205 protein-coding genes and 1 pseudogene (2 of these 206 only partly in view) are annotated in these 230686 nt (G+C 69.5%); 82 read left to right on the forward strand and 124 right to left on the reverse strand.

Annotation, left to right across the window (positions count from 1 at the left end; all coding sequences use genetic code 11):
* The 3 genes from ACYVOK_RS18910 to ACYVOK_RS18920 all read left to right on the forward strand — a co-directional run.
* Positions 1 to 553, forward strand: the 3' portion of a protein-coding gene (locus tag ACYVOK_RS18910; RefSeq protein WP_460663779.1) for a cell division protein FtsK. The gene continues 2 nt to the left of window position 1, outside the view; 553 of the gene's 555 nt are visible here — the last part of the coding sequence; only part of the start codon is in view: it crosses the left edge, with 1 base visible at position 1; its stop codon occupies positions 551 to 553.
* 5 nt (positions 554 to 558) lie between these two features.
* Entirely contained in the window at positions 559 to 960 is a 402-nt protein-coding gene (locus tag ACYVOK_RS18915) for a ferritin-like domain-containing protein (protein ID WP_460664508.1), read from the forward strand.
* Between the two features lie 74 nt (positions 961 to 1034).
* Positions 1035 to 1418, forward strand: coding sequence for a YchJ family protein (locus tag ACYVOK_RS18920; protein ID WP_460663780.1), 384 nt, complete (start codon positions 1035 to 1037; stop codon positions 1416 to 1418).
* 42 nt (positions 1419 to 1460) lie between these two features.
* Here ACYVOK_RS18920 and ACYVOK_RS18925 read toward each other — a convergent pair whose 3' ends face one another.
* The 11 genes from ACYVOK_RS18925 to hisD form a co-directional block, all read right to left on the reverse strand.
* Entirely contained in the window at positions 1461 to 2861 is a 1401-nt protein-coding gene (locus tag ACYVOK_RS18925) for an alkaline phosphatase PhoX (protein WP_460663781.1), read from the reverse strand.
* A 148-nt stretch (positions 2862 to 3009) separates the two neighbouring features.
* Entirely contained in the window at positions 3010 to 4311 is a 1302-nt protein-coding gene (locus ACYVOK_RS18930; RefSeq protein WP_460663782.1) for an ABC transporter substrate-binding protein, read from the reverse strand.
* 9 nt (positions 4312 to 4320) lie between these two features.
* Positions 4321 to 5424, reverse strand: coding sequence for a branched-chain amino acid ABC transporter permease (locus ACYVOK_RS18935; protein ID WP_460663783.1), 1104 nt, complete (start codon positions 5422 to 5424; stop codon positions 4321 to 4323).
* The gene (locus ACYVOK_RS18940) at positions 5421 to 6308 is read right to left on the reverse strand and encodes a branched-chain amino acid ABC transporter permease (RefSeq protein WP_460663784.1); all 888 of its coding nucleotides are present in this window, start codon (positions 6306 to 6308) and stop codon (positions 5421 to 5423) included. Before ACYVOK_RS18940 ends, ACYVOK_RS18935 begins: the two co-directional genes overlap by 4 nt.
* The gene (locus ACYVOK_RS18945; protein ID WP_460663785.1) at positions 6305 to 8134 is read right to left on the reverse strand and encodes an AMP-dependent synthetase/ligase; all 1830 of its coding nucleotides are present in this window, start codon (positions 8132 to 8134) and stop codon (positions 6305 to 6307) included. The genes ACYVOK_RS18940 and ACYVOK_RS18945 overlap by 4 nt, the downstream gene beginning before the upstream one ends.
* On the reverse strand, positions 8131 to 8943 hold the full coding sequence (locus ACYVOK_RS18950) for an ABC transporter ATP-binding protein (RefSeq protein ID WP_460663786.1): 813 nt from the start codon (positions 8941 to 8943) through the stop codon (positions 8131 to 8133). Before ACYVOK_RS18950 ends, ACYVOK_RS18945 begins: the two co-directional genes overlap by 4 nt.
* Positions 8940 to 9725, reverse strand: a complete 786-nt coding sequence (locus ACYVOK_RS18955) for an ABC transporter ATP-binding protein (protein WP_460663787.1) — start codon at positions 9723 to 9725, stop codon at positions 8940 to 8942. Before ACYVOK_RS18955 ends, ACYVOK_RS18950 begins: the two co-directional genes overlap by 4 nt.
* Before the next feature lie 187 nt (positions 9726 to 9912).
* A complete protein-coding gene (gene hisH, locus ACYVOK_RS18960) occupies positions 9913 to 10554 on the reverse strand; it encodes an imidazole glycerol phosphate synthase subunit HisH (RefSeq protein WP_460663788.1) in 642 nt (213 codons plus the stop codon).
* Complete coding sequence (gene hisB / locus ACYVOK_RS18965; protein WP_460663789.1) at positions 10551 to 11150, reverse strand: imidazoleglycerol-phosphate dehydratase HisB; 600 nt, start codon at positions 11148 to 11150, stop codon at positions 10551 to 10553. Before hisB ends, hisH begins: the two co-directional genes overlap by 4 nt.
* Complete coding sequence (locus ACYVOK_RS18970) at positions 11147 to 12265, reverse strand: histidinol-phosphate transaminase (protein WP_460663790.1); 1119 nt, start codon at positions 12263 to 12265, stop codon at positions 11147 to 11149. The genes hisB and ACYVOK_RS18970 overlap by 4 nt, the downstream gene beginning before the upstream one ends.
* Positions 12265 to 13590, reverse strand: a complete 1326-nt coding sequence (gene hisD, locus ACYVOK_RS18975) for a histidinol dehydrogenase (protein ID WP_460663791.1) — start codon at positions 13588 to 13590, stop codon at positions 12265 to 12267. Before hisD ends, ACYVOK_RS18970 begins: the two co-directional genes overlap by 1 nt.
* A gap of 101 nt (positions 13591 to 13691) precedes the next feature.
* Here hisD and ACYVOK_RS18980 point away from each other — a divergent pair, with 101 nt between their 5' ends.
* Genes ACYVOK_RS18980 through ACYVOK_RS18990 form a run of 3 tightly spaced genes read left to right on the forward strand, consistent with a single transcriptional unit; the run spans position 13692 to position 14953 of the window.
* Positions 13692 to 14360: an LON peptidase substrate-binding domain-containing protein gene (locus tag ACYVOK_RS18980; protein WP_460663792.1), complete on the forward strand. Its 669-nt coding sequence runs from the start codon at positions 13692 to 13694 to the stop codon at positions 14358 to 14360.
* A gap of 39 nt (positions 14361 to 14399) precedes the next feature.
* On the forward strand, positions 14400 to 14645 hold the full coding sequence (locus ACYVOK_RS18985; RefSeq protein WP_460663793.1) for a ribbon-helix-helix domain-containing protein: 246 nt from the start codon (positions 14400 to 14402) through the stop codon (positions 14643 to 14645).
* On the forward strand, positions 14645 to 14953 hold the full coding sequence (locus ACYVOK_RS18990) for a type II toxin-antitoxin system PemK/MazF family toxin (protein WP_460663794.1): 309 nt from the start codon (positions 14645 to 14647) through the stop codon (positions 14951 to 14953). Before ACYVOK_RS18985 ends, ACYVOK_RS18990 begins: the two co-directional genes overlap by 1 nt.
* A 3-nt stretch (positions 14954 to 14956) precedes the next feature.
* On the opposite strand, the gene ilvD is transcribed toward ACYVOK_RS18990, so the two are convergent.
* Complete coding sequence (gene ilvD / locus ACYVOK_RS18995) at positions 14957 to 16807, reverse strand: dihydroxy-acid dehydratase (RefSeq protein ID WP_460663795.1); 1851 nt, start codon at positions 16805 to 16807, stop codon at positions 14957 to 14959.
* 187 nt (positions 16808 to 16994) lie between these two features.
* Here ilvD and ACYVOK_RS19000 point away from each other — a divergent pair, with 187 nt between their 5' ends.
* The 4 genes from ACYVOK_RS19000 (at position 16995) to ACYVOK_RS19015 (ending at position 20971) form a co-directional block, all read left to right on the forward strand.
* Positions 16995 to 17840 (forward strand): helix-turn-helix domain-containing protein, encoded by an 846-nt coding sequence (locus tag ACYVOK_RS19000; RefSeq protein ID WP_460663796.1) that lies wholly within the window; start codon positions 16995 to 16997, stop codon positions 17838 to 17840.
* Positions 17837 to 18265, forward strand: a complete 429-nt coding sequence (locus tag ACYVOK_RS19005; protein WP_460663797.1) for a VOC family protein — start codon at positions 17837 to 17839, stop codon at positions 18263 to 18265. Before ACYVOK_RS19000 ends, ACYVOK_RS19005 begins: the two co-directional genes overlap by 4 nt.
* Before the next feature lie 64 nt (positions 18266 to 18329).
* Positions 18330 to 20174 carry a DNA helicase RecQ gene (gene recQ / locus ACYVOK_RS19010; protein ID WP_460663798.1) on the forward strand — a complete coding sequence of 615 codons (1845 nt, stop codon included), beginning with the start codon at positions 18330 to 18332 and terminating at the stop codon, positions 20172 to 20174.
* 29 nt (positions 20175 to 20203) lie between these two features.
* Entirely contained in the window at positions 20204 to 20971 is a 768-nt protein-coding gene (locus ACYVOK_RS19015; RefSeq protein ID WP_460663799.1) for an SDR family NAD(P)-dependent oxidoreductase, read from the forward strand.
* Here ACYVOK_RS19015 and ACYVOK_RS19020 read toward each other — a convergent pair whose 3' ends face one another.
* From ACYVOK_RS19020 to ACYVOK_RS19030, 3 genes are all read right to left on the reverse strand, one after another.
* Positions 20972 to 21337, reverse strand: a complete 366-nt coding sequence (locus ACYVOK_RS19020) for a VOC family protein (protein WP_460663800.1) — start codon at positions 21335 to 21337, stop codon at positions 20972 to 20974.
* A 25-nt stretch (positions 21338 to 21362) separates the two neighbouring features.
* Positions 21363 to 22043: an MmyB family transcriptional regulator gene (locus tag ACYVOK_RS19025; protein WP_460663801.1), complete on the reverse strand. Its 681-nt coding sequence runs from the start codon at positions 22041 to 22043 to the stop codon at positions 21363 to 21365.
* Between the two features lie 79 nt (positions 22044 to 22122).
* Entirely contained in the window at positions 22123 to 22836 is a 714-nt protein-coding gene (locus ACYVOK_RS19030; RefSeq protein ID WP_460663802.1) for a helix-turn-helix domain-containing protein, read from the reverse strand.
* Here ACYVOK_RS19030 and ACYVOK_RS19035 point away from each other — a divergent pair.
* Positions 22805 to 23920: an MFS transporter gene (locus tag ACYVOK_RS19035; RefSeq protein WP_460663803.1), complete on the forward strand. Its 1116-nt coding sequence runs from the start codon at positions 22805 to 22807 to the stop codon at positions 23918 to 23920. The genes ACYVOK_RS19030 and ACYVOK_RS19035 overlap by 32 nt on opposite strands.
* Before the next feature lie 5 nt (positions 23921 to 23925).
* Positions 23926 to 24714, forward strand: a complete 789-nt coding sequence (locus ACYVOK_RS19040) for an alpha/beta fold hydrolase (RefSeq protein ID WP_460663804.1) — start codon at positions 23926 to 23928, stop codon at positions 24712 to 24714.
* Here ACYVOK_RS19040 and ACYVOK_RS19045 read toward each other — a convergent pair.
* The 3 genes from ACYVOK_RS19045 to dnaE all read right to left on the reverse strand — a co-directional run bounded on the left by ACYVOK_RS19045 (position 24689) and on the right by dnaE (position 30877).
* Positions 24689 to 26596 carry a DUF3352 domain-containing protein gene (locus ACYVOK_RS19045; protein WP_460663805.1) on the reverse strand — a complete coding sequence of 636 codons (1908 nt, stop codon included), beginning with the start codon at positions 26594 to 26596 and terminating at the stop codon, positions 24689 to 24691. The genes ACYVOK_RS19040 and ACYVOK_RS19045 overlap by 26 nt on opposite strands.
* Positions 26597 to 26643: 47 nt before the next feature.
* Positions 26644 to 27264, reverse strand: coding sequence for a hypothetical protein (locus tag ACYVOK_RS19050; protein ID WP_460663806.1), 621 nt, complete (start codon positions 27262 to 27264; stop codon positions 26644 to 26646).
* A 64-nt stretch (positions 27265 to 27328) separates the two neighbouring features.
* Entirely contained in the window at positions 27329 to 30877 is a 3549-nt protein-coding gene (dnaE, locus tag ACYVOK_RS19055) for a DNA polymerase III subunit alpha (RefSeq protein ID WP_460663807.1), read from the reverse strand.
* Positions 30878 to 31019: 142 nt separating this feature from the next.
* Between dnaE and ACYVOK_RS19060 the strand changes: the two genes are divergently transcribed.
* Positions 31020 to 31814, forward strand: a complete 795-nt coding sequence (locus ACYVOK_RS19060) for an alpha/beta hydrolase (protein WP_460663808.1) — start codon at positions 31020 to 31022, stop codon at positions 31812 to 31814.
* On the opposite strand, the gene ACYVOK_RS19065 is transcribed toward ACYVOK_RS19060, so the two are convergent.
* The 4 genes from ACYVOK_RS19065 to ACYVOK_RS19080 all read right to left on the reverse strand — a co-directional run bounded on the left by ACYVOK_RS19065 (position 31811) and on the right by ACYVOK_RS19080 (position 34807).
* A complete protein-coding gene (locus ACYVOK_RS19065; RefSeq protein ID WP_460663809.1) occupies positions 31811 to 32434 on the reverse strand; it encodes a Type 1 glutamine amidotransferase-like domain-containing protein in 624 nt (207 codons plus the stop codon). The genes ACYVOK_RS19060 and ACYVOK_RS19065 overlap by 4 nt on opposite strands.
* Positions 32431 to 33339, reverse strand: coding sequence for an RluA family pseudouridine synthase (locus ACYVOK_RS19070; protein ID WP_460664509.1), 909 nt, complete (start codon positions 33337 to 33339; stop codon positions 32431 to 32433). Before ACYVOK_RS19070 ends, ACYVOK_RS19065 begins: the two co-directional genes overlap by 4 nt.
* Positions 33340 to 33410: 71 nt before the next feature.
* Complete coding sequence (gene lspA, locus ACYVOK_RS19075; protein ID WP_460663810.1) at positions 33411 to 34100, reverse strand: signal peptidase II; 690 nt, start codon at positions 34098 to 34100, stop codon at positions 33411 to 33413.
* A complete protein-coding gene (locus tag ACYVOK_RS19080; protein ID WP_460663811.1) occupies positions 34073 to 34807 on the reverse strand; it encodes a TraR/DksA family transcriptional regulator in 735 nt (244 codons plus the stop codon). The genes lspA and ACYVOK_RS19080 overlap by 28 nt, the downstream gene beginning before the upstream one ends.
* A 669-nt stretch (positions 34808 to 35476) precedes the next feature.
* On the opposite strand from ACYVOK_RS19080, the gene ileS reads away from it, so the two are divergent.
* A complete protein-coding gene (gene ileS / locus ACYVOK_RS19085; protein WP_460663812.1) occupies positions 35477 to 38620 on the forward strand; it encodes an isoleucine--tRNA ligase in 3144 nt (1047 codons plus the stop codon).
* Here ileS and ACYVOK_RS19090 read toward each other — a convergent pair whose 3' ends face one another.
* Positions 38621 to 39097 (reverse strand): MarR family winged helix-turn-helix transcriptional regulator, encoded by a 477-nt coding sequence (locus tag ACYVOK_RS19090; protein ID WP_460663813.1) that lies wholly within the window; start codon positions 39095 to 39097, stop codon positions 38621 to 38623.
* A gap of 47 nt (positions 39098 to 39144) precedes the next feature.
* Between ACYVOK_RS19090 and ACYVOK_RS19095 the strand changes: the two genes are divergently transcribed.
* Positions 39145 to 39600: a pyridoxamine 5'-phosphate oxidase family protein gene (locus tag ACYVOK_RS19095; protein WP_460663814.1), complete on the forward strand. Its 456-nt coding sequence runs from the start codon at positions 39145 to 39147 to the stop codon at positions 39598 to 39600.
* 93 nt (positions 39601 to 39693) lie between these two features.
* On the opposite strand, the gene ACYVOK_RS19100 is transcribed toward ACYVOK_RS19095, so the two are convergent.
* From ACYVOK_RS19100 to mraZ, 19 genes and pseudogenes are all read right to left on the reverse strand, one after another.
* Positions 39694 to 40452: a DivIVA domain-containing protein gene (locus ACYVOK_RS19100; protein WP_360469210.1), complete on the reverse strand. Its 759-nt coding sequence runs from the start codon at positions 40450 to 40452 to the stop codon at positions 39694 to 39696.
* Between the two features lie 246 nt (positions 40453 to 40698).
* Positions 40699 to 41004 carry a YggT family protein gene (locus ACYVOK_RS19105; RefSeq protein ID WP_460663815.1) on the reverse strand — a complete coding sequence of 102 codons (306 nt, stop codon included), beginning with the start codon at positions 41002 to 41004 and terminating at the stop codon, positions 40699 to 40701.
* A gap of 51 nt (positions 41005 to 41055) precedes the next feature.
* On the reverse strand, positions 41056 to 41619 hold the full coding sequence (locus ACYVOK_RS19110; protein WP_460663816.1) for a cell division protein SepF: 564 nt from the start codon (positions 41617 to 41619) through the stop codon (positions 41056 to 41058).
* A gap of 70 nt (positions 41620 to 41689) precedes the next feature.
* Complete coding sequence (locus ACYVOK_RS19115; protein WP_460663817.1) at positions 41690 to 42403, reverse strand: YggS family pyridoxal phosphate-dependent enzyme; 714 nt, start codon at positions 42401 to 42403, stop codon at positions 41690 to 41692.
* Complete coding sequence (gene pgeF / locus ACYVOK_RS19120) at positions 42403 to 43128, reverse strand: peptidoglycan editing factor PgeF (RefSeq protein ID WP_460663818.1); 726 nt, start codon at positions 43126 to 43128, stop codon at positions 42403 to 42405. Before pgeF ends, ACYVOK_RS19115 begins: the two co-directional genes overlap by 1 nt.
* A 313-nt stretch (positions 43129 to 43441) precedes the next feature.
* A pseudogene (gene ftsZ / locus ACYVOK_RS19125) lies at positions 43442 to 44716 on the reverse strand (cell division protein FtsZ); the annotation flags it as partial.
* Between the two features lie 201 nt (positions 44717 to 44917).
* Positions 44918 to 45658 (reverse strand): cell division protein FtsQ/DivIB, encoded by a 741-nt coding sequence (locus ACYVOK_RS19130; RefSeq protein ID WP_460663819.1) that lies wholly within the window; start codon positions 45656 to 45658, stop codon positions 44918 to 44920.
* A gap of 18 nt (positions 45659 to 45676) precedes the next feature.
* Complete coding sequence (murC, locus tag ACYVOK_RS19135) at positions 45677 to 47137, reverse strand: UDP-N-acetylmuramate--L-alanine ligase (RefSeq protein ID WP_460663820.1); 1461 nt, start codon at positions 47135 to 47137, stop codon at positions 45677 to 45679.
* A complete protein-coding gene (gene murG, locus ACYVOK_RS19140) occupies positions 47134 to 48222 on the reverse strand; it encodes an undecaprenyldiphospho-muramoylpentapeptide beta-N-acetylglucosaminyltransferase (RefSeq protein ID WP_460663821.1) in 1089 nt (362 codons plus the stop codon). The genes murC and murG overlap by 4 nt, the downstream gene beginning before the upstream one ends.
* A 28-nt stretch (positions 48223 to 48250) precedes the next feature.
* Entirely contained in the window at positions 48251 to 49492 is a 1242-nt protein-coding gene (gene ftsW / locus ACYVOK_RS19145; protein WP_460663822.1) for a putative lipid II flippase FtsW, read from the reverse strand.
* A gap of 15 nt (positions 49493 to 49507) precedes the next feature.
* A complete protein-coding gene (gene murD / locus ACYVOK_RS19150; RefSeq protein WP_460663823.1) occupies positions 49508 to 50947 on the reverse strand; it encodes a UDP-N-acetylmuramoyl-L-alanine--D-glutamate ligase in 1440 nt (479 codons plus the stop codon).
* Positions 50944 to 52005, reverse strand: a complete 1062-nt coding sequence (mraY, locus tag ACYVOK_RS19155; RefSeq protein ID WP_460663824.1) for a phospho-N-acetylmuramoyl-pentapeptide-transferase — start codon at positions 52003 to 52005, stop codon at positions 50944 to 50946. The genes murD and mraY overlap by 4 nt, the downstream gene beginning before the upstream one ends.
* Entirely contained in the window at positions 52002 to 53393 is a 1392-nt protein-coding gene (locus ACYVOK_RS19160; RefSeq protein ID WP_460663825.1) for a UDP-N-acetylmuramoyl-tripeptide--D-alanyl-D-alanine ligase, read from the reverse strand. Before ACYVOK_RS19160 ends, mraY begins: the two co-directional genes overlap by 4 nt.
* A complete protein-coding gene (locus ACYVOK_RS19165) occupies positions 53390 to 54916 on the reverse strand; it encodes a UDP-N-acetylmuramoyl-L-alanyl-D-glutamate--2,6-diaminopimelate ligase (protein ID WP_460663826.1) in 1527 nt (508 codons plus the stop codon). Before ACYVOK_RS19165 ends, ACYVOK_RS19160 begins: the two co-directional genes overlap by 4 nt.
* 50 nt (positions 54917 to 54966) lie before the next feature.
* Positions 54967 to 56853, reverse strand: coding sequence for a peptidoglycan D,D-transpeptidase FtsI family protein (locus ACYVOK_RS19170; RefSeq protein WP_460663827.1), 1887 nt, complete (start codon positions 56851 to 56853; stop codon positions 54967 to 54969).
* 775 nt (positions 56854 to 57628) lie between these two features.
* Positions 57629 to 58285 (reverse strand): hypothetical protein, encoded by a 657-nt coding sequence (locus ACYVOK_RS19175; protein ID WP_460663828.1) that lies wholly within the window; start codon positions 58283 to 58285, stop codon positions 57629 to 57631.
* Positions 58285 to 59250: a 16S rRNA (cytosine(1402)-N(4))-methyltransferase RsmH gene (rsmH, locus tag ACYVOK_RS19180; RefSeq protein WP_460663829.1), complete on the reverse strand. Its 966-nt coding sequence runs from the start codon at positions 59248 to 59250 to the stop codon at positions 58285 to 58287. Before rsmH ends, ACYVOK_RS19175 begins: the two co-directional genes overlap by 1 nt.
* Positions 59220 to 59483 (reverse strand): hypothetical protein, encoded by a 264-nt coding sequence (locus ACYVOK_RS19185; RefSeq protein ID WP_460663830.1) that lies wholly within the window; start codon positions 59481 to 59483, stop codon positions 59220 to 59222. The genes rsmH and ACYVOK_RS19185 overlap by 31 nt, the downstream gene beginning before the upstream one ends.
* Positions 59484 to 59669: 186 nt before the next feature.
* Positions 59670 to 60101 (reverse strand): division/cell wall cluster transcriptional repressor MraZ, encoded by a 432-nt coding sequence (mraZ, locus tag ACYVOK_RS19190; RefSeq protein ID WP_460663831.1) that lies wholly within the window; start codon positions 60099 to 60101, stop codon positions 59670 to 59672.
* 584 nt (positions 60102 to 60685) lie between these two features.
* Between mraZ and ACYVOK_RS19195 the strand changes: the two genes are divergently transcribed.
* Genes ACYVOK_RS19195 through ACYVOK_RS19205 form a run of 3 tightly spaced genes read left to right on the forward strand, consistent with a single transcriptional unit; the run spans position 60686 to position 65279 of the window.
* Positions 60686 to 61591 carry an AAA family ATPase gene (locus ACYVOK_RS19195; RefSeq protein WP_460664510.1) on the forward strand — a complete coding sequence of 302 codons (906 nt, stop codon included), beginning with the start codon at positions 60686 to 60688 and terminating at the stop codon, positions 61589 to 61591.
* A gap of 3 nt (positions 61592 to 61594) precedes the next feature.
* Complete coding sequence (locus ACYVOK_RS19200) at positions 61595 to 62881, forward strand: DUF58 domain-containing protein (protein WP_460663832.1); 1287 nt, start codon at positions 61595 to 61597, stop codon at positions 62879 to 62881.
* 40 nt (positions 62882 to 62921) lie between these two features.
* On the forward strand, positions 62922 to 65279 hold the full coding sequence (locus ACYVOK_RS19205; protein ID WP_460663833.1) for a transglutaminase family protein: 2358 nt from the start codon (positions 62922 to 62924) through the stop codon (positions 65277 to 65279).
* A 233-nt stretch (positions 65280 to 65512) separates the two neighbouring features.
* Here the strand turns inward: ACYVOK_RS19205 and ACYVOK_RS19210 are convergent, their stop codons facing one another.
* Both ACYVOK_RS19210 and ACYVOK_RS19215 read right to left on the reverse strand, forming a co-directional pair.
* Positions 65513 to 65935, reverse strand: coding sequence for a DUF3040 domain-containing protein (locus ACYVOK_RS19210; RefSeq protein ID WP_460663834.1), 423 nt, complete (start codon positions 65933 to 65935; stop codon positions 65513 to 65515).
* 365 nt (positions 65936 to 66300) lie between these two features.
* Positions 66301 to 67053 carry a methyltransferase domain-containing protein gene (locus ACYVOK_RS19215; protein WP_460663835.1) on the reverse strand — a complete coding sequence of 251 codons (753 nt, stop codon included), beginning with the start codon at positions 67051 to 67053 and terminating at the stop codon, positions 66301 to 66303.
* A 203-nt stretch (positions 67054 to 67256) separates the two neighbouring features.
* Between ACYVOK_RS19215 and ACYVOK_RS19220 the strand changes: the two genes are divergently transcribed.
* Complete coding sequence (locus ACYVOK_RS19220) at positions 67257 to 67616, forward strand: cupin domain-containing protein (protein ID WP_460663836.1); 360 nt, start codon at positions 67257 to 67259, stop codon at positions 67614 to 67616.
* A gap of 109 nt (positions 67617 to 67725) precedes the next feature.
* Here the strand turns inward: ACYVOK_RS19220 and ACYVOK_RS19225 are convergent, their stop codons facing one another.
* The 4 genes from ACYVOK_RS19225 to ACYVOK_RS19240 form a co-directional block, all read right to left on the reverse strand.
* Positions 67726 to 68937 carry a DUF480 domain-containing protein gene (locus ACYVOK_RS19225; RefSeq protein ID WP_460663837.1) on the reverse strand — a complete coding sequence of 404 codons (1212 nt, stop codon included), beginning with the start codon at positions 68935 to 68937 and terminating at the stop codon, positions 67726 to 67728.
* Between the two features lie 444 nt (positions 68938 to 69381).
* A complete protein-coding gene (locus ACYVOK_RS19230) occupies positions 69382 to 69615 on the reverse strand; it encodes a hypothetical protein (RefSeq protein ID WP_460663838.1) in 234 nt (77 codons plus the stop codon).
* A 53-nt stretch (positions 69616 to 69668) separates the two neighbouring features.
* Entirely contained in the window at positions 69669 to 70142 is a 474-nt protein-coding gene (locus tag ACYVOK_RS19235) for an SAV_6107 family HEPN domain-containing protein (protein WP_460663839.1), read from the reverse strand.
* A complete protein-coding gene (locus ACYVOK_RS19240) occupies positions 70139 to 70660 on the reverse strand; it encodes a DUF6504 family protein (RefSeq protein WP_460663840.1) in 522 nt (173 codons plus the stop codon). The genes ACYVOK_RS19235 and ACYVOK_RS19240 overlap by 4 nt, the downstream gene beginning before the upstream one ends.
* A gap of 385 nt (positions 70661 to 71045) precedes the next feature.
* On the opposite strand from ACYVOK_RS19240, the gene ACYVOK_RS19245 reads away from it, so the two are divergent.
* Both ACYVOK_RS19245 and ACYVOK_RS19250 read left to right on the forward strand, forming a co-directional pair.
* Positions 71046 to 71633, forward strand: a complete 588-nt coding sequence (locus ACYVOK_RS19245) for a DM13 domain-containing protein (protein WP_460663841.1) — start codon at positions 71046 to 71048, stop codon at positions 71631 to 71633.
* Positions 71634 to 71655: 22 nt separating this feature from the next.
* Positions 71656 to 72126 (forward strand): YbaK/EbsC family protein, encoded by a 471-nt coding sequence (locus tag ACYVOK_RS19250; RefSeq protein WP_460663842.1) that lies wholly within the window; start codon positions 71656 to 71658, stop codon positions 72124 to 72126.
* A 57-nt stretch (positions 72127 to 72183) separates the two neighbouring features.
* On the opposite strand, the gene ACYVOK_RS19255 is transcribed toward ACYVOK_RS19250, so the two are convergent.
* On the reverse strand, positions 72184 to 74103 hold the full coding sequence (locus tag ACYVOK_RS19255; RefSeq protein WP_460663843.1) for an N-acetylmuramoyl-L-alanine amidase: 1920 nt from the start codon (positions 74101 to 74103) through the stop codon (positions 72184 to 72186).
* Positions 74104 to 74275: 172 nt separating this feature from the next.
* Here ACYVOK_RS19255 and ACYVOK_RS19260 point away from each other — a divergent pair, with 172 nt between their 5' ends.
* From ACYVOK_RS19260 to ACYVOK_RS19270, 3 genes are all read left to right on the forward strand, one after another.
* Positions 74276 to 74881, forward strand: coding sequence for a DUF4126 domain-containing protein (locus ACYVOK_RS19260; RefSeq protein WP_460663844.1), 606 nt, complete (start codon positions 74276 to 74278; stop codon positions 74879 to 74881).
* Complete coding sequence (locus tag ACYVOK_RS19265; protein ID WP_460663845.1) at positions 74881 to 76188, forward strand: phytoene desaturase family protein; 1308 nt, start codon at positions 74881 to 74883, stop codon at positions 76186 to 76188. The genes ACYVOK_RS19260 and ACYVOK_RS19265 overlap by 1 nt, the downstream gene beginning before the upstream one ends.
* 92 nt (positions 76189 to 76280) lie before the next feature.
* A complete protein-coding gene (locus ACYVOK_RS19270) occupies positions 76281 to 78485 on the forward strand; it encodes a HelD family protein (RefSeq protein WP_460663846.1) in 2205 nt (734 codons plus the stop codon).
* On the opposite strand, the gene ACYVOK_RS19275 is transcribed toward ACYVOK_RS19270, so the two are convergent.
* Positions 78482 to 79012 (reverse strand): SixA phosphatase family protein, encoded by a 531-nt coding sequence (locus ACYVOK_RS19275; RefSeq protein ID WP_460663847.1) that lies wholly within the window; start codon positions 79010 to 79012, stop codon positions 78482 to 78484. The two genes, ACYVOK_RS19270 and ACYVOK_RS19275, sit on opposite strands and share 4 nt — an antisense overlap.
* Positions 79013 to 79040: 28 nt before the next feature.
* A complete protein-coding gene (metF, locus tag ACYVOK_RS19280) occupies positions 79041 to 79958 on the reverse strand; it encodes a methylenetetrahydrofolate reductase [NAD(P)H] (protein WP_460663848.1) in 918 nt (305 codons plus the stop codon).
* Positions 79959 to 80015: 57 nt separating this feature from the next.
* Here metF and ACYVOK_RS19285 point away from each other — a divergent pair, with 57 nt between their 5' ends.
* On the forward strand, positions 80016 to 81086 hold the full coding sequence (locus ACYVOK_RS19285) for a polyprenyl synthetase family protein (protein WP_460663849.1): 1071 nt from the start codon (positions 80016 to 80018) through the stop codon (positions 81084 to 81086).
* Positions 81087 to 81248: 162 nt separating this feature from the next.
* Here ACYVOK_RS19285 and ACYVOK_RS19290 read toward each other — a convergent pair whose 3' ends face one another.
* A complete protein-coding gene (locus tag ACYVOK_RS19290; protein ID WP_460663850.1) occupies positions 81249 to 81668 on the reverse strand; it encodes a helix-turn-helix domain-containing protein in 420 nt (139 codons plus the stop codon).
* 101 nt (positions 81669 to 81769) lie between these two features.
* On the opposite strand from ACYVOK_RS19290, the gene ACYVOK_RS19295 reads away from it, so the two are divergent.
* Positions 81770 to 82120 carry a DUF4180 domain-containing protein gene (locus ACYVOK_RS19295; protein ID WP_460663851.1) on the forward strand — a complete coding sequence of 117 codons (351 nt, stop codon included), beginning with the start codon at positions 81770 to 81772 and terminating at the stop codon, positions 82118 to 82120.
* Positions 82121 to 82129: 9 nt separating this feature from the next.
* Here ACYVOK_RS19295 and ACYVOK_RS19300 read toward each other — a convergent pair whose 3' ends face one another.
* The 3 genes from ACYVOK_RS19300 to thiE are packed head-to-tail and all read right to left on the reverse strand — an operon-like array spanning position 82130 to position 83633.
* Entirely contained in the window at positions 82130 to 82564 is a 435-nt protein-coding gene (locus ACYVOK_RS19300; RefSeq protein ID WP_460663852.1) for a barstar family protein, read from the reverse strand.
* A complete protein-coding gene (locus ACYVOK_RS19305) occupies positions 82561 to 82989 on the reverse strand; it encodes a guanyl-specific ribonuclease (RefSeq protein ID WP_460663853.1) in 429 nt (142 codons plus the stop codon). The genes ACYVOK_RS19300 and ACYVOK_RS19305 overlap by 4 nt, the downstream gene beginning before the upstream one ends.
* Positions 82986 to 83633, reverse strand: a complete 648-nt coding sequence (thiE, locus tag ACYVOK_RS19310) for a thiamine phosphate synthase (protein ID WP_460663854.1) — start codon at positions 83631 to 83633, stop codon at positions 82986 to 82988. The genes ACYVOK_RS19305 and thiE overlap by 4 nt, the downstream gene beginning before the upstream one ends.
* A gap of 42 nt (positions 83634 to 83675) precedes the next feature.
* Between thiE and thiO the strand changes: the two genes are divergently transcribed.
* The 5 genes from thiO to ACYVOK_RS19335 all read left to right on the forward strand — a co-directional run bounded on the left by thiO (position 83676) and on the right by ACYVOK_RS19335 (position 90149).
* The gene (gene thiO / locus ACYVOK_RS19315; protein ID WP_460663855.1) at positions 83676 to 84848 is read left to right on the forward strand and encodes a glycine oxidase ThiO; all 1173 of its coding nucleotides are present in this window, start codon (positions 83676 to 83678) and stop codon (positions 84846 to 84848) included.
* Between the two features lie 167 nt (positions 84849 to 85015).
* The gene (locus ACYVOK_RS19320; protein WP_460663856.1) at positions 85016 to 85975 is read left to right on the forward strand and encodes a lytic transglycosylase domain-containing protein; all 960 of its coding nucleotides are present in this window, start codon (positions 85016 to 85018) and stop codon (positions 85973 to 85975) included.
* A gap of 94 nt (positions 85976 to 86069) precedes the next feature.
* Complete coding sequence (gene pknB / locus ACYVOK_RS19325) at positions 86070 to 88016, forward strand: Stk1 family PASTA domain-containing Ser/Thr kinase (RefSeq protein ID WP_460663857.1); 1947 nt, start codon at positions 86070 to 86072, stop codon at positions 88014 to 88016.
* Between the two features lie 34 nt (positions 88017 to 88050).
* The gene (locus ACYVOK_RS19330) at positions 88051 to 88941 is read left to right on the forward strand and encodes a DMT family transporter (protein ID WP_460663858.1); all 891 of its coding nucleotides are present in this window, start codon (positions 88051 to 88053) and stop codon (positions 88939 to 88941) included.
* A gap of 8 nt (positions 88942 to 88949) precedes the next feature.
* The gene (locus tag ACYVOK_RS19335; protein WP_460663859.1) at positions 88950 to 90149 is read left to right on the forward strand and encodes a glycoside hydrolase family 15 protein; all 1200 of its coding nucleotides are present in this window, start codon (positions 88950 to 88952) and stop codon (positions 90147 to 90149) included.
* Here the strand turns inward: ACYVOK_RS19335 and ACYVOK_RS19340 are convergent.
* Both ACYVOK_RS19340 and ACYVOK_RS19345 read right to left on the reverse strand, forming a co-directional pair.
* Positions 90146 to 91213 carry a glycoside hydrolase family 172 protein gene (locus ACYVOK_RS19340; protein ID WP_460663860.1) on the reverse strand — a complete coding sequence of 356 codons (1068 nt, stop codon included), beginning with the start codon at positions 91211 to 91213 and terminating at the stop codon, positions 90146 to 90148. The two genes, ACYVOK_RS19335 and ACYVOK_RS19340, sit on opposite strands and share 4 nt — an antisense overlap.
* A 90-nt stretch (positions 91214 to 91303) precedes the next feature.
* Positions 91304 to 91828: a hypothetical protein gene (locus ACYVOK_RS19345; RefSeq protein ID WP_460663861.1), complete on the reverse strand. Its 525-nt coding sequence runs from the start codon at positions 91826 to 91828 to the stop codon at positions 91304 to 91306.
* Between the two features lie 186 nt (positions 91829 to 92014).
* Between ACYVOK_RS19345 and ACYVOK_RS19350 the strand changes: the two genes are divergently transcribed.
* Positions 92015 to 95152 carry an amidohydrolase family protein gene (locus tag ACYVOK_RS19350; protein WP_460663862.1) on the forward strand — a complete coding sequence of 1046 codons (3138 nt, stop codon included), beginning with the start codon at positions 92015 to 92017 and terminating at the stop codon, positions 95150 to 95152.
* 267 nt (positions 95153 to 95419) lie between these two features.
* On the opposite strand, the gene ACYVOK_RS19355 is transcribed toward ACYVOK_RS19350, so the two are convergent.
* From ACYVOK_RS19355 to ACYVOK_RS19375, 5 genes are read right to left on the reverse strand one after another with little or no spacing between them, the layout of a single operon-like run.
* Positions 95420 to 96397 carry a ribose-phosphate diphosphokinase gene (locus tag ACYVOK_RS19355; protein ID WP_460663863.1) on the reverse strand — a complete coding sequence of 326 codons (978 nt, stop codon included), beginning with the start codon at positions 96395 to 96397 and terminating at the stop codon, positions 95420 to 95422.
* A gap of 50 nt (positions 96398 to 96447) precedes the next feature.
* Positions 96448 to 97470 (reverse strand): threonine aldolase family protein, encoded by a 1023-nt coding sequence (locus ACYVOK_RS19360; RefSeq protein ID WP_460663864.1) that lies wholly within the window; start codon positions 97468 to 97470, stop codon positions 96448 to 96450.
* 13 nt (positions 97471 to 97483) lie between these two features.
* Positions 97484 to 98857 carry a class II 3-deoxy-7-phosphoheptulonate synthase gene (locus ACYVOK_RS19365; RefSeq protein ID WP_460663865.1) on the reverse strand — a complete coding sequence of 458 codons (1374 nt, stop codon included), beginning with the start codon at positions 98855 to 98857 and terminating at the stop codon, positions 97484 to 97486.
* 43 nt (positions 98858 to 98900) lie between these two features.
* Positions 98901 to 99293 carry a DUF2237 family protein gene (locus ACYVOK_RS19370; protein WP_460663866.1) on the reverse strand — a complete coding sequence of 131 codons (393 nt, stop codon included), beginning with the start codon at positions 99291 to 99293 and terminating at the stop codon, positions 98901 to 98903.
* Between the two features lie 36 nt (positions 99294 to 99329).
* Positions 99330 to 100112, reverse strand: a complete 783-nt coding sequence (locus tag ACYVOK_RS19375) for a lysophospholipid acyltransferase family protein (RefSeq protein ID WP_460663867.1) — start codon at positions 100110 to 100112, stop codon at positions 99330 to 99332.
* A gap of 279 nt (positions 100113 to 100391) precedes the next feature.
* Between ACYVOK_RS19375 and ACYVOK_RS19380 the strand changes: the two genes are divergently transcribed.
* The 4 genes from ACYVOK_RS19380 to ACYVOK_RS19395 all read left to right on the forward strand — a co-directional run bounded on the left by ACYVOK_RS19380 (position 100392) and on the right by ACYVOK_RS19395 (position 104213).
* Entirely contained in the window at positions 100392 to 101153 is a 762-nt protein-coding gene (locus ACYVOK_RS19380) for an alpha/beta hydrolase (protein WP_460663868.1), read from the forward strand.
* Positions 101146 to 102099 (forward strand): hypothetical protein, encoded by a 954-nt coding sequence (locus ACYVOK_RS19385; RefSeq protein WP_460663869.1) that lies wholly within the window; start codon positions 101146 to 101148, stop codon positions 102097 to 102099. Before ACYVOK_RS19380 ends, ACYVOK_RS19385 begins: the two co-directional genes overlap by 8 nt.
* Positions 102100 to 102170: 71 nt before the next feature.
* On the forward strand, positions 102171 to 103418 hold the full coding sequence (locus tag ACYVOK_RS19390; RefSeq protein WP_460663870.1) for an ornithine cyclodeaminase, nickel-pincer nucleotide-dependent: 1248 nt from the start codon (positions 102171 to 102173) through the stop codon (positions 103416 to 103418).
* A 45-nt stretch (positions 103419 to 103463) separates the two neighbouring features.
* Positions 103464 to 104213: an enoyl-CoA hydratase-related protein gene (locus ACYVOK_RS19395; RefSeq protein ID WP_460663871.1), complete on the forward strand. Its 750-nt coding sequence runs from the start codon at positions 103464 to 103466 to the stop codon at positions 104211 to 104213.
* Here ACYVOK_RS19395 and ACYVOK_RS19400 read toward each other — a convergent pair.
* The 7 genes from ACYVOK_RS19400 to ACYVOK_RS19430 form a co-directional block, all read right to left on the reverse strand.
* Positions 104210 to 104638 carry an STAS domain-containing protein gene (locus ACYVOK_RS19400; protein ID WP_460664511.1) on the reverse strand — a complete coding sequence of 143 codons (429 nt, stop codon included), beginning with the start codon at positions 104636 to 104638 and terminating at the stop codon, positions 104210 to 104212. The genes ACYVOK_RS19395 and ACYVOK_RS19400 overlap by 4 nt on opposite strands.
* Before the next feature lie 122 nt (positions 104639 to 104760).
* Positions 104761 to 105468, reverse strand: coding sequence for an endonuclease/exonuclease/phosphatase family protein (locus ACYVOK_RS19405; RefSeq protein WP_460663872.1), 708 nt, complete (start codon positions 105466 to 105468; stop codon positions 104761 to 104763).
* A 37-nt stretch (positions 105469 to 105505) separates the two neighbouring features.
* The gene (locus ACYVOK_RS19410; protein WP_460663873.1) at positions 105506 to 106648 is read right to left on the reverse strand and encodes an ROK family glucokinase; all 1143 of its coding nucleotides are present in this window, start codon (positions 106646 to 106648) and stop codon (positions 105506 to 105508) included.
* Positions 106649 to 106733: 85 nt separating this feature from the next.
* Positions 106734 to 107699, reverse strand: coding sequence for an ROK family glucokinase (locus ACYVOK_RS19415; protein WP_460663874.1), 966 nt, complete (start codon positions 107697 to 107699; stop codon positions 106734 to 106736).
* Entirely contained in the window at positions 107690 to 108085 is a 396-nt protein-coding gene (locus ACYVOK_RS19420; protein WP_460663875.1) for a hypothetical protein, read from the reverse strand. Before ACYVOK_RS19420 ends, ACYVOK_RS19415 begins: the two co-directional genes overlap by 10 nt.
* Positions 108082 to 109398 carry an ArsA family ATPase gene (locus ACYVOK_RS19425; RefSeq protein ID WP_460663876.1) on the reverse strand — a complete coding sequence of 439 codons (1317 nt, stop codon included), beginning with the start codon at positions 109396 to 109398 and terminating at the stop codon, positions 108082 to 108084. Before ACYVOK_RS19425 ends, ACYVOK_RS19420 begins: the two co-directional genes overlap by 4 nt.
* A gap of 5 nt (positions 109399 to 109403) precedes the next feature.
* Positions 109404 to 110315, reverse strand: coding sequence for an SRPBCC family protein (locus ACYVOK_RS19430; RefSeq protein ID WP_460663877.1), 912 nt, complete (start codon positions 110313 to 110315; stop codon positions 109404 to 109406).
* Positions 110316 to 110426: 111 nt separating this feature from the next.
* On the opposite strand from ACYVOK_RS19430, the gene ACYVOK_RS19435 reads away from it, so the two are divergent.
* Positions 110427 to 112214, forward strand: coding sequence for an AMP-dependent synthetase/ligase (locus ACYVOK_RS19435; RefSeq protein WP_460663878.1), 1788 nt, complete (start codon positions 110427 to 110429; stop codon positions 112212 to 112214).
* A 15-nt stretch (positions 112215 to 112229) separates the two neighbouring features.
* Here ACYVOK_RS19435 and ACYVOK_RS19440 read toward each other — a convergent pair whose 3' ends face one another.
* On the reverse strand, positions 112230 to 112880 hold the full coding sequence (locus ACYVOK_RS19440; protein ID WP_460663879.1) for a hypothetical protein: 651 nt from the start codon (positions 112878 to 112880) through the stop codon (positions 112230 to 112232).
* Between the two features lie 85 nt (positions 112881 to 112965).
* On the opposite strand from ACYVOK_RS19440, the gene ACYVOK_RS19445 reads away from it, so the two are divergent.
* Complete coding sequence (locus tag ACYVOK_RS19445) at positions 112966 to 114108, forward strand: hypothetical protein (protein WP_460663880.1); 1143 nt, start codon at positions 112966 to 112968, stop codon at positions 114106 to 114108.
* Between the two features lie 27 nt (positions 114109 to 114135).
* On the opposite strand, the gene ACYVOK_RS19450 is transcribed toward ACYVOK_RS19445, so the two are convergent.
* The 3 genes from ACYVOK_RS19450 to ACYVOK_RS19460 all read right to left on the reverse strand — a co-directional run bounded on the left by ACYVOK_RS19450 (position 114136) and on the right by ACYVOK_RS19460 (position 118449).
* Complete coding sequence (locus ACYVOK_RS19450; RefSeq protein ID WP_460663881.1) at positions 114136 to 115092, reverse strand: alpha/beta fold hydrolase; 957 nt, start codon at positions 115090 to 115092, stop codon at positions 114136 to 114138.
* A gap of 89 nt (positions 115093 to 115181) precedes the next feature.
* Positions 115182 to 117218, reverse strand: coding sequence for an AAA family ATPase (locus ACYVOK_RS19455; protein ID WP_460663882.1), 2037 nt, complete (start codon positions 117216 to 117218; stop codon positions 115182 to 115184).
* A gap of 31 nt (positions 117219 to 117249) precedes the next feature.
* Positions 117250 to 118449 carry an MFS transporter gene (locus ACYVOK_RS19460; protein ID WP_460663883.1) on the reverse strand — a complete coding sequence of 400 codons (1200 nt, stop codon included), beginning with the start codon at positions 118447 to 118449 and terminating at the stop codon, positions 117250 to 117252.
* A 66-nt stretch (positions 118450 to 118515) separates the two neighbouring features.
* Between ACYVOK_RS19460 and ACYVOK_RS19465 the strand changes: the two genes are divergently transcribed.
* From ACYVOK_RS19465 to ACYVOK_RS19475, 3 genes are read left to right on the forward strand one after another with little or no spacing between them, the layout of a single operon-like run.
* Complete coding sequence (locus tag ACYVOK_RS19465; protein WP_460663884.1) at positions 118516 to 119523, forward strand: DUF5937 family protein; 1008 nt, start codon at positions 118516 to 118518, stop codon at positions 119521 to 119523.
* Positions 119520 to 120167, forward strand: coding sequence for a hypothetical protein (locus ACYVOK_RS19470; RefSeq protein ID WP_460663885.1), 648 nt, complete (start codon positions 119520 to 119522; stop codon positions 120165 to 120167). Before ACYVOK_RS19465 ends, ACYVOK_RS19470 begins: the two co-directional genes overlap by 4 nt.
* Before the next feature lie 46 nt (positions 120168 to 120213).
* Positions 120214 to 121182 (forward strand): EamA family transporter, encoded by a 969-nt coding sequence (locus ACYVOK_RS19475; protein WP_460663886.1) that lies wholly within the window; start codon positions 120214 to 120216, stop codon positions 121180 to 121182.
* Positions 121183 to 121234: 52 nt separating this feature from the next.
* Here ACYVOK_RS19475 and ACYVOK_RS19480 read toward each other — a convergent pair whose 3' ends face one another.
* The 7 genes from ACYVOK_RS19480 to ACYVOK_RS19510 form a co-directional block, all read right to left on the reverse strand.
* Positions 121235 to 122410, reverse strand: a complete 1176-nt coding sequence (locus ACYVOK_RS19480) for an alanine--tRNA ligase-related protein (RefSeq protein WP_460663887.1) — start codon at positions 122408 to 122410, stop codon at positions 121235 to 121237.
* 195 nt (positions 122411 to 122605) lie between these two features.
* Positions 122606 to 123724, reverse strand: coding sequence for a glycosyltransferase family 4 protein (locus tag ACYVOK_RS19485; RefSeq protein WP_460663888.1), 1119 nt, complete (start codon positions 123722 to 123724; stop codon positions 122606 to 122608).
* On the reverse strand, positions 123721 to 124965 hold the full coding sequence (locus ACYVOK_RS19490; protein ID WP_460663889.1) for a M48 family metallopeptidase: 1245 nt from the start codon (positions 124963 to 124965) through the stop codon (positions 123721 to 123723). The genes ACYVOK_RS19485 and ACYVOK_RS19490 overlap by 4 nt, the downstream gene beginning before the upstream one ends.
* On the reverse strand, positions 124958 to 126466 hold the full coding sequence (locus ACYVOK_RS19495; protein WP_460663890.1) for a hypothetical protein: 1509 nt from the start codon (positions 126464 to 126466) through the stop codon (positions 124958 to 124960). The genes ACYVOK_RS19490 and ACYVOK_RS19495 overlap by 8 nt, the downstream gene beginning before the upstream one ends.
* A gap of 98 nt (positions 126467 to 126564) precedes the next feature.
* Positions 126565 to 127614, reverse strand: a complete 1050-nt coding sequence (locus tag ACYVOK_RS19500; RefSeq protein ID WP_460663891.1) for a C40 family peptidase — start codon at positions 127612 to 127614, stop codon at positions 126565 to 126567.
* 216 nt (positions 127615 to 127830) lie between these two features.
* Positions 127831 to 128061 carry a hypothetical protein gene (locus ACYVOK_RS19505; RefSeq protein WP_460663892.1) on the reverse strand — a complete coding sequence of 77 codons (231 nt, stop codon included), beginning with the start codon at positions 128059 to 128061 and terminating at the stop codon, positions 127831 to 127833.
* Positions 128062 to 128213: 152 nt separating this feature from the next.
* Complete coding sequence (locus ACYVOK_RS19510; RefSeq protein ID WP_460663893.1) at positions 128214 to 129524, reverse strand: NYN domain-containing protein; 1311 nt, start codon at positions 129522 to 129524, stop codon at positions 128214 to 128216.
* Positions 129525 to 129707: 183 nt separating this feature from the next.
* On the opposite strand from ACYVOK_RS19510, the gene ACYVOK_RS19515 reads away from it, so the two are divergent.
* Together ACYVOK_RS19515 and ACYVOK_RS19520 are read left to right on the forward strand one after the other, a co-directional pair.
* On the forward strand, positions 129708 to 131489 hold the full coding sequence (locus ACYVOK_RS19515) for a DEDD exonuclease domain-containing protein (protein WP_460663894.1): 1782 nt from the start codon (positions 129708 to 129710) through the stop codon (positions 131487 to 131489).
* Positions 131490 to 131702: 213 nt separating this feature from the next.
* A complete protein-coding gene (locus ACYVOK_RS19520; RefSeq protein ID WP_460663895.1) occupies positions 131703 to 131990 on the forward strand; it encodes an Lrp/AsnC family transcriptional regulator in 288 nt (95 codons plus the stop codon).
* 1347 nt (positions 131991 to 133337) lie between these two features.
* On the opposite strand, the gene ACYVOK_RS19525 is transcribed toward ACYVOK_RS19520, so the two are convergent.
* The 3 genes from ACYVOK_RS19525 to ACYVOK_RS19535 all read right to left on the reverse strand — a co-directional run bounded on the left by ACYVOK_RS19525 (position 133338) and on the right by ACYVOK_RS19535 (position 135579).
* Positions 133338 to 133514, reverse strand: coding sequence for a hypothetical protein (locus ACYVOK_RS19525; protein WP_460663896.1), 177 nt, complete (start codon positions 133512 to 133514; stop codon positions 133338 to 133340).
* Between the two features lie 84 nt (positions 133515 to 133598).
* Positions 133599 to 134909, reverse strand: a complete 1311-nt coding sequence (locus ACYVOK_RS19530) for a hypothetical protein (protein WP_460663897.1) — start codon at positions 134907 to 134909, stop codon at positions 133599 to 133601.
* Between the two features lie 364 nt (positions 134910 to 135273).
* Positions 135274 to 135579 (reverse strand): hypothetical protein, encoded by a 306-nt coding sequence (locus ACYVOK_RS19535; protein WP_460663898.1) that lies wholly within the window; start codon positions 135577 to 135579, stop codon positions 135274 to 135276.
* Between ACYVOK_RS19535 and ACYVOK_RS19540 the strand changes: the two genes are divergently transcribed.
* Both ACYVOK_RS19540 and ACYVOK_RS19545 read left to right on the forward strand, forming a co-directional pair.
* Complete coding sequence (locus ACYVOK_RS19540) at positions 135566 to 135823, forward strand: hypothetical protein (RefSeq protein WP_460663899.1); 258 nt, start codon at positions 135566 to 135568, stop codon at positions 135821 to 135823. The genes ACYVOK_RS19535 and ACYVOK_RS19540 overlap by 14 nt on opposite strands.
* Before the next feature lie 478 nt (positions 135824 to 136301).
* Positions 136302 to 138302, forward strand: coding sequence for a hypothetical protein (locus tag ACYVOK_RS19545; RefSeq protein ID WP_460663900.1), 2001 nt, complete (start codon positions 136302 to 136304; stop codon positions 138300 to 138302).
* A gap of 47 nt (positions 138303 to 138349) precedes the next feature.
* Here the strand turns inward: ACYVOK_RS19545 and trpD are convergent, their stop codons facing one another.
* Genes trpD through ACYVOK_RS19560 form a run of 3 tightly spaced genes read right to left on the reverse strand, consistent with a single transcriptional unit; the run spans position 138350 to position 140794 of the window.
* Positions 138350 to 139387, reverse strand: a complete 1038-nt coding sequence (trpD, locus tag ACYVOK_RS19550) for an anthranilate phosphoribosyltransferase (protein WP_460663901.1) — start codon at positions 139385 to 139387, stop codon at positions 138350 to 138352.
* A gap of 10 nt (positions 139388 to 139397) precedes the next feature.
* Positions 139398 to 139817 carry an Rv3143 family two-component system response regulator gene (locus ACYVOK_RS19555; protein WP_460663902.1) on the reverse strand — a complete coding sequence of 140 codons (420 nt, stop codon included), beginning with the start codon at positions 139815 to 139817 and terminating at the stop codon, positions 139398 to 139400.
* A 59-nt stretch (positions 139818 to 139876) separates the two neighbouring features.
* Positions 139877 to 140794 carry a cytochrome c oxidase assembly protein gene (locus ACYVOK_RS19560; RefSeq protein ID WP_460663903.1) on the reverse strand — a complete coding sequence of 306 codons (918 nt, stop codon included), beginning with the start codon at positions 140792 to 140794 and terminating at the stop codon, positions 139877 to 139879.
* Positions 140795 to 140825: 31 nt separating this feature from the next.
* On the opposite strand from ACYVOK_RS19560, the gene ctaE reads away from it, so the two are divergent.
* Genes ctaE through qcrB form a run of 4 tightly spaced genes read left to right on the forward strand, consistent with a single transcriptional unit; the run spans position 140826 to position 145115 of the window.
* On the forward strand, positions 140826 to 141539 hold the full coding sequence (ctaE, locus tag ACYVOK_RS19565; RefSeq protein WP_460663904.1) for an aa3-type cytochrome oxidase subunit III: 714 nt from the start codon (positions 140826 to 140828) through the stop codon (positions 141537 to 141539).
* Positions 141536 to 142402, forward strand: a complete 867-nt coding sequence (gene qcrC, locus ACYVOK_RS19570; RefSeq protein WP_460663905.1) for a cytochrome bc1 complex diheme cytochrome c subunit — start codon at positions 141536 to 141538, stop codon at positions 142400 to 142402. The genes ctaE and qcrC overlap by 4 nt, the downstream gene beginning before the upstream one ends.
* On the forward strand, positions 142399 to 143451 hold the full coding sequence (qcrA, locus tag ACYVOK_RS19575) for a cytochrome bc1 complex Rieske iron-sulfur subunit (RefSeq protein WP_460663906.1): 1053 nt from the start codon (positions 142399 to 142401) through the stop codon (positions 143449 to 143451). The genes qcrC and qcrA overlap by 4 nt, the downstream gene beginning before the upstream one ends.
* Complete coding sequence (gene qcrB / locus ACYVOK_RS19580) at positions 143448 to 145115, forward strand: cytochrome bc1 complex cytochrome b subunit (RefSeq protein ID WP_460663907.1); 1668 nt, start codon at positions 143448 to 143450, stop codon at positions 145113 to 145115. Before qcrA ends, qcrB begins: the two co-directional genes overlap by 4 nt.
* Before the next feature lie 47 nt (positions 145116 to 145162).
* Here the strand turns inward: qcrB and ACYVOK_RS19585 are convergent, their stop codons facing one another.
* From ACYVOK_RS19585 to ctaC, 5 genes are all read right to left on the reverse strand, one after another.
* The gene (locus ACYVOK_RS19585) at positions 145163 to 145507 is read right to left on the reverse strand and encodes a MarR family transcriptional regulator (RefSeq protein WP_460663908.1); all 345 of its coding nucleotides are present in this window, start codon (positions 145505 to 145507) and stop codon (positions 145163 to 145165) included.
* Positions 145508 to 145852: 345 nt separating this feature from the next.
* Complete coding sequence (locus ACYVOK_RS19590; protein ID WP_460663909.1) at positions 145853 to 147088, reverse strand: L,D-transpeptidase; 1236 nt, start codon at positions 147086 to 147088, stop codon at positions 145853 to 145855.
* 197 nt (positions 147089 to 147285) lie between these two features.
* The gene (locus ACYVOK_RS19595; protein WP_460663910.1) at positions 147286 to 147681 is read right to left on the reverse strand and encodes a cytochrome c oxidase subunit 4; all 396 of its coding nucleotides are present in this window, start codon (positions 147679 to 147681) and stop codon (positions 147286 to 147288) included.
* On the reverse strand, positions 147678 to 149450 hold the full coding sequence (gene ctaD, locus ACYVOK_RS19600) for an aa3-type cytochrome oxidase subunit I (RefSeq protein WP_460663911.1): 1773 nt from the start codon (positions 149448 to 149450) through the stop codon (positions 147678 to 147680). Before ctaD ends, ACYVOK_RS19595 begins: the two co-directional genes overlap by 4 nt.
* Positions 149447 to 150340 carry an aa3-type cytochrome oxidase subunit II gene (gene ctaC, locus ACYVOK_RS19605; protein ID WP_460663912.1) on the reverse strand — a complete coding sequence of 298 codons (894 nt, stop codon included), beginning with the start codon at positions 150338 to 150340 and terminating at the stop codon, positions 149447 to 149449. Before ctaC ends, ctaD begins: the two co-directional genes overlap by 4 nt.
* A 93-nt stretch (positions 150341 to 150433) precedes the next feature.
* Between ctaC and ACYVOK_RS19610 the strand changes: the two genes are divergently transcribed.
* From ACYVOK_RS19610 to pulA, 6 genes are all read left to right on the forward strand, one after another.
* Positions 150434 to 151549 (forward strand): cysteine desulfurase family protein, encoded by a 1116-nt coding sequence (locus ACYVOK_RS19610; protein ID WP_460663913.1) that lies wholly within the window; start codon positions 150434 to 150436, stop codon positions 151547 to 151549.
* Positions 151546 to 151758 carry a sulfurtransferase TusA family protein gene (locus tag ACYVOK_RS19615; RefSeq protein WP_460663914.1) on the forward strand — a complete coding sequence of 71 codons (213 nt, stop codon included), beginning with the start codon at positions 151546 to 151548 and terminating at the stop codon, positions 151756 to 151758. Before ACYVOK_RS19610 ends, ACYVOK_RS19615 begins: the two co-directional genes overlap by 4 nt.
* A 96-nt stretch (positions 151759 to 151854) precedes the next feature.
* Positions 151855 to 151992, forward strand: a complete 138-nt coding sequence (locus ACYVOK_RS19620; RefSeq protein WP_460663915.1) for a hypothetical protein — start codon at positions 151855 to 151857, stop codon at positions 151990 to 151992.
* Positions 151989 to 152705, forward strand: coding sequence for an SIR2 family NAD-dependent protein deacylase (locus ACYVOK_RS19625; protein ID WP_460663916.1), 717 nt, complete (start codon positions 151989 to 151991; stop codon positions 152703 to 152705). Before ACYVOK_RS19620 ends, ACYVOK_RS19625 begins: the two co-directional genes overlap by 4 nt.
* Before the next feature lie 115 nt (positions 152706 to 152820).
* Positions 152821 to 154056 carry an ATP-binding protein gene (locus ACYVOK_RS19630; protein ID WP_460663917.1) on the forward strand — a complete coding sequence of 412 codons (1236 nt, stop codon included), beginning with the start codon at positions 152821 to 152823 and terminating at the stop codon, positions 154054 to 154056.
* A 97-nt stretch (positions 154057 to 154153) separates the two neighbouring features.
* Positions 154154 to 159838 (forward strand): pullulanase-type alpha-1,6-glucosidase, encoded by a 5685-nt coding sequence (gene pulA, locus ACYVOK_RS19635; RefSeq protein ID WP_460663918.1) that lies wholly within the window; start codon positions 154154 to 154156, stop codon positions 159836 to 159838.
* Here the strand turns inward: pulA and ACYVOK_RS19640 are convergent.
* The gene (locus ACYVOK_RS19640) at positions 159835 to 160203 is read right to left on the reverse strand and encodes a DoxX family protein (RefSeq protein WP_460663919.1); all 369 of its coding nucleotides are present in this window, start codon (positions 160201 to 160203) and stop codon (positions 159835 to 159837) included. The genes pulA and ACYVOK_RS19640 overlap by 4 nt on opposite strands.
* 75 nt (positions 160204 to 160278) lie before the next feature.
* Here ACYVOK_RS19640 and sigJ point away from each other — a divergent pair, with 75 nt between their 5' ends.
* The gene (gene sigJ / locus ACYVOK_RS19645) at positions 160279 to 161148 is read left to right on the forward strand and encodes an RNA polymerase sigma factor SigJ (protein ID WP_460663920.1); all 870 of its coding nucleotides are present in this window, start codon (positions 160279 to 160281) and stop codon (positions 161146 to 161148) included.
* Here the strand turns inward: sigJ and ACYVOK_RS19650 are convergent.
* Positions 161122 to 162021, reverse strand: a complete 900-nt coding sequence (locus ACYVOK_RS19650) for a diacylglycerol/lipid kinase family protein (protein WP_460663921.1) — start codon at positions 162019 to 162021, stop codon at positions 161122 to 161124. The two genes, sigJ and ACYVOK_RS19650, sit on opposite strands and share 27 nt — an antisense overlap.
* A gap of 36 nt (positions 162022 to 162057) precedes the next feature.
* On the opposite strand from ACYVOK_RS19650, the gene ACYVOK_RS19655 reads away from it, so the two are divergent.
* The 3 genes from ACYVOK_RS19655 to ACYVOK_RS19665 all read left to right on the forward strand — a co-directional run bounded on the left by ACYVOK_RS19655 (position 162058) and on the right by ACYVOK_RS19665 (position 165749).
* The gene (locus ACYVOK_RS19655; RefSeq protein WP_460663922.1) at positions 162058 to 163458 is read left to right on the forward strand and encodes a serine hydrolase domain-containing protein; all 1401 of its coding nucleotides are present in this window, start codon (positions 162058 to 162060) and stop codon (positions 163456 to 163458) included.
* Positions 163459 to 163530: 72 nt separating this feature from the next.
* Positions 163531 to 164469, forward strand: coding sequence for an NAD-dependent epimerase/dehydratase family protein (locus ACYVOK_RS19660; protein ID WP_460663923.1), 939 nt, complete (start codon positions 163531 to 163533; stop codon positions 164467 to 164469).
* Between the two features lie 32 nt (positions 164470 to 164501).
* Positions 164502 to 165749 (forward strand): M20 family metallopeptidase, encoded by a 1248-nt coding sequence (locus ACYVOK_RS19665; protein WP_460663924.1) that lies wholly within the window; start codon positions 164502 to 164504, stop codon positions 165747 to 165749.
* Here the strand turns inward: ACYVOK_RS19665 and ACYVOK_RS19670 are convergent.
* Both ACYVOK_RS19670 and ACYVOK_RS19675 read right to left on the reverse strand, forming a co-directional pair.
* The gene (locus ACYVOK_RS19670) at positions 165694 to 166170 is read right to left on the reverse strand and encodes a VOC family protein (RefSeq protein WP_460663925.1); all 477 of its coding nucleotides are present in this window, start codon (positions 166168 to 166170) and stop codon (positions 165694 to 165696) included. The two genes, ACYVOK_RS19665 and ACYVOK_RS19670, sit on opposite strands and share 56 nt — an antisense overlap.
* Before the next feature lie 64 nt (positions 166171 to 166234).
* A complete protein-coding gene (locus ACYVOK_RS19675; protein ID WP_460663926.1) occupies positions 166235 to 169132 on the reverse strand; it encodes an FAD-binding and (Fe-S)-binding domain-containing protein in 2898 nt (965 codons plus the stop codon).
* A gap of 24 nt (positions 169133 to 169156) precedes the next feature.
* On the opposite strand from ACYVOK_RS19675, the gene ACYVOK_RS19680 reads away from it, so the two are divergent.
* Positions 169157 to 170488, forward strand: coding sequence for an amidase family protein (locus ACYVOK_RS19680; protein WP_460663927.1), 1332 nt, complete (start codon positions 169157 to 169159; stop codon positions 170486 to 170488).
* A gap of 24 nt (positions 170489 to 170512) precedes the next feature.
* Positions 170513 to 171325 carry a MerR family transcriptional regulator gene (locus ACYVOK_RS19685; RefSeq protein WP_460663928.1) on the forward strand — a complete coding sequence of 271 codons (813 nt, stop codon included), beginning with the start codon at positions 170513 to 170515 and terminating at the stop codon, positions 171323 to 171325.
* 69 nt (positions 171326 to 171394) lie between these two features.
* On the opposite strand, the gene erpA is transcribed toward ACYVOK_RS19685, so the two are convergent.
* Together erpA and ACYVOK_RS19695 are read right to left on the reverse strand one after the other, a co-directional pair.
* Positions 171395 to 171751 carry an iron-sulfur cluster insertion protein ErpA gene (gene erpA / locus ACYVOK_RS19690; protein ID WP_460663929.1) on the reverse strand — a complete coding sequence of 119 codons (357 nt, stop codon included), beginning with the start codon at positions 171749 to 171751 and terminating at the stop codon, positions 171395 to 171397.
* Between the two features lie 210 nt (positions 171752 to 171961).
* A complete protein-coding gene (locus tag ACYVOK_RS19695; RefSeq protein WP_460663930.1) occupies positions 171962 to 173056 on the reverse strand; it encodes a glycerate kinase family protein in 1095 nt (364 codons plus the stop codon).
* Between the two features lie 114 nt (positions 173057 to 173170).
* On the opposite strand from ACYVOK_RS19695, the gene ACYVOK_RS19700 reads away from it, so the two are divergent.
* The gene (locus ACYVOK_RS19700) at positions 173171 to 173572 is read left to right on the forward strand and encodes a VOC family protein (RefSeq protein WP_460663931.1); all 402 of its coding nucleotides are present in this window, start codon (positions 173171 to 173173) and stop codon (positions 173570 to 173572) included.
* Here the strand turns inward: ACYVOK_RS19700 and ACYVOK_RS19705 are convergent.
* Positions 173512 to 174174, reverse strand: coding sequence for a LacI family DNA-binding transcriptional regulator (locus ACYVOK_RS19705; protein WP_460663932.1), 663 nt, complete (start codon positions 174172 to 174174; stop codon positions 173512 to 173514). The two genes, ACYVOK_RS19700 and ACYVOK_RS19705, sit on opposite strands and share 61 nt — an antisense overlap.
* Before the next feature lie 102 nt (positions 174175 to 174276).
* Between ACYVOK_RS19705 and ACYVOK_RS19710 the strand changes: the two genes are divergently transcribed.
* Together ACYVOK_RS19710 and nadA are read left to right on the forward strand one after the other, a co-directional pair.
* A complete protein-coding gene (locus ACYVOK_RS19710) occupies positions 174277 to 174810 on the forward strand; it encodes a CGNR zinc finger domain-containing protein (RefSeq protein WP_460663933.1) in 534 nt (177 codons plus the stop codon).
* 87 nt (positions 174811 to 174897) lie between these two features.
* A complete protein-coding gene (gene nadA / locus ACYVOK_RS19715; RefSeq protein WP_460663934.1) occupies positions 174898 to 176088 on the forward strand; it encodes a quinolinate synthase NadA in 1191 nt (396 codons plus the stop codon).
* 21 nt (positions 176089 to 176109) lie between these two features.
* On the opposite strand, the gene ACYVOK_RS19720 is transcribed toward nadA, so the two are convergent.
* The 5 genes from ACYVOK_RS19720 to ACYVOK_RS19740 are packed head-to-tail and all read right to left on the reverse strand — an operon-like array spanning position 176110 to position 180163.
* Positions 176110 to 177297 (reverse strand): glycosyltransferase, encoded by a 1188-nt coding sequence (locus tag ACYVOK_RS19720; protein WP_460663935.1) that lies wholly within the window; start codon positions 177295 to 177297, stop codon positions 176110 to 176112.
* Positions 177297 to 177713, reverse strand: a complete 417-nt coding sequence (locus tag ACYVOK_RS19725) for an adenylyltransferase/cytidyltransferase family protein (protein WP_460663936.1) — start codon at positions 177711 to 177713, stop codon at positions 177297 to 177299. The genes ACYVOK_RS19720 and ACYVOK_RS19725 overlap by 1 nt, the downstream gene beginning before the upstream one ends.
* Positions 177713 to 178441: a CDP-alcohol phosphatidyltransferase family protein gene (locus ACYVOK_RS19730; protein WP_460663937.1), complete on the reverse strand. Its 729-nt coding sequence runs from the start codon at positions 178439 to 178441 to the stop codon at positions 177713 to 177715. Before ACYVOK_RS19730 ends, ACYVOK_RS19725 begins: the two co-directional genes overlap by 1 nt.
* Complete coding sequence (locus tag ACYVOK_RS19735) at positions 178438 to 178956, reverse strand: adenylyltransferase/cytidyltransferase family protein (protein ID WP_460663938.1); 519 nt, start codon at positions 178954 to 178956, stop codon at positions 178438 to 178440. Before ACYVOK_RS19735 ends, ACYVOK_RS19730 begins: the two co-directional genes overlap by 4 nt.
* A complete protein-coding gene (locus ACYVOK_RS19740) occupies positions 178940 to 180163 on the reverse strand; it encodes a glycosyltransferase (RefSeq protein WP_460663939.1) in 1224 nt (407 codons plus the stop codon). Before ACYVOK_RS19740 ends, ACYVOK_RS19735 begins: the two co-directional genes overlap by 17 nt.
* Positions 180164 to 180245: 82 nt before the next feature.
* Here ACYVOK_RS19740 and ACYVOK_RS19745 point away from each other — a divergent pair, with 82 nt between their 5' ends.
* Positions 180246 to 181937, forward strand: a complete 1692-nt coding sequence (locus tag ACYVOK_RS19745; protein WP_460663940.1) for a right-handed parallel beta-helix repeat-containing protein — start codon at positions 180246 to 180248, stop codon at positions 181935 to 181937.
* Between the two features lie 137 nt (positions 181938 to 182074).
* Complete coding sequence (locus tag ACYVOK_RS19750) at positions 182075 to 183655, forward strand: right-handed parallel beta-helix repeat-containing protein (RefSeq protein ID WP_460663941.1); 1581 nt, start codon at positions 182075 to 182077, stop codon at positions 183653 to 183655.
* Here ACYVOK_RS19750 and ACYVOK_RS19755 read toward each other — a convergent pair.
* Positions 183630 to 185012 (reverse strand): mannitol dehydrogenase family protein, encoded by a 1383-nt coding sequence (locus ACYVOK_RS19755; protein ID WP_460663942.1) that lies wholly within the window; start codon positions 185010 to 185012, stop codon positions 183630 to 183632. The genes ACYVOK_RS19750 and ACYVOK_RS19755 overlap by 26 nt on opposite strands.
* Before the next feature lie 29 nt (positions 185013 to 185041).
* Positions 185042 to 186037 (reverse strand): LacI family DNA-binding transcriptional regulator, encoded by a 996-nt coding sequence (locus ACYVOK_RS19760; RefSeq protein ID WP_460663943.1) that lies wholly within the window; start codon positions 186035 to 186037, stop codon positions 185042 to 185044.
* Positions 186038 to 186210: 173 nt separating this feature from the next.
* Here ACYVOK_RS19760 and uxaC point away from each other — a divergent pair, with 173 nt between their 5' ends.
* Positions 186211 to 187617: a glucuronate isomerase gene (uxaC, locus tag ACYVOK_RS19765; RefSeq protein ID WP_460663944.1), complete on the forward strand. Its 1407-nt coding sequence runs from the start codon at positions 186211 to 186213 to the stop codon at positions 187615 to 187617.
* Positions 187618 to 187687: 70 nt separating this feature from the next.
* The gene (locus tag ACYVOK_RS19770; protein ID WP_460663945.1) at positions 187688 to 189229 is read left to right on the forward strand and encodes a right-handed parallel beta-helix repeat-containing protein; all 1542 of its coding nucleotides are present in this window, start codon (positions 187688 to 187690) and stop codon (positions 189227 to 189229) included.
* Here the strand turns inward: ACYVOK_RS19770 and ACYVOK_RS19775 are convergent.
* Both ACYVOK_RS19775 and ACYVOK_RS19780 read right to left on the reverse strand, forming a co-directional pair.
* Positions 189174 to 190490, reverse strand: a complete 1317-nt coding sequence (locus tag ACYVOK_RS19775; RefSeq protein ID WP_460663946.1) for an O-antigen ligase family protein — start codon at positions 190488 to 190490, stop codon at positions 189174 to 189176. The genes ACYVOK_RS19770 and ACYVOK_RS19775 overlap by 56 nt on opposite strands.
* A gap of 2 nt (positions 190491 to 190492) precedes the next feature.
* Positions 190493 to 192118 carry a Wzz/FepE/Etk N-terminal domain-containing protein gene (locus tag ACYVOK_RS19780; RefSeq protein ID WP_460663947.1) on the reverse strand — a complete coding sequence of 542 codons (1626 nt, stop codon included), beginning with the start codon at positions 192116 to 192118 and terminating at the stop codon, positions 190493 to 190495.
* A 175-nt stretch (positions 192119 to 192293) separates the two neighbouring features.
* On the opposite strand from ACYVOK_RS19780, the gene ACYVOK_RS19785 reads away from it, so the two are divergent.
* Both ACYVOK_RS19785 and ACYVOK_RS19790 read left to right on the forward strand, forming a co-directional pair.
* A complete protein-coding gene (locus tag ACYVOK_RS19785) occupies positions 192294 to 194507 on the forward strand; it encodes a LamG-like jellyroll fold domain-containing protein (RefSeq protein ID WP_460663948.1) in 2214 nt (737 codons plus the stop codon).
* Positions 194508 to 194656: 149 nt separating this feature from the next.
* Positions 194657 to 196180: a WD40 repeat domain-containing protein gene (locus ACYVOK_RS19790; protein WP_460663949.1), complete on the forward strand. Its 1524-nt coding sequence runs from the start codon at positions 194657 to 194659 to the stop codon at positions 196178 to 196180.
* Between the two features lie 16 nt (positions 196181 to 196196).
* Here the strand turns inward: ACYVOK_RS19790 and ACYVOK_RS19795 are convergent, their stop codons facing one another.
* Genes ACYVOK_RS19795 through ACYVOK_RS19815 form a run of 5 tightly spaced genes read right to left on the reverse strand, consistent with a single transcriptional unit; the run spans position 196197 to position 201724 of the window.
* Entirely contained in the window at positions 196197 to 197483 is a 1287-nt protein-coding gene (locus ACYVOK_RS19795; protein WP_460663950.1) for a hypothetical protein, read from the reverse strand.
* A gap of 51 nt (positions 197484 to 197534) precedes the next feature.
* Positions 197535 to 198314, reverse strand: coding sequence for a WecB/TagA/CpsF family glycosyltransferase (locus ACYVOK_RS19800; protein ID WP_460663951.1), 780 nt, complete (start codon positions 198312 to 198314; stop codon positions 197535 to 197537).
* A gap of 1 nt (position 198315) precedes the next feature.
* Complete coding sequence (gene gmd / locus ACYVOK_RS19805) at positions 198316 to 199299, reverse strand: GDP-mannose 4,6-dehydratase (protein WP_460663952.1); 984 nt, start codon at positions 199297 to 199299, stop codon at positions 198316 to 198318.
* Entirely contained in the window at positions 199296 to 200234 is a 939-nt protein-coding gene (locus ACYVOK_RS19810; RefSeq protein WP_460663953.1) for a GDP-L-fucose synthase family protein, read from the reverse strand. Before ACYVOK_RS19810 ends, gmd begins: the two co-directional genes overlap by 4 nt.
* Positions 200234 to 201724, reverse strand: a complete 1491-nt coding sequence (locus tag ACYVOK_RS19815; RefSeq protein ID WP_460663954.1) for a sugar transferase — start codon at positions 201722 to 201724, stop codon at positions 200234 to 200236. Before ACYVOK_RS19815 ends, ACYVOK_RS19810 begins: the two co-directional genes overlap by 1 nt.
* Positions 201725 to 201970: 246 nt before the next feature.
* Here ACYVOK_RS19815 and ACYVOK_RS19820 point away from each other — a divergent pair, with 246 nt between their 5' ends.
* The gene (locus tag ACYVOK_RS19820) at positions 201971 to 202624 is read left to right on the forward strand and encodes a phosphatase PAP2 family protein (protein ID WP_460663955.1); all 654 of its coding nucleotides are present in this window, start codon (positions 201971 to 201973) and stop codon (positions 202622 to 202624) included.
* 19 nt (positions 202625 to 202643) lie between these two features.
* Here the strand turns inward: ACYVOK_RS19820 and ACYVOK_RS19825 are convergent, their stop codons facing one another.
* The 10 genes from ACYVOK_RS19825 to ACYVOK_RS19870 are packed head-to-tail and all read right to left on the reverse strand — an operon-like array spanning position 202644 to position 213002.
* Complete coding sequence (locus ACYVOK_RS19825; protein WP_460663956.1) at positions 202644 to 203960, reverse strand: glutamate-1-semialdehyde 2,1-aminomutase; 1317 nt, start codon at positions 203958 to 203960, stop codon at positions 202644 to 202646.
* Positions 203957 to 204505, reverse strand: a complete 549-nt coding sequence (locus tag ACYVOK_RS19830; protein WP_460663957.1) for a dTDP-4-dehydrorhamnose 3,5-epimerase family protein — start codon at positions 204503 to 204505, stop codon at positions 203957 to 203959. The genes ACYVOK_RS19825 and ACYVOK_RS19830 overlap by 4 nt, the downstream gene beginning before the upstream one ends.
* Before the next feature lie 2 nt (positions 204506 to 204507).
* The gene (locus ACYVOK_RS19835) at positions 204508 to 205761 is read right to left on the reverse strand and encodes a polysaccharide pyruvyl transferase family protein (RefSeq protein ID WP_460663958.1); all 1254 of its coding nucleotides are present in this window, start codon (positions 205759 to 205761) and stop codon (positions 204508 to 204510) included.
* 2 nt (positions 205762 to 205763) lie between these two features.
* On the reverse strand, positions 205764 to 206708 hold the full coding sequence (locus ACYVOK_RS19840; protein WP_460663959.1) for a glycosyltransferase family 2 protein: 945 nt from the start codon (positions 206706 to 206708) through the stop codon (positions 205764 to 205766).
* Entirely contained in the window at positions 206705 to 207988 is a 1284-nt protein-coding gene (locus ACYVOK_RS19845) for a hypothetical protein (protein ID WP_460663960.1), read from the reverse strand. Before ACYVOK_RS19845 ends, ACYVOK_RS19840 begins: the two co-directional genes overlap by 4 nt.
* A gap of 3 nt (positions 207989 to 207991) precedes the next feature.
* Positions 207992 to 209113: a class I SAM-dependent methyltransferase gene (locus ACYVOK_RS19850; RefSeq protein WP_460663961.1), complete on the reverse strand. Its 1122-nt coding sequence runs from the start codon at positions 209111 to 209113 to the stop codon at positions 207992 to 207994.
* A gap of 13 nt (positions 209114 to 209126) precedes the next feature.
* On the reverse strand, positions 209127 to 209792 hold the full coding sequence (locus ACYVOK_RS19855) for a PIG-L deacetylase family protein (protein WP_460663962.1): 666 nt from the start codon (positions 209790 to 209792) through the stop codon (positions 209127 to 209129).
* Positions 209792 to 210649 (reverse strand): glycosyltransferase family protein, encoded by an 858-nt coding sequence (locus tag ACYVOK_RS19860; protein ID WP_460663963.1) that lies wholly within the window; start codon positions 210647 to 210649, stop codon positions 209792 to 209794. Before ACYVOK_RS19860 ends, ACYVOK_RS19855 begins: the two co-directional genes overlap by 1 nt.
* A 32-nt stretch (positions 210650 to 210681) precedes the next feature.
* Complete coding sequence (locus ACYVOK_RS19865) at positions 210682 to 211926, reverse strand: class I SAM-dependent methyltransferase (RefSeq protein ID WP_460663964.1); 1245 nt, start codon at positions 211924 to 211926, stop codon at positions 210682 to 210684.
* Positions 211926 to 213002 (reverse strand): NAD-dependent epimerase/dehydratase family protein, encoded by a 1077-nt coding sequence (locus ACYVOK_RS19870; protein WP_460663965.1) that lies wholly within the window; start codon positions 213000 to 213002, stop codon positions 211926 to 211928. Before ACYVOK_RS19870 ends, ACYVOK_RS19865 begins: the two co-directional genes overlap by 1 nt.
* Positions 213003 to 213178: 176 nt before the next feature.
* Between ACYVOK_RS19870 and ACYVOK_RS19875 the strand changes: the two genes are divergently transcribed.
* The 11 genes from ACYVOK_RS19875 to ACYVOK_RS19925 all read left to right on the forward strand — a co-directional run bounded on the left by ACYVOK_RS19875 (position 213179) and on the right by ACYVOK_RS19925 (position 229208).
* On the forward strand, positions 213179 to 214501 hold the full coding sequence (locus ACYVOK_RS19875) for a UDP-glucose dehydrogenase family protein (RefSeq protein ID WP_460663966.1): 1323 nt from the start codon (positions 213179 to 213181) through the stop codon (positions 214499 to 214501).
* Positions 214498 to 215724: a glycosyltransferase family 4 protein gene (locus ACYVOK_RS19880; protein WP_460663967.1), complete on the forward strand. Its 1227-nt coding sequence runs from the start codon at positions 214498 to 214500 to the stop codon at positions 215722 to 215724. Before ACYVOK_RS19875 ends, ACYVOK_RS19880 begins: the two co-directional genes overlap by 4 nt.
* Before the next feature lies 1 nt (position 215725).
* Positions 215726 to 217645, forward strand: coding sequence for an asparagine synthase (glutamine-hydrolyzing) (asnB, locus tag ACYVOK_RS19885; RefSeq protein ID WP_460663968.1), 1920 nt, complete (start codon positions 215726 to 215728; stop codon positions 217643 to 217645).
* A gap of 8 nt (positions 217646 to 217653) precedes the next feature.
* Complete coding sequence (locus ACYVOK_RS19890) at positions 217654 to 219840, forward strand: bi-domain-containing oxidoreductase (RefSeq protein WP_460663969.1); 2187 nt, start codon at positions 217654 to 217656, stop codon at positions 219838 to 219840.
* Entirely contained in the window at positions 219837 to 221798 is a 1962-nt protein-coding gene (locus ACYVOK_RS19895; protein WP_460663970.1) for a heparinase II/III family protein, read from the forward strand. The genes ACYVOK_RS19890 and ACYVOK_RS19895 overlap by 4 nt, the downstream gene beginning before the upstream one ends.
* 79 nt (positions 221799 to 221877) lie before the next feature.
* Positions 221878 to 223095: a Wzz/FepE/Etk N-terminal domain-containing protein gene (locus tag ACYVOK_RS19900; RefSeq protein WP_460663971.1), complete on the forward strand. Its 1218-nt coding sequence runs from the start codon at positions 221878 to 221880 to the stop codon at positions 223093 to 223095.
* Positions 223092 to 224726, forward strand: coding sequence for a YveK family protein (locus ACYVOK_RS19905; RefSeq protein ID WP_460663972.1), 1635 nt, complete (start codon positions 223092 to 223094; stop codon positions 224724 to 224726). Before ACYVOK_RS19900 ends, ACYVOK_RS19905 begins: the two co-directional genes overlap by 4 nt.
* Positions 224723 to 225961 carry a hypothetical protein gene (locus ACYVOK_RS19910; RefSeq protein ID WP_460663973.1) on the forward strand — a complete coding sequence of 413 codons (1239 nt, stop codon included), beginning with the start codon at positions 224723 to 224725 and terminating at the stop codon, positions 225959 to 225961. The genes ACYVOK_RS19905 and ACYVOK_RS19910 overlap by 4 nt, the downstream gene beginning before the upstream one ends.
* The gene (locus tag ACYVOK_RS19915) at positions 225958 to 227160 is read left to right on the forward strand and encodes a glycosyltransferase (RefSeq protein ID WP_460663974.1); all 1203 of its coding nucleotides are present in this window, start codon (positions 225958 to 225960) and stop codon (positions 227158 to 227160) included. Before ACYVOK_RS19910 ends, ACYVOK_RS19915 begins: the two co-directional genes overlap by 4 nt.
* A gap of 36 nt (positions 227161 to 227196) precedes the next feature.
* A complete protein-coding gene (locus ACYVOK_RS19920) occupies positions 227197 to 228831 on the forward strand; it encodes a right-handed parallel beta-helix repeat-containing protein (RefSeq protein ID WP_460663975.1) in 1635 nt (544 codons plus the stop codon).
* Between the two features lie 5 nt (positions 228832 to 228836).
* Positions 228837 to 229208 carry a hypothetical protein gene (locus tag ACYVOK_RS19925; RefSeq protein ID WP_460663976.1) on the forward strand — a complete coding sequence of 124 codons (372 nt, stop codon included), beginning with the start codon at positions 228837 to 228839 and terminating at the stop codon, positions 229206 to 229208.
* Between the two features lie 34 nt (positions 229209 to 229242).
* Here ACYVOK_RS19925 and ACYVOK_RS19930 read toward each other — a convergent pair whose 3' ends face one another.
* Together ACYVOK_RS19930 and ACYVOK_RS19935 are read right to left on the reverse strand one after the other, a co-directional pair.
* Positions 229243 to 229854: an RNA polymerase sigma factor gene (locus ACYVOK_RS19930; protein ID WP_460663977.1), complete on the reverse strand. Its 612-nt coding sequence runs from the start codon at positions 229852 to 229854 to the stop codon at positions 229243 to 229245.
* A gap of 121 nt (positions 229855 to 229975) precedes the next feature.
* Positions 229976 to 230686 carry the final stretch of a sugar transferase gene (locus tag ACYVOK_RS19935; RefSeq protein WP_460663978.1) on the reverse strand. It continues 816 nt past the right edge of the window, so only the last 711 of its 1527 coding nucleotides appear in the window; the start codon falls outside the window, past its right edge — the gene reads right to left on this strand; it ends in the stop codon at positions 229976 to 229978.

The raw sequence follows: 230686 nt of genomic DNA on the forward strand, positions 1-230686 counted from the left end.
GCCGAACGAACCACTCCGCCTGTCGCGTCGCGCCGCCCTCACGACCGCCGCCCTGATCCCGGGGGCGGTCGTCCTGGCCGGCTGCGACGACGACCCGAGCGGTTCCGGTACGCCGGGCGCCGCGAAGAACTCCGAATCGGGCCGGCCCGCCGAGGAGACGCCCAGCACCGACCCGGTGGTCGTCGCGGCACTCGCTACGGCGGCCGCCCAGGTGACTCAATTGTCGCTCCGATACACCAGTGTCGGTCAGAAATTTCCCGCGCTGCGCGCCCGGCTTGCGTCCGGAGCCAAGTACCACGCCAACCACCTGGCCCGGCTCAAGGAGACCGCGGGGGTGCAGCCGCCGGCGGCCGGCAAGCTCCCGGCGCTCCCCAGTACGTCGGCAGCCGCACTGGCCGACCTGGCCAAGCGCGAGCAGGCCGCAGCCGTGGCACACGCCGCCGCGGCGGCCAAGCTGTCCGGGGAACACGCTCGCCTGCTGGCGATGATCGCGGCCGCTGAGACCCAGCTGGCCATTTCGCTCACGCCGAAGAAGAAGGCGGACTCCCGGTGACCGAGATGGAGGCGCTCCAGGCGGCGCTCGCCGGTGAACACGCGGCCGTCTACGGCGTGGGTGTTGCCGGCGGCAAGCTCAGCGGCGCCCGCTTCCGGGCCGCGACCGACACGTTCGAGCAGCACCGCCGCAACCGCGACCGGCTGACCCAGCTGGTGGTGGCGGCCGGCGAGACGCCGGTCGCCGCCGAACCGGCGTACGACCTCCCGCAGGTGGTGACGAACGCGGCCACCGCCTCGGCACTCGTCCTGCTGATCGAACGGCGGCTGGCAGCCGTGTACGGCGACCTGGTCGAGGCGGCCGAGCAACCCGCCGTCCGTGCGTTGGCGATCCAGAATCTGCTCGCCGCCGCGAGCGCCCAGCTCGCCTGGGGCGGCGCGCCGGTCCCCTTCCCGGGCGACGCCTGACCGTGATCGCCTGATCGCCGTCGACCTACCGGGCCGGGCGGACCACCGCCACCCGGCCCAGCCACAATCTGTCCATGTCCCAACGCGCTCACTCGTGCCCGTGCGGGCTCGACCTGTCGTATGCCGACTGCTGTGGCCGCCTCCACGACGGTCGTGCTTCGGCGGCCACCGCCGAGCAACTCATGCGCTCGCGCTACTCGGCTTTCGTCGTCGGCGACGTGTCGTACCTGCTCCGCACCTGGGCCTCCGCGACCCGTCCAGCCCACCTTCGGCTGGACGACGACATCCGCTGGACCGGTCTCGAGATCCTCAGCACCACCGACGGAAGTCCGTTCCACACCGAAGGCACGGTCGAGTTCAGGGCGCACTACGAAGTCGGCGGCCGGGCGGAACACCAGCAGGAGCTCAGCCGCTTCGTCCGCGAGAACGGCGCCTGGGTGTACGTCGCCGCCCTCTGAGCACGGCGGGTCGAGCGGCGAGCTCGACCCGCCCGCCACGAGTTACCTCCTGCGGCGCCAGGGGCCGGTGATCGCGTAGGTGATGCCCGGCGTGTAGACGTTGAAGAACATCGTCCGGCCGTCGGCGGAGAAGCCGGCGCCGGCCAGCTCGCCGAACTCCGGGTCCTCCGGGGTCCCGTTGTTCACCCGGTTGCGGGCGAACTTGAACACCTCGCCGTCCTCGGTGGTGCCGAGGATGTGCTGCTCGCCGAGGCCGTCCTCGCACATCATCAGACCGCCGTACGGCGACATCGTGATGTTGTCCGGGGCGTCGAACTCGGGGTCGTCCGACCCGGGCTTCGGCCGGGTGAAGATGACCTCGAGGCGCAGCGTCTTCTTCCGCGGGTCGAACCGCCAGACCTGGCCGTCGTGGTCGACCTTCGGGCCGAGTTCGGTCCGGGCGAACGACGAGACGAAGTACACGCAGCGGTCCAGGGTCCCCCACCAGCAGCCCTCGAGCTTGTAGCCGCCGGTGATCGTCTTGCCGTAGTCCTGCGAGCGCACCGACTCGGTCGTCGCCAGCGGGTCCGGCACCTTCAGCCACTGCACTCCGCCGAACTCCGCGCCGGCCTCCTGGACGACGGACAGGTCCGGCAGGCCCGGAATGTACATCGCCTGCAGTTCCCCGCCCGCCCGCAGCGAACCCCATCCGCCGCGCGGACGGTTCGGCAGGAACCGGTAGAAGCCGCCGAGCGGCGCGACGAACGCGTCCTCGGTCTCGTACACGATCCCGGTCGCCGGGTCGATCGCGACCGCCTCGTGCTGGAACCGGCCCATCGCGGTCAGCGGCGTCGGGTCCACGTTGCGGCGGTCGTCGTACGGGTCGACCTCGAAGATGAAGCCGTGGTCCTTGGTGTAGCCGCGGGTGCCCTTCTTGTCCTCGGTCTCCTCACAGGTCAGCCAGGTCCGCCAGGGCGTGATGCCGCCGGAGCAGTTGATCGCCGTGCCGCCCAGGCTGACGAACTCCTTGGTGGTGTCGTTGTGCCGGTCCACCACCACCGTGCTGGTGCCGCCCGCGGCGGCCGGGTCGTAGGTGCGCTCCGGTGGGGCGACCACCTTGATCGTGGCGGTCGGGCTGCACTCGTGGTTGCGGACCAGACGCGAGCCGCCGTCACGGTCCGGGAAGGTGCCCATGCCGTCGAACCGGCTCGGGACCTTCAGGCCGTCGGGACGGACGGTGCCCTCGCGGGACAGGATCTTGTACTTGAACCCGCGAGGCAGGTCGAGCATGCCGTTCGGGTCCTCGATCAGCGGCCCGTAGCCGATCTTCGGTCCGGAGGTGCCGAGCGCGGGCTGAGCGGTGTACAGGGCCTCCACCGAGCCGGCCAGGCTGACCGCGACTCCGGCCGCGGCGGCGCGGCCGACGAACTGACGGCGGGACAGGGGATTTGATTCGACGGACACGGTGTGTGCCTCCTCGTGGGCGGAAAAGATCTGCCGGTCATCGATGAACGTACGGTGAACGGCAGACAACGACAAGACGAACCGCGCGCCGCGGCACCCGCGGAAAACGCCGGATCGCGGGTGCCGGACGGTACGAATTCCAGCTGACTTACTGGTAACAGGGCTTCGTGAACTCGTGCGCCTTCGCCGTCTTGCCGGTGAAGAAGTCCCGCTCGACCGTCACGCCGGTCGGTGCCGAGGCGTCCACCTTGGAGATGATGCTGGCCCGGAACACCCGCTCGTTCGGCTCGCCGCTGAACCGGCCCGCCTCGGCCGGCAGCATTCCTTCGTAGTCCACGGTCTCCAGCGACTTCACCGCCGCCAGCAGCCCGGCCCGGGTGAGGTCCTTGGACTCGACCGCCTTCTCCAGCGCGGCCTTCAGCGGGTACGACCAGACCCAGCCGGCCGTGTACCCGTCGTTCGGCGCGGCCCGGAACGTCGCCTGGTCGACCGACTCGGTCAGCGCCTTGTGGCCCGGAGTGTCGGTGCCGTACGGCGCCCAGGGCCCGGACTGCCGGTAGAGCGCGGTCAGCGCGGGCGCGGCCGGGCTCTTCAGCAGGGCCGGGTTCCAGGTCGGGCTGGTGCCGATGAACTGGCCCTTGAACCCGTTCTGCGCGGCGCCGCCGACGATCGTCGCCGCCTCGGTCGGGCCGGTGGTCAGGATGACCAGGTCCGGCTTGGCCGCGACGAGTTTCTGGATCGCCGCACCCTGGTTCTCCTGCCCCGGCGCGGTCGGGATGTCGGTGAACGTCAGCCCGTTGGCCTCGGCCGCGATCCGCGTCCCGGCCGCCGCGTCGTCGCCGTAGTCACCGGGGAAGTGCACCGCGGCGACGGTCTTCGGCCGCAGGGTCTCGACCGCGAAGTCGACCGAGTTCATCGACTCGAAGCAGTAGTTCGTGCCCGACTCCAGGATCACGTCCTCGAACGCCCACGCCGACGTCCAGGACGCCGGCACACCGACCACGCCGCTGGACTTCAGGTCACCCAGGATGGCCGCGGTGGTCGGCGAGCCGAGGGTCTGGGCCAGTCCGAGCACGTTCGGCTTGATCTCGGCGTACACCTCGTTGTGGATCTGCGGGTTGTACTTGTTGTCCTTGACGTACTTGGTCACGTCGACCTCGAAGGCCCCGATCCCGCCGTCGGCGTTGACCCGCTGCCAGAACGCCTTCTGGCTCTCGGTGATCGGTACGCCGAGGGCCTTGAACGGACCCTCGGTCAGGTCCGAGATCGAACCGAGGTAGATGCAGCCCTTCGCCTTGTCGACGGCCGCCGGGCACGGCTCGGAGGTGACCCCGACGTCGAACTTGACGCCCGAGCTGCCCTGCTGAGCTTCGGGGGCGTCGTTGCGGCACCCCGCGATCAGGACCATCGCCGTCACCAGCGCGACGGCGCTTCCCTTGCGAACGCTCATCGATACTCCTTAGTGCGAGAACGGCCACGCCTTCCAATAGGTGCGGACTCTGATCCAGATCCCGAACAGTCCCCGCGGTTCGAAGATGAGGAAGCCGATGATCAACAGGCCGTAGAGGATCGTCTCGACCTGGAAGACCGTGATGCCCCCGGCCGCCGAACTGCCGCTGACGAACGGCAGCACGGCCGGGAGTTCGCGGGTGACCCGCGGCAGCAGGGTGATGAACAGCGCGCCGAGCACCGATCCGGAGATGGTCGCGACCCCGCCGATCAGCACCATCGCGATGTACTGCACCGACATCCCGAGGTTGAACGACCCCGGTTCGACGAAGCCGATCGTCACGTACAGCAGGGCGCCCGCGACACCGGCGTAGAACGACGACACCGCGAACGCGATCAGCTTGTACCGGGTCACGTCGACGCCGATCACCTCGGCGGCCAGGTCCCGGTCCCGTACGGCGGCCAGCGCCCGCCCGATCCTGGACCGGACCAGGTTGCGCGCCAGGACGCCGAAGATCACCAGCAGCACCAGCATCAGCAGGTACAGCTTCTGCGCCTTGGTGAACACCTCCCCGTCGACGGCGAACTGGAACCCGAACAACTCCGGTACGGCGGCCGGCCGCCCGACCCCGACTCCCCCGGTCAACTCCCGCCAGTGCTTGAACACGTGCTCCCCGATGAACACCAGCCCGAGCGTGACCACGGCCAGGTACAGCCCCCGCAACCGGGCCGCCAGCGGAGCGACGATCAACCCGGCCAGACCCGCGGTCATGCCGGCCGCAAGCAACCAGATCGGCAACGAGGTGATCCCGAACCCGATCAGCCGGGTGCTGTCCGGATCGCCCGACAACGCGGCCGCGGTGTAGGCGCCGATGGCCAGGAAGAACGCATGGCCGAGCGACACCTGACCGGCGTACCCGGTCACGATGTTCAGGCCGATCGCCCCGATCGACGCGACACAGGCCGTGGCCAGTACGACGAGCAGGTCGTCGGTGAGCAGGAACGGCAACGACACCGCGACCACACCAAGCACCAACGTCCAGAACCGCTTGGCAGGTGTGTTGAGCAACGCCATGTCCTGCTTGTAGGACAGGTAGAGCAGTGGTCGGCTCATATCCGCTCAACCTCTCTGGTACCGAAGAGGCCGTACGGTCTGAGCAGAAGGACGAGCAGCATCAGCAGGTACGGCACGACGAGGAAGAAGTCGCCGCCGAAGACCGCGTGCAGGTCGCCGCCGTAGCTGCCGACCAGCGCCTCGACCACGCCGATCGCCAGCCCGGCGATCACCGCCCCGCCGAGGGAATCCAGGCCGCCGAGGATGATCACCGGCAGCGCCTTGAGCGCGGTCAGCCAAAGGTTCTGCTCGAGCCCGATACCGGTCGACAGGAACACCCCGGCCAGCCCGGCGAGAGCCGCCGCGAGCGCCCAGGACAACGAGAACACCCGGCCGACCGAGACCCCCTGCGCGAGTGCGACCTCCTGGTCCGACGACGCCGCCCGCATCGCCAGACCGGTCCGGGACCAGCGGTAGAACGCGAACAACGCGGCCACCACGATCAGCGTCGTCACCAGCGTGGCCAGGTGCCGCTGGTCGATCTTGGCGCCCAGTACGTCGACCTGCCGCAGTCCCCACGGGTCGCCCATCTGCCGGATGTCCAGGCCGATGAACGCGTTCACCACCGTGCGGATCACGATGTCGACGCCGAGGGTGATGATCGCGATCACGAACACCGGCTTGCCGATCATCGGCCGCAGCGCCAGCCGCTCCACGCCGGCGCCGAGCAGCGCGGTCAGCAGCAGCGCGACCAGCACGGCGAGGAAGAAGTTCATCGACAGCACCAGGTAACCGACCAGCAGCGCGCCGGCCATCATGAACGCCGGCTGGGCGAAACTGATCACCCGCATGGACTTGTAGACGATCACGAAACCCAGCGCCAGCAGGGCGTAGATCGACCCGTTGCCGAGCCCGCGGACGACGGTGGCGACGAACTCGCTCATCGCACACCCCCGGCGTACATGGACTCGACCAGGTCGGCGAACGCAGTCTCGACGGCCTTGCGCTTGACCTTCTGGGTGGCGGTCAGTTCGCCGTCCTCGTGATCCAGCAGCTTCGGCAGCAGCCGGAACGACCGCACCTGCTCCACGGTGGCGAACCGTTCGTTCACCTCGTCCACGACGCCCTGAACCAGCGCGATCACCTCCGGCTTCGCGGACAGGTCGCCGTACGTCGTGTAGGGCAGCCGGTGGACCTGGGCCCAGTGGCCGACGGTGTCCGGCTCGATGCCGATCAGGGCGGTGAGGAAGTTGCGCCGGTCGCCGATCACCACCGCTTCCTTGATGTACGGCGAGGCCTTGAGCGCGTTCTCGAGTTCGGACGGGGCGACGTTCTTGCCGCCCGCGGTGATGATGATGTCCTTCATCCGGTCGGTGATGCGCAGGTGCGTGCCGTCGACCCACTCCCCCACGTCGCCGGTGTGCAGCCAGCCGTCCGGGTCGATCACCTTCGCGGTCGCCTCCGGGTCGTTCCAGTACCCGGCGAACGTGCCCGGGTGCCGGGTGAGGATCTCGCCGGTGGTCTCGTCGATCTTCACCTCGACGCCTTCGTGTGGCTCGCCGACCGTGCCGACCTTGACCCGGCCGGGCCGGTTGGCGGTGGCCACGGCGGTGTTCTCGGTCATGCCGTACACCTCGTGCATCGGCAGGCCGAGGCCCATGAAGAACCGCAGGACCTCGGGTGCGATCGGCGCTGCGCCGGACGCGGCGTACCGGACCTCGCGCAGCCCGACCCGGTCCTTCAACGCGCGGTAGCAGAACAGCCAGCCGATCGCGTAGACCGCTTTGGACACAGGGGTATGACGTCCCTCGTTGGCTGCGAGTACGCCGCCGATCCAGTCGGCCCGGCGCAGCCAGTAGCCACCGATCAGCCGCTTGACCGGGTCCGCGGACTCGATCCGGATCTGCACTCCGGCGGCGATCTTCTCCCAGATCCGCGGCACCCCGAACAGGATGCTCGGCTGGACCTCGTGCAGGTTCGTCGCAACGGTCTCGATCGACTCGGCGAAGTGCACGCAGACGCCGGCCCCGGCGCCGAACCAGCAACTGAAGATCCGCTCGGCCACGTGGCACAGCGGCAGGTAGGACAGCACGCTGTCGCGCGGCGACGGCGGCGGTGCGGTGAAACCGCCGCGTTCGACGAGTTCCTGGATGGCGAAGTCGACGTTCGATGCCGTCAGCATCACGCCCTTCGGCGGGCCGGTGGTGCCCGAGGTGTAGATCAGCGTGACCACGTCGTCCGGTCGTGCGTCGTCCATCCGCCGGGTCACGGCCTGCGGATCAGCCTCGCGGTGCTCGGTGCCGAGGGCAAGGAACTCGGGCCAGGCCATCAGCCGCGGGTCGTCGTACCGGTGCCGGATGCCGCGTGGCTCGACGTACACGATGTGTTTCAGATCGGGCAGGTCGTCGATCGCCAGCGCCTTGTCGACCTGCTCCTGGTCCTCGGCGATCAGCACCTTCGCACCGGAGTGACGGAGCAGGTAGCCGACCTCGGCGACCGGGTTGGTCGGGTACAGGCCGACGGTGGCGGCGCGGACGGCCACGGTGCCGACGTCGGTGTAGAGCCACTCGCGGCGGTTCTCCGAGTGGATCGCCACCCGGTCGCCCGGCTCGATGCCGAGGGCAAGCAACGCGTGACCGACCAGCTGCGCGGTGTCCCAGTACTGGTCCCAGCTGACCTGCTGCCAGATACCCAGATCCTTTTCCCGCAAGGCGATCGCGTGCGGCGTGGTCCTCGCCCGGTCGCGGACCCGGGTCGCGATGGTCCTCATGCATGCTCCTCACCGAGGTAGGAGCGGATCACGTTCGGGTCGGTCGCGACCTCCTGCGGCGTACCGGTGCGGATCGGCCGGCCGAAGTCGATCACCATGATCCGGTCGGCCAGGTCCATCACCAGGCCCATGTCGTGCTCCACCATCACCATCGGCAGGCCGAGCTCGTCGCGGATGTCGAGGATGAACCGGGCCATGTCCTCGGTCTCCTCCAGGTTCATCCCGGCGACCGGCTCGTCCAGCAGCAACAGCTTCGGTTCGGACGCGAGCGCCCGGCCGAGTTCGACCCGCTTCTGGACGCCGTACGGCAGCAGGCCGACGGGGAGACGCCGCCACTGGGCGAGCTCGAGGAAGTCGACGATCTCCTCGACGGCCCGTCGGTTGGCGAGTTCGTTGCGGCGGGCCTTGCCGATCCACGAAAAGGCGGCGAGGACGCCGTACGGGTGATGGTGGTGGCGGCCGAGCATCAGGTTGTCCAGCACGGTCAGGTTGGAGAACAGCTCGATGTTCTGGAACGTCCGGGCGATGCCCAGCCGGGCGATGGCGTGCGGCTTGCGGCCGATCAGGTCCACGTCCCCGAACCGGACCGTGCCGCGTTGCGGGCGGTAGACGCCGGACAGCACGTTGAAGATCGACGTCTTCCCGGCGCCGTTCGGCCCGATCACCGCGAACAGCTCACCCGGGTCGACGGTGAAGCTCACCCCGTTGAGGGCCGTGACCCCTTCGAACCCGAGCACAACATCCTCGAACGCCAACACCGGAACCCCCGCCCGCGTGCGCTCCACCCGACGGGCCTCGGTCGAGGTCATGAGAGCCAACGCTTTCGGCGGCGGTAGTGCTTGACGTCGCGGAATGACCGCGCCGAGCCTTCGGCGCCGAGGCCGAGGTAGAACTCGCGGACGTCGCCGTCCGCCAGCAGGTCGGCCGCGGGCTTGTCCATCACCATCGCGCCGTTCTCCAGCACGTACCCGTGCTCGGCGATCGACAACGCCATCGCCGCGTTCTGCTCGACCAGCAGGACCGTCGTCCCCTGCCGGTTGATCTCGACGATCACGTCCCGGATCCGCCGGACGATCATCGGAGCCAGACCGAGACTCGGTTCGTCCAGCAGCAGGTACTTCGGGTCGGACATCAGCGCCCGGCCGATCGCCAGCATCTGCTGCTCGCCTCCGGACAGGTAGCCGGCGAGGGTACGCCGCCGTTCGGCCAGCACCGGGAACAGTTGATACGTCCGGTCCAGGTTGGTCCGGATCGAGCGCGGGGTGACGTGGCCGCCGATCCGGAGGTTCTCCTCGACCGTGAGGTCGGCCAGGATGCGCCGGCCCTCCATCACCTGTTTGATGCCCAGGGCAGCGATCCGGCTGGCGCCGTAGCTGTGGATCGGCTCGCCGTCGAGGGTGATCGACCCCCGGCGCACCTCACCGTCGTGGACGTCGAGCAGGCCGGAGATCGCCCGCAGCAAGGTGGACTTGCCGGCCCCGTTCGCGCCGAGCAGGGCGACGATCCGCCCCCGCGGGACCTCGAGACCGACACCCCGCAGTACCAGCATCACGTCGTCGTAGACGACCTCGAGGTTCTTCGCCGCCAGCACCCGGCCTCCTCAGTGCTTGGGGGTTCCCAACCACCGCTCTGGCGAGTGAGTGTGACACCGCGACTGGCGTCTTTGAAGGGGTGGCAGCCCGGAAATCGGACACCGGCGCCCAACCGTGACCGACAGTCAGGAGTTAAAACCAGCTACACCACTGGTATCAAGTACTCCGGCCGGCAGGCCCGGCCGGTCAGAGTGAGCGGACCCAGTTGGAGAGCAGGGCGGCGCCGGCGTCACCGGACTTCTCCGGGTGGAACTGGGTCGCGGAGAGCGGGCCGTTCTCGACCGCGGCGACGAAGCGATCGCCGCCGTATGTCGTCCAGGTCACCAGCGGCGCGACCGAGTCGCGGGCGTCCTGGATCTCCCACTCCCGGACGCCGTACGAGTGGACGAAGTAGAACCGCTCCTTCTCGATGCCCTCGAACAGCCTGCTGCCGTCCGGGACGTCGACGGTGTTCCAGCCCATGTGCGGAACCGGCTCGTCGCCGTGCGGCCGCAGCCGCTCGACCGTGCCCGGCCACTGCTCGCAGCCTTCGGTCTCCACACCGTGCTCGATCCCGCGGGCGAACAGGATCTGCATGCCGACACAGATGCCGAGAACCGGCCGCCCGCCGGTCAGCCGGCGGTCGACGATCACGTCGCCGCGCACCGACTTGAGACCTGTCATGCACGCCTCGAAGGCACCCACGCCGGGGACCAGCAGGCCGTCGGCGTTCAGCGCCTCGTCGAAGTCCGAGGTCACGGTGACGTCCGCGCCGACGCGCTGCAGCGCCCGCTCCCCCGACCGGATGTTGCCCGACCCGTAGTCGAGCAGGACGACCTTCTTGCTCACAACGCGCCCTTGGTGGACGGGATGCCCGGCTGCCGCGGGTCCAACTCGGCGGCGGCCCGCAGCGCCCGGGCGAACGCCTTGAACTGTGCCTCGACGATGTGGTGCGGATCGCGGCCGGACAGCACCCGGATGTGGATGCAGATCGCGGCGTTGAAGGCCAGCGTCTCGAACACGTGCTGGGTCAGCGAGCCGGCGTAGTCGCCGCCGATGATCGCGTACACCTGCCCGTCCGGCTCACCGGTGTGGACGCAGTACGGGCGTCCGGACAGGTCGACCGTGCAGTGCACGAGCGCCTCGTCCAGCGGCACGGTGGCGTCGCCGAACCGGCGGATGCCGCGCTTGTCGCCGAGCGCCTCCTTGAGCGCGAGGCCGATCCCGATCGCGGTGTCCTCGACGGTGTGGTGGGCGTCGATCTCCAGGTCGCCGACCGTGTTCACGTGCAGGTCGAGCAGCGCGTGCTTGGCCAGCGCGTTGAGCATGTGGTCGTAGAACCCGACACCGGTGGAGATGTCGGCGCGGCCCTCACCGTCGATGTTCAGCTCGACCAGGACCTTCGACTCGCTGGTCTCCCGGTCGATCCGTGCGGTCCGACTCATGTCTGCCTTCCCACGTCTGTCTTCAGGACGCGCTCCAGAGAAGCGCGGAATGCGGCCATCTCGGCGCCGGTGCCGATGGAGACCCGCAGCCAGCCGTCCGGGCCGGTCTCGCGGATCAGGACACCGTCGTCGAGCAGCGACTGCCAGACCGCGTGCCTGTCGGCGAACGTGCCGAACAGGACGAAGTTCGCGTCCGAGTCGACCGCGCGCAGGCCGAGCGATCGCAGCCAGACGACCGTCTCGTCCCGCTCGACCCGCAACTGCTCGACCCGGCCGAGCAACTCGTCGGAGTGCCGCAGCGCCGCCCGGGCGACCGCCTGCGTCACCGCGGACAGGTGGTACGGCAGCCGCACGATCCGCAGCGCGTCGACCAGTTGTTTGCTGGCGGCAAGGTACCCGAGCCGCCCGCCGGCCATCGCGAACGCCTTCGACATCGTCCGCGCCACCGCCAGATTCGGGTACGACGGCAACAACGTGACAGCACTCGGGGTCCCGGCCCGGCGGAACTCGGCGTACGCCTCGTCCACCACCAGAACGGCCCCGATCGCGGCGGTCCGGGCGGCGAGCGCCTCGATCACCTCGATCGGCAGCGCGGTCCCGGTCGGGTTGTTCGGCGACGCGAGCAGCACGACCGACGGGCGGTGCCGGGAGATCGCGGCCAGCGCCTTGCTCCGGTCGAGGGTGAAGTCCTCGGCCCGGCGGCCGGTCACCCAGGCCGTGTTCGTGTCCCGCGCGTACTCCGGGTACATCGAGTACGTCGGGGCGAAGGACAGCGCCGTACGTCCCGGACCGCCGAAGGCCTGCAGGATGTGCAGCATCACCTCGTTGGAGCCGTTGGCGGCCCACACCTGCTCGGCGGTGAGGTGCGCGCCGGACTCACGGCCCAGGTACGCCGCGAGGTCCGCACGCAGGTCGAGGAACTCCCGGTCGGGATAGCGGTTCAACCCGCGGGCCGCCGCGGTGACCGCCGCGGTGATGTCCGCGACGGTCTCCTCGCTCGGCGGGTACGGGTTCTCGTTGACGTTGAGCAGGACGGGGACGTCGAGTTGCGGGGCGCCGTACGGCTCGAAGCTCTTCAGCTCCTCGCGGATCGGCAGCCCGTCGATGCGCCCCATCAGCTCTCCCCGGGGAATCGCACGGAGACCGCGGCGCCGTGTGCAGGCAGGTCCTCGGCGTGGGCCAGCGCGACCACGTGGCCGGCGACCTCCTGGAGGGCATCGCGGGAGTAGTTCACGACGTGGACGGCCTTGAGGAAGCTGCGGACCGACAGGCCGGACGAGTGACAGGCGCAACCGGCGGTCGGCAGCACGTGGTTGGACCCCGCGCAGTAGTCGCCGAGCGACACCGGCGACCAGCCGCCGATGAAGATCGCGCCGGCGTTGTTGATCAGCGCGGCCCGCTGCTCGGCGTCCGTGGTCTGGATCTCCAGGTGCTCGGCGGCGTACGCGTCCACGACCGCGGTGCCCTGCTCCAAGTCGTCCACGAGGACCACGGCCGACTGCTGCCCGCCGAGCGCTTCAGTGACTCGGTCCTGGTGCTTGGTGCGCGCCACCTGCTGCGGCAGCGCCGCCTCGACAGCGGCGGCAAGTGTCTCCGACGGTGTCACCAGCACGCTCGCGGCCATCGGGTCGTGCTCGGCCTGACTGATCAGGTCGGCGGCGACGTGCGTCGGGTCGGCGGTGTCGTCGGCCAGGATCGCGATCTCGGTCGGGCCGGCCTCGGAGTCGATGCCGACCTCACCGAGCATGAGCCGCTTGGCCGCGACCACGTAGATGTTGCCCGGACCCGTGATCAGGTTGACCTTCTTGCAGCCGTCGAAGCCGTAAGCGAACCCGGCGATCGCCTGCGCGCCGCCCATCGCGTAGACCTCCTCGATCCCGAGCAGCGCGCACACAGCGAGCACGGTCGGGTGCGGCAGGCCACCGAAGTCCTTCTGTGGCGGCGATGCCACAGCCAGCGAGGGCACACCTGCGACCTGCGCCGGTACGACGTTCATCACCACACTCGAAGCGAGTGGCGCACGACCGCCCGGAACGTACAGCCCGACGCGCTGCACCGGGACGAAGCGTTGGGTGACCCGGCCGCCGGGGGCGGGCTCGGACTGGATGTCGCCCGTCAGCTCGTCCTCGCTGACCTCACGGACCCGCCGGATCGACTCCTCGAACGCGCTGCGCACCTCGGGGTCGAGCTCCTCGAGCGCGGTCTTCAAGGCGTCGGCCGGGACCCGGACGTCCTCGACGCGCACATGGTCGAACTTCTCGCCGTACTCCCTGATCGCCTCGAGCCCGCGATGGCGGACGTCCAGGCAGATCGGTCGGACGACGTCGAGAGCCTTCTCGACGTCGAACACGGCTCGGGGGACGAGGGCGTTCACTTCGGCTTGGAGGTCGGGCACCTCTCCGGCCGCCACTCGGCCCCGCAGGTCGACGCGGCGAATCATGCCCTCAGTCTAGTGGTGACCGCCCGTGCGCCGTCGGCCGTATCCACAAGCTGGCAGTTACCTGGCGTGATGGGGCTCGGACATGGCCTAGGCTCGTCGATATGGACTCCCGCCTGCCCTTGCTCACTGTCGACACGGTGATCTTTCCCGGGCTGGTGCTTCCGATCCCGATCACCGACGTCCAGGGCCGGTCGGTCGTCCGCGACCTGGTCGAGAACGGTGGCGAGCTCGTCTGCGGCACCCTCGCCGTACGGGACGGTTACGAGCTCGGTGAGCGGGTGTTCCGCTCGCTGTACGGCACGGGCTGCGCGGCGACGATCTCGGAGATCACGCTGGACGTCGACGACGACGGTCCGGTCGAGATCACGCTGACCGGCAACCGCCGGTTCAAGGTCGCCGAGCTGGACGGCAGCGGCGACTACCTGGTCGCGGACGTCGAGTGGCTGGTCGAGAGCCTCGGCGACGATCCCTTGGGTACGGCGACCATCGCTCTGGACCGGTTCCGCCGGTACGCCGACGCCGTCACCGAGATCAGCCGACCCGGCCTGCACATCGCCGACCTCCCCGACGACCCGAGCACCCTGTCGTACCTGATGTCCGCCGCGATGACCCTGCTCACCCCTGATCGTCAGAAACTTCTCGAGGCCCCCGACACCACCTCCCGCCTCGCGCAGCTCGTCGGCCTCCTCGACACCGAGCTCTCTGTCATCTCCGCGCTCCCCTCACTGCCGGCCACCGACATCAGCTGGTCCACGATGTCGCCCAACTGAGCCATACCGAAGTGAATCCCAAGGCGGTATGCTCCTGGTATGAGCAAGCAGATCACTGTGCGGTTGCCGGACGAGCTGGTGGAGTTCATGGACCAGCTGGTGGCGGCCGACAAGGCTTCGAGCCGGGCGACCGTGGTGGCCCGGGCGATGGAGCGTGAGCGGCGGCGGGAGCTGGCCGCGCGTGATCTCGCGATCCTCACCGAGTCCGGCGGCAGTGACGTGCCGGACGACCTGGACGGGCTGGCCACCGCCGCGTCCGGGACCGTGCTCAGCGACCTCGACTGATGCGGCCGATCCACATCGCCCGGCTGGACAAGCCGAGGCCGGTGGTCGTGCTCACCCGCGAACTGGTCCGCCCGCGCCTCACCAACGTGACGGTCGCCCCGATCACCAGCACCATCCGCGGCCTGTCCACCGAGGTCCCGGTCGGTCGCCGCAACGGCCTGGACCACGACAGCGCGGTCTCGTGCGACAACATCCAGACGATCCCCAAGGCGCAACTGGGCCGCCTGATCGGCTACCTCCACCCCGACCAGGAGGCCCAGCTCTTCGAGTCGATCGTTCTCGCGTTCGACCTGGAAGGACCGCTGTGATCGTCAGCCCAGTTTGGTGACGTCGCGGACAGCGCCCTTGTCGGCGCTGGTCGCCATCGCGGCGTACGCCCGCAGCGCCTGGGAGACCTTGCGGTCGCGGTTCTTCGGGGCGTAGACACCGTTCAGCGCGTCGCGGCGGGCGGCGAGCTCCTCGTCCGACACCAGCAGCTCGATCGAACGGTTCGGGATGTCGATCCGGATCTGGTCGCCGTCCTCGACCAGGGCGATCGTGCCGCCGGACGCCGCCTCCGGGGAGGCGTGACCGATCGACAGACCCGACGTACCGCCGGAGAAGCGGCCGTCGGTGACCAGAGCGCACACCTTGCCCAGGCCCCGCCCCTTGAGGAACGACGTCGGGTAGAGCATCTCCTGCATCCCGGGCCCGCCCTTCGGACCCTCGTACCGGATCACCACGACGTCACCGGGCTGCACCTGCTTGGCGAGGATCTTCTCGACCGCCTCCTCCTGCGACTCGCACACCACCGCAGGACCCTGGAACGTCCAGATCGACTCGTCCACACCGGCCGTCTTCACCACGCAGCCGTCGACCGCCAGGTTGCCCTTCAGCACCGCGAGCCCGCCGTCCTGCGAGTACGCGTGCTCGAGATCCCGGATGCACCCGTTGGCCGCGTCCGTGTCGAGCGTCTCCCAGCGCTCCGACTGCGAGAACGCCGTCGCCGACCGCTTGCACCCCGGCGCCGCGTGCCACAGCTCGACCGCCTCCGGGGACGGCGAACCGCCCCGCAGGTCCCAGGTCTTCAGCCATTCGTCGATCGAGTCGCTGTGCACGGTGTACACGTTCTCGTTCAGCAGCCCGGCCCGGTGCAACTCGCCGAGGATCGCCGGGATCCCGCCGGCCCGGTGCACGTCCTCCATGTAGTAGGTCCCGCTCGGCGCGACGTTCGGGGCGACCTTCGCCAGGCACGGCACCTGGCGCGACACCGCGTTGATGTCGTCCAGGTCGAAGCCGACCTCGGCCTCCTGGGCGGCCGCGAGCAGGTGCAGGATCGTGTTCGTCGACCCGCCCATCGCGATGTCCAGCGCCATCGCGTTGCCGAACGCCTCCTTGGAGGCGATCGACCGCGGCAACACGGTCGCGTCGTCGTTGTCGTAGTACCGGTGCGCCAGCCGTACGACGGTCTCCCCGGCCTTCTCGTACAGCGCCCGCCGCGCGGTGTGGGTGGCCAGCACCGAACCGTTGCCCGGCAGCGACAGCCCGATCGCCTCGGTCAGGCAGTTCATCGAGTTCGCGGTGAACATGCCCGAACACGAACCGCAGGTCGGGCAGGCGTTCTCCTCGATCCGCAGGATGTCGGCGTCGGAGACGTTCTCGTTGACGGCCTCGGACATCGCGTCGATCAGGTCGAGTTTGCGGACGGTCCCGTCGACGAGGGTGGCCCGGCCGGCCTCCATCGGTCCGCCGGAGACGAACACGGTCGGGATGTTCAGCCGCAGCGCGGCCATCAGCATGCCCGGGGTGATCTTGTCGCAGTTCGAGATGCACACCAGGGCGTCGGCACAGTGCGCCTCGACCATGTACTCGACCGAGTCGGCGATCAGGTCCCGCGACGGCAGGCTGTACAGCATCCCGCCGTGCCCCATCGCGATCCCGTCGTCGACGGCGATCGTGTTGAACTCCCGCGCGATCCCGCCGGCCTGCTTGATCGCCTCGGACACGATCCGGCCGACCGGCGCGAGGTGGGTGTGGCCGGGGACGAACTCGGTGAAGCTGTTCGCCACCGCGATGATCGGCTTGCCGAAGTCCTCCCGGGCTACCCCGGAGGCCTGCATGAGCGCGCGGGCGCCCGCCATGTTGCGGCCGTGGGTGACGGTACGGGACCTCAAAGCAGGCACGACGACTTTCTCCTCTGCGTCAGGACAACTCCCCTGCCGGACCGGGGCGGCGGGGTGGGGACGGAATTCACATGGTGCCACGCTCGTCCAGATGGCGGTACGGCGGTCCCGCATGGCGGAGCACCCGTCGTACGCCGGTACCCGTCGGCGTACCCGTTTTGTCCGGAGCGCGTCCTAGCCTGGGAGCATGACGGGGTTCGAGTTCCACGCGCGGCGAGTGCACCCCGCCCTGCGCCCGTACGTCGCCGAGCTCATCGGCTACGCGTATCCCGGTGATCCGCCCGCGCTGCACCGCGGCCTGCCGTCGCAGTACCTCACCCTCGTCATCACCCTCGACGAGCCGCTCGGCCTCGCCTGGCCGGGCTCCCCCGTCGCCAAGTACGGCACTGTGGTCGGCGGGCTGCACTCCACCGCCGTCCACATCAGCCAGTCGCCGAATCGATCCGGCCTCCAGCTCGCCCTCCGACCATCGGCGGCGCGCGCCCTGCTCGGCCTGCCGCCGGGCGAGCTCGCCTCGACAGTGGTCGAGCTGGACGACATCCTCGGCACCTCGGCCCGCACCGTCAGCGAGCGGCTTCGCGAGGCGCGGACCTGGGTGGAGCGCTTCGACCTCGTCGAGGGGTTGCTGCTCGAGCATTGGGCGGACGAGCCCGCCCCCGCGACGCGGGCCGAGCTCGGCTGGGCGTGGCGACGGCTCCGCGAGACGGCCGGCGCGGTCGGCGTCGAGGATCTGGCGGCCGAGGTCGGCTGGAGCCGGCGGCACCTGACGAACCGGTTCACGACGGAGTACGGACTCGGCCCGAAGGTGGCGGCGCGGGTGATGCGGTTCGAGCAGGCGGTCAGTCGGCTGAGACGCGACCCGAAGGTCAAACTGGCGGAGCTGGCGGCCGAGCTCGGGTACGCCGACCAGGCGCACCTGACCCGGGAGTGGAAGACGATCGTCGGCTGCTCACCCCGGCAGTGGATGGCGGAGGAGCTTTTCCCAAACGTTCAAGACCTGGCGGCCGTCGCCGGCGCAGAGTCGGAGGCATGAACACCACAACAGAGAACAAGGTCGTAGTCGGCGTGTGGCCGACGCTGGTCTACCGCGACGGCCAGGCGGCGCTGAAGTTCCTCACCGAGGGGCTGGGGTTCACGCAGGTCTGCCTGTACGCCGGTGACACGGAAGGATCGATCGCGCACTCCGAGCTGGCCTGGCCGGCCGGCGGCGGCGTGATGGTCAGCTCGACCGGGCGGAAGAGCGAGCCGGACGACTTCTCCTGGCTGGCCGACCATCCGCAGTCGGTCTACCTCGTCCACGACGACCCGGATCCGTTGCTGGCACGGGCGATCGCCGCCGGTGCGGTCGTCGTACGCGGGCTGCGGGACGAGGACTACGGATCGCGGGGATTCACCGTGAAGGACCACGAGGGCAACCTGTGGAGTGTCGGCACGTATCGCGGTGAGATCGTCGCGTAGCGGTTGTCCACAACCCGCCTGTGAAGTCCGGGTGCGGCGGTCCTCGACTCACTAGAATCGCCGGGTGACCGAGACAGCCGCAGCCCTGGACGACTCCGCCGGCGAAGCACTGCAGGTGCTGCGCCGGGTGTTCGGGTACGACGCCTTCCGCGGTCAGCAGGCCGAGATCATCGACACCGTCGTCGCCGGCGGGGACGCCTTGGTGCTGATGCCGACCGGCGGCGGCAAATCGTTGTGCTACCAGATCCCGGCGCTGGTGCGGCCGGGCGTCGGCGTGGTGATCTCGCCGCTGATCGCGCTGATGCAGGACCAGGTGGACGCGCTGCGGGCGCTGGGGGTGCGGGCCGGATTCCTGAACTCCACCCAGGACTTCGAGCAGCGGCGTGAGGTCGAGCGCGCGTTCGTGGCCGGCGAACTGGATCTGCTCTATCTGGCGCCCGAGCGGCTCCGGGTCGAGTCGACGGTGCGGTTGCTCGACCAGGGGAAGATCGCGCTGTTCGCGATCGACGAGGCGCACTGCGTGTCCCAGTGGGGTCACGACTTCCGGCCCGACTACCTGATGCTGTCGGAGTTGCACGAGCGCTGGCCCGACGTCCCGCGGATCGCGCTGACCGCGACCGCGACCGAGGCGACGCACCAGGAGATCGCGACCCGGCTGAAGCTGACCGAGGCGAAGCATTTCGTGGCCAGCTTCGACCGGCCGAACATCCAGTACCGGATCGTCTCGAAGGACAATCCGCAGCGGCAGTTGCTCGACCTGCTGCGCACCGAGCATGCGGGCGACGCCGGCATCGTCTACTGCCTGTCCCGCAACAGTGTCGAGAAGACGGCCGAGTTCCTGACGAAGAACGGCATCGAGGCGTTGCCGTACCACGCCGGCCTGGACAACCGGACCCGCGCCGCGAACCAGGCCCGGTTCCTGCGCGAGGACGGCCTGGTCGTGGTCGCGACGATCGCGTTCGGCATGGGCATCGACAAACCGGATGTGCGGTTCGTCGCGCATCTGGACCTGCCGAAGTCGGTCGAGGGCTACTACCAGGAGACCGGGCGGGCCGGCCGCGACGGACTGCCCTCGACGGCATGGCTCGCGTACGGACTGCAGGACGTCGTTCAGCAGCGGAAGATGATCGACACGTCCGAGGGTGACCTCGCGCATCGCCGCCGGCTGAGCGCGCATCTGGACGCGATGCTGGCGTTGTGCGAGACAGTGCAGTGCCGCCGGTCCCAGTTGCTCGCGTACTTCGGTCAGCACGGCGACCCGTGTGGGAACTGCGACACCTGTCTGACGCCGCCGGAGTCGTGGGACGGCACGATCGCCGCGCAGAAGCTGCTGTCGACGGTCTATCGGCTGCAGCACGAGCGGGGTCAGAAGTTCGGCGCCGGACAGTTGATCGACATCCTGCTCGGCCGGGAGACGGACAAGGTCAAGCAGTTCCGGCACGACCAACTCACCGTGTTCGGCATCGGCACGGAACTGAAGGAGAGCGAGTGGCGTGGCGTCATCCGGCAACTGCTCGCACAGCGCCTGCTCTCCGTCGAAGGCGACTACGGCACCCTCGTCCTCACGCCGGAAAGCGCTGAGGTGCTCGGCCGCCGGCGCGAGGTGATGATGCGCCGCGAGCCCGAACGCGTCGGTCGCTCGTCGAAGTCGTCGAGCGCGAAGAAGAAGGCCACCGCGGACCTCTCCCCCGAGGCCGCGCAGACGTTCGAACAGTTGCGCGCTTGGCGTGCCGGTGTCGCGAAGGAGCAAGGCGTCCCGGCGTACGTCATCTTCCACGACGCGACCCTGCGCCAGATCGCGACCGACCTTCCGAGCACCCTGGCCGAGCTCGGCAAGATCAGCGGCGTCGGTGAGAACAAGCTGGCCAAGTACGGCGAAAGCCTGCTGGAAGCACTCGCCGACGCCTGACGCTCGGTCGGGCCTGGCAGAGTGGAGCCATGGCGCGTGTTTTGGTGACCGGGTCCGCGGACGGTCTCGGTCAGATGGTGGCTCGGGAGTTGATCGGTCGAGGGCATGAAGTGGTGCTGCACGCGCGTAACGAGAGGCGCGGCGTCGACGCGATGGCAGCGCTGCCGAAAGCCTCGGGTGTGGTGATCGGTGATCTCTCCAGCATCGCCGAGACCCGCGACGTGGCTCAGCAGGCGAACGAATCCGGCCGGTTCGACGTCGTCGTCCACAACGCGGCGGTCGGGTACCAGGAGCCGCGGATCGAGACCGCCGACGGGCTGGAGCATGTGTTCGCGGTCAACTCGCTGGCGCCGTACCTGCTGACCGCCTTGATCGAGCGGCCGGAGCGGTTGGTCTATCTGAGCTCCGGCATGCACGATAGCGGCGACGTCGTACTGGACGACCTGCAGTGGGTACGACGGCGGTGGAGCGGGTCGCGGGCGTACTCCGACTCGAAACTGCACGACGTGATCCTCGCGTTCGCAGTCGCCCGCCGCTGGCCCGGCGTACTGTCGAACGCCGTCGACCCCGGCTGGGTGCCGACGAAGATGGGCGGCCGAGGTGCGCCAGGCGACATCAACCAGGCGCACCTCACCCAGGTCTGGCTCGCCACGGCCCCGGCCGCTGCTGTGGCCAGCGGCGGGTACTACTACCACCTCCGCCCGCACGCGATCCATCCGGCGGCCTCGGACCCCGAGGTGCAGGAAGCGTTCCTCGAGGTCTGCGGCTCGCTCACCGGGGTGCCGTTCCCCGAGTGATCAGTCCTGTCCGGCGTACAGCGTGTTGCCGTCCTGATCGCGGAAGGTGAACATCGGCGGGACGCCCGGCCAGCTGATCAGCTCGCCGGTGTCGACGCCCTGCTCTTGCAGGTGCTGACGGGCTGCGGCGGCGTCGGGGGTGACCAGACGCACACCGGTGTCGACCGGGTCCTTATTCGTCCTGGGTGTGAGCGCGAGGCTGGTCGGGGCGCCGGGCGGGGCGACCACGATCCACCGACCGCCGAGTTGCGGCAGCGGGGCGTCCATCAACAGCTCGAATCCCAGCGTCTCGGTGTAGAACGCGACCGCGCGGTCCTGGTCGCCGACCGGTACGCCAATGGTCCGAATGCCGGTGAAGTGATTCATCTCTACCTCCGTGGAGTGGGTGCTTTCACTGAGAGGTAGAGACAGCCCTGCCGATTTCGACATCGCCGAGCTGTGAATTCTCCAATCCGTAGACGACGAGGTACTGATCGGGCGCGTCGAGCACCGCGACCACCTCGTAGTCCACCGTGATCCGGCCCAGCGTCGGGTGGTTGAAGTGCTTCTCCCCCGACACGTGCCGCCGGACGTCGCGCCGCTCCCACCGCTCGGCGAACTCCGGACTCGCCTCCAGCAGGTCGTCGACGAGCGCCCGGTACGCCGGATCGTCGACAAGGTGCCCCGCAGCCGACCGCAGATGCGCAACCGTCTCGTCAGCCACCGCATCCCAGTCAACAAACAACTCCCGCGCCCGCGAATCACAAAACACATACCACGCGTTATTTGCCCGCCCCACCCGCTTCCCAGCCGAGGTCGGCGAGGAAGGTGGCTCGGCCGAGGCCGACGCGGAGGACCGCCCAGCCGAGGCCCCTGTCGAGGGCTGCTCGGCCGAGCTCGGCGTGGAGGGCTGCTCGGCCGGGGATGGTGGGCCGGGGGTGGGGTGGTCGGGAAGGCGGCCTGGGAACAGCAGGCTGGCTGCTTCGTTCCAAGCGAGGACGTCGCCGGTGCGGCCGAGCACGACTGCCGCCGTCGGCGGCGCGAGGAGGCTGATCATCCGCAGCGCCGAGCGCGACACCTGCTCCGCCGGCAACTCCTCCGCTACCGCGCCGCCTGCCCACCCCCGCACGCCAACCGCCGCACGGCTCCCTCTATCACCACCCAGCCTCGAACTACCGGCGGACGCTCGACTCCCGTCCGCCGCAGAGCTCCCCGCCAGCCCTCCGCTCCCCGACGACGCTCCGCTCCCCACTGGTACTTGGCTCCCCGCCGCCGGGCTCCCCACCAGCCCACCGGTCCGCGACGACGCTCGGCTCCCCGCCGCCGGACTCCCCGCCAACCCACCGGTCCCCGACGGTGCGCGGCTCCCCACCGCAGAGCTCCCCGCCGCCCCACCGGTCCCCGACGCTCGGCTCCCCGCCGCCGGGCTCCCCGCCAGCCCACCGGTCCCCGACGTTGTTGCGATGCCCGTCCAGGTGGGGTTGCCGGGTGGGGGTGGGGTGCTGGCGAGGGCTTTGAGGTGGCGGGCCTCGTCGGGGGTGAGGTGGAGGGTGCGGATCAGGGCGTCGAGGACGCTGTCGGAGGGCTGACCGGGCGTGGCCTTGTTCGAGGCGGGTGTAGTAGCCGACGGACAGGCCCGCCAGATTCGCGACCTCCTCGCGGCGAAGACCCGGCGTACGGCGTGGCGGACCTTCGACGAGACCCACCGCCGCCGGAGTCAGCCGACCGCGACGCTCGCGGAGGAACGCACCGAACTCGCGCTGCCGCAAACTGCGCCGCGCCATCCGCTCGACCCTCCTGACTGTCCCTGACAGGTGTACCTGGCAACCATCTCCGTGCACCACGGTAGTCGGTGTGTTCTCAGCTGCACTGTCGTTTTTCCTCATCACCCTGAACGCCTCGATGGTCACGACCGCCCTGCCCGCGATCGGCCGGGACCTCGGCACCGGACCACTTCTCGCCTGGGTCCTCACCGGCTACTCCCTCGTATTCGCCGTTTGCCTCCTCCCCGCCGGAGCCTGGTCCGACCACGTCGGCGCCCGCCGGACATTCACCGCCGGCATCACCGTCTTCGCCGCGAGCTCCGCGATCTGCGCAGTCGCCGGCGACCTCGCCGTACTGCTCACCGCCCGGGCGATCCAAGGTGCCGCAGCCGCCACCGTCCTCCCGTCCAGCCTGTCGATGCTCAACGCCGCAATGCCCGACCCGGCCGACCGCGCCCGCGCGGTCGGCCGCTGGGCAGCCGCAGGCGCGATCGCCCTCGTCCTCGGTTCTCCGCTCGGCGGAGCGGTCACCACGCTGCTCGGCTGGCAAGGCACCTTCTGGCTCAACGTCCCGGTCGCGTTGCTCACCCTGTTCACCAGGCTCCCCCGCACTCCGCCGCAGCCCCGCAAACGGCCTGGCGGACGGCTCCGCTCGTCGCCGGTCGTGGTCAGTTCAGTGACCGGCTTCGCCCTGAACTTCGCGTCGTACGGCGTGATCTTCGTCGTCACGCTGATGCTGCAACTGGAGCACGGCCGATCCGCCTGGACCACCGGCCTCGTCTTCGTCCCGATGACGCTGCTGATCATCCCGGCCAACCTGGTCGCCGGGCAGCTGACGCCGCCACCTCTGCTGCTGGGTCAGGTCCTGATGATCGCGGGCCTGATCGGTCTGGCGATCGCCGGCCCCGACATGCCCCTCTGGCAGGTGATCGCCTGGCTTCTGCCGATCGGGGCCGGCGCAGGACTCGTCGCACCCGCCGCGACCACGATGATGCTCAACGGCGTACCACCCGATCGCAGCGGACTGGGCGCCGGCCTGCTCAACGCATCACGTCAGTTCGGCAGCGGCGCGGCACCCGCGATCTTCGGGGCACTGCTCACCACGAACGCCGGCTTTCGTCTCAGCGTGGGTCTCGCCGCAGTCGTCGTCGCGGTCAGCCTGTCTCTGACAGGTGTACCCAGGCCGGCGGCCCGTCCGCGATCCTGACGACCATGCCAATGATTGCCCTCAACAACAGCCGGTTCGGTTACGAGGACGCCGGCGGACCCGGTGCGCCGATCGTCGCCGTGCATGGCACCTTCGGCCGCGGTACGACGTTCGACGCCATCGCCGGCCGGCTGGCACCCGAGTACCGGGTGATCGCGCCCGACCTCCGCGGCCACGGCGGCTCGGACCACGGCGGCCCCTTCGACTTCGTCACCGATCTGGCCGCCTTCATCGAAGCGCTCGACCTCGCCCCCGCCCTGATGATCGGGCACTCGCTCGGCGGCGTCACGACGTACCGGCTGGCCGCCCGGCGCCCCGACCTGGTCCGCGCCATGGTCATCGAGGACGTCGGCGCGGTCACCGATGAGACCGAGGTCGATCAGCCGGTCCTGGACGTCACCGGCTGGCCGCGCCGATTCGCGAACCGCGACGAAGCAGCCGCCTTCTTCGGCGCAACCCCGGCACCCGACTACTTCCTGGAGAGCGTCGTCGAGCGCAACGGGGCCTGGGAACTGCTGTTCGACCCCGCCGAAATGATGGAGGTCCAGCGAACCAACGCCGGCAACTGGTGGTCCGACTGGACGGCCTCCGACCACCCCATTCTGTTGCTACGAGCAACCAAGAGCTTCCTCCTCAGCCAGGCCCTGGCCGAAACCATGACCACCCGCCGCCCCAACACCGACCTCGTCACGCTCGACGCCGGCCACTGGATCCACAGAGAAACCCCGGACAGCTACACCGACGCTGTTCGGGGTTTTCTGGCGGGGGTTACTTCGCGACGACGCGGAGGCTGAAGGCGGCCTCGCCTTCGCCGGTGGAGCGGGCGACGTAGCCGCCGGAGCGGAGGGCGGCCAGGTCCTTGTCGGAGCTGAACCGCTTGCTCAGCGATCCGGCCGCCTCGAAGTCGAGGTAGCCGATCGTCAGCGCGCCCTTCGTGTCGGGCAGAGCCTGCTTGAAGTTCTCGGTGCCGCCGAGGTTGCCGCCCTGGAGGACCTGGTCGGCGTACGACTGGTCGGTGGCGACCACCAGCGAGTCGTCGTCCTTGGCGGTCTCGATCGGGATGTTGGCCTCGGCCTTGCTGCGCAGCAGCGTGGTCAGCTTCTGCACCACCGGCTCGGCCTTGGCCGGGTCGGTCTCCATCCGGGCCGCGATCTTCGGGCCGTTCGCGGCGTCCTTGTCGATCGCGACGGCCAGGTTCTTGCCCATCAGGCTCTTCAGGTCGTCGGGCAGGCTGAGGCCGGTCTCCTCGGTGAACTCCTTGGTCAGCTCCTCGAGGTTGCCGTTCGAGGCCTTCTCGACCTGCTTCCACAGCGTGTCGACCAGGTTCTCGCCGCCGGAGACGGCGATCGCGCCGGCCGTCGTGTCGGGCAGTTGCCCGATCAGCTCACCGGCGTCGGCACCGTCGACCCTGACGCTCTGGTCACCGCGGGCGATGCCCTTCAGCTCGACGTACGACGCGTCGAACCGCAACGCCGCCGCCATGGTCGCGTCCGAGATACCGGCCAACTGCTCCGACTGCACCTTGCCCGAGATGTCGGCGATGCCCTTCATGTCGGCCCAGACCGAGGCGAAGCCCTGCTCGCCGAGGGCGTCCATGTCGGCGCTGAACTTGGCGTTCTTCTCCAGCGGGTTGTCCTTGCTGGTGGCAACGGCCTGGTCGACGATCGCCTGGTCGTCGGCGAGCAGCACGTACCCGTTGCTGAATGCGCGGCCGGGCTTCTTGTCCTCCTTGGCCATCAGCTTGTCCAGGCCCTTGGCGGCCTCGTCCTCGTTCTTCACCTCGATGGCGACCACCACGGTCGGCTCGTCCTTGCCGTCGGCGGCCGGCAGCGCGGCCAGGCCGGCCCGTTCGCCGAGCCACGGCTTGACGTCCTTCTCGTAGTCCACGTCGGCCAGGTCGTTACCGGCGTACTTCTTGATGCTCTCGAACAGCTTCTGCCGCAGGTCGTCGTTCTCACCGGTGAGGCCGAGGTTCTCCTTCACCGAGGGGAACTTCAGCAGGAACCGGATCGCGGCGACCTTCTGGCCGGCGGACGGGTTCAGGTCGACGCGGGCGTAGGCGACCGCGTTGCCCGGCAGCACCGCGGCCGGCTGCTTGCCGCCGTTCAGCTTGCCGTAGGCAAAGATGCCGCCGCCGGCGACGACCAGCGCCATGACCAGCGCCGCGATCAGCGGGACCAGCTTGCCGCGCTTCTTCTTCGGCTCCGGCTGCCACTGGTGCTGACCCGGTCCGTAACCAGGACCCTGCGGCGGCTGCCCGCCGACCTGCAGCTGCTCGTACGACGTCTGTCCACCAACCTGCCCGTACGGCGCCGCACCGGGCTGACCGTACGACGGAGCACCCGGCTGACCGTACTGCTGGCCAGGCTGACCCGGCTGCTGCGGTCCCGGCTGACCGTACTGCGGCTGACCAGGCTGGCCGTACTGGGGCTGACCGGGCTGGCTGTACGGGGACTGACCAGGCTGGCCGTACTGCGGCTGCCCCGGAGGCACCGGACCAGGACGGCCCTGCTGCGGGTGGCCCGCCGAGCCCTGCTGCGGCCACTGGCCCTGCTGGTTGCCCTGGGCACTCATCGGCGGACGCTGTGCACCCGGCTGAGCGCCGTACGGGTTCGGGTTCTGCTGCGGACCGCCGGCACCCGGAAACTGCGGGTTGGGCGGAGTGTTCTGGTCCATATGCTCCCTCGCGTGGCCCGGTGGCCTCACCCACCGGCTCGGACAGGCTAGTGCACCTGATGCGAGGACTCTGACGTACCAGGTTGCGATGTGGTTGCAACCGGTTCGGCGCGCCAAGTGGCGGCGGCGATGATGGCGGCCGCCAGCGCCGCACCGACCAACCACGCCGCGGCGGGGGTCCACGTGTGCAGCTCGAGCGGCGCCGCGACCAGGTCACCCGGCTTGGCCGCCTGCAGGCGCGGCTGCAGCGGGTCGTGACCCAGCAGCATGCCCACGCCCCACGCGACACCCGCGCCGAGCACTGCACCGACGGCGACGATCGCGACCGACCACGGACCGTAGTTCCGCAGCCACCAGAACAGCGCACCGCCGAGCACCAGCGCGGTGACGAACCCGATCGCCGTGAACGTGCCGTCCGGTCCGAATACCCGGGTCATCTGCTCCTCACCCAGCGCGCCACCGTTCTCGTCCACGGTGTACTGCGCCAGCGGCGAGAACTGCTGCCACGCCCACCCGGCCAGCACCCCGGCGACCAGGAACACGACCGTGGTCACCGCGATCGCCTTCGCCCACGGCATCGCCGGCTCCGGCGGTGGCGGCGTACCAAAAGGAACCCCCGAGGGCGGGGGCGCGTACGGATAAGGCTGAGCAGACTGCGGTTGCGTCACCTCGACAGTGTGCCGCACCCAATCCACCGCCACCCAATCGGCCGCCCCGCCCCAGATCCGGCCGTCAGCTGGCGAGGCAGGAGGGGCCGAGGAGGGCCTTGAGGTCGGCCATCAGGGCCGAGGTCGGGGTTACGCGGAAGCGGTCGCCGATTCGCATCACGGTTGTCTTCTGCCGGGCCTGCAACCGGAGCTGCACCTCCGTCATGCCTGGATGCGCCTGCAGGACGTCACGGAGCTGCTCGACGACCGGCGGCGTGCACCGGTTGACCGCCATCGTGATCACGACCGGTCCGCTCGGGCCCTCGGTCAGGTCGGGCACGATCACCTCGGAGCCGCTCAGCTCGACCCAGTCCTCGCGGCGGCGCAGCCGGCCCTTCACCAGGACGATCGCGTCGTTGCTGAGCAAGTGCGCGTGCAACTGGTACGCCGAGGAGAACATCATCACCTCGATCGAACCTTCCAGGTCCTCGATGGTGACGATCGCGTAGATGTCGCCGCGCTTGTTCACCTTCCGCTGCACCGCGGTGACCAGTCCGCCGATGGTCACCTGGCTGCCGTCCGGCCGGTCCTCGTCGGCGAGCAACTGACCGATCGTGCAGTCCGAGCCGTTGGTGAGCACGTGCTCGACACCGAACAGCGGGTGGTCGGAGACGTACAGGCCCAGCATGTCGCGCTCGTGCGCGAGCTTGGTCGCCTTGTCCCACTCCTCGATCTCGGGAACGGTGACGGTGAGCCGGCTGTTCCCCTCGCCCTCGTCGGCGTCGTCGTCACCCATAGAGAACAGGTCGAACTGCCCGTGCGCCTCGTTCCGCTTCAGATCGATGGCCTCGTCGACGGCCTGCTCGTGCACCGCGACGACCGCGCGCCGGGCATGTCCCATCGAGTCGAACGAACCGGCCTTGGCCAGCGACTCGATCACCCGCTTGTTGCAGACCGGCAGCGGTACCTTGTCGATGAAGTCGACGAAGTCGGTGAACCGGCCCTTCTCCTCCCGGGCCGCGACGATCTCGGCCACCACGTTCACCCCGACGTTGCGGATCGCGGACAGGCCGAAGCGGATGTCGGTGCCGACCGGGGTGAAGTTCGAGTCCGACTCGTTCACGTCCGGCGGCAGCACCTTGATGCCCATCCGGCGGCACTCGTTCAGGTAGATGGCCATCTTGTCCTTGTCGTCCTTCACGGACGTCAGGACGGCGGCCATGTACTCCGCCGGGTAGTTCGCCTTCAGGTACGCCGTCCAGTACGACACCAGCCCGTACGCCGCCGAGTGCGCCTTGTTGAACGCGTAGTCGGAGAACGGGACCAGCACGTCCCACAGGGCCTTGATCGACTCCTCGGAGAACCCGTTCGCCTTCATCCCCTCGGAGAAGCCGACGTACTCCGCGTCCAGCACCTCGCGCTTCTTCTTGCCCATCGCGCGGCGGAGCAGATCCGCCTTGCCGAGCGTGTAGCCGGCCAGCTGCTGGGCGATCGCCATGACCTGCTCCTGGTAGACGATCAGGCCGTACGTCGTCCCCAGGATCGGCTCCAGCGCCTCGGCCAGGTCCGGGTGCAGGTAGCTGACCTCCTGCTGGCCGTTCTTGCGCAGCGCGTAGTTGGTGTGGCTGTTCGCACCCATCGGGCCGGGGCGGTACAGCGCGCCGACCGCGGAGATGTCCTCGAAGTTGTCCGGCTTCATCAGCCGCAGCAGCGCCCGCATCGGCCCGCCGTCGAACTGGAACACGCCGAGGGTGTCACCGCGGGCCAGCAGCTCGTACGTCGGCTTGTCGTCGAGCGTCTTGGCCAGCTCGTCGAGGTCCAGCTTGATCCCGCGGCTGGCCTCGACGTTCTTGACCGCGTCGTCCATGATCGTCAGGTTGCGCAGACCCAGGAAGTCCATCTTGACCAGGCCGAGCGTCTCGCAGCTCGGGTAGTCGAACTGGGTGATGATCTGGCCGTCCTGCTCGCGGCGCATGATCGGGATCAGGTCGATCAGCGGCTCGCTGGACATGATCACGCCGGCCGCGTGCACACCCCACTGGCGCTTCAGGTTCTCCAGGCCGCGGGCGGTGTCCACGATCTTGCGGACGTCGGCGTCGGCCTCGTACAACTGCCGGAACTCGGTCGCCTCGGAGTACCGCTTGTGCTGCGGGTCGAAGATGCCGGACAGCGGGATGTCCTTGCCCATCACCGTCGGCGGCATCGCCTTGGTGATCCGGTCGCCCATCGCGAACGGGTAGTCCAGCACCCGGCCGGCGTCCTTGATCGCCTGCTTGGCCTTGATGGTGCCGTAGGTGACGATCATCGCGACCCGGTCGTCGCCGTACTTCTCGGTGACGTAGCGGATCACCTCGGGGCGGCGGCGGTCGTCGAAGTCGACGTCGAAGTCGGGCATCGACATCCGCTCCGGGTTCAGGAAGCGCTCGAAGATCAGGCCGTGCTGGAGCGGGTCCAGGTCGGTGATTCGCATCGCGTACGCACACATCGAACCGGCGCCGGATCCGCGGCCCGGACCGACGCGGATGCCGTTCTTCTTGGCCCAGTTGATGAAGTCCGCGACGACCAGGAAGTAGCCGGCGTACCCCTTCGAGACGATGACCTCGATCTCGTACTCCGCCTGCTTGCGGACGTGGTCGGGGATGCCGTTCGGGTAGCGGAAGTGCAGCCCGGTCTCGACCTCGGAGATGAACCAGGACTCCTCGTTGTGACCCTCCGGGCAGGGGAACCGCGGCATGAACCGGCCCTCGCCCTCGGTGAAGCTGACGTCGCACTGCTCGGCGATCAGCAGCGTGTTGTCACAGGCCTCCGGGAACTCCTTCCAGACCTCGCGCATCTCGGCGGCGGTCTTCAGGTAGAACTCGTCGGCGTCGAACTTGAACCGGTTCGGGTCGGACAGCGTCGAACCGGACTGGACGCACAGCAGCGCGGCGTGCGCGGTGGCGTCCTCGGGCTTGGTGTAGTGCAGGTCGTTGGTGGCGACCAGCGGCAGGCCGAGCTCCTTGGCCAGCCGGAGCAGGTCCTTCTGGACGTCCCGCTCGATGCCGAGGCCGTGGTCCATCAGCTCGCAGTAGAAGTTCTCCCTGCCGAAGATGTCGCGGAACTCCGCGGCCGCCTCGACGGCCTCCTTGTACTGCCCGAGCCGCAGCCGGGTCTGCACCTCGCCGGACGGGCAGCCGGTGGTCGCGATCAGGCCCTGGCCGTAGGTGTTCAGCAGCTCGCGGTCCATCCGGGGCTTGAAGTAATAGCCCTCGAGGCTGGCCAGCGAGCTCATCCTGAACAGGTTGTGCATCCCGGACGTGTTCTTCGCCAGCAGCGTCATGTGCGTGTAGGCACCGCTGCCGGAGACGTCGTCGCGGCCGGAGTTCGCGTCGCCCCACTTGATCCGCTTCCGCTCCGACCGGTGGGTGTGCGGCGTCAGGTACGCCTCGACGCCGATGATCGGCTTGACGTCGTACTTCTTCGCGGTCTTCCAGAACTCGTAGGCGCCGAACACGTACCCGTGGTCGGTGGTCGCGAGGGCCGGCATGCCCATGTCCTGGGCGGTTTTGAACAACTCGTCGATCCGCGCGGCGCCGTCCAGCATGGAGTACTCGGTGTGCACGTGTAGATGCACGAAACTGTCGCTGGACGCCATGTCTGCGCAGACCTCCCAGGGCGTGAGTGAGGGTGACTGCTGAAGCCTAATCCGGCCCTCGGACAGTTTTCGAAGTGGCTCTCCGGGGAGGCCCGAACCCGCCCGCTATCCGGTCAGCCAGGACCACGCGCACACTGAGGGAATGGTGCGCGTGGCGCTGATCGCCGGGTCCGTGGTGCTCCTGCTGCTGGCCGTGCTCTGGGGCTGCCAGCGGCAGCTGATCTACCTGCCCGACTCGTCGGCGGTGCCGACCAGGGCGGGCGCCAAGGAGGTCGTGCTGGAGACGAGCGACGGTCTCCGGCTGGGGGCGTCGCTCGTTCGACCGCAGCAGCGCGACCGTGGCGTCGCCGTACTGGTCGCCAACGGCAACGGCGGCAACCGGGCCGGCCGGGCTCCGCTGGCGCAGGCGCTGGCTGCCGAAGGGCTGACCGTGTTGCTGTTCGACTACCGCGGGTACGGCGGCAACGAGGGCAGTCCCAGTGAGAAAGGGCTGGCCCGGGACGTGCGGGCTGCCCAGGACTACCTGGTCGAGTACGGCGTACCGGCTGAGCGGATCGTGTACTTCGGTGAGAGCCTGGGGGCCGCTGTGGTGACCGAGCTGGCAGCTGAGCGGCCGCCAGGTGGATTGGTGCTGCGGTCGCCGTTCGTCGACCTCGGGTCGGTCGGACAGGTCCACTACCCGTTCCTGCCGGTCAAGCTGCTGCTCCGCGACAAGTTCCCGCTGGCGGAGCAGCTGGCTCGCGTGAAGGCGCCTGTCGCCGTGGTCTACGGGAGCGACGACTCCGTCGTACCGCCCGAGCAGAGCCGATCGGTGGCCGAGGCGGCGCCGACGCTGAAGGACGTGGTCGAGATTGCCGGAGCAGACCACAACGATGCCGCGTTGGTCCACGGTCCGGAGGTGATCGCGGCCGTCGTCAGGCTCGCCGACCAGCTTTAGACGAGCTCGCGGTGGTCGCCGTCGATGACGAGCGCCTGACCGTCGCGCATCGGCAGATACGGTACGCCGGTCCGGTCGTACAGCTCGGCCACGGTCGCCACCAGGTCCGTCTCGGGGTGACCGGGTGAGTCGAGGTGCGGGACGATCGCGTGGTCGAGCAGACCGAGGCCGTCCCAGATGACCTCGCCGTCGACCGCGTCGACGTCGTCACACAGCTCGAGACCGCGGAGGCTGGGTGCGAGGACGCACGGTCCGGCGCTGTAACCGGCGTACACGATCTCCTCCGCATGGATCAGCTCGGGCAGGATCCGGTCTGCTCCGCTCTTCGCCAGTGCGGCTCGGAGCACGAACACGTTCCCGCCACGCACCCACAGACCGTCGTACTCCGTGAGCCTGGTGCGCAGCGCCTCGCCTGTGCAGACCCGCAGGTCGAGCTCTTCGGGCTGGAGGCCCAGCTCTGTCAGCCAAGTGATCTCGTCGGCGACCTTCTCCCGTCGTACGGCGGGATCCTCGGCGTCGATCGAGTTGCAGACGACCGCGACCCGCGCGGCCGGCGGCAGGAGCGCGACCAGCCGCTCAGGGTGGTCGCCGAGGCGGAAGGACGACAGGTACAGCTTCATTGACTGTCGACCAGCAGATCCAGAGCGTGATCAAGGTCGTCCGGGTACTCCGAGGTGAACTCGACGTACTCCCCGCTGCCCGGGTGGGTGAAGCCGAGCCGCATCGCGTGCAGCCACTGCCGGGTGAGCTGCAGACGCTCGGCCAGCACCGGATCGGCGCCGTACGTCAGGTCACCGCAGCACGGGTGCCCGATCGCGGTCATGTGGACCCGGATCTGGTGGGTGCGGCCGGTCTCGAGGGTGATCTCGAGCAGGGTCGCGTACCGGAACGCCTCGAGGGTCTCGTAGTGCGTCACACTCGGCTTGCCGCCGGCGACGATGCCGAACTTGTAGTCGTGATGCGGGTGCCGGTCGATCGGCGCGTCGACGGTGCCGGTGAACGGGTCCGGGTGACCCTGGACCAGCGCGTGGTAGATCTTCTTGACCGTGCGCTCCTTGAAGGCGCGTTTCAGCACGGTGTAGGCATACTCCGTCTTGGCCACGACCATCAGTCCGGACGTGCCGACGTCGAGGCGGTGCACGATGCCCTTGCGCTCGGCGGCGCCGCTGGTGGAGATGCTGAACCCCGCGCCGGCCAGGTGGCCGATCACGGTCGGGCCGGTCCACCCCGGAGACGGGTGCGCGGCCACGCCGACCGGTTTGTCGACCACGATGATCTCGTCGTCGTCGTACACGATCCGCAGGTTCTCGACGGTCTCCGGTACGACGGTGACCTCGGCCGGCGGCGCCGGCAGCTCGACGTCGAGCAGGTCGCCGGCGGCGACGCGGGTCGACTTGGGCGCCGGGGCGCCGCCGACCTGGACCAGACCGGACTCGATCAGCTCGGCCGCCTTGGTCCGGGACACGCCGAACAGCCGGGACAGCGCCGCGTCGAGGCGCTCGCCGGCCAGGCCGTCGGGGACCATCACGGTCCGCGAGTCGCCGCTCACGCCTTCACCTCGCTTCGCTCGGTTCCGGCGTGACCGAGAACGCTGCTCTACCCATTCTTCGCTCGCTGCGCTCGCTCAGGCTTCGGTTCTTTCGTCCCGTCGAGCCTGACCCCGCGCAGGGTCTGGATCACCAGCAGGGCGGCGGCCGACGTGACGGCCATGTCCGCGACGTTGAAGATCGCCCAGTGCGGGGTCTGCAGGAAGTCGACCACATGCCCGTGGAACGGCGCCGGCTCGCGGAAGATCCGGTCGAGGATGTTCCCGAGCGCACCGCCGAACAGCAAGCCGAACGCCACCGCCCACCCGGCCGACCCGAGCCGCCGCGACAGGTAGACCACGCCGAGCGCGACGATGATCTGGATCGCGCTGATGTACGGCGTGTAGCCCGAGCCGAGGCTGAACGCGGCGCCGGAGTTCCGGATCAGGTTGAACTTCAGGAAGCTCCCGATCACGTTCACCGGCTCCCCCGGCGTCAGATGCTCCAACGCCAGCGCCTTCGTCACCTGATCCAGAACCAGGATCAGCGCACCGATCACCCCGAACAACACCATCCACTTCCACGAGGTCCGCCGGGCAGGCGCGCTCTGGCCGTCCGCCGGTACGGCGTCGGCGGAGGCGGGGGATGACGGAGAACCGGCCGACGCAGGGTCGGCCGGTTCCGTGGACTCGGCGGGGGTGTCACCCGCCGGGTGGGACGTGTCGGGGTCGCTCAGCGGCGTTCTTCGCGTTCTTTGCATGACACGCACAGTGTCGCACGCGGGAACGCCTGCAACCGACCCTTGCCGATCGCATTGCCGCAGCTCTCACAGATACCGTACGTGCCGTCGTCGATCCGCGACAGCGCCCGCTCGATCTGGTCCAGCATGTCCCGGGCGTTGTTCGCCAGCGACATCTCGTGGTCCCGCTCCAGCGTGGTCGAGCCGACGTCGGCCTGGTCGTTGCCGGCGCCGTCACCGCCGTCCCGGAGCAGCCCGACGATCTCCTGCTCGGCGTCCCGGATCTCCTGCTTCAGGTGCACGACGTCGGCTTCGAGCTCGCTGCGGAGCTCGGCCAGTTCGGCCGCGGTCCACGGGGTCTCGCCGGCCTTCACCGTGAGGGTCTCTGCCTTGTGTGCTGGGGACTTCGCCGGCGCCGTCGCCGGTGTCCTGTTCTCGTTCGTCTTCATGGCCACCCTCTTCGTCGGAGCTTGCTTGGCAGGGGTCTTCTTGGCCGGAGCCTTCTTCGCCGCGGAGGAGCCGGCCGTCGTCGCCGTCTTCTTCGCGGAAGTCTTCTTCGCCGGCGAGGTCTTCGCCGGTGCCTTGCGGGCCGCTGTCGCTGCCTTCGCCGCCTTCGCCGTCTTCGTGGTCTTCGTGCTCTTCGCGGCCGGCTCAGCGGATTTCGCGGCGCTCTTCTTGGCCGCGGCAGTGCGTTGGGGGGCGGACTTCTTGGGAGCCGATGTAGCCATGGTCAGCTACCCCCTGCCTTCGTCGGAGACTGAAGCGGACTGGTCGCAAGACACTAGGCCACGTGTCGGTCACGTGCCAGTCCGACGCGCAGACCGTGGACATACGGTAGTCGGTTCTTCAATCTCACTCGATGTACCGCGCGTCACAGCCAGGTTTCAGCCGAGCAAGTGTTCGAATCTCGGCCGAAGATCCTTCTCCTCCCCCTCCACCGCGACCAGTTTGTCCCTGCTGGTCGCGGCCCGCACCAACGTCGCCGCGGAGCGTCGTACCGGCCGCCGACCGCATCCCGGGAGGCGCCTGGCTCGACCCGCACGAGAATTGTGATGGCTGAATTCCCGCCTGGCCACTCCTTTTCAACGGCCCCACCCGGCCGGCCCCGGTCGTCTAACGATTCGTAGTTGCCCGGTACGCCGTCGTACACTGGCAGCCGCGATCCGCAAGGCAGTGATGGGGCCATCACCCCGGAGCCGCCGGAAGAACAGTCCGCAGGGACCTATTAGAACCGGCAGCGACGCGTTAAGGAAGTGGGTGAGCTGACCTGGACCGGGCGGGGTGGGACTCGCGATCGGTCCGGCTCACCAAGGAGGGTGGTACCGCGCGGCCCGGCGAATGTGCCGGCGCTTCGTCCCTCGTCCGGCAGCAGTACGGCTCGACGAAGGACGACAGAGATGGCAACAACTCCGTGGCGGCAGGTCCCGGCGCAGGTGGACTTCCCCGCACTCGAGCGGGAGGTGCTGGTCCACTGGGACGAGCACGACACCTTCGCCAAGAGTCTCGAGCAGTCGGCCGGCGGCACGCCGTGGACCTTCTTCGAAGGACCCCCGACCGCGAACGGGATGCCCGGCACCCACCACATCGAGGCGCGCGTCTTCAAGGACGTCTTCCCGCGCTACCGGACCATGAAGGGTTTCCGGGTCGAGCGCAAGGCCGGCTGGGACTGCCACGGCCTGCCGGTCGAGGTCGCGGTGGAGAAGGAACTCGGCTTCAACGGCAAGAACGACATCGAGGCGTACGGCATCGCCGAGTTCAACGCCAAGTGCCGTGAGTCGGTGCTGCGGCACGTCGACGCGTTCAACGAACTGACCGTCCGGATGGGCTACTGGGTCGACCTGGAGCGCCCGTACCGGACGATGGACCCGGAGTACGTGCAGTCGGTCTGGTGGTCGCTCAAGCAGATCCACGACAAGGGTCTGCTCGTCGAGGACTACCGCATCACGCCGTACTGTCCCCGCTGCGGCACCGGCCTGTCCGACCACGAGCTCGCGCAGGGCTACGAGACCGTCATCGACCCCTCGGTGTACGTGCGCTTCCCCCTGACGTCCGGTCCGCTGGCGGGTAAGGCGTCGCTGCTGGTCTGGACCACGACCCCCTGGACCCTCGTCTCGAACACGGCGGTCGCCGCGCACCCCGACGTTCAGTACGTCGTCGCCACCGACGGCACCGAGTCACTGGTCGTCGCCGAGCCGTTGCTGGGCACGCTCGGCGAGGGCTGGACGGTGACCGGTCGGTACGGCGGTCGCGAGATGGAGCGGTGGACGTACCAGCGGCCGTTCGAGCTGGTGGAGTTCCCCGAGCCGGCGCACTACGTCGTACTGGCCGACTACGTCACCACCGAGGACGGCACCGGTCTGGTCCACCAGTCCCCCGCCTTCGGTGCCGACGACCTCGCGGTGGGCCGCGCCTACGGGCTCCCGGTGGTGAACCCGATCCAGGCGGACGGTCACTTCGAGGCCGACGTACCCCTGGTGGGCGGCCAGTTCTTCAAGAAGGCCGACGAGGATCTGGTGAAGGACCTGCAGGAGCGCGGTGTGCTCTTCCGGCACGTGCCGTACGAGCACCCGTATCCGCACTGCTGGCGCTGCCACACCCCGGTCATGTACTACGCGCTCCCGTCCTGGTACATCCGCACCACCCAGGTGAAGGACGCCCTGCTCCGGGAGAACGAGAAGACCAACTGGTACCCGGACTCGGTGAAGTGGGGCCGGTACGGCGACTGGCTGCGGAACAACATCGACTGGGCCGTCTCCCGCTCCCGCTACTGGGGTACGCCGCTGCCGATCTGGCGCTGCGAAGGCGACCACCAGGTGTGCGTCGGCTCGCTGGCCGAGCTCGGTGAGCTGGCCGGACGCGACCTGAGCGGCACCGACCCGCACCGGCCGTACGTCGACGACATCACCTTCGACTGCCCGACCTGCGGCGCGGAGTCGCGGCGGGTGGCCGAGGTCATCGACGCCTGGTACGACTCGGGCGCGATGCCGTTCGCGCAGTGGGGCTACCCGTGGGCCGACGGGTCGAAGGAGAAGTTCGAGCAGGCCTACCCGGCCGACTACATCTGCGAGGCGATCGACCAGACCCGCGGCTGGTTCTACACGCTGATGGCCGTCGGCACGCTGGTTTTCGACGAGTCTTCGTACCGCAACGTCGTCTGCCTCGGCCACATCCTGGCCGAGGACGGCCGGAAGATGTCCAAGCATCTGGGCAACATCCTCGAGCCGATCCCGCTGATGGACGACCACAGCGCGGACGCGGTGCGCTGGTTCATGGCCGCCTCCGGGTCGCCGTGGAAGGCGCGCGGCATCGGTCCGAACGTGCTCAACGAGATCGTCCGGAAGGTGCTGCTCACCTACTGGAACACGGTCGCCTTCCACGCCCTGTACGCGCGGCTGGCCGACTGGTCGCCGACGGCCGACGTACCGCCGGTCGCGGAGCGCTCGGTGCTGGACCGCTGGCTGGTCAGCGAGACGCACCGGCTGGTCCGCGACACCGACCAGGCGTACGCCGACTACGACACCCAGCGGCTCGGTGCGCTGATCAACTCGTTCGTCGACGTGCTGTCGAACTGGTACGTCCGGCGGTCGCGCCGGCGCTTCTGGGCCGGTGAGCCCGGTGCGCTGGCCACGCTGCACGAGACGCTCGACGTACTCACCCGGGTGATGGCGCCGCTGATGCCGTTCGTGACCGAGCGGGTCTGGCAGGACGTGTTCCGGCCGGTCACCCCTGGTCTGCCCGAGTCGGTTCACCTCGCGAGCTTCCCGACGTACGACGAGACACTCATCGACGACGCGCTCGCGCAGCACGTGTCGATGGCCCGGCGTGTCGTCGAACTGGGCCGGTCGGCCCGCGCGGAGGCGAAGGTTCGGACCCGTCAGCCGCTGTCGCGGGCACTGGTCGGGTCGGCCGCGATCGCGGACCTGTCCGCCGAGCTGCTGCAGGAGATCGCCGATGAGCTGAACGTCGGCTCGGTCGAGCCGTTGTCCTCGGCCGGCGCCGACCTGGTCGAGTTCTCCGCCAAGGGAAACTTCCGCGAGCTCGGCAAGCGGTTCGCCAAGCAGACTCCGGTGGTCGCGGCCGCGATCGCCGCCGCCGACGCCGCCGCGCTCGCCGCGGCCCTGAAGGAGTCCGGTACGGCGACGATCGTGGTCGACGGTGAGGACGTCCAGGTCAGCGAGTCGGAGGTGCTGCTGTCCGAGCGGCCGCGCGAGGGCTGGTCGGTGGTCAACGAGCAGGGCGAGACTGTTGCCCTCGACCTCGAGGTCACTCCGGAACTGAAGCAGGCCGGCCTGGCCCGCGAGGTGGTCCGGACCCTGCAGGAGGCCCGGAAGAACGCCGGTCTCGAGGTGTCGGACCGGATCAAGGTCTGGCTGACGTCGACCGACGCCGACCTCACCGATGCCCTCGGCAAACACGCCGACGAGATCGCCCGCGAGGTCCTCGCCGTCGAGCTCAGCCAGTCGGCCCCGACCGAGTCGGCCGACGTTGCCACCGGCACCGAAGAGGACCTGCAGCTCACCTACTGGCTCACGAAGGCCTGATCAGCGCGGTGGACGCGCCGCCCTGGCTCGCAAGGCCGGGGCGGCGCCCAGCAGGTTGATCACGTCGACCAGCAGCACCCGCGCCTGCTCGACCCGATCGGCGCCCAAAGCTTGACGAAGTTCTGACCCGAGCGCGGCCCGATGCCGCCGCGCCGCCTCGATCACGCCAGCGCCTCGCTCGGTCAGCACGACGGTGCGGGCCCGGGCATCGGCGGGATCCGGTTCGCGGCTGAGGTACCCGCGCTTCTCCAGGTCGGCGACCGACTTGGACGCGGCCTGCTGAGTGACGCCGAGCCGCTCGGCCAGTGCGCTGATCGTCATCGGTCCCCCGACCAGGTGCTGGAACACCACCCCGTCTGCGAACCGGGTGTCGGTGAACCCGTCCGCGACCAGCCGGCGCTGGATCTCGTCGGCCAGCGCCCACCCGGTGAACAACGAGGCCAGGGACAGATCGGCGTCAGCCGGATCGAACTCCATACCGCCGAACTATACAACCCTGGTTGTGCATCAGGTAACCTACAACCATGGTTGTGCAAAAGGAGTTCGTGGCCAGAGCGCACCGCATCGTGTGGTGCACGGTGGCGACAGTCGGGCCGGACAACCGGCCGAGAACCCGCATTCTGCATCCGCTCTGGGAATTGGACGATGACCTGACCGGCTGGATCGTCACCAAGGCGACCCCGATCAAGGTGCGGCACCTGGCCTACAGCCGGTATGTCAGCTGCAGCTACTGGGAACCGGGCCACGAGGTGGCGGTCGCGGACTGCCGCGCGGAGTGGATCACCGACGTGGCGACCCGGCGGCGAGTGTGGGAGCTGTATCGAGATGCTCCGGCACCACTGGGGTACAACTTCTGGGGTGTGTTCCCCGAAGGTCCGGCCGGGGAATCACCGTCCTTGCTGCGGCTTGCGCCGTACCGGCTGCGGCTCAGTGATGTGGAGACGTTGAGCGGCCGGAAGGAGCCCCTTGTCTGGCCCTGACATCCTGTGACTGGTCACGGACTGTGTGTCAAAAGTACCCGGACATGACGAAGAGGCGGTGCCGCCGGAAAGCACCGCCTCTTGTCCGAGGTTTTAGACGCCGTGACCGTGCGCCTGCGCGCGAGCCTCCGGGCGGAAGCCGTTCCGCGGGCTCAGCGTGTCGTCGCCGTTGCCCAGCGCCTTGAGCTGCTCGGTGAAGTAGGTCTTCAGCCGGCTGCGGTACTCGCGCTCGTAGGCGTGCAGGTCGTCGATCGTGCGCTCCAGCTGGCCCTTCTGCTTCTCCAGCGAGCCCAGCATCTGGGCGCGGCGCTCGGCGATCTCGCCGTCGAGCTTCTCGGCGCGGGCGCGGGCCTCACCGGTCATCCGGTCGGCCTTGCCGCGCGCCTCGTTCTCCAGCCGCTCGGCCTTGGCGCGGGCCTCGCCGATGATCTTGTCGGCGGTGTCCTTCGCCTCCTGGACGAGGTCGTCGGAGTGCTTCGTCGCCATCTCCAGCAGCCGCACCGCGGAGCTGGAGGCGTCGCCGACGGTCCCTGCCGCCGCAGCAGCCCCCGCGGCCGCTACAGGCGCGACGACGGGTGGCTTCTCCTCCGGCTTCTCGACCACGACCGGTGGCTTGGGCTGCTGCACGACGGGCGGCAGCGCGGCGGTCTGGTCGACCGGCCGGTCCTGCCCCGCACCCGCGCGCTGAGCCGCCGCGAGCTTGGCCCGCAGCTCCTCGTTCTCGGCGAGAAGTCGCTCGAGCTCGGCTTCGACCTCGTCGAGGAAGGAGTCGACCTCAGTGACGTCGTAGCCCTCCCGTAGTCGGACGGGCGTGAACTGCTTCGAGCGGACGTCATCCGGCGTCAGCGGCATCTTTCACCTCGTTTGTCTGTGTCTTGGCGGAGTCCCCGTGGCCTCAACCCCGGCGACTCAGTAGATCACGTTATCGCTTCGTTGTGTTCTAACGGAATCCGGGCGGGCGATAACGGTCCACGACCCGGCGGACGCATCAACGAACCGGCCCCGTTGTCCGAGACTCTACCTACCCCGTCCGTGGCGTCCTCACCCTCCGACTCGGTGGGCGATTCACCGGTTCCGTACCACCCGCGGCGCACTGGGTCACAGTGAACGGAGGGCGGTCGAGTTGATCGACATCGCCAGCGAGACGATGACGAACAGCATCAGCATGGACAGGTCGATCCGGATCCCGCCGGCCCCGATCGGGGGCAGGATCCGCCGCAGCGGCCGCAGGAAAGGATCGGTGACCGAGTAGACCAACTCGAAGAACAGCAGCAGTGGGCCCTTCGGGTGCCACTGCGGCGCGAACATGACGATCAGGCTGAGCACGAACCGCGCCACCAACGTCAGGAAGAAGGCGAGCAGTACCCAGTAGAGAACCGTGAGGACGAGCGCTAGAGCAACCATGTCGTCAATGAGTGTAGAAGACCGGCGGAAACGGCGGGTCGGAACCGGCCGTCAGCTCTGGTTGTAGAACCCATCCGCGGCGATCTTCTCCTTCTCCTCGGCCGCCACCGTCACGTTCGGCGGGCAGACCAGGAACACCTTGGTGGTGATCCGCTCGATCGAGCCACGGCAGCAGAAGATCAGCCCGGCGGCGAAGTCGACCAGCCGCTTGGCGTCGGCGTGGTCCATCTCGGTCAGGTTCATGATGACGGGCGTGCCGTCACGGAAGTGCTCACCGATGACGCGCGCCTCGTTGTAGCTGCGCGGGTGCACGGTGGTGATGCGGGCCAACTCGGTAACCTCCGGGGACGGTGCGACACCACGTCGATCTGGGAACTTGCTGACCGTGCCGCCGGTCTCCTCGCGCCCTTGGTGGAAGTGCGGCTCGGCGCGGGTTTCGCGGCTCTCCCGGCCGGCGGGCACCGGCTCGGTCTCGTGGGACTCCCCGTCGACGGCCTCGACTGCGTCGTCGTCGTATTCGTCGTACTCGTCGTAGTCGTCGTACCGCGCGTTGTAGCGCTCCCCGTCCTCGACCAAGCCGAGGTAGACACCCATCTTGCGCAGCGCGCCGCTCATGGCCCTCCAGCCCCTCGATCCGGTTCGACGACAACGGTGAGCAGGAAGCAAAACCCGCTCGATGTCGACACTAACCCAGTGGAGTGCGTGTACCGAGTAATGCACGCCCGAGCCGAACGTGTGTCGCCCCGTGCCTGATCGCGGCGTCCAGATCCTCGCTCATCCCCGCCGAGATCCAGTCCGCGCCAGGATGTTCGGAGCGTAACCGGGAGGCTACTTCGCGCAGTCCCGCGAACGCCTCGTCGGGGTCCGAGCCCAGTGGTGCCACCGCCATCACGCCGCCCAGCTCCAACCCGTCCGCCGCGGCGACTTCCGCGGCCAGCTCAAGTACGGCGGATGGCTCGAGACCACCGCGGTTGGCGCCGGTGGCGGCTTCGGCCGGTCCGTAGGACGCAAGGCTCACCTGGAGCAGGCAGCGCACGATCCGTTCTTCCGCGACCGCGGCCTTCGACAACGCGGTCACCAGCGAGGAACGGTCGACCGAGTGCACGACCGACGCGTACCGGACCACGGACCGCGCCTTCTTCGACTGCAGTTGCCCGACGAAGTGCCAGGTGACGTCCGGGCAGTCCGGTGCCTTGACCTTGAGCTCCTGCTCGCGGTTCTCCCCCACGTCGTCGACCCCGAGGGCCGTCAGCGTCCGTACGTCGCTGACTGGGAAGGTTTTGGTGATCGCGACAAGGGTGACCTCGTCCGGGGTCCTCCCCGCCGCCTCACAGGCCTTCTCGATCCGCTCCCGAGCCTGCCGCAGGTTGTCCCGCAGTTCGTCCGCGCGTGTCGTCATCACTGCGTCAGCTTCACCAGCCCGGCCATCCGGCCACTCACCGGACCTTCCCGCCGATACGAGTAGAGATTCTCCGACTCGATCGTGCAGGTGGTCGCGTCGACTACGTCGACCTCCAGTTCGGCCAGTTGCGCGCGGACCCCGGCCGCCACGTCGATCGACGGCGTACCCCAACTCGTCTCGGCGTACGACGCCGGCACCCGCTCGGCCACCTCGGCCCGCATCTCCGCCGGCACCTCGTAGCAGTTGCCACACGCATAAGGCCCGAGTACGGCGGTGATCCGCGACGCGCCGAGTTCCCGCATCGCCTCGACAGTCGCCGGTACGACGCCGGCGTACAACCCCTTGCGGCCGGAATGCGCGGCACCGATGACACCGTCGCCGGCGAACAGGACGGGCAGACAGTCGGCGGCGCGGACACACAGCACGACGTCGTCGCGAGTGGTGACGAGGGCATCGGCGGTCGGCATCGGCCTGACCGGAAGTTCGTCTCCGCGCCGGACCACGTGGACGTCGCGGCCGTGCACCTGGCTGACCCGGACCATCGCCTCCGGCCGGACACCGAACTCGGCCGCGAGCCGGCGGTAGTTCTCCACCACGGCGTCGGCGTCGTCACCGACCGCACTGCCGAGGTTCAGTTCGCCGTACGGCGCTCTGCTCGCACCGCCGAACCGATCGGTGAAGGCGAAGCGGACATCGCGCAGAACTTCGTCATACCCGAACACATCCAGAGCCTACCGGCCAGGATGCTGCTTACTTCAGGAAGTCCGGGATGTCGAGGTCTTCTTCGGGCTCGGGCTTGCGGGCCGGGCGGGTCGGGCCGGACTGCGAGGTGCCGGACTGCGTGCTCGGCTGCGACGGTCCCGACGGGGTCGGCGAGTTGCTCGGGCCGTTGACCGGCCAGGAGTGCTGCGACGTGGGCGAGGCCGGGGTGTGCGGCGCGGGCTGCGGGTTCGGCGCGACCGTGCGGACCGGGTCGCCGGCCTGCGGGCGGGCCGAGTGCGTCGTACCGGCACCCGGACGGCCTTCGGTCGGCGTCGGCACCGGGACCGTGTCGTCGGTCGGCGCCGGCGGGTTCGGTGACGTGCTCTGCCCGGTGGGCGATCCGGCCGGTGCGGACGTGCCAGGCCCGGCCTGCCCCGCGGAGGCCGGGCCGGCCTGCGCCTGCCCACTGCCCTGCCCGGTGGAAACCGGCGCGGTCGGCGTGGCCGGGTTCTGACCCTGCTGACCGGTTGGCGGCGCGGCCGGAGGAGGCTGCGGCGGGGGTGTCGACTGCTGCGTCGGCGCCGCGTAGGAGGCTTCGCTGCTCGGCCTGGACGTTGCCTGCGGGCGGGCCGAGTTCATCGCCTGCTCGCGGCGCTTCGGCATCCCGCCGTCGAACCCGGCCGCGATCACCGTGACCCGGACCTCGTCGCCGAGGGCGTCGTCGATGACCGCACCGAAGATGATGTTCGCGTCCGAGTGCGCCGACTCCGAGACCAGCTGGGCAGCCTCGTTGATCTCGAACAGACCCAGGTCGGACCCGCCGGCGATCGACAGCAGTACGCCGTGCGCACCCTCGATGCTTGCCTCGAGCAACGGAGAGGAGATGGCCGCCTCGGCCGCCGCGACCGCGCGGTCCTCACCGCGGGACGAGCCGATACCCATCAGCGCGGAACCGGCGTTCGACATGACCGCCTTGACGTCGGCGAAGTCGACGTTGATCAGGCCGGGCGTGGTGATCAGGTCGGTGATGCCGGAGACACCCTGCAGCAGCACCTGGTCGGCCTGCTTGAACGCGTCCAGCACGGACACGGCGCGGTCGGAGATGGTCAGCAGCCGGTCGTTCGGGATGACGATCAGCGTGTCCACCTCCTCGCGGAGGGTGCTGATGCCGTCCTCGGCCTGGGTGGCGCGGCGCTTGCCCTCGAACGAGAACGGCCGGGTCACCACACCGATGGTCAGCGCGCCGAGCGAACGGGCGATCCGGGCCACCACCGGCGCGCCGCCGGTGCCGGTGCCGCCGCCCTCGCCGGCGGTGACGAAGACCATGTCGGCGCCCTTCAGCGCCTCCTCGATCTCCTCCGCGTGGTCCTCGGCGGCCTTCTGCCCGATCGCCGGGTTCGCGCCGGCGCCGAGGCCGCGGGTCTCTTCGCGGCCGATGTCGAGCTTGACGTCCGCGTCGCTCATCAACAGCGCCTGCGCGTCGGTGTTGATGGCGATGAACTCAACGCCCTTCAGACCGTGCTCGATCATCCGGTTGACGGCGTTCACGCCGCCTCCGCCGATGCCGACGACCTTGATGAGTGCCAGGTAGTTCTGCGGTGCCGCCACGTCCGCGCCTCTCGCCTCGTTCTGTTCCCGTTGTGGCCGGTTGGCCCTGTTCCAGCGAAAAGTTCCAGCGAAAAGACTGAACCTCAAGTGGATGGTTAGACTTATGTCAACTTTAGATTACGCCGCACGGTACGGGACCGATTCGGGCCGTGTCCACGCGCCTCGCCGCGCACGCCGGTGATGTCCCTGTGATGTGATCGGTCACCGCTTTTCCCCTTTGGTGACAGGAAGATCGGGCGCCGACACGTCGTACACCGTCGCCTTGCGCTTCATCAGCACGCTGAGTACCTCGGCCTTGCGCTCGCTGTCATCGGAACTGCCCCAAACGACCCTTACGCCGGACCCGAGGTTGAGGGTGATCGAGTCCGGCGACGCTGCCGAAATCGACCTCACCTGTGCCCGCAGTGTGGACGGCAGTGCGGCCGAAACCGTCACCACCGACCGGATCGTCACGTCCCGCCGGTTCCCGGTCACCTTCGCCTCCGGCAACCCGGCCGGCCGGTCCGGCACCGTTTTGAACGCCGTACCGGTCGCGTCGACCAGCTCGTACCGGCTGCCGTCGGTGACCACCACCACCGGAACCCGTTCGGTGACGACGATCACGACCTTGTTCGGCCATGCCCGGGTCACCTGCGCGTCAGCCACCGCCGGGATCGTCCGCACCCGGGCCGCGATCGCACTCAGGTCGACCTGCGCGAGTGGCGTACCCACCGGTGCCTCGGCGACGTTCTCGATCGTTGCCACCGGCACCGTATCGGCCCCGCTCACCCGGACGCCGTCGACCGCGAGCACGGCGGAGAAGTAGAACAGCCAGACGATCAACCCGCCGAACACCAGGACGGCGCCGCCGATCGCCCACGGCAGCCAGCTTCGCCAGCGCACCAACCGTTGCCGGCGCGCGAACCGCTGTTGTGCCCGAGCCAGATCAGCGCTCTGGCTCATGCCGAAGACCCCACCCCTTTACTCCACCACAGGAGCGAGAACCTCGGCCGCAGACTCGCGGGCGGCGGCGCGTTCGGCCAGCAAACCGACGACTTCCGGGCCGATCAGCGTCACGTCGCCGGCGCCCAGGGTGACGACCAGGTCGCCCGGTTCGGCCAGATCGGCGACCAGTTGCGGTACGGCGGACCACGACGGCTCGAACCGGACCTGCTCAGGCTTCAGCGGCACGTGGTTCGCGATCAGCGCACCGGTGACGCCGGGCTCCGGGTCCTCGCGGGCCGCGAACACGTCCATCACGACGACCTCGTCGGCCAGCGCGAGCGCCTCGGAGAACTGGGTGGCGAAGATCCTGGTCCGGCTGAACAGGTGCGGCTGGAAGCAGGCGATCACGCGCCCCTCCCCCGCGACCTGCCGGGCCGCGGTGAGGTCGACGGCCAGCTCGGTCGGGTGGTGGGCGTAGGAGTCGAACACCCGGACCCCGTCCTCGAGCCCCTTGAACTCGAACCGCCGGCCGGTCCCGGTGAACGCGGCCAGCCCCGCGGCCAGGTCGGCCGCGGAGAACCCGAGGCCCAGCCCGACCGTCAACGCGGCGGACGCGTTCAGCGCGTTGTGCTTGCCGGCCTGCTGCAACTGCACCACCGGCAGCTTCCGGCCGCGGTACACCGGGACGAACGACTGCGTGGCGCCGGTCGCGGTGATCTGCGTGACCCGCAGGTCCGCGTCGTGCGACTCGCCGTACGTCCGGACGTCGATCCCACGCTCCCGCGCGAACGTCGCCAACTGCCGTGCACCCGGGTCGTCGAAGCAGATGACCATGAAGCCCCCCGGAAGCACCTGGTCGCAGAACTGCTCGAAGGCGAGCCGGTAGCTGGCCTCGTCGCCGTAGTTGTCCAGGTGGTCCGGCTCGACCGAGGTGACGATCGACACCTCGGGGCTGTAGGTCAGGAACGACTTGTCCGATTCGTCCGCCTCCGCGACGAACAGGTCACCGCTGCCGTCGTGGGCGTTCGACCCGGACTCGTTGAGGTTGCCGCCGATCGCGTACGACGGGTCCGCGCCGCAGTGCTGCAGTGCGACGGTCAGCATCGACGTTGTGGTCGTCTTGCCGTGCGTGCCGGCGACCGCGAGGGTCCGGCGGCCGACCATCACCGAGGCGAGCGCCGCGGCCCGCGGCAGGATCGGGATCCCGGCGGCGCGGGCGGCGACCACCTCGGGGTTGGTCTCACGGATCGCGGTGGACACCACCACGGTGTCCGCCTCGGCGACGTGCTCGGCGGCGTGACCGACCCAGCAGGTGGCGCCGAGTGCGCGCAGCGCCGACAGCACCTTCCCGTCCTTGGCGTCGGAACCGGACACCTCGATGCCGCGGGACGCCATGATCCGGGCGATTCCGGACATGCCGGCGCCGCCGATGCCGACGAAGTGCACCCGGCCCAGCTTCTCGGCCGGGAGCGTCGTATCAGGAGCGGTGACGATCACGAAGCAGACCCCACCACATCCAGGATGATCCGCGCCAATCGGTCGTCGGCATCCGTACGGATCAGGCCCTTCGCCGCTGTGGACATGGCAGTCAGACGCTCGGTGTCGTGCAGAAGTTGCGGAACGTTCGCGCGGACCCAGTCCGGCGTCACGGCCGCGTTGTCCACCAGCAGGCCGCCACCGGCGTCGACTACGGGTTTGGCGTTCAGCGCTTGCTCGCCGTTACCGTGCGGGAGCGGAACGTAGACCGCGGGCAGTCCGACGCCGGACACCTCGGTGACCGTGTTCGCACCCGACCGGCACACGACCAGGTCCGCCGCCGCGTAGGCGAGGTCCATCCGGTCGACGTACGACAACACCACATAAGGCAGGTTCCCCGCGGAGGGCACTTCAAGTGTGTTCTTCGGGCCGATCGCGTGGATCACCTGGATCCCGGCCGCCCGCAGGTCGGCGGCCGCACCGGCGAACGCCTCGTTCAGCCGCTGGGCGCCCTGCGATCCGCCGGTGACGAACAGGGTCGGCGCGTCCGGGTCGAGCCCGAAGAACTGCCGCGCCTCGGCCCGCAGCGCGGCCCGGTCCAGTGTCGAGATGGCGCGCCGGATCGGCAGGCCGACGTACTCGGCGTGCGGCAGGTCCGTGCCCGGGAACGAGGTCTTCACGTGCTGCGTGCAGTACCGGGCGGCGAACTTGTTCGCGATCCCGGGGACCGCGTTGCCCTCGTGGACGACGATCGGGGTCTTCCGCCGCCAGGCGGCCACGTACGCGGGAGTGGAGACGTACCCGCCGAAACCGACCAGCACGTCGGCCTTGGCCTCCTCCAGCACGCGGCGGGCGGCGCTCACCGAGGCGAGCATCTTCCCCGGTACGGCGAGCAGCGCCGGCGTCGGCTTGCGCGGCAGCGGCACCGGCGGGATCAGTTCGAGCCGGTAACCGGCCTCGGGAACCACCCGGGTCTCCAGGCCGCGCTCGGTGCCGAGGGCCAGGATCTCGATGCCCGGATCGATCCGGCGCAGGGCGTCGGCGGTGGCGATCAGGGGTGAGGTGTGGCCGGCGGATCCTCCACCGGCCAGGACGATGCTGGGCACAGCTTTCAGCGCTCCCGCGTGTTCTCGGTCAGGACGTACGTCGCGACGGCAGCCACCCGAACCGCGGCCGCCTGGTCTCCTTCAGCGCGGCCTGTGCGCCGGGTTCGGCCTTCGCGAAGGCCAGCAGCATGCCGATCGCGATCAGCGTCGGCAGCAGTGCGGAACCACCGTACGACAAAAGCGGGAGCGGAATCCCCACGATGGGTAGCAGCCCGATCACGGCCCCCAGGTTGACCAGGGTCTGGGCCATGATCCAGATGGTGATCCCGGCCGCCGCGTAGCGGACGAACGGCTCGGTGTTCCGGGTCGCGATCCGCACCCCGGCGTAGGCCAGGGTGAGGAACAGGGCGAGCACGGTGAGCGACCCGACCAGGCCGAGTTCCTCACCGATCACGGAGAAGATGAAGTCGGTGTGCGCCTCCGGCAGGTTGCCCCACTTCTGCCGGCTGTTGCCGATCCCGACACCCCACCAGCCGCCGGTGGAGAGCGCGTAGAACGAGTGGTACGCCTGCCAGCCGATCCCGGACGGGTCGTTGAACGGGTCCCAGAACGACGAGATCCGGTCCATCCGGTGCTTGGCGGTGATCACGAAGTACGACGCGATCGCGCCGACCACCACGATGGTCGCGACGAACAGCCGGGTCGGTGCGCCGACGATCCAGATCAGCCCGATCATCACCGCCATCAGGACCAGCGCCGTCCCCAGGTCGCGCTGGCCGACGACCAGCGCGATCACCAGGCCGCAGACCGGCACCATCGGCACCAGCAGGTGCTTCCACTGGGTGAGCAGCTTCTCCTTGCGGGCGTACAGATCCGCGCACCACATCACCAGCGCCAGCTTGGCGAACTCACTGGGCTGGATCTGCAGCGGGCCGCCGAGGTTCAGCCAGTTGGTGTTGCCGTTCACGCCGACACCCAGGCCCGGGATGTACGTCAGCACCAGCAGGAACACGGAGCCCAGCAGGGCGACGTACGCGAGCATGCGGAAGTGCCGCGGCGTCATCCGGGACGCGACGTAGGCCATCGGCAGGCCGACGCCGACCCAGATCAGCTGGCGGACGAAGATCGTGTAGCTGTTCCCGTTCGCGCGCAGTGACAGCACGCTGGACGCGGACAGCACCATCAGCAGCCCGAGCACCAGCAGCAGGCCGGTGGCCCCGAGCAGGATGTGGTACGACGTCAGCGGCCGGTCCAGCACCTCGCGAATCGCGGCCACCCACGGCCGCTCGTCACTCTTCTTCTGATCCGGCTGATCCGCGATCGACGTCACGCGATCACCTCCGGATCAGTTCTGGCCCAGCCGGTGCACGGCTTCGGCGAAGGCGTCCCCGCGGGCTCCGTAGTTGGCGAACATGTCCCAGGAGGCGCAGCCGGGAGCGAGCAGCACGGTGTCGCCCACCTGCGCGAGCTTCGTTGCCTCCCCCACCACGATCTCCATGGCTCCAGTGTCCGTTGCCTCGATCACGATCCTCGGGACATCCGGTGCGTGTCGGGCAAGAGCTTCGGCGATCACCTGCTTGTCCTGTCCGAGCAGGACGACGGCGCGCAGCCGGTCGCGGGCCGCGATGACCAACTCGTCGAAGGTCGCCCCCTTGGCCTGACCGCCGGCGATCCAGACCACGTGCTCGTAGGCCAGCAACGACGCCTGGGCCGCGTGCGGGTTGGTCGCCTTCGAGTCGTCGACATAGTTGACCCCGGCAACTTCCGCGACGTGCGCGATCCGGTGCTTGTCCGGCCGGAACCCGCGCAGCCCGTCGCGGACCGCGGTCGCCGGGACCCCGAATGCCCGGGCCAGCGCGGCGGCGGCCAGCGCGTTCGCCACGTTGTGCGGCGCCGGCGGGGTGACGTCGTCCAGCGTCGCCAGCTCGAGCGCCGAGGACGCCCGCTGCTCCACGAAAGCACGGTCGACGAGCAGATCGTCGACCAGGCCGACCATCGAGATGTCCGGCGTACCGAGGATGAAGCCGATCGCGCGGCAGCCCTCGACCACGTCGGCGTCCACCACCAGTTGCTCGGTGGCCGGGTCGGCGACGTTGTAGACGCAGGCGACCTGGCAGTTCTCGTAGATCCGGCCCTTGTCCTTCGCGTACGCCTCCAGCGAGCCGTGCCAGTCGACGTGGTCCGGTGCGATGTTCAGTACGGCGGCCGAGTGCGCGGACATCGAGTGGGTGAAGTGCAACTGGTAGCTCGACAGCTCGACCGCGATCACGTCGTACGGCTCGGGGTCCATCACGGCTTCCAGCAGCGGCTTCCCGACGTTGCCGGCGGCAACGGCACGGTGCCCGGCGGCGGTCAGCATGGCGGTCAGCATCTGCACCGTCGTGGTCTTGCCGTTGGTGCCGGTGACGCACAGCCACGGCGCGGCGTTCGCCGGGTCGCGCAGCCGCCAGGCCAGCTCGATCTCGCTCCAGATCGGCACCTCGCGCTCGGCCGCCTCGGCCAGCAGCGGCGCGTGCGGCGGTACGCCGGGCGACGTCACGACGACGTCGACGTCCTTGGGGAGTTCCGCCGTACTGCCCGGACCGAGCGTGACGGTGGCGCCGAGCGTCTCGAGGATCCGGGCCTTCTCCCGCAGGTCCTCGGTTTCCCGGTCGTCCAGGACGGTCAGGTGCTCGGCGCCGGCCTGGAGCAGCGAGTCGGCACACGCGTAACCCGCCGTACCGAAGCCGAGAACGACGAAGCGGGTCGTGCTCCAGCCGTCGTCGGTGCGTGTGGTGAGACTCATCCGGCCACCCATTCCGCGTAGAAGACGCCGAGACCGATCACGACGCACAGGCCCTGGATGATCCAGAACCGGATCACCACGTTGACCTGTTCCCAGCCGAGCATCTCGAAGTGGTGGTGCAACGGCGCCATCCGGAACAGCCGCTTGCCCTTGGTGATCTTGAAGTAGCCGACCTGCAGGATCACCGAGGCGGTGATGATGACGAACAGGCCGCCGAGCAGCAGCACCAGCAGTTCGGTCCGGGTCATCACCGCGAAACCGGCCAGCGCGCCGCCGAGCGACAGCGAGCCGGTGTCACCCATGAAGATCTTGGCCGGTGACGCGTTCCACCACAGGAAGCCGAACAGCGCACCGGTCAGCGCGGCCGCGACCACGGCCAGGTCGTGCGGGTCGCGGACCTCGTAGCACTTCGACGTCGGCGCGGTCGCGCAACTCTGGTTGAACTGCCAGATGCAGATCAGCGTGTAGGCGCCGAACACCATCATCGACGCGCCGGTGGCCAGACCGTCCAGGCCGTCGGCCAGGTTGACGCCGTTGGACATGCCGGCGATCAGCAGCAGGATCCAGATCACCACCAGCACGCCGGCCAGGTGCAGCCACTCGATGTCGCGGATGAACGAGATGAACGGCGAGGCCGGCCGCTGGCCGCGTTCGTCCGGGAACTGCAGCGCGAGCACGGCGAACGCGACCGCGACCATGGTCTGGCCGGCCAGCTTCGCTTTGCTGCGCAGGCCCAGGCTGCGCTGGCGGAAGATCTTGATGAAGTCGTCGAGGAAGCCGACCGCGCCCATCCCGGCGAACAGGAACAGCACCAGGATCGCAGAGGCGCTCGGCGGCGTCATCGTGAACAGCTTCGCGGCGAAGTAGCCGACGATGGTCGCGACGATGAACACGGTGCCGCCCATGGTCGGCGTACCGCGCTTGGTGTGGTGCGAGGTCGGGCCATCGTCGCGGATCTCCTGGCCGTAGCCGCGCCGGGCCAGCAGGGTGATCGCCCACCGGGTGCCGAGCAGCGTCAGCACCATCGAGACGGCACCCGCGAACAGGATCGAGATCACTGCGCGTCCTCCAGCAGAGCGTCGGCCAGGCTGCGCAGTTTCGCGGCCTTCGAGGACTTCACCAGTACGACGTCACCGGCCCGCAACTCGGCCCGGAGCAGGTCGAGGGCCTCCGGGATCGTGTCGACGTACGCCGACTCGTTGCCCCAGGACCCTTCGAGCGAGGCCCCGAGGTGGATCGGTTTGGCCCCCGGGCCGACCACGACGAGCCGGTTCACGTCCAGCCGGACCGCGAGCCGGCCGACCGCGTCGTGCTCGTCGGCGGAGGTGTCACCGAGTTCGAGCATCTCGCCGAGCACCGCCCAGGTCCGGGCGCCGCGGGCCCGCCCGATCGCGACCAGCGCCTTCAGCGCGGCGCGCATCGAGTCCGGGTTCGCGTTGAAGGCGTCGTTGATCACCGTAACGCCGTCCGCACGTTCGACGACCTCCATCCGGGCCGCCGAGACCGGAGTGGCTCCGGCCAGCCCTTCGGCGATCTGCTCGGGAGTCAGCCCGACCGCGTAGGCGACGGCCGCCGCGCCGAGCGCGTTGGACACGTAGTGCTCCCCGACGAACTGCAACTGCACCGGGCGGCTGAAGTCGCCGATCCGGAGCGTGAAACCCGGCCGGCCCTCGGCGTCCAGCTTCAGGTCGGTCGCGCGAACCTCTGCGCCGGGCGCCTCACCGAATGTCAGCGCCCGCTGCTCGGTCCGGCTCGCCATCGCGGCGACGCGCGGGTCGTCCGCATTCAGTACGGCGGTGCCGCCCGGTACCAGCGCCTCGATCAGCTCACCCTTGGCCAGCGCGATGTTGTCCTGGCTGCCGAACTCGCCGATGTGCGACGTCCCGACGTTCAGCACCAGCCCGACCTTCGGCGGCGTGATCCCGCACAGATAGGTCAGGTCGCCCAGGTGCCGCGCACCCATCTCCGCCACCAGGAACTTCGTGGTGTCGGTCGCCTGCAGCGCGGTCAGCGGGTGGCCGAGCTCGTTGTTGAACGAACCCTCCGGCGACACGGTCTCGCCGTACGGGCGGATCAACTGGGCGATCAGGTCCTTCGTGCTGGTCTTCCCGGACGATCCGGTCAGGCCGATCACGGTCAGCCCGGGCAACCGGCCGACCACCAGCCGGGCCAGGTCGCCGAGCGCCTTCTGCGCGTCGGCGACGACGATGCACGGCGAACCGTCGACAGCTCGTGTGGTCAGCGATGCCGTGACACCGGCCTCGGTCGCCGTACCGACGTAGTCGTGCCCGTCGACACGCTCGCCGGGCAGGGCGACGAACAGCCCACCCGGCACGGCGGCTCGCGAGTCGATCACCACCGCGCCGTCCACGACAGCCGAGGGGTCGACACCCACCAGCTCGCCGTCGACGGCCTCGGCGATCTCACCGCAACTGACAGGGATCACCGCTCTGCCTCCAGCAACTCACGCACGGTCTCACGATCGTCGAACGGGTGGATCACACCGCCGACGTCCTGGCCTGTCTCGTGGCCCTTCCCCAGTACGACGACGGTGTCACCCGGACCGGCCAGCTCGATCGCGGCGGCGATGGCCTGCCGGCGATCGCCGATCTCGCGCAGGTCGGCCTCCGGCACCGCGGCCCGGGCACCCTCGAGCGCGGCGGCCCGGATCGCCGCCGGGTCCTCGCTGCGCGGGTTGTCGTCGGTGATGATCACGACGTCCGCCGTCCGCGCGGCCGCGGCGCCCATCGCCGGTCGCTTGCCCGGGTCCCGGTCGCCTCCGCAGCCGACGACCGCGTACAGACGTCCTTTCGTCGCACCGCGGGCGGCCTGGAGCGCGAGCTCGACCGCGTCCGGCGTGTGCGCGTAGTCGACGATCACAGTCACACCGTCCTGGCGGGTGAACGTCTCCATCCGACCCGGTACGGCGGCGGTCCGCAACCCGGCCGCGATCTCGTCGGCCGGTACGCCGACCTGCCGCAGCATCGCGGTCGCCAGCAGGGCGTTCGCCACGTTGAAGTCTCCGGGCAGCCCGATCTCGACGGTCAGCGTCTCCCCCGGCCCCTGGATGTCGATCACCGTCGTGTTGTGCTCGGACTGGTGCGTACTGGTCACGCTCCAGTCGGCTTCACCCCTGGTGGACACCGTGACCAGTGGTACGACGGTCTGCGCGGCCAGCCGGCGGCCGTACTCGTCGTCGATCGTCACCACCGCCACATCACACCGCTCCGGGGTGAACAGCGAGGCCTTCGCCGCGAAGTACTCCTCGAACGTGTGGTGGAAGTCCAGGTGATCCTGGGTCAGGTTGGTGAACCCGGCGACCGCGAACCGCGCACCGTCCACCCGTCCCTGGGCCAGCGCGTGACTGGACACCTCCATCGAGCACGAGGCGACTCCCTGCTCACGCATCACCGCGAACAGCGCGTGCAGGTCGGTGGCCTCCGGAGTGGTCCGGACGCTCTTCACCACCTCGTCGCCGATCCGGGTCTGGACCGTGCCGATCAAGGCGGCCGGTCCGAGCCGGCGCAGTACGGCGTCCAGCAGGAAGGTCGTCGTGGTCTTGCCGTTGGTCCCGGTGATCCCGAGCAGCCGCAGTTCCTTCGTCGGCTCGCCGTAGATCCGGGCCGCGACCGCGCCGAGCACGTCCCGCGGCCGGTCGACCACCAGCACGGGCAGGCCGGTCGCCTCGGCCCGCTCCTGACCGGTGGGGTCGGTCAACACGGCGACAGCTCCGGACTGCTGGGCCTTCGCGACGAAGGCCGCGCCATGCGTGACCGCTCCGGGCAGAGCGGCGTACAGGTCGCCTCGAAGGACCGACCGGGAGTCGAGCGACACACCGGTCACCTCGACGCTGGTGGTGGCGGGCATCGGCGCATGAGCGGTCCTGGCGACCTCGGCGAGGCTGACCGGCACGACGTGCCGCGGCCTGATCGCTGCGACAGCTCCGCCTGCGGCGGTAGGTGTGGACACGGGCCATGAGGCTACCGCTCCGGCCCTTGTGACTCCCACCTGACCCTGCGTCACCACTCGAGCGGTACGACAGGCTGCTTCGCACCCGTCGGGGGTACGACGTACTTCTGCAGCGCGTAGCTCATCACGTCCCGGAACACCGGTCCTCCCTGTCCACCACCACTACGCCCGTTCTGCGGGTTCTGGAGTACGACGTACGTAACGAAGCGCGGGTTGTCGGCGGGCGCGAATCCGGCGAAAGAGGTGGCCCACTTCCGGTAGCAGGCGCAGGCGGGGTCGACCTGCTGCGCGGTACCTGTCTTGCCGGCCACCCGGTAGCCGTCGATCGCGGCCTGGGTCGCGGTCCCACCCTTCGCGGTGACCGCCTCCATCATCGTGGCGACCTCTTTGGCGGCCTTCTCGCTCACCACCCGGCGGGACGCGCCGGACGGGTTCGGGACGATGTTGCCGTTCACGTCGACGTAGTTCTTCACCAGTTTCGGCGGCACGAAGACACCGCCGTTGGCGACCGCGTTGACGGCCGCGGTCATCTGGACGGCGTTGACCGCGAGCCCCTGGCCGAACGCGACCTGCGAACGGGTCAGCTCGCTCCACTCGTCGCCGGGCGGCATCACGCCACGGCTCTCGCCAGGGAAGCCGAGTCCGGTCGGCTCGCCGAACCCGAAGTCCTTCAGGTACTTCACGAACTGAGGGATCCGCATCTCCCGCGACGCGATGATCGTGCCGACGTTCGACGACTTCGCGATCACGCCCGCGATGGTCAGGTCGAGCGTGCCGTGCGGGAAGTGGTCGCGGACCGTCCGGCGCTGCACCTCGATACTGCCCGGCACCTTGAGCTTGGTGTTCAGGTCGATGAGACCGGCGTCGGCCAGCGCGGCCATCGTGACCACCTTCTGCACACTGCCCGGCTCGTACACCTGCTCGAGCGCCGGGTTGTACAACTGGCTCGACTTCACCGGCTTGTTCGGGTCGAACGTCGGGTAGTTCGCCATCGCCAGGATCTCGCCGGTCTTCACGTCCTGGGTGATCACCGTGCCGGAGGTGGCCTTGTACTGCTTCACCGCCTGCTCGATCCGCTTCTCCGCGAACCACTGCAGGTCGGCGTCCAGGGTGAGCTGGGCGGTCAGGCCGGGCTTGGGCTCCTCGACGGTGTGGTTCGCGTTCGGGATCTTGTTGCCCTTGGTGTCCACCTCGTACATGGCCTTGCCGTCCTGGCCGGACAGCTTGTCGTTCAGGCCGTACTCGAGCCCGGCGAGGCCCTTGCCGTCGGCGCCGACGACGCCGACCACGTTGGCCGCGATGGTGCCGTTCGGGTGGCTGCGGATCGGGTCGTCCTCGGTGTAGATCCCGGCCAGCAGAGGCTCCTGCTGGTCCAGCGGCTTGCCCTTGTTCTGCTGGGCGATCTGGGCGTTCTTCGCCTTCAGCTCGGCCTCGATGTCGTTCCAGGTCTGCGGGCTGACCTGACGGGCGAGGTAGGCGAACCGGCCCTTCCCGGTCATCGCGGTGACGAGTTCGGCGTACGTCGTACCGGTCAGCTTCGGAGCCAGGACGGCCGCGAGTTGCTGGGCCACCGGCTTGGTCTGGGTCGGGTCGGCGGTGATCGCGACCGCGTCCTCGGACACGCTCAGCGGTACGCCGTTCCGGTCCAGGATCGAGCCGCGGGACGCGTGCAGCACGAACGGCTTGGTGTTCTCCTTGCTGGCCGCCAGTGCGTAGCTGTCCGGGTCCACTCCCTGCAGCAGCACCAGCCGGCCGGCGAACAGCGACAGCACGAACGCCATCACCACGAACGTCACCCGCAGCCGCAACATCGGCCGCCCCAGCTTCAACGTCCGCGGCGGACGCTTGACCTTCTTCTTCCTCGGCTGCGGAGGACGCCGGCTCTGAGCCCGCTTCCGCGGTGCACTCTTCTTCGCCGCCGCCTTCTTGGCGGCCACGTTCCGGGGCGTGCTGTCCGGGTCGGGCCGTCGAGGTGCCGGCCGCGCCCCAGCCGTAGCCTTCCGCGGCCGAGCCGCCCGCTTGGCGCCCGGCGCCCGCTCCAGCGACCGCCCCTGCCCCTCGGCCCCCGCCTTCCGCGCTCCGCCGCCCAACCCGCCCCGACGACCCGCCCGCGCCCCGCCCGCCGTCTCCGACCGACCCGCCCGCCCATCGCCCCGAGCAGCCCCACTCCGCGACCCGGCCGCCTTCTCCGGCCGACCCGCCTTCCCCTCGGCCCGAGCAGCCGCGCTCCGCGGCCCGGTGGTTGCCCCACCGGCCTCTCCTTCGGTCCGGGCAGCCGCATTCCGCGGCCCGCTCGTCTTCTCTGGTCGACCCGCCTGGCCGTCGCCCCGAGCAGCCGCGCTCCGCGGCCCGGTGGTTGGCCCACCGGCCTGCCGTTCGGTCCGTGCACTTGCGTTGCGTGGGGTGGGCCGGCCACCTGTACTTGTCTGCTTGCGCGGCGCGGGCGCGCGGCCGCTCGCGCCGGGGCGGCTCTGGCCGCCTGCCGAGTTCGTGCCGGTCGCTCCGCCTGCTTCCGGCCGGCGCGCGGCGCCGGCTGCCTCCTCCCGTGCCTTGCGGAGGAGGCGTTCGCGGGTGGACTCGGGACGCTGTGGGGTGATGCCGGTGCTGTCGGTAGCCGACGTCGGACGAGGCGGAGCCTTGCGCGGCGGAGTGCTCCGCCCCGGTTCACCACGCTTGCGTGGCGGCTCGCTGCCCCGTCGGTCCGTCATCCGATCATCCCCCGGTGGTCGTCGTACGTGTGGTCGTGCCGGCGGGCGGCTTGTTGCCCGTCGCCGTACCGGTTCGTGCTGTCGTCCCGGTCGCGGACGGCCGGGTCCCGCTCGCCGGCGGCTTCACGGCGGTCGCCGGCGGCTTCACGGTGCTGGCGGGTGGCTTCACCGTCGTGGCCGACGGCTTCGGCTTGACCGGCGTGACCGGCGGCTTGGTCGCCGTACCCGTCGGCATGCCCGGGCCGAACATCGCCGCGCCCGTGCCGGCCTTGCCCTCCACCGGCACACCCAGCACCTGCCCGTCGGACAGCCGTAGGAACACCGGGTTCGGGTTCGGCACCATGCCCATCCGCACCGCCCGGTCGGCCAGGTTCTGCGGCGACTCCAGCGTGCGGACCTGCTTCTCCAACTGCTCCTGCTGGTCCTTCAGCTGGTCCGCCTGCTTGTTCAGCGCGGTCACCTGGAAGGTCCCGCTCTGCAGCTCCGTGTTGAGCAGCAGCAGGCCGACCAGACCGGCCGCCAGCAGTGACACCACGAAGATGACGAACGGCATCCGCGGCGGCCGGAACGGCGCCCCGTACACGACCCGCAGCTTCGGCTCCGGACGCTTCGCCGGAGCCGGTGTGACCCGCGCTTTCTGCGGGCTGAAGACAGTACTCATCAGGCCACCAACCCCTTCGTCCGGATCCGTTCGGCCGCCCGCACGCGAGCGGAGGCGGCCCGCGGGTTCGCCGCGACCTCCTCCTCGGTCGGCCGCTCGGCTCCCCGGGTCAGCAACTTGAGGTAAGGCTCGTGCCCGGCCGGGATCACCGGCAGGTCGTCCGGTACGTCGGACTTGGCGCCGGCCGCGAACGTCTGCTTGGTGATCCGGTCCTCCAGGGAGTGGTAGCTCATCACCACGATCCGGCCGTGCAGCGCCAGCGCCTCGATCGCGGCCGGCAGCGCACGCCGCAGCACGTCGAGCTCGCCGTTCACCTCGATCCGCAGCGCCTGGAACGTCCGCTTGGCCGGGTGTCCCCCGGTCCGGCGGGCGGCCTGTGGGATCGCGTTGCGGACCAGCTCGGACAACCGCGCGCTGTTGGTGAACGGCTCGATCTCCCGCTCGCGCACGATCCGGTCCGCGATCCGCCGGGCGAACTTCTCCTCGCCGTACTGGTACAGGATCCGGGCCAGGTCGGCCGCGCTGTAGGTGTTGACGATGTCGGCGGCCGTGGTCGGGCCGGTGCTGTCCATCCGCATGTCCAGCGGCGCGTCCTGCGCGTAGGCGAAACCGCGCTCCGGCTCGTCCAGCTGCATCGAGGAGACGCCCAGGTCGAACAGGATGCCGTCGATCTCCGGGACGTCGAGGTCCGCGAGCACCCGCGGCAGTTCGTCGTACACCGCGTGCACGAGCGTGATGCGCTCCTGGTACGGCGCCAGCCGGTCACCGGCGAGCCGCAGCGCCTCGGGGTCGCGGTCGAGACCGATCAGCCGGGCCTCGGGGAACCGGCGCAGGAACGCCTCGGAATGACCGCCGAGGCCGAGGGTGGCGTCGACGAGGACCGCGCTGGGGTGCGCGAGCGCGGGAGCCAGCAGCGCGACCACGCGCTCCAGCATCACCGGCACATGCCGCTCCGCAGCGTCCATCCTCGACCCTTCCCGTCGCCGCGGGAGCGACCCTGCCCCCGCAGGTTCTCGTGACTGCCGTCCTGCCCTTCCGGCCTGCCCTCGCGGGCCCTGGCGTTGCCGGTGAGCGCCGGCCCGGAGGTCGCGGCTCCGGTCCGGCTTCGCCGTACTGCGTCGTACCTGTGCTGTCCGGGGCGGGTCGGGCCGGCGGGGCCGGCTGCCGTCGATGTCTCCTGGAGGTCCCTGGATGTCATGGGAGGAAAAGTGGAGCCGGTCCCGGAGACATCGCCGTCCGGTCAGATCGCGGGTTCGCCTTCCGGGGAAGTACCCCGTGGTCTTGGCGCCGGGGAAGTGACGCCAACACCTGAGGTCGGAAGTCGGACCCGTGATCTCACCGGACGGCCGGTGCACTCACGGTTGCTGCTCTCCCACTCTTCAGCTCAGAAGATCCCGGGCAGTACCTCCTCGGAGAGGTCGGCGAACGCCTGCTCCTGCTCCGCGGAGTACCTGTTCCAGTTCTCCGTGTTCCAGATCTCCACCCTGTTCATCGCCCCGATGACGACGCAGTCGCGATCCAGGCTTGCGTAATCGCGCAGCATCGGCGGGATGGTGACCCGGCCCTGCTTGTCCGGCACCTCGTTCGAGGCTCCGGCGAACAGCATCCGCAGGTAGTCCCGCGCACCCTTGTTGGTGATCGGCGCCTGCTTCAACTGCTCGGTCAGTTGGACGAACTCGCGCTCGGGCCACACGGACAGCGACCGCTCCTGTCCGCGGGTGATCACCAGGCCGTCGGCCAGTTCGTCCCGGAACTTCGCCGGCAGGAACAGCCGTCCTTTGTCGTCGAGCTTGGGGAAGTGAGTTCCGAGGAACACGCTCCACCTCCCCGTTGCGGACTCTCCGTCTCAGGCGAGCTGTTTCCACCACTTCAGTTCCACTGCGCTCCACCTTACTCCACTTTCCCCCACCGTCAACCAACTTCACCCCCGTTTCCCCCACGCGTCGCCCGATTCCCACGCTCCCCGTCCGGCCCACCGCCGCCCTCCGGGCACCGCTCCCCCGCCTGACCGCCCTCCACTTCCCTCCACCCACGTCCACCCCGGAACCGCTCCGTCGCCTCCGACGTATGAGGCATATGAGTGGAGAACTCGGGCATCCCGGCGCCGAACCGTTTCGCCGTGCGCGTCGTCGTACGCCCGGCACAAGGTTTTGCCCACCCGTACGCTTGGAGGGACGACTTTCCGACCCACGCCGGTGAGGGCCTGTGCCGATGAACACCGAAACGCCAGGTAACGAAACTTCCGCTGCTCTAGGCCGGACCTCTACAGCGGGTGAGAATGTGTCGGCCGTCAACGAATGGGGAGGACACAGGGTGAGCACCACCGCGACCAGCTCGGCGCTGGCTGGAGCCGGGGATTTCGACGAGCTGTCCGAGGTGGCGGGCCGCGTCCGCCGGGCGATGGAGCAGGTGATCGAGGGCAAACCCGACGTGGTCGAGGTCGCCATTACGGTCCTGCTGGCCGAGGGGCACCTGCTGATCGAGGACGTTCCCGGCGTGGGCAAGACGATGCTGGCCAAGGCTCTGGCCAAGTCGATCGACTGCAGCGTGCGCCGGATCCAGTTCACGCCGGACCTGCTGCCGTCGGACATCACCGGCGTGTCGGTCTTCAACCAGGAGATCCGCGACTTCGAGTTCAAGCCGGGTGCGGTGTTCGCGAACATCGTGGTCGGCGACGAGATCAACCGCGCCTCGCCGAAGACCCAGGCCGCGCTGCTGGAGTCGATGGAGGAACGCCAGGTCACCGTCGACACCACGACGTACCAGCTCGAGACGCCGTTCATGGTCATCGCGACCCAGAACCCGATCGAGATGGAAGGCACCTACCCCCTCCCCGAGGCGCAGCGCGACCGGTTCATGGCCCGGGTCTCGATGGGCTACCCCGAGCCGGCCGCCGAGCTGCGGATGCTCGACGGTCACGCCGCCGACGACCCGCTGCTCAACCTGCAGGCGGTCACCGACGGCCAGCAGATCCTGCGGCTGGTGAAGACGGTGCAGTCGGTGCACGTGTCGGAGTCGGTCAAGGAGTACGCCGTCGCGCTCGTCGGGGCGACCCGCCGTTCGCAGGAGCTCCGGCTGGGTGCGAGCCCCCGGTCGACCCTGCATCTGATCCGCGCCGCCCGTGCGGCCGCGGCTCTGGACTCCAGGGAGTTCGTCCTGCCGGACGACATCCAGGAGCTGGCCGTACCGGTGCTGGCACACCGTGTACTCCCTGCGGCTGAGGCGCATCTCGGTGGGCGCGGTGCAGCCGACATCATCTCCGGGCTGGTGGCCACCGTGCCGCTGCCCCGCACACGTCGGGACTGAGACATGCGGCAGGCACTGCGCGGGCTGACGACCAGAGGCCGGGCCTTCGTCGCGGCCGGGATCACTGCGTCACTGTGCGCGCTGCTGCTCGGGCAGAAGGACCTGCTGCGCGTCGGCATCCTCCTGGTTGCTCTGCCGATCGTCGCAGCGCTGGTGGTCGGGCGGACCAGGCTGCGGTTGCAGGTACGGCGCAGCCTCGCACCGGACCAGGTTCCGGTCGGCACGCAGGCGACCGTGGAGCTTGCCCTGAGCAACCAAGGCCGGATGCCGGCCGGGCTGTTGCTGCTCGAGGACCGGATTCCCTACGTCCTGGGGCACCGGCCCCGGTTCGTCGTTGACCGGGTCAGCCCGAACTGGCGTCGTACCGTCACCTACCCGATCAAGAGCGACGTACGCGGTCTGTTCCAGGTCGGGCCGTTGATGCTGACGGTGGCCGACCCGTTCGGGCTGGTCGAGACCAGCCGCACGTTCACCCGCAGCCAGCACCTGCTGGTCACGCCGCGGGTCTACAAGCTGCCCGAGATCCGGCTGGGCGCGGACCGCGCCGGCTCGGGTGAGAACCGGCCGCGCGCCATCGCCTCGGCCGGCGAGGAGGACGCGACCGTCCGCGAGTACCGCGACGGCGACGACCTGCGTCGGGTGCACTGGCGATCGACCGCGCGGCGCGGCGAGCTGATGGTGCGGCGCGAGGAGCAGCCCTGGCAGAGCCGGTGCGCGATGTTCATCGACGCGCGCACCGTCTCGCATCACGGCCACGGACCGTCGTCGAGCCTGGAGTGGGCGGTCAGCGCGGCTGCCTCGATCGGCACCGACCGGATCCGCCGCGGCTACGCCACCACGCTGCTGGGCGGGCCGACCACGCTGTCGGCGATCAGCCACCGTACGTCCGCCGCCGTCCATCAACCGCTCACCACGCAGCAGTTGCTGACCGAGTGCGCGACCGTCGAGGAACACAAGTACGCCGAGATCGGTCCGCTGCTCACCGTCGACCGGCACGCGCAGGAGCCGAGCCTGGTGATCGCGATCGTCGGCGCGCTGAGCTCCGACGACGTCGTCGCGCTGAATCGCTGGCGGACCAGCCAGGCGATCGGCGTCGCGCTGGTGCTCGACGCGGCCAGCTGGGCGGTCGGCGCCGAGACGACCGAGAAGGCGGCCCGGCTGACCGCGGCCACGGACGCCACCGAGAACGAACTGCGCCGCAACGGCTGGCGGGTCGCCAGGGCCCGGCGCGGCGATCACCTACCCACCGTGTGGTCCGGCCTCGGACTACGGAGCGGAAGGATCGCATGAAGGTGCTCATGGCCGTTCCTCCACCGCCGGCGGGGTCGCGATGACCGGGCACGCCAGGATTTCGCTCGCTGCCTGGGGGGCGACCGTGCTGGGTGCGCTCGTGCTCACGCCGGTGTTCTCCGGGCCGTTCCTGTTCATCAGCGCGTTCCTGTGCGGCGCGATCACCGGCATCGGGATCCTGCTGCAGAACCTGCGCGCGCCGCGGATCCTCGTACCGTTCGTCCAGCTGTTCGTGCTGGTCGAGCTGATCTCGCTGTTCTTCCTGAAGGAGACGCTGAAGTTCGGGCTGATCCCGGTGAAGGCGACCGCGCTGGAGTTCAACCAGCAGATGGTCAATGCGATGGACTCGATCAACCGGTTCAGCGCGCCACTGCCGCCGGACCAGCACCTGACGCTGTTCGCCGCCTCGGTGATCGCCGCGACCGGGTTGCTGATCCACGTGATCGCCGTACAGCTTCGTCAGGCCGCGTGGGCCGGACTGCTGCTGCTGATCATGTACACCGTGCCGGCCGCGACCGTGCACGGCGGCCTGCCGGCGCTGCTGTTCATCCCGCCGGCGCTCGGGTACATCCTGCTGCTGTCGGCCGAGGGCCGCAGCCGGCTCAGCCGCTGGGGCCGTCGCATCTCCGGGGTGTCCCATCTGGACGCCGCCGAGCCGATCGAGGCGTCCGCGCTCGGGCAGGCCGGCCGCCGGATCGGCCTGACCGTCGTGGCCCTGGCCGCGCTGCTGCCCGCCTTGTTGCCGGCCCTGCCGGAAGGCGTCGTCGGCAACGGCCTGGCCGGGAGCGGACCCGGCACCGGGATCGGTGCGTCGATCTCGTCGACCGACCCGATGCTGGACATGGGCAAGAACCTGAAGCGCGGCGACAACGTGGTCGCGCTGACCTACAAGGGCGGCGCGTCGGGCGGCACCTACCTGCGCCTCACCGCGCTCGACTTCTTCGACGGCGACACCTGGCGGATCGGACCGCGTCAGGAAGGCCGCAAGATCAGCGGTGACCTGACCCCGCCGCCCGGGTACAACGGCGACCTGGGCAAGGTGCCGCAGTCCAAGATCGAGATCGACGTCAGCCGGAGCTTCCGGTCCCAGTTCGCCCCGATCCCCTACCCGGCGAAGTCGATCTCGCTCAAGCGGGACTGGCGGTACGACGTCAGCGCCCTCGACGTGGTGTCGTCGAACGGCCAGGTGGTCGGCGGCAAGAACTACAACGTGACCGCGTACGACCTGCAGCCGACACCGCAGCAACTGCACGACGCGATCGGCTCCGGTGAGCCGGACCAGTACACCAACCGGGTCCCCCGCGGCACCCCGCAGGACATCAGGAACCTGGCCGAGGAGATCACGAACGATGCCAGGGGCAACCAGTTCGAGGCGGCCGTGCTGCTGCAGAACTGGTTCCGCAGCGGCGGCGGCTTCACCTACAGCACCGAGAACGCGCGCGGCAGCGGCATGCGGGCGCTGCGGAACTTCCTGCTGGTGAGCAAGACCGGGTACTGCGAGCAGTTCGCCACCGGTATGGCGCTGATGGCCCGCATCGTCGGCATCCCGTCCCGGGTCGGGATCGGGTTCCTGCCCGGCCAGGCCGGCAAGGACGGCGAGTACACCGTGCGGATGCACGACATGCACGCCTGGCCGGAGCTGTACTTCCAGGGCATCGGCTGGGTCCGGTTCGAGCCGACACCGGCCGCGCGGGTGGCGAGCACGCCGAACTGGACGGTGCCGGCGACCCCGGACCCGACCAGCCCGACGACCGCGCCCAGCACCGCCCCGACCATCCCCGGCGCGACCGAGGACCCGGGCATCGAGAGGCCGAACGGCGACCGCAACCTGCCCGAGGACAGCGGTGTGCCGGTGGTTGACGGCGGCAACTGGTTCACCAATGGCGGCGGACGGACGCTCGCCATCGTCGCTGGTGTCCTCCTGTTGCTCGGCATCCCGTGGCTGATCCGCAGCCTCACGCGGCGGCGACGGTTCGCCAGACCGCCCGGCCGGCTCGGCGCCGAGGGCCTGTGGGCCGAGATCCGGGACACGTCGCGCGACCTGGGGCTGGACTGGTCGGACATCGCCACCCCACGCCAGGCTGGCGACTGGCTCGTCACCAAACTGCCCGCCGACGCCCATCCCCAGGCGCTCCGCCTGGCCCGCGGCATCGAGGCACTCCGGTACGCCGGTGACGCGGGCCGGACCGTGGACCTTCGCCCCGAGGCGGCCGCCGTACGCAAGGCGCTGTGGTCTCAGGCCCCGCAACTGCGCCGCTGGCGCGCCCGCCTGCTACCGCCGTCGTGGCGCTGGTACCTGAGCCGAGGCAGCACCGAGGCCTCCGACCTCCTCGACGAGTTCGACCTCCTCCTGGCCCGCCTCCGCTCCCGAGCGCTGCGCCGCCACCCCGCCAACTAGCCCCCGGCCGCGCAGCCCCGCTGCGCGGCCGGCTCACATCTCCGGGCGCCCGCCAACCCATGCGCGCGGCCACCCAGCCCAACCCGAGCGCCGGCCTTGGGCCCACCTGCTCCCGCGAACAACACCGCGGGAGCGGCCACCGGCGTACCCCCACACAAAGAAAAACCACACCCGCGCCACCGGGGACGCGGGTGTGGAATATCGGCCGGATGCGCGCTAGGCGCGTCCTACTGTCAGAGGTCTTCGTCGCGGCGACGCCGCCAGCGGTCTTCCATCCGCTCCATGAAGCTCCCGGACGAGTCGTGCTTGGTCCGGTGCCGCTTGGTCGGCGGCGGAGGCGGCGGGGCGATGTCGTCGGCGTCTCCGGCGTTGCTGATCCGCTTCATGCTCAGCGCGGCGATGTACAGACAGGCGACCATCATGACGAAGCCGATGACTCCGATGATGGTGTTGGGGATGATCGCGCCGGTCATCAGGACCGCGATGCCCAGCACGAATCCAACGCCGGCAAGCACTGCCCGGCGCTTGTAGTACAAGCGCACATTGGTCCCTCGCATGGCGGAGACGAACTTCGGGTCTTCCGCAGCAAGGGCACGTTCGAGCTGCTCGAACTGGCGCTGCTCTTCTTCCGAGAGGGGCACCGTCGATCCCTCCATGATGAGCGCGATCTCGATAGGCCGACTCCAGTCTAGGCCGCGCCAGCCTCACACGAAACCCTGACCGCCTGTCCAGCGCGTCACGGTCCGGCAACTCCCCACATCCGACTCCCTCAAACCCACCCGTCCCGGCGTGTCGCACCCGCCGGGCCCGGGCCTGGCACCCACTTTCGCCCAGCCAGGCCTCACCGGTCTATTCCAACTGCCCGCCGGCTCTAGCGCCTTCCCGACGTACCCGTATTGCAACTGCCGCCGGTTCTACGCCTTCCCGACGTACCCCGGAGCCCGGTCACCGCTCCATCACCGTACGTCGCCTCCGCCGCCTGACCCGCGCACACGGGAGACGGTTGGTGCCCGCGGACAGGTCAGCGGGTGGCGAGGATGTGGAGTTGGGTGGCGATCGCGCGGAAGGCGGGGTGTTCGCTGGCGGCCCGCTCCAACTCGGCGAGGGACTCGGCGGCGCCTGGTTCGGAGTCGACGAAGGTGGACGGGACCAGGTCCGCGAACGTGCGTACGCCGTGCACCGTGTGCACCACGAACCCGGCGTCGGCCAACTGCGCGGTGATACCCGCTTCGTCGAACCGCCGCGGCATCGGATCCGTCGCGCCCCACCGCCCGTCCGGATCCTGCAACGCGATCCGGGCCTCGGCCAGATGTCCGGCGAGCGCGCGGGCCAGGACGACAGCGTTGCGCTGGGCAACAAGAAGGCTGAGTACGCCGCCTTCCCGCAGCACGGAAGCCATTGCCTGCAAGGCCTGCACCGGGTCGTCGACGACCTCGAGTACGCCGTGGCAGAGTACGGCGTCGGCACTCGACTCACCCGCGAGACCGGGAAGCTCAGCGGCGTCACCTTGCACACCGCGGACGAGTTCACTGACGCCTTCGTCACTCGCGCGGCGCTCGAGGGAGGCCAGTGCGTCCGGGCTCGGGTCCACGACGGTCACCCGGTGCCCTTCGACGGCCAGCGGCACCGCGAACCCACCGGTCCCACCACCCAGGTCGACGATGTCCAACCCGGCACCGGGATCGATCCGCGCCCGCCCCGCCAACGCAACCCGCAGAGCCTCGGCCACCAGCGCCGTCCGCACAGACCGCCGCCGCCGATCGACCATCGCCATAACCCTCCTACCCGTCAACCCCGCCGCGCCACACCCTACTTCCCCACCACCCCCACCCCACATCACACCCACAACCCAACCCCGCCCAGGGCGGCCGCGGTGCGGGGCGTAAGGGGACGTTAAGGAGCTGGAGTCTGTCGGCGGGCGAGGGACTGAGTCATGGTCTGAATCAAGGGGAGAAACATCGGACCCGGGAGGGGATCATGGCCATCTTCAGCAAGTCCTTCGACGATCCCGACGAGCGCCGTACGCCGGACAAGACCACCGTCGACGTGGTCAAGCTGCCGGGAGCCAGCGTCGCGCGCATCACCTTCCAGCCAGGCTGGCGCTGGTCGGAATGCATCCGCCCGGTCGTCGGCGGAAACTCCTGCCAGGTGCGGCACGTCGGCATCCTTCTCGCCGGCGAGCTCGAGGTGGTCCACGACGACGGCGCCAAGGCGCACGTCACCCCAGGCATCGCCTACGTCGTCGAACCCGGCCACGACGCCTGGGTCGTCGGAGAAACCCCAGTCATCGGCCTCGAGTTCGAACCCCAGGCAGCCGAAACCTACGCCAAACCCTGACCACCCCCACCCCAAGAACCACCCGGCCGACAACCGCACCGTCCGGACAGCAGCGCGGTTGGCTGAGGCCTTGCGCAGGTGGTGGCCGTCGCAGCGACAGGGTGAGGGGTTAGGCGGGGGTGCGGGCTAGGACGTAGAGGCGTTGGGTGGATTCTTGGCGGGTGGGGAGGGGGCCTCGGAGGTACCACTCGATGTCGACCAGGCCGGCGGATTCGACGAGGTTGACGATGGTGGCCGGGTCGTGGAGGACGAAGTCGAGGTTGACCTGGTGGCCGAAGAATTCGTCGACGTGGCGGATCTGGTCACCCGCGTGGAGGGCCAGGACGAGCCAGCCGCCTGGGTCGAGCGGGCGCACCAGGGCGGCGATCGCGTCGGGGAGCTCGGCGGCGGCCAGGTGGATCAGGGAGTACCAGCCCAGGACCGCCGACCAGCCGGAGCTTGTCGGCGGGCGGCCGAGCCGCCGGAGGTCTCCCACCTCGAAGTTCCGGTCCGGGAAGCGGCGGCGGGCTTCGGCCACCATCTCGGGTGAGAGGTCGATTCCGGTCGCGTCGGCGCCGTGGTCGGCCAGGTAGGCGGTGATGTGTCCCGGCCCGGAGCCGACCTCCACCACCGGTCGTCCGGCGGCGTGGGCGACCACCCGGTCCAGCAGCCACGTCTCGAACGGCAGGTCGTCCAGTTCGCCGGTGAGGTTCTCGGCGTACGCCGTGGCGACAGCGTCGTACGACGTACGCACCCGAGCGTCCCGTGCATCGGGCCCGTCGGCGATCACCGCGTCCCGATCGATTGCCGGCGTGGCGGCGGGAGCGATCTGTTCCGGCAGCGGGCCGAGGAGATGGATCCATCGGGGGTCGTGCTGGCCGGGGCGGCGTTCGAGTTCGCGGACCAGCGGTTCGGGGCGCGCGGCCATCCGGCGCAGGCAGGTCTCGACCTCGGAGCGGTCGGCGAACGGGTGGAGTCGTTCGGTGCGGGTGCGGAGCTCGCCGGGCGTCTGTTCGCCGCGGAGGAGCAGCACGGTGAGCAGCGCTCGCTCGTCGGGTTCGAGGCCCAGGCGCTCGTCCAGGGTCTGGTGGTACTTCAAGGTGCGCCGGCCTGTGTCGACCCAGACGATCCGCAGGAGTCCGCGGTCCCGGAGTGAGCGCGCGATCCGCTCGACTGTCGGCAGGTCGTAGTCGACGACGGGTTCCCGGTTGCTCGTCTGGTTGCACGCCGTACGGAGTGCGTTGGCGGTGAGAGGGTACGACGCCGGAACCGTCGTCTGCTTTTCCATCAGACTCCCGAGAACACGCTGATCCTCGGCGTCGAGAACAGGAAGTTCGCTCACCCCCCCGACCCTAGACACCCCAGGTACCACCACGCACCTGAATCACCTGCCGGGGTCCGCACACGCGGCGGAGTACCCCCAGGCGACCGAGCCCGGAGGCCGACATGCCCGGCGGGGCCGGGGGCCGTACAGGCGACCGAGCCCGCAGGCCGACACGGCCAAGGCGGCCGACGCGCTCCAGCGGAGCCCGGACACGCGGGCCAGGCCGGAGGCCAACATGGTCGGCGTGACCGGCGTGCTCAGGCGCAGCCGGCAGTCGCCCCGGCCCGACGGCCGACGTGGTCGGCGTGACCGACATGCTCTCGTGGGGGCTTGGGGTTCGCACGGGCGGCGGAGCTCGGAGGCCGGCGTGCTCTGGGTGAGGCCGGGGGGTTGCACGGGCAGCCGAGCTCGGAGGCCACGTGGTCGGCGTGGAGCGTGGAGGGCGGGTGGTGGGTGGAGGACTTAGCCGGGTTGGTAGGTGTCGGGGTCTATGAGGGTCACCGGTTCGAAGGCGGCGCCGTTGCAGCGGTCGCAGGTGGTGTCGTTCCAGGTGCCGCCGCCGGCGCACTTGCTGCACAGGCCGTCGTGCCAGGAGTCACCTTCGATGGACTGGTGCGGGCTTGGGTAGTGGGTGTCGGGCAGGTAGCACTCGACGCCGGTGACGGCATGGACGCGACCGCACAGATCCTTACCCACGCCTCTGCGTAGCTCGCTCAAACGTCACTTCTCCGAGTCGACAGCCGCTGACCTCAGCTGGCTTGCATCCAGGTTTGGGTGAGAACGGACTGGGGGTCCGTGGTGGCGGTCAGGCCGGGTGAGCTCGAGAGGCGCAGGCTGGACTCGACCAGGTCGTAGAAGGTTTCCACGGCGCGGACGAGGTCGTCGGCCTCGCGGGTGGTGACGGCGCGCTCGAGACCCGCTTCGGCGGCGGCACGCTGGGAGGCACCGGCGGCGAAGAAGGTGGCCCACTCGCCGAACTCGGGCGCGACCTCGGCGAGCAGCACCCAGGCGTTGCGCTGGACCCGGCGGCGGGCGCCGGAGCGGACCGGGCGAGCGCGGACGGCGAGCACCGCGGCCGCGACCCGAAGCGCCGCGACGTGGGCACTCGAGTAGCGGAGCAGGTGGTCGTTCGTCTCCCCCGCCTCGGCCAGTGCGGTCCGGGCGCGAGCAAGCTCGCGGCTGGCCGCGCCGGCGGCTGCCGGGGACACCGGTGAAACAGTCATCGGTCCGTCACCCTTTCCAGTTGCCAGCGGCCGGAGTCGGGGTCGTGCGCGAGGTCGAAGAGCTCGCGCCGGCCGTGCCGGCCGCACCCCGCCTCCACTCGGTAGACCGAACGCCGCGGCCCCCAGTCGGCATCCAGTACGCCGACCGCGGCCGGGCTTCCAGAGATGCCCGCGGCGGCGTGATCGGGAGTAGCGCTCCCGGCGGGAGCGAGGGCGGTGGTGCTCCCGCCGGGAGCCTGCGCGGCAGCACGGTCCGGGCGAGATCGGGGGCTCGCCGGAGCTGCCGCGCCGTTCGGGTGGGCACCGCTGTGCGTCCGCAGCGCGCCGGGGCGGCCGTCGTACGTCGCGCCCAGGCCGGCGCCGATGATGCCGCGCTCCCACCAGGCGGCGGTCTCGGTCCAGTGGGCCTGGACGGAGCAGACGCGCCAGAGCCGGCCGCGCCAGAGGAACTGCTCAGGGGTCTCGACGCCGTCCACGACATCCGAGCGCACTTCGACGGCCTCGTCGAATTCCCACATGTTCCATCGCCTCCTGTGTACGAGCCACTTGCCTCGATCGAGGACCAGTCCCTGATCGACGGCCGGGTCCGAGGCCCGGCGGGCGGGCGCGAGGTGGGGGTCGAGGACCACCTCGGCGCCCGGCCCACCGGGACCACCGGTTTCCGATGCGGCCGCAACTCCGCACCGGAGCCGTCCAGCTGTCCGGATCACCTGCGGCCGGTCTCCCGACGAGACCGGGCCGGAGGTAATCGAACATCTGTTCGAACACGAACAGCGTATCGCCGCGCGTCGGCAAACGTCAACGGGCCGTAAGCCCGGCGCGCCCCCGCGGGCCCGGTCCGCCGTCCACACTGAGAGGCAGGTACGCCGGAACGGACCGGCAGAGCGCACCAGAGAGGCCGAGATGCCGAAGCACAGGACCCGGACAGCACTGATCGCCGCGGCGGCGGTGGCCGTGGTGGTCACCGCGGTCGCGTTACCGCTGTTCCAGCCGTGGCGGATCTTCACCGACAGGGTCGTCGACGAAGCGCTGCCCGGCGCCGTTCCGATCTCCACACAGCCATCGTCGGCGACGCCACCGACAGTTTCCGCGGCGACGCCGCCGCCCCCGGCGAAGAGCCCGGCCGGAGAGACCCGGCCGGTCACCCTGCTGACCGGCAAGCTGATCACGCACGAACACGAGACGACCGGCACGGTCGCCGTACTCAGGCTTCCCGACGGCTCCCGGATCCTGCGCCTGGAGAACCTCGACACCTCCGACGGCCCCGACCTCAAGGTCTGGCTCAGTGACGCCAAGGTGGTTCCCGGCCGTCCGGGCTGGCACGTGTTCGACGACGGCGAGTACCACAACCTGGGCGACCTGAAGGGCAACCACGGCAACCAGAACTACGCCATCCCCCAGAACCTGAAGCTGGACGCGTTCCGCAGCGTCACGATCTGGTGCGACCGTTTCAACGTCTCCTTCGGAGCAGCCGAGCTCAAATCCGCGTGACAGGCCGCCTAAGCTGCCGAAGGTGAGCAACCATCCCAACGTGCAACGGGTGGCCGACGCGCTGCAGGCGGCCGGGGCCACCGGTGAGATCGTGATCCTGGACGAGGCGGTCCCGACGGCGGCGGCTGCGGCGGCCGAACTGGGCTGCGAGGTCGGCGCGATCGCGAACAGTCTGATCTTCGACGGCGACGGCGCCCCGGTGCTGATCCTGACGTCCGGCGCGCACCGGGTCGACACCGCCAAGGTCGCGGCCGAGCTCGGCATCACCAAGCTGCGCCGCGCCACCCCGGAGTTCGTCAAGGAGCACACCGGTCAGTCGATCGGCGGTGTCGCCCCGGTCGGGCACCCGCATCCGGTCGCGACGTACGTCGACACCGCCCTGGAGCAGTACGACGTCGTGTGGGCGGCGGCCGGCATCCCGCACTCGGTCTTCCCGACGACGTACGGCGAACTCCTCGAACTGACCAGCGGCACCCCGATCACCGTCAACTAGCAGAACGACGAAGCCCGCCCGGCACCAAGGCCGGACGGGCTTCGTCAACCAAATGACCTAGACCGCAGGCTTCAGGTCCACATCGGCGGCGCGGACGTACGCCATCCGGTGGCCGAACCAGATCTGGTAGTAGCGGTCGTTGCCGAGCACCTGGACGTGGTCGGTCGGCGGCTCACCGGCGAACGTCACCGCGCGGTAGTAGTCCGTCTCGATGGACGGGTCACCGACCGGGTAGGCCTGACCCGCGAGGATCGAGTACTGCAGCGGCGTGACGGGCTGGTACGGGATGCCCGCCGGGTACGCCGACTGCTCGGGGTAGGCCCGGCCGTAGACCGGAACCGAGGCCTTGCCCGCCTTCGGCTTGACCACGAGGCCCGGCTTGGCGAAAGCGTCCGGAGCCGAGTCAGGACTCTTGAACCAGGCCAGTGCGCCCAGGTACCAGACGGCGACCCAGTCACCCTGCCGCTGGGCCACGACGTACTTCGAACCCGCAGCAGCCCGCGCACCGATGTCCGAGACCTGCGTGGTGCTGGCAGAGCCGTCAGGGCGCAGTCCGATGTCCTTGACCAGCGGAGCCGCGTCGTCCGGCGCCTGACGCAGGTAGACGAAGTTGGTGCCCTGCGGCGTGCAGGTGGTGCCGGCACCGCTGCAGTTGGTCAGCACCTGCACGTTGTCGTCGAAGCCGGGCTTGATGGTGACGATCGAGCCTTCCTTGACCGGGAACACGGACTTGCCCCAGATCGGCGCACCCAGCAGGTCGAAGTAGTGCTCCCAGTCCCAGTAGGGTCCCGGGTCCCAGTGCATGCCGCGCACGGTCGTGGGCAGGGTGCCGGGAATCTGGTCGTGGCCGATGATGTGCGCTCGGTCCAGCGGGATGTTGTGCTTGGCGGCGAGGTAGCGCACCAGCTTGGCCGAGTTGCGGTACATCGACTCCGTGTACCAGGTGGCGCCCTGGGCTGCGATTCCTTCGTGCTCGATGCCGATGCTGTGCATGTTCACGTACCAGTTGCCGGCGTGCCAGGCGACGTCCTTGGCCTTCACGTGCTGCCAGGTGTAGCCGTCGGAAGAGCGCATCGTGTACTGCCAGCTCACGTACGTCGGGTCCTGCACCAGCCGCAGCGTGCCCTGCCAGCTCGTCTCGGTGTCGTGGACGATGATGTAGTCGATCTTGCCGGTCTTGGGCCGGTTCGCCAGGTCGTGGTTGCCGTAGTCGCCACCACCCAGGTCCTGGTACGGCGCCGGCAGCCACTCACACCCGAGGGACGGCGGGCACTCGACGTCCGAGTTGCCGGCCGAAGCCCCAGCCGGCAACGAGAGCTTGTTCACCTGGGACTTGTCCGGTGCGACGGCAACCGCGGGCATCACGACCTGCTGCCCGGTATTCGTCGTACGGGCCGCACCGCGCGCCATGATCGCGTAGACGTCGTCCGCGAAGGCCGACGCCAGCGCACGGTCGGATGCGCCCGCGTACGACGCCACAGCGCCGTACCACTGGGCCGGCGAGGTGTCGGCACCCACGGGAAGACCGAGAGAACGTTGGTACGACGCCAGCACGGCGGCACCGCCCTCGATGTTCGCGGCGGTGTCATTGCGCAGGGCAACCGGGTCGAGCCCGGTCAGCTCGGACGCCTTGTACAGAGTCCGCAGGGAGTCGGCCTTGCCCACCTTCCGCTTGCCGGACAGGTCGACGACCGTGGCCGGATCGACAGCCGTGAGGTGCATCGGGCCGTACCCGCCGTCGGCGCTGGACGCACCCCGGTGGTCGTCCCAGCGGGTCTCGGCGTACGACACCGCCAGCAGCACGGACTCCGGTACGCCGTACTTCGCGGCGGCAGCGCTGAAGGCGGCAGCAGCCGTTGCGGACGGCCCGGGGGTCGACGCAGCAGCAGGTGGACCGCCAGAGGACGACACGCCGGTCACCGTGATGGCCAGCGTTACCGCAGCGAATGCGGCGAGAATCTTCGGACGACGACGCATGTTGTTCTCCTGAACCGACGGCGGGGATGCCGGTCACACAGACTGGCAGCCTGATCACTGTGAGTCGAGGCGACCCGGAAGTCAACGGTTAACCAAAGTTCGTCACAGATGGTTCGATACTGACAGCGTGGTCGTCGCACGGGGTGCGACTGAGGGTTACGGAGCAGGGCTGATGGAAGCGTTGCCGTTGGCGTTCACGACGGGTTGGGCAAGTGGTGTCAATGCCTATGCCTGCGTGCTGATTCTCGGCCTGCTCGGCCGGTTCGCCGGGGCGGACGACGTACCCACGGCTCTGACGAGCAACGGCGTGCTGATCGCGGCGGGTGTGCTGTTCGCGTTCGAGTTCGTCGCGGACAAGATTCCGTACGTCGACTCGGCCTGGGACGCGATCTCGACGGTGATCCGGCCGACGGTCGGCGCGGTCATCGCCGCGCTGCTGTCCGGCGAGGCAGGGACGCTGGAGCAGGCTCTGGTCGCCACCACCGGCGGGCTGGTCGCGCTGCTGTCGCATGCGGTGAAGGCGAGTCTGCGGCTCGCGATCAACACCTCCCCCGAGCCGGTCACCAACATCGCCGCGTCGTCCGGTGAGGACGTGGCCGTCGCCGGTGTGGTCTCGCTGGCCGCGTTCCATCCCGAGATCGCGCTCGTCATCGCCGGCGTCCTGCTGCTGCTCGGGCTGATCGGGGTGTACCTCGCCTTCCGGTTCGTCAAGCGAGGTTACGCCAGGTTCAAAGCCTGGCGAGAGAAACGCGGCAATCCCGCGCCGGGGACGATCTGATGGCCCGCGTCATCGTCATCGGAGCCGGACTGGCCGGTCTCGCCAGTGCCGTCCGGTTGGCCAAGCTCGGGCATCAGGTGACCATCTGCGAGCGGGACGAACGTCTCGGTGGCGTCCTGGGCCGCATCGAGGCAGACGGGTTCCGCTGGGACGCGGGAGCGGCCAGTACGACGCTCCCGGCCGCATTGCGCGACTTGTTCCGCAAGAGTGGCCGTCCGATCGAGAGCCTGGTCCAGCTGGATCCGGTGACCGAGCCACGGCGGCACATGTTCGCTGACGGCTCCGTCCTCGACCTGCCGATCGCAGACCGCGGTGAGCAGCTCCAGGCCTGGACAGACCTGGCCGGCGAGAAGGTGGCGCAGCAGTGGACCGCACTTGTCGACAACTACGGCGAGACGTGGCAGGTACTGCGGAAGACGTCGCTGGAGCCGCCTGTCAAGGACAAGCTCCCACTGAGCGCGGTCAGGGCCCTCAAGCCGTGGCAGTCGCTGGAGCGGGTCGCACAGCGCCAGCTGGATGACGACAGGGCACGTGCGGTACTCCGGCTCTACGCAGCACAAAGTGGTTCGGACGCGAAGCTCACACCCGGGTACGTCGGTGTGTGGTCGTATCTGGAACGCACCTTCGGCCGCTGGACGATAGAAGGCGGTTTCGGCGCGCTCGCTGACGCCTTGGCGCAACGGGCGAACGAGCGGAAGGTCGATGTACGGACAGGAGCCGAGGTCGTGGCAGTCACCACGTCACAAGGCGCTGTGACCGGCGTACGGCTGGCCGATGGATCCGAGCTACCGGCGGACATCGTGGTGAGCGACATCGACCCGCGTGAGCTCTACGGGCAGCTCGTCGACGACCCGGCGGCCAAGAAGGTGCGCAAGCGGGTGGAGTCGACACACCAGGCACAGGCGGCGTACGTCGTACACCTCGGGTTGCGGGAGCCACAGCCGAGCCTGCCGTTCGAGACTGTGTTGCACGGTACGCCGACCGTCGTCATACGAACCGGTGGACAGGCACCGGCCGGGCACCAGGCGTGGTCAGTGCTGGTCCACGGCTACCCGACGGACGACGTACTCGACCTCCTGGTGGCTCGTGGATTGCACGTCCGGGACAAGGTGGTGTCGCGCCACACGTCACCGTCCTGGTGGGCCGGTGTGGCCTGGGAGGGGTACCGGACGGCCCGCCGGCGGGCGGCGAACATCTCGCCGGTCAAGGGCCTGTACTGCGTCGGTGCGGGCGCCCACCCGGGCTCCGGCGTACCGGCCACCACCTTGGGCGCGGCGATCGTCGCCGACGCGGTCGGGAAGGCCTGAGACCGGGTACGGATCGGGAACCCGGCGCACGTAGGATTGATTGTTCATGTGTTCCATGTCGGGGTAGCTGCCCGGCAGTAGAGAGGACCTCGGTGGATCAATCCCCCACGTCGGCCGATCGCGAGAACGTCGAGCACGCCGAGCTGGCGGCTGAGCAGCAACACGTCGACCGGGTGTACGAGCGGGTCGCGGAGGCGGCCCGGTCAGCGTCCCGGATCGCGGTCGAAGGGCACCAACGCGGGCAGGCGCAGAACGTCGGCCGGGTCCGTGAGGAGGAGCAGACCGGGCTGTACGAGCGGGACGTGCTGGTGTTCGCGGCGGCCCGGCGGATCGCCGAGCTGGACGCCGAGCACGAGGGTCTCGTCTTCGGCCGGCTCGACTCCGACCGCGGCGACGACCAGCCGGCCGCGGAGACCGCGGCCGACCTCGAGAAGCTGTACATCGGCCGGATCGGGGTCCGCGACGCGGAGTACGAGCCGCTGGTGATCGACTGGCGCGCCCCGGCCGCCGAGCCGTTCTACCGCGCCACCTCGACCGGGCGGCTGAAGGTCGTCCGGCGCCGCGTACTGCGCAACAAGGGCGCGCGGATCATCGGGCTCGAGGACGACCTGCTGGCCCCGGAGCGGGCGCCCGAGGACCTGCCGGTGATGGGCGAGGGCGCACTGATGGCGTCCCTGTCGCGGGCCCGCGGCCACACCATGCGGGACATCGTCGCCACCATCCAGGCCGAGCAGGACAAGGCGATCCGGGCCCCTGCCCGCGGTGTCACCGTCATCGGTGGTGGTCCTGGTACGGGTAAGACCGTGGTCGCCCTGCACCGTGCGGCGTACCTGCTGTACAGCGACCGCAGGCGGTTCGAGCGTGGCGGCGTACTGGTCGTCGGACCGTCCGCCGCGTTCATGGCCTACATCGAGCGAGTGCTGCCCAGCCTGGGTGAGAACACCGTGTCGCTGCGAGCTGTGGGCGAGATGGTGGACGGCATCAAGGCCACTGCGGTCGACGAGGCCGATGTGGCCGCGATCAAGGGCTCTCTGCGCATGCGCAACGTACTGTCGCGTGCTGCCCGTGATCGCGTCCCCAACGCCCCCACGACGCTGCGCGTCTTCATCGGCGGCGCCACGATCGAGCTGGACGCCAACCAGTTGGACAACGTACGGCGGAACGCATTGCGCCGGACACCACGCAACAGAGCGGCCGCTGAGGCACGCAAGGGTCTGGTCGCCGCGCTGTGGACGCGGTTCCCCGATGACCTGCGCAACGGGGTGTACGGCGACCGCGAGGCCTTCGGCGACCAGGTCACCGAAACCCCTGCGTTCAGGACGTTCTTCAGCCAGTGGTGGCCGGTGCTGACGCCAGAGACCGTACTGCGCTGGCTCGGTGACCCACGGCGGTTGCAGAGGTGGGCCCGCAACGACCTGACGCCGGCAGAGATCGACACGCTCGCGGCAGCGATCCGCAACACGGCTGAGTTCACCATTGCCGACGTCGCCCTGCTGGACGAGCTGAGCACGCTGCTCGGCCGCGCACCGGTCGCTGAGACGAAGGACGAGGAGTTCGACTGGCTGGAGGGTCTGTCGGACGGCGTCAACGAGGTGCTCACCACGTCCGAGCGTCAGGCCCGGGCTGTGGCCGCAAGGGAAGCCGAGGAGGCGGAGGAGTACGCGCACGTCCTGGTGGACGAGGCACAGGACCTCTCCCCCATGCAATGGCGGATGGTGACCCGGCGTGGTCCGCAGGCCAGCTGGACGATCGTCGGAGACCCGGCGCAGAGCTCGTGGCCGGACCCGGAGGAGGCTCGCGCGGCGATGGACTCGATGTTGTCGCACCTGCAGCGGCACACGTTCCGGCTGTCGACGAACTACCGGAACTCGGCCGAGATCTACGCGTTCGCGGGAGACGTGATCCGGCAGTCCCTGCCCGATGCGGACCTGCCGGACGCGGTCCGCCGTACCGGCGTGGAGCCCGAGCACCGGATCGTTGACAACGGCAAGGTTGCCGAGACCGCCGGGGATGCGGCGGTCGAGCTGCTGCAGCTGGTCGAGGGCACAGTGGGTGTGATCGTGCCGCCGAAGCTCCGCCCGGCCGTCGACCCGGTGCTCGCCGAGATCGGTGACCCGCGCGTCGTCGCGGTGAGCCCGCTGGAGTCGAAGGGCCTCGAGTACGACGCGGTGGTCGTCGTCGAGCCGGACCGGATCGTCGCCGACACGCTGGGCGGCGTACGAGCCCTGTACGTCGTGCTGACCCGGGCGACTCAGCGACTCGTCACCGTCAACAGCACCACCGACTGGCTGCCTTAGCCGCGAGGTACGACGTACGAGACGAGGTCGGCGTCGTCGGCCGCGAGGTCGGACCAGCGGCAGGTGAGATGCAGCACGGCCAGACCGGAGGTCGGGTACTTCTGCGTGAGCTCGACGCGTTCGGGGCTGGTGCCGTCGAGGGCGAGTTCGTCGGCCAGCCACGGTACGCCGGGGGCGTGGCCGACCAGGATGACCGTGCGGGCCTCGGTCGGCACCTCGTGGATGACGTCGAGGAGTTCGTCCGTGTCGGCGTTGTAGATGCGGCGGTCGTACCAGACGTCGGTCGCGGTAGCACCGGCCTCGGCGGCGTACTGCCAGGTCTCGCGGGTGCGCTGCGACGGCGAGCACAGGACCAGGTCGGCCTCGATGCCTTGGGCAACCAGATAGCGGCCGGCCGCGCGTGCGTCGGCCCGGCCGCGGTCGGCCAGCGGGCGCTCCAGGTCCGGCATCGACTCGGGCGGGACCGCCTTGGCGTGCCGGAGCAGGACGAGGGTGCGATCGATCAGCAGGTCCGACGGGTCAGCCATCCGCACAGGATACGGCTGGAGACCTGGTTCAGGACACGACGGACGAGCGGAGGTTGAGGAGCACCTGGCGGGTGGCCGTCGAGCGGTTGAGCGTGATGAAGTGGATGCCCGGCGCGCCGCCCGCCAGCAGCCGCTCGCACAGCTCGGTCGCGATCTCGATGCCGACCTCGCGAACCGCCGCCGGCTCGTCCTCCACCGCCAGCAGCCGGTCGGTGACCGACGTCGGCAGCGCCATCCCGGTCAGCTCCGCCATCCGCTGGATCTGCTTGATGTTGGTGACCGGCATGATGCCCGGCAGCACCGGGATCTCGCAGCCCAGCGCGGCCGCGCGGTCGACCAGCCGGAAGTAGTCGTCGGCGCCGAAGAACATCTGGGTGATCGCGTAGTCCGCGCCGGCGTCCGCCTTCGCGGCGAGCACCCGGGCGTCGGCCTCCAGCGACTCCGCCTCCGGGTGCTTGTCCGGGAACGCCGCCACCCCGACGCAGAAGTCGCCGAGCGACCGGATCAGCTCGACCAGCTCGATCGCGTGGTTCAGGCCCTCCGGGTGCGCGACCCAGGGCTGGTTCGGGCCGCCCGGCGGGTCACCGCGCAGCGCGAGCATGTTGCGGACGCCGGACCCGGCGTACGCACCGATCACCGACCGCAGCTCGTCCCGCGAGTGGGCCACGCAGGTGAGGTGGCCGAGCGGGGTCAGCGAGGTGTCCTGCGCGACCCGCTCGGTGACCCGGATCGTGCCGTCCCGGGTGGTCCCGCCGGCGCCGTACGTGATCGAGACGAAAGTCGGTCGCAGCTGCTCGATCTCGCGGATCGACCGCCACAGCACCTCCTCGGCCTCCGGGGTCTTCGGCGGGAAGAACTCGAACGAGAAGGAACGGTCACCGGTCGCCAGCAGCTCACGGATCGTCGGCGTGCCGCCGGGGAGCCTCGAGGGAAGACCGTTCGCCATGGCGACAGGTTACCCGCGGTGTCCACTGTCGTGCCGCCACCGACTACGCTCCGAGACGTGTATGGCGATGTGGACATCCCGGCCGAGATCCAGCGTGCGCTGACCGGTTTCCTCGACCTGCAGCAGCAACGGCTGGAGGCGATCGGGCCGGAGCTGGCCGAGCAGGTCCAGGCCGCCCGGGACGCGACCAGCGGCGGCAAGCGGCTGCGGCCGTCCTTCTGCTACTGGGGTTTCCGGGCCGCGGGCGGTGACCCGGCGCAGCCGATCCTGACCGCCGCAGCCAGCCTGGAGATGCTGCACGTCAGCGCGCTGGTGCACGACGACGTGATGGACTCCTCCGACGTACGGCGGGGTGCGCCGGCCGCTCATCGCCGCTTCGAGGCCCTGCAGCGAGCCCGGTCGGAGCAGTCCGGGGTGGGTGGCGACCCGGTCGGCTTCGGGATCGGCGCGGCCATCCTGCTGGGCGACCTGTGCCTGATCTGGGCGGACGAGATGCTGCACACGTCCGGCTTCGACGCGACCGCGCTGGCGCGGGCCTCGAGGTTCTTCGACGCCGTCCGGGTCGAGGTGACGGCCGGTCAGTACCTCGACCTGGTCGCACAGGCGAGCGGGGTGTCCGACATGGAGCAGGCGCTGAGGGTGCTGCGGTACAAGTCGGCGACGTACACGGTCGAACGGCCGCTGCACATCGGCGCGGCGCTGGCCGGTGGGGATCGCCGGTTGATCGAGGCCTTGTCGGCGTACGGACTGCCGGTCGGTGAGGCGTTCCAGTTGCGCGACGACCTGCTTGGAGTGTTCGGCGACCCGGCGCTGACCGGGAAGCCTGCCGGTGACGACCTGCGTGAGGGCAAGCGGACCGTGCTGATCGCCTACGCGGTCGACCACGCCTCGGAGGTCCAGTTGACCGAGTTCGACCGGCTGTTCGGCCGGCCGGACCTGGACGACGACGAGATCCAGTTGCTGCGCGAGATCCTGCAGGACTCACGCGCAGTCCAGGCCTGCGAGGACCTGATCACCGAGCGGACCGAGGACGCTCTCGACGCCCTCGACCGCGCTCCCCTGGCCGACGACGCCGCCCGCAAAGCCCTGGCCGACCTCGCCATCGCCGCCACCTCCCGCCAGCTCTGACCCATCGCCTCCGGCCACCTTCGACCCCTCCGAGATGTCGGGGTCATCCCCCGACGTTGCCCCTTCTTCCGCTTGATACAGGCGGAGAAGGGCACACTCGAGGGGATATCCGCTGAAATACCCGCGGGCGCGGGCGCGGCGGGCGGGCGCAGGCGGGCGGGCTCAGGGCGTGGTCATCAGGTTGATCAGGCGGAGCAGCTCGGCGGTGGGGGCCAGGTCGCCGATGATGATGATCTTGAGTACGGCGCGGTCCTCGTCGTAGACGGTTTCGGCGCGGAGCCGGCCGATACCGCTCTGATTGAGCGATCCCATCACGTGCGTGCTGATCCGGTCGGCGCCGGTGCGGTCGATCGCGTCGATGTGCACGATGCTCGACGCCTCCACGTGCCGGGTCTGCTCGTCCACCTCCAGCGCGGCGGCGCTGGTGCCGGTGAACGCCTCGAGGTCCTCGCGGGCGATCCGGTACTGCTTCCCGATCCGGACGGCCTTGAGCCGGCCGTCGCGCACGTAGTTCCGGATCGTCCGGACGTGCAACCCGAGCCGGCTGGCGACCTGCTCGACCGAATACAGCTCCTGGGGCATCCGCATCCTTCGTCGTCGTGAGCCTCTAGATTACGGCAGGTTCCTTAGAATTCCCTATACTTAGCCGAATAGAGCTGTTTACGGTAACTCAAGGAGTGCACATGGTGGAGGAGCTTGGCGGCGTACGGGTGTTCGTGAGCGACGCCCGGGTGGCCGACGACCGGGACGCCGTCCAGCTCATCGCGGAGGCGCACTACGAGCATCAGGCCGAATGGGTGGCGTTGACGGCCGCAGGGCTGGGCGACGAGTTCTTCGAGTTGCGGACCGGTCACGCCGGGGCGATCACCCAGAAGTTCGTGAACTACCGGATGGGGCTGGCCGTGGTCGGCGACATCTCGGACAGGCTGGCCGCGAGCAAGCCGCTGCGCGACTGGGTCCGGGAGAGCAATCGCGGCCGCACACTGTGGTTCGTGGACGAACTCTCCGAGCTGGCCGAGCGGTTCCGGGGGTGAGTGCCGGCCTCACAACACCGGAAGCGACGCGATCAGGTCAGGAGTCGGCTCCGGCTCGTCTTCCTGGATCAGGACCCTGAGCTGACCGCACGCGGTGGTGTCCTCGGCGAAGATCTGCAGCGCCACGTCGACGGTGTCGTGGTCGTGCTCGAGCAGGTGGTGGAGCCCGGACCAGAGGACGATCTCGGGTTCGCCGGTGGACCGGTCGCTCAGCGAGTCAGCGAGGGCGTCCCAGTTGCGCCCGAACCAGCGCGGCAGGTCGAAGGCGGTCGCACAGAGATCGAGGAAGCCGCTCTTGTCGTGGATCTCGCTGGTGTCGAGCAGGACGAAACCCCAGCCGGCTTCGATGACGTCACGGCGTACCTGGTCCGCGCCGGCGGCGGACGGCCAGCGGTAGACGCCGGGTCGCAGGCCCTCGGTCAGCAGCGTGCCCAGGTCAGTCATCCGTCGGTCCCCCCGTCCGCCGCGATCCGGCGGAACGACTTGTAATGATCGTCGGTGTAATAACGTTCGCCGCCCTCCCCGGTCACGATCCGCCGGGCGCCCCGATCGCTCTCGCCCGGTGTCTTCACGGTGTACTCGCGGTAGTACCCGCGCTCCTTCGTCGGCAGGATCTTCTCGAAGTTCCCGAACACCACGCCGTCCCGGCTGTACGGGAACGGCCCACCCTGGTCGATCAGTTTCAGCGTGTCCCGGGCCTCGGCCGGCAGGTCCGCCACCGCGACCACCGTCAGGCCGCTCTCCGGGTCCGTGCTGCTGGCCGCCGGCTTGGTGGCGGCGCACCCGAAGAGCGAGGCCGCGAGCGTGATCACCAGCATCGCGATCACCACCACGGCGACGATCCGGGCCGCCTTCGGGTTGTTGATCACCCGGCACCCCGCAACCGCCGGCTGAACTCCGCGGCCGCCGCGGCCGGGTCGTCCGCCTCGGTGATCGCCCGTACGACGACCACGCGGGTCGCCCCGGCCTCGATGACCTCGTCGAGCCGGTCGAGGTCGATCCCGCCGATGGCGAACCACGGCTTCGGCTGCTGACGGGTGGCGGCGTACGAGACCAGCTCCAGACCGGCGGCCTGACGGCCCGGCTTGGTCGGGGTCTCCCAGGTGGGGCCGACGCAGAAGTAGTCGGAACCCTGCTCGGCGACTGCCGCGTTCACCTGGCTGAACGTGTGCGTGGAGCGGCCGATGATCGGCTCCGGCCCGGTGATCGCGCGTGCGGCGTGCACAGGCAGGTCGCGCTGCCCCAGGTGCAGTACGTCGGCTCCCGCGGCGAAGGCGATGTCCGCACGGTCGTTGACCGCCAGCAGCTTGCCGTGCCGCCTGCAGGCGTCCGCGAACACCTCCAGCGCGGCCAGTTCGTCAGCCGCCTCCATGTCCTTCTGGCGCAACTGCACGATGTCCACGCCACCGCCGAGCGCGGCGTCCAGGAACTGTTCGAGGTCGCCCTGCTTCTCCCGCGCGTCGGTGCACAGGTACAGCCGGGCGTCGTGGAGTCGGTCGGTGTGCTCAGTCACACCGCCAAGCCTGCCATGTTCGGCCGGACGTAGGGTTGTGGCATGCCTGAACCGATTGCCGCGCTGCCGCGCGGCGGGTCATGGGGCCTCACATCCGATGTGGTCGTGGTCGGGGCCGGGCTGATCGGTCTCGCCACCGCATGGCGGCTGGCCGCAGACGGTATCCAGGTGACGGTATGTGACCCGACACCCGGCATCCAGACGTCGAATGTCGCCGCCGGCATGCTCGCCCCGGTCACCGAGGTCGAGTACGGCGAGGACGACCTGCTCGCGCTCAACCTGGCCAGCGTGGCGGCCTGGCCGTCGTTCGCAGCGGAGCTGGAGAGCACCACAGGTCTGTCAGCCGGCCTGCACCAGACCGGGACACTGTCGGTCGCGTACGACGTCGATGACGCGGCAGCGCTCCGGAGACTGGCGGACTACCAGCGACGGCTCGGCCTGGAAGTCGAGGAGCTGTCCGGTCGCGACGCCCGCAAACGCGAACCGATGCTGGCTGCCGGCGTCTCCGGTGGCGTCTGGGTCCCTGGCGATCACTCGGTCGACAACAGGCAGGCAGTAGCCGCACTCCTCCGCGCTGTCGAGGTTTCCGGCGTCACCCTGGTCCGCCGGCGCGTGGCGCGAGTCATCACAGCAGGTACGACGGCTGTCGGCGTACAACTCGACAACGGCGACACAGTGCGCGCCGGGCATGTCATTGCCGCGACCGGGCCATGGTCCGGACAGCTGGACGGCGTACCGCAGGAACTGCGTCCGCCGGTGCGGCCGGTGAAGGGCGAGGTACTGCGGCTGCGTGTGCCTGAGGCTTACCGGCCCGCGCTCAACCACACGGTCCGGGCAACTGCGCGAGGCTTCTCCGTCTACCTCGTCCCGCGGCCGGGTGGAGAGCTCGTGGTCGGTGCGACCAGCACTGAGCTGGGCTATGACACGCGGGTGCTTGCGGGCGGTGTGTTCTCGTTACTGCGGGACGCGCGGACGGTTCTGCCGATCACGGACGAGCTGGAACTGGTCGAGGCGATCGCCGGCCTCCGACCGGCCACACCGGACAACGCTCCCGTCGTCGGACCGTCCGGCCTCGACGGGTTGCTCTGGGCAACGGGCCACTACCGCAACGGCGTCCTGCTCACTCCCGTCACGGCGCAGATCATCGCCGACACGGTGCGCACCGGCGACGTACCGGAGCTGGGAAAGCCGTTCTTGCGCAGCAGGTTCGACTGACGCCTCGGTTGCCTGCAGCAAGCATCAGCTTGTGAATCACACGCATGTAGTTCAGTCTTGAATTGTAAACATTGGATCACAGGCGTAACAAGCACCCCATTCGCCCCTGTTGTCACATCCGTATCAGCACGTACGGTCAAGTGACGAATACACGGGGAGATGGAACTATGCGGAACGTCGTACGCGTCCTGACCGGCATCGCCGTACCGGTGCTGACAGCGGCCCTGATCACCGCCGGCTCACCGGGCTTCGGCTCGTACAAGGTGAAGAACGGCGACACCCTCAGCCACATCGCGAGCAGGTACGGCACCACGGTGAAGACTCTGGTCGCGCTGAACAAGCTGCCCGGCAACGGCAACGCGATCTACGCCGGTGAGGTGCTCAAGGTCCCTGGCAAGGCCTCCAGCACCACGGCACACCCACCGCGGCGCTCACAGCTCGGGCGGGTGACGTACGTGGTGAAGCGGGGTGACACCGTCTCCACGATCGCCAAGCGCTTCAAGTGCTCCCAGGCGAACCTGCTGGCCGCCAACGGCCTGTCCGCGAGCGACCGCATCTACGCCGGCAAGCCGCTGCAGATCCCGGTGAAGATCCGCCCGAAGGCCAAGGCCCCGGCCAAGTCCAAGAAGAACAACACCTTCGCCGGCCGCACCTACCCCGATCACGTGGTCGCCAAGGCCGACCGCAACCGCGCGATCCTGAAGAGCCGCAAGCTGCCCACCCGGGCCCATATGCGCACGCTCATCGTGAAGACCTCCCAGCGGTACGGCGTCGACCCGGAGCTGGCCCTCGCGATCGGCTGGCAGGAGTCGGGCTGGAAGCAGCGCGTCGTCTCCCCCGCCAACGCGATCGGCGCGATGCAGGTCATCCCGTCGACCGGCCGGTTCGCCTCCTCCATCGTGGGGCGGGAGCTGGACCTGCTCCGGCCCCAGGACAACGTCACCGCCGGAGTCGTGCTGCTGGACCGGCTGACCGGCGCCGCGCGGCTCGACATCGCCATCGCGGGGTACTACCAGGGCCTGGGCGGGGTGAAGCGTAACGGGATGTACGCGGACACGAAGCTGTACGTGAAGAACGTGCTCCGGATCAAGGCGCAGCTGGAGCGTGGCTGGGACCCGTTACGGTGAGCTAGGGCCCACTGCGGTGCGCCTGGCGCGGTCGCGCTGAGCCCTTATCTACACTCTCTGAGCAGGACGGCTTCGAGAGGCGGCTCACCGCAAAGTGACGGACGACGTGGACACGCAGGTCAGCGACCGCCTCGTCGGGCGAGTGCTCGACGGACGGTACCGTGTGGGCACGCGCGTCGCCAAGGGCGGAATGGCCACCGTCTACCAGGCCCTCGACATGCGGCTGGACCGGGTGGTCGCGCTCAAGGTGATGCACGACGGGCTCGCTGACGACGCCCAGTTCGCCCGCCGGTTCGTGGCCGAGGCCCGGGCCGCGGCGCGGCTCTCGCACCCGAACGTGGTCGCCGTCTTCGACCAGGGTGAAGACGACGGCACGCTGTTCCTGGCGATGGAGTACGTGCCGGGCCGCACGCTGCGGGACGTGATCCGGGAGCAGGCTCCACTCTCCCCCGCCCGGGCACTCGACCTGCTGGCACCGATCCTGTCCGCGCTCTCCGCGGCCCACGACGCGGGCATCGTCCACCGCGACATCAAGCCGGAGAACGTGCTGATCGCCGACAACGGCGTGGTGAAGGTCGCGGACTTCGGTCTGGCCCGCGCGGTCAGTGCGACCGGAAACACGGCGACCCAGGGGCTCCTGATGGGCACGGTGTCCTATCTCGCGCCTGAGCTCGTCACGGACGGCAGTGCGGACGCCCGGTCGGACGTGTACTCCGCCGGCATCCTGCTGTACGAGATGCTCACCGGCAACAAGCCTCACTCCGGAGACACCCCGATCCAGGTCGCGTACGCGCATGTGCACGCCGATGTCCCCGCGCCGTCGTTGGAGCAGCCGAGCATCCCGCCGTACGTCGACGCACTCGTGCAGCGCGCGACGGCGCGTGACAGGGACCTGCGTCCCGCCGACGCGCGGGTGCTGAGCCGACAGGTACGGCGGGTGCGCAGTGCGCTCGAGGAAGGCCTGCCGGACGATCCGGACCTCACCGGCGACCTGACGATCCCGATCCAGCAGATCCGCCAGGACAGCGAGTACGACGACGGCTACACGCGTGGCGACCACGATGAGGACGGCCACGTGCTGCGGCACGACACGATCGTCGTACCGGTGGAAAACGGACGGCCCACGGGCGCGCCGAAGGTGAAAGCACCTGCGCAACGCCGTGGCCGCGGACTGATCGCACTGATCGTCATCCTGGCTGCCGCGATCGGCATCGGTACGGCGGCCTGGTATTACGGCATCCACCGCTACACCGCCACGCCGAGCCTGGTGAACATGGCTCCGGCAGCCGCTGCGGCCGAGGCCGAGAAGTGGGGCCTGCGGACCACCCTGGCGAACCAGGACTTCTCCGAGGACGTGCCGACGGGTCACGTCATGGCGACCGACCCGCCGGCCGGCGAACGGATCCGCAAGAACGGTGAGATCGGACTGACCGTCTCCAAGGGCCCGGAGCGCTACCGGGTGCCGCAACTCGCCGGGCTCGATCTGGACGCCGCGAAGCGGGCGCTGGGCCCGATCAAGCTCATCACCGGGCAGATCAACGAGCAGTACAGCGAGACCGTCCCGTCCGGACGGGTGATCGCGTTCAGCCCGAAGTTCGACACGGTGGTGAAACCCGGGACGGCCGTCAACCTCGCGGTCAGCAAGGGCAGGAAGCCGATCACGGTCCCGGACACGACCGGGAAGTCGTACCGCGACGCGAGCAAGGAACTGCGCAAACTCGGCTTCGTCGTCACCCGCACCCTCCAGTACGACGAGAAAGTCGCCGAGGGCAAGGTGATCAGCCAGACCCCCAACAGCGGCACGCTGTTCGCCAAGGACAAGGTGCAACTGGTGGTGTCGAAGGGCCCGCCGCTCGTCGAGGTCCCGAACGTCAAGCGCAAGAGCCTCGGCGACGCCCAGCGCATCCTGACCGAGGCCGGGTTCACCGTGAAGGTCGAGAAGGCGCCGTTCAACCTCGGGCTGAACATCGTCGCGGCGCAGAACCCGGGCGCCGGCAAGTTGGCCAGGCCGGGCAGCCAGGTCGTCGTCACCGTGCTCTGAGCCGTTTTGCCCCGGCTGGTCGGCGTCTGATGTGATGTCCGGCGTGAATCACCCGCGTCTCGCCGTCCTGGCCCTGCTCGCGGTCGCGGCGGCGTGGGGATCCACGTTCTTCCTGACCAAGGACCTGCTCACCAGGATGGACGTGGCCGACTACCTGGCGTTGCGGTTCCTGATCGCGTCGGTCGCGCTGATCCTGGTCCACCCGCCGGCGCTCGCCCGGCTGAGCCGCCTCGACCGCGGCCGCGCCGTCGCCCTCGGCATCACCTACGGCATCGCCCAACTGGTCCAGACCGAGGGCCTGCGGCACACCTCGGCCAGCGTCTCCGGTTTCGTCACCGGCATGTACGTCGTCTTCACCCCGCTGCTGGCCGCGGTCATCCTGCGCCACAAGATCGGCCGGTGGGCCTGGGTGGCGGTGTTCCTCGCCACGATCGGTCTCGGAGTGCTGTCACTGCGCGGGTTCAGCATGGGCACCGGGGAACTGCTCACCCTCGCCTCGGCCGGCCTGTACGCGCTGCACATCATCGGTCTCGGCGCCTGGTCCACACCGTCGAACGCGTTCGGCCTGTCCACCCTGCAGATGATCGTGATCACCTGCGTCTGTGCGATCGGCGCGCTACCCGGCGGCTTCGCCGTACCGAGCACCGGCGGTGACTGGGTCAGCGTGTTCTACATGGCCCTGGTCGCGGGCGCGCTGGCGCTGATCGTCCAGACCTGGGCGCAGGCGCACCTGACCCCGACCCGGGCGGCGATCGCGATGACGATGGAGCCGGTGTTCGCGTCCTCGTTCGCAGTGATCTTCGGGTCCGAAAGCGTGACCTGGCGGATGCTGGTGGGTGGAGCCCTGGTGCTGTCCGCGATGTACCTGGTCGAACTCGCACCGCGGCGCAAGTTCGAGGCCGAAGTGCAGCACCTGGCCCAGTAGGAGGATCAATGCGGGACGACAGCGCTCGGCGGGTCCGGTGGTTCCCGGCCGTCGTCATCGTCGTCCTGCTGGCCTTCCTCGCGGGCGGTACGGCGAGCAACCTCACGCGCAACCCTCAGCCCCGACTGGTCGCCGAGGGCATCCCCGGCCGAAAGGTGCCGCCGGCAACCTTCGACGGCCCGTACGGCGAACTGGTCCGGCACGCGGTCGCCGACCTCGACGCGCTCACCCTCGCCAACGGCGCGACCCTGGCCGGCTGGGACGGCCCGTGGCGGTTCGTCTGGCCGCGCGACGCGTCGTTCGTCGCAGCGGCGTACTGCTCGATCGGCAGGACCGCCGAGGCCGGCCGGGTCCTGGATTTCCTCGACAGCATCAAACCCTCCAGTGGTCGCTGGGAAGCCCGCTACTCCGCCGACGGTGAAGCGATCCGGGACGGCCGCGAGCAACAACTCGACGGATCCGGATGGGTGCTGTGGGCAACGTGGTTCTGCCAGGCGGGCAGCAGGTACTGGGAGCTGGTTCGCCGGTCCGCGGACCAGATCGTGGCCGAACTCGGGCCGGACGGCCTGCCCGGACCGTCACCGGACTACTGGGAACGCCCGGAAGACGAGCTCACTCTCGGCACGGTCGCCCCACTGCTGACGGGTCTTCGCGCCGCGGTAGGCATCGCCACCGAGCTGCGTCATCCGGACGAGGCCGCCCGCTGGAACACGGCGCTGGCCGAGTTGCTCGAAGCAACGGACCGGCACTTCGGGCCCGACTACCCACGAACCCGCGCACGAGCGGTCAGCTTCCTGGAACCCGGGCTCGAGCCGATCGGTCTGGGTGGAGGCGCCGACGCGATCGTGACCGTGCTCGGACCGCCGTTCGCGCCGGCTCGGCCGGTGGTCGACCAGGCGATCGACAATGCGCTCGCCGTACTCACCCAACCGAACGGCGGGGTGACCCCCGGCGAGGCCTGGCGTGCGGACGGAGTTGCGTGGACGCCGCAGACCGCGTTGTTCGCCTTGAGCGCGGCCGCCCGTGGTGATCGCTCGACGGCCGGTGAACTGCTGATGTGGCTGGATCACTACCGCACCAGCACCGGAGCACTGCCGGAGAAGGTGAATCGCGACCTGCAGCCGGCCGGCGAGGCGCCGCTGGGCTGGACCTCAGCCCTGGTCATCCTCGCCGCCGCAGCTCTCGACAAACCCTTGCCGATCCCCTAGCAGATCTCCATCACGTCGTGGGTCGGGGCTTCCGGTCGCGTCGTACTGGTCTTGACCGAATAGAAGAACGCGGTCGACGCGATGTCGTCCTGCAGGGGCAGGTAGCGGCCGCCGGACCGCCAGCCGAGCGCCTGGACGTCGACCCGCAGTTTCTCCCGGAACCGGATCGGATCGGGCAGGTGGAAGCGATACATGCCGAACCGCTGCTGGCTCGCGTACAGCCCGTCCGGCCGGATCACCTGCGGCATCCCGAGGTACGGCGTACTGAACTCCGTGTACCCGCCGAGGTGCGGCACGTCGAAGTTCCACGCACCGCCGAAGTAGTCCTCGGTCCCGGTACCGCAGATCGTCGGGAACTCGTCGTCGCCGAGGTAGAACTTCACCTCGCCCTCACCCCACCAGCCGCTGCTGTTCACTCCCCAGGCGATGTAGGTGCCGACGTAGTGTCCAGGGCCCTCCACACCGTCCAGGAGCGTGTGGACGGTCTTGGCCGGGAGCGGGTTGCTCCGCCGCCACTGCGCGTGCAGGTACGCCGACTCCTCCGGTACGGCGCCCAGCCAGTAGTCGACCTGGAAGTACACGACCACCGGCTCGTCGCGGGTGTTCTCCAGCGTCAGCTCGGCCTGTGACTGGAACGGCATCTCCCAGTAGCTGTTGAAGCCGCCGTTCGGGTTCACGGCCACCGGCAACGAGTTCACCTGGGCGAACTTGCCCCAGCCCGAGCAGAAGAAGTCGCCGACCGGCGTCTCGATCGCCGGTGCCTCGTCGCCGTCCCAGTGCGCGCGCAGCACCAGCCGGCGCCAGTGGTCGACGTGCGTGGTGAGCCAGATGTGCGTGATGCACCCCGGCCCGGCGATGTCCGCCAGCGTTGCGGTCTCCCCCGCCCCGATCTCGATCGACGGCGAGACCTTCCAGCCCTGGCCGAGGTCGCGGGCCGCGTGCGCGCCGGTGCCCTCGGTCCGGCGGCCGCCCTGGCCGGGCTCACCGGTGGGGTTCTCCGCACTGATGGAGCGCGTCTCGACATCGACGACCGCGCTGATTCCGGACAGCTTCCCAAGAGTCATACCCGCGACCTTAGGCCGCTCCCAGGTCTCCAAGAAATCGATTGCCCATCAACTGGACCAGCGGGCGGAACCTTGTCCGAACGGTGAGGGTCAGCAGGGGCGGACCTTGGCCTGGGTTCCGGTGAAGGTGATGCAGGCCCAGGGGCGGCCTTGGGTGGGGTCGGGGCGGACGATGACCGGGAAGGTGTCGGCGCCGCGGACCTCCGGGGCCCGCTCGGTCTTCGGTGAGCCGACGGCGCCGCCACGCGCCTCGGCGGCCGCCTTCACGTCCTCGACCGTGACGACGCTGCGGGCCTGCTTCGTCGCGGAGTTCTCGGCGTCGGTCGCGACCGCCAGGGCGAAGTCGATCTCCGGCGGCGTGGCCCACGTGGTCTGGGTGACCGGGAAGACGAGCCCGAACATCAGCAGCCCGACCGCGGTGACGATCTGGCGGATCCGGCGGGTCTGGTCGGTGAGCAGCAGCGCGGCGCAGCAGAGCGCCAGGAACAGCGTCACGCCACGCAGGATCCAGTGCCGATCGAGCCGGTTGTCGACCGCCAGGGCCGCTCCGAGCGCGATCACGACGCAGACGACGGCGGCGGCGACTGCCCTGAGCCGCGGAGACAGCGATTGCATGGCGCAGACGATAGACGTTCGGCCGTTCGTCGCAGCGCAGGGGCCGCTCGGCGCTCGACGCGCCGGTCAGGATCGTGCGCCGTCGACGCTGCTGGCAGATTCGAACAGGTCGTGTCCGGTGTCCCCCGCCGTTCGGAATCACCGGACACGGCTGAGTCCCACCGCCCCCGAGGGATTGGACCGACCGTGGACCACACCGACATCGAAACCCCTGGTTCGTGGAGCATCTCGCGGCGTCGCGCACTGCAGCTCAGCGGCGGTCTCGCCGCGGTCGGCGCGGTGCAGACGACCACGCCCGACGCGGCGACCGCCGCCCCGGCACAGGCCGCGGCCGCCAACCAAGCCGTCCTGACCGAAGGCACCAACTTCATGGTCGCCGTCTCACCCGACAGCAAATGGCTCGCCTTCGACCTGGTCACGGCGATCTGGGTCACCCCCGCCGCCGGTGGCCAGGCCCGGCGGCTGACCGACGACCTGCAGGACGCGACCCGGCCGCGCTGGTCACCGGACAGCCGCCGGATCGTGTTCCAGTCGTACCGCGACGGCAACTTCCACCTCTGGTCGATCAACGCCGACGGATCGGCCCTCCGGCAGCTGACCACCGGCCGCTACGACCACCGCGAACCGCATTTCACCCCCGACGGCCGGTACGTCGTCTTCTCCTCGGACCGAGGCGGCAACGGCAGCTACGGCATCCACCGACTCGACCTCGCCGACGGCACCATCGTCGCCCTGACCGACGACACCGCCGAAGAAGCCGAGCCGGCGGTCTCACCCGACGGCACGAAGGTCGCGTTCACCGTCGACGCCGCCTCGATCGTCGAACTCGACCTGAGCACCGGCGAGCGCAAGACCGTTGTCCCGGCACAGACCGGCAGCACCGTCTACGGCCCGGCGTACTCCCCCACCGGCCGGCTCGCGTACGTGCGCCTCGCCGGACCGGTGTGCGATCTGGTCGTCGACAATCAGAAAGTCACCAGCGGCAGAGACGTCTTCGCCGTACCGCCGTCCTGGGGATCCGACCTGTACTACACCGCCGACGGTCACGTCGTACGTCATCAGGTCGGCGGCGCGCACACCGTCGTACCGTTCGTCGCGACCGTGCCGGTGACCGCGAAGCGGCCGCGGCCGAAGGCGCCGGATCTGGAGTCGACCTCCCGCCGGCCGGTGCTCGGGATCGCGAGCCCGAGCGTGTCCCCGGACGGTCGGTGGGTCGCGTTCCGGGCCCTGAACGCGTTGTGGCTGGCGCCCACGAGTGGCCGGCGGCAACCACGTCGGCTGGTCGCCGACGGCTACTTCAACTCCGACCCGGACTTCTCACCGGACGGCACGAAGTTGCTCTACGCAAGCGATCGGGACGGGACCGCGGATCTCTGGCTGCACGACCTGCGGACCGGCGCGGACAGCAAGCTCTCGTCGTTGCCCGGGGCACAGACCGCGCCGAGGTTCTCGCCGGACGGTAAGCAGGTCGCGTACCAGGACCAGGACGGTATCGCCTGGGTGCTCGACCTCGCCTCCGGGAAGCTCCGGCAGCTGACACCGCCGCTGTTCCAGCCCGGCCGGGTCAGTTGGTCACCGGACGGCAGGACGATCGTGCTCGCCGCGGTCAAGCCGTTCTCCAAGCGGTTCCGCGAGGGCACCAGCCAGTTGCTGTACGTCGACGTCGCGACCACCGCGCTGGAGTACGCCGAACCGATGCCGTTCCGGTCGCTCGCCACCCGCGGCGACGACGGCCCGGTCTTCTCCCCCGACGGCAAGTGGCTCGCGTTCGTCGTGGAGAGTCTGCTGTACGTCGTTCCGGTCGACGCACGCGGCCGCTTCACCGGCGAGCCGCGGGCCGTGACGAGTGAAGTGACCGACTCACCGGTCTGGCAGGACAGCACGACGCTGCTCTACCTCAACAACGGCCGGCTACGTCGAACCACGCTCAACGGATCCCGCCCGCAGACGATCAAACTCGACCTGCACTGGCGCCGCGCGACGGTCAACCAGCACGTCACGATCCACGCGGGCGCGTTGTGGGACGGCCGCGCAACCACGCTGCGCCGGGACGTGGACGTCGTACTCGACGGGTGGCGGATCGCCGCCGTACGTCCGCACCGGGGCCGGGCGGACATCGACGCGAAGGACCTCACGGTGATGCCGGGGTTGATCGACGCTCACAACCATTGGCATCTGCGTGGCCGGGCCTGGGGTGCCCGGCAGGGAAACCTCTGGTTGTCGTACGGGATCACGACCACGCGGTCGCCGGGCGACCCGGTCTACCAGATGCAGGAGACGCGGGAGGCGCTCGCGCACGGGTCGCTGCTCGGGCCGCGCTACTTCGCGACCGGTGAGGCGATCGACGGGTCGCGGGTCTACTACAACTTCATGCGGCCGACCTTGTCGTTGCGGCAACTGGGTCTGGAGATCGACCGGGTCGAAGGGCTCGCCTACGACCTGGTGAAGACGTACGTGCGGTTGCCGGTCGAGTACCAGCGCCGAGCGATCGCCGCGGTCCACCGGCTCGGGCTGCAGTTGTCGTCGCACTACCTCTACCCGGCCGAGCACCTCGGGATGGACGGGATGGAGCACACCGGCGCGACGAACCGGCTCGGATACTCGCACACGGTCAGCCGGCTCGGACGCGCGTACGCCGATGTCGTCACGCTGTTCACCAAGGCCGGGCTGTCCGTCACGCCGACCTTGTTCAACTCGACCATGGCGCACGTCGACGATCCGTCGTTGCTGACCGACCGGCGGACGACCACCCTGTTCCCGTCCTGGGAGTACGACGCTCTGCTGGCCGAGGTGAACACCGCCAAGGGACCGGCCGGGGTGACCACCCGGGAACTCCTCCGCGGCAACGTGGACATGGTGCTGCGGATCCATCGCGGCGGCGGTTTCGTCATCTCCGGCACCGACACCCCGCTGGACAACATCGCGATCTCGCTGCACGCCAACCTCCGTGCCATGGTGGCCGGCGGCTTCACGCCGTACGAGGCCCTCACGACCGCGACACGCAACCCGGCGCGGTGGCTGAACCTCGAGGACAAACTCGGCGTGATCAAACCCGGAGCCCAGGCCGACCTGTCCTTCGTCACCGGCGACCCCCTCGCGGACATCCGCACAGCCGCCGCGGTCGACCGCGTGATGCTCGCGGGCAAACTGCACACGGTCGACGAGCTACTCACCCCGTACGCCGGCAATGCGCGTACGGCGGCAGCCCTGCAACCACCCGCGGACGCCCCGAGACCACTCACCCGCCAGCAGGCGCACTCACACGACAGCACCTACTGGTGGCACGAACCCGAATGGCTCCACCGAGCCTGCTGCGAGGGCTGACGACACCCTGAGAGCCGCCGTCCGCGTGCTACCGCCCGCATCGACTGCCTTGCACTGGCGCTCACCCATGGACGGCTGAGCGGACCGTGCGACGGGTACGTGTGCGGCGGCAGCACGCGAACGCCGGCGCAGCCGGCACTCCCGGCGGCAGCCGGATGCGATGCACCGGCGATGAGCCGGGGGGTGGGTGGGAGCGGGCGTAGTGGGCGGGTGAGGAACGGAGCGACGAAGGAGCGCCTGCGGAGCACGCGTGGGCCGGACCAGCTGTTAGAACGGGAGTTTGGGTTGGGGTGGAGCATGGGTCGGATCGACGCCGTCGAAGAGGCTGCTGACCGACTCGCCCTCATGGATGCGCTTGATCGCCTCGGCGAACAGCGTGGACACCGAGCTGACCTGGAGCTCGGGGAAGCCGTCCGGCCGCGGCACGGTGTCGGTGCTGATCACCTCGGTCACCGACGGGTGAGACCGGAGCCGCTGCACCGCCGGTCCGGCGAACAGGCCGTGGGTGCAGGCGACCGCGGCCTGCGTGCAGCCGCGGTCCTTGAGCCGGTCCAGCAGTTCGATGATCGAGCCGCCGGTGGCGATCTCGTCGTCGAGGACGATCGCCCGCCGGCCGGACACGTCGCCGACGATCGCGTCGATCACCACGCGGTCGTCGGCCAGCCGCTGCTTGCTGCCCGCCGCCACCGGCAGCCCGAGCAGCCGGGCGAACTGGGTGGCGGTCTTCGCGTTGCCCAGGTCCGGGCTGACCACGACCGTGTCGGTGAGGTCCCGGCCGCGGAAGTGGTCGGCGAGGACGCCGATCGCGGTCAGGTGGTCGACCGGGACGGAGAAGAACCCGTGTACCTGCGGCGCGTGCAGCGCCATCGTCAGCACCCGGTCGACACCGGCCGCGACCAGCAGGTCGGCGACCAGGCGGCCGCCGATCGAGATCCGGGACGCGTCCTTCTTGTCGGACCTGGCGTACGCGTAGTGCGGCATCACCGCGGTGATCTGCTGCGCCGACGCACCGCGGGCCGCGTCGATCATCAGGAGCAGCTCCATCAGGTGCTCCTGGGTGGGCGGCACGAGCGGCTGGACGATGTACACGTCCCGCTGCCGGCAGTTCACCTGCAGTTGCACCTGCAGGCAGTCGTTGCTGAAACGATGGATCTCGACCGGTGACAGCGCTACGCCGAGATCGGCACAGATCCGCTCCGCCAAACCGGTGTGGGCACTCCCGCTGAACACGACGATCTCTCGCACGGCTCTCCCCGAACGCTGCGGACCCCGACGATCGCAGCCTATCCCGACTGTCAGCGGATGAGGCGAGCCAGGGCTTCCGCGGCGGTGCGGCAGTCCTCCGTCGAGGCGTCGAGGTGGGTGACCACCCGCAGCTGGGTCGGACCGACGCCGCCCACCAGTACGCCGGCCGCGCGAGCGGCCTCGACGACCTCGGGCACCGACTTGCCGGTGGCGTCCAGGTCGGCGACGACGATGTTGGTCTCGACCTGATCGGGTTTCACCGAACCGGGAGCTGCATCGGCCAGCACCTCGGCGATCAGCCGCGCGTTCGCGTGGTCCTCGGCCAGCCGTTCGACGTTGTGCTCGAGCGCGTACAGCCCGGCCGCGGCCAGTACGCCGGCCTGCCGCCAGCCCGCGCCGAGACGCTTCCGCCACACCCGGGCCTCGCGGATCAGCTCGGCCGACCCGACGAGCACCGATCCGACCGGCGCACCGAGCCCCTTCGAGAGGCACACGCTGGCGGCCGCCGCACGGGAGGCGTACGACGACACCGGCACACCGGAGGCCACGGACGCGTTCCACAGCCGCGCACCGTCGAGGTGGAGCGGCAGGCCACGGGCATCGAGTTCGTCGGCCAGAGCGTCGTACGCGTGCTGGATCGAGCCGCCGCCGAAATTGTGGGTGTTCTCGACCGAGACCGCCGCCGTGGTGACGAAGTACGGGCCGAGGTCGGGAGCGATCAACGCGCGGATCTGCTCGAGATCGATCTGCCCGGCCGGCGCGCTCCAGGTGCGGGTGGTGACCCCACTGACGGCCGCGTGTGCGCCGAGCTCGGCCCGGGCGATGTGAGCGCTCGCCTCACAGAGCACCTCGGAGCCAGGGGCGACGAGGGCGCGGACACCGAGGATGTTCGCGAGCGAGCCGGTGACCGTGAACAGACCGGCCTCGTGACCGAGCAGCCCGGCCACTGTCTCCTCGAGCCGGTTGACGGTCGGATCCTCGCCGTACACGTCGTCGCCGACGGGAGCGCTGGTCATCGCCGCCAGCATCCCGGCGGACGGCCGGGTGACGGTGTCGGAGCGCAGATCGATCACGCGAGGCTCCCGGTCAGGCCTGGGCGCCGCGGAGCCGCTCGGCGACGAGGAAGGCGAGCTCGAGCGACTGGTGCCGGTTCAGCCGCGGGTCGCAGGCGGTCTCGTAGCGGTTGGCCAGGTCTTCGGCGACCAGCTCCTCGCCGCCGCCGAGGCACTCGGTCACGTCGTCACCGGTCAGCTCGATGTGCATGCCACCCGGCCAGGTCCCGACCTGCTCGTGCGCGTCGAAGAAGCCCTGCACCTCGTGCATGACGTCCTCGAAGTTGCGGGTCTTGTACCCGTTCGGGGTCTCGAAGGTGTTGCCGTGCATCGGGTCGCACACCCAGGCGATCGGCGAACCGTGGTCGCGGACCGCCTCCAGCAGCGGCGGCAGCGCGTCGCGGATCTTGCCCGCGCCCATCCGGGTGATGAAGGTCAGCCGGCCCTCGATGCCCTTCGGGTTCAGCTTGTCGATCAGGGCGCGGATGTACTCCGGCGTCGTGGTCGGGCCGATCTTCACCCCGAGCGGGTTGCTGAGCGTCGACAGGAACTCGACGTGCGCGCCGTCCAGCTGCCGGGTCCGCTCCCCCACCCACAGCAGGTGGCCGGAGACGTCGTACGGCTGCTCGGTGCGGGAGTCGATCCGGGTCAGCGCGTGCTCGTACTCCAGGATCAGCGCTTCGTGCGACGCGTAGAAGTCGACCGTGTGGAACTCCTCGGAGTTCGCTCCGCAGGCCCGCATGAAGGCGAGCGCGCGCTCGATCTCGGAGGCGAGCCGCTCGTACTTCTGCCCGACCGGGGACGACTTCACGAAGTCCGTGTTCCAGGCGTGCACCTGGTGCAGGTCTGCGTACCCACCGGTGGTGAAAGCGCGGGTCAGGTTGAGCGTCGCGGCGGCTGCGTTGTAGACACCGCGCAGGCGGCGCGGGTCCGAGATCCGGGCCTCGGGGCTGAACTCCAGCCCGTTGACCGCGTCACCGCGGTACGACGGCAGCGTGACGCCGTTGCGGGTCTCCTCGCCGGAGCTGCGCGGCTTGGCGTACTGACCGGCGATCCGGCCCACCTTCACCACCGGCACACTCGCGGCGTACTGGAGGACGACGGCCATCTGCAGCAGCACCCGCAGCTTGGCCCGGATGTTCTCCGCCGTCACCCCGTCGAACGTCTCCGCGCAGTCGCCGCCCTGGAGGATGAACGCCTCGCCGCGCGCGACCGCACCGATCTTCGTGGTCAGGTCGTCGCACTCACCGGCGAACACCAGCGGCGGCAGCGTCCGCAGCTCGCTGATCACCTGGTTCAGCGCGGCCGGATCCGGCCACTCCGGCTGCTGCAGCGGCTTCAGCGCCCGCAGCTCGTCCAGACTCGGAACCCCGGGCACTTCCCCCGCACTCAACGTCGCGAATTGCATGGGCTCAACTCTAGGCCAGGTACGTCGACCGCCTGTGAGCGTCTCAGGTGAGGGCGCCGGGGTCCGGGGGTACGTCGACCGCGTGTTCCCGCAGTACCGACAGCGGGATGGTGTCCAGCGAGCGGGCATGAGTCGACGCCAGTACGACGGGAGCGGCAACGCCGTCGTGGTAGGCCTGCAGCCAGCGGACCGCGACCACGCACCACCGATCCCCCGGCTTCAACCCGGGGAACCGCAGCTCGGGCCGCGGCGTGACCAGGTCGTTCCCGATCGACAACTGGTGAGCCAGGAACTCCGCCGTCATCACCGCACACACCGTGTGGCTGCCCAGGTCCTCAGGTCCGCTCGTGCAGCACCCGTCCCGGTAGAACCCGGTCACCGGATCGGTCCCGCACTCCTCCAGCGGTTCGCCCAGCACGTTCAGGTCGCCGTCCATGCCGACCATCCTCACTCGCGGTGAGGCTCCTGCGTGTCAGCTGGCCTTCGTGTCGCCGAGGCGGACGTGCTCGTCGACGGACTCGCCGGCCTTGATCAGCTCCTTGGCCTTGTCGGCGTAGATGTCGACGTACTCCTGGCCGGACAGCTCCATCAGCGCGTACATGATCTCGTCGGTGACCGAGCGCAGGACGAACCGGTCCCGCTCCATGCCCTCGTAGCGGGAGAAGTCCAGCGGCTTGCCGAACGCGACACCCGGCCGGATCAGCCGCGGGAACCGGCGGCCCTTCTCCTTGTAGAACCACTTCGGCCAGATCCTGCCCGGCGGCTGCAGCTTCTCGGTGTCGATCATCGCGACCGGGATGACCGGCACGCCGGCCACGATCGCCATCCGGGCGACACCGGTCTTGCCCTTGTAGAGCCGGCCGTCGGGCGAGCGGGTGCCTTCGGGGTAGATCCCGAACAGCTCGCCCTTCTTCAGGATCTCCAGCCCGGTGTTCAGCGCGGCCAGCGAGGCGCGCCCGCCGGACCGGTCGATCGGGATCTGGCCCACCGACCGGAAGAAGGTCGCGACCAACTTGCCCTTCAGCCCGGGCGCGGTGAAGTACTCCGACTTCGCCGGGAAGACGATCTGCCGCGGTACGGCGACCGGCAGGAAGATCGAGTCGCAGAACGCGAGGTGGTTGCTGACCAGCAACGCGGGGCCGGTGGTCGGGATGTTCTCCAGCCCGGTGACCTTGGGACGGAAGATCAGCTTCACCAGCGGTCCGACAAAGAACCGTCTGAGGAACAGATACAGCATCGGCTCGACCTCCGTCACTCGCCCGACACGCTCACCACCGACCATCGTCGGCCGGTACCTCGTCCGGCACCAGTGTCCGCCGGTGGCGACGGTCGCGACAGCTCCGGCGCGTCCCCGTCGGCAGGACATTACGTTCCAGCTTCCTCCTCAGGCAATGTCACGGCCAGGAATCCGGAGGTTGCTCACGGTGTTATCACCTGGATGCAGACTGGGTGCAGTCCAGATGCGACCATTTAGTGCGGCAGGCGGGACGGAGCCTGGCCGCCTGTGAGGACCGTGACCGGCGAGGAGTCGACCGTGCCAGTGCTAGGCCATGCGGAGGAGTTCCGCAGCCCCGGATCCGGGCAGAACGCCGCTGTCGGGGTCCTGCTCAGCCACGGTTTCACCGGGTCGCCGAAGTCGATGCGCCCGTTCGGGGAGCACCTGGCGGCCGAGGGGTACGGCGTCGCCGTCCCGCGGCTGCCCGGGCACGGCACGACCTGGCAGGAGATGAACAGGACCGGCTGGCCGGACTGGTACTCCGTACTGGACAACGAGCTGGAGCGGTTGCGCAAGGAGCACGACAAGGTGTTCCTGATCGGGCTGTCGATGGGTGGCTGCCTGGTGCTGCGGCTGGCCGAGGAGCACGGCGCAGACATTTCCGGTCTGGTCCTGATCAACCCGTCGGTGCGGACCGACGACCGGCGACTGGCGCTGCTGCCGATGCTGTCGCGGGTGCTTCCGTCGTTCCCGGGCATCTCGAACGACATCAAGAAGCCCGGCGTCGACGAGGGCGCGTACGACCGGATGCCGCTGCGGGCGCTGCTCTCGCTGTCGCAGTTGTGGCGGCTGACCCGGGCCGATCTGGCGAAGGTCACACAGCCGGTGCTGATGTTCCGCAGTACTGTCGATCACGTGGTGGAACCGAGTTCGGGTCGGACCGTCCTGGCTTCGATCTCGTCCCGCGACGTGACCGAGACCCTGCTCGAGGACAGCTATCACGTGGCAACTCTGGACAACGACGCACCGCGCATCTTCGCGGACTCCGCGGCCTTCATCCGGCGGGTCGCCGATGCGTGACAACGGACTGACCGCCGCCGGCTACACCTCCCTGGGCGGGATCGACCCCCTGGTCGCCGAACCTGTCCTCACCGCCCTGGCGGAAGCCGGCATCGCGGCGTACTGCGCGAGTTCGGGTGAGGCGCGGGCTGCGGCCGACGCCGCGGGGAGCGCGGCGACCGACGAGTCGTCCGAGCGCCCTGGCACTCCTTCGGGCTCTGCGCGTCCGGCGGAGTCCGCCACAGCCGAGGCGGCCGAGGCGGCCGGGCCGGCCGGCGAGGTGAGCGAGCGGGCCGCCGAGATCAAAGCCGAGCGGCCGGAGGCCGGCGACGAGACTGCCGCTGCGCCGGCTGAGGCGAGCACACCCGTCGAGCCGGCGGCCAAGGTCGAGGCGGCCCCGGCGAAGGCCGAGACCCGGGCTCGGATCCCCTCGGGGTTCGAGGAGATCTTCGTCGACAGTGACGCGGTGGACCGGGCCCGGCCGGTGATCGAGCGCAGCACCGAGGACGCCGAGTGGAAGTCGCTGGTCGAGCAGTTCAACGCGCCGTCCGCACCCGGTCACGACGGCGGGGACACCCCGGTGCCGCGGTGGCCGGCCAGTGAGGACGTCGACGAGAAGTACGAGCCCCTGATCGACGTACCGGCCGGACTGATCATCGGCGACGGACCGGACGGCGAGGAGGAGGCGGACAACCCGCCGCCGAAGCGCGCCGACGACCCGCACGACCACTTCGTCCCGCCGGAGCCGCCGCGCGGCCCGCGGCTGGACTGGATCAGCCGGATCGCCTGGCTCGGCCTGATCGGCGGTCCGCTGCTGCTGATCGCCGCCGCCGTACTCGACTTCGGCACCGGCCGGATCACCACGCTCGCGGTGGCCGGCTTCATCGGCGGCTTCCTCACCCTGGTGATCCGGATGAAGGACCGGTTGCCGCCGGACGACACCCCCGACGACGGCGCGGTCGTCTAGCGCCGGACGAGCCGGGTGAAGCATTTGTCACACCGGCACGCTAGAGTGCAGATCGTCGGACAATCCGACGAATGCCGAGGGAGGTATCCGTGCAGGTCACCGAGACCGTCGAGATCACCGGCCACCTGATGGACTCGGGGCTGCTGTCCCGCGTCCTCGACGACATCCGCGGGTACGGCGGTGAGTACACGCTGGACAAGTTCGACCTCGGCTACGACAAGGACGACCCGTCCACCGTCCGGATGACGGTCGGCGCGGAGGACGAGGAGTCGCTGCAGCGGCTGCTGATGCGGATCCAGACCAAGGGCGCGAACCTGGTCGACCCCGGTACGCCGGAGATCACCGAGGTGACCCAGGACGGGGTGTTCCCGGACGGGTTCTACTCGACCACCAACCTGCCGACCAGCGTCCGGCTCGGCGGCCGCTGGGTGCAGGTGGAGAACCCGGAGATGGACTGCGGCCTGCTGGTCGAGGGCGATCGGGTCCGGACCATCCCGATGTCCGACGTCCGCGCCGGGATGAGGATCATCACCAGTGCCCAAGGGGTCCGGGTGACTCCCCCGATCGTGGCGAACACCGAGGAGGCGTTCGGCTTCATGGAGTCGGACGTGTCCAGCGAGAAGCCGCAGCGGGTGCTGGTCAGGCAGGTCGCCGACGGTATGCGCGAGGCGAAGGCGAACGGCCTGAAGGTGCTCTGGGTCGGCGGCCCGGGCATTGTCCACACCGGTGCGGCCCCGGCGATGGTGGCGCTGGTCGAGGCCGGTTTCGTCGACGTCCTGTTCGCCGGGAACGCCCTGGCCACCCACGACATCGAGTCGTCGCTCTACGGTACGTCGCTCGGCGTCGACCTGTCCCGCGGTCGCGGGGTCGAGCACGGGCACGAGCACCACATCCGCGCCATCAACACCATCCGCAAGGCCGGTTCGATCAAGGCGGCGGTGGAGCAGGGAGTGCTCACCTCTGGCGTGATGCACGCGCTGGTGAAGAACGGCAAGAGATTCGTGCTGGTCGGCTCGGTCCGCGACGACGGGCCGCTGCCGGACGTCTACACCGACGTACTGGAGGGCCAGCGGGCGATGCGGGCCGAACTGCCCGGTGTCGGCTACTGCCTGATGGCCGCGACCATGCTGCACTCCGTTGCTACCGGCAACATCCTGCCGGCGTCGATCCCGCTCACCTGCGTCGACATCAACCCGGCCACGGTGACCAAACTGGCCGACCGCGGTTCGTCCCAGGCCCGCGGCATCGTGACCGACGTCGGGCTGTTCATCGAGCACCTGGCCCGGGAGCTGTCCCCCGACTACGACGGCAAGAAGTAGACCTGGACCACAGCGCCGGGCCCCGCAGCGGTGTTTGATGAGCACATGACGGAACTGGTGCACCTCGAGGTCGCCGACGGCGTGGCGACGATCACGCTCGACTCGCCGCACAACAAGAACGCGCTCTCCCAGCAGCTCACCGGTGAACTGCTGGAGCGGCTGGAGGCGGCCGGGGCCGACGACACCGTCCGGGTGACCGTGATCCGGTCGGCGCTCGATGTGTTCTGCTCCGGCGCCGACCTGTCCGAGGCGACCACCGTCGGAATGGGTGTCGGCGCGCAGCGGATGGTCGACGTCCAGCGGGCGATCGTCGCCAACCCCAAACCCGTCGTCGCCCGGGTCGCCGGGCCGGTGCGGGCCGGCGGGATCGGCATCGTCGCGGCAGCCGACATCAGCGTCGCGGGCGCGGACTCGACGTTCGCGCTGACCGAGGTGCGGCTGGGGCTGGCGGCGGCGACCATCTCACTGACCGTCCTCCCCCGCCTGACCGACCGCGCCGCTGCGTACACGTTCCTCACCGGCAACGCGTTCGACGGCCTGGAGGCGGCGCGTCTGGGACTCGTCACCTTGACCGTCCCCGACGACGACCTGGATTCCGCCGTACAGACTGTGGTGGAGTCGCTGCTGAAGGGTGTTCCGCAAGGTCTGCGGGAAACCAAGAAGCTCCTCAATCGCGAACTACTGGCCGACATAGACGCGCGCGGCACGCAGCTGGCCGAGCTCTCGGCGAGCCTCTTCGGCTCCCCGGCCGCTCAAGAGGCGATGCTGGCCTTCCTCAACCGCCGCAAGGCCTAGAGCGTTTTGGCCGCCTTCGCCGGACGGTAGGCGGGGAGGGCTTCGGCGAGGGTCGGGTAGTGGTCCGAGCCGGCCGTGCGTAGCCGGTCGGCCAACCACTCGGCCGCTCCGGACGTGCGCAGCCAGCCGCCGTGCTCGACGGCGAGGCCGTGGGCGACGGAGAGTACGTCGATGCCGGCCGGCTCCATCACGGTGACGCGCCGCAGGTCGACCACCAGCCTCGGCAGCTTCGTGGTGATCACGTGCCTCAGCTCGTTCTCGAACGCCGGGGCCGTGACACGGTCCACCTCACCGGCCACCCGAACGACCGCACAGTCACCGACAGCGCTCCACCCGCACACGAAAGGCCCGCTCACCTCGGTCGGCCGGCCGGCGGACGCGACCACCCGAGGCATCGGGGCAGAACTCCCGACAGGACGCCCCATTGACTTCACGACCACGCTCCTCACATCCGGCACGGCGACCGGACCCAAGCGACGATCGCCCCTCAACCACCATACGTACCCCACACCATGCACCCGCTCACTGTGGGCTGCCGCACGCGAGGTCAGGTTGTCAGTTGGATAAGGAGGGGGAGGTGGTCGGAGGCGGCGGCCAGGTCTTCGGGGGTGGCTGGGGTGGGGAGGATGCGGCCCTTGAGGGGTGGTGTGAGGTGGGCGCCGTCGATGCGCTTGTGTGGGTTGGCGGAGCTGAACGTCGGCCCGGCGGCGGTGCCCAGGTCGGTGAGGCCTTCTTCGGCGAGGCGTTTCCACACCGGCCCGTCCGGTTCCTCGTTCAGGTCCCCGACCAAGAGGTACGGCGTACCGAAGGAACGGCAGCCACGGAGCACTTGCTCCAATTCGTGCTCACGGCCGCGGATGTGCAGGCCGAGATGACACACGACCAGGGCCAGCCGCATCGACCCGAGGACGACTCGACCGCCGACCGCGCCGCCCGGGAGCTGGGTGGCGATCAGCCGCAACCGGCGGCGGACGAACGGGCGCCAGATCCGCCAGTGCAGCGGTTCGGACACTTCGGTGCCGTCGGCAACCAGAATCGCGTTGCGGGCGGACCCGGCGACGTACGTCATCCCGAAACTCGCCGCCATCGCCCGCCGTTTCCGGCGGGTGCCGAACCAGGTCGGCGCCTCCTGCACCAGCATCACGTCCGGCGCACACGCCTTCACCACGCGGGCCAGCGCCTCCCGGTCGTCACCCCACCGATGCACGTTGTACGACAGCACTCGCAGTACGGCATCGCGAGGGCCATCGCTCATCGGGCCTCCCGGCCTGAAGGCCCGGCCGAAGGCGACCTCATGCCTCGGATTCGCCCTTCAGGTCAACGTGGTGCAGGTCGACGTCCGGTGTCGCGGCGCGCATCCCGGTACGGCGGCCGGCGGACTTGCGCGCCGCCCGTTCGAGACGCCCGGAGCGGTTGCGGCCCGCCGCGGTCTTCGCGGTCACCGCGGTCGTCTTCACCCGGACGCGGCGCAGCCAGGTCGCCTCCTCGCGGGCCAGGTCGGCGGCACCGACCATGCCCGCTTCCGGACCGAGGACGGCACGGACGATCCGCGCCTCGGGCCGGAACCCGCGACCGGTCAGCGTCCGCTTGAACGCCTCCCGCGCCGGCGCCAGCAGCAGCTCACCGGCGTCGGACACACCGCCACCGATCACGAAGGTGCCCGGATCCAGCGCCGCGGCGAGGTTGGCCAGGCCGATCCCGAGCCAGCGACCGACGTCCTCCAGCAGTTCGACCGCGACCGGATCGCCGTCCTTGGCCAGCTCGGTCACCATCGGGCCGTTGATCTTCCGCGGATCGCCGTCTGCAGCCCGCAGCAGATTGTGGGCGACCGGCGAACCGGACAGCGCCAGCTCGCGCGCCTCCCGGGTCAACGCGTTGCCCGACGCGTACTGCTCCCAGCAGCCGCGGTTGCCGCACTCGCACCGGTGACCGCCCGGCACCACCTGCATGTGCCCGAACTCGCCCGCGATACCGAACTTCCCGCGCTGCAGTGAGCCGTCGTTGAGGATCGCCCCGCCGATTCCGGTCCCGAGCGTCACGCAGACCAGGTGGCTCTCACCCTGACCGCCGCCGAACCGCCACTCTGACCACGCGGCCGCGTTCGCGTCGTTCTCCACCACCACCGGCAGCCCGAGCCGGCGCTCGACCGCATCCCGCAGCGGCTCGTGCCGCCAGGCCAGGTGCGGGGCGAACAGCACCGAGGACCGTGTCCCGTCCACGAACCCGGCCGCGCCGATGCCGACCGCGATCACGTCGTGCCGGGACTCCAGGTCACGGACGATGTCCGCGATCGCGTCCTCGGTCTCCTTCGGGTCCTTCGTCGGCGTGTCCCGGCGCAACCGGTCCAGGATGTTGCCCTCCGGGTCGACCACCCCGGCGGCCACCTTGGTCCCGCCGATGTCGATCCCGATCGTCAAAGCCTGCGTCAGAGCCACTGCACGAGCCTCCTCGCCGTACGTTCAGCCCCCGCCGACCTGGCTCCAGTATCCCGCGCCGGCCGGTTCACCAGGCGGTACGCCGTCATCCGCGTGCCGGGGCCACGGGCCGGCGGGCCAGGTCGGCGGCGCCGATGATGCCCGCGTCGTTGCCCAGCTCGGCCAGGCCGAAGGTCGGGTGCGGCCGGTTGGACCTGGCCGGGAGGTGCTTCTCGAACGCGACCTGGGCCGACTTCAGCAGCAACTGCTTGGCGGCGCTGACCCCGCCGCCGATCACGATGACGCTCGGGTCGAACAGTGTCGCGATACTCGCCAGGCCCTCGCCCAGCCAGCGGCCGAGGTCGTCGAGCAGTTCGACCGCACACGGGTCGCCGGTGGCGGCGGCCTGGGTGATCATCGGCCCGGTCAGCTCGGCCGGGTCCGTGATCCCGCAGACGCTGAGCATCTGCGCGGCCGCCAGCGAACCGGACTCCGCCTGCGCACGTCCTTCCCGCACCAGCGCACGCCCCGACGCGTACTGCTCCCAGCACCCGCGTGCGCCGCAACCGCAGCGATGCCCGCCCGGTACGACGCGCATGTGCCCGAGCTCGGCCGCGACACCGTGCTCGCCGCGCAGCAGTTCACCGTCGATCACGACGCCGCCGCCGATCCCGGTCCCGACGGTGATGCACACCATGTGCTCGACGTCCTTGGCCGCACCGAAGGCGAACTCACCCCAGGCGGCCGCGTTGGCGTCGTTCTCGACCACGACCGGGATCTTCAGCGTCTCCGCGACCCGGGCGCCCAGCGGCTCGTCCCGCCAGGCCAGGTTGGGCGCGAACAGCACGGTCGAACGGTCCGACGAGACGAATCCGGCGGCACCGATGCCGACCGCCTCGACGTCGTGGCCCGCGATCAGTTCGGCCGCCGCGTCGCAGATCGCCGCGGCGGTCTCGTCGACCGAGGTGGCCGGGGTGTCGCGATGTGTCCGCGCGACGATCGCGCCGTCCGGGCCGACGATGCCGGCCGCGATCTTCGTACCGCCGACGTCGATGCCGATGGTCAGTCCCATGGTTCGGGGTCCTCACTCACGTCGATCCGGTCCACCCGGGACCGGCTCGGCTCCTCCTCCTGCCGTGAGGAGCGCGACGCTGCGTCCTCCCGCGCTTGCCGGGCGGCCTCGGCGGCCGCCTCCAGCAACGACCGCACCGACCCGAGTACGTGGGCCGCCGCGGTCGACAGCTGCTCGATCGTCTCCGGGCTGGTGTTGCGCACCTTGTTGATCAGCTGACACACCGGACACCACACGCAGTCCGGCCCGAGCTTGTGTTCGTGCTCCGGCTCACCGGTCGGCGGCGGCGGCGTCGTCGTACCGGTGTTGTCGGCAGCCGCGTTCTGAAGGACCGCGAACAGCTTGGCGGCCTCCTCCGCGACAGACCCGATCGGCTCCTTACTCAACGGCCCTCCCCGATCGCCGCCTCGCGCTCGCGTTGCTGCGCGTGGTACTCAGCTGTCAGCTCCTGTGCGAGCTCCTGCGCCGACTCCAGCGGCCCGGTGCCAGTCGGTACGTCGGAGGTCAACGGACGCGCCACCTCCCGCGGAGCGAACCGCACCTGCAGCCGGCCGTCGTCCAGCCGCGCACCCGCAACGACTCCACGGGCCAATGCGGCCGGCAGCGGCAGCACCCGGCGGTACGAGCCGACCGTGATGATCAGCTCGTCGCCGTGGCGCGCCAGCTCCAGCTCACTTGCGGACGCCAGCGGCAACGGCATGGTCAGGGTGTACGTGCGGCCGTCGGTGTCGATGTGGCGATCCACCCACAGCGAGGTCTCGTCCGTCGCCCGGGCGAACGGGTCGTCACCGCCGTACATCTCGACGGCGAAAGCGGCCAGCTCCTCGACGCCGACCGGCTCACAGACCCGGTACGGCGATTCCCAGATCGGCAGCGGCCGGAACGAGTCGGCGACCTCCTCGAGGATCCCGCGCTGCGCCGCGACCCACTGACGCCGCCAGGTGTCCGCGCCGGCGGCCGGGAAGACCCGGTTCGCCACGACGCCGTCCACGCGGTAGCCGTACAGCGACAGGCGCGTCAGCGACCGCCGCGCCTCGGCCACGACCACGGCCTCCGGCGTGAGCACCAGCCGCACCGACGCGTCCGGGCCGGCCAGCAGCGTCCGGATGTCCGTGAGGTCGCTCTGCAGCCGCCGCAACGCGTCGAAGACCGTGTCGTCCGGCATCGGGATCCCCGACGTACGACTGAGGAACGGACGGAACGTCCGCATCACCTTGCGCTCGGCGTTGAAGATGCGGTCCATGTACCAGTTCAGCGCCTCGGGCAGCGCGAGCAGACGCAGCGTCTCCGCGGTCGGCGCACAGTCGACCACGATCACGTCCCAGCGCCCGGACCGGACGTGGTCGCGCACCTCGAGCAGCGCGAGCACCTCCTCGGCGCCCGGCAGCACGGTCAGTTCCTCGGCCTCGATCGGGTCCACCCCGACCCTGTGCAGCACCGACCGCAGGTACGACTGGATGTCACCCCACGACCGCTCGAACCTGCGCTGGGCGTCGATCTGCTGGACGAACAGCAGGTCGTCGATCTCGGTCGGCTCGCCGCCGACCTCGGAGTCGAACGCGTCCGACAGCGAGTGCGCGGCGTCGGTCGACAGCACCAGCGTGCGCAGCCCGCGCAACGCGGCGAGCGTGGCGGTCCCCGCGGCGGAGGTCGTCTTGCCCACGCCGCCCTTACCTGTGTAGAGCAGTACCCGAGTCACCGCGATCAGGACTCGACGCGCTTCTTGAGCCCCTTCAGGGCCGTGTCGATGATGACCTTCTCGGCCTTGCGCTTGAGCATCCCGATCATCGGGATCGCCACGTCCACGGCCAGCCGGTACGTCACCTCGGTCCCCCCACCACCCTCAGCGCCCAGGTCACGCAGTACATAGGCGCCGTCCATCCCCTTCACCATCTTGGCCTCGACCAGCGTCCAGGTCACCTCGTTGCGGGACCAGGTGTAGTCCAGCGTGTACTCGTCCGAGATCGCCCCGGCGTCGACCTTGAACCGGACCTGCTTCGGCCGGCCCGCCTCGTCGGTGGACAGCACCTCGGTCTCCCGCATCGAGTCGGCCCACTCCGGGTACGCCGCGAAGTCCGCGATCACCGCCATGATCTCTTTCGGGGTCGCGTTCACCACGATGGTCGAGGTGGTCTGTTCCGCCATCGATTCACCTCTTAGCTGCCGGGACGGGACGTGCTGTGACTTCCGCGGGGACTGCCGCGGGCCGGTTTCCTCACCGGAGACTATCGCGGGATCGGACCCGGTACGGCGCTCGCCCGCGGCGCGGCCCGACTCGACCTCGTCCTTGAACCGCCACAGCCGCTCCCGGTACTGGGCGACGTACCGCTCCCGGAGCCGGACCAGCGCCCGGCCGCGGACCGGTCTCGCCGGATCGACCCGCAGGTACCAGTGCACCACCACGCCGTCGCGGACCTGCTCGAGCCACCATTCCGCCGTACCGGTCGCGGCTCCGGTGACCTCCCAGCGGACCCCCTCGAGACCGCGCCGCTCGGACGGGGTCAGGGTCAGGTCCGGCCACCACTCGCGCCACAGGGTGTCCGAGCCGAGGCGCTCGGCGACGTAGGCTGGATCAGCAACGACCAGGTCGTCGCAACTGATGTCGAGCGTGGGCATTGCTACCGAGCACCTGTTCCTTGGGTCACATGAAGCTGGCTACCTCTGGGTAGGTGACTGTAGCGTGCGCCGGAAGTCGACAATTCGTGACCGACTGAGGAGACGACGCGGATGCGTGAGTACACCGTTCCTGCTGTGACCGAGCCACCCACCGGGAGCCTGAGCGACCCCGTCTGGGCGAACGCGTCGTCCCATCCTGACACCGCCGTGTTCAGTCGCCGGGTGGAAGGCGGCTGGCTGGACGTGTCCGCGGCCGAGTTCGCGCGCCAGGTGACCGCAGTCGCCAAGGGCCTGATCGCGGCCGGCGTGAAGCACGGCGACCGGGTCGCCCTGCTCAGCGCCACCCGGTACGAGTGGACGCTGGTCGACTACGCGATCTGGAGCATCGGCGCGGTCACCGTCCCCATCTACGAGACCTCCTCGGCGTCGCAGATCCAGTGGATCCTGGCCGACTCCGAGGCCGTCGCCGCGGTCGTCGAGAACGCCGCGCACGCGGCCGTCGTCGGGTCCGCCCGCGCGGAGACGCCGAAACTGCGGGAGGTCTGGCAGATCGAGGCCGGTGCAGTCGAGGAACTCACGGTGCTCGGCCAGGAGATCACCGATGCCGAGTTCGACAAGCGCCGTACGGCGGTCACGCCGGACGACCTCGCGACCCTGATCTACACCTCCGGTACGACGGGCCGCCCGAAGGGCTGCAAGATCTCGCACAGCAACTTCATGGACGAGCTGAACCCGGCCGTGAAGGTGCTCGACGACCTGTTCGACGTGACCGGCGCCAGCACGCTGCTGTTCCTGCCGCTGGCGCACGTGTTCGCCCGGATCATCCAGGTCGGCTGCGTGATGATGCGGGTCAAGGTCGGCCACAGCGCGGACGTGAAGAACCTGGTCGAGGACCTCGGCGCGTTCAAGCCGACCTTCATCCTGAGCGTGCCGCGGGTGTTCGAGAAGGTGTTCAACTCGGCCAGCCAGAAGGCGCACTCCGAGGGCAAGGGCAAGATCTTCGACGCCGCCGCGGACACCGCGATCGCGTACTCGCAGGCGCTGGACAAGGGCGGCCCGTCGTTCGGTCTGAAGGCCAAGCACGCGCTGTTCGACCGGCTCGTCTACGGCAAGCTGCGCGCCGTCCTCGGCGGCCAGGTCCAGTACGCCGTCTCCGGCGGCGCACCACTCGGCGACCGGCTCGGCCACTTCTTCCGCGGCATCGGCGTACCCGTGCTGGAGGGATACGGCCTGACCGAGACCACCGCCGCGCTGTCGGTGAACCTGCCCGACGACATCCGCATCGGCACCGTCGGCCGGCCGCTTCCTGGTGTGACGGTCGGTGTCGCGGACGACGGCGAGCTGTGCTTCAAGGGCGGCCAGGTGATGCAGGGCTACTGGAAGAACGACGAGGCGACGGCGGCCGCGATCGACGCCGACGGCTGGTTCCACACCGGCGACCTGGGCGAGGTCGACGTCGACGGCTTCATCCGGATCACCGGCCGGAAGAAGGAGATCCTGGTGACCGCCGGCGGCAAGAACGTCGCGCCGACGGTGCTCGAGGACCAGATCCGGCTGCACCCGCTGGTCAGCCAGTGCATGGTCGTCGGCGACGGCAAGCCGTTCATCGCGGCCCTCGTCACGCTCGACGCCGAGAACGTCGTGCCCTGGGCGACTCAACGCGGCAAGCCCACCGACGTGGCGTCCCTGACCGACGACGAGGACCTGATCGCCGAGATCCAGAAGGCGGTCGACGAGGCGAACAACTCCGTCTCCAAGGCCGAGGGCATCAAGAAGTTCACCATCCTCCCCACCGACTGGACCCAGGAGTCCGGCGAACTCTCCCTCAAACTCTCCCTCCGCCGCCACGTCGTCATGAAAAAACACGAAGCCGACGTCGAAGCCCTCTACGTGAAGTAGCAGGCCCCGAACTCCCTACAGCAGGCCGAGGGCATCGGCGTACACGCACAGGGCCAACGCCATGGCGGCGCCGAAGAGCGCGCTTCCGGCTGTCAGAAAGTTGCCGAGCTGCCGGAGGCGGTGGTCCCGGAACGCGACGAAATCGGCCTCTCCGACGGGCGCGAGCTTCGGCCGGAGAGCAGCCGCGAACACAGCCGCCGCCAACAGGAACAGCACGGGTGGGAGGACTGACAGCACGCCGCTGAAGGACCTCGACAGTTCTGAGGTGCCGAGGTACTTCAGTACGGCGAAGTACACCGCCACGGCACCCGAACTGGTCGTCAGCATCGTCTTGCCGAAGTCCAGACCGATGGTGCGGGACGCCGTAACCCATTCGGCGTACTCCTCGGCATCGCGGTCACCGGACACCGGCGAGGGGTCGGCCGGTTTGATGCCGTCCCCTTCCTCGGCCCGATCGCCCTGTCCAGGCAGGACGACCCGCTCGAACTGCTCGTTGTTCGGTACGACGATCGTCGTCTCGATCGGCATTCCGGTGACCGGGCACAGGACCGCGATCGTCACCTGATCGGATCCGCCACCGAAGACCAACGGCTTGCGCTGCAGCACGACGGCATAGTCGTGCGGCGCCTGGGAGCAATGCGGACACGGATCCACGCGGTGACTCATCAGTCGCCGCTGCCCACCCACAGCGAGATCGTGCCACACTGAACGCAGGCTGTCAGCGCTTCGGATGCGCAGGGGGTGGGGCCCGATGACCGACGGTTCGAGGTCGGAAATCCTGTTCGGTGGCGCGAGCGAAGCCGCCGGCGCCGGCATGGACCGGTCAGGACGCGAGACGGAGGCCGGCGGTGCCTCGTGGTGGCAGATCCTCTCGGCGGCCTTCGACCAACTGGTGGAGGATCCGGCGCAACGCGAGCTGTACGGCGATCCGGCGAAGGGTGCCACGCTCGCACAGTCCTGGCGCACGACCCAGTTGTTCGGCGTACCAGCGCCCGTCTGTCTGCTGGCGTTCGGCCAGGACCGGATCGAGGCGGCCGGGATCAGCACGCTGACACAGGTGCCGAGGAGCGACCTCGTTCCGCTGGTCCGCACCGCGCTGAACCACCGGGCCCGCAGTTCCGTTCAGCTGTTCGTCTTCGACGGCCGCAGCGGTCACAGCGTCACCGCGCTGTCCGCCGACACCGACGGCATCACCTTCCACGACCCCTGGCCGGGCGATTCGTTGTTGTCCAAGGCCTACAACGCCGCAGGCGTCGATGCGCGACGGCACGGCGACCTGTGGCACATCACGAGCAGCGATCTCGAGCGCGTCCTGGTCGCCGCCTTCATCCCCCCGGGAATCTGGGCCGCGATGTCGGGCCGGCCCGCCGTACCGACGCTCGGTGAGCTCCGCGCGTCCGACCTCTGGTCGTTCTTCAACCTTCGGGAGGCCGCACGCGACGATTCGGACCCGACCTATGTCCCGGTCACCCTCCAGCCCGGCGGGTTCTCCGAGCACATCGGCATGCGATTGTTCTGCTACGAAGACGAGGTGATCAGTTCCGCCGAGCTGGCCCTGCGGCAGTCCTGGGTCATCGGTCCGCCGATGGGCATCAACCCGTTCGCCACCGACGTCGCCGCCAGCTGGCTCAGCGCCCTGGTACCGGCGACCGACAGCGCGCAGATGGCGCCGCTGATCGAGGAACTTCGTTCCCTTCGGCTCGACGAGAGCCTGAAGGCGAAGACACAGGACCCGGTCTGGAACGCCGGGGAGACCGGCCGGCTGATCGCCGCCTATCTGGGCCTGACCGATCAATCCTTCGCAACCGCGGGTGCCCTCAGCTTTCTCGTCGTCGAGACGTCCGGGGACAAGGAAGAGATACCCTGGACCCGCTTGAGCCTTCGCCTCGGCTGAGCCTGCGCGTCGAGGTGACCCGGCCGGTCAGAGCCGCTGGAGGAAGGTGTTGATCGCGGCGGCGACGGCCGATGGGTCCTGGAGCCAGGGCAGGTGGCCGGTGCCGGCTGGGACGAGGGTCGCGTGGGGTAGCGCGTCGGCGACCCGGTTTCCGCGGTCGAGACCGGCGACGAAGTCGTCCGGACCCCAGACGAGCAGGACCGGTTGGCGGATTTCGGCCAGTTCGTCGGCGGACAGCCACAGGCGGCGGTCGGCGAACCGGCCCGGCCACTCGACGAAGCGCTGGATCATGTGGGCCGCGCCGCACTCGGCGTTCGGCAAGCGCAGTCCTTCGGTGAAGGCCTCGACCATGGTTGCGCTCAGCAACGCCGGCGGATCGCCCATCATCCGGAAGAACCGCCGCGTCGAGCGTGGTGACGGCGGATCGACGCGCTGGATCAGCCGCGCCATCCACGGAACCGACAAGGGCCCGAAGATCCGTGGCACCCGTGGACTCAGGAGACCGGGCGGCGCGCCGAGGGCCGCGACCGCTCGTACCCTCGTCGGCAGGTCCGCGGCCGCCCACAGTGCCCACAGACCGCCGAGCGAGTTGCCGGCCAGCACCGCCTGCTCGAGCCCGAGAGCATCCAGCAGCCGGTCGACGAACGAGACCGCATGCGCTCGCAGGTCGGTCACGCCCGCGTAGTCGAACGGATCCGACAGTCCGTGCCCAGGACGATCGACGAGATACGCCTGTACGCCGTTCAGCCGGGCGACCAGCGGGAGCCACACGGCCGAGGTTGCGGGCGTTCCGTGCAGGAAGACCACCGGCGTGCCTGCGCCTGTCTTGGCGACGAAGACCCGTCCGGCCGGTCCGCCGTCGACGAAGGACGCCTTCACCGCGACGCCGTACTCCTGAAGAACCTCGTCGTACCGCCGGCCGTAGACGTCGTACGCGGGATCGCCGGACCACGCCCGGCTGGTCGTTGGGTTGTGGTGGTGCATCGGGCTCCGCCTTTCTGAGGTCTGTGCTCAGACGGAGCGTGCGGCGGATCCGGTCTCACCGGCCAGGTCATTCCCGGCTCGATCGAGGTTCAGTGTTCGAGTTCCTGGTGCCACAGGTCCGCGATCACGCGTTCGACACCGCGGCTGAGATGCCGCTTGTACGTGCTCAGCGGAAGGTCGAGCAGTTCGGCGGCGCGTTCCTGGGTAGGGGCCGGGCGGAGGTAGGTGCGGTCGAGGACGCGGTACAGCTTGTGGTCGCGTTCGTCGTCCGCGAGCCGTTCGACAGTACGCCGTACCAGCGCGGCCAACTGTTCCGTCGCGTCACCGTCCTGGGCTCGCTCCAGGACGAGGGCGGACCGCACCAGCGGATTGCGCGCCAAGGCGTCGGGACGACGCAGGTCACGCAGCGCGGCTCGGACGCCCTGCGCGAAATCCGCCTGGGACAGCAGGACCGGTTCCGCTCGGGCCGGCTGGTGACTTGGTCCCGGGTCGCCCGCAAGGTCCCGGTCGAACATGACCTGGAGCCAGTCGTCCAGCCGAAGCCGGTGGAAGTCCCGGACGAACAGGCCGTAGCTCCGCCCACCGACCTCGAAATCGGCTCCGACGGCCCGCGGAATCTCGTAGAAGGTGAGGAACTCCTCGCGCCGCTCCGGCTGATGGAAGGTCAGGTACGCGGCCGCGAGCCGCGGCGTGCCGAGCCAGTGCTGGATCGACAGCACCGGGCCGAGGTTCACCGTCGGCGACGCGTCCTGGTACGCCTCCCGGTCGACCGCGAACCGCAGCTGAGTGACGACCTCGTCCGCTCGGCGACGGATCGCGGATTCGGCATGGCGTAGCGCGGCGACGGCACCGCGGTCGACCGATACGTCCGTATCGGTGGCCCGAGTCAGGTCGATCTCGACCAGAACGCCCCGGAGCCCGCCGGTGTGATCGCGCACGACCTGGAAAGCCTCCGGCTGCTGCCGCCACCAGTGCTCCGCGATCGCGGCCGACTCCCCGCCCTCCCAGCGACCGATCAGTTCGAGGATCCCCGGAAGGTCGCCCGGCCGGGCCGCGTCGGGGTAATGCCGGCCGAAGCTGTCCCAGTCCACCCAGCCGCGTCCGATGCCCTGGTGGCGGTGCATGTACTTCGCGTCGTACAGGAACCGTTGTTGCTGCCGGCCCGTACTGGTGCGGAGCCGGCCGAGGACATGGGCCTGGATACGGCGGAAGGTCCAGTCGTAGGCTTCGGGGTCGCGCCAGCGCAGGTCCGCGATCAGCGCCTCGCGCGCCAGCTCGTGCGGAGCCAGCCCGTCCGGTCCGGACTCGATGAACGACAGGCCTCGCAGCCAGGTGAACAGGTCACGTGCGTCCTCGACGCCGAGACCGTCCCGCAGCAAGGCCTCGTTCGTCGTCCGCGCCAGCGCGCAGATCTCGAGAGCGGCCCGTTGCGAACCAGTCGGTACGACGTCCACGAAGCTGCTGAGCAACGTCGCCACCAGGTCGGGTGTCAGCGGGTCCTCGACCGCCTCGCCGCCGGATGCGACCAGGTCGGCCAGCAGCGACAGCCCGAGCGGGTGCCCGTGGCTGATGTCGATGCTGCGATCGTGCGATTCGTCGGGCACTCCCCTGGCCTGCAAGTACTGCCGGCACTCGTCCCGGTCGAGATTCCGCAGTGGAACCACCTGCAGCAGTTCGCTCCACCCCGGATCCGCGAGCCACTCCGCACCCGGTGGTTCACGCCCGGCCAAGACGGTGAGTACGTCGGCCGGGAGCCCGGGAAGGAAGTCGGTGCGGAACCAGTCGTCCAGCACGGCAAGCTCTTCGAAGGTGTCTACAAGCAACACCGCTGCACCGGCGACGTCTCCCGCGACATCACGCACGGCAGCCGGTGTCGGCTCCACAGACCGCCCGTCGATCCGCACCACCTTCACCCCGAGGTCCGTGGCCAGGTCGCCGTACATCCGCAGCAGACTGCTCTTGCCGATGCCTCCCGGACCATGGACGTACAGGACCCGAATCGGCTGTCGGCCACCGGTCAGCGCGTCCCTCAACACGTCCAGCTCGGCCCGCCGCCCGACGAACCTCCGCCGGCGTCGCTCCGCCAGCAACTCACCCACGGTCCCAGCCGATTCCCCCTCGACCATGACCTCACGATAAGCCCACCCGCGGCCTGAGCTAATGCCTGAGAACGGGCTCGATTGGCTCCGTGGTGAGTGCCCGACGGGCAATCAGCAGCGTGACCGTCGTACCGAGGATGCCGGAGAACGCGATGGTGAGGTTCGGCTCGACGAAGGTGCCGATCAGGCCGGCGAGCGCGATGCTGACACCCTGGATCGCCATCAGACCGCTGGTCTGGACGGTGAAGAGGCGGCCTCGGTACGCCGGGTCCACGACGGCCAGGATCATCGGGTCGATGGCCTGGTTGAAGGCGTACCCGGCACCCGCGATCGCCAGCAGGACCGCGGCCGCCGCGACCGAAGGCGTTGCCAGGAAGGCGATCGCGGGGACCTGACTGGCGATCAGGAGTGGGACGACGAGCCGTCGCCGCGCGGAAGGGGTGAACCGCGCGGCGACGAGCTCGCCGAGTACGGTGCCGGCCGCATAGCCGGTGAACAGAGCGCCGGCGGACGCCGCGGCGGCGCCGGTCTGGACGGCGTACGCGACAGCCAGACCGTCCGGGACCGAGGAGAAAGCGGGCGCGACCCAGGTCAGCACGATCAGGGTGCGAAGCCGTTTGGTGGTGAACAGGTAGCGGAGACCGGTCAACGAGTCGCTGACTGTACTGCGTACTCGCTGCCCGGGCGGCGTGTACGGCGTTCCGACACCGATGACGACGGCGGACACCACGAAGGTGAGCACGTCGAGCGCGAGGAGCCAGGTCGCACCGATCGCGGCCACGGCGATCGATCCCAGCGCGAAGCCGGTGAGCACGCTCACCTGGCTGATTGCCCGGAGCAACGACCGGCCGATCGGGAAGAGGTCGGCCGGGAGCAGGTGCGCGAGGCCGGCGGCACGGGCGCCGGCGAAGACCGGCGCGATGATGCCGGTCAGGAGGAGAAGCCCGAGCAAGGCGCCGACCGGCAGGTCCGGGATCAGCATGGCGGCGACACAGAGTGCGCTGAGCAGGTCGCACACCACCAGAACCCGGCGGGCCGGGAAGCGGTCGGCGATCGACGACAGCGCGATCCCGCCGAGCGCGAAGGGCAGGAACGAGCACACCAGGACGAGGGCCGACAGGAGCGGTGAACCCGTCCGCTCGAACACGAGGATGGACAACGCGACCTGGGCCGCGATCGTGCCGAGCATCGAGACGGTGTGGGCGACGAAGATGCTCCGCATGCCCGGAAGGCGCAGGAGAGCTCGGTAGTTCCGCACCCGTTGAGGATGTCCGCCCGACCAGGGTCGGCGTAGACTTTTGGTTATGGCCGAAAGTTCCGGACGATGACCGTTCTCCGGTTCACGCAGGGCGACGCGCTGCGGTGCCGGTTCGGGGCCTCGCCGTTGTGGGAGACGATGTCGGCGGTCCGGGTACTGCACGGCGTGCGGCACCGGCCGCTCTACGCCCCCTGGGCAGCAGCCAAGGCGGAAGCGGCGGCTCAGCTGGACTTGACCGGTCTGAAGGCGGTGCAGCCTCGTGTCGGCTTCACTCCGGACTTCCTGACACCACCACCCAAGGCCTCGCGGGCGAAGTTCGCGACGGAGATCGCCCGGGTCCGGAGTACGCCGCTGGAGCGGGTGCGCACCGAGCTGATCCGGTGCCGCGACGAGCTGAACAATCCCGGTGCGGCTGTCATCGACCGGATGCTCGAGGATCCGGCCGGTGCCCGGGAGCGGCTCGCCGACGAGATCGAGAGCGCGTGGACGACGCTGATCCAGCCCGACTGGCCGCTGATAAGCCGCGTCCTCGAGGACGACATCGCCTACCGCGGGCAGCAGTTCACCGACGGCGGCCTGGCGGCACTGTTCGACGACCTGCACCCGACGCTGACCTGGGAGGACGACCGCCTCGTCGCCACCCGTTACCGGGAGCCGGACCGCGAGCTCACCGGACAGGGGATCCTCCTGGTCCCCGGAGTCTTCGCCTGGCCGCACCTCGTCATGGTCGTCGACCCGAGCTACCAGCCGACCGTCGTCTATCCGGCCCGCGGTGCCGCGCGGCTCTGGTCGGACGCCCCCGCTCCCCCGGATCCACTCGCCCGTCTACTCGGCCGGACCCGCGCGACTCTCCTGGTCGCGTTGGACCCACCGGCGACGACCAGTGCGCTCGCTGAGCAGTACGGCCTGGCCCTGGCGACGGTCGCCGAGCATCTCTCGGCGCTGTACGCCGCCGGGTTGGCGGCCCGGCGTCGTACGGGTCATCAGGTGCATTACCGCCGTACCGAAGTTGGACAAGCGGTCGTCGATGCCTCCGTCGGACAGGAGTGCGACCGGGTCAGAATGCAGTGGTGAACAGCACACGTCACACGCGGCGGTGGCCGGCCTCGCTCGCAGTGGTCGCCGTACTGATCCTCCAACTGGTCGTGCCGACGGAGATCGTCGCGTTCCCGCGGTGGATCATGCCGGCCCTCGGCGCGGCGCTGCTGCTGCCGCTGGTGTGGGCCAACCCGTTCCACCTTCGCCGGGACGAGCCCTGGCTGCGGTCGGTCGAGTTGGTGCTGCTCGGCGTCCTCGTGCTGGTGAACGCGCTCTACCTGGGCGGGCTGATCTTCTACCTGGGTTCCGGTGACACGACCGGGGGGACGGTGCTGGTCAAGGCCGCGTTGCTGATCTGGGTGACGAACGTCGTCGCGTTCGCGCTCTGGTACTGGGAGGTGGATCGGGGCGGACCGTTCGCCCGGGCGCCGGAGCACGAGCGGGATGCGGAGCGACCGGATCTGCTGTTCCCGCAGATGACGGTCGACCTACCGGGATGGGAACGCTGGCTCCCCGGGTTCACCGACTATCTGTTCGTCTCGTTCACCGCCGCGACCGCGTTCAGCCCGACCGACACGATGCCGCTGAGCGCGCGGGTGAAGACGCTGATGGGCATCCAGTCGGCCGTTTCGCTGCTCACCATCGCGGTGGTCGCGGCCCGCGCGGTGAACGTCCTCTGAGACAGACTCTCGACAGCCCTGTAATGGGCGTGAGAGTGTTATGCCCATGTACAGCACGAAGTCGGTGGGGCTCGGTTTCGCCGTGTTCTCGGCGGTCACGTTCGGTGGTTCGGGGCCGTTCGCGAAGGCGCTGATCGGGGCCGGATTCACCCCGCAGCAGGCCGCCTGGCTGCGGATCCTGGGCGCCGCGGCGCTGCTCGTCCCGCTCGTGCTGATCTTCCGCGGAGCCAGCGGCCTGCGCGCCGCCCGGTCGTCGTGGCGAGCGCTGACGATGTACGGGCTGACCGGGATCGCCGGCTGTCAGACGCTGTTCTTCATCGCGGCCAGCCGGTTGCCGGTCGGCGTCGCGCTGATGCTCGAGTTCACCGGGCCGGTGCTGGTGGTCGCCTGGCTCAAGTTCGGGCAGAAGATCGCCGTCCCCCGGTCGGCGGCCGTCGGGGTGGCGATCGCGCTGGTCGGGCTGGCGACGGTGGTGGAGATCTGGTCCGGGCTCAAGCTGGACGTGATCGGCCTGATCGCCGGACTCGGTGCGGCCGCGTGCCAGGCGACGTACTTCATCCTGATCGACAAGCTGACCGGTGCCGCGGACCCGCTGGTGATGACCGCGGCCGGGAGTGTCGTCGGCGCGGTGGTGCTGACCGCGATCTCCGCGCCGTGGGGTGTCCCGTGGCGCGCGCTGGTCGAGACGGTCGCGATCGGCGATCGTTCCGCCCCCGGCTGGGTGCTGGCCGGCTGGCTGATCCTCGTCAGCACGGTGGTGGCCTATCTCGCCGGCGCCGCGGCGGTGCAGCGGCTGTCGGCCGCGGTGGGTGGCGCGGTCGCGTACGTCGAGGTCGTTGCCGCCAGCATCTTCGCCTGGATCCTGCTGAACGAGACGCTGCGGACCAACCAGATCCTCGGCGGCGTGATCGTCCTGGCCGGTGCCTTCGTGGCGCAGTTCTCGGTCGGCAAGGTCGCCCCGCCGGAGATCCCCGACTCCGACACGCCGCGCACCCTGGACCCCGCCGGCGTCTGAGATCCGGCGCTGTGACAGCGCCGGACCCCAGCGCTCCTGAGGACGGCCTCGGCTAAAGGGAGGGCTGCAGGAGGGAGTCGACCAACTCCCGTGGCAGCCCGTGGGTCTCATGCAGGTACTCGTAGTCGCTGTCCTCGAGGGACTTGTGGAACCGTTCGTGGCTGAGCACCTTGCGCCCGCGGTCGAGCAGGTTGCTGAACCGGATCTCCTCGTCGATCAGGATCCGGCGGACCAGCGTGACCAGTTCACCCTGGTGGAAGTGGTTCAGCGTGTGGTCGAACAGCTCCATCGGCAGGTCGGACAGCGTCCGCGAGTCGTCGTCGCGCCACAGGATCGTCAGCACCCGGCGGAGCAGCCGGCGCAGCACGTAACCGCGGCCGGTGTTCGACGGGTGCACCCCGTCACCGACGATCACGATGCTGGACCGCAGGTGATCGATGACGATCCGCTGCGACTCCTCGTCCAGCCGCCACAGCCGCGGGACGATCCGCATCCACGGCTCGAACAGCGACGTCTCGTACACCGAGTCCTTGCCCTCCAGCAGCATCGTCAGCCGCTCGAGACCGAGGCCGGTGTCGATGTTCTGCTGCTGGAGTGGTTCGAGCGATCCGTCGTCGAGCCGGCGGTACCGCATCATCACGTGGTTCCACACCTCGACCCAGCGCTTGTCCGTGCTCGGCGAACCCTCCGGATCACCGTCGCCGGTCCAGACGAAGATCTCCGAGTCGGGTCCGCACGGACCGGTCGGGCCGTTCGACCACCAGTTGTCCTCGGTGGTCAGCTCGATCGGCAGGCCAAGCTCCTGCCAGGTCCGCAGCGACTCCTGGTCCATCGGGACCTGACCGTCACCGCCGAACACGGTCACGTACAGCCGACCGGGGTCGATGCCGAAGCCCTGGGTCATCAACTCGTAGCCCCAGCGCAGGGTCTGGCTGCTGCCGTAGTCGCCGAGCGACCACGAGCCGAGCATCTCGAACACGGTCAGATGGGTCGGATCCCCCACCTCGTCGAGGTCGGTGGTTCGCAGGCATCGCTGGATGCCCACGAGTCTGCGCCCCAGCGGATGGGGCTCTCCTTCCAGGTACGGCGTCAGCGGATGCATCCCCGAGGTCGTGAAGAGCACCGGATCACCGAGTCGCGGGATGAGCGTGGACCCGGTGGTCGGAACGTGGCCGCGGTCGAGGAAAAAGTCGATGAAGGTCCTGCTGATGGTTCCGTTGGTGTTCATGGCTCTGGTCCTGTCTGTCATGGACCGGAAACGAGACCACCGGGCATCGGAAACAACAACACCGGCGAACCGTTTCCGGTCGCCGGTGGGGGTTTGAGGATGTCAGGCAGCGGCAGCCGGAGAGCGGTGAGCTCGTACGGCTGCGGCAAGTCGGGACATCCGATGCATGTCGGCCAGAGTACACGACTCCCGGACCTAGATGTCCAGTATTTCCCTCAGCACGGCTCCGCTGTGTGACCACGACCAGTTCGCCCGGACCCATTCCCGGCCCGCCGCGCCGAGTGCTTCAGCCTGTGCGGGATCGGTGAGGAGCTCGGCCAGTCGTACGCCGGTCGCGACCGGGTTGTAGGGGTCGACCAGGTAGCCGGTCTCGCCGTGCATGACCGTGTCGCCGGCTCCACCGGAGTCGCCGACCACGACCGGCTTCCCGGTGGCGGAGGCCTCGAGTGTGACGATCCCGAGTGCCTCCGGCTCCAGCCCGAACCGCCGGGTCCGGCACGGCATCGCGAACACGTCGGCGGCGTCGACGTACGGCGGAACGTCGGTCCACGGAACCGGGCCGGTGAACACCACCGACGACCGCACGCCCACCGCCGCAGCCAATCCTTCGAGCCGCTCCCGGTCCGGCCCACCGCCGACGAGCAGCAGCATCGCCGACGGTACAGCGGCCAGCACCTGCGGCCAGGCGCGGATCAGTGTGTCCTGGCCCTTCCGAGGGATCAGCCGCGACACACAAGCCACCACCGGCACTCCTTCGAGCCCGAGCCGCTTCCTGACCTGGTCTCCCCCGCACCCCGGGCGGAACCGGTCCGTGTCGACCCCGGGCGTCAGCCGTCGCATCCGCCGTACCGCGGCCGGTGACAGTGCCGGCGCGATCTGCTGCTCGCACCACGACGACACGGTCGTCACCGTGTCCGCCGCGTCGCCGATCCGCCGCAACGCCTGGCGCGCACCGGGCACACCGGCCCACCACGTCTCGTGCCCGTGCGTCATAGCGACGATCCTGCGGGCGCCGGCCCGTCGTAAAGCCGGTCCCATCAGACCGAGCGGTGCGGCCGCCCCGAACAGCACCCGATCCGCGTCGTGCTCACGCATCAGCCGTACGGCGTACTTCGTGATCCGCGGCGTCGGCAGCAGGACCGACGTACGGTCTCGGACGGCGGTGAACGGCAGCCCCGCGTCGTACGACGTGTCGCCCGGCGAGTGGGAGGTGTAGACGACGACGTCCGGCAGTTCGTCGCACAACGACCGGACGAACGTCTCGATCCCGCCCTGCCGCGGCGGGAAATCGTTGGTGACGACGAGGACCGTCATCGCCGGACCAACGGCGGCACCGCCGTGCCGTGCTCGGCCGCCCAGGCCCGGCCCATCGCGATCCGCTCGGGTGAGGTCGGGTGGCTGGCGAACATCCAGTACCGCCAGCGGCTCGGGTCCAGGCCGGAGATGTTCGTCACGGCCAGGTCGTGCTGCATGGCGACGAAGTTCCCCGGATCGTTGGTCAGCCGCAGCGAGTGGTAGTCGGCCCGGACCTCGATCCGGCGGCTGACCAGGTTCTGCACGGGCGACGCGAGCGTCGTACCGGCGGCGATCAACGCCAGCAGCAACGCGGTCCGCCGCGGGTCGGACATCCGGGCCCCGAGCAACAACCTCAGCAGCGTCACCGCGAAGGCGGCCCCCAGCACGCCGGTCAGTGTGCCGTGCAGTACGTCGTCCTCCGCGGCGTGACCGAGCTCGTGCGCGACGACGAGCCGGACCTGGGCCGGCGGCGTGTCCCTGAGCAGCGTGTCGTAGACGACCAGCCGCCGGGTCGATCCGAAGCCGGAAACGTACGCGTTCAAGGCGGTTGTCCGTTTCGACGCGTCCGCGACCAGCACGTCCTCGACCGGTACGCCGTCGTCCGCGGCCAGCTTCATGAAGTCGTCGCGCTGCGGACCGGCCGGCATCGAGGTGAACTCGTTGAACCGCGGCTCGACCAGCACCGGGTACGCGTACGACACACCGAGCACCAGGACCGCACCGGCGATTGCCGCAGGCAACCACCACCACGTGCGCCAGCGTTTCGCCAGCCCGATCAGGCCGACCGCGATCACCGCCAGGGCCAGCGACATCAGCAGCCAGTTGACCGCCCGGTCACGGGTCCACAGCGCCCAGTCCTCGACCGACAGGCCGTACTTCCGGCTGACCCGCTCGGCCATCACGTCCGTCGGCAAGGTGACGACGCTGGTGATCAGCCCCAGACCGGCGACCAGCAGCGGCACGGCGATGTACCAGCGCTTGATGCGGATGACGTCGTACAGGCGTCGCCCGAGCGGACTGAAGCCGATCACCAGCGGGACCAGGACGGACAGCACCCAGGAGGTGGTCGACCACGGCAACAGCTCGTGCCGGAACGCGTTCTGCCGGGCGATCTCGGCCGCGGTGAAGTCCAGCGTCGCGTCGGGTTCGGGTACGTCGATCAGGTGCCAGGGCGTCGTGGTGACAATGACGGCGACAAGCGCAGCGGCGAGGACGACAGCGGCCACCGGTGGTGCCCAGCGGGATGCCGTGTCAGGCACCGGCCAGCCTCTTGAGGTACTGCTGCCACTCGGCGACGAACTCCTGCTCGGTCATGCCGAGCACCGACTCGAACGCATCGGCCAGACCGGTCGGGCTCCTCGAGGCGTGCACGGCCCGGTAGAACTTCACCAGCTTGTCCCGGCCCTCCCGCTCGGCGATCAGCCGGCAGGCGAGCCAGGCCGACTCGTAGGCCTGGGGCAGCTCCGACGACGACGCGGCGAACGCCTCCGGTGCCGGCAACGCCGACGGCACCTTGCCCGCCCGGACCGCCTTGAACAACTCCTTCGCCGCCGACTCGTCCTGCACCGGAACGGCGGTGAACGCGACGTAGTCCGCGAACCCCTCGGCCAGCCACAACGGCACCGGCGAGGCGGTCGCGGTCGACGCGACATGAGTCGTCTCGTGAGTCAGCACGATCTTGCGGCCCTGCTTGCCGAGCTCGTCGAACAGCTTGGGGTTGGCCACGATCCGAACCGGCGCACCCACCTGCGGAGCGTCCAACTCGGCCATCGTGACCGCGGCGATCTGGGTGTAGGTGTTCGGCTGGGCGCCGAGCACGAACTCCATCTGGGTCTGCTTGGCCGGCAGGTAGACGACCACCTTCTGCCGCCAGTTCCGGCCCCAGACCCGGCTGACCGCCTCGACCGCACGATCCGTCACCGGGACGTAGCTCTCCGCGTCAGCCTCCGAGTCGAGGCTGATCACCAAGCTGTGCTCACCCTTGGCCACGTCGATCGGGCCGAGCGTCCAGATCGGCCGGCGCTGACCCGCGACGAACCGCTCCGAGAACGAGGCCGCGTACGTCGTACCGTCCCGCGTGACGAACGTCACCGGAAGGGTCTCGCGGGCCGGCTTGGCGTCGAAGCCGCTGAGTTGCCAGGACACCTCGACCTGGGCCAGCCAGGACTCCGAACCGCCGAGCGCTGCCTGGCGGTCGGGCGTCAAGGCCGCGGTGTCGTCGCTGACGTAGCGGAACCGGAAGCTGCTGATCGGGAGCTTGGCGAGATTCGCGAAGATCGTCCGGGCGCTCTCCCGGAACCCGGTCGCCTTCGGGTCGATGGTGGCCAGGAACCCGGCGCGGCTCTCCTCCTCGACCGCGGTGGCCATCTTCTGCAACACCGCTCCGCCGACGCTGGCACGCCGTACCCCTTCCGCGGCCTCGTCCGGCGTCGTGGAGGTCTGCGGGGACTGTGCGGTGGTCGGCGCGCCGGGGTCGGCCGGGGCGTCGGCGACCTGGCGCAGGCCGACGTACCCGGCGCCGGCGACCAGGCAGACGGCGAGTCCGAGCGCGATCTTCCGGACGATCGGGGCGAAACCAGGCGGCATCGTCCGGCCGCCATCCGCGCGGCCGGCGGGCTGTGGGCGGTCGTCGGGCTGTGGGCGGTCGGCGGGCTGTGGGCGGTCGTCGGCGGGCGGTACCACCGGGAGGGGCACCGTGTCGCCTTGCTCGTCGATCACCTCGGCCCCTCGCTGCTCACCTGCCCCAGTCAGGCGGGACACTCTACGTGCCTCCTCTGACAGTAGAGCACTCGGACGGTGGTGAAACGACTCGGCTCCGGGGACGAGACCCCGGAGCCGGCGAGCAGGTCAAGAGCGGTTCAGCCCGGGCGGACCGCGGTGGTGAACGGCATCAGGTCGAGCGGGTCGGTCTTCACCGGCTTGCCCGGCCGACTGGCGTGCACGATGCGGCCGTTCCCGATGTAGATCCCGACATGGCTGATCGGCTGGTAGTAGAACACCAGGTCGCCCGGCATCAGCTGGGACTTGCTGACCCGGCGGCCCTCGCTCGCCTGTGCCTTCGACGAATGCGACAGCGAGACGCCCGCCTTGCCCCAGGCGTACATGGTCAGTCCGGAGCAGTCCCAGGAGTTCGGACCGGTGGCACCCCAGACGTAGCTGTCGCCCAGCTGGGCCATGGCGGCCTGGACCGCGATCCCGGCGCGGCCGTTGGCCGGCACCGGCAGGTCGTCCATCCGGTCGCCGTCGCGGCTCGGGCGCTCGTCCCGGGCCTGCTCGGCCTCACGCTCGTTCTCCGCCTGGATCCGGGCCCGCTCCTCGTCGCTGAGCTTGTCGAGGACCTTCTCGGCGGCGTCCAGGTTGGTCTGGATCTGCTTCTTCAGTGCGTCCTGCTGCGCCTGCACGGCCTGCAGCGCGGCGAGCTCGGTCTGCTCACTGGCCTGCAGGTCGGTGAGCTTGCCCTGCGCCTGCTGATAGCGGCGGAGCGCCGAGTTCTGCTGGCCGGCGAAGGCCTGCGCGGTGGAGGCCTGGCTGAGGAACTGGTCCGGGTTCGTCGACAGCAGCAACTGCGCCGTCGTCGTCATTCCGGAGGTCTGGTAGCCGGCGACCGCGAGCGAACCGATCTGCTTCTTCACCGCGTCCACCTGGCTCTGCTGCTTGGCGATGGCCGCCTGCAGCGCCTTCACCCGGGCCGAGGAGGCGCTGATCTGCCCGCGCAGGTCGTTGGCCGACTCACCGGCCTCTTCCGCCTTGTGCTGCAGCGCCGCGACCTGCCGCTTCGCCTCCTCCAGGGTGGGCTTCGGATCCGCGCCCGCGCCGGTCTGGATGAAGATCACGCCCGCGACGACAACGGTGCTGGTGATGGCGGCGAGGGCGATTCCCTTGGTGCGGTTGATGCGTCCGGTGGACACAGCCCGGTCGATCCCTTCCTCTGCTCGCGCCGTCCCCATTGACCACGCCGTCCGCAGCGGAACCTACGCTGCCGGACCTGGCGGGTCACCCATCGGCTTCGTGCTGCCCGGTCGGTCTGATCGGCCGACACCCTGAGGCAACGAGAGGTAACAGTAGTGACCGTTTCGTGACCAGTGCAATTCGCCCCTCGGGTTTGATCGAAAATTAACGAAGCCTCACCCCAGCCCCACGGCCGTATCGCCTTCCCCGTCAGGGGTTTCGGCAGCAGCGTCGGGTTCGATGCTGCTGACAGCGTGGACGAGGCGCAGTGGCGGGACCAGCCCGGACTGGGCCAGCGCGTCCAGCGCCGCCTTCTCGTCGTCGTCGATCCGCAGCGTGCCGGCCCGTTCGGCGCTGAAGCCGAGCACCACCGTGACCACACAGTCCTGGCAGCCCGGACCTCTCATCACACAAGCGTCGCAGTCGATCAGCACAACGTCCTCCAAAGTGGGGAAGCACCCGGACTTGCATCCGGCTGCCAAGGACGCTAAAGACCCCCACCGACAATTTTCCGCCCACCCGGAACAGCCGGGGCCGAGTGGAGGGGCGGATCAGGGCTTCAGGAGCGGGCGATGCGGCTGATCAGGGTGGTTGCCGAGAGCGACCGGGCACCCAGGGTGATGATGCTTTCGGCAACTTCGCGGTCGGTGGAGACGACCACCACCGGGCGGCCCGGCGGCTCGGCCCGGACCAGTTGCCTGATCACTTCGTCGGCGATGACCCCGGGCGGGCTGAACCGCACCCGCACACCGCGCGGCGGATTCAGTTGCACCGGGCCCGAAAGTTCGGCGCCGTCGAACACCACCGTCACTTCGATGCGACGCTGCGCGACCAGCGCGCCCAACGCGGTGACCAGCCGCTGACGCTGGGAGTGCAACGGAGAGTTCGGCCATGCGGTCTTCGTCACGTTGTAGCCGTCGATGATCAGGTGGACCTGCGGCAACGACAGCAACTCGTCGAACAACGCCGGATCGTCGTCCGGCGCCGTACGCCCGACCGGAGCAGCGGACGGCTCCGTCCCGGCGACCGTGTCCGCGGGTCGCAGCTCTCCCCCGGGCGGCAGCGCCAGCTCCCGGCGCAGCCCGCTCGCTGCCTCCAGCAACGTGTCCAGCAGCAACCGGGTCCGCGTCGAGGCGAGTTCGCGTTCCTGTCCCGCCGTACGACGGGCCGCGTGTTCGATCGCCTCGAGTTCGGTGACGCGGGCGCGGAGTTTGCGCAGCTCACGGTCCACTTCGGCGCGCGCGGCCTCGACCCGCTCGTCGGCGGTCCGGGCCTCGACGGTGCGTTGCTCGAGCTCGCTCTGCAGACCCGTGATCCGCTGTCGTGCCTCGTTGAGTTTGCGGCGGAGCGTGACGTTCTCGGCCTTCAGTTCGTTGACCTGTTCGCGCAACCGTTCGCGCACCTGCCGGGTCTCGGTCCGCGCCTGGTCGAGCTGGTCGGACAGCCTGCTGACCGCCTCCTCGACGGCGCGCGGCGCCTCTACCGGCACCTGCGCGGCGGCCGCGGCGACATGCTGTTCCCAGTCGTCCGGGCGGAGCAGGTAGGCCAGTGCCGCGACCTCGACGGGGTCCGCGGCGGGTACGGCTACGCCCTCCGCGACGGCGTCGCCGAGCTCCGGGTGCTCACGCCGTACCTGGAAGGCCGCGAGCCGGCGGAAGTGGTCGTCGGTCTCCAGGATGGGGCCGAGAACGGAGGCCGAGAGCTTCGCCCGCTTGGCCGGCGCGAAACTGGCGAACCGGCGCAGCGGCGGCGGGATGTCGGACGGCGGCAACTGGCCGAGAGCCTGCGCGGCCAGGGCGAGAACCCGTTGCCGGACCGGTTCGGGCAAAGAGGTAGCGGCGGAGCTCGCGGCGGTGCCTGCCTCAGTCACCGGTCCGCAGTCCGGCCCGAACGACGGCCTGGCACGGAGCTGTTGGCCAGTGATGCAGACCACAGCGGCCCGGCGGCGGGGCCGGCTTCGCGGTAGTCGCTTGGGTACGCATACAGAGAGCCTAGTCGACTCCCACGCGTGTCACCTGCGGAATTGTCGGTGGCGGCTCTTAGCGTCGTTGCCATGACCAGCCCGGCTCCGGACCAGCTCATGCCGATTCGTGGTGTGCAGCCGAGTTTCGACGACCTCGGTACGCCGCTGCGCGACGTCACGTTCTGCGTCGTCGACCTGGAGACGACCGGTGGTGCGCCGGCCGAGTCGGGGATCACCGAGATCGGCGCGGTCAAGGTGCGCGGCGGCGTGGTGCTGGGCGAGTTCCAGACGCTGGTCAATCCGTCCGAGCCGATTCCGCCGTTCATCGCCGTACTGACCGGCATCACCGACCTGATGGTTGCCTCGTCACCCCGGATCGAGTCGGTGCTGCCCGCGTTCCTGGAGTTCGCCCGGGGCTGCGTGATGGTGGCGCACAACGCGCCGTTCGACATGGGTTTCCTGAAGCACGAGAGCCTGGTGCACGGGTACGACTGGCCCGATTTCACCGTCGTCGACACCGCGTTGCTGGCCCGCCGGGTGATCACGCCGGACGAGGCGCCGAACTGCAAACTCGGCACGCTGGCCAAGCTGTTCCGCGCCACGACGACGCCGAACCACCGCGCCCTGTCGGACGCCCGGGCGACGGTCGACGTACTGCACGGGCTCTTCGAGCGGGTCGGCTCACTCGGCGTGCAGACGCTGGAGGACCTGCAGACGTTCTCGGCCCGGGTCGCCCCGGCCGTGCGGGCGAAACGGCATCTGGCCGAAACGTTGCCGCACGCACCGGGTGTGTACCTGTTCACCGACGACCGCGGCGAGGTCCTGTACGTCGGGAAGTCGAAGGACCTGCGCAATCGGGTCCGGTCGTACTTCACCGCGTCCGAGACCCGTTCGCGGATCGGGGAGATGATCGGGATCGCCACCGGCGTCCGCGGGATCGAATGCGGCACGTCACTCGAGGCCGAGGTGCGTGAGCTGCGGCTGATCGCGGAGCACAAGCCGCGGTACAACCGGCGGTCGAAGTTCCCGGAACGGCAACACTGGCTGAAGGTCACCGTCGAACCATTTCCACGGCTGTCGCTGGTGAAACAGGTGCGGGACGACGACGCCGGGTATCTCGGCCCGTTCAGCTCGCGGAAGACGGCCGAGCGGGCGATGGCGGCACTGCACGAGGCGTTCCCGATCCGGCAATGTACGGCGCGGATGTCGCGGCACCCGCAGCTGTCGCCGTGCGTCCTGGCCGAGATGGGTCGCTGCCTGGCGCCGTGCGACGGGCGGATCTCGATGGATTCGTACGGCGAGTTCGTCACCGCGCTGCGGACGGCGCTGACCGTGGACCCGACTCCGGTGGTCCAGGCGCTCGACCGGCGGATCGACCTGTTGTCGGCGGACGAGCGCTTCGAGGACGCCGCCGTACACCGGGATCGGCTGAGTGCGTTCGTGCGGAGTTCGGCGCGGATGCAGCGGATGGCGTCGGTGACGGGATGCGCGGAGATCTGCGCGGCCCGGCGGACCGAGGACGGAGGGTGGGAGTTGCACGTGATCCGGCGCGGGCGGCTCGCGGCGGCGGGGATCAGCCCGCGCGGGACGGACCCCCGCAAGTACCTCGACATGCTCCGCGCCTCCGCCGAAACCGTCCTGCCCGGGATCGGCCCGGTCGCGTCCGCCTCCCCCGAGGAGATCGAACTCGTCCTCCGCTGGCTCGACCAGCCCGGGATCCGCCTGGTCGAAATGGACGGCACCTGGACCTGCCCCGTCGCCGGCGCCGGCCGCCACCTCACCCGCCTCGACAACGCCCACTCCGACGAACACCACCACCCCACCGAACGCCGCCGCCGACTCCGCCCACTGGGCCCCGCCCGGGTCGGCTGACCGCACGCAGCCGGTCAGGCGACTGGAGCTCCTCGAATGGAGGCCTTCCCACGGGCGAGGCCGACCTCGGCTGCTCGACCCGGGCGGATCGCGTGGAACGGGCTGCGGCGGTCGGTGCGTCGTACCGGGCGTCCGTCGTACTGGTGGCCACTGGGTTCGGGGGCCGGCGGCACTATGCTTCAGCGGGTTGACGTGATTCGAGGAGAGGACGGCATGGTCACCGCGATCGTGTTCATCAAGGCCGACGTCGCGCGCATTCCGGAGGTCGCCGAGCAGGTGGCGGCGATCGACGGTGTCAGCGAGGTGTACTCCGTCACCGGTGGGCTCGACCTGATCGCGATCGTCCGGGTCGCGCACCACGACGACCTCGCCACCGTCATCCCGGAGAAGGTGAACCGGGTGGCCGGTGTGGTGAGCACGGAGACGCACATCGCCTTCCGCGCGTACTCGACGCACGACCTGGAGGCGGCCTTCAGCCTGGGTCAGGAGGACGGTGTCTGAGGGCAGGGAAACCGCCGCCCCGCTGACACGCGCTGAAGTTACGGTGAACGCATGAGCAACCCTCCCGCTGGCTGGTACCCGGATCCGACCGGCCAGCCGAACACCATCCGCTGGTGGAACGGGAAGCAATGGACCAACCGGACCGAGAAGCAAGACCTCTCCGAGCTGTCCGACGCGGCGTCTGAGGCGAACACGACAACAGCCGACGCCGACAAGTCCTCCTCCGAGGCATCTTCCTCCGGGCCGGGCTCGCCTTCGCAGTCCGGCTCGTCTTCGCAGTCGGACTGGACGATGCTGCCCGACCGGTCGGCGCAGGGTTCGCAGCAGGTTGGTACGTCGAGGCAGGACGCCCAAACAGGCGACGCCGCACAGGCCGGCTGGTCCGCACCGACCGAGGGCTCCGCGCACAGCGGCCGCTCCGCACCGAACGACGAACCTGCGCAGAGCGGCTGGGCAACATCCGCCCAGGGCACCTGGGGAACTCAGAACGCCGCGACCTCCGACCAAGAGGGCTGGGGATCTCAAGACGCCGAAGCCGCGCACGCCGGGTGGGGCCTGCAGGACGACGCCTCCACTGCGCAGGCTGGCTGGGGACCTCGAGACGACGGAGCGGCGCAAGGCGGGTGGGGATCGGAGGATCAGGCCCCCGCTCAGGGTGGCTGGGGTGCAGAGGCCGACTGGGGGCAGGATGACTCGGTTCAGCCCGCCGATTCGGAGCAGAGCGGTCATTCTGCGCAGGACACGAACGCAGCGGGTCAGGATGCTAGCGACGGTTTGACCGCATTCGAGCGGGCGCGGGCGACCTGGAATGCGCCGGTGATCGCGCCGGCGCCCCCGGAGCACTGGACCCAGCAGCCGCTGCCGGATGAGCCGATCAACGAACCCGTTGAAACCGCAGCTCAGCAGACCCCGCAGAACGGCCGAACCCTCAAGCTCGCTCCGGTGCCGGAAGAGCCCGCTGAAGGTACGGCGGACGCCGACGGCACCCAGGAGCCGCAAGGCTGGTCGGCTGTCAGCTGGACCCAACCCCCGGCCACCGCAAAGCCCCAACTGCAGAAGGCCGACGAGCCCATGCAGGCACACCAAAGCCTGGGTCAGGCCGCCCAGGCCCAGGTCGAGGCGACCCAGGCACAAGGCCAGCAGCAAGCCCAGGTGTCCGCGTGGGGTGCCCAAAGCCAACAGGTGTGGAGCATCCACCTCGACGACGACCAGCCGGCGGACCACCAGCACCCGGCCGCCCAGTCCAGCGCCGAGCCAAGCCAGGGCGAACAGCGCTCGGGCGTCCAACAAGACGACGACCCGACACAGATCCAGCAGGCCTGGACCGTGCAGCCTGACGCCCAGCACTCACCCACCCAGCAGCCCTGGGGCGAGCAGCAGGGCCAACAGGCGTGGAGCATCCACCTCGACGACTCGCAGCAAGGCCGGACCGCGCAGCAGACCCCCAACCAGTCCCAGCAGACCCCAAGCCAACAAGGCCCAGGACAGCAGACCGACCGGGACCACCAGGCCTGGGGGCCGCAAGCAGACCAAGCTCAGCAGCCATGGGCGCCGCAGACCAACCAAGGTCAGCAGGCCTCGGGGCCGCAGGCCGACCAGGCTCAGCAGTCATGGGAACCGCAGACCAACCAAGATCAGCAGGCATGGGGGCCGCAAGGCGACGAGGCTCAGCAGGCGCAGGGACAGCAGACCGACCAAGGTGAGCAGGCGCGGGGGGCGCAAGGTCAGCAGGGCCTGGGACAGCAGACCGACCAGGGCCAGCAGGCGCGACGGGCGCAAGCGGACCAAGGTCAGCAGGCATGGGGTCAGGAGGCTGCCCAGGGGCAGCAGGCGTGGGGCGTGCAGGCCGGGGACACCGCGCAAGGCCAGTGGGGTTTGCCGCAAGGCGACCACGAGCCTGACGAGGTACAGCAGGCTCAGACTGGCGACCAGCAAGGCTGGGGCGTGCAGGCGGCGAATCAGGGTTCTGGAGGTTGGGGCCAGGACCAAGCGGCTGCAAACCCATGGCAGGCGGTCAGCGAGCAGGTCGGCACCGGCACCGGTTGGGGACACCCCTCCGACCAGCCCGGCGCCAACCCGCAAGACTCCGGCGACACCGCGGCTGTCCAGCAGGGCCGCAGCGACGCCTGGGGCGACCAGCAGGATTCCGCGGACGCGGGCAGTGTCCAGCACGGTGCCGGCGACGCGTGGGGCAACCAGCAGGGTGCCGCGGACGCGGCGGCCGTTCAGCAGAGTTCCGGCGACGCGTGGGGCAATCAGCAGGGCCCTACCGATGCCCGGGGCAACCAGCAGGGTGCCACGAACACCGCGGCCGGTCAGCAACGGCCCGGCGACGCGTGGGGTAACCAGCACGGTTCCGCGGACGCGGGCAGTGTCCAGCAAGGTGCTGGCGACGCCTGGGGTAACCAGCAGGGTGCGGCGGACGCGGGCAGTGTCCAGCAAGGTGCCGGCGACGCCTGGGGCAACCAGCAGGGTGCCGCGGACGCGGCGGCCGTTCAGCAGGGTTCCAGCGACATGTGGGGCAATCAGCAGGGCTCTGCCGATGCCTGGAGCAACCAGCAGGGTGCCGCCAACACCGCGGCAGGTCAGCAAGGGCCCGGGGACGCGTGGGGTAACCAGCACGGTTCCGCGGACGCGGGCAGTGTCCAGCAGGGTGCTGGGGGCGCCTGGGGTAACCAGCAGGGTGCCGCGGACGCGGCGGCCGTTCAGCAGGATTCCGGCGACACGTGGGGCAATCAGCAGGGCTCTGCCGATGCGTGGGGTAACCAGCGGGGCGCTGGGGGCGCCTGGGGTGACCAGCAGGGTGCCGCGGACGACGGGGCTGTCCGGCAGGGTTCCGGCGGCGGGCGGGGTGACCAGCAGGAGGCTTGGGGGCAGAGCGGGAATGACGGGTGGGGGGCTCGGCAGGACGTTGGCCAAGCTGCGGCTGGGGGCTGGGGGCGGCGAGGGGTGGAGCAGGCGGGGGCTGATGGGTGGGGTCAGCAGGGAGTTGGGCAGGAGGGTGGGGGTGACGTCTGGGGTGGGCGGCAGGCGTGGCAGGTTCGAGAGGCCGAGGTGTCGTCCGGCGGCGGGCGTGGCGGCAAGGCGAAGGGTAAGAAGAGCTCCAGTGGCGGTGGGGGTGCCTCGGCGAAGCTGCCGTTGATGATCGCCGGCGGGGTCGCGCTGGTGATGCTGGTGGTGGCGGCTGTCTTCCTGATCACCTCCGGCGACGACGAGAAGGCCGGCCCGAGACCACGCCGACCAACCAGCCGACCGGCAACCAGCCGACGAATCAGCCGACAGGTCAGAGCAGCACGAAGCCCGGCCAGTCGAAGAACCCCAAGCTGCACGAGGGCGCCCGGATCGCCTCGGACGCGATCTCGTTCCCGCGCCGGAACCCGCCGTGGTCGGACCGGAAGCGGCTGGTTCCGCAACTGCTCAACTCCAGCGGCCAGTACGTCCTGCTGCAGGAGAACTTCGACGGCAAGAACGACTGGTACGCCGACATCTTCGTCGGGGCGCTCGGCACCGGGTCCGGGTTCAACGGCGACCCGAAGGCGACCGCGGCGGCGCTGTCGATCCAGTTGCGGACCTCGATGTACGGCGACATCCCGGTGACGTTCAAGACCGTCAGCAACGGCGCGGTGAAGCGGTCGGACAAGTCGGGCTGGTACTTCCAGCAGACGGTGACCGCGAAGTCGCCGAAGTTGACCGCCCGGGTGCTTACCCTGACGGTGGCCGTCTTCGACCTCGGTGACGGCACCGCAGTCGCCTACATCAGCGACATCCCCACCAACCGGCCGGATCTCAGGACGGCCGAGAGCCAGGCCTACAAGGGAATCAACGTTGGCTGAGAACCAAGACCAGACCCCGCAACCGCCCCAGCGGCCCCCGGCGCGGCACAGTGCACCACCGCACCAGCCCACCCAATCCGTCCAGTCCGGCCACCAGCCGTACCCGCTGGAACCCGCAGTGCCACCCAGCCAGCCACATCCACCGGCCCAGGCACCGCAACCGAACCAGGCGCAGCAGCCGACCCAGCCATACCAATCCGACCCCGCACAGCCAACGGAGCAGGCACTGTCGGCTGATCAGGTGCCGCCTGCCAGCCAGCCGTCACCGGCTGACCGCGCGTTGTCGACTGACCAGGCGTCCCCGGGCGACCGGGCGTTGTCGGGTGAGCGAGCGCTGTCGGCTGACCAGGCGTCACCGCCTGACCGGGCGTTGTCGGGCGAGCGAGCGCTGTCGGCTGACCAGGCGTCACCGGCTGACCGGGCGTTGTCGGGTGACGGGGGTTTGTCGGGTGGCGGGGGTTTGTCGGGTGACCGGGGGTTGGCGGGTGATGATCCATTAGCGGGGACGCCGCAGGCTCCGCCGCCGCCTCCGCCGCGGCCGGCGCATTCCGCGGGGGCGCCGTCCTCTGCTCAGCCGTCCCAGGCCACCCCGCACCAGCAGCCGACCGCGCAGCACTCGGCGCCGCAGCACGCGGCACCGCGAGGCCCGCAGCAGTCGTGGGCGCAGCAGCAATCGACTCAGCAGCAGGCCGCTCAGCAGGGTCAGCAGGGTCAGCCGTACTACGGCCAGCCGCAGCAGCCCACCCACCAGCAGCAGCCGAGCAGGCCGCAGCACGCAGCCCAGCCACCCGGCTCGCCACAACCGAGCTACCAGGGCCAACCCGCGTACGGCGGCCAGCCGTACACCCAACAGCAGAACCAGACCCAGCCACCGTCGCACTCCGCCGAGGGTCAGTCAGCCCAGGCCGAGCTCTCCTACAGCCAGCACCCCGGCCAGACGCAGCCACCGGCACGGGCCACCCAAGCCCAGTCCGCCCAGGGTCAATCAGCCCACGGCGAGCCCTCCTACAGCCAGCACCCCGGCCAGACGCCGTTGGCCCACCCGGCCCAAGCCGAGTCCACCCGGGGTCAAGCTGCCCACGGCCAGCCGTCCGTTGCCCAGCACCCCGGCCAGACGCAGCCACCGGCACACCCCACCCAAGCGCGGTCCGCCGAGGGTCAGGCAGGCCACGGCCAGGCCGCCTACGGCCGGACGCAGTCACCGGACCAACTGACCGCAGCCCAGTCCGCCCAGGGCCAGGCCGCTCAAGGTCAGGCGGCGCAAGGCTCGGGGTTCCTGGGGCAGCAGTCGGCGCAGGCGCCGTACGAACAGCAGTCCGGACAGGCGTCCTACAGACAGGACTCGGCGCAGGCGCCGTACGGACAGCAGTCCGGGCAGGCGTCGTACGGACAGGACTCGGGGCAGGCGCCGTACGCACAGGAGTCCGGGCAGGCGCCGTACGCACAGCAGTCGGCGCAGGCGCCGTACGGACAGCAGTCCGGGCAAGCGTCCTACGGATCGGACTCGGCGCAGGCGGCGTACGGGCAGGACCCGGCGCAACCGTCGTACGGACAGAACCCGGCGCAGGCGTCGTACGGACAGCAGTCGGCGGCGGCGTACGGACAGCAGTCGGCGGCATCGTACGGACAGGACTCGGGACAGGCGGCGTACGGACAGCAGGTGGCGCAGGGGGCGTACGGGTTGCGGGTGGGGCAGGGCGCGTATGGGGAGCGGTTGGCGGGGGTAGGGGGTGGCGGTCGCGGGGGCAGGGCGTCGTTGGACGGTGCGATGAAGGCTCGGTTGGTCGGCGCGCTTGTGCTGGTGCTTGCCGCTCTCGCCACGACCGGTCTCAGTGTCGGGTGGATCTGGACGAAGGCCGACGCGGTCGCGCCGGTCACGTTGCCGTCCGGTGGCCAGTTCCCGATGGAGACGGTCGACCCGTCGGCGAAGCCGTCGCCGACGCCGACCCCGACCGGCAAGGTGCTCGGCACCGAGATGGTTGCCGGTAACAAGGACACCATGCCGATCATGAGTTCGGCGTGGACCAGTGAGTACGAGCGGACCGGCCTGTGGGGCGGCACCGCGATCTGGTTCACCGTGCACGCGAACTACGACGGCAAGAAGAACAGCTGGGGCAACTACGTCGCGTTCGGCCAGTTGGCGCCGGAGATCAAGTACGTGAACACGGCGGCCGGCCGGAAGGAGGCGGCGATCCAGGCGGCCTCGCGGGCGATCGTCAACCTGTACTCGAAGAACGCGCAGGTGTCCAACGCCACGCACACGGCGATCACCGTCGACGGTCACCCGGGTCACGAGGTGACCGCGCGGATCGCGATCAGCCAGCCGCCGCTGAAGGAGACGTTCTCGACGATCATGGTCGCGCTGATCGACCGCGGTGACGGGACGGCGGCGGTGTCGGTCGCGGACATCGCCGGGTCGACACCGGACTGGCAGCGGGTCTGGCGCTACAAGGTCAGCCAGATCAAGATCAACCGGTAAACACAAAAGGCCGGCGGGGAACTACCCCCGCCGGCCTTCACAAGTCCCTAGCGCACCGAGGCGCAGGCCGCGATCCAGCGGTCCAGCACGTCCTTGGCCGCGCCCGAGTCGATCGCCTCCGCGGCCTGGTTCATCCCGGTCCGGATCCGGCTCGTGATCGGCTCGTCGGTCGGCGTGTACGCCGCCAGCGCCGCTCCCGCGTTCAGCAGTACGACGTCGCGCACCGGACCCGGTTCGCCGTCGAGCAACGCCCGGACGACCTTGGCGTTGAACGCCGCGTCCGCACCCTTCAACGCGTCCGCAGCTACCGGCTCGATGCCCAGCTCCCGTGGATCCACCGTGAACGGCCCGTCGACCGAGCCACCGCCGACCGTCCACACCTGCGACGTGGTCCGGGTCGTCAGCTCGTCCAGCCCGTCGTCACCGTGGAACACCAGCGCGTCGATCCCCCGCCGGGCCAGCACCCCGGCCATCAGGTCGGCGATCCGCCCGTCGCCGACGCCGACCGCCTGCGCGGACGGGTCGCCCGGGTTGGCCAGCGGGCCGAGGAAGTTGAAGGTCGTCGGCACACCGAGCTCGCGCCGCGGTACGGCGGCATGCCGCAGCGCCGGGTGGAACGCGGGCGCGAAGCAGAACGTGATCCCGGCCTTCTCCCCCACCTCGGCCACCTGGGCGGCGGTGAGGTCGAGCGGTACGCCGAGCTCCTCGAGAACGTCGGCCGCACCACAGGCCGACGAGGCGGCGCGGTTGCCGTGCTTGAGCACCTTGGCCCCGGCGCCGGCCGCGACGATCGCCGACATGGTGCTGATGTTCACGGTGTGGGCTTGGTCACCGCCGGTCCCGACGACATCCAGGGTCCGGCCAGAGACCGAGATCCGGGTGGCGAACTCGCGCATCGTCGCGACCAGGCCCTCGACCTCGGTGACCGTCTCGCCCTTGGACCGCAGCGCGACCACGAACCCGGCGAGCTGGGCCGGCGACGCGGCACCGGACAGGATCTGCTCCATCGCCCACGCGGTGGCGGACGCGTCCAGGTCCTCACGCCGCAGCAGCGGATTCAGGACCTGTGGCCACGTGTAGGTCATGGCAGCAACGTCAGGCGGTCGTCGCGGGCAGCTTGGCCAGCCGCTGCCGGAGCAGGTCGGCGGTGACCTCGGCCAGCCGGATGGGGTCGATCGGGTGCGACACCGCGCCCTCGGCCCGCGACCAGGTGGCCAGCCAGGCGTCCTGCGGACGGCCCGTGATGACGAGCACCGGCGGGCACTGGAAGATCTCGTCCTTCAACTGCCGGGCGATCCCCATCCCGCCGGCCGGTACCGCCTCGCCGTCCAGGATGGCCAGGTCGATGCCGCCCTTGTCCATGGTCTTGATCACGGCCGGCTCGGTCGCGCACTCGACGTACTCGAGCTCGGGCAGATCCGCGGCAGGCCGCTTGCCCAGCGCCAGCCGGACGGATTCCCGCGTCGTACGGTCGTCGCTGTAGACGAGCACCTTCAGCGGACGCTCTGAACTCATCGATCCATCCCAAGCTGTGTGTGTCTGTGACGAGTGGACATGCAACAACACGGCGAATGCTACCGGGGTGCCTGTCCGCTCCGGCGAGCCTGTTCCTCCAACCGGTCCAGCCGGCGGTCCTCGCGGCGCGCCTCGCGCTGCGACTCCCGCACCCACTGGACGAACAGAACGCCGAAGAAGACCAGCCCGACGATGTCGCCGGAGCCCCACAGCAGGCCGCCGGCGATGTACTGGTCGCGCAGCGGCGAGGGCGACCAGGTCCGCCCGAAGCTGGTGTACCAGTCCTCGGCGATCAGCGTGCTGGCGGACATGATCGTGATGCCGAGGAAGGCGTGGAACGGCAGCGTGAGAAACGTCATGATCAGCCGGAACGGGTAGATCACCCGGCCGGGCACCGGGTCGAGGCCGAGCAGCGGCCAGAAGAACAGCGCGCCGACCAGGATGAAGTGCAGATGCAGCAGGTCGTGCAGCACGGTCGAGCGCAACGTGGCGTCGTACCAGCCGCTGAAGTACAGCGCCCACGGGCTCAGCACGAACAGGGTGAAGCCGATCAGCGGGAAGCACATCACCTTCGCGAACCGCGAGTGCAACACGGAGAGCAACCATTTCCGCGGCCGGGCCGGCAGCGTCCGCAGCGCCAAGGTGACCGGTGCGCCGAGCGCCATCGTCAGCGGCGTCAGCATCGACAGGATCATGTGCTGGGCCATGTGCACGCTGAGCAGCACCGTGTCGTAGGTGCCGAGCGCCGACTGGGTGGCGATCACGGCGCTCCCCAGCCCCAGTCCGACGAAGGCGAAGGTGCGGCCGCGCGACCACTTGTCGCCCCGGGCGCGAAGCCTGTGCACGCCGTACAGGTAGAGCCCTGCCAGTACGACGATCACGCCGAGTAACACCGGTTCGAACGTCCAGGCCGTCAGCAACCGCAGCGGTGTGAGCGGTGCGATCTGGTCGCCCGGCTCGGCGTGGAGGGGAAGCACGCTTCCACACTAGAAAGCACGAGTCGGCGACATGCATGGGGGTGGTCGTGGCACTCGATCCCGCGACCGACATAATGACCGCGTGGCCACTGCAACCGCGCTCCCAGCGTCTCGTGAACACGGACACCACGACCGTCCCAGCATGGTCAGTGTCGGCACGATCGTCTGGCTCTCGAGCGAACTGATGTTCTTCGCCGCCCTGTTCGCGGCGTACTTCACGATCCGGTCGGTGACGACCGCCGCCGCCGCTCCGGGCACGGAGACGTTGTGGCAGGCGTCGACCGAGATGCTGAACGTGCCGTTCGCATCGGTCAACACGTTCATCCTGGTCGCGTCGTCGTTCACCTGCCAGGCGGGCGTGTTCGCCGCCGAGCACGGCAAGGTGGGCCGGAGCGGCTCGCTGCTGGACTTCCGCAAGTGGGGTATGCGTGAGTGGTTCATCCTCACCTACCTGATGGGCGCGGTCTTCATCGGCGGCCAGGTGACCGAGTACGCCGCCCTGATCCACGAGGGGCTGACGATCTCGTCGTCGCCGTACGGGTCGGTCTTCTACCTGACCACCGGTTTCCACGGTCTGCACGTGACCGGCGGTCTCATCGCTTTCGTGTACGTCCTGGCCAGGACGTACATGGCTCGTAAGTTCACCCACGAACAGGCCGTCTCGGCGATCGTCGTGTCGTACTACTGGCACTTCGTCGACGTGGTCTGGATCGCCCTGTTCGCGACCATCTACCTGCTCAAATGAGTGAGAAGAGACTTTCCTTGTCACCGGCGCGCTTTCTCTCCGCGCGACGACGGCACCGGTCTGCCGGCCTCGTCGTGCTCCTGTTCGGCCTCCTGGCAGTGGGTTCGGCGTACGCCGCCTTCGCCCCTGACGAAGCGGTCGCGGACAACTCGGCCCAGTCCCAGCAGATCGAGGAGGGCAAGAAGCTCTTCGCGGTCGGTTGCTCCAGCTGCCACGGCCTGAACGCCGAGGGCGCCGGCAACGGCGAGGGCGAGATGGCCGGGCCGTCGCTGATCGGCGTCGGCGCCGCCGCGGTCGACTTCCAGGTCGGCACCGGCCGGATGCCGGCCATGCAGCCGGGCGCACAGATCCCGCGCAAGGAGCCGGCCTACACGCAGGAGGAGATCGAGGCACTGGCGGCGTACGTCGCCTCCCTCGCCCCCGGCCCGGCCGTTCCGGCGCAGGAGTCGTACGACGTGAGCAAGGCCACCGACGAGCAGGTCACCCGCGGTGGCGAGCTGTTCCGCACCAACTGCACGGCGTGCCACAACTTCGCCGGCCGCGGTGGTGCGCTGCCGAACGGCCGCTACGCGCCGACGCTGATGGGCGTGAGTGAGAAGCACATCTACGAGGCGATGCTCACCGGTCCGCAGCAGATGCCGGTCTTCTCCGACCAGGTGCTGCAGCCGGAGGACAAGCGCGACATCATCGCCTACCTGAAGGCGCTGGAGACCCAGAAGGACCCGGGCGGCTTCGGCCTGGGCCGGCTCGGCCCGGTGTCCGAAGGCCTGTGGGGCTGGCTCGTCGGTGTCGGCGTGCTGGTCGGTGTAGCGGTCTGGATCGGCGCCAAGGGCGTCAAGGCCAAGGGAGCGAAGGCCGAATGAGCGACGAGAAGCTGCCGGCCAAGGCAGACGCGGACGAGGCACACGGGCAGGTCCAGGTCTCGGAGCCGATCCCGGACCCGGGCATCGAGCCGCACGAGTACCGGATCACCGACATCGACCCGAAGGCGGCCGACCGGGCCGAGCGCCAGGTGGCGACGATGTTCGGCCTGGCCACGCTGCTGGTGCTCGGATCCTGCGTCGCGTACTTCGCCATTCCGCGTGACGCCGAGATCGTGTTCGGTCCGCTGTCCGGCAACGCCAACAACATGACGCTGGGCCTGTGCATCGGCCTGGCGCTGTTCCTGATCGGCGCCGGCGCGATCCAGTGGGCCAAGAAGCTGATGGTCGACGAGGAGATCGCCGAGGACCGGCATCCGGCGCACTCGACGCTGGAGCAGAAGGCCGACATCACCGACGCCTTCCAGCAGGGCACGGCGGAGTCGGGATTCACCCGGCGCAAGCTGATCCGGCGCTCGCTGCTCGGCGCGCTCGGTGTGCTCGGCCTGCCGGCCATCGTGCTCCTGCGCGACCTCGGCCCGCTCCCCGGCCGGACCCTGTACCACACGATCTGGGCCAAGGGCATCCGCGTCGTCAACGACGTCACGCTGCGCCCGATCAAGCCGTCCGACCTCGTGGTGGGCCAGCTGGTCAACGCCGCGCCCGCCAACCTGGCACCGATCCAGGAGGAGAGCGGCGTCGAGTACCAGAACGCCAAGGCGAAGGCCGCGGTGATCGTGGTCCGGATCAAGCCGAGCGAGATCCGTACGCCGGCCGGCCGGGAGAACTGGGGTATCGACGGCATCCTCTGCTACTCCAAGATCTGCACCCACGTCGGCTGCCCGATCTCGCTGTACGAGCAGACCACCCACCACGTGCTCTGCCCGTGCCACCAGTCGACGTTCGACCTCGCCGACGGCGCGAAGGTCGTCTTCGGCCCTGCTGCGCGCCCGCTGCCTCAGCTACCGTTGGCAGTGGACTCCGAGGGCTACCTGATCGCACAGAGCGACTTCACCGAGCCAGTCGGTCCGAGCTTCTTCGAACGAGGGTGACCGTAGTGTCTGACAAGGATTTCCCACCACCGGTCAAATATCTCGACGACCGCCTCGGGATCGCCAAGATCGGGCGCAAGAACCTGCGCAAGGTCTTTCCGGACCACTGGTCCTTCATGCTCGGTGAGATCGCGCTCTACAGCTTCATCATCCTGCTCCTGACCGGCACCTTCCTGACGTTCTGGTTCAAGCCGTCGATGGCCGAGATCGAGTACCAGGGCTCGTACAGCCTGCTCAAGGGCCTGCACATGTCCGAGGCCTACGCCTCGACGCTGGACATCTCCTTCGACGTCCGCGGCGGCCTGCTGATGCGGCAGATCCACCACTGGGCGGCGATCCTGTTCATCGCCGCGATGATGGTGCACCTGCTCCGCATCTTCTTCACCGGCGCGTTCCGCAAGCCGCGTGAGCTGAACTGGGTGATCGGTTTCACGATGCTGTTCCTCGGCATCATCGAGGGCTTCCTCGGCTACGGTCTGCCGGACGACCTGCTGTCCGGTACCGGTCTGCGCATCACCCAGGGCATGATCCAGGCGTCACCGGTGATCGGCACGTACCTGAGCTTCTTCATCTTCGGGGGCGAGTTCCCCGGCGACGACATGGTCCCCCGGTTCTTCATCGTGCACGTGCTGCTGATACCCGGGTTGATCCTGTTGCTCGTGACGATCCACCTGTTCCTGGTCGTGTACCACAAGCACACGCAGTACCCGGGCCCCGGCCGGACCAACAACAACGTGGTCGGCTACCCGCTGTGGCCGGTCTACACGGCCAAGGCCGGCGGCTTCTTCTTCGTCGTCTTCGGCATCACCGCCCTGATGGGCGCACTGATGCAGATCAACCCGGTCTGGCTGTACGGCCCGTACAACCCCGCGGAGGTGACGGCGGGATCCCAGCCGGACTGGTACATGGGCTGGCTGGAAGGGTCGGTCCGAATAATGCCGGGCTTCGAGAGCAGTTTCTGGGGTATCACGCTCAGCTGGAACCTGATCATCCCGGCCCTGCTGGTGCCTCCCGCCTTCGTCACGCTGGTCGCGCTCTACCCGTTCATCGAAGCGTGGATCACCGGCGACAAGCGCGAACACCACCTGCTGGACCGGCCGCGCAACATGCCGACCCGGACCGGTATCGGTGCCGCCTTCATCACCTTCTACGGCCTGCTCTGGGTCGGTGGTGGTAACGACCTGATCGCCACCCACTTCGGTGTCTCGCTGAACGCCGTGACCTGGTTCCTCCGGTTCGCGGTGATCCTCGGCCCGATCTTCGCGTTCTGGGTCACCCGGCGGATCGCGATCTCGCTGCAGCGGGCCGACAACGAGCGGATCCTGCACGGCCTGGAGACCGGTGTCATCGTCCGCTCTCCCGAGGGGCGCTACTCGGAGAAGCACGCGCCGATCTCGACGTACGAGGCCTACGAGCTCACCGCGCGGGATCGGATCCTGCCGCTGGACATCGGTCCGGAGACCGACGAGAACGGCGTCCGCGCCCCGCGCCGGGCCCTGAACAAGCTCCGCGCCCGGTTGTCGCGCTTCTACTTCGCCGACGCGGTGCAGAAGCCGACCACGCACGAGGTCGAGGCCGCGCACGCCCACGGCCACGACTCCGACGAGATCCACGAGCTGACCGAGACGGAGACGTACCGCGAGGTCACGAGCGATCGCTCCTGATCCCCGCACCACTCGAGAAGCCCCGGCGATTGCCGGGGCTTCTTGCGTTACCGGATCGCTTCGGCGACCTCTCGCAGGTACCTGTCCACGACGGCTCGCTCGGTCGGCCGGAGCTCGACGGCGATCAGGCGCTCGAGCAGGGGGCCGAAGAACTGCCAGCCGAGGTCCACGGCCGCGTCGGAGACCTGAAGCCGGGAGCTCCGGCCGTCCGAGCGGCTTCTGAGGCGTTCGACATGGCCGGCGGCCTCCAGGCGGCGGATGACCGCGGTCGTCGCCTGAGAGGTGATCCCAAGCTGCTGCGCGAGCCAGGTGGGCGTCGCCTCCACGCCGGCGCGTTCAGCGTCGAGGAGCCGGATCAGCGCGCGTACGTCGGTCCCGTGCAGTCCCGTCATACGCGCGAACTCCCCCACCGCCAACTCCAGCCGCAACGCAACCTCCCGCAGCCGATTCACGAGCCAGCCTGGGCACACCTAGCCGCCCTGGCCACCCTCGAGCCGACCACCCGCCAAGTCCGCCCGACCTCCTGGTCGTCGTAGCCAACCGCTCGAAGGCGCACAACCCCACCACCCTCGCCGACCGAGCAACCGCCGCCGGCGCAACCGTCCGACGCCTCGACACCGCCACGCACCACTCCCTCCCAGCCCTCCATGCGGACGAACTGGTGGAGGCCTACCTGGGTTCGTGACGCACGACCCCCTCCGCCCAGGTGGCGCGGAGGGGGTCGTGGAGAGCTGATGTCAGGACAGGGCTGAGCCGGCTTTGTAGGTGGCCCAGGTCATGTTCCAGTCGGTCCAGCCGTTGCCGGGCTCCATGGTGCGGGCGGTGCCGGTGACGATGACCGGGTCGCCGCGGAGGGTCTGCTGGAAGTACCAGGCGCCGTTGGCGAGGCTCATGCCGACGCAGCCGTGGCTGACGTTCTCACTGCCTTGGCTGCCGCTGGACCATGGCGCGCCGTGGATGAACTCACCGGACGTCGTGACCCGCTGGGCCCACTTCACGTCGCGGATGTCGTAGTACTCCGGGTCGCCCGGCTTGATGCCGACGGTGCGCGCGTCCATCCGCTTGGTCGGGAACTTCTCCATGATCACCTTCACCCCGCTGCGGGTGGTAAAGCCGTCCTTGCCGGCGGTGATCGGGATGGTCCGGGCCAGCTTGCCGTTGATGACGACCGACATCGTGTGCCGCTTGACGTCGACCTTGGTGACCACGGACTTGCCGATGCTGAACGAGATCTTCCGGCTGGCCGAACCCCACACGCTGTTGCCGGCGTTGACGCCCTGGGTGTCGATGTTCACCGTCACCTTGGTGCCGGCCGGCCAGTAGTTCTTCGGCCGGTAGTTGACCTGCTTGCTGTTCATCCAGTGCCAGCTGCCGTCGACCGGGACCGAGGTGGTCACCTTGAGCCGCTTCTCCACCGCGGCGCGATCCTTGACCGGGTTGTTCCAGTAGATCTGGATCGGCATCGCGACGCCGACGGTCTCACCGTTCAGCGGCGCGACAGAGGCCTTCAAGTTCTTCGCCGCCTTGAGCGTCCTGAACGTCGAGCTGATCGGCACGGTGGCGCCGTCGGTGCCCTCCGCGGAGCCGGTCACGGTGTACGTCGCACCCGGCTCGAGCTGCGGCAGGGCGGTCCACTCGTTCTTGTCCGCGTTGAAGCTGCCGGCCACCTTGTCGCCGTCGTCGTCCTCGAGTGTGACGTCCTTCAACGTGCCGACCGAGGTCTTCACGGTCACCGCCGTGTCCGGCTTGACTCCGGTGGCGCCCTTGGCCGGGACGACCGAGACGCTGGCCTTGCCCGGGTCCTGCGTCGGGGTGGTGGAGGCATCGGGGGTGGTCGAGGCACCCGGCGTACCGCTGCTGCTCTGCGTCGCGTCAGGCGACGACGGGGAACCCCCCGCCTCGGTGTCGCTGCACGCGGCGCCGGCCAGCAGCATCACGCAGATCCCCACCACGGCAAGGCCGCGCTTCCTCACCGAACCACTCACCATTCCCCAGCTCTCCCCTGTTCAAACCAAACTCCGCCAGACTAACCCGCCGAACCGACAGATCCCGGCAGCAGTCCGCCGCCGGAGTGGTCCGGACCACAATGCCCGGTTCTCCGGCGGCAACCCGTAAGACGCGCAAAAGCGCCGTCCGGTTGGCTTCCGGACGGCGCTCGTACGACGGTCAGCTAGTGAGCGTGATCACCGCGGTAGTACTCGAAGATGAACCCGGACAGCGTCACGATGCCGATCCCGCAGCCGGCGATGAACAGCCACCAGCCGAAGACCACACCGAGCACAACCACCGACAGGGTCAGCGCGCACCACAGCGGCCACCACGAGTGCGGCGGGAAGAAGCCGAGTTCACCGGCTCCCTCGACGATCTCGGCTTCCTTGCGGTCCTCCGGGCGGGCGTCCATCCGGCGCGCGGTGATGCTCAGGTAGAACGCCACCAGCAGCGCGAGGAAGAACGTCATCACCAGCGCGGTGGTGCCGGTCGGGTCCTCCGACATCAGCCAGTAGATCGGCGTGACGACCAGCACGAACACGCTCAGGATCCCGAAGACCCAGGCTTCGACCTTCACGCCTTGTCCTTCCCTTCGGTGTCGGTACCGGCGTTCTCCCGCAGGTGCTCGACCCGGCCCTCGTCCTCACCGGCGTCCAGCAGGTTGTCCTTCGGCGCCCGGTTGTCCGGGTACTCCGCCAGCGCGAGGTCGGCGTGGTGCAGGTCGAACGCCGGGCTCTCCGACCGGATCCGCGGCAGCCGCTCGAAGTTGTGCCGCGGCGGCGGGGAACTGGTCGCCCACTCCAGCGAGCGGCCCCAGCCCCACGGGTCGTCCAGGCCGACCGGCGGCGTCTTGCGCGACTTGTAGAGGTTGTAGAAGAACGGCAGCATCGACAGGCCGAGGACGAAGGCCCCGACACTGGACACCTCGTTCAGCGTGGTGAAGCCCTCGTTCGCGCCGTACGACGCGTAGCGCCGCGGCATGCCCTCGACACCGAGCCAGTGCTGCACCAGGAACGTGGTGTGGAAGCCGATGAACAGCAGCCAGAAGTGCAGCTTGGCGAGCTTCTCGTCGAGCATCCGGCCGGTCATCTTCGGCCACCAGAAGTAGAACCCGGCGAACATCGCGAACACCACGGTCCCGAACACCACGTAGTGGAAGTGCGCCACCACGAAGTACGAGTCGGACAGTTGGTAGTCCAGCGCCGGCGAGGCCAGGATGATGCCGGTGAGACCGCCGAAGAGGAAGGTGGTCAGGAAGCCCACCGACCACAGCATCGGGCTGTCGAACGAGACCGAGCCGCCCCACATCGTCCCGATCCAGTTGAAGAACTTCACCCCCGTCGGGACCGCGATGAGGAACGTCATGAAGGAGAAGAACGGCAGGTTCACCGCACCGGTGACGAACATGTGGTGGGCCCACACCGCCACCGACAGCACCGCGATGCCCAGCGTCGCGCAGACCAGGCCGATGTAACCGAAGACCGGCTTGCGGCTGAACACCGGCAGGATCTCGGTGATGATGCCGAAGAACGGCAGCGCGATGATGTAGACCTCGGGATGGCCGAAGAACCAGAAGAGGTGCTGCCACAACAGTGGCCCGCCGTTCGCGGCGTCGAAGACGTGAGCCCCCAGGACTCGATCCGCCTCCAGCATCAGCAGCGCGCCGGCCAGGATCGGGAATGCGATCAGCACCAGGATCGAGGTGACCAGGATGTTCCAGGTGAAGATCGGCATCCGGAACATCGTCATACCGGGCGCGCGCATGGTGATGATCGTGGTGATGAAGTTGACCGCACCCAGGATGGTGCCCAGACCGGCCATCCACAGACCCATGATCCACAGGTCACCGCCGACACCCGGCGAGCGGACCGCGTTGGACAGCGGGGCGTAGGCGAACCAGCCGAAGTCGGCCGCACCGCCGGGGGTGAAGAACCCGCTGATCGTGATCAGGCCGCCGAAGAGGAACAGCCAGAAGCTGAACATGTTCAGCCGCGGGAAGGCGACGTCGGGGGCGCCGATCTGGACGGGCATGATCACGTTGGCGAAGCCGACGAACAGCGGGGTCGCGAACAGCAGCAGCATGATCGTGCCGTGCATCGTGAAGAGCTGGTTGTAGACCTCTTCGTTCACGATCTGCAGGCCCGGCTTGGCCAGCTCGGCGCGGATGACGAGAGCCATCACGCCGCCGATCAGGAAGAACACGAACGAGGTGATCAGGTACATGTGACCGATCAGCTTGTGGTCGGTGGTGGTGAGCCACTTGACCGCGAGCTGGCCCTTGGACCGGCGCCGGGGCAGCGCAGTGGTCGCACCGATGACACCGGTGCGCTCGGCGACGTCCGTCACTTCTCGCCCTCCTGCTCTCCATGGCCGGGAATGGTGGTGGCGTCCTGGCCACCGGTCGCCGCGCCGGTCTGGCCGCGGGCGGCCAGCTCACGCAGGTGCGCGTCGTACTCCGCGCGGGTGACCACCTTGACGCTGAACACCATCCGGCTGTGGTAGAGCCCGCAGAGCTCCGCGCACTTGCCGGCGAACGTGCCGGTCTTGGTCGGGGTCAGCTCGAACTTGTTGGTCCGGCCCGGGATGACGTCGAGCTTGAAGTAGAACGACGGCACCCAGAACGAGTGGATGACGTCCGGCGAGGTCAGCTCGAAGTGCACCGACTCGTTCACCGGCAGCCACAGCTCGGCCGGCTTGTCCAGCGTGCCGGTCTCCCAGACGCCTTCCTGGCCGTCGACGGTGTCCTTGTAGTTGAAGGTCCACTGCCACTGCTGGCCCACCACGTTGATGGTGTGCTGCGGGTTGTTCGACATCGCGGTGATCTGGTTGCCGTGCTCGACGGTGTAGAAGAAGAGCACGCCGATGATGGCGAACGGCGCCAGCGTGTACAGCACCTCGAGCGGCAGGTTGTAGCGGACCTGCTTCGGGGCGTCCTCGCTGCGCTTGCGGTACCGCACCACGACGTACAGGATCAGGGCCCAGACCATCACACCGACGATGAGGGCGGCGATCCAGGCGCCGATCCAGAGGCTGCGGACGGCCTCGGTCCGGTCCGATGCGCCCTCGGGGAGACCGAGTCGCTTCCACTGCTCAGTGGTCGCCGACGAACAGCCGGTCAGCAGCAGGGTGCCGAGCACCACTGCCGCACCGACCAGCAGGCGTCGCTTCGCCGGACGTGTGGCGCCGGCAGGACCTGCCGCGCGCTCGTCCACTCCGGGCGTGCCGTTCGAACCCACGGGGCGCCTTTCCCTTCCCAAGTGAGACTGACGACCAAACCCTACTGGACACCTTCCGCGGTCCTGCGCATAGGTAGGGCTTAGCGTTTCCCTGTGAGCGAGCGTGCGTATCTGGACGCGGCGTCGGCCGAGGTGCTGCATCCGGCGGCGCGGGAGATGTTGCTCTCGGCGGTCGATTCCGGCTGGGCGGATCCGGTCCGGTTGCACCACGAGGGACGGACCGCCCGGCTGCTGCTGGACAACGCCCGCGCGGTGCTCGCGGACGCCGTCGGTGTGCGGCCCGACGAGCTCTTCCTGACCACGTCCGGTACGGCGGCCGTTCACGCCGGGCTGACCGCGATCACGGCCGCCCGCAGCCGCGTCGGTACGGCGATCGTCCACAGCGCGGTCGAACATTCCGCCGTACTGCACACGGCCGGGCCCAATGGGGTCGAGGTGGGCGTGGACACGCTCGGCCGGGTCGACCTGGACGCGTTCACCGCGGAGGTGCGGAAGCCGGGTGTGGCGGTGGCGGCCTTGCAGTCGGCCAATCACGAGGTCGGGACCCGGCAGCCGATCGAGGCCGCGGTCGAGGCCTGTGGCGACGTACCGCTGTTCGTCGACGCGGCCGCTTCGATCGGACACGACGCCGTACCGACTGGGTGGTCGGCGCTGGCGGCGAGCGCGCACAAGTGGGGTGGACCGGCCGGGGTCGGGCTGCTCGCCGTACGTAAAGGGACGCGGATCGCCCCGGCCTGGCCGATGGACGAGCGGGAGGACGGCCTCTCCCCCGGGTTCCCGGACGTCCCGAACATCCTCGCCGCCGCAGCCGCCCTTCAGGCCCGGCAAGCCGAGGCCGAGGAGCTCGACAAGCAGCACCGGGCGTGGATCGACGAACTCAGGCACCGCGTCGCCGCCGGCATTCCTGATGTGGAAGTGGTCGGCGATCCGGACGACCGCCTCCCGCACATCCTGACCTTCTCCTGTCTGTACGTCGACGGCGAGGCCCTCGTCACCGCACTCGACGCCGAGGGCTTCTCGGTCTCCAGCGGTTCGGCCTGTACGTCGAGCACCCTGCGCCCGTCGCATGTGCTGGCCGCGATGGGCGTCCTCACCCACGGCAACGTCCGCGTCTCCCTCGGCCGGAGCACGACGTACGACGATATCGACCGCTTCGCGACCGTGCTGCCGGGAATCGTCGAACGGATCCGCGCGGAGGTGGGGATGTGAACGTGGAGCTGGACTGCCGCGGCCTGCTCTGCCCACTCCCCGTCATCAAACTGGCCAAGACGCTACCGACCGTCGCCGTCGGCGACACCGTCACCGTGCTGGCCGACGACCCCGCGGCAGCGACCGACATCCCGGCCTGGTGCCGGATGCGTTCCCAGGAACTCGTCTCAGCCGGCGACGAGCGATACGTCGTCCGCCGGGCCGGCTAATTCACTGGCTTCGGAACCGGCGAGATCGGCGAGGACAAGGCCAGGGAGTGGTACCGAACCCGCAAGGAGCAGACCGACCGGCTCGACCTGGCCATCGTGGACAAGGCCACCGGCAGGACCGTCGTCGTCGAGGGCCGCCTCCGCGACGCGCTGTGCTGGGACGGGGAGTGGGTCGACGAGATCGTGATGTCGGTGCTGGCGCCGGAGTGGAAGGCGCTACGTTCGATCCCGTGATCGACGCTGAGCACATCGCCGTACTGACCGGAGCCGGGATCTCGACCGCGTCCGGGATCCCCGACTTCCGCGGTCCGCAGGGGCTGTGGACGAAGAACCCGGCCGCGCAGGCGATGTTCGACATCGACGAGTACGTCGCCTCCCGCGCGGTCCGGGTCGAGGCCTGGAAGCTGCGCCTGGCCGCACCGGCGTGGACTGCCGAGCCGAACCCCGGCCATTTCGCCCTGGTCGACCTGGAGCGCCAGGGACGGCTGACCGGACTGATCACCCAGAACGTCGACGGCCTGCACCAGAAGGCCGGTTCCTCTCCCGAACTCGTGCACGAGTTGCACGGCACGGTCTGGTACGTCGACTGCCTCTCGTGCGGACGCCGGGTCCCGATGGCCGACGTACTCCCCCGCCTGGAGGCCGGCGACGAGGACCCGGCCTGTGAGGTCTGCGGCGGCATCCTCAAGTCCGCCACCGTCTCGTTCGGCCAGTCGCTCGACCAGCGAGTCCTCGACGCGGCCGTCGCCGCCACTCAGGCCGCCGACCTGTTCCTCGCCGTCGGCACGTCCTTGCAGGTCTACCCGGCCGCCGGCCTCTGCGACATCGCCCTGGCGGCCGGCAAGCCGCTGGTCATCCTCAACGCCGAGCCCACGCCGTACGACGACGAGGCCACAACCATCCTCCGCACCCCCATCGAGACGACGCTGCCGACTCTGGTCTCCTAAGTCCGTCAACGCCGAGTTTCCGACGAATCCGCGGCGACATTCTCGACGAATCCGCAGTCCCAATCTCGACAGATCGGCAGCGAGATCTCCGACAAATCGGCAGTACAATTCGTCCATGGATCTTCTGCCCCGAACCGCCGCGGGAATCGTCAGCACCGCGATGCACGACACTCCGGTGGTGGTGCTGAACGGGCCACGCCAGGTCGGCAAGACCACGCTGACCCGGAACCTGGACTACCTGGGCACCGTCGACTTCGTGACTCTCGACGACGAGGCCAACCGGCTGGCCGCGCGGCAGGATCCGCGGAGTTTCGTTCAGCGGCCGACGGACACCTTCGTCATCGACGAGGCGCAGCTGGAGCCGAACCTCTTTCGTGCGATCAAAGCCGAGGTGGATCGAGACCGCCGGCCCGGCCGCTTCCTGCTGACCGGATCGTCACGCCTGCTCTCTGCGCCTAACATGGCCGCCTCGCTCGTCGGCCGCGTGGAGACCATCGAGCTGTGGCCGTTCTCCCAAGGTGAGCTCGCAGGCGTCACCGAGCACTTCGTGGACCTCGTCTTCGACGACCCGGCCGAGCTGATCCGCAACAAGTCGATGGATCGCGCGCAGATCGTCGAGCGAATCGTGACCGGCGGCTATCCCGAGGTTGTCCGCCGGCTACCCGCGCGGCGGCCGTCCTGGTTCGACAGCTACCTGGAGACGATCACCCAGTCGGTCATCCGGAATCTCTCCTCGATCGAGCGGCTGGCGGAGATCCCGCGACTGCTGCGGCTCTGCGCTGCCCGAACCGGAAACGAACTCAACGTGAGCGCACTCGCCAACGAGTTCGGGCTCCCTATCCGCACCGTGGACGGCTATCTCGCTCTGCTCACCGAGGCGTTCCTGGTGGACCGTATCCCGGCCTGGTCGACCAACCTCAGCCGCAAGGTGATCCGGCGGCCGAAACTCGTGGTGACCGACACCGGGCTGGCGGCGTACCTCATCGGCGCGAGCCGGTCGACCGCTGCTCGGGTCGGCGGGCCACTCGGTCAGTTGATGGAGACCTTCGTCGCCAACGAGCTCAGGAAGCAGCTGACCTGGTCGGAGGGCAGGCCGTCGTTGTGGCACTTTCGTGATCGGGACGGCGCGGAGGTCGACCTCGTGCTGGAGCATCCCGACGGGCGGGTGGTCGGCATCGAGGTGAAGGCGACGAGCTCTCCGGCAGCCGACGATCTGCGGGGACTGCGGTTCCTGGCCGACCGGCTCGGCGACCGGTTCCACTTCGGAATCGTGCTCCACACCGCGCCGGAAGCGACCCGGTTCGCACCGAATCTCGCCGCACTGCCGGTCTCCGTGCTCTGGGACTCCTGAACGCTCGTGACCTGACCGTGACATTTGAGGTCTCCCTCAGGGGGAGGTCGCGGGTTACCGTCCCCGGGCAGGTTCAGGCGGCTGGGAGGGGACCGTGATGCGCGGGTTGAGGCGATGGACGGCGGGGGTCACCGCGGCGGCGGTGGTCGTGCTGGGGCTAGGTACGGCGGCACCGGCGCCGGCACAGGTGGCTGCGGAACGGGTGATCACGCTGGCCGGTTCGCTGCAGAGCGAGCTGGGGTGTGCGGGCGACTGGGATCCCGGCTGTGCGGCGACGAGTCTGGGCGCGGCGGCGCCGTACGCGAAGGTGTTCGACGTTCCGGCCGGTTCGTACGAGTACAAGGTCACGGTCAACGGCAGCTGGGACGAGAACTACGGTGCCGGCGGCGTGCTGAACGGGCCGAACATCCCACTGCGGATCGAGGGACCGGCCAAGCTCGAGTTCCGGTACGACGACACCAGCCACGTCGTCACCGTGAAGCCGGTCGACCTGGCGGGGACGGCCGTGACGCCGGCGGACAAGGCGCTGTCCACGCCGAGCCTGCGTCAGGACCTGACCAAGGAGCGGTTCTACTTCGTGATGGCGGACCGGTTCGCCAACGGTGACCCGTCGAACGACGCCGGCGGGCTGACCGGGGACCGGCTCACGACCGGCTTCGACCCGGCCGACAAGGGCTTCTACCACGGCGGCGACCTGGCCGGTGTGATCCAGAAACTCGACTACATCAAGTCCTTGGGTACGACGTCGATCTGGCTCACCCCGTCGTTCAAGAACCGCCCGGTCCAGGGCGCGGGCAACGACGTCAGCGCCGGGTACCACGGCTACTGGATCACCGACTTCACCCAGATCGACCCGCACCTCGGCACGAACGCGGACATGAAGCGGCTGATCAGCCTGGCCCACGCCAAGGGGATGAAGGTCTTCTTCGACATCATCACCAACCACACCGCGGACGTGATCGCCTACCAGTCCGGCAACTACGGCTACATCCCGAAGTCCACCGCGCCGTACAAGGATGCGTCCGGCAACGTCTTCGACGACAAGGCCTATGCGGCCGGTGACACGTTCCCGCCGCTGGACAGGAACGTGTCGTTCCCGAACGTCCCGGTGTTCCGGACCCCGGCCGACGAGACCGTGAAGGTGCCGGCCTGGCTGAACGACCCGACGCTCTACCACAACCGCGGCGATTCCACCTTCGCCGGCGAATCGGCGGAGTACGGCGACTTCGTCGGCCTGGACGACCTGTTCACCGAGCAGCCCAAGGTCCGCGACGGGATGATCGACGTCTACAAGACCTGGGCCGAGTTCGGTATCGACGGGTTCCGGATCGACACGGTCAAGCACGTCAACATGGAGTTCTGGCAGAAGTTCTCGCCGGCGGTGCTGGATGCGGCCCGCGAGGCGGGGTCGAAGGACTTCTTCATGTTCGGCGAGGTGTTCGACGCCGACCCGAGGTTCATGTCGACGTACACCACCCAGGGTGCGCTGCAGGCGACGCTGGACTTCGGCTTCCAGCAGAACGCGGTCGCGTTCGCCAAGGGCGACCCGGGCACCAAACTGCGGGACTTCTACGCAGGAGACGACTACTACACCGACGCCGACTCGAACGCGTACCAACTGCCGACGTTCCTCGGCAACCACGACATGGGCCGCGTCGGCACCTTCCTCAAGCAGGCGGGTGCGTCGGGCCAGGAGTTGCTGGCGCGGGACAAGCTCGCGCACTCGCTGATGTTCCTCACCCGCGGCCAGCCGGTCGTGTACTACGGCGACGAGCAGGGCTTCACCGGCGCCGGTGGTGACAAGGACGCGCGGCAGGACATGTTCGCGACGCAGACCACGGACTACAAGGACGACGAGATCGTCGACGGCACCGGTACGACGACCATCGGCAGCCAGGACCGGTACGACGTCGACGCACCGATGTACAAGCACATCGCGGCGCTGCAGAAGCTCCGGGCGACGCACCCGGCGCTCGCCGACGGCCGCCAGATCCACCGGTACTCGTCGAACTCCGGCGGGCTGTACGCGTTCAGCCGGGTCGGCAACGACAACGTCGAGTACGTGGTGGTTGCCAACAACGCCACCACGGCCAGGTCGGCCACCATCCCGACGTACGGACCGAACACCTGGCTGAAGCCGGTCTACGGCGGCTCGAAGGCGGTCAAGACCGACCGCGAAGGCAGGGTCGTGATCAACCAGGCGCCGCTGTCGGTGACCGTGTACCAGGCAACCGGCAAGGTTCCGCACCGGACCAAGGCGCCCGCCGTCCACATGAGCTCACCGGAGCTCGGCGCGACGGTCGGTGGACGTGCCGAGATCGGTGCCGAGGTGCCGGAGAACGCTCCGGCCACGGTCACCTTCGGCTACCGCCCGGTGGGTACGACGGCCTGGCAGCGACTCGGCTCTGACGACAACGCGCCGTACCGGGTCTTCCAGGACGTCTCGGGGCTGCCGAAGGGCACCCTGCTCGAGTACCGCGCCGTACTGAAGGATGTGTCCGGCAACTACTCGGTGTCCGGATCGTACGGTGTCGTCGGCGACGCACCCAAGCCGGGTGGCGGTGGCGGCGGGACCGGGCCGGTCGTCCAGCCGGCCAACGTGAGTGTGCCCGGGGACCACAACACCGAAATGGGCTGCCCGGCCGACTGGTCGCCGGACTGTGACCAGGCGCAGCTCACGCTGGACCCGAAGGACAAGGTCTGGAAGGGCACCTACACGATCCCGCCCGGTGAGCACGCCTACAAGGCCGCGATCAACAAGACGTGGGACGAGAACTACGGTGCCGGCGGCAACCAGAACGGCGCCAACATCTCCTACACGGCGCCCAGCGGTCCGGTCAGCTTCTACTACGAACACGGGCGCCACTACGTCACATCCAGTGTCGAGGGACCGATCATCACGGTGCCGGGCACGTTCCAGTCGGAGCTGGGTTGCCCGGCAGACTGGGATCCCGCCTGCATGCGCCCCTGGCTGACGGACCAGGACGGCGACGGCACGTACACGTGGTCGACGAGCGAGATCGGAGCGGGAAGCTATGAGGCCAAGGTCGCGCACAACCTGTCCTGGGACGAGAGCTACCCGGCCAACAACGTTCCGATCACCGTGCCGGCCGACGGACTGGTCGTCACCTTCTCGTACAACCTCGCGACCCACGTGTTGACAGTCACCACGTCCACTCCGGGCGCGCAGCCGGACCTGAGTCAGTCCAAGGCCTACTGGCTCACCAAGGATCTGCTCGCGGTGCCGGCGGTCGCACACCCCGAGAGGTTCCGCTGGCGGCTGCACTGGTCGTACGACGGTTCGCTCAAGGTGGACGCGGATGACATCGGCGGTACGTCGTCCGGCCTCCGCTACGACCCGGCCGGGATACCGGCGTCCGTGCTGGCCAAGTTCCCGGCTCTGAAGGGCTACACAGCACTCAGGCTCGGTAAGGCCGACGTCCGGAAGATCCTCACCGGACAGCTCGGACTGGCGCAGTACGACGACGCGGGCCGGCTGCTCGACGCGACCGGCGTACAGATCCCCGGAGTCCTCGACGACCTGTACGGCGCCTCGGCGACGAACCGCTCGTACGGCGTGACCTGGCAGGGCGGAGCACCCCGGTTCACGTTGTGGGCGCCGACCGCACAAAAGGTCGATCTGCTGGTCGGATCGCAGACCGTCCCCCTGCGCCGCAACGACGACGGCTCCTGGTCGGTGAACGGTCCACGGTCGTGGAAGAACGCGCCGTACCGCTATCAGGTCACCGTCTTCGCGCCCTCGACCGGCAAGGTCGAGACGAACGTCGTCACCGACCCGTACTCGGTGGCGCTCACCACCGATTCCAAGCACTCGGTCGCGGTCGACCTGAACGATCCCGCCGGGAAACCGGCGCTCTGGTCGAACACACCGTCGCCGAAGCTGGCCCGGGCGGTCGACTCGACGATCTACGAACTGCACGTCCGCGACTTCTCGATCAACGACACCTCGGTGCCGGCCGCCCACCGCGGCACCTACCTCGCCTTCGCGGACGAGGGCAACGGCACCAAGCACCTCCGGAAACTCGCGGCTGCCGGCCTCAACACGATCCACCTGTTGCCGACCTTCGACATCGCCTCGATTCCCGAGACAGGTCAGCAGTCACCGGCCTGCGACCTCAAATCCTTCCCGCCGGATTCCGAGCAACAGCAGGCGTGCGTCACCGCGGTCGCGGCGAAGGACGGCTTCAACTGGGGTTACGACCCGTTCCACTGGCTCGCGCCGGAGGGCTCGTACGCGACCCAGCGCGACGGACTGGCCCGGGTCGCCGAGTTCCGAACCATGGTCGGCGGACTGCACAAGTCCGGGCTGCGCGTCGTACTCGACCAGGTCTTCAACCACACACCATCGGCCGGCCAGGCACCGACGTCTGTGCTGGACAAGGTCGTGCCCGGCTACTACCAGCGGCTGAACGCGACCGGCAAAGTGGAGACGTCGACCTGCTGCAGCAACATCGCGACCGAGCACGCGATGGCCGAGAAGATCATGGTCGACGGCACGGTCAGCTGGGCTCGCAACTACCGGGTGGACGGCTTCCGCTTCGACCTGATGGGGCACCACAGCAGGGCGAACATGCTCAAGGTCCGGGCCGCGCTGGACGAGCTGACCCTGGCCAAGGACGGCGTCGACGGCAAGAGCGTCTACGTGTACGGCGAGGGCTGGAACTTCGGCGAGGTCGCGGACGACAAGCTGTTCGTCCAGGCCCGGCAGGGCAACCTCAGCGGCACCGGGATCGGCACGTTCTCGGACCGGCTCCGAGACGGCGTCCGCGGTGGCGGCCCGTTCGACGAGAACCCGCGGATCCAGGGCTTCGGCTCCGGCGCGGCGAGCGACCCGAACGGCGACCCGGTCAACGGCTCCCCCGCCGACCGCGCGAAGCGCCTGGCCCACGACACCGACCTCGTCCAGCTCGGACTCGCGGCCAACCTGCGGAGCTTCTCGTTCCGGTCCGCCGAGACCGGGGCGGTCGTCCGCGGTGACGCGGTCGACTACAACGGCAACCCGGCCGGGTACGCCGACCAGCCGGACGAAGTGGTCACGTACGTCGACGCCCACGACAACGAGACGTTGTGGGACGCGCTGACGTACAAGTTGCCGACGGCACTGACCATGTCCGACCGGGTCCGGATGAACACGGTGTCGCTGGCGACGACGGCGCTGGCACAGACCCCGTCGTTCTGGCACGCCGGTGCGGATCTGCTGCGGAGCAAGTCGCTGGACCGGAACTCGTACGACTCCGGCGACTGGTTCAACACCCTCGACTGGACCGGCGCGGACAACGGCTTCGGCCACGGCCTACCACCCAAGCCGGACAACGAGGCCAAGTGGCCGTTCATGGAGCCGCTGCTGGGCAACCCGGCGCTGAAGCCGACCGCGGCGGACGTGGCCACCGCGTCAGCCGCGGCCCAGGACCTGCTGAAGCTCCGGTTCTCCACGCCTTTGTTCCGCCTGGGCTCGGCCGATCTGATCAACGCCAAGCTCAGCTTCCCGCTGAGCGGGACGACGCCCGGCGTCATCACGATGCGCATCGACGACACGGTCGGTCCGGACGTCGACCCGGCTCTCGAGGGTGCCCTGGTCGTCTTCAACTCCACCGGCTCGGCGGTCACCCAGCAGGTCCCAGGCCTGGCCGGCGCCAGTCTGTCGCTGTCGCCCGTCCAGACCAACGGGTCCGACCCGATCGTGAAGCAGACAACCTGGACCGCCGCGACCGGCACCGTATCGGTGCCGGCGCGGACGGTCGCCGTACTCGTCCAGAGCTAGAGGTCGGCGAAGCGGCTCGCCGCGACGAACGCGCAGAGGACCAGGAACGTGACGGCGGCCGCCGTCCCCTTCGGTTCACGGAGGGAGGAGTGGGAGACGGCGGCGCCGATCATCACGATGCCGAGGCCGACCGCGGCCAGTGGAGTCAGGTAACGCGCCGTGTCGGTCAGCCACGGCGCGATCAGTCCGACGACGGCCAGGAGCTCACAGAGGGCGACGATCCGGACGACCGGCATCGGGAACGGTGCGATGCCGGTCTGCCCGCTCGCGATCAGCCGATCGCGCGACATCGTCGACTTCGCGATCCCGGACAGGGTGAAGATGACGGCCAGTGCGCCGGTCAGGATCCAGGTGATGGTGTTCATGTGGATTGCAGACGATCGACGCCCCCCGGCTGTGACACTGTCACAGGAACACGCCGTCGATCGTCTGAGAAGGACATGATGGAGGAGTTCAGGCCGCTGCTGTTGTCGATCGCGTACCGGATGCTCGGCAGCTTCGGTGACGCGGAGGACATCGTGCAGGAGGCCTACCTGCGCCTGCACCGGGAGGAGCACGTCGACTCGCCGAAGGCGTTCCTCACCACGGTGACGACGCGGCTGGCGATCGACCAGCTCCGCTCCGCGCGCCGGCAGCGGGAGACGTACATCGGCCCCTGGCTCCCCGAGCCGGCCGTCGACGAGTACGTCGACCTCGCCGACCGGGCCGCCTTGTCGGACTCGCTCTCGACCGCGTTCCTCGTCGTACTGGAACGTCTGTCACCGGACCAGCGGGCAGTGTTCCTGCTCTGCGACATCTTCGGTTACACCTACGACGAGGTCGCCGCGATCATCGGCAAGAACCCGGCCGCCTGCCGCCAACTCGCCGTACGGGCGCGTCGTCACCTGTCCGAGGACCGGCCGCGGTTCGACCCGTCCCGGGAGGAACGGGACGAGCTGGTCCGGCGGTTCGTCGCGGCGGCCGAGGAGGGTGAGTTCGACGACCTGGTGGAGTTGCTCGCCCCGGACGTCACGTTCACCGGCGACGGCGGCGGCAAGGCGCTGGCGTTCCCGCGGCCGGTCCACGGCGCCGAGCCGGTCGGCAAGCTGGTGCGCGTCGCCTTCGACAAGATCGCCGGCCTGGGCTTCACGGTCAGCCGCGTGCACGTCGGCGGTCAGCCCGGGATGCGGGTCCGCGACGCCGAGGACCGGACCTACGCGATCTGGTCGTTCGTGGTGACCGACGGGCTGATCACGTCGATCCACGGTGTCGTCAATCCGGACAAGCTCGGCCACCTGCAGCAGTCACGGCACCCGGACGATCAGGGCTGACGGGTCGACCGACGCGCTGAGGGTGCGACCGTCCGCGATCGTGTCGCCGTCGAGCTGCCGTTGAACCGTCTTCGCCGCCGTCACCTGGATCCGTTGGCCGGTGAAGCGTTCGACGTGCCGTTCACGCAGCGGCTTGACGAGGAGGCTGAGGGCGAGCCGGGGCCACTGGCTGACCCTGCGGGGCGCGAGGACGACCGCGTCGATCTGCCCGTCGTCCGGTACGGCGTCCGGCAGCAACGGGATGTTGGCCTGCAAGGTCCCGACGTTGCCGATCACGACCGTTCGCGCCCGGCGGCGTACCGGCGGCTTGTCGTCGACGATGATCTCGACCCGGACGAACGGGTGGTTGAGATTCTTCAGCGTGGCCACGACGTACGCGGCCCAGCCGACCCGCTTCTTCAGCTCGTCGGGGGCGTCGGCGATGATCGCGGCGTCGAGCCCGAGACCCGCCATCACCACGAACCGGTCGATCGGCAGCTCGTCGCCCTCGATCTCGACACTGTCGATCCGCTGGTCGCCGCCGTCGAGCACCTCGGTCAGCGCGAGTTCGAGGTCCAGCGAGATGCCGAGGTTGCGGGCCAGCAGGTTGCCGGTCCCGGCCGGCAGCACGGCCACCGGGATCCCGCTCCGGGCCAGCTCGGCGCAGACCACCCGCACGGTGCCGTCGCCGCCGGCCACCACGACCAGGTCGGCCGTCTCCTCGATCGCCCGTTTCGCCATCGTGGACCCGGCGTCGTCCACGGTGGTCTCCAGCCAGAGCGAGTCGTCGAACCCGCGGTCTTTCAGCGCCGCGTCGACGGTACGGCGGAACTCGTCCGCGTCCGGCACCTTCACCGGATTGAGGATGACAGCGGCTCGAGGGACGGAACTCACCTGATTTTGTCCGTTCGGGAAGATAGCGTGCTCGGGGTGAGCAGCCTTCCACGGAGTACCCCAGAATCCCAAGGGCTATCCGGTGCCGCGCTCGACGCGTTCGTCGCCGCGCTGGACACGTCCGACCAGGAGATCCAGACCGTGATGCTGCTGCGGCACGGTCACGTCGTCCTCGAGGAGGCCTGGTCGCCGTACCGGCTGACCGACCCCCACCTGCTGTTCTCGGTGTCGAAGAGCTTCACCTCGACGGCCGTCGGCCTGGCGATCGAGGACGGGCTGCTGTCGCTCGACGACACGGTGGTGTCGTTCTTCACCGCCGACGAGCTGCCGGAGACGATCAGCGACAACCTGGCCGCGATGACCGTGCGGCACCTGCTCACCATGACCACCGGCCACGGCAAGGACACCGTCGAGGCGCTCAGCCGCGACCGGCGGATGGTGAAGGTGTTCCTCGGTCTCGACGTCGAGCACGAGCCTGGCACGGTCTTCGTCTACAACAGCGGCGCGACGTACATGCTGTCCGCGATCCTGCAGCGGCTGACCGGTCAGCGACTGCTCGACTACCTGCGGCCGCGGCTGTTCGAGCCGCTCGGCATCACCGAGGCGACCTGGCAGGTGTCGGCCGAGGGCATCACGGTGGGCGGCTGGGGGCTCAGCATCAACACCGAGTCGCTGGCACGCTTCGGGCAACTGTTGCTGCAGCGCGGGGTGTGGGAGGGCAAGCAGTTGGTCCCGGCCGAGTGGATCGAGGCCGCGACGTCGAAGCAGGTCCCCAACGACAACCAGGAGAACCCGGACTGGCAGCAGGGATACGGCTTCCAGTTCTGGCGCGGCCGGCACAACACATATCGCGGTGACGGTGCGTTCGGCCAGTTCTGCCTGATCTTCCCCGAGTACGACGCCGCCCTGATCGTCACCAGCGCGACCCAGAACATGCAGGCCGTCCTGGACACGGTCTGGGACCACCTCCTCCCCGCCCTCGAGGGCAAGGACGTCACCCCGGTCCCCCGGCCCGACCGCCTGGAACTGCTGCCGCCGCCGGGTCCGGCGCCCACGGGCGGCGACGGCCGGACCTACCGCTTCCCGGCGAACGAGGCCGGGCTGATCGCGGTCCGGTTGGACGCCGACGGCACCGGCACGTTCACCTTCACCGAGGTCGAGAAGGGATCGAACGAGCCGCACGACATCGTCTGCGCCGCCGGGGACTGGCGCGAGCACCGCATCCCCGGCGTACTACGGGACGCCGTCACGGAGCCCGGCCAACGCATCCTCACCAGCGCATACGCCGACGGCGACGCCTTCGTCGCCACCTTCAGATGGGTAGAAACCCCATTCGTCGCCACCGCCTCCTGCCGCACCCACGACAACCACATGACCATCGCCCTCACCCTGAACGTCTCCTTCGGCCCCACCTCCTTCACGCTCCGGTCGGAGTGACCGGCGTCACGTCACGCCGTCGAGCCGGCGCGTGTCCTCCGGGTTGTATCGATGGACGACGGAGGAATCGCCATGAAGGTGTTGGTGGCAGGGGCGACCGGTGGACTGGGCCGGTCGCTGGTACCGAAGCTGATCGCGGCCGGGCATGAGGTGACCGGGATGGTCCGGTCCCCATCGAGTGCGGCCGCAGTACGGGCGCAGGGTGCTGACGTCGCACTCGCCGACGGCTTGGACGCCGTCGCGGTGAAGGCCGTGGTGGACTCGGTTCGGCCGGAGGTGGTCGTACACCAGATGACCGCGCTCAGGGGCGGGATCGACTTCAAGCGGTTCGACCAGAGCTTCGCGCTGACGAACCGGCTCCGCACCGAAGGCACGGACAACCTGCTCGCCGCTTCCCAGGCTGCCGGCGTACGACGGTTCGTCGTCCAGTCGTACGCCGGCTGGAACGTGCAGAAGGGCGGGTCCGCGACGAAGACCGAAGCGGACCCGCTCGACCCCGACCCGGTGCCGGCGCAACGGCAGACGATGGCCGCGATCAAGCACGCCGAGTCGGTCGTCACCAACGCCGACGGGATCGAAGGCGTCGCGCTGCGGTACGCCGGCTTCTACGGCCCGACCGGTGACGTCGGCAAGGGCGGATCGATGGTGCGGCTGATCCAGCAGCGCAAGCTTCCCCTGATCGGCGACGGCGCCGGTGTGTGGTCGTGGATCCACTACGACGACGCGGCCGACGCCACCGTGAAAGCGATCGAGAGCGATGCCACCGGCATCTACCAGATCGCGGACGACGACCCGGCGCCGGCGGCGGTCTGGCTCCCCGAGTTCGCCCGCATCCTCGGCGCCAAACCGCCCCGCCACATCCCGACCTGGCTGGCCCGCCTGGTCGTCGGCGACGCAGGCGTGGCCGCCTTCACCACCATGCGGGGCGTCGACAACTCCCTCGCCAAAGCCACCTTCGACTGGCAACCCAGCTACGCATCCTGGCGCGAAGGCTTCCGCAAGGGCCTCTGACGGCCGGTCTTCCCGGCCTAGGCTTGGGTTCCATGACCCCTGCCGCACGCGATGTCCTCGACCGGATCGACGAAGAACTGCTGGTACGGGTCACCTGCGAGTTGCTGCGGGCAGCCGGGCAGAATCCGCCGGGAGAGGAGGCCGCGACGGTCGCGGTACTCACGGCGGCGGCACGCGAACTCGGGTTGGAGGCGGTGACGTCGCCGGTCGCGCCCGGCCGGGACAACGTCCGCATCACGCTTGCCGGGGGCAACGGTCCGGGCCTGCTGGTTCTCGGGCACACGGACGTCGTACCGGTCGGGGACGGGTGGACGACCGATCCGTTCGGCGGGCTCGTGAAGGACGGGCGCATCTACGGCCGCGGCGCGTCGGACATGAAGGGCGGACTCGCGGCCGCGCTCGTCGCGCTGGCCGCTCTGCGCGGCGCCGGACTGAGCGGACCCGTCGAACTCGCCGCGGTGGTGGACGAGGAGGAGACCGGCAAGGGGATCCGTGCGTACGTCGACGAGGTGCGCCGGACCGATGGCACCGCCTTCCTCGGCTGCATCACGGCCGAGCCGACAGATCTGCAGACCATCATCGCGGCCCGGGGCGATTCGTACCTCCGGGTCGCGATCCACGGGCGGGCCTGCCATGCGGGCAACCCGGACGACGGCGCCAACGCCATCTACGGCGCGGCAGCGGTGATCGGCGAGATCGAGCGGCTGCACGCGGAACTGGCCGCCGTTCCCCATCCCCTGCTCGGTCCCGCGACGTGGAGCGTCGGCCAGATCAACGGCGGCACCGGCGGTTCGATCGTGCCGGCCGACTGCGTGATCGTCGCCGATCGGCGTCTCCTGCCCGGCGAGTCGCCGGCCGCCGTACTCGACGACCTGCGGGTCCGCGTCGCGGCGTTGCGCCTGGAAGACCGGGGGTTGTCGGCCGAACTCGACATGCCGATGGAGATGCCCGCGTTCGAGACGCCGGCCGATGCGGACCTCGTGCGCGTGGTCGAGGCGGCCCGGGTCGATGCCGGCGGACCCGAACTTCCGCTCGCCGGGTGGACCGCGGCCTGCGACGGCGGGTACGTCGCGCGGGATCTCGGCCTACCCGTCGTCGTCCTCGGCCCCGGCTCCGTCACCACCCAGGCCCATCGGGCCGACGAATCCGTCCCCATCGCCGAACTCGTCACGGCGTCGCGCGCCTACGCCCTCGCCGCCCTGCGCCTGCTCGGCGACGGCGCGGTCAGTCCCGGCCGGGGAAGAAGTCGGCGCCCTGGACGTACTCCATCCGGCGGATGAACTCGGGATCCGACAGGCGGTCCGTCATCTCCTGCTCGGACAGTTCCTCGATCCGGGTCTGGATCCAGTAGAGGTTGCCGAACGGGTCTCGGACCCGCCCCACCTTGTCACCGAAGAAGAGGTGGGTCACCTCGGTCACCGACGTCCCGCCGGCCGCCACCGCCTGGGCGTGCACGGCGTCCGCGTCGTCGACGTACAGCCGGAGGAAGGCGGGCGTCGGAGGCCACTCCGGCCTGGCGTCGAACATCATCACGATCGCGTTCCCGATCCGCATCTCGGCGTGTCCGATCCGCCCGTCCGGACCCACCACCCGATCGATCTCCTCGGCTCCGAACGCCCGCGTCAGCCAGTCCATCAGCCCGTCCGTGTCCGGCCCGATGATCCAGGGCGTCACGGTCGTGTATCCCTCGGGAATCGGCATCTCAGTTCTCCTTCGCTCTCGCTCACGAGCAACGCTAGAAGGAGAACCGGCCAGCTTCTGTCCGCTACTGAACCGTCTGCGATCTGAGGGCCTGAGCGAGAAGTTCGGCGAGGTGGATTGCTCGGCGCGGAGTGCCGTGGGCGATCTGGGTGCGGCAGCTGAAGCCGTCGGCCAGTACGGCGGTCGTCGCGGGCAGCGCCCGTACGGCGGGGAGCAGGACGCGCTCGCCGATCGCCTTCGAGACGGCGTAGTGGTCACGTTCGAAGCCGAAGTTGCCGGCCAGGCCGCAGCAGCCGGAGTCGGGGATGGTCGCGTCGATACCGGCCGCGGACATCAGCCGGCGGTCCGCGTCGAATCCCAGTACGGCGTGCTGGTGGCAGTGGGTCTGGACGAACGCCGCTCCCCCGACCTGCGGTGGCTGCCAGCCGGAGTCGACCAGGAACTCGGCGAAGGTCCGGGTCCCGGCAGCGGCCTCGGCGGCGAGCGGGTTGCCCGACAGCAGACCGGGTGCGTCGTGCCGGAGGGTCGCCGTACAACTGGGTTCGAGACCGACGATCGGCCTACCTGCGGCCAGATGCGGCGCGAGGACGCCCAGCGAACGGTCGAGAACCCGTCGCGCTCGCGTCAACTGGCCCGTCGAGATCCAGGTCAACCCGCAGCAGACCGGTTTGTCCGGCAGCACCACCTCGAACCCGGCCGCCTCCAGCACGTCGACGGCTGCTCGCCCGATCTCCGGCGCCAGATGATCCGTGACGGTGTCCGCCCACAGTACGACCTGGCGACCGCGTACCGACGATCCTTCCCGGGCAGCGAACCAGGAGGTGAAGGTCTGCCGGGCGAAGCGCGGGATCTCGCGTTCCGGTGCGATTCCGCCGAGCCGCTTGGTCAGGCGCAGCCGGGCGAACCGGTTCGCCAGCGCCGGCGCGGGTGCCGCGAGCCGGGCCCACAGCGGGAGCCAGCCCATCGACCAGTGCGACATCGGCCGCGCCCACGGGCGGCGGGCGTAGTGGTGGTGGGTGAATTCGGCCTTGTACGTCGCCATGTCGACGTTGACCGGGCAGTCGGTCAGACACCCCTTGCAGGACAGGCAGAGATCGAGCCCCTCACGGACCTCGGTCGACCGCCAGCCGTCCGTGATCACCTCGCCTTGCAGCATCTCCCACAGCAGATGCGCCCGCCCGCGGGTCGAGTGCAGTTCCTCGCGTGTCACCTGGTAACTCGGGCACATCACCCCACCCGAGGTCTGCCGGCACTTGCCGATCCCGACACACCGACGCTGCGCCTGCGCGAAGTCGTGCCCGTCGTCCGGGTAGGCGAAGATCGTCGGCAGTCGACGATCCTTCGCCGGCCCGTCGTGCCGGATCGCCAGGTCGAGCGGCGGCGGATCGACGATCATGCCGGGATTCATCACCCGCCCCGGATCCCAGATCTCCTTGAGCTCCGCGAACAGCCTGACCCCGTCCGCGCCGTACATCCGGCTGAGCAGCTCGCCGCGAGCCCGCCCGTCCCCGTGCTCGCCCGACACCGACCCGCCGAGCTCGACGACAAGGTCCGTCGCCTGCTCGACGAAATCGCGGTACGTCGCGATGCCGCGCGGACTGAGCAGGTCGAAGTCGATCCGCATGTGCATGCAGCCTTCGCCGAAGTGCCCGTACGACGCCCCGGACAGGCCGTGACGGCTCAGAATCTCGTCCAGACCGCGGAGGTAGGCGCCGAGCCGCTCCGGCGGGACCGCCGCGTCCTCCCAACCACCCCAGGCCTCGGCACCGTCGGTCCGCCGAGTGGCCAGCCCGGCGGCATCGGTGCGGCATCGCCAGAGCACCGCCTGAGCTTGCGGATCCGTCACCAGTGACGCGGTCGCGGGCGAACCCGAGTCACGCAGCTCGTCGAGCATGGCCCGCGCCGCCCGGGCGGCCATCACCTCGTCCTCGGCGCCCAGCTCCACCAGCAACCATGCCTCGCCCGCAGGAAGACCGGCCCGTACGGCGGCCTCCCGCACCTCGGCCGGGAGTCGCTCGACCAGGTCGTTGTTGATCGACTCCATGGTCAACGGACCGTGGCGCAGCACGATCGGTACGCAGTCCGCCGAGCTGATCGAGTCGCCGAACCCGAGGACGCACAAGACCTTTGCCTTGGGCAACGGGTTGAGGTCGACAGTGGCCCGCAAGGTCGCGGCCAGTCCGCCCTCGCTGCCGGCCAGCAGGCCGGCCACGTTGTAGCCGTGCTCCGGCAGCAACCGCTGCAGCGCGTAGCCCGAGATCTGTCGGCTGAACCGCCCGAACCTGCGCCGGATCACCAACGCGTTGGTGTCCACGAACGCCTGCAGCGCCCGGTGCAGCTCACCTTCCCGGCCGGATCGCGCCGCGCTCGCGGCTCGGTCACCGCTCGCCTCGACGGTCATCCTGGTGCCGCCGGCAAGGATCACGTCCAGGGACCGAAGGTTGTCCGCGGTCGTTCCCCAGGCGACCGAGTGCGCGCCGCACGCGTTGTTGGCGATCATGCCGCCGAGTGTCGCCCGACTGCCCGAGGAGGGATCGGCGCCGAACGCGAGCCCGTACGGCTTGGCCGCCGCGAGCAGGTCGGTCAGCACGACGCCCGGCTCCACGACCGCCGTCCGCGCCTCCTGGTCGATCGCCAGGATCCGGTTCACGTGCCGGGACGCGTCGATCACCACGCCCCCGATCGCGTTGCCGGCCATCGACGTACCGCCGCCGCGCATCACCACCGGCGCCCCGGCCGCCGCGGTCAGCGTGACCGCCGCCGCCAGGTCCTCGACATCGGCCGGTACGACGACCAGCTCCGGCACGGCCCGGTAGTTCGAGCCGTCCATGGCGTACAACGCGCGCGTCCGCCGATCGTCCGCCACCACACCGCGCAGTTCCTGCCGGAGCACGCGCGCCAGCCGCGGAACGTCGTACTCGACTCCTCCGCGGGCCGGTGCCGTGTGGCTTGACCCTGACACAGTGTCAGATCGTAGACCGGCGGCATGACTCACACTGCTACCGAGATCGCGGCGCGAATCCGCGCCGGCGAGGTGACATCGACCGAAGTGACCGAACAACTGCTCGCGCGGATCGCGGCCGGCACCCAGGTGAACACGGTGATCGAGACGCGGACCGAGTTCGCGTTGCAGGCGGCGGCCGAGGCCGACGCGGCGGTCGCCGCGGGTCGTGACGTCGGCCCGCTGCACGGGGTCCCGATGACGGTCAAGGACTGCTTCAACGTCGCCGGGCTCCACACCACCTGGGGAAATCCGGCCTTCGCGGACTACGTCGCGGACTGGGACGCCACCGTGGTGGCACGCCTCCAGCGGGCCGGCGCGATCATCGTCGGCAAGAGCAATGTCCACACCATGCTCGCCGACTTCGGCATGACGTCGAACGAGATCCACGGCCGCACGGTCAACCCGCACGACCCCACGCGTACGCCTGGCGGCTCGAGCGGGGGTGGCGCGGCTGCGCTGGCGGCCGGCCTTTCCTACCTCGAATACGGTTCGGACCTCGTCGGGTCCATCCGGCTTCCGGCGGCGTACTGCGGGGTCTACGGCCTGAGGCCGACGGCGGGGGTGGTGCCGCTCACCGGGTTCCAGCCGCCCGGTCCGCGTGGGCTGCCGAGCGAGTTGCCCAACCTGTCGACCGTGGGTCCGCTGGCGAACTCCGCCGCGGATCTCCGGGTCGCGTTGGAGGTCACCGGCGGGCCCGAGGCCGGCGCGATGTCGTGGCGACTGACCCCCTCGAGGCACACCCGGCTGGCCGATTTCCGGGTCGGAGTGGTGCTGGACGACGAGCAGGCGCCGGTGTCCGCCGAGGTCGGTGCCGCCTTGTCCGACACCGTCGACCAGTTGAGCCGCCAGGGCGTGAAACTCGTCGAGGGCTGGCCGGACGGCGTACGGCCGAAGGACCAGGCGGCGGCGTTCGGGTTCCAGGTCGGGCTGTTCTTCGCCCTGCACGGCGGGTCCGGCGGATCGTTCGCCGACCTCGCCGAGGTGGTCGAACAGGAACGTCGCCGGATGGCTGCCCGTGCGGCCTGGCAGCAGTACTTCGGAGACGTCGACGTCTTCCTCTGCCCGACCAGCTTCACGACCGCGTTCCCGCACGACGACCGGCCGTTCGACGAGCGGACGATCATGACGTCGTACGGCGAACAGCGGTACGACGCGCAGGTGTTCTGGATCGCCCATGCGTCGCTGACCGGCCTGCCGGCGCTGAGCATGCCGGTCGCTCGCACGGCGGACGGGCTGCCGGTCGGCGCCCAGGTGATCGGGCCATGGCACGAGGACGACACCGCGATCACGTTCGCCGAGCTGCTGGCTGGTTGACTTCGGGCAGGAAGGGAGGCGGGAATGTTCGCCATCGGGGATTTCGCCCGGCACGGCCGGGTCTCGGTCCGCATGCTGCGGCACTACGACGCGATCGGCCTGCTCCGGCCCGCCCACGTCGATCCGGTCACGGGGTACCGCAGCTACGACGCCGGCCAGTTCGCCGACCTCAACCGGATCGTGGCGCTCAAGGATCTCGGCTTCTCGCTGGAGCAGGTTCGCACGATGCTGGCCGACGGCGTCGGTCCCGCCGAGCTGCGGGCGATGCTGACCATGCGCCGCGCCGAGCTGGAGCGAACGCTCGCCGAGAGCGCCGCCCGGCTGACACAGGTCGAGTCGCGCCTGCGAAGCATCGAGGGACTCGTGCCGGTGCCGGATGTGGTGGTCAAGGAGCTGCCCGCGACCCGGCTGGTCGGACTGACCGGCACGGCCTCGAGCTTCACCCCGGATGACATCGGCCCGGTCGTCCGCCCGCTGTGCGCGGAGCTCGGCCGCCGGCTGCCCGGTGCCGCGGTCCGGCCGGCCGGCCGCCTGACCTGCCTGTACCAGCGATCACCGGTGACCGAGGACGAAGTCGTCGTACAAGCGACCGTCCCGGCGGCCGTCGATGCTTCCGGCGACCTCAACGGACTGGAAGTGATTGATCTGCCCGCCGCCCGAGCCGCGACGCTGGTGCATCGCGGGCCGATCGACCAGGTGCTGCCGGCCTGGCAGGCACTGGCGCGCTGGATCGACGACAACGGCTATCGGTCCGCCGAGCCGGCTCGCGAGCTCTACCTCGACTGCCCGGACGACCCCGCCCAGTGGGTCACCGAACTCCAGGAACCGATCACCTGATCCGCCCAGGTTCACGGGCATGCGAAAGCCCCGCTCCTCGGTGCTGAGGAGCGGGGCTTCCGGTGTAGATCAGTTGAAGGAGTCGCCGCAGGCGCAGGAGCCGGTGGCGTTCGGGTTGTCGATGGTGAAGCCCTGCTTCTCGATCGTGTCGACGAAGTCGATCGTGGCGCCCTTCAGGTACGGCGCGCTCATCCGGTCGGTGACCACGTTCACACCGTCGAAGTCGGCCACCACGTCGCCGTCGAGCTGACGCTCGTCGAAGAACAGCTGGTACCGCAGCCCGGAGCAACCGCCCGGCTGTACGGCGACCCGCAGCGCGAGGTCGTCGCGGCCTTCCTGGTCCAGCAGCGCCTTCACCTTGGCGGCGGCCCCATCGGTGAGGATCACACCCGTGGCGACGGCCTGCTCGGTCTGCGCTTCAGTCATTCCTGACTCCAGTCATCTCGTGAGCGCCCGGCTGCAGGTGGGCAGGCAGCCGCGCGCGGTAAGTCCGCTGTCATTCCGCACCAACAAGCGTTGATCCGGAACCATTCCCATGGTCGCACACGAATTTCGCGGATCAACTACCTGCCTCGCTGGCCGGACGCCGATTCCACTCTCGGCAGGCCGGGCCGCGTTCCGCCGTACGGAACGTCGTCAGCGCGCCCAGGTCTTGGCGACACGCTCCGCGACCGCGGCCAGCGAGCCGTGCGGGTCGGCGAAGGCCCGGTCCTCCCCGACCGCGTCGACCAGCGAGTACGCCGACTCGACGCCCATCGTGCGCATCTCGCGGGCGCCGATCAGGACTTTCCCGGCCAGTACGACGCACGGCCGCATCGCGTCGTTGGCCACCTTCGCCACCCCGGCGATCACCTTGCCGTCGCGGGACTGGAAGTCGAACGCTCCCTCGCCGCTGAGCACCAGATCGACACGCGACGCCTTCTCCTTCAACCCGGTCAGCTCGGCGACGAGGTCGATCCCGGACACGCGTTCGGCACCGAGCAGCAACAGTGCGTAACCGAGTCCGCCGGCCGCACCCGCGCCCTTCTGGTCGGCGGTTTTGCGGTCGGCGAGCTCCGCGAAGTGCGTCAGCCAGCCGTCCACCTCGGGCTTGCGATCGTCCGGGATCCCCTTCTGCGTGCCGAACACGTTGGTCGCACCGCGCAGACCGAGCATCGGGTTCTCGACGTCGCTGGCCGCGACGAACTCGATCCCGGCCATCCGGGTCCGGGCGGGGTCCAGGTCTACCTCGGTGAGCGTCGCGAGCCCGGCCGCTCCGGCGTCCAGGCGGCCTCCGGCGGCGGTCGCACCCAGCGCGGCGAGCAGTCCGGCGCCGGCATCGTTCGTCCCGGAGCCGCCGAGGCCGAGGATGATCCGCTTCGCCCCGGCGTCGACCGCGGCCGCGATCAGCTGCCCGACGCCGTACGTCGTCGCCTCCTCCGGGCGGCGGTCCTCCGGCTCGACCAGGTGCAGTCCGCACGCCTGCGCGGTTTCGACGTACGCCGTTTCGCCCGCGAGCAGGACCGTTGCCGGGGTGTCCTCGCCGAGCGGTCCGCGGACCGTCACCGAGAGCAGGGTGCCGTCGACGACGGCCGAGAGTACGTCGATGAACCCGGGACCGCCGTCCGCCATCGGCGCCACCAGGACCTCCGCGTCCGGGTCCCGGCGCCGCCAGCCTTCCTCGATGGCGGCGGCCGCCTCGACCGCGGTCAGCGTTCCCGCGAACTTGTCCGGCGCAATCAGCACTCGCATGGCGACATCCTCTCCCACAACCGCCCACCTCCGCCGCCGGGCCACCAGTTCGCGGACACCCCGCGCGGTTGGATCCGTTGACTCGTCCGGGCCAGGGCAGTTGGATCGGCGGGCATGAAGACGATCCTCTTCGCGTACCGCGTGACCGACCTCGATCGTTCGCTCACCTTCTACCGGACCGTCGGCTACACCGAACTCGCCACAGTGCCGTTCGACGACGGGTCGAGCCTGGTCTGGCTGAAGCTTCCCGGCGAGAAGGCGGTGTCGCTCGAGCTGGTGCACCGGCCCGCCGACGGGAAGGTGGAGATCAGCGGCTTCGAGCACTTCGCGATCGAGGTCGACTCGTTGAGGGACACCATCGAGCGCCTGACCGCGGCCGGTCTGGAGCCGGGACCAGAGCAGTATCCAGCGGGTCCGGACGGCCCGAAAACATCCTGGCTCGTCGACCCCGACGGCTACCGCATCGAACTGGTCGAGTGGCCGCCAGGCGGACCACCCAAGGTCGACGAGACGTAGCCACCCTCGTCCGACGCGATGGCCCCAACTTCGCCGTCGCCTTGTTCGGCTGGGCCAATGCCGGCTACACGGTCGAGCAGGAGGCCGACCGCCTTGGCGGCGAACGTCTCGTGGTCGCCCAGCGACTCCGCGCGGTCCATCGAGACCCGGTCGACGGAAAGGTCCGGCCGCCCCTCCCCCAACAGCACCAGCGGCCGGCTCGGGACGACCGCGCTCCCGGCGGACGCGGACGCCCACAAGAGGACGCCGTCGACCAAGCGGTCACGGAGACCCTCCAGCGCGAGGTCCTCAGCCACCCCGTCCCCGTCCGTCTGCTCGATCAGCAGAGCGACGCCACGCTTCTTGGCCTCCCGCCCGACCGCGCCCGCGAGCCCGGCGAAGTACTCCACAGCAAGATCGGGAATCACCAACGCGATCACGCCGCAACGCCCCCGGCGCAACGAACGGGCGCCCAGGTTGGGGCGGTAGTCCAGTTCCGCGATCGCCGCTTCCACCTTCGCCCGGGTCGACGGCGTGACGTGCGGGTAGTGGTTGAGGACGTTCGAGACCGTCTTCACCGACACACCGGCTCGCCGGGCGACATCACGCATCCGTGCCGACATCGATCCTCCCGCGCCATCACGTGATCTTCGGATTCATCACGTTACGGTAGCCAAAGCTCGAGTGCAACGCGTCAACGGCGGTCAACGCGTTATGTTGGAGCCGTGCGCGTTCAGGTGGATCCGATGCCGCTCGACACCCTCGTCGAGCTGGTGAACGGCTGGGGCGTCGAGCCCCGGCGTGCGGGCGCCAGGTCGGAGGTGCCGCTGCTCGCCGACCACGTCGGCCGGGCCGGAATCCCGGCGCGGGTGGCCGAAAGGCTGACCGACACCGAGGTGACCCGGTTCGCCGACACGATCTTCGGGATCTTCGCGTCGGCCGGTACGGCGGCTCGCGTCGCCGCGGTCTCCGGTCTGCTCGCGAGCATCGACGTACGGCCCGATCTCGCGGTGTACGACGGCGAGGTCCGGCGGACGTGGTGGACGGACGCTGACGACGCCCTGCCGGCCGCGGCCCTGCTGGCTCTGCGGGCGCAGCTGTCCGACGAGGACCCCGATCGGCTCGGGATCTGCATCGACGGCGGCTGCGCGGACATCTACATCGACGTCTCACCGGCCGGACGGCGGCGCTTCTGCTCGATCACCTGCCAGAACCGCGCCCGCGCCGCGAGATACCGCCGTACCCGGCGAAGCGCCTGATGACCGGCCGGCCTGGGATGTTCGTGGCGATTTCACACTCTGAGCAGTGACGCGTACCACGCGGAGCGGACGGCCCGGCGTGGGACGATGGTTGACGTGACGACTACCGCGGACGGCCCCAAGGCCCTTCCTCTGTTGTTCCTGGGACAGAACACCGACCCTCATTCGGAGCGGGGTGTCGAGTGCCCGGGCGCGCTGCCGCCGGCCTCCGACCCCGACCTGGTCGAGCGGGCGCTGAAGGCGAAGGCGGCGCTCGGTGACCAGGTGTTCGTACTCGGTCACCACTACCAGCGCGACGAGGTGATCCAGTTCGCCGACGTCACCGGGGACTCGTTCAAGCTGGCCCGCGACGCCGCGGCCCGGCCGGACGCGCCGTACATCGTGTTCTGCGGTGTGCACTTCATGGCCGAGTCCGCCGACATCCTGACCAACGACCGGCAGACGGTGATCCTGCCCGACCTCGCGGCCGGCTGCTCGATGGCGGACATGGCGCGGATCCAGCAGGTCGAGGCGGCCTGGGACGCGCTCGCCGACGCCGGTGTCGCGGACGTGACCGTGCCCGTTACCTACATGAACTCGAGCGCCGATATCAAGGCGTTCTGCGGCCGCAACGGCGGCGCGGTCTGTACGTCGAGCAACGCGGACACCGCGCTGGAGTGGGCGTTCCAGCAGGGCGAGAAGGTGTTGTTCCTGCCGGACCAGCATCTCGGCCGCAACACCGCCGTCCTGAAGATGGGCCTGAGCCTGGACGACTGCGTGGTGTACGACCCGCACAAGCCGGGCGGCGGGCTGACCCGCGAGCAGTTGGCCGCGGCGAAGATGATCCTGTGGCGCGGGCACTGCTCGGTGCACGGCCGGTTCACCGCCGCGTCGGTCGACGACGTCCGGGCCCGGGTGCCCGGCGTGAACGTGATCGTCCACCCGGAGTGCCGGCACGAGGTCGTTACCAAGGCGGACCTGGTCGGGTCGACGGAGTACATCATCAAGACCCTCGACACCGCCGAGCCCGGGACGTCGTGGGCCGTCGGGACCGAGCTCAACCTGGTCCAGCGGCTGGCCAAACAGCACACCGACAAGAACATCGTCTTCCTGGACAAGACGGTCTGCTACTGCGCCACGATGAACCGGATCGACCTGCCGCACTTCGTCTGGGCGCTGGAGAACCTGGTCGCCGGCCACGTGGTCAACCCGATCAAGGTCGACGCCGACACGGAGAAGTACGCCAAGCTGGCCCTCGACCGGATGCTCGCCCTCCCCGGCAAAACCGCCCGCGACTGACCGACCGCAGCGGTTAGGGGGTCAGTGGGAGACGCGGGTGGGGGTGTACCAGGCGGCGAGGAGGTCGGGGAGTCGGTCGGGGCCCCAGCGGTCGACGGGCGTGATGCGGCCCTGCAGCGAGGCGAGGCCGCGGGCGAGCTCACCGACCACGTCACCTCGCCACGAGACGGCCACCCCCTCGCCCGGGCCGACGATCACGGCCGGTCCGCCGCGATCCACGCACACGACCGGACACCCGGACGCCAGCGCTTCGGTGACCGCCCAGCCGGCGGCCTCACGCAGCGCCGGTGCGAGCAGCGCGTCCGCGCGGAACATCGCCGCCAGCACCTCCTCCCGGGGCAACTGCCCCATGAACTCGACCCGGTCGCGCACACCCAACTCGTCCGCCAGCCGCTCGGCACGGCCCCAGTCCGGACCGTCGCCGACGATCCGCAGCTCCCAGTTCGCCGCCTCCGGCCGGGCCAGCGCGCTGATCGCGAGCAGCACACCCTTCCACGGGATCAACCGCCCGACGAACAGCGCCGTCTTGACGCCCGGGGCACCGAACGGTTCGTAGGGACCCGAGGCGGTGAACCGGCTGATCGCGACGTTCGGCTGCACCACGATCTCCCGCGCGTACGGGCGGAACACCTCGGCCACATCGTTGTTCTGGGCAACCATCAGGTCGGCTGACTGGGCCAGCTTCCGCCCGGTCAGCCGACGCCGGACGCCGGTGTACGTACGCCGTACCAGCTCAGCCACCAACCCACGCGGCCCGAGCCAGTGCGCCATCGACAGCGGCGCCGTCGTCGAGCCGCCGACCGGACCCCAGATCACCCTGGCGGACGACTCCTCCACCACACCCGCCGACATCCAGTCGACCGCGAAGGTCAGGTGGTGGATCACGTCGAACGAGTGCTCCTCGTGCAGCCGCCGCGCCGTACGCCGAGCCAGCCGCTGCCACAGCGGGTAGTACCAGTACACGTCAGCAGGGCGGCGACGAAGGCTCAGCACCCACTTGGGCAGCTCCAGCGGGACGACGGTCAGCGACGGAACCGGCCGGATCGCCAGCTCCTCCTCGATCTCGTGCGCGAACTTTCCTCGGGTCAGCAGCCACACGTCGTGATCGCGGGCGGCCGCCTTCGCCCAGGCCCAGCCGGCACCCGGCTCCGACCCGCCCTTCGGCCGGCATGCGTACGCGCTGAGCAGGACCTTCGGCCGGGTCGACATCAGCCGATCCCCTCCAGCAACCGGCGCAGGTCCGTGCTCGAGGTGGAGGCGGTGTACGGGAAGTAGTGCACACTCGCGCCGACCTCCCCCAGCAGCCTCTCCAGCCTCATCCCCTTCTCGGTGCCCTTCCAGTCGTCACCTTTGAACAGGACGTCGTACCGAAGCTGCTTCCACATCTCGAACTTGTCGCTGGACCAGTCGCCGACCACCTCGTCGACCAGGCCGATGGCCCGGACGACCTCCATCCGCTCGTCGTGCGGGACCACCGGCGGTCGGCCCTTGATCCGGGCCACCACGTCGTCCTCGACCACCCCGGCGATCAGGTGGTCGCAGTGCTCGCGGGCGCGGCGCAGGATGTTCAGGTGACCGATGTGGAACATGTCGTACACACCCGGCGCGTACCCGACCACACCCATCAGCCGCGCACCCCCGGCACCAGCAGCGCCATCTCCCGGTACCACTTCGCGATCGCCGCCGCGAGGAAGACCAGGTTGGCCGCGAACAGGGCGCCGTACAGCACGACGAACACCGACGGCCAGGCGAAGGTGACGAAGACCAGGCACAACACGCCGTAGTCGGTCGGTGCGATGAGCAACGACTTGACGACGGAGTCGCCACGCTCGTTGGGCTGCTGCGAACCGCCGTGCCGCCGGCGCAGCTGGTCGATCAGGATCAGCCCGAAGAACAGCACGGACGACATGCAGACGTAGCCGAGCGGGACCAGCAGCAGCAACTCGTTGCTGAAGGCATCGAAGCGGTAGAACGAGATCAGTACGGCGCTGTGCAGCAGGACGATCTTGACCGCGTCGATCATGTGGTCGAGCCATTCACCCAGCGGCGATCCGCCGCCGCGAAGCCGGGCCAGCTGGCCGTCCGCGGAGTCCAGGCCGTACCCGAGCACGAGCAGCGCGGTCACCACCAGCGCCAGCGTCACGGATGGCCGGACAGTCGCGACCAGCACGATGCCCACCAGCGAGCAGAAGCCGGACGCGAGGCTCACCTGGTTCGGCGTCCGCCGGCCCAGGAACGCCGCGGCCGCGAGCACCCGGCCGATCCGGCGATTCACGAACCGCGAGTATGCCGGCGTCCCGGCCGACGGCTTCTGCGCACGGGAGAGTTCCCCGACGACGTCCCGCAGACTCATGCCACTGAGCTGCGCGACTGGCGCTGGTCGATCGCGGCGCGCAGGATCGGGCTGCGGGAACCGCGCACGGCCGGCAGGACGCTGACCAGCTCACCCGGAACCCCGTCGAGCTCGTCGGCGCCGAGCACGCCGTCGGTACCACTCGCAGCGAACACGGTTTCTACCCCCAGTACGCCGGTCAGCCACGCGGACCGTACGCCGTCCACCACGACGACCTCGTCGACACAACGCAAGTGCTCGAGGATCTGGGTCCGCTCGACCAGTGGCACGAACGGCCGCGCACCCCAGGCGTCGACCGCCCACTCGTCGGTCAGCACTCCCACGACGAGCCGGTCGCAGGCCTGCCGCGCCCGTCCGAGCACGTCGAGATGCCCGACGTGGAAGAGGTCGAAGACCCCGGCCAGAAATCCGGTCCGCGCCACGCCCTTGTCCCCCAGCAACCGTTCGTCCCCCACGTCCTCGCCGACCTTGTGCCCGGTGCTCACAGCCCGCCCGGCGTCATGCGTCCCGGTCACGGCCCGCCCGGTGTCCGCGACGGGTCCGGCCGCTGTCCGCGTGCCGGGCGATCGCATCGGTGTAGATCCTCTCCATGGCCTCGAGGTCGCGCTCCGGGGTGAAGCGGTCGAGGTAGACCTGTCGGGCTCGTTCGCCGAAGGCTACCGAAGTGACCGGTTCGCTCACCAACCCGAGGGCCTTCCGCAGTCCTTCCGGGTCGCCGGGCTCGGTCAGCGCCCCGGTCTCGCCGTCGTCGACCAGCTCGGCCAGCGCACCCAGCCGGGAGGCGACCACCGGCACCCCGTGCGCGAACGCCTCCACCACCACGAGTCCGAAGGTCTCATACGAACGCGCCGGGACCACGGCGACGCGCGCGGATCGCAGCACTTCCATGCCTTCGGCCCACGGTAGTTGACCCCTCACCTGAATCGACGAGTCCCGTGCGGCCCGCGCCTCGGCCTCGCCGCGCAGCGAGCCGTCGCCGACCACGACCAGCGTCCCGAGGGACGAGTCCCAGGCCTGCAGCAGGTCCGCGAAACCCTTGTCCTCCTCGAGCCGCCCGAGGAACACGACCGCGTCGCCGGCGCCGTCGCGAACCGCGCCGGAGTGCGGTACGGCGTGCGGCTTCACCACGATCTGATCCGGGTCGTAGCCGCCGGCGACGTACCGGTCGCGGACGAACTCCGACGGGGCCACCAGCGTGGTGACGCACCGCTGCCAGGTGCGGAGCTTGCCGTGGACGCCAATGCTGGTCGCCAGCGGCACCGTCTGCACCCGCGACTCGCGATAGCAGCCGTGCCGTACGCCGGCCAGGGGAAGCTTGCCGAGGCAGGATTCGCACGGACGCCCGTCGCGCTGCAGCACCGCATTCGCGCACATCAGCCGGAAGTTGTGCAGCGTGGCCACGACCGGCAGGTCCAGCCGGTACGCCGCCCGCAGCACCGACGCACTGAACAGCGGGAAGGTGTTGTGCACATGCACCACGTCGGGCCGCTGTTCCCGCAAGAGAAGCGTTAAATCGCGTTCCGCCGAGAACGACCAGACCGAGCGGAACGGTAACAGTGCGCGATCTTTCCGGCCCATCCCGGCGATATCGTCACTGTTCCGGACGTACAGGTCGATCTCATGTCCTGAGTTACGCAGCAAATCAACTGTTTGCGCGACGACGGTGTTCTCGCCACTGGGTTGACCCGTCCGGTACCGGTTGTGCAGCATGGCGACCCGCATGGCACTACCTTAAGTCTCGCGGTGGCTACACCTGGTTTCTGCTGACTCGACGACCGGGGCCACCTCACCCGGAGGGCGCACTGTGAGGAAGCTGTGGTTCGCAGCGCTTGTCGCGGCTGCGCTCGCCGCCGTTGCCGTCGCGCTGCCCGTCATCGCCAACCAGAAGAACGCGACAGACGCCGCGAAGTCACGCGACCTCGGCGACGCGGCAAGCTCTGGTGTCCTCCCCTCCCACCGCGCCTCCAAGACCCCCACGGCGACAATCCCGCCCGCGGCGACCGCCACCACCGTGCCCTCGAAGAAGCCGGCTTCACCGCCCCGCACGAAGCCGAAGCCGACCACCGCGCCGCCGGCGACCTCGACCACCAAGGGCACGGCCGTGGACGAAGGCGATGCGGGTCCGGCCGTCGCCGGCCCCTGCAGCGGGGTGGTGATCAAGCCCGGCCAGAACGCCCAGGCGATCGTCGAGTCCAAGCCCGCCGGTACGACGTTCTGCTTCGCGGCCGGCCTGCACCACATCTCCGAGACGATCCGGCCGAAGGCGAACACCACGCTGGCCAGTGCGGAACGCGCCGTACTGACCGGATCGGTTCCGCTGACCGGCTGGACCAGGTCCGGGTCCACCTGGGTGGTGCGTGGCGCGCTTCCACCGGCGTACGGCATGAGTGGGCAATGTGAGGACAACAAGGCGAACATCTGCCACTTGCGCGAGCAGGTCTTCATCGACGGCAAGCACCTGACCCGGGTGGCCGCTCTATCCGCGGTCAGGGCCGGCACCTTCTACGCCGACTACGCCGCCAACGCCATCCATCTGGGCAGCAACCCGGCCGGGCGCTCGGTCGAGATGTCGAAGACCAGGACCGCGATCGAGTCCGGCGCGACCGGGGTGACCGTCCGCGGGCTCACCATCGAGCACTTCGCCAGCGCGCCGCAGGCGGGCGCGCTCGTCTCCGGCCCCGGCTGGAGGGTCGTCGCGAACGACGTCCGCTGGAACCACGCGGTCGGCGTGATGCTGGTCAAGGCGAACAACGCCCGGGTCGAGAAGAACCTGATCCGCCACAACGGTCAGCTCGGACTCGGCCAGTACGCCTCGGCCGCGGCGACCGTGACCCGGAACGTGATCACCGGCAACAACACCGACGGCTTCTGGATCGCCGACTGGGAGTCCGGCGGGATCAAGTCGACCCGGTCGTCCGGCACCGTCAGCGGCAACCTGATCACCGCGAACAAGGGTGTCGGGATCTGGGCCGACGTGGCCGACGACGGCCGGGTGATCAGCGCGAACCGGATCGTCGGCAACGCGGCCGACGGGATCCGGTACGAGATCAGCCGCAACGGCACGATCGAGAACAACACGATCAGCGGCAACGGCTTCGGCGCCGGGCGCGGCTCGGGGACGTCGCTGTGGGACGGCGGCGGGATCAACATCAACACGTCGTCCGACGTGACGGTCCGGAACAACGTTGTGTCCGGCAACGTCAACGGCGTCTCGGTCCAGTCCCGGACGCGCGGCACCGGACCGTGGGGCACCTATCTGCTACGCGACATCCGGATCACCGGCAACACCATCGAGATGACCGGCGGCACCCAGAGCACCGGCATGGTGCAGAACTCCGGCGCCGAGGTGCCGTCCGGGGAGGTCGTGTTCAGCGGCAACAAGTACGTGCTGGACACGCTCGGCGCGCAGCGGTTCGCCCGATTCGGCACGAAGCTGACCGCGGCCGGCTGGCGGCAGGCCGGCCTCGACACGATCGGCAGCTTCCTGGCCGGCTGAACACAATCGATTGCCGGATGCAACAGAAACTACAGCGGAAAGTGTTGCAACACCTACCTGACGTAGTAATCTGCTGTGCGAAGCCGCGCCATGGGGGGTGCGCTCAGGACCCACCTGTGCCCCCGGAGGCTCCATAGATGAAGGCATCCACCGCCGTTGTCACGATCGTTGCAGCAGGCACCATTGCCCTGGCCGGGCTGACGCTGCCGGCCCAGGGCTCCCCCGTCCTGACCGACGGCGGCGCCGACCTGCTGCCCGACATCCTGCCCGACGACCAGCCGTCGACACCCACGCCGCCCACGATCCCCGTGGGCGACCTGCGCACCGGCCCGTCCCAGGCGCCCGCCTGCACAGGCGTCGTGATCAAGCCCGGCCAGGACGCGGCGCAGATCGTCGACGACGCGCCGAACGGTACGACGTTCTGCTTCGCCGCCGGCCTGCACCGCATCGACCGGACCATCCACCCGAAGGCCGACCAGGTGCTGGCCAGTGATCAGGGCGCCGTACTGACCGGATCGGTCCGACTGACCACGTGGGCACCGTCCGACGGTGACTGGGTGACCACGGGGGTGTTGCCGCCACCGTACGGGCAGACCGGTCAGTGTGAGGACAACGTCGCGAACATCTGCTACCTGCGCGAGCAGGTCTTCCTGGACGGCAAGCACCTGACCCGGGTGGCCACCCGCGACAAGGTTGCTCCCGGCACCTTCTACGCCGACTACGGCGCGAACGCGGTCTACCTCGGCGACAACCCGGCCGGCCGGTCGGTGGAGATGTCGAAGACCGCCCGCGCGATCCAGTCCACCGCCAGCGGTGTCACTGTGCGCGGCCTGACCATCGAGCACTTCGCCACGCCGCCGCAGGGCGGTGCGATCCAGCTGGGGATGGGCTGGAAGGTGTACGCCAACGAGATCCGCTGGAACCACGCGGTCGGTGCCATGCTGGTCAACGCCGACGGCGCCGTGCTGGAGAAGAACTTCATCCACCACAACGGCCAGCTCGGCGTCGGCCAGTACAGCACGCTGAACGGCACGATCGCCGCCAACGAGGTGAGCTACAACAACACCGACGGGTTCTGGATCGCCGACTGGGAGTCCGGCGGGATCAAGACCACCTGGTCCAACGGCGGGTGGGTGACCGGCAACCTGATCAAGCAGAACCTGGGCGTCGGCCTGTGGAGCGACGCGTACGACGACGGCCGGACCTTCAACAACAACCAGATCGTCGACAACGCCGCCGACGGGATCCGCTACGAGATCGGCCGCAACGGGGTGATCGAGAACAACGTGATCACCGGCAACGGCCTCGGCACCGGCCGCGGGTCGGGCCGGTCGCTGTGGGACGGCGGCGGCATCAACGTCAACACGTCGTCGAACGTCCAGGTCCGCAACAACGTGGTCGCCGACAACGTGAACGGCATCTCGATCCAGTCCCGCACCCGCGGGTCCGGCCCCTGGGGGCAGAACCTGCTCCGCGACGTCGTTGTCTCCGGCAACCAGGTCACCATGAAGGGCGGCACCACCGCGACCGGGATGGTGCAGAACTCCGGTGCCGTCATCCCGGTCGGCGAGGTCACGCTGAAGTCCAACACCTACGTCCTCGACAGCCTGACCGCCGAACGGTTCCAGAAGACCGGCCAGTGGTACACCGCGATCGAGTGGCGCCGAACCGGCCAGGACGCCGACAGCAAATTCACGACCCGGAAGTCAGTGCGCTGACGTGCTCGACCAGTAGGTCGCGGAAGACCTGTGAGTCGCGCAGGTCCGGCGTGAAGACGGACTCCACGCCGAGGAGCGCGTCGACCACGGCGGCCGGCCCGGAGACGCCGGCGAGCGCCGACGTCAGCCGGTCCGCCTGTGGGTCGTCGAGCGTCGGGGTCTTCAGGACGTAGGTCATCCACGCCGCGACCGCCAGCGAGATCACGCGTGGCTCCGCGCCGGCGGCCAGGCGGTCGCGGACCGTGCCGAGCATGCGGACCGGCAGCTTGACCGAGCCGTCCATCGCGACCTGCGCCGTCCGGTGCTTCAACGCCGGGTTGGCGAACCGCTCGAGCACAGTGGCGCCGTACTCGGTCAGGTCCAGGCCGTCGGGCGGGCTCAGGGTGGGTACGACGTCCTCCGTCATCAGCGCCCGGGCGTGGGCGGCGAGTTCGTCGTCGCGGACCGCCTCGGCGATCGTCTGGTAACCGCGGAGGGCGCCGAGGTAGGCGAGCATCGAGTGGGTCGCGTTGAGCATCCGGAGCTTGGCCTGCTCCCACGGCGCGACGTCCCGGGTGAGTACGGCGCCGCCCTGCTCCCAGGCCGGGCGGTCGCCGGCGAAGTCGTCCTCGATCACCCATTGCAGGAACGGCTCCGCGACCACGACGGCCTCGTCCCGGACGCCGAGCAGCCGCGCGGCCTCGTCGCGGTCCGCCTCGGTCGTGGCCGGCACGATCCGGTCCACCATGCTGGCCGGGAAACGGGTCGCCTCGAACACGTCGGGCACCTTGCCGAGCGCCTCGAAGTACTCCGCGACCAGAGTGCGCAGGAAGGGGCCGTTGGCCACCAGGTTGTCGCAGGACACGATCGTCAGCGGCTCGACCCGGCGGGCGATCCCGGCGGCCAACTGACCGACCACGGTCCGCGGCGGGCGCCCGGTCAGGTCGGCCTGGATCTCCGGATCGTCAAGGTTCAACCCGGCGCCGGCGGCCCGATAACCCTTCTCGGTGACGGTCAGCGTCACGACGGACACCGCCGGATCCGCGATCCGCGCGACGACGGCCTCCGGGTCCTCGGGTGCGGTCAGCACCTCGCGGATGCTGCCGATCACCTGCACCGACGGGTCTCCGGGCCCTCGCTCCAGGACGGAGTACAGGCCGTCCTGGGGTGCGAGCTGGTCACGGACCGCCGCCGAGCGCTGGCTGACCCCGGTGATCCCCCACCGTGTGTCCCCGCTGACGACAGCGGCCCGCTCGGTGACCACGGCCTGGTGCGCCCGGTGGAACGCGCCCAGGCCGAGGTGGACGATCCCGATCGACAGTTGTCGCGGATCGACCGCGGGGGCGACGGGAAGGTCGGTGAGACTCAGCCTGCTCAAGCGACAACCTCTTTCCTTCGGACAGCTCTTCAGGCGTTGGGTGCCGGCCCCGTCGACTCCCGGACGATGAGTTCACCGTGCAGGGTGCCGCGGGCGGCGACGGCAGGGTCCGGATCCGGGTCGTCGAGGACGGCGAGCAGCAGCTCGACCGCGATCCGGCCGGCCTCCTGCTTCGGCAGCCGGACCGTGGTCAGGGCCGGCCTCGCCATCCGGGACATGGCGATGTCGTCGATGCCGACCACACTGAGGTCGCCCGGCACCGAGATCCCCCGGGCGTGCAACCGGGCCAGCAGCCCGATCGCGACCAGGTCGTTGTAGGTGACCACCGCGGTGGCACCGGTGGCGACCGCCTGGTCCGCCGCCGCCATACCGCCCTCGTACGTCGGTGCGAAACTGCCGACCCGGGCCAGCTCGGCACCGTGGGCGTAGAGGGCGTTACTGAGGCCGGTACTGCGGTGCTGGGTCGACCACGAGGTGACCGGACCGCCGACCCAGGCGATCTTGCGATGGCCGAGCGCCACGAGGTGGGCGACCGCCTGCTGCATACCGCCCTCGTTGTCGAAGATGACCCCCGGCACGCCGTCGGCCGTGCGGTTGACCAGTACGACGTTCGTCTCCTGCGCGATCGCGGACAGGTCGGCGTCGGCCGCGCGGGGCGAGCACAGGATCAGTCCGTCGACCTGTTTGGCCAGTGCGCGGACCAGGCCGACCTCCGCCGCGGCGTCCTCGTCGGTGTCGGCGACGAACACGGCCACGTCGTGCCGCCGGGCGCGGGCCTGGACCCCTTTGGCGACACTGGCGAAGAACGGGTTGGCCAGATCGGGCACGACCAGGCCGATAGTGCCGGTCCGGCCGGTGATCAGGCCGCGGGCGGCCCGGTTCGGCTGGTAGCCGAGTCGCTCGACCGCGGCGGCGACCCGGGCACGGGTGGCCGCGTTGACCATCTCGGGCATCGACAGCGCCCGGGACACGGTGGACGGAGACACACCTGCCAGGCGCGCCACGTCACGAACCGTCGCGGGCATGTCACCTCCTCCAGGTCAGGGCCGAGTCTGCAATCGGTTTCATCAGTGTGTCAAGTTTTCGGCTGCCCACTTCTGCGATGCACCTGAATCGCGGTCGCGGACAAGGACTTGTGCGGCTCCATGACGACTGCAATCCTTTGCAGCAGCCGTTGCAGCCGACTCACGGAGGACCCATGCCGAAGGCACTGCAGCCACATCCGGACCGCGCTCTGCCCGCCGGCGAGGCCCGGGACCTCGCCCGGCGGATCCACGCGTCGACGAAGGACCTGCCGCTGCTCTGCCTGCACGGGCACGTCGACATCTCGCTGTTCGCCACCGACGCCCCCTTCGGGAACCCGGCCGAGCTGCTGGTGATCCCGGACCACTACGTCACCCGGATGCTCATCTCGCAGGGCATCTCCCCCGAGCGCCTGGGGCTCCCCCGCGTCGACGGCGCGCCTGGCGCCGACCCGCGCGACATCTGGCGCGAGTTCTGCGCGAACTGGCATCTCTTCCGCGCCACGCCGAGCCGCTACTGGCTGGAGCACGAGTTCGCCGAGGTGCTCGGTATCACCACGCACCCGTCGGCGGAGACCGCGGACGAGTTGTACGACCAGATCTCCGCGCGACTGGCCGAGCCCGACTTCCGGCCGCGCGCCCTGCTCGACCGGTTCTCGATCGAGCTGATCTCCACCACGGACGCCGCGACGGACGACCTGGCTCAGCACGCGAAGGTCGCCGCGGACCTGCCCGGCCGGGTGGTCCCGACGTTCCGCCCGGATGCCGTCGTCCACCTGGACCGGCCGGACTGGCGCGATCTCGTCCAGCAGCTCGGGGCGTTGGCCGACGTCGACACCTCGACGTACGACGGCTATCTCCAGGCGATCCGGCAGCGGCGGCAGGCCTTCGTCGAGGCGGGTGCGCGGGCCACCGACCACGGGCACCTGAGTGCGGCCGCGATTCCGCTGTCCGACTCCGAGGCGGCGCGGATCTACGCGAGTGCCTCGAAGGGTGAGGTGTCGGCCGGGGACGCGAGCGCATTCGCCGGCCACATGCTGTACCAGTCGGCGGTGATGTCGGCGGAGGACGGTCTGGTGATGCAGCTGCATCCCGGCGTACTGCGGGATCACGATCCGGCGATCCACTCGACGTACGGGCCGGACAAGGGACACGACATTCCGGTGGCGGCCGAGTTCACCCGGTCGCTGCAGCCGCTGCTCGAGCGGTTCGGGCACGCGCCGGGTTTCCGGTTGGTGCTGTTCACGGTCGACGAGACGGTGTACTCACGGGAGCTGGCGCCGTTGGCCGGCGTGTACTCGGCGGTGCGGCTCGGAGCGCCGTGGTGGTTCCTCGACAGCCCGGACGGGATGCGCCGGTTCCGTGAACTGGTGACCGAGACGGCCGGCTTCTACAACACCTCCGGCTTCGTCGACGACACCCGGGCGTTCCTGTCCATCCCGGCTCGCCACGACCTGGCCCGCCGGATCGACGCCGGCTACCTGGCCAACCTGGTCGTCCAGCACCGCCTCGACGAAGACGACGCCTTCCAGGTCGCCCAGGATCTCGCCTACAACCTCGCCCGAGACACCTACCTCACCTGACCACCCTCGCCCCTCCTGCAGGTAGTCTCCAGCAGGTCTGTTTGCCGGGGACGGCTATGAAGGGGCGTGGATGAGGCGTCGTGCTGTCGCGGCAGGTGGTGCCGTGTTGCTGTTGTTGGTGGCTGGCTGCACGGGTGATGACAACTCGGGCGCTCCGTCGCCGACCGATGCTCCGGCGACCCCGACGGTGACAGTGCCGACCGCTCCCCCGGCCGCGGCGGCCGAGGTCCTCGGGCCGACCGGACCTGGTACGGCGAAGGCCTGTCGAGGAACTGCGATTCCGGTGGGAGCCGATCCGCAGCAGGTGATCGATAGCCGGCCGGCGGGTACGACGTTCTGTTTCGCCAAGGGCGTGCACCGGATCAGCCGGGCGCTCCGGCCGCGGACCGGTGACACGTTGGGTGGCGGTCCGGGCGTCGTACTGACGGGATCGGTACGGCTTGGCGGGTGGCGGCGGGACGGCGACCGATGGGTGGTGCGTGGGGTGCTGCCGGCGCCGTACGAGCTCAAAGGACAGTGCGAGGACAACAAGACCAAGCCGTGCCAGCTAGCAGAGCAGGTGTTTGCCGACGGCAAGCACCTGAACCGGGTGATGAGTCTCGGACAACTGAAGCCCGGGACATTCTTCGGGGATTACGAAGCGAACGCCGTGTACGTCGCCGACGATCCGGGCGGCCACGAGGTCGAGATGTCGCGGACGCCGACCGCGATCGACAAGTCGGCGGAGGACGTCACGGTCACCGGACTGACGATCGAGCACTTCGCCAGCCGGCCGCAGGGCGGCGCGTTGCAGGTCGGGCCCGGCTGGACGGTGGTGGCGAACGAGGTCCGCTGGAACCACGCGGTCGGGATCATGGTGATCGAGGGCGACGGGGCCGAGTTGAGCCGCAACACGGTCGCCGACAACGGGCAACTCGGCATCGGGCAGTACAAGTCGGCCGGCGTACGGATCACCGGGAACCTCGTCACCCGGAACAACACCGACGGGTTCTGGATCGCCGACTGGGAGTCCGGTGGGATCAAGTCGACCCGGTCGTCGGGTGAGGTGTCCGGGAACGACATCGTCGGCAACCGGGGCATCGGGATGTGGAGCGACATCGCCGAGTACGACCGGCGGATCGTCGGCAACCGGATCCGGGACAACGCCGCGGACGGGATCCGGTACGAGATCAGCTACCACGGGGTGATCGAGCAGAACGTTGTTTTCGGCAACGGGTTCGGCACCGGGCGGGGATCCGGCGGGAGTCTGTGGGACGGCGGCGGGATCAACGTGAACACGTCCGCCGGGGTACAGGTCCGCGGCAACCTCATCGAGGGCAACCGGAACGGCATCTCGATCCAGTCCCGCACCCGCGGCGACGGTCCACGCGGGACGTACGTGCTCGCCGACGTGGTCGTCGAAGGCAACCTGGTCGTGATGGACGACGCCACCGCGAGCACCGGCGTGGTCGAGAACAAGGGCTCCCCCACCCAGCCCGGCGCCATCACCTTCCGCCGCAACAGCTATCGCCTCAATCCCGAGTCCCCCGACCGCTTCGCCTACCGCGGCAAAACCCTCACCTGGCCCGAATGGCAACAGGCCGGCTTCGATCAGGACTCGACCAGCCAGTGACGGATCTGGCCCGGTGGCGGATTCGGTCGGCGTCGCAGATGGCGGCGGCTACGAGGAGGTGCAGGGTCATGGAGCTCAGGTCCGACAGGCCGCTCTCGTTGAGGGACGCGGCGGTGACGTAGCCCAGCAGCAGGGCTCCGCAGGCTTTGACGTACGGCGTGGGCGCGCGCAGCACCGAGATCCAGGCGACGATCAGCGCGATGCCGACGATGGTGACCGCGAGCAGACCGGTCTCCCAGTACAACCCGAGCCAGCTGTTGTCGATCGCCATCACGTCGATGTCGCCCTCACCACGCCGCAGCAGCACGCGTTTGTTGCCGAGACCGTGGCCGATGATCGCCGTCTGCAGGGACACCTTCTCGTCCAGCACCGCCTGCCAACTCGTCGTCCGGCCGCTGAGCGAACTGATCTGCCGCGTCCCCTGCCCGCGCAGCAACCAGGCATGCAGCGACCCGATCGTCAGGAACGCCAGGCCGATCAGGGCCGGTACGGCGAGACTCGTGAGCCGTCCGATCCAGGTCTTCCGGGTCAGGATCAGCGCGAGCACCAACCCGAAGGCGATCGCCGCCGCCGACGTGCGGGTCCGGCTCGCGGCGACCAGGATGACGCCCAGCCCGATCAGGCCGGCCGCCGGTACCAACGACAGCTTCCGGCAGACGAACCCGATCAGCGCCAGCCCGAGCAGGATCGCCCCGACCTCGCCGACCCGGGGCGGCAGCATCGGGATGATGACACCCTGCAGCCGGTACCCGGCGCCGAGCGAGCTGAGCGGCCGCCACGCCTGACTCGGCGCGTACGCCAGGCTCGCCACGACCGTTGCCGCAAGCAAGAGATGCGCCCACAGATGTGCCCGGATCAGCCGTTCCGGGGTCTGCACCAGCGGACGCCACAGCAGGAACAGCAGCACCAGCCCGATCAGGAACCGGGCCAGCCGCATCAGCGGCCCCATCGGTTCGGCCAGCAGGAACGCCGTCGCGGTCGCGAACAGCACGTAGAGCACGTACAGACTGCTCGTCGGGCTCACCCGGGTACGGAAACCGGGCCTCGTCGCCGCCAGTGCGACCAGGAAGATCGCTCCGAGCAGCAGGCCCTTCATCATGCTGTTCGTCGACCCGGTGGTCCCCTGCGGCGCCGCCACCCGCGACGACCACGGCTGGACACCGAGCACGAACAGGCACCACAGCATCAGCCAGAACCAAGCCGGCTTCTGGACCTCCTCGACGGTCCCCGGCACCGGCCGAGCCAGCTGGTACGTCGCCACGGTCAGCGGAGCGGTGGGGCGGCCGACTCGACCGGCTTGTAGTTCGGCGGAATGCCCAGCGTCTCGTCGTGCGCCGAGGCACCGATCAGTACGACGCCCAGCACCGGAGCACCCGCGAAGTGCAGGGCCCCCGTCAGCCGGGCGACATCCATCTCCTTGTCGTGACCCACCTGGACCACCAGCACCGACGCATCCACGGCGGCGGCCAGCGGTGTGATCCCGTGCCGGCCGACCGCGGCCGGGCCGTGGATCACCACGGAGTACCCGGGCGGCAGATCCGCCACGATGCCCGGCACCAGTGACGGCCCGACGGCCTCGGCCGTCTCCTCGTGGTTCAGGCCGGGCGGCAGCACGTACAGGTCGGCGACCGTCCCCGGCCGGAACAGCTTCCGGGCCCGGATCGCCCGGGTCGCGGCCGGCTCGTGCACCAGGTCGGTCAGGCCCTCGTGTCCGGTGAGGTGCGGCAGAACCGGCGTACCCTCCACGTCGGCCAGGATCAGCAGCGTCTCGCGGCCGTCGCGCGCGTTCGCCTCGGCCATCGCGAGCGCGATCCCGGCCGAGTTCGGCGTCGGCGAGGCCGAGACGACGAGCAGGGCACCGGGACCGCCGCCGGCGAAGGCGCGCGGGTTCAGCTCGCGCCGGGCGAGCGCGCCGCTCGCCTCGGCGCCGAGCGCGGTGATCTCGTACTGTGGAAGTTCCGGAGCCGCCCGCTGCCAGGGCCGCCGGCGGTTGCCCTCCGACGCGGCGATCACCGGCGCGCTCGCCGCCCGCGCCGCCTGGTCGCGGGTGAGGATGTACGGCGTCAGGTGGGACCTGAGCAGGGCCAGGCCGAACCCGAGCACCAGGCCGAGAATGCCGCCGACCAGGATGTCGCGGGCAACCATCGGCGAGGATGTGGCCGTGTCCGTGGTGGCCGGGGTGACCAGCTCGCTGCCGGTGCCGACCGCGGTCAGGGCCTTCAGCATCGCGGCGGCGTCGTCGGCCGCCTGCCGGGCCTCGGTCGCCAGGCCGACCCGCTGGTCACGCAGCGCCGCCGCGGTCTGCGAGTCGCCCCGCTCCACCGCCTCGTCGATCTGGCTGACCAGGCTGCGAGACTGCTGGGTTGCCGTCTTCGACCGGTCCTGCGCCTGGCTGGCCAGCGTGGTCAGCAGGGCCTTGGCCTCGTCGTTGCGCTGCTTGAGGTAGATGACCGCGATCGCGTTGGCACGCCGTACCGCTTCCGACGAGGTCGGACCGTCGGTGGTGACCAGGTAGGCGTTGTCGGTGACCGCCTTGACCCGGGTCACCGCGGCCAGGTCCTGGACCGACTGGTCCGTGGTCGGCATCCCGAGCGACTTGGCCACGCTGCGCAGGAGCGTCGGGCTGGCCATCACCCGCGCCTGGGTCTCGGCGGGCAGGTCCATCCCGAGCGGGCCGGTCTTGTCCGCGCTGCTGGGCAGCTTCCCGACCAGCGCGGGCGGTACGGCGGGGCCGATGACCAGCTGGCTGGACGCGGTCCAGCGCTCGGTCTGGGCCAGGGCGAAGATCGCGGCACCGACGATGCCGAGCAGGATGCAGCCGATGATGAGCCACTTCTGCCGCAGCAGTGACTGAGCGGTCTCCCGCCAGACCACGGTGCCCGGTTCCATCCGTACCTCATTCCCTTCGGAGCCGACTCAGGATATAGGCAGGCAGTATCCGTGGACTCGGGGTGGCCAAAGCGGCACTGTCTGTGGCCTACTCTCTTCTCGGAGGTTCTCGGGGGCAACTGGAGAACCACGTAGGGCGCCGCAGGTGGCGCCAGTCCGAGGGGGACACCGCAGGATGAAGAAGAGATGGCTGTTCACGCGTCTGGGGATCGTGGGCGCTCTCATCGCCGGTTCGCTGGTACTCGTGGCCGCGCCGCCGGCGCAGAGCATCGAGGCCTCGCTGTCGGCGGTCGCCAGTCCGACCTGGCAGACCAACGCGAGCGTGCAGGGCATCGCCGTCGCGGACGGCAAGGCGTACGTCGGCGGCCGGTTCACCAGCGTCCGCCCGCCGGGTGCCGCGGCCGGCACGAGCGAGGTGGCCCAGGCCTATCTGGCCGCGTTCGACGCCACCACGGGCGACCTGGTCACCTCGTTCACCCCGGTCCTCAACGGCCAGGTGTACGCGGTCGCCGCGTCGCCGGACGGCTCGCGGATCTTCGTCGGCGGTGACTTCACCACTGTCAACGGCGTCACCCGGAACCGGATCGCCGCCTTCGACACGGCCACCGGCGCCCTGGTCTCCCACTGGAAGCCCTCGGTCTCCTACCGGGTCAAGACCATCGCGGTCTCCGGCGGCGCGGTGTACTTCGGCGGCTCGTTCGGCCTGGTCAACAACATCGAGCGGCTCCGGCTGGCCGCCGTCACCGCCGACGCGGGAACCTTGTTGCCGTGGGCCCCGGCCGTGAACGGCGACGTGTACGCCGTGGACGTCGCCGACGACGGCTCCAAGGTGTACGCGGGCGGCCAGTTCAGCACCGTGAACGGCACGAACCAGAACACCGTGACCAGCCTCGACCCGGTCTCCGGCGGCGTCCAGCCGTTCCCCGGCGCATCCGCCGTACCGCCGCCGAACGGTTCCTGCACCACCCGGGTGAAGGCGATCGACGCCAGCGGCGACACCGTGTACTTCGGCAACGGCGGTGACGGCGGCGGCTGCTTCGACGGCACCTGGGCGGTCGACATCGCCACCAACACGCTGAAGTGGAAGAACCAGTGCCTGGGCGCCACCGAGGCGGTCAAGGTCGTCAACGGCTGGCTGTACAAGGGCTCGCACGCGCACGACTGCGCGAACCAGGGCGCGGGCGGCTTCCCGCAGGGCTTCGGCTACCGCTTCCTGCTGACCGAGAACCTGGCCGACGGCTCGCTCGGCCCGTGGTTCCCCAACACGAACGCCGGTCCGCCGACCGAGGTCGGCCCGCTGGCCTTCGCGACCGGCGGCAACGATCTCTGGGTCGGCGGCGACTTCACGACCACGAACGGCGTCGGCCAGCAGGGCCTGACCCGGTTCACCAACGCCGGGCCGGGTGCCGCCCCGGCCAAGCCGGCCAAGCTGCTCCCCTATAGCGTCCAGCCGGGCGTGGTGCAGATCCACTTCCCGACCGTGGTCGACAACGACGACAGCACGCTGACCTACCGGCTGCTGAAGGGGTTCAGCAACACCACCATCGCGACCTGGACGGCCAAGTCGACACCGTGGGACCGGCCGTGGCTGCACTTCACCGACACCGCCGTGACACCGGGCGAGGTGACCAACTACCGGGTCGAGGTGACGGACGGCAGTACGACGATCCGCGGCAACTACTCGGATCCGGTCACGGTCGCGAGCACGCCCTCCACGGCGTACGACCAGATCGTCAACTCCGACGGCCCGCAGGCGTACTGGCGGCTCGGTGAGCCGGCCGGTGCGACGGCCTCGGTCGACTCGTCCGGGCAGAGCAACAACGGGACCTATACCGGAGTGACCCTGGGCAGCTCCGGCGCGATCGCGGGCAACACGGCGATGACGGTCAGCTCGAGCAGCGGCCGGATGGTCGGTGAGAAGGCGTACAGCATGCCGCAGCAGTTCACCGTCGAGGCGTGGGTGAAGCAGAGCGGGTTGCTGCGCGGCGGCCGGATCATCGGCTTCGGCGGCTCGCGGACCGGCAACAGCGCCGGCGGCGGTGACCGGATGCTGTACATGCGCACGAACGGCTCGATCGTGTTCGGCGTGAACGACGGCTCCCAGCGGACGCTGACCAGCGCATCGGGCAAGAACGACGGGCAGTGGCACCACGTGGTCGGCACCTTCGACAACGGCGCGATGAAGCTGTATGTCGACGGTGTCCTGGCCGGCAGCGCGAACGTCGGACCGGCGTCGCTGTACTACGGCTGGTGGCGGGTCGGGTACGACAACAACAGCAACTGGCCGGGCGGCGGAGCGACCCAGACCGGGATGGGCATCGACGAGGCGGCGGTGTACCCGTACGCGCTCAGCCCGGCCCAGGTTCAGGGCCATTACGCGGCCCGCTGACGTAGAGTCGGAGGACTGCAGCACAAAGTCATAACGCGGGTGTGAGGTCGGGTTCCGGTCGACCTCACACAGCGCTAGTGTCCGCTGGGTGCGTGCGTGAGGCGCGCATCCGCCCCACGACTGACCCCCGCCCAGTCCAAAGGACATTGATGAAGAAGTATGTGCTCGCCCTGGTCACCGCCGCGGCCGTCGTTGCCGCGGCGCTGATTCCCTCCGGACCGCCGGTGGAGGCGGCGACTCCGGGCTTCGCCTCGGCCGTGTCGGCCATCAAGCAGACCTCGTGGCAGACCAACAACAGCGTCAACGCGCTCGCGATCAGCGGCAACACGGTGTTCGCCGGCGGCCTGTTCACCAGGATCCGGCAACCGGGCAGGCCGGCCGGCCAGGGCGAGGCCGTCCGGACCTACGTGGCCGCGTTCAACCGCACCACCGGCGCGCCGACCGCGTTCGCGCCGACGCTGAACGGCCCGGTCTACAGCATCGCCACCAGCCCGGACGGCAACTGGGTGGTGATCGGCGGCGACTTCACCACCGTCAACGGCGTCAAGCGCAGCAAGATCGCGATGTTCTCGGTCGCCACCGGCAAGCTCGTCGCGGCCTGGGACCCGGTCGTCTCGGCCCGGGTCAAGGCGCTGGCCATCTACGGCAACAGCGTGTTCATCGGCGGCGCGTTCGGCCGCATCGACGGTGCCGTCCGCAACCATCTCGGCGCGGTCCGGCTGATCCAGGGCGACCTGCTGCCGTGGAACCCGAACGCGGACGACGACGTGTACGCGATCGACGTGGCCGACAACGGTTCCCGGGTCTTCGTCGGCGGCCCGTTCACCACCATCAACGGCAGGGACCACTACTCGCTGGCGATGACGAACGCCACCACCGGCGCGGCGTACTCGTTCCCGGCCGCGGCGGCGATACCGAAGCCCACCGCCACCTGCACCACCCGGGTGAAGGACATCGACACCCTCGGCGACAACGTGTACGTCGCCAACGGCGGTGACGGCAGCGGCTGCTACGACGGCGTCCTCGCCGCCCAGGTGAGCACCGGCAAACTGCTGTGGAAGAACAACTGCCTGGGCGCGACCGAGGCGATCAAGGCGATCGGCAACTGGGTCTACAAGGGCTCGCACGCGCACAACTGCAGCGACAGCGGAGCCTTCGGCGACGGCACCGGCACGCACTACCTCCTGGTCGAGAGTGCGATCAACGGGAAGATCGGCCCCTGGTTCCCGAACACCGACGCGAATCCGAACAGCACCACCCAGGTCGGCCCGCTGGCGATGGCCGGCACCGGCAGCGACCTGTGGGTCGGCGGTGACTTCCTGCACGTCAACGGCAAGATCCAGCAGGGCCTGACCCGGTTCACCAACGCAGCGGGCGGCGCGGCTCCCGCCGTACCGAAGGCTCCGACACTGACGGCCACGTCGTCGGGCCGGGTCTACGTGAAGTACGCCGACGTGTACGACCTGGACAACCTGTCGCTGACCTACAACGTGTTCCGAGGATCGACGAACGTCGGCTCGGCCAAGTACGTCTCGTACTACTGGGAGCCCCGCAAGTACTACACCGTGATCGACCGGGGTCTGCAGCGCGGGTCGACGTACACCTACCGCATCGAGGTCCACGACGGCCGCAACATCATGCGCGGCCCCTCAGTCAGCGTAAAGGTGCCCTGACCGCCGCATCCTCGTCTCAGGTTGTTGGTGCGGGCGGGGGGCCGATGCGGCGGTGGGCGGCGATGGCTCGGTGGGCCTCGTTCCACCAGAGGAGCAGGGTGCAGAACGAGGCGCCGGCCAGGCCCCACGCTGCGCCCTGCGTGCCCCACAGGTATGCGCCGCCGACGCCGCAGACGACGAGGATGACCGAGGAGATCAGGCGGACGCGGAGCCCCCGGGTAGCGGCCGCCAGGGCTCGCATGATCGCGAAGGCACCGGCGTTGGAGGCACCGAACGCCTGCAGCAGGATCACCGGCACCAGGACGGTGCCGGCCTGTGCCCACACGCCTGGTCCGAGGAGTTGCTCTCCGACGACCTCGGGCAGCAGCAGGAAGACCGCTCCCCAGGCCAGCGCACCCGCGCCGACGCCGAGAGAGATGGCCAGTCCGACGAGCCACAGCCGACGGTAGGAGTGCCGCAACGCGCGGGAGGCCTCCGGGACCGAGATCATCCGGATGCCCTGGTTGAGTACGTTGACCGGGCCGAGCAGGACCTGCGCTCCTCGGATGCCCGCGGTCGCGGCGAGACCGGCGGCGGCGGTGATGCCGAGCATGTAGACCTGGATCGTGCCTGACACGGCGAGCATCTCCCCCATGTACTTCGGAGTGAGGTCCCAGTGCGTCCGCACCCATTCGCGGATCAGTTGCCGCCGTGGTGAAACGCCCGCCTGGTACCGTCCGGCCACAGCGGCGATCACGGCGCCGAGTCCCCAGCCGAGCGTGAGTGAGAAGGCGGACGCCGTACCAGTGAGGTAGAGCCCGCCGAAGATCGCGAGCATCGCCAGCAGCCAGATCAGGTCGTTGACGAACGCCTTCTGGCCCTCACCGACGACGAAGAAGGCCCACCGCCACGCGTCCTGCAGCAGCAGTCCAGGCATCGTGACCGCGAACGCGATCAGCACACCCTTCGACGGGACGCCGGGGAACGCCGCGATGGCGAGGCCGATCAGCAGCCCGACGAACCCCATCAGCAGCGCGGTCGCCGTACCTGCTCGAACTGCTCGTTGCCACTCCGGGGTGCGGTCACCGGAGTACCGGACCGCCAGCGGCTCGGTCGAGACGGCCCGGGAGACGTTCAGCGCGATCGTGTAGCCGCCGAAGGCGAGCGCGTAGACACCGAACTCGGCGACCGTGCTGGACCGCGCGACGACCACGCCGACGGCGAGGTTGCTCAGGCTGGACAGGGCCTGATCGGCCAACCCCCAACTCGCCCGGCCGGCCGGTCCGGCCAGTCGCCGGAGCTTCGGCCGCCGGGGGAACTTCACGACGACACTCTAGGCCGTGTCCGATGGTCCCGCGCAGTAGGCGCGGGACCATCAGACACGGCCTTGAACAGGCTTGGGTGGATTCCGGAGGATGCCGAAGCCGAAGCGCGGGATGCCCAGCACGTAGCGGCGCCACAGCCGACGGGGCTCCTTGTAGAGCCGGTAACTCCACTCCAGCCCGGCGCGCTGCATCCACAGCGGCGCCCGGTCCAGGCGGCCGGTGTGGAAGTCGAACGCGGCGCCGACGCCGATCAGGATCGTGGTGTTCAGCCGGTCCCGGTGCTCGGCCATCCAGCGCTCCTGCTTCGGCGCGCCGAGACCGATCCAGACGATGTCCGGCCGCGCCTCGTTCATCCGCGCCACGGCCTCGGCGTCCTCGGACTCGGTGAGCGGCCGGAACGGCGGGCACTCGACGCCGACGACCTTCAGCGCGGGATGGCGCTCCTGGAACCTGTCCCGCAGGTCCGCGGCCACACCCTCGGAACCGCCGTAGAAGTACTGCGTCCACCCGCGCTCGGCCGCCTCGGCCATCACCCGCTCCAGCAGATCCGGCCCGGCCACCCGATCCATCCGCGCGAATCCGGCCTTCCGGCCCGCCCACACCAGCGGCATGCCGTCGGGCACGGTGAGACCGGAGGTGTTGAAGACCTTGGTGAGCTGCTCGTCGGCCCGGGCGTGCAGCAGCGAGTTCATGTCCGTCACGCAGACCAGGTGCCGCTCGCCGCGGTCGATCCAGCGCGCGAACGTCTCGACCGTCGCGTCCAGATTCGTCGCGCTCACGTGGATGCCGAGTACGTCGACCCGATCGGAGCTGCCGGCCATCGTCTGCATGTCAGTCCTCTGCGGTCAGCGCGGCCAGGTCCGCGTTGACCATGATCCGGACCAGCTCGGGCACGTGGACCTGGGCTTTCCAGCCGAGCTCGGTGGTGGCTTTCGAGGCGTCGCCGATCAGCGAGTCCACCTCGGTCGGGCGTTCGTACCGCGCGTCGTAGTCGACGTGGGCCTCCCAGTCCAGGCCGACGTGCTCGAAGGCGAGCGAGACGAAGTCGCGGACCGAGTACGACGTACCGGTGGCGATCACGTAGTCGGCCGGGGTGTCGTGCTGCAGCATCCGCCACATGCCCTCGACGTACTCCGGTGCGTAGCCCCAGTCCCGGCAGGCGGCCAGGTTGCCGAGGTACAGCCGCTGTTCGAGGCCGAGCTTGATCCGGGCGACCGCGCGGGTGATCTTGCGGGTCACGAAGGTCTCGCCGCGCCGCGGGCTCTCGTGGTTGAACAGGATCCCGTTCACCGCGAACATGTCGTACGCCTCGCGGTAGTTGCGGGTCATCCAGTAGCTGTACAGCTTCGCCGCGCCGTACGGCGACCGCGGGTAGAACGGGGTCTCCTCGTTCTGCGGCGGCGGGGTCGCGCCGAACATCTCCGACGAGCTGGCCTGGTAGAACCGGCAGTCCAGGCCGATCATCCGGATCGCCTCGAGCAACCGCGTCGTCCCCATGCCGGTGGTGTCACCGGTGTACTCCGGCTCGTCGAACGACACCCGGACGTGGCTCTGCGCGGCCAGGTGATACACCTCGTCGGGCTGGATCGACGCCAGCAGCGTGACGAGGCGCGACCCGTCGGTCAGGTCGCCGTAGTGCAGGTACAGCCGCTTGTCCTCGGCATGCGGGTCCTCGTACAGGTGGTCGATCCGCCGCGTGTTGAACGTCGAGGCGCGACGGATCAGCCCGTGCACCTCGTAGCCCTTGGCCAGCAGCAACTCGGCCAGGTACGACCCGTCCTGCCCGGTGATCCCGGTGACGAACGCCTTCTTCACGATGCCTGCTCCCGCTGCGACTGGTACCAGGCGTACGTGGCGGCGACACCGTCTTCGAGGTCGATGGACGGCTTCCAGCCGAGCGCGTTCAGCCGGCTCACGTCGAGCAGCTTGCGCGGTGTGCCGTCCGGTTTGGACAGATCGTTGCTGATGGCACCTGTATAGCCGACGACCCGCGCGACGAGCTCGGCCAGCTCGCGGATCGTCACGTCCGCGGCGACGCCGACGTTGATCGGCTCGGGTTCGTCATAGTGCTCCAGCAGGTGCAGACACGCGTCGGCCAGGTCGTCCACATGCAGGAACTCGCGCCGCGGCGTACCGCTCCCCCACAGCACCACCTCGGGCGCACCGGACAACTTGGCGTCGTGGAACCGCCGGATCAGCGCCGGCAGCACGTGCGAGCTGGTCAGGTCGAAGTTGTCGTTCGGCCCGTACAGGTTGGTCGGCATCGCCGAGATCCACCGCAGTCCGTACTGCCTGCGCACGGCTTGGACCTGCATGATGCCGGCGATCTTGGCGATCGCGTACGCGTCGTTGGTCGGCTCGAGTTCACCGGTCAGCAGACTCGACTCGCGGATCGGCTGTTCGGCGTACTTCGGGTAGATGCACGACGAGCCGAGGAACAGCAGTCGCGGCGTGCGGACCTCGAGCGCGGCGTCCATCAGGTTCACCTGGATGCGCAGGTTGTCGCTGAGGAACTCGGTCGGGTGGTCCCGGTTCGCCAGGATGCCGCCGACCCGGGCCGCGGCGTCGATCACCACGGCCGGGCGGTGTTCGCGCAGGTAGGCGAACGTGGCAGCCCGGTCCCGCAGGTCCAGCTCGGCCGACGAGGCGCCGATCAGGTGGGTGTATCCGGCCGCCTCCAGGCGGCGCCAGATCGCCGAGCCGACCAGGCCGCGATGGCCGGCGACGTAGACGGGGGCATGAAGGTCCATCAATACGCTCCTGCGCCGTAGATCACCGCGCGCACGGTCTTCCAGAGGATCAGCAGATCGAGGGTCATCGACCAGTTGTCGACGTACCGCAGGTCCAGCCGGACCGACTCGTCCCAGGACAGGTCGCTGCGGCCGCTCACCTGCCACAGGCCGGTGATGCCGGGTTTGACCAGCATCCGCCGCGAGTCGTCGGCGGCGTACAGCGCGACCTCCTCGGACAGCGGCGGCCGCGGGCCGACCAGCGACATGTCGCCGCGCAGCACGTTGAACAGTTGCGGCAGTTCGTCCAGCGAGAACCGGCGGATCCACCGGCCGAGCGGCGTCATCCGCGGGTCGTCGCGCATCTTGAAGTGCACGCCGTTGCCGTCGCTCAGCGCGTACAGGTCGCCGAGTCGCTGTTCGGCGTCGGCGTACATGCTGCGGAACTTCAGCATGGTGAACTCGACCCCGGCGCGCCCGACCCGCTGCTGGCGGAACAGCACCGGACCGGGGCTGGTCAGCCGGACGGCGACGGCCAGACCGAGCAGCACCGGGGCGAGCAGGACGATGAGCCCGAGCGCGAGAACCCGGTCGAAGACGGCCTTCATCAGGTGCGGCCCGCCGCTCACCGACGGGCGCTCCAGATGCAGCAGGGAGAGGCCGGCCACCGGGCGGACGGAGATCCGCGGGCCGGCGACCTCGATGATGCCGGGTGACACGATCAGCTCGATACCGCGCTGCTCCAGCGCCCACGACAACCGGCGCAGCGACTGCCCGGCGAGCTCCGGGTCGGTCGCGATCGCCACCACTTCCACCGCGTGCCGATCGGCGGCGGCGAGGATGTCGGGCTCGTCGAACTCGTCCGCCTGCAAGGGCCCGGCCGAGTTCGCGTCGCCGCGCGGACGGCAGGTCGCCACCACCCGGAAGCCGTCGGTCGGCCGGCTCTCGAGGTGCTCACACAAGGTCGCGGCCGGGCCGCTGCGCCCAACCACGAGAACCCGGTGCATGCAGCGACCCCGGACCCGGTGCCGGTGCAGGTCCTTCCGCAGCGCATACCGCAGTACCAGCGCCGATCCCACCATCACGGGGATCGCCAGTACGACGAAGCCGCGCGCGATCTCGGTCCTGGTGACGTACGACGCCATCGCGACGGCCGCGGTGAGACCGACACCGGACCGCAGCAACGACCGGAACTCGTCGGGACCGGCGCCGAAGTAGCGGGAGTCGTAACCCTTCGACAGGGCGACCGCACCCACCCAGGCCAGCGGCAGCACACTGCTGACGATCAGATAGCCGCTGCCGACGTGGTAACCGAACCGGGTCAGCAGAGCGATCGAGACACCGAGCATCGCGGCGAGCAGGTCGCCGCCGACGGCGGCCCAGCGGTAGACGCCGACCCAGCGCGGCTCGGTCGATCGCGACGGCAGCGGGACGATCGCGGGCACCTCGTGCGGCACCACCCAGAGCGGCCGGCGACCGTCGATGGCGTCAGGCGCCTCTGCTCCGCTCACTCCGACCTCTCGTCTCGCGCTGCCACCGCGGGGTCACGGTCAGTGTCCGCCGCAGTCTGCAGTCTTCCCCTCGTACTGTCAAACGGAGATCGCCACCCGAGGTGACGGCACAATTGCGTTACCCGAGAATCCTCAGGAATTCACCCCACCGTCGGCGGTGCGAGATCGCAGGGTACTACGGGCGAGGTCCGCCGGCGCCGATGACTCGAGCACTCTTGGCTAGAATCTGCGCCAGGGGTGGGGGGTATGAGCAGAGCCGACGACGAGCCTGCGCGCACAGAGGTCCGGCCGGCCGTCGTGGCCGCGGTACGGCGGTCCGCGGTGCCGCTGATGGCGCTCGGACTTGTCCTGATCGCCGTACCCGCGCTGGTCTACTCCGGCGCCACCCGGGCGGGGCGGCTGGACCGGTGGATGCAGTCGGTCGTCGACCACACGCCACCCGGCGCGTACGACGCCACCCTTGCGGTCGACTGGCTGGGTGAGCCGGTGGGTCGAGCCGTCCTGGTTCTCGCCACCGCGGCGTTGTGCCTGGTCCTGGGACGCCGTGCGCTGGCGATGACCGCGGTGGCCGCCTCGATCCTCGTCGGTGTCCTGACGACAGGCCTGAAACCCCTCGTCGACCGCCGGATCCACGAGGGGTTCCTGTCCTACCCCAGCGGCCACACCGCCGCGCTCGCCGCCGTCGGAGTGGTCCTGGGTCTGTTACTGGTCGACCTGCTGCACGCCGGCCCGATCCTCGGTACGGCGATCGTCCTCGTCGCCGGCCTGATCGGTGGGGCCTTGATGGCGTGGGCGCAGATCGCCCTGATGGCGCACTACCCCACCGACACGGTCGGTGGGGTAGGTTGCGCTCTTCTCGTCGTCCCGGCGACCGGGCTGCTGATCGACCGCCTACGCTGACTCAGGCGACGTCGTCGTGTTACACGTAGCGGCGGAACACCGGCTTGACCGGTCGTCCGCCCATCGCCTCCCCCGGATCACCGGCGTCGAGCGCCTGCCGATACACCTCGCAGGCACCGGCGACGACGTCCACGGTGTGCGCGATGTCCTCGTCGGTCAGCGCCGCGCTCACCACGAACGACGGGCCGATCACGCCACCGAGGATGAGTTGCCGCAGAAACAACGTGCGGTACTCCTGCGACGGCTTCAGTTGTTCGTCGAGCGTCGCGAACACCAGGTTGCTCGCCCGTCCCCGGACGACGACGTGATCCTCGACGCCGGCCGCGGCGGCCACCTCACGGACACCGGCGGCGAGCTTGTCGCCGAGCTCGTGCAGCCGGGCCGCGATGCCCTCCTCGGCGTAGACGTCCATCACCGCGATCGCCGCGGCGAGCGCGTGGGTCTCGGCACCGTGGGTGGTGGACAGCAGGAACACCCGTTCGTGGTCGTCGCGCAGGCCGCCGCGCTCCATCAGTTCGCGCTTGCCCGCCAGCGCCGACACGGCGAACCCGTTGCCCAGGGCCTTCCCGAACGTGGACAGGTCGGGTGTCACGCCGTACAGGCCCTGCGCGCCGGCCTCGGAGAAGCGGAAGCCGGTGATCATCTCGTCGAAGATCAGCAGGGCGCCGTACCGGTGGGCGAGGTCGCGGAGTGCTTCCAGGTATCCCGCCGGCGGATCGTGCTGGGTGGCCGCCTCCAGGATCAGGCAGGCGATCTGCCCGTCGTGGCGGGTCAGCAGTTCCTCGGTCGCGGCCAGGTCGCCGTACGGGAAGGCCACCGTCAGGTCGCCGATCTCGCCGGGAATGCCGGCCGACATCGGCGTCCGGGAGATGAACCAGTCGTCGATCGAGAAGAACGCGTGGTCGGCGCAGATCGCGACCAGCGGCCGGCCGGTGACCGCACGGGCCAGCTTCACCGCGGCGGTGGTGGCGTCCGAGCCGTTCTTGGCGAACTTCACCATCTCGGCCGTCGGCACCGACGCCAGGAAGCGTTCGGCGGCCTCGAGTTCGACGATGCTCGGGCGGACGAAGTTGTTGCCGCGGTCGAGTTCACGGCGGACCGCCTCGAGCACCTTCGGGTGCCGGTGGCCGAGACTCACCGCGCGCAGGCCGGAGCCGTACTCGATGAACTCGTTGCCGTCGACGTCCCAGACGTGTGCCCCGTCGCCGCGGGCGATCACCGGCGCCATGTCCTCGGGGTACTGGTCCTCACCCTTGGCGTAGGTGTGCGCGCCGCCGGGGATCAGGTCGTGCAGCCGTTTGTTGGCCGCGACGGAGTTGCCGAAGGTCTTGGTCATGAGAGCCTCGCAGTGGCCAGGGCCAGCGACGGTGCGGCCTTGTCCCGGTCGGAGATCAGCGTGACCGGCAGCGGCCACGGGATGGCGAGGTCCGGATCGTCGTACGCGATCGACACGTCCTCGGAGGGGTCGTGCTCCCGGTCGATCCGGTACGACACGTCGGCCGGCTCGGTGAGCGCCTGGAACCCGTGTGCGCAACCGGCCGGCACGTACACGGTCACCTGGTTGTCGCCGGTCAGGTCGAACGTCTCGATGTTCCGGTACGTCGGCGAGCCGGGACGCAGGTCGACGACCACGTCGTACACGGCGCCGTAGGAACAGCGGACGAGTTTGGCCTCGCCGGCCCCGGACCGGACGTGCATCCCGCGGACGACCCCGCGTCTCGAGCGGGAGATGCTGTCCTGGACGAACGCGTCCGGGTCGAGGCCGGCTGCCTTCACCACGTCGCGGTCGAACGTCCGCGAGAAGAACCCGCGTTCGTCGGCATGCGGAGTCGGCCGGAACAGCAGTGCGCCGGCGATCCCCGGGACCTCGATGACTTCCATCGTCACTCCCCCTGCTCGATGTCCACCGCGACGCGCGGCGCCGTGCCGGCCCCGAACAACGCCGCGGACAGTACGTCGTACTGCCGCTCGAGTGCCTCGGCGTACTCGGCGTTCCTGGCTCGCAGGGCCGGCACGACCGAGGACGCGCGGGCCTCGAGCGCCCGGAACTGGTCGATCAGCCGCGGTACGTCGAGGCTCTGGATCGGCTGCCGGAACTCGGCCAGCCGCATCTGCTCCATCACGACGTCGCTCTTCGTCCCGTAGCTGATCGAGATGGTCGGCTTCGCCAGCTTCAGCGCCGACAGCACGTTGTGGTACCTCGACGCGACCACCAGATCGACCCCGGCCAGCTGCTGCATCAGTTCACCGAGCGACTCGGCCGGCTCGTCGATCAGCCGCTCCTCGACCAGCTCCGGCCGGGTTCGGCGCAGGTCGTCGTACACCGCCTCGACCACGGACCGGTCGGACGGGTCGCCGGTGACGAGCCTGACGCGGTAACCCGCGTCCACCAGCCATCTGGCGAACTCGACGATCTTGGCGGTGTACTCCGCGTAGATCTCGTCCGCCCGGGCGCGGTCGGCGTTCGTGCCGTGGTACGCCATCACTCCAAGGCCGACAGTGCGGTGCTGGTTGTCGACGGCAACGGGCTCCGGCAAGGCGAAGGCGAGATCCGGGTAGACCTCGTCCCGGCTGGTGTCGAGACCCATCGTCCGCATCGCGTCCCGGGAGTACTCGTCCCGATAGGAGCGGTACGACGCCAGTCGCGCGGCCCCCGTGAACAGCCGGCGGATCGAGCGTTCGCGCGCCACGTTCGCGCCCACGTTCACGAACGCGGTCCTCGCGCCGGTCAGCCGCGCGGACAGCGACATCAGGAACAGTGCGTACGGCCAGCCCCACGGCCGCAGCTCCAGCGTGGTCTCGAAGACTCCCATGCCGGGCACGATCACCACGTCGTACCGGCGCAGCAGCAGCGGCATCCGCACCACGTCCGCCGCCTTGCCGAATACCTTGAGGGCCACGGACTCGAGCCGGTTGCGGCCCGGGCCGTGCTGCTGATACCAGGCGATGGCGACCGACGGGATGCCGTACTGCCGCTCCAGTTCCTCCGGCCCGGCGCACACGCAGCTGATCTCCGCCTCCGGATGCCTGGTCCGGACGAAGGTCAGCATCGCGTCGAGCGAGCCGTGGTTGCCGAGGTTGCCGGATCCGAGCAGACCGAAGAAGGCGACCCGCGGCGGCCTTCCTGCGCTGTCCATGCCTACAAGTCCTCCCGGCGGCCGGCGACCTCGGAGGTGTCCGGGATCGCGGTGGGCGGCGACGCCGGCGCGGTGTCCTCGATCCGGCCGGTCGAGCGGCGTACCGCACGGCTGGCCATCCAGCGCAGCAGGTGGCCGTAGCACTCGCGCCGGTCGGCGGCAGACAGCGGCGCACGCTGGATCCCGCCGACGAAGCCGCCGACGTACTCGGCCAGCAGCCGGGCGGTCGGGTGCCACAGCCGGCTGGCCCGGCGCGGCTCCATGTTCGCCGACCGGGAGCGGATGGTCGGTTTGGCCCGCTCGGCCCGGTCCGGGTGGTCCCGGCGGAAGAACAGCAGTTCGGGCACCTGGTGGAACCGTCCGTACAGCGCCAGCTCGGCCATGATCGTCCGGTCGGAGTGGTGGTAGCTGCCGTTCAGCGGCGTACGGCGCAGGATGTCGGAGCGCATCACGCCGTAGAAGTCGTCACCGCCGACGTCGAACAGCAGACTGCGGAACCGGTCCGGTGCGTGCGGATTGGCGGTGTCGAGCGGATAGTCGACCTTCAGCACGATGTCGCCGGCACCGTCGATGATGGCCTGGTGGGCGTGCGCGAGCACCAGGTACGGGTCGTCGTCGAGTGCCTCGATGCACCGCTTCAACAGGTCCCGGCTGTAGAGATCGTCGTACGACGCCCACTTGAACAGCTCGGTTGCGGACTGCTCGAAGCAGTAGTTGTGGTTCGGCGTGGCGCCGATGTTGACCGGCTGCCGGAAGTAACTGATCCGCGAGTCCTTCGCCAGGTACTCGCGGCAGATCTCCTCGGTGGCGTCGGTCGACGCGTTGTCGGAGATGATCAGCCGGAAGTCGCCGTAGCTCTGTCCGAGCAGAGCGTCCAGGGACTCGGTCAGGTACTTCTCCCCGTTGTAGACCGGCAGGCCGATGCTCAGCCGCGGAACGGCGTTCATGTGCTCCTCATTTCAGGAATGTCGTGCCGGCCGGTCGCTCCGACCGGCTCCACTTCCAGCTCGTCGCGGCGCTCCCTGATGCCGACCCGAAGGGTCCACCACCAGACGAAGGCGCTGGCGAACGTCGCGCCCGCGGCTCCCCACGCCGAGCCGAGCGCACCGCCCACCGCGCCACCGGTGATCCCGCCGACCAGGTAGAACGCGGCGGCCCAGAGTTGGGCCTTGAGACTGCGCCGGGCCACGCCGAGCGCCCGCAGGCCGGCCGCGGCACCGGTGTTGAAGCCGGCGTGCATCACCGACAAGGTTGTCGGCAGCACCAACGCCGACGCGGTCAGCCAGACCTCGCCGAGCACCGCGTGGCCCCAGGCGTCCGGCAGGGCAAGCAGCAGGAGCAGTCCCCAGGCCAGCGCCGCCACAGCCTGGGCACCTCCGAGCAGCAGGCAGAACACGCCGAGTGCCCGCACCGATCGACGGAGCATCCTCGCCGCCTCCGGCACCGCGACCAGCCCGACGCCCGAGAGCACGATGAAGAACGGCCCCAGCAACATCTCCGCGCCACGGACCGTGCCGACCGCGGCGACGCCTGCGAACGCCCCGAGTCCGTACATCCGGAGCTGATAGGCGCTGCTGATGGTCAGGTTCTCGGCCAGGTACCGCAGGCCCAGATCACGGTGCTCGAGCAGCCAGCGCCGCGCCTGGGACACCCGTGGCACGACACCGGCCTGCACACCGCTCACGAGCGCCGCGAGCACCCCCGCACCGCCCCAGGCCAGCACGAACCTGGTGACGCTGGGCTCGCGGGACGCCAGGTACAGCAACGGCACCAGGGTGACTGCCCAGGTGATGTCGCTGACGAACGCCTTGCCGCCCTGCCCCGACGCGAAGAACGCGAACCGCCAGCTGTCCTGCAGCATCAGCCCCGGCAAGACGATGCCCAAGGCAATGAATGCGACACCGGCCCGCCCGCCGAGCGACGCGCCGACGGCGGCGCAGATCAGGCCGGTGACGAGGCCGACCACGATCGCCATACCGGAGGATCTGGCCACCGCGGCCCGCCAGACCGGTCGCTCGACGCCACTGAACCGCACCGCCAGCGGATCGGTCGCCAGGCCGCGCGAGATGTTGACCGCCACGCCGTACGTCACCCAGGCCAGGCTGAACGCGCCGAACTCCAGCGCGCCCAGCGACCGTGCCACGACGATGCCCACCACGAAGCTCACCAGGCTCGTCACCGCCTGATCGGCGAGCCCCCAGGTGACGCGGCGCAGCACCCCTCGCATCGGTCAGCCCACGACTTCGTGCGGCTCGGGCAGCGGGACGAGGTACGTCGCACCCCAGCCGCCACCGGATTCGAGTTGGGAGATGACCTCGTCGGCGATGTCCCAGGTGAGCACCAGAACGACGTCCGGCCTGGCGGCCCGCAGTTCCTCGATCGGCCGGATCGGGACCCCACACCCACCGGGAATCCGGCGGCCGTGCTTGCCCGGTGCCGCGTCGACCGTGAACGGCAACAGGTCCGTGCCGACCTTGCTGAGGTCGAGCAACACGGGTGCCTTCGAGGGAGCGCCGTACCCGAGCACCGTCCGGCCGGCGGCCTTGTGGCGGGTCAGTTCGTCGTGCAGCGCACCGGCCGCGTGCCAGGCCGCGTCCTGCAGGCTGGCGAGCTGGACCTCGTCGGCGATGCCGGCCGCGTCCTCGTCCTCCTGCAGTACGGCGACCGACGCGTCCGGCTCGGCCTCGCCGGCGTGCCGCAGCATGACCATCAGGCTGCCGCCGAACATGTCGACCTGCTTGACCGACTCGACCGCCAGGCCGTGCAGGGCGGCGAGCCGGGTGACCGCACCGAGCGACAGGTACGACCAGTGGCCGTGCCGGATGGTGTCGAACTGGTTCCCGATGAACAGCGGCAGCAGGTGGTGGAACTCCAGCACCAGCAGGCCGCCCGGTGCCAGCCGGTCCGCGCGCAGCCTCATCATCTCGCCGACGGCCGGCTCATGCGCGATGCCGTGCACGTCGACCACGAGGTCGGCCTTCTCGCCGTCACCGGCCAGCCGGCAACCGGCGGCGTACAAGTGCTCGAGCCACGAACCGCCGTGGTGGCTGGCGAACTCGAACACCACCCCGCCGGTCAGCTCCGGGTAGTCCCGCAGCAGTTCCTTCACCGACGACTCGGCGTGCGCGATGCTCGTCGCGGACTCGACCGCCAGCGGCGGCTCGGGCAACTGCGGCTCGACCGGGCCGAGCTGGACCAGTGTGCAGTCACGGCACAGCCACAGCTCGAGCGGCCAGCGCGGATCCGGGCCGGGCGTTTCCGCGGTCGGGAAGTAGTCGGCACACGGCTGCGCACCGAGATCCACCACCGGTACGACGTTCTGCCCCGCGCACCCACGACAGTTGAAGCTCACTTGTCCCCCTCGGTCACCATGTCAACCTCGCTTTGGCCGTGGTGAACGCTTCGGCGTACTGCGCCCGGCACTCCATCCCGCGCAGCCGGGCCAGCCCGGCGAAGACCTCTTCGTCGAACCAGTCGTGCGCGACCTGGGACGGGTAGGCCTTGTGCAGCCGGGTGATCTTCTCCCGCAGCTGCTCCTCGGTCAGGTCGACGTACAGCCACGGCCGGCTGAAGTCTCCGTCCCACTTGGGGATCTCGTAGTGCAGCACCAGGTGGTCCCGCCACACCGTCGGCGCCAGTTCGGCGATCAGGCGGTGGTCCTGGTGCGCGTCGGTGCGGCTCGGCGCCAGCACCAGGTCGGGACGCCGGCCCCCCTCGGCCCGGCCCCCGCTCGCGGTTGCCTCGAGCAACTCCTTGGTCTCGTTCCAGTACGACGGCAGCCGGCCGTCGGGCAGGTCCGCCGAGGTGACGGTCACCTCGCACTCGGGCAGGAACAGTTCCGCGGCGCGGCGGGCCTCCTCGAGCCGGAGCGTGCTTCCGGTCGCGATGACGAACTCGGCGGTCAGCTCCGGGACCGACTCGGCCAGCTTGAGCAACGTGCCGCCGCAGCCGATCTCGATGTCGTCCGGATGAGCGCCCAGGGCCACCAGGTGGACCGGGCGCTCGATCAGGTCGAGCTGGAACGGCAGCATCAGATCGCCCTCACGACAGGCGCGTCGTCGCCCGGCGGCTCCAGGGCCTTGTCCAGCACCTGCGCACGCTGCTGGCGGGTGTCGTGGCTCCACAGCGCCCACGGCTTCTTGCCTGACCGGTACAGCTCCTCGAGCTGGCTGCGCTCTTTGAGCGTGTCCATCGGCGCCCAGAAGCCGTGGTGCGGGATCGCCTCCAGCTTGCGCATCGCGGACAGCCGCGGGAACGCGTCGCCGACGAGGTCCTCGTCCTCGTGCAGGACGTCGAAGATCTCCTTCTTGATCACGAAGTAGCCGCCGTTGATCCACATGTTCAGGTCGGCCGCCGAGCGCAGCCCGTTGATCCGGGCGTCGGCGCCGAACTCGACCACGTGGAAGGACGCCTGCGGCGGGACCGCGAGCAGGCTGGCGGTGACGTCGCTGGTCATCACGTGGTCGACGATCTTGTCCATCGGCGCGTCGGTCAGCACATCGCCGTAGTTGGCCAGGAAGGCGTCGTCGTCCTCCAGGTACGGCCGGACCCGGCGCAGGCGCTCGCCGATCGAGGTGTCGATGCCGGTGTCGACGAAGGTGATCTTCCACTCGCTGATATCGGAGTCGAGCAGCTCGATCCGCTGCCCGCCCTTGGTCATCACGAAGTCGTTCGAGACGGTCTCGTCGTACCGCAGGAAGTACTCCTTGACCGCCGAGCCGCCGAAGCCCAGGCACAGGATGAACTCGGTGTGCCCGAAGTGCGCGTAGTAGCGCATCACGTGCCACAGGACCGGCCGGTCGCCGATCGTCATCATCGGTTTCGGTGCGGAGTCCACCCCGCTGCGCATCCGCAGCCCGAACCCCCCACAGAAGATCACGACCTTCATTGCTTTCCCTCCCCCACAGACACGCTGTCGCGTCAGATCACTTCGAGGCGCGGGATGGGTACGACGAACTTCGCGCCCCACTCCCGTGCGTAGCCCAGCTGGTGCACGATCTCGTCGCGCAGGTTCCACGGCAGGATCACGATGTAGTCCGGGCGCGCCTCGGCCAGCCGCTCCGGCGGATGGATCGGGATGTGCGTACCGGGCAGGAACAGGCCGTGCTTGTGCGGACTGCGGTCGACTGTGAACGGCAGCAGGTCCTCACGGATGCCGCAGTGGTTCAGCAGCGTGTTCCCCTTGCCGGGAGCGCCGTACCCGGCGACGGACTTGCCGGCCCGGGCCGCCCCGACCAGGAACGACACCAAGTCGGCCTTGATCGCAAACACGTCCTTGGCGAACCCGGCGTGTCCCTCGACCGTGTGCAGCCCTGCGTCCTCTTCGTCCTTCAGGACCTTCAGCACTAGTTCTGAGGGCTCCCCCGCCGTCGCTGCAGGAGTATCCATCGGCTGCGACATCAGCCGCAGCGAACCGCCGTGGCTGACCAGCTCCTGGACGTCGACCACCTTCAGGCCGGCCTTCTCCAGTGCGGCCGCGGCGGTCTTCAAGGTCAGGTACGAGTAGTGCTCGTGGTAGATCGTGTCGTACTGGCGGCCTTCGATCAGCCGGAGCAGATGCGGGAACTCCAGCGACACCAGGCCGTCGTCCTTCACCAGCGCCCGCAGGCCCTTGGCGAAGTCGACGATGTCCGGCACGTGCGCGAACACGTTGTTGCCGACGACGAGGTCCGCCTTGCCGTGCCGCGCGGCCGCGTCCCGGCCGGTCTCCTCACCGAGGAAGTAGCTCTCGGTCCGGATGCCCTTCTCGTTGGCGATCGCGGCGATGTTCGCGGCCGGCTCGATGCCGAGCACCGGGATACCGAGCGCCACCGCGTGCTGCAGCAGGTAGCCGTCGTTGCTGGCGGCCTCGACGATCAGGCTCTCCGGGCCGAGCCCGAGGCGCTCCTGCATGTCGACGACGAACCGGCGGGCGTGCTCCACCCAGCTGGTCGAGTACGACGAGAAGTACAGGTAGTCGCTGAACACGTCGTCGGCCGCGACGTACGCCGGCAGCTGGACCAGCAGGCAGTTGTCACAGATGCGGACGTTCAGCGGGTAGAACGTCTCGCCGCTGTCGAGCTGGTCGGCCCGCAGGTAGCTCTCGCACGGCGGCGACATCCCCAGGTCGACGAACGTCCGGGTCAAAGGCTCGCCACAGAGGCGGCAGGCGACTGGCTCCCCCATCAGTGCTTCTCCTCGAAAAGTGCGTCCCCAGGACCTGGGAACTGGTCGTCGGTCAGCCGGCGCAGCTGGTCGTCGACCAGGCCCGCCGACAGCAGTTGCCGGATGCGGCGCAGCCGGACGAACTGCGCGGAGTCGAAGTCCGCCTGCGTCAGACCGTGCCGCTCGTAGGCGGCGGCGAGCTCGTCGACGCCCTTGCGTACCGTCCACTGCAGCCGCAGGTCCGGGAAGGTGTCGTCGAGCTTGCTGAAGTCGACCTTGTAGTTGCGCAGGTCCGGCCCGGCTCCCGCGGCGATCGACAGGGTCGAGCCCGGTACGGCGTCGCGGACCATCTCGGCGATGTCGCGGACCTGGACCACGTCCTCGGACCGGCCGACGTTGAACGCCTCGTCGTGGATCACGTCGCGGGGCGACTCGAGCACCGTCAGGAACGCCCGGCTGATGTCCTCGATGTGCACCAGCGGCCGCCACGGCGTGCCGTCGCTCTCCAGCCGGACCTGGCCGCTCGTCATCGCGATCGCGGTCAGATTGTTCACCACGATGTCGAGGCGCAGCCGGGTGGAGGCGCCGTACGCGGTGGCGTTGCGTAGGTAGGTCGGGCTGAAGTTGTCGTCGGCGAGCTTGGACAGTTCCTTCTCGGCCAGCGCCTTGGTCTCGCCGTACGGCGTGACCGGGAACAGCTCGGCGTCCTCGGCGACCGCTTCGGAGCCGGCCGCGCCGTACAGGCTGCAGGAGGAGGCGAACAGGAACCGCTCGACGCCGGCGTCCTTGGCCGCCTGGGCGACCCTGAGGGTGCCGTCCAGGTTGACCGAGTACGTCGCGTCGCGGTTCAGGTGGCCGAGCGGGTCGTTGGACAGCGCTGCCAGGCAGACGACGGCGTCGTACCCCTGCAGGTCGGCCGGGCCGACGTCACGCATGTCGCGCGGCCTGCGGGAGCCGATCGGGTCGGGCCCGCCGAGCAGGTCGCACCCCTCGTACAGCCCGGTGTCGAGCCCGTCGACCTGATGCCCCGCCGCCCGCAGAAACGGCACCATCACGGCCCCGATGTAACCGCGATCCCCGGTGACCAGAACCCTCATCCGCCCCACTCCTCCGCTCGGCTCCGTCGTCGCTACAACAGATCACCGAACCAAGCGCCTGATACATCCGGCCCGAATCCGATTCCGGAAGCCGGATGTATCAGCGCCGGCTGGTCGGTGCTCCATAGAGGGCTGACAGCAGCACCGGGGAGTTTCACGCTCAATTGGGGGGCGTTATGAAGGTTGCCGTATTCGGCTTGGGCTATGTGGGGTCGGTGACGGCGGCGTGTCTGGCTGCCAACGGCCACGACGTCTGGGGGGTGGACGTCGACACCGCGAAGGTCGGACCGATCACCGAGGGACACAGCCCGGTGGTCGAACCCGGCCTGGACGAACTGGTGGCGCAAGGAGTCACCGCGGGCAGACTGCACGCGACCACCGATCCACGGCTCGCCCTGGACGGAGCGGACGTTTCGCTGATCTGTGTGGGTACGCCGTCGACGCCCAGCGGCAGCACCGACCTGACCTACATCCGGCGCGCGGTCCGCGACATCGCGGAGGCGGCCGGTGTGGTCGCGCCGCCGGCGTCGGGTTTCCACAGCATCGTGGTCCGCAGCACCGTCCCGCCCGGCACGGTCGACGGCGTCGTCGAGCGGGTGCTGGCCGAGGTGCCGGCGTCCGGCGACTTCACCTTCGGTACGGCGATGTGCCCGGAGTTCCTGCGGGAAGGATCCGGGCTCGCCGACTTCTACGACCCGCCGTTCGTCGTGGTCGGCACCGGGAACCCGCGCGTCGGTACCGCTCTGACCGACCTGTTCGGTTTCCTCCCCACGGAGGTGCAGGTGGTCGAGGTGCGGACCGCGGAGGCACTCAAGTACGCCTGCAACGCGTTCCACGCGACCAAGGTCTCGTTCGCGAACGAAATGGGCCGCATCTTTCGGCACTACGGCGTGGACTCGCGCGAGGTCATGCGGCTGTTCGTCCAGGACACCACCCTCAACATCTCGCCGTACTATCTGCGCCCGGGCTTCGCGTTCGGCGGTTCCTGCCTGCCGAAGGACCTGCGTTCGGTGCTCCACCTTGCCCGGGTCAACAACACCGACCTGCCGCTGCTGGCCGGCACGCTGACGACCAACGAACTGACCGTCCGCGACGTCGTCGACCGGGTGGTGGCCGGACCGGGCCGTGAGGTCGCGCTGCTCGGCCTGAGCTTCAAGACCGCGACCGACGACCTGCGCGAGAGCCCGAGTGTCGAGCTGGCCGAGCGGCTGATCGGCAAGGGCTACAACCTGCGCATCTACGACGCGATCGTGAACCCGAGCCGCCTGGTCGGAGCCAACCTGCGGCACGTGCAGTCCAAGCTGCCGCACCTGCAGCGGGTCCTCACCGCCGACCCGGCCGAGGCGCTGCGCGGCGCCGACGTGGCGCTGGTCGCGGCCACCGACTCGTCCGCGATCGGTGCCCTTCTCAGCGCGCCGCCGGCTCGGACCATCGACCTGAGCGGCCGGCTCGGCGCCCAGATCGAGGCACTGCCCGGATACGAAGGAGTTGGCTGGTGAGCGGTCCGCGCGTCCTGATCATCATCCAGAACCTCTGGGTTCCGTTCGACCGCAGGGTCTGGCTGGAGTGCCAGGCCCTCGCGGCGTCCGGGTACGACGTGACCGTCGTGTGCCCGAAAGGCCCGGACGACCCGTCGTACCAGGTCCTCGACGGCATCACCGTGCACAAGTACAAGGCGTACGCGCCCGGTGGCAGCAAGCTCAGCTTCGTCGCCGAGTACGCGTACTCGTTCCTGATGACGCTGCGGCTGGTGCTGCGGGCCCGGAAGGCCGGCAAGTTCCGGGTGATGCAGGCGTGCAACCCGCCGGACATCTTCTGGCCGATCGCGATGCTGCTGCGCCGCCTCGACGGCACGCGGTTCGTGTTCGACCACCACGACCTGTGCCCGGAGCTGTTCCAGTCCCGCTTCGGTGGTACGACGAGTCCGGCCTACAAGGGACTGCGCTGGCTCGAACGGCGCACGCACCGCACCGCCGACCACGTCATCTCGACCAACGACTCCTACCGCCACATCGCGATCACCCGCAGCGGGAAGGCCAACCACGACGTGACCGTCGTACGCACCGGGCCCGACCCGGACAAGCTGCGCCGGGGCGCGCCCGACGAGTCGGTCCGCCGCGGTCACCGCTACCTGGTCACCTACATCGGCGTGATGGGTCCGCAGGACGGTGTCGACATCGTGGTCCGGGCGGCCGACGTGGTGGTCAACAAACTCGGCCGGACCGACATCGCGTTCACGCTGATGGGCGGCGGTGACGCGTTCGACGAGGTGGTCGCGCTGCGCGACGAGCTCGGTCTGCAGGAGCATGTCGAGTTCACCGGCCGGGTGCCGGACGAGACGGTCCGGGCGGTGATGTCGACGGCCGACCTCGGGTTGTCGCCGGACCCGAAGAATCCCCTCAACGACGTGTCCACGATGAACAAGACGATGGAGTACATGGCGTTCGAGCTGCCGGTCGTCGCCTTCGATCTGGTCGAGACCAGGGTGTCGGCCGCCGACGCCGCCGTGTACGTGGAGCCGAACGACGTGACGAAGTACGGCCAGGCGATCGTCGACCTGCTGGACGACGAGGTACGACGCCGCCGGATGGGCCGGCTCGGTCGCGAACGGGCCGAGCAGGTGCTCGCCTGGAAGCACCAGCAGAAGGCCTACGTCCAGGTGTACGACCGGCTCACGGGTCACTCGAGCGCGGTCGACGTCCGCCAGGCCGCGGGGTCCTGACGTGTGTGGCATCGCCGGCTGCTACCAGCAGCACGACGGCCTCGCGCTGGCCGAGACGATGAACGACCGCATCGCTCACCGCGGTCCGGACGCCGAGGGCGTGTACCGGTTCGAGGACGACGAAGTTCGGGCGTACCTGGCGCATCGCCGGCTGTCGATCATCGACCTGTCCTCGGGTGCGGACCAGCCGTTCAGCAAACGCGGATTGACCATCAGCTACAACGGGGAGCTCTACAACTACAAGGAACTGCGCGCCGAGCTGGTCAGGGCCGGTGTCGCGTTCCGGACCCACTCGGACACCGAGGTGGTGCTGGAGGCCTGGCGCCGGTGGGGCCCGGCGGCGCTGTCGCGGTTCCGCGGCATGTTCGCGTTCGCGATGCTGGACGAGGACAGCGGCAGCCTGTTCCTGGCCCGCGACCCGCTCGGCATCAAGCCGCTGTACTTCCTGCGCCGCCACGGCGGGGTGATCTTCGCGTCCGAGCTGAAGGCGCTGGTCGCGGCGATCGGGTCCGAGCTGCGGACCGATCCCGGTGCGCTGATCGCGTCGATGCTCTACTACTGGCTGCCGGAGCAGCGCTGCGCGATCGAGGGCGTGGAGAAGCTGCCGCCGGGTTCGTGGGCCGAGTTCCGGCCGGACGGCAGCAGCCGGCACGAGACGTACTGGCGGGTGACCGACGTCGCCACCGAGGCGGCCGCCGGGCCGCGCGCCGACCTGCGCTCGGTGATCGAGGACTCCGTCGCCGCCCACCTGGTCGCCGACGTCGGGGTGTCGACGTTCCTCAGCGGCGGCCTCGATTCCAGCCTGGTCACGGTGCTGGCCAAACGCCTCGACCCGGGGATCGACTCGTACACGATCACCTTCCGCGCGCAGGATCAGCGGCTGGAGGCGATGCCGGACGACGCGATCTACGCCCGCAAGGTGGCACAGCAGTTCGGCATCGACCTGCACGAGATCGAGATCGCGCCCGACGTGGTGGGGCTGCTCCCGCGCATCGTCGACGTACTCGACGAGCCGATCGGCGACCCGGCCGCGATCAACACGCTGCTGATGTGCGACGCGGCGCGTGACGCCGGCGTGAAGGTGCTGCTGTCCGGGATGGGCGCCGACGAGCTGTTCGGCGGCTACCGCAAACACCTCGCGTGCGTGATGGGAGCGCAGTACCAGCGGCTTCCCGGCGTCCTGCGGAACGGCCTGGTCGGACCCGCCGTACGGCGGCTGCCGGTCACCGCGAACGGTCGAGGACTGCGGTACGCGCGCTGGGCGAAGCGGTTCCTCACCTTCGCGGATCTGCCCGAGGAGGCCGCGTTCCGGCGCAGCTACACGATGTACGACGGCGACGAACTCGCCGACCTGCTGAGTCCGGACCTCGAGCCGTACGTCGGGAAGCTGCTCGCCGAGCACAGCGACATCTACCACGACACCACGCTCGACGACCATGTGAACCGGATGTGCCTGGCCGACGCGCGGATGTTCCTGCCCGGGCTGAACCTGGCCTACACCGACCGGTCCAGCATGGCCGCGTCGACCGAGGTCCGCGTGCCGTTCGTGGACCCGATGGTGGTCCAGGCCGCGTTCACGATCCCGGGCACCGAGAAGGTACGCCGGCGGCAGGGCAAGGTCGCGTTGAAGAAGGCGGCCGAGGCCTGGTTGCCGAAGGAGATCATCTACCGGCCGAAGGCGTCGTTCAGCGCGCCGCTGCGGGCCTGGGTCCGCAACGACCTGCGTGAACTGGTCGACGACGTACTGCTGCGCGGCGAACTGGTCGGCAGCGGCTTCCTCCAGCAGTCGGCCGTTCAGCGCCTGGTCGACGACGAGCGGGCCGGACGCCAGGACTACTCGAAGCAGATCTGGCAGCTCCTCACCCTCGAGACCTGGACCCGCCACATGCGTTCCCTCGGCGTGACCATCACCTCCCTGTGAAGGACGACATGAAACAGGTTGCACAGAATTACAAGTCCGGTGAGCTGGCGGTTCTCGACGTACCTGCGCCCACCTGTGCGCCCGGAGGCGTGCTGGTCCGCTCGCTCTACTCGCTGATCTCGACCGGGACCGAGCTGATGAAAGTCGGCGAAGCCAAGCTGTCGATGCTCGGCAAGGCTCGGGCCCGGCCGGACCAGGTCAGGAAGGTGCTGGACTCGGTCGCCCAGCAGGGTGCACTGAACACCTACAAGAAGGTGATGAACAAGCTCGACTCCTACACGCCGCTGGGCTACTCGCTGTGCGGTGTGGTGGTCGAGGTCGGCGCCGGGGCCGAGGAGTTCAGCGTCGGCCAGCTGGTCGCTGCCGCGGGCAACGAGTTCGCTCTGCACGCCGAGTACAACTGGGTGCCGGTCAACCTGTGTGTTCCGGTGCCGGACGGCGTACCGCCGGAGCAGGCCGCGTTCTCGACGGTCGGCGCGATCGCGATGCACGGCGTACGGCAGTCGGAGGTCCAGCTCGGTGACACCGCGGTCGTGATCGGGCTCGGCCTGGTCGGGCAGCTGGTGGTCCGGCTGCTGGTCGCGGCCGGGGTGCGGGTGTTCGGCATCGACACGGTCGAGGACCGGTGCCGGATGGCGGAGAAGGCGGGCGCGCTGCACTGCTCGTCGGCCGACGAGGCCGGGATCGCGGCCCTGGAGCGGTCGTTGCTGGAGGCGTCGAACGGCCTGGGAGCGGACCACATCCTGCTGGCCGCCGGTGGACACTCGAACGGTCCGGTGGAGACGGCCGCGCGGCTGGCCCGCGATCGCGCGCGGGTCGTCGACATCGGCAAGACCAGGCTCGACCTGCCGTGGAACGCGTACTACGACAAGGAACTGGACGTCCGGTTCTCCCGCTCCTACGGCCCCGGCCGGTACGACGACCGCTACGAGCTCGAGGGCATCGACTACCCGGCCGGCTACGTCCGCTGGACCGAACGCCGCAACCTCGAGTGCTTCATCGACCTGATCGCCCGCGAGCAGATCGACGTAGGCTCCCTGGTCGCGAGAATCTTCCCCATCGCAGACGCGACGGAGGTCTACCAGCAGTTGTCGTCGGGGGCATTCTCCGGTGTCGGGTTCTTGTTCGAGTACCCGGATGTTCCTCAGCAGGAGACCGCACCGCAGACACCTTCGGTTGCACGGCCGTCCAGTCCGACCACTGGAGCTGTTCGGCTCGGGTTCGTCGGCGCCGGCAACTACGCCTCGAGCATGCTGCTGCCGCATCTGCAGAAGAACGAGGATGCCGTGCTGGCTCATGTGGCGACCAACAAGTCGTTGTCGGCGGCCAATGCCCAGCGCCGGTTCGGCTTCGAGCAGATCGCGACCGACGCCGACGCGGTGCTGACCGACGAGAGCCTGGACGCGATCTTCGTCGTCACCCGGCACAGCACGCACGCGGAGCTCGCCTGCCGGGCGCTCGAGACCGGAAAGGCTGTCTTCGTCGAGAAGCCGCTCGCGTTGACCGACGAGGATCTGGATCGAATCGTCGCGACCGTGGCTGCCACCGGCAACGATCGGTTGATGGTCGGGTTCAACCGGCGGTTCGCGCCGCTGCTGACCGATCTGCGCGACCGTTTCGGCACCCCCGGCGGCGGCTCCTCACTGCGTTACCTCGTGAACGCCGGCCGCCTCGACCCATCCAGCTGGTACCTCGACCAGACCAAGGAAGGCACCCGGTTCGCCGGTGAGGGCGGTCACTTCATCGACACGCTCTCCTGGTGGCTCGACAGCCTTCCCACCGAGGTGTACGCCGTACCGGGACCGGACGCCGGTGACGTCATCGTCACCCTGCGGTTCGCGAACGGGTCGGTCGGCACGATCACCTACGTCGCCGGCGGCAACTCCCGGTTCCCGAAGGAGACGCTCGACATCACCGGCGGCGGCCGCAACGGCCGGCTCGACAACTTCCAGAGCGCATCGGTGTGGGCCGGCCGGAAGCCGTCGACGCGCAAGTCGCGCGGCACCGACAAGGGCCAGCGGGTCGAGCTCGAGCGGTTCGTCGCGGCGGTGCGGTCCGGCGGCCCGATGCCGATCCCGTTCGACTCGCTGATCGCCACCACCCGCGCGACCATCGCGGTGGACCGTAGCCTCGCCAGCGGCAAAGCCGAGCAGCTTCCGTCCCCCGCCCACGGACCCGGTCAGTGGAACGGATGAGCCGCCAGCCTCTGGGCTGGTACGTCCGTCGTCTGCGCCGGATGTCCCCCACCGAGCTGGTCTGGCGCACCCGCGACCACGTACGGCGTACTGCCTGGGCCTACCAACAGGTCCGGCCCGGGCAGGACCCCAAGGGCCAGTTGCCTCTGCGCAAGGAGCTGACGTTCCCGGCGACCCTGCCTCGGCATGCGGCGGACGCCGTACCGGAGGAAGCCCGCAAGGCGATCATCACGACCGCCGATGCGATCCTGGCCGGGAGGCTGGAGGTCCTCGGCGTCGACCGGACGGATCTGAAGTCGCCGGACTGGTTCCTGGATCCGATCACCGGCCGACGCTCGGATCCGTCCTTGTACACGTTTCGCCTCAACCATCGCAACGAGGACCTGGTCGGCAACGTCAAGCAGGTCTGGGAGCTCTCCCGGCACCACCACCTGACGCAACTGGCCGCGGCCTGGTACCTGACCCATGACGACACGTACGCCGATCGCGTCGCCGAGCACCTGAACGACTGGTGGCGCTCGAACCCGTTCCTGTCCGGTGTCCACTGGGCGAGCGGGATCGAGATCGGCATCCGGCTGATCAGCTGGGCCTGGATCCGGCGGCTGCTCGACGACTGGCCGGAAGTCACCGACCTCTTCGAGCACAACCAACTCGCGCTGCGGCAGCTGTACTGGCACCAGCGCTACCTCGCCGCCTTCCAGAGCCACGGCTCCTCGGCGAACAACCACGTGATCGCCGAGGCCGCCGGCCAGTTGGTGGGCACCTGTGCATTCCCCTGGTTCAAGCAGAGCAACAGGTGGCGTGCGGACGCGGCCGCCCTGCTGGAGAAGGAGCTGGACGCCAACACGTTCCCGTCCGGCGTCAACCGTGAACTCGCGACCGACTACCACCGCTTCGTCTCCGAGCTCGGCCTGTACGCCGCTCTGGAGGCGGACCAGGCCGGTCATCCCCTGAGCCAGCAGACCTGGTCGCTGCTCACCCGCACGCTCGACGTGGCGGCGGCGATGGTCGACAGCACGCTGCGCCCGCCTCGTCAGGGCGACGACGACGAGGGCATGGTGCTCGTCCTCGATCCACCCGACGTGCACAGCTGGTCGGCGTACCTGTCGCTCGGCGCTGCCCTGGTCGGGCCGGCATCGTGGTGGCCGTCGAGTCCGCCGACGGCGACCGCCGTACTGGCGGGAACTCTTGTCCGCGGGACACAGCCGCACCGCCCGGCCGAGCGACCGGACCACTTCCCCGATGCCGGGCTCACCATCCTGCGCAGTCGGGACGCGGGACCGGAGATCTGGTGTCGCGCCGATGCCGGGCCGCACGGGTTCCTGTCCATCGCGGCCCACGCGCACAGTGACGCGCTCTCGCTCGAGGTCCGCGTCGGCGGCGTCGACATCCTGGCCGACCCGGGCACGTACTGCTACCACGGCGAGGAGAAGTGGCGGAACTACTTCCGCTCGACCATCGCCCACAACACCGTCGAGGTCGCAGGTGCCGAGCAGTCCATCTGGGGCGGCCCGTTCCTGTGGCTGCGCGGTGCGACAGGACGCGTACGGCGTTACGCCGCCGACGGCGACGTGTCGACCTGGGAGGCCGAGCACGACGGCTACCGGATGGCGGACGATCCGATCACCCACGTCCGTACCGCGATCCTCGACCACGGCGCCCTCCGCGTCGAGGACCGGCTGGACCGAACGGCCGACGTACGGATCGCGTGGCATCTCGGGCCTGACGTGACGGTTCGCCTCGACGGCACGACCGGGCGGCTGGAGTGGCCGAACGGGTCGGCACTGGCCGAACTGCCGGACGGCCTGAACTGGACCGCGCACTCCGGTGCGGACGATCCGTTGCTGGGCTGGTACTCGCCGCGATTCGGCCGCAAGGTGCCGATCACGACCCTGGTCGGCACCGGCGTCCTCGGTCCCGACTCCGTCGCGGTCAGCACGTTCCGGTTCCGGTCCTGACCGGAGCCAATCTGTATCAGTCTCCGATCCCGCCCCTCTATTACTGCGAACCGATCGTGGCGTTCGACTGGAGGGGCCTGTGAGCGCACAGCAGCTCGACGTCAAGAAGTCCTGGCGGGCCATCCGGCGGCACCGCCTCATCGTCGCCGCCGTGGCCGCGGTCGGCCTGCTCTGCGGACTGGGCTACGGCCTGCTGGTGCCGCCGATGCACACTGCCACGTCACTCGTCGTGCTGCCGCCGCCCCCGGCTGCCGAGGCGGACAAGGTGGAGGGCACCCAGAGCATCGAGACCCAGGTCTTCATCGCCGGGAGCGAGCCGGTGCTGAAGAGCGCCGGTCAGAACCTGAGCCCGGCGCTGTCCACCAAGGTGGTGCGGGACCGGGTCAAGGTGACGGCGGTGACCGACGACGTGATCAAGATCGACGCCAAGGGCACGACGGCGGCGCAGTCGATGCGGCTGGCGAACGCGGTCGCCCAGGTCTACCTGGTCTTCATCACGACCGACCAGGTCCTGCCGGGCGACCTCGGGAAGAAGACGGGGGCTCGGGTGCTGGAGCAGGCGACGACCGCACGGGGCGGAAACCTGGCGATCCATCTCGCGATCTGGGGTTTGCTCGGCGCGCTCGTCGGCGCCGTCGCGGGCTCGATCGGCGTACTGGCCAAGGCTCGCGGTGACCGGCGGCTGCGGCTGCGCGACGAGATCGCCGACGCGGTCGGCCTGCCGGTGCTCGCATCGGTCTCGTCGTACCGGGCGACCGACGTGTCCGACTGGGCCTATCTACTGGGGCACTACCAGCCGACCGCGGTCGAAGCGTGGAGTCTGCGCAAGACGCTGCACCACCTCGGCCTCGACGTGAGGGGCGGCGGTCCGCTCTCGCTGACGGTCATCTCCTTCGCCGGCGACGAGAAGGCGCTCCCGCTCGGTCCGCAACTCGCGGCACTGGCGACGTCGATCGGCATCCCAACCTCGATCGTGGTCGACACGCACCAGGAGCCGGCCGGAAACGTTGCCCTGGACATCCATCTGGTCGTGGTCGACCGGGACGCCCCGCACCTGGCCGGCACCACCCGGACCACGAACACGATCGTCGCCCTGTCGGCCGGCACCGTGACGGCCGAGGAACTGGCCCGGCTGGCCGTGTCCGCCGCGGCCGACGACCGCACCATCGACGGCCTGGTCGTCACCGATCCCGACCCGACGGACCGCACCATCGGCCGGGTCTCGCAGTCGGCTCGCCGGACCGGCTCGCGGCTGCCCACCCTCCTCACCGGAACCACCGCGAGGAGGAACAAATGAGCAACCAGCCGTACAACGAGCCCATCGCGACCGATCCCGGCTGGACCGACGACGACGGCCTGTTCGCGAACGAGCCGACCAAGGCGTTCCCACCGGACAGTCTGGTCACCTTCCGGTTCCTCCGCGACGCCGTTCGCCGGCACCTGCGCATCTGGCTGGTGCTTGCCGTCGTCGGGCTGCTCGGCGGACTGGGGTCGACCTTCGCCCTGCCCGCGCCGCACGTGTCCTCGACCCGGCTGCTGCTCACCCACAAGGAGGGTGAGGACCCCGCCAAGGCGATGGCCACGGATGTGAGCCTTGCGACCACCCACACCGTCGCGCAGCGGACGATCGAACAGCTCAAGCTGCCCGAGACTCCCGACGACCTGTTGAAGCGGTACACAGCGACCGCGATGACCGACCGGGTGCTGGAGATCGCGGTCGAGGCCGAGACGACCGATCAGGCCAACAGGCAGGCGACCCGCATCGCCCAGGTTTTCCTGGTTTTCCGCAAGGAGCAGATCGCGCTGCAGGACGACCCGCTGCGTCGCGACCTCAGAGCGGCGGATGCCGCTCTGGCCGCCGCCAGGGCGGCGGTTGTGGCCGCGGGTGACGACCCGGACGCGGATCCGCTGGAGCGGCCGGCCAGTGCGGAGGCGATCCAGCTCGGCCTGGCCCGGGACCGGGTGCAGTTCGTCCGGCAGCAGATCCTGGACCAGGAGGTCCAGGCGTCCCGGATGAACAGCAGCCGCATCCTCGACCTTGCCGCGCCGGTGCCCGTCTCCGCCAAGCGCACGCTGGCGATCAACGCCGGTACCGGACTGATCGCCGGTCTGTTCGTCGGTCTCGCGTTCGTGATCGTCCGGGCGCTGATCTCGGACCGGCTGTGGAAACGGCAGGACATCGCCCACGCCCTGGGCGCCCGGGTCCGCCTGAGCACCGAACGACCACCACGCTGGCGGCTGTTCCCGTACCCGCGGTACCTGCGCGCGTCACAGCGCCGGTTGCCGGAGATCCGGCTGATGGTGCAGCACCTCGGTCAGCGCATCTTCTGGGACGAGCGGCCCACGCCGTCCATCGCGGTCGTCAGCGTCGACGACCTACGCACGTCTGCCCTGGTGGTGGCGTCGCTCGCGGTCTCGGCCGCCGACGAAGGCAAGCACGTCCTGGTCGCCGACCTGACCGGGACCGGCATGCTGGCGGCAATGCTCGGGGTGAAGACACCCGGCACCCGGGAGTCGCGGTTCAGTGAGCCGCAGCGGCGCATCGACGTCCACCTCCCCAACCCGCACGGCGGTCCGGCCCAGGGCAGCTACCCGCGGCTGGACGACAGCAGCCGGCCCTCGAGTACCGGTGACGTGGCTCTCGACGCCGCCTGGGAGGTCGCCGACCTGGTCCTCGTGCTGGCGACATTGACGCCCGAGCTGGGTGCCGACCACCTCGGCACGTGGGCCTCGCACGCCGCGGTCGTGGTGACCGCGGGTCGCTCGACCACGGCCAAGATCACCGCCACCGGTGAGATGCTGCGGCTGGCCGGGCTCGAGATCGACACCGCCGTGGTGCTGCGTCCGGACCGTACCGACGAGAGCGTCGGCGTCGCCGAGACCGAGGCCGGTCCGGCGCGCACCGTGGACGTCGAGCTGTTCCGATGACCATTGGGCTGAGCGAGCGCGTGGCGACCCGGATCGGACTCCGTCCGACCCGGCGGGTCGTCGTACCCGAGGTCCGCCGGCGCCGCCGCGTCCAGCTGGTCTGGGGATTGCTGGTGCTGAACGTGATGACGTTCTTCCCCGGCGCACCGCACGTGCTGCCGATCCCGGGCATGGCCGGCAAGCTGATCGCGCAGGCCTCGCTCGTCGCGGCCCTGATGGTGGTGCTGACCGTCAACCGGCCGGTCCGGGTCCGGCCCAGTGTCTTCATCTTCCTGCTCGTCCTGCTGGCGTCGGAGGCGTTGCTGGCCAGCATCCGGGCGGAGTTCCTGTTCGGTGCGCTGTTCCGGGCCGGGCGGCTGTTCACGTTCGCGATGGTGCTGTGGCTGCTCACGCCGTGGTGGACCCGGCGTGACCTGCTGCTGGTCCGGACTCACCTGATCGTGCTGTGGTTGATCCTCGGCTCGGTCGTCCTCGGACTGCTGGCCGCGCCCGGCATCGCGATGACCGGCGACCGCCTGAACGGAATCCTGTGGCCCATTCCGCCCACCCAGGTCGGGCACTACGCCGCGGTGGCGACCGGTCTGACGGTCGTGCTGTGGCTGGCCGGTCTGCTCAGACGCAGTGTGGCGGTGGCGAGTGTGCTGGTCGCCGTCCCGGTGCTGTTGCTGACCCACACGCGGACCGCGTTGATCGCGTTGCTGGCCGGCGTACTGATCGCGGGACTGAGCCTGTTCACCGCGCGCACCCGGGCGCGTAGGTTCCTCGCGGTCGGGGCCGTCGTCTTCACCCTCGGAGCGCTCACGGTCGGCTCGGTGGTGACGACGTGGCTGGCCCGTGGGCAGGACTCCGAGGAAGTCACCGAGCTGACCGGCCGCCGAGCAGTCTGGGAGTCGATCATCGCCGCGCCACGCTCCACGTTCGAGATGCTCTTCGGCTTCGGACTGTCCAACAAGTCCTTCAACGGCCTGCCGATCGACAGCAACTGGCTCGGCACGTACTACGACGTGGGCCTGGTCGGCGTGGCGATCACGATCACGCTCGTGCTGTTCGTGCTGACCGCCGCGTGGTTCCGGCCGCAGGGCCCGCAGCGCGCCCTGGCTCTCTTCCTGGTCGCGTACTGCGTGGTCGCCTCGTTCACCGAGAGCGGGCTCAGCGAGGCGTCGCCGTACCTGCTCGAGCTCACCCTGGCCGCGTCGCTCGTGTACAACGTGAACACCCGTGAGGGAGCGCGATGAAGATCCTGCTCGTGCACAACAGGTACCGGTCGACCGCTCCGAGCGGCGAGAATCGGGTGGTCGACCAGGAGAGCGCGGCGCTGGCCGAACTCGGGCACGAGGTCCGGCACTTCGAGCGCTTCAGCGACGAGATCGAGGACTGGCCGGCCTGGCAGAAGGCCACGCTGCCGGCCCGAGTCGTCTGGAGCGCCACCAGCAAGCGCGACCTCGCGGCCGAGCTGGCCGAGTTCCGCCCGGACGTCGTACACGTCCACAACACGTTCCCCCTGCTGAGCCCGTCGGTGCTGTACGCGTGCCGCGACGCCGGCGTGCCGGTCGTGATCACGCTGCACAACTACAAGCTGCTGTGCGCCAGCGGTGACTTCTTCCGCGGTGGTGCTGTCTGCCACGACTGCGCCGGCGGCAATCCGCTCCCCGGCGTACGCCACGGTTGCTACCGGGGATCCACGCTGGCGACCGCGACGACGGTGCTGAACACGCGCGGCCACCGGCGGACCTGGCGCAACCTGGTGTCGGCGTACATCTTCATCTCCGAGTCCCAGCGCAGTTTGATGGCGGGCATGGACTTCGACCCGCACCGGTCCTTCGTCAAGTACAACGTCGTCCCGTACGACGGCCCGCTCGGCGGACCGCGGGAACGGCAGGTCTGCTATGTCGGCCGGCTGGACGCGGCCAAGGGCGCACCGCTGCTGATGAAGGGCTGGGACGCGTACCGGGCGATCGCCGGGGACGACGCGTTGCGGCTCGTCGTGGCCGGCGGCGGGCCGCTGCAGGACGAGGTGACCGCGTGGGCGGCCGAGCGGCCGTCGGTCGAGCTGCGCGGCCTGCTGAGCAAGCAGGAGGTGTTCGAGCTGATCGGGCGGTCCCGGGCCGTCGTCCTGCCGTCGGAGTGGGAGGAGACGTTCGGGCTGGTCGTGGTCGAGGCGATGGCGGTCGGCGTACCGCTGCTCGCATCCGGCCACGGCTCGTTCCCGGAACTGATCGAGGACGGTGTGGACAGCATGCTGTTCGAGCCCGGCCGGCCGGACGCCCTGGCCAAGCTGCTGCTCGACGTGGACATCGCGCCGGACCGGTACGAGGAACTCGGCCGGCGCGCCCGCAAGACCTACGAGGAGAAGCACCAGCCGCACCAGAACGTCGGGCAACTGCTCGACATCTACCGGTTCGCCGTACGGCATCCGGCATTCACCCACCGCTGACCCGAGCACTACCCGTTGCCCCCCGAAGGATGTGCCATGGAACATCGCGACCCGCCCCCTCCGGCCCCCGGCCGGAGATCCGCGTGGTACCGCGACCGCCGGACGATCGGCGCCGCGGCGCTGGTCGTCGTGGCCGCGCTGGTGGCGATCGGACTCGCCGTCCTCGACGACGGTGAGTCCGCACCGCAACAGGCACAGACCGCTCCGTCCACGACCCCGGTCGCGGAGTCGCCGGCACCCCCTGCGCCGACGGCTCCCCCGGCGCGGATCTGTGGCAACACCTCGGCACTGGCCGGACCGACCCAGGCACCGGCCGGCGCGGTCGTGGTGAGCACGACCCAGAACCTCAACCAGCTCACCGAGGAGAATCCGGCCGGTACGACGTTCTGGCTGACCGCGGGCACGCACACGCTCGGCGCCGGACCGTTCGCGCAGGTGATCCCGAAGGAGGGCAACACCTACCTCGGTGCGCCGGGTGCGGTGCTGGACGGCGGCAAACGCAACCGGTACGCGTTCACCGGCTACGCCACCGGCGTGGTGGTGAAGAACCTGACCATCCAGAACTTCGGCGCCCCCAGGACCAACAACGACGAGGGTGTGGTCAACCACGACGCGGCCGGGCGCTGGACGATCGAGGCCAACACGATCCACCACAACGCCGGCGCCGGCGTCATGGTCGGTGACCACAACGTTGTCAAAGGCAACTGTCTGCAGCAGAACGGCCAGTACGGCTTCAACGCCTACCACCCGGACAAGGTCAAGGGCATCACCATCGAGGGCAACGAGATCACCGGCAACAACACCGACGACTGGGAGACGACCAAGGAAGGCTGTGGCTGCACCGGCGGCGGCAAGTTCTGGGAGGTCACCGGCGCGGTGATCCGGAACAACTGGGTGCACGACAACCGCAGCGCCGGGCTGTGGGCGGACACCAACAACACCGGATTCGTCATCGAGGGCAACTACATCTCGAACAACCTGGCCGAGGGCATCGTCTACGAGACCAGCTACAACGCCGGCATCCGCGGCAACACGTTCGTCCGCAACGGCCTGGGCAAGGGCCCGGAGAACCAGGGCTTCCCGACCCCCGCGCTGTACATCTCCGAGTCCGGCAGTGACAAGCGGGCGCCCGGTGTGTTCAACCAGACCTTCGAGATCAGCGGCAACGTCTTCACCGACAACTGGGGCGGCGTGATCCTGTGGGAGAACGCCGACCGGTTCTCCGGCTCGGCGGCCAACACCAGCACCGGTGCGGGCACCCTGGTCAACCCGTCCGTGGTGACCGCCAAGACGTGCAACGCGAGCAACATCCAGCGTGAGCCGTACCGCAGCGACTGCCGGTGGAAGACCCAGAACGTGCGCGTGCACGACAACGTCTTCTCGCTGGACCCGGCCAAGATCGGCAGGACCTGCGCGTCCCGGGCCGGCTGCGGCTACAACGGGCTGTTCTCGAACTGGGGCACGTTCCCGGCCTGGTCGCCGTACCACAAGGCCACCGTGCAGGACGCGATCACCCACAAGCAGGGCAACAAGTTCTACCACAACACCTACGCCGGGCCGTGGAACTTCATCGTCCACGGGCAGGGCAACCGGGTGAACTGGGCCGCCTGGCAGGGAGCGCCGTACGGACAGGACCCGGACAGCGTGATCAAGGTGATCGGGGAGCGGTGAGAACGATGATCGGGCCACCTGAGCGTGCCGCCGGCGAGCAGATCGCGCTGCTCCGCTCGGTCGGCTACGCCGCGTTCGGGCGGCACGAACGGGATCTCGACGTCCTCGACCTGATCTTCGACAGCCTGGTCGACGCACCGGAGTCCCACCACGATCTGCGCACCCTGCGCTTCGCCGGCCACGGCGTCACGCTCGACGTCGACGTCCGCGGCCACGGCGACCTCACCGTCGAACTGCGGGTCACCCCGGCCGGTCCGGTGGTGGTCGAGTCACGCGGTTCGGACGACGGACCGACGACCGCCCGGCTGGTCAGCTTCCTGCTCCGCTGGCCGGGCACGACGCAACGGCCGGTCCGCACCGCCTGGGTCCTGCTCTGACCCTGGCTGAGGGACCGGCCGCACCGTTGCTGCTTCAGGAGGCAAGCAGCAGTCTGAGTTTCTGCAGGCAACGGCCGCGGATCGGGCCGATGCTGCCGATCGGGATGCCGATCGTCGCGGAGATCTCGGCGTACGGCGCCGGCGGGTCGGCCATCAGCATGCCCATCAGCCGCTGCCACCGGTCCGGCAGGCTCTCCAGCGCCCGCCGTACGTCGACCGCCCGCTCGTCGGCGAGCAGGTCGGCGTCCGGTTCGGGCTGGTCTCCGGCCACGCCCTCGAACGCGGCCGACTCGTACGTCAGCAGCACCCGTTTGCGAAACGCCAGCACCCGCAGGCATTCCCGGCGGGTCGTCACGACCAGCCAGGCGCCGACCCGCTCGGGGTCGACCCGGTTGATGTGCTCGAGCAACCGCAGCCAGACCATCTGGGAGACGTCGGCGGAGTCGCTGTCGTTCAGCCGGAAGCTGCGGGTGACGGCCCAGACCAGCCGGGCGTAGTGATCGACCAGCCGGCTCCAGGCCCCCTGGTCACCGGACGCCGCCTGGATCACCAGGGTCGCCGCTTCGGATCTGACCGCCTCAGGGCCGGACCCGGCCTCGGTCAGAGGTTCGTCAGTGCCGGGCTCGGCACTGAGGTGCTGCAACATTGGATTCCCCCCTCGGGAACGCACCAGTTGTCGTCGTCGGACGGGTGGTGCTTCGTGTGCTGCCGATGTGCTGATGTGCTGATGTGCACGGCCGTCGGCCGGCCGCGGGCCGGGGCCGGTTTCAGTAGGCGCCGTCGCGTCCGAGGACGGCGCGGGCGGTCTTCCACAGGATGAGCAGGTCGAGGGCGATCGACCAGTTGTCGGCGTACCGCAGGTCGAGCCGCATCGACTCTTCCCAGGTCAGGTCGCTGCGTCCGCTGACCTGCCACAGGCCGGTCAGCCCGGGCTTGACGAGCATCCGCCGTTCGTCCTCGATGGCGTACCGCGCGACCTCGGCCGGTAGCGGCGGCCGCGGCCCGACCAGTGACATGTCCCCCCGGAGCACGTTCACCAGTTGCGGCAGCTCGTCGATCGAGAACCGCCGCAGGATCTTGCCGACCTTGGTCACCCGCGGGTCGTCACGGAGTTTGAACAGCAGCCCGTTGCCCTCGTTCAGGGCCTGCAGTTCCGCCTTGCGTGCCTCGGCGTCGATCACCATCGTGCGGAACTTCAGCATCTGGAACTGTTCCCCGCCACGGCCGACCCGGGTCTGCCTGAACAGCACCGGACCGCGGCTGGTCAGCTTCACCAGCACAGCGGTGACGAGCAGGATCGGGGCGACCCCGATCAGCAGCAGGCAACCGAGCACCCGGTCGAAGATGCTCTTCAGCAGGTGCGGTCCGCCGCTCACCGACGGCCGCTCCAGGTGCAGCAGGGACAGACCGGCGACCGGGCGGATCGAGATCCGCGGTCCGGCGACCTCGACGATGCCCGGCGAGACGATGAGGTCGAC

The organism is Kribbella swartbergensis (assembly GCF_054784135.1).

Coding starts and splice junctions, on each gene's coding strand:
- ACYVOK_RS18915 (WP_460664508.1), top strand. CDS start 559: ATGGAGGCGCTCCAGGCGGCGCTCGCCGGTGAACACGCGGCCGTCTAC.
- ACYVOK_RS18920 (WP_460663780.1), top strand. CDS start 1,035: ATGTCCCAACGCGCTCACTCGTGCCCGTGCGGGCTCGACCTGTCGTAT.
- ACYVOK_RS18930 (WP_460663782.1), bottom strand. CDS start 4,311: ATGAGCGTTCGCAAGGGAAGCGCCGTCGCGCTGGTGACGGCGATGGTC.
- ACYVOK_RS18935 (WP_460663783.1), bottom strand. CDS start 5,424: ATGAGCCGACCACTGCTCTACCTGTCCTACAAGCAGGACATGGCGTTG.
- ACYVOK_RS18940 (WP_460663784.1), bottom strand. CDS start 6,308: ATGAGCGAGTTCGTCGCCACCGTCGTCCGCGGGCTCGGCAACGGGTCG.
- ACYVOK_RS18945 (WP_460663785.1), bottom strand. CDS start 8,134: ATGAGGACCATCGCGACCCGGGTCCGCGACCGGGCGAGGACCACGCCG.
- ACYVOK_RS18950 (WP_460663786.1), bottom strand. CDS start 8,943: ATGACCTCGACCGAGGCCCGTCGGGTGGAGCGCACGCGGGCGGGGGTT.
- hisB (WP_460663789.1), bottom strand. CDS start 11,150: ATGAGTCGGACCGCACGGATCGACCGGGAGACCAGCGAGTCGAAGGTC.
- ACYVOK_RS18970 (WP_460663790.1), bottom strand. CDS start 12,265: ATGGGGCGCATCGACGGGCTGCCGATCCGCGAGGAGCTGAAGAGCTTC.
- hisD (WP_460663791.1), bottom strand. CDS start 13,590: ATGATTCGCCGCGTCGACCTGCGGGGCCGAGTGGCGGCCGGAGAGGTG.
- ACYVOK_RS18980 (WP_460663792.1), top strand. CDS start 13,692: ATGGACTCCCGCCTGCCCTTGCTCACTGTCGACACGGTGATCTTTCCC.
- ACYVOK_RS18985 (WP_460663793.1), top strand. CDS start 14,400: ATGAGCAAGCAGATCACTGTGCGGTTGCCGGACGAGCTGGTGGAGTTC.
- ACYVOK_RS18990 (WP_460663794.1), top strand. CDS start 14,645: ATGCGGCCGATCCACATCGCCCGGCTGGACAAGCCGAGGCCGGTGGTC.
- ACYVOK_RS19000 (WP_460663796.1), top strand. CDS start 16,995: ATGACGGGGTTCGAGTTCCACGCGCGGCGAGTGCACCCCGCCCTGCGC.
- ACYVOK_RS19005 (WP_460663797.1), top strand. CDS start 17,837: ATGAACACCACAACAGAGAACAAGGTCGTAGTCGGCGTGTGGCCGACG.
- ACYVOK_RS19015 (WP_460663799.1), top strand. CDS start 20,204: ATGGCGCGTGTTTTGGTGACCGGGTCCGCGGACGGTCTCGGTCAGATG.
- ACYVOK_RS19020 (WP_460663800.1), bottom strand. CDS start 21,337: ATGAATCACTTCACCGGCATTCGGACCATTGGCGTACCGGTCGGCGAC.
- ACYVOK_RS19030 (WP_460663802.1), bottom strand. CDS start 22,836: ATGAGGAAAAACGACAGTGCAGCTGAGAACACACCGACTACCGTGGTG.
- ACYVOK_RS19040 (WP_460663804.1), top strand. CDS start 23,926: ATGCCAATGATTGCCCTCAACAACAGCCGGTTCGGTTACGAGGACGCC.
- ACYVOK_RS19045 (WP_460663805.1), bottom strand. CDS start 26,596: ATGGACCAGAACACTCCGCCCAACCCGCAGTTTCCGGGTGCCGGCGGT.
- dnaE (WP_460663807.1), bottom strand. CDS start 30,877: ATGGCGTCCAGCGACAGTTTCGTGCATCTACACGTGCACACCGAGTAC.
- ACYVOK_RS19060 (WP_460663808.1), top strand. CDS start 31,020: ATGGTGCGCGTGGCGCTGATCGCCGGGTCCGTGGTGCTCCTGCTGCTG.
- ACYVOK_RS19065 (WP_460663809.1), bottom strand. CDS start 32,434: ATGAAGCTGTACCTGTCGTCCTTCCGCCTCGGCGACCACCCTGAGCGG.
- ACYVOK_RS19070 (WP_460664509.1), bottom strand. CDS start 33,339: ATGGTCCCCGACGGCCTGGCCGGCGAGCGCCTCGACGCGGCGCTGTCC.
- lspA (WP_460663810.1), bottom strand. CDS start 34,100: ATGCAAAGAACGCGAAGAACGCCGCTGAGCGACCCCGACACGTCCCAC.
- ACYVOK_RS19080 (WP_460663811.1), bottom strand. CDS start 34,807: ATGGCTACATCGGCTCCCAAGAAGTCCGCCCCCCAACGCACTGCCGCG.
- ileS (WP_460663812.1), top strand. CDS start 35,477: ATGGCAACAACTCCGTGGCGGCAGGTCCCGGCGCAGGTGGACTTCCCC.
- ACYVOK_RS19090 (WP_460663813.1), bottom strand. CDS start 39,097: ATGGAGTTCGATCCGGCTGACGCCGATCTGTCCCTGGCCTCGTTGTTC.
- ACYVOK_RS19095 (WP_460663814.1), top strand. CDS start 39,145: ATGGTTGTGCAAAAGGAGTTCGTGGCCAGAGCGCACCGCATCGTGTGG.
- ACYVOK_RS19100 (WP_360469210.1), bottom strand. CDS start 40,452: ATGCCGCTGACGCCGGATGACGTCCGCTCGAAGCAGTTCACGCCCGTC.
- ACYVOK_RS19105 (WP_460663815.1), bottom strand. CDS start 41,004: ATGGTTGCTCTAGCGCTCGTCCTCACGGTTCTCTACTGGGTACTGCTC.
- ACYVOK_RS19110 (WP_460663816.1), bottom strand. CDS start 41,619: ATGAGCGGCGCGCTGCGCAAGATGGGTGTCTACCTCGGCTTGGTCGAG.
- ACYVOK_RS19115 (WP_460663817.1), bottom strand. CDS start 42,403: ATGACGACACGCGCGGACGAACTGCGGGACAACCTGCGGCAGGCTCGG.
- ACYVOK_RS19130 (WP_460663819.1), bottom strand. CDS start 45,658: ATGAGCCAGAGCGCTGATCTGGCTCGGGCACAACAGCGGTTCGCGCGC.
- murD (WP_460663823.1), bottom strand. CDS start 50,947: ATGAGTCTCACCACACGCACCGACGACGGCTGGAGCACGACCCGCTTC.
- ACYVOK_RS19175 (WP_460663828.1), bottom strand. CDS start 58,285: ATGAGTACTGTCTTCAGCCCGCAGAAAGCGCGGGTCACACCGGCTCCG.
- rsmH (WP_460663829.1), bottom strand. CDS start 59,250: ATGGACGCTGCGGAGCGGCATGTGCCGGTGATGCTGGAGCGCGTGGTC.
- ACYVOK_RS19185 (WP_460663830.1), bottom strand. CDS start 59,483: ATGACATCCAGGGACCTCCAGGAGACATCGACGGCAGCCGGCCCCGCC.
- ACYVOK_RS19195 (WP_460664510.1), top strand. CDS start 60,686: ATGGAGCAGGTGATCGAGGGCAAACCCGACGTGGTCGAGGTCGCCATT.
- ACYVOK_RS19200 (WP_460663832.1), top strand. CDS start 61,595: ATGCGGCAGGCACTGCGCGGGCTGACGACCAGAGGCCGGGCCTTCGTC.
- ACYVOK_RS19205 (WP_460663833.1), top strand. CDS start 62,922: ATGACCGGGCACGCCAGGATTTCGCTCGCTGCCTGGGGGGCGACCGTG.
- ACYVOK_RS19210 (WP_460663834.1), bottom strand. CDS start 65,935: ATGGAGGGATCGACGGTGCCCCTCTCGGAAGAAGAGCAGCGCCAGTTC.
- ACYVOK_RS19215 (WP_460663835.1), bottom strand. CDS start 67,053: ATGGCGATGGTCGATCGGCGGCGGCGGTCTGTGCGGACGGCGCTGGTG.
- ACYVOK_RS19220 (WP_460663836.1), top strand. CDS start 67,257: ATGGCCATCTTCAGCAAGTCCTTCGACGATCCCGACGAGCGCCGTACG.
- ACYVOK_RS19235 (WP_460663839.1), bottom strand. CDS start 70,142: ATGACTGTTTCACCGGTGTCCCCGGCAGCCGCCGGCGCGGCCAGCCGC.
- ACYVOK_RS19240 (WP_460663840.1), bottom strand. CDS start 70,660: ATGTGGGAATTCGACGAGGCCGTCGAAGTGCGCTCGGATGTCGTGGAC.
- ACYVOK_RS19245 (WP_460663841.1), top strand. CDS start 71,046: ATGCCGAAGCACAGGACCCGGACAGCACTGATCGCCGCGGCGGCGGTG.
- ACYVOK_RS19255 (WP_460663843.1), bottom strand. CDS start 74,103: ATGCGTCGTCGTCCGAAGATTCTCGCCGCATTCGCTGCGGTAACGCTG.
- ACYVOK_RS19260 (WP_460663844.1), top strand. CDS start 74,276: ATGGAAGCGTTGCCGTTGGCGTTCACGACGGGTTGGGCAAGTGGTGTC.
- ACYVOK_RS19265 (WP_460663845.1), top strand. CDS start 74,881: ATGGCCCGCGTCATCGTCATCGGAGCCGGACTGGCCGGTCTCGCCAGT.
- ACYVOK_RS19275 (WP_460663847.1), bottom strand. CDS start 79,012: ATGGCTGACCCGTCGGACCTGCTGATCGATCGCACCCTCGTCCTGCTC.
- metF (WP_460663848.1), bottom strand. CDS start 79,958: ATGGCGAACGGTCTTCCCTCGAGGCTCCCCGGCGGCACGCCGACGATC.
- ACYVOK_RS19290 (WP_460663850.1), bottom strand. CDS start 81,668: ATGCCCCAGGAGCTGTATTCGGTCGAGCAGGTCGCCAGCCGGCTCGGG.
- ACYVOK_RS19295 (WP_460663851.1), top strand. CDS start 81,770: ATGGTGGAGGAGCTTGGCGGCGTACGGGTGTTCGTGAGCGACGCCCGG.
- ACYVOK_RS19300 (WP_460663852.1), bottom strand. CDS start 82,564: ATGACTGACCTGGGCACGCTGCTGACCGAGGGCCTGCGACCCGGCGTC.
- thiO (WP_460663855.1), top strand. CDS start 83,676: ATGCCTGAACCGATTGCCGCGCTGCCGCGCGGCGGGTCATGGGGCCTC.
- ACYVOK_RS19320 (WP_460663856.1), top strand. CDS start 85,016: ATGCGGAACGTCGTACGCGTCCTGACCGGCATCGCCGTACCGGTGCTG.
- ACYVOK_RS19330 (WP_460663858.1), top strand. CDS start 88,051: ATGTCCGGCGTGAATCACCCGCGTCTCGCCGTCCTGGCCCTGCTCGCG.
- ACYVOK_RS19335 (WP_460663859.1), top strand. CDS start 88,950: ATGCGGGACGACAGCGCTCGGCGGGTCCGGTGGTTCCCGGCCGTCGTC.
- ACYVOK_RS19340 (WP_460663860.1), bottom strand. CDS start 91,213: ATGACTCTTGGGAAGCTGTCCGGAATCAGCGCGGTCGTCGATGTCGAG.
- ACYVOK_RS19345 (WP_460663861.1), bottom strand. CDS start 91,828: ATGCAATCGCTGTCTCCGCGGCTCAGGGCAGTCGCCGCCGCCGTCGTC.
- ACYVOK_RS19365 (WP_460663865.1), bottom strand. CDS start 98,857: ATGCAATTCGCGACGTTGAGTGCGGGGGAAGTGCCCGGGGTTCCGAGT.
- ACYVOK_RS19370 (WP_460663866.1), bottom strand. CDS start 99,293: ATGGACGGCGACCTGAACGTGCTGGGCGAACCGCTGGAGGAGTGCGGG.
- ACYVOK_RS19385 (WP_460663869.1), top strand. CDS start 101,146: ATGCGTGACAACGGACTGACCGCCGCCGGCTACACCTCCCTGGGCGGG.
- ACYVOK_RS19390 (WP_460663870.1), top strand. CDS start 102,171: ATGCCGAGGGAGGTATCCGTGCAGGTCACCGAGACCGTCGAGATCACC.
- ACYVOK_RS19395 (WP_460663871.1), top strand. CDS start 103,464: ATGACGGAACTGGTGCACCTCGAGGTCGCCGACGGCGTGGCGACGATC.
- ACYVOK_RS19400 (WP_460664511.1), bottom strand. CDS start 104,638: ATGGGGCGTCCTGTCGGGAGTTCTGCCCCGATGCCTCGGGTGGTCGCG.
- ACYVOK_RS19405 (WP_460663872.1), bottom strand. CDS start 105,468: ATGAGCGATGGCCCTCGCGATGCCGTACTGCGAGTGCTGTCGTACAAC.
- ACYVOK_RS19415 (WP_460663874.1), bottom strand. CDS start 107,699: ATGGGACTGACCATCGGCATCGACGTCGGCGGTACGAAGATCGCGGCC.
- ACYVOK_RS19430 (WP_460663877.1), bottom strand. CDS start 110,315: ATGCCCACGCTCGACATCAGTTGCGACGACCTGGTCGTTGCTGATCCA.
- ACYVOK_RS19435 (WP_460663878.1), top strand. CDS start 110,427: ATGCGTGAGTACACCGTTCCTGCTGTGACCGAGCCACCCACCGGGAGC.
- ACYVOK_RS19440 (WP_460663879.1), bottom strand. CDS start 112,880: ATGAGTCACCGCGTGGATCCGTGTCCGCATTGCTCCCAGGCGCCGCAC.
- ACYVOK_RS19445 (WP_460663880.1), top strand. CDS start 112,966: ATGACCGACGGTTCGAGGTCGGAAATCCTGTTCGGTGGCGCGAGCGAA.
- ACYVOK_RS19450 (WP_460663881.1), bottom strand. CDS start 115,092: ATGCACCACCACAACCCAACGACCAGCCGGGCGTGGTCCGGCGATCCC.
- ACYVOK_RS19455 (WP_460663882.1), bottom strand. CDS start 117,218: ATGGTCGAGGGGGAATCGGCTGGGACCGTGGGTGAGTTGCTGGCGGAG.
- ACYVOK_RS19465 (WP_460663884.1), top strand. CDS start 118,516: ATGACCGTTCTCCGGTTCACGCAGGGCGACGCGCTGCGGTGCCGGTTC.
- ACYVOK_RS19475 (WP_460663886.1), top strand. CDS start 120,214: ATGTACAGCACGAAGTCGGTGGGGCTCGGTTTCGCCGTGTTCTCGGCG.
- ACYVOK_RS19480 (WP_460663887.1), bottom strand. CDS start 122,410: ATGAACACCAACGGAACCATCAGCAGGACCTTCATCGACTTTTTCCTC.
- ACYVOK_RS19485 (WP_460663888.1), bottom strand. CDS start 123,724: ATGACGGTCCTCGTCGTCACCAACGATTTCCCGCCGCGGCAGGGCGGG.
- ACYVOK_RS19505 (WP_460663892.1), bottom strand. CDS start 128,061: ATGAGAGGTCCGGGCTGCCAGGACTGTGTGGTCACGGTGGTGCTCGGC.
- ACYVOK_RS19515 (WP_460663894.1), top strand. CDS start 129,708: ATGACCAGCCCGGCTCCGGACCAGCTCATGCCGATTCGTGGTGTGCAG.
- ACYVOK_RS19520 (WP_460663895.1), top strand. CDS start 131,703: ATGGTCACCGCGATCGTGTTCATCAAGGCCGACGTCGCGCGCATTCCG.
- ACYVOK_RS19540 (WP_460663899.1), top strand. CDS start 135,566: ATGTACGGCGACATCCCGGTGACGTTCAAGACCGTCAGCAACGGCGCG.
- ACYVOK_RS19535 (WP_460663898.1), bottom strand. CDS start 135,579: ATGTCGCCGTACATCGAGGTCCGCAACTGGATCGACAGCGCCGCCGCG.
- trpD (WP_460663901.1), bottom strand. CDS start 139,387: ATGACCTACACGTGGCCACAGGTCCTGAATCCGCTGCTGCGGCGTGAG.
- ACYVOK_RS19555 (WP_460663902.1), bottom strand. CDS start 139,817: ATGAGTTCAGAGCGTCCGCTGAAGGTGCTCGTCTACAGCGACGACCGT.
- ctaE (WP_460663904.1), top strand. CDS start 140,826: ATGCATGGGGGTGGTCGTGGCACTCGATCCCGCGACCGACATAATGAC.
- qcrC (WP_460663905.1), top strand. CDS start 141,536: ATGAGTGAGAAGAGACTTTCCTTGTCACCGGCGCGCTTTCTCTCCGCG.
- qcrA (WP_460663906.1), top strand. CDS start 142,399: ATGAGCGACGAGAAGCTGCCGGCCAAGGCAGACGCGGACGAGGCACAC.
- ACYVOK_RS19585 (WP_460663908.1), bottom strand. CDS start 145,507: ATGACGGGACTGCACGGGACCGACGTACGCGCGCTGATCCGGCTCCTC.
- ACYVOK_RS19630 (WP_460663917.1), top strand. CDS start 152,821: ATGGATCTTCTGCCCCGAACCGCCGCGGGAATCGTCAGCACCGCGATG.
- pulA (WP_460663918.1), top strand. CDS start 154,154: ATGCGCGGGTTGAGGCGATGGACGGCGGGGGTCACCGCGGCGGCGGTG.
- ACYVOK_RS19640 (WP_460663919.1), bottom strand. CDS start 160,203: ATGAACACCATCACCTGGATCCTGACCGGCGCACTGGCCGTCATCTTC.
- sigJ (WP_460663920.1), top strand. CDS start 160,279: ATGATGGAGGAGTTCAGGCCGCTGCTGTTGTCGATCGCGTACCGGATG.
- ACYVOK_RS19660 (WP_460663923.1), top strand. CDS start 163,531: ATGAAGGTGTTGGTGGCAGGGGCGACCGGTGGACTGGGCCGGTCGCTG.
- ACYVOK_RS19665 (WP_460663924.1), top strand. CDS start 164,502: ATGACCCCTGCCGCACGCGATGTCCTCGACCGGATCGACGAAGAACTG.
- ACYVOK_RS19670 (WP_460663925.1), bottom strand. CDS start 166,170: ATGCCGATTCCCGAGGGATACACGACCGTGACGCCCTGGATCATCGGG.
- ACYVOK_RS19680 (WP_460663927.1), top strand. CDS start 169,157: ATGACTCACACTGCTACCGAGATCGCGGCGCGAATCCGCGCCGGCGAG.
- ACYVOK_RS19685 (WP_460663928.1), top strand. CDS start 170,513: ATGTTCGCCATCGGGGATTTCGCCCGGCACGGCCGGGTCTCGGTCCGC.
- erpA (WP_460663929.1), bottom strand. CDS start 171,751: ATGACTGAAGCGCAGACCGAGCAGGCCGTCGCCACGGGTGTGATCCTC.
- ACYVOK_RS19695 (WP_460663930.1), bottom strand. CDS start 173,056: ATGCGAGTGCTGATTGCGCCGGACAAGTTCGCGGGAACGCTGACCGCG.
- ACYVOK_RS19700 (WP_460663931.1), top strand. CDS start 173,171: ATGAAGACGATCCTCTTCGCGTACCGCGTGACCGACCTCGATCGTTCG.
- ACYVOK_RS19705 (WP_460663932.1), bottom strand. CDS start 174,174: ATGTCGGCACGGATGCGTGATGTCGCCCGGCGAGCCGGTGTGTCGGTG.
- nadA (WP_460663934.1), top strand. CDS start 174,898: ATGGTTGACGTGACGACTACCGCGGACGGCCCCAAGGCCCTTCCTCTG.
- ACYVOK_RS19720 (WP_460663935.1), bottom strand. CDS start 177,297: ATGTCGACCCGGCCGAAGGTCCTGCTCAGCGCGTACGCATGCCGGCCG.
- ACYVOK_RS19725 (WP_460663936.1), bottom strand. CDS start 177,713: ATGGGTGTGGTCGGGTACGCGCCGGGTGTGTACGACATGTTCCACATC.
- ACYVOK_RS19730 (WP_460663937.1), bottom strand. CDS start 178,441: ATGAGTCTGCGGGACGTCGTCGGGGAACTCTCCCGTGCGCAGAAGCCG.
- ACYVOK_RS19740 (WP_460663939.1), bottom strand. CDS start 180,163: ATGCGGGTCGCCATGCTGCACAACCGGTACCGGACGGGTCAACCCAGT.
- ACYVOK_RS19750 (WP_460663941.1), top strand. CDS start 182,075: ATGAAGGCATCCACCGCCGTTGTCACGATCGTTGCAGCAGGCACCATT.
- ACYVOK_RS19760 (WP_460663943.1), bottom strand. CDS start 186,037: ATGCCCGCGACGGTTCGTGACGTGGCGCGCCTGGCAGGTGTGTCTCCG.
- uxaC (WP_460663944.1), top strand. CDS start 186,211: ATGCCGAAGGCACTGCAGCCACATCCGGACCGCGCTCTGCCCGCCGGC.
- ACYVOK_RS19770 (WP_460663945.1), top strand. CDS start 187,688: ATGAGGCGTCGTGCTGTCGCGGCAGGTGGTGCCGTGTTGCTGTTGTTG.
- ACYVOK_RS19780 (WP_460663947.1), bottom strand. CDS start 192,118: ATGGAACCGGGCACCGTGGTCTGGCGGGAGACCGCTCAGTCACTGCTG.
- ACYVOK_RS19785 (WP_460663948.1), top strand. CDS start 192,294: ATGAAGAAGAGATGGCTGTTCACGCGTCTGGGGATCGTGGGCGCTCTC.
- ACYVOK_RS19790 (WP_460663949.1), top strand. CDS start 194,657: ATGAAGAAGTATGTGCTCGCCCTGGTCACCGCCGCGGCCGTCGTTGCC.
- ACYVOK_RS19800 (WP_460663951.1), bottom strand. CDS start 198,314: ATGCAGACGATGGCCGGCAGCTCCGATCGGGTCGACGTACTCGGCATC.
- ACYVOK_RS19810 (WP_460663953.1), bottom strand. CDS start 200,234: ATGGACCTTCATGCCCCCGTCTACGTCGCCGGCCATCGCGGCCTGGTC.
- ACYVOK_RS19820 (WP_460663955.1), top strand. CDS start 201,971: ATGAGCAGAGCCGACGACGAGCCTGCGCGCACAGAGGTCCGGCCGGCC.
- ACYVOK_RS19825 (WP_460663956.1), bottom strand. CDS start 203,960: ATGACCAAGACCTTCGGCAACTCCGTCGCGGCCAACAAACGGCTGCAC.
- ACYVOK_RS19830 (WP_460663957.1), bottom strand. CDS start 204,505: ATGGAAGTCATCGAGGTCCCGGGGATCGCCGGCGCACTGCTGTTCCGG.
- ACYVOK_RS19835 (WP_460663958.1), bottom strand. CDS start 205,761: ATGGACAGCGCAGGAAGGCCGCCGCGGGTCGCCTTCTTCGGTCTGCTC.
- ACYVOK_RS19840 (WP_460663959.1), bottom strand. CDS start 206,708: ATGAACGCCGTTCCGCGGCTGAGCATCGGCCTGCCGGTCTACAACGGG.
- ACYVOK_RS19845 (WP_460663960.1), bottom strand. CDS start 207,988: ATGCGAGGGGTGCTGCGCCGCGTCACCTGGGGGCTCGCCGATCAGGCG.
- ACYVOK_RS19855 (WP_460663962.1), bottom strand. CDS start 209,792: ATGCTGCCGTTCCAGCTCGACCTGATCGAGCGCCCGGTCCACCTGGTG.
- ACYVOK_RS19860 (WP_460663963.1), bottom strand. CDS start 210,649: ATGAAGGTCGTGATCTTCTGTGGGGGGTTCGGGCTGCGGATGCGCAGC.
- ACYVOK_RS19865 (WP_460663964.1), bottom strand. CDS start 211,926: ATGGGGGAGCCAGTCGCCTGCCGCCTCTGTGGCGAGCCTTTGACCCGG.
- ACYVOK_RS19870 (WP_460663965.1), bottom strand. CDS start 213,002: ATGAGGGTTCTGGTCACCGGGGATCGCGGTTACATCGGGGCCGTGATG.
- ACYVOK_RS19875 (WP_460663966.1), top strand. CDS start 213,179: ATGAAGGTTGCCGTATTCGGCTTGGGCTATGTGGGGTCGGTGACGGCG.
- ACYVOK_RS19890 (WP_460663969.1), top strand. CDS start 217,654: ATGAAACAGGTTGCACAGAATTACAAGTCCGGTGAGCTGGCGGTTCTC.
- ACYVOK_RS19895 (WP_460663970.1), top strand. CDS start 219,837: ATGAGCCGCCAGCCTCTGGGCTGGTACGTCCGTCGTCTGCGCCGGATG.
- ACYVOK_RS19905 (WP_460663972.1), top strand. CDS start 223,092: ATGAGCAACCAGCCGTACAACGAGCCCATCGCGACCGATCCCGGCTGG.
- ACYVOK_RS19910 (WP_460663973.1), top strand. CDS start 224,723: ATGACCATTGGGCTGAGCGAGCGCGTGGCGACCCGGATCGGACTCCGT.
- ACYVOK_RS19915 (WP_460663974.1), top strand. CDS start 225,958: ATGAAGATCCTGCTCGTGCACAACAGGTACCGGTCGACCGCTCCGAGC.
- ACYVOK_RS19920 (WP_460663975.1), top strand. CDS start 227,197: ATGGAACATCGCGACCCGCCCCCTCCGGCCCCCGGCCGGAGATCCGCG.
- ACYVOK_RS19925 (WP_460663976.1), top strand. CDS start 228,837: ATGATCGGGCCACCTGAGCGTGCCGCCGGCGAGCAGATCGCGCTGCTC.
- ACYVOK_RS19930 (WP_460663977.1), bottom strand. CDS start 229,854: ATGTTGCAGCACCTCAGTGCCGAGCCCGGCACTGACGAACCTCTGACC.